Source organism: Streptomyces sp. NPDC003247 (genome assembly GCF_042888135.1).
GTDB lineage: Bacteria > Actinomycetota > Actinomycetes > Streptomycetales > Streptomycetaceae > Streptomyces.
The window spans coordinates 168188-335683 of record NZ_JBIAPF010000006.1 but is presented as its reverse complement, the minus strand read 5'-3'; the positions used below and the strand labels follow the sequence as shown (position 1 = coordinate 335683).

Genomic DNA, 167496 nt, shown 5'->3' with positions numbered 1-167496 from the left:
CGGCCACCCGGGCCACCCGGGCCACCCGGCCACCCGGGCCACCCGGGCCACCCGGCCACCCGGGCCACCCGGGCCACCCGGCCACCCGGGCCACCCGGGCCACCCGGCCACCCGGGCCACCCGGCCACCCGGGCCACCCGGCCACCCGGGCGCCCGGGGCGCCCCGGCTCCTCGCGCGCCACCGTCGTCGCCCGCACTTGCCCCGCACCTCCCACCGCCGCTCCCTCATGTTCCGTTCAGGGAAACGAAGTTGACACTGGCGGAACGATGGCGGTACACAGGGAAGGAGCTGATCCGCACTCCGCCGGGTCCGTGGGAAGGACGCGTCATGCCCGATGCACCACCCCCGCCCGCCGCGGTCCGGCGGATCCTGGCCGGAGAGGTCGCCGTCACCATGGCGACCGGGGTGCGGGAGCGCGCCGTCGACGCCGCCGGACGCGTCGCCGTGGTGGACGGCGGGCGCACCCTGACCTTCGCCGCCCTGCACGCACGGTCCAACCGGCTGGCGCAGGCCCTGCTGGCCGCGGGGCTGGCGCCGGGCGACCCGGTGGCGGTCCTGCTGGGCAACCGGCTGGAGTATCCGGAGGTGGCCGCGGCCCTGGCCAAGGCCGGGCTGCCGATGGTGCCGTTGGGCCTGCGCCAGACCGCGCCCGAGATCGCCTGGATCGTCGGGCACAGCGGCGCGCGGGCCCTCGTCGTCCAGGACGAACGGGCGGAGGAAGCCGTCGCCGCCGTCGGCGCGAGCGCCGACCGCATCGCGGTCGTGCTCACCGTCGGGGGCCCCGGACCGGGGCTCGGCTACGAGCGGGCGGTCGACACCGCGCCCGACCGCGACCCCGGCGTGCCCGTCACCGGTGACGACGTCTTCTGCGTCCAGTACACCTCCGGTACCACCGGCCGCCCCAAGGGCGCCCTGCTCACCCATGGCGGCCGGGCGCTGACCGCCCTGCTGTCCGCGCACGAATGGGGCCTCGGCGCGGGCCGGACGAGCATCGCCGTCGCCCCCATGAGCCACGGCGCGGGCTTCATGTTCGGCTTCGCCCCCGTCCTGACCGGCGGCACCGTCGTCATGCTGCCGCGCTGGGAGCCGGCCCGGCTGCTGGAGCTCGCCCAGGAGCACCGCGCCCAGTCCGTGTTCCTGGTCCCCACCCACGCCCAGACCATCCGCGCCCTCGGGGAGGACGCGCCCTCCCGCTACCGGCTGCCCGTGCTGGACACCCTCTACTTCAACGCGGCCGCCCTGCCGGTCCCGTTGAAGGAGTGGGTGCTGGACGCGTTCCCGCGCTGCGGCGTCCACGAGCTGTACGGCTCCACCGAGGGCGGCGTCGTCACCGACCTGCGCCCGCGCGACGCCCGGCGCAAGGCCGGCTCGGTGGGTCCCGCCTGGTACCTGACGGACGTGCGCGTCGTCGACGACGACGGACGGCCCGTGCCGCCCGGCGAACCCGGCGAACTGTTCAGCCGCTCCCCGTTCCTGATGGCGGGCTACCTGGACGACCCCGCCGCCTCCGCCGCCTGCCGGGCCCCCGACGGCGCCCTCTCCGTGGGCGACGTGGCCACCATGGACGACGAGGGGTACGTGACGATCGTCGACCGCAAGAAGGACGTGATCGTCTCCGGAGGGCTCAACGTCTACCCCCGCGAGGTCGAGGAGGCCGTCCTCGCCCATCCCGCCGCGGCGGAGTGCGCGGTGGCGGGCACCCCGGACCCCGTCTGGGGCGAACGGGTCACCGCCTTCGTGGTCTGGACCCCGCACGGCACCCCGCCGGACCTGGAGGAGCTCGTCGGCTTCCTGCGCCCCCGGCTGGCCCCCTACAAACTGCCGCGCCGCCTGGAGACCGTGGGCACCCTGCCCCGCAACGCCGCGGGCAAGGTCCTCCGGCGCGAGCTGCGCGACGCGGCCGGACCCGAACCGGCCCGGTAGACCCCCGTACGGCAGACCCCCGTACGGCAACCTCCGTACGGCAAGACGACCGAAAGGCGGCGGTGCGGTGCGCCCCCATGTGGAACTGATCCACGAGGACGACTACGTCTGGCACCCGGCAGAGCTCCCCGGCGGCAACGGAGACGTCCGTGAGCGCCGGCTGAGCACGGACGAGGAGGACGGCTCCAGCGCGCTCTCCCTGGAGTTCGACACGGACTGGACGCGCGGTGGCGGAGTCCCCTCCGCCGACACGGAGTTCTTCGTGCTCTCCGGACAACTCACCTACGGCACGACGGCCTTGGGCCCGGGCGGCTATGTGCAGGTCCCCGCCGGAGTGCCCATGGACGCCGTCACCGTCGCCGCCGGCAGCCGGATCCTGCACTGGCGCGAGTACGGCTCCTCCGGCTTCCTCCCGGGCGCGGAGCGCGCCCCCGACGCGGAGGGCGAGGTGACCGTGCGGGACTCCGAGGCGCTGGAGTGGACGGCCGCGCCCACCGTGGGCCCCCTCACCCCGCTCTTCATCAAGCTCCTGCACCGGGACGACAAGACCGGTTTCTACACCCGGCTGATCCTCGCCCCCAAGGGGTGGACCGACCACCGGCTGGCCCACCATCCCTGCTACGAGGAGTTCTACACACTCAGCGGGCGCATGACCTACAACTTCGGGGACATCGACCCGGGCACGTACTGCTTCCGGCCGCCGTTCGTGAAACACGGGCACTTCGTCGCCGAGGAGGACACCACCTGGATCATCCGCTCCGACGGCGAGCTCATCAACTGGTACACCACCGACGAGTGGATCAACTGGGGAGGCGAGGCGGAGAACTACGAACCCCGTCAGGCCCCCCAGCCGTCCACCATGCCGCTGCGCTCCCGCTCGCGCGGGGCGTGGAGCCGTGACGGCATGTGAGCGGCCCGGCGGCGGACGGCCGCGCGACCCGCACCCGGGCCCGCCACCCCGCGCGGCGGGCCCGGCCCAGTCCGGTGTGGGCGTCCGGCCCGCCGGCCCGTCCGGCGGGCCGGCGGGTTCAGCGGAACAGGCGCTGCCCCTGCGGAGTACCGGTCACCTCGCCGTCGCGGTGGACGACCTGTCCGCGCAGGACCGTGGCCCGCGGCCACCCCCGCACCGTGCGCCCGGTGAACGGGCAGTGGTCCTGGCCCGACAGCAGCAGCTCCGGGGTCACCGTGCGCTCCAGGTCCAGGTCCACCACGACCAGGTCGGCGTCGTGCCCGACCATCAACGAGCCCTTGCGGCCCGCCAGTCCGTATGCGGCGGCCGGGTTCGCCGACACCAGCTCGGCGATCCGCCGCAGCGGCAGCCCGCGCCGGTGGTACCCCTCCGACAGCAGCAGCGGATAGAGCAGGGCCGTACCGCCGAACCCCGGCAGCGCCGGCCACAGGGCGTCGCCCTTGCTCTCCTCCATGCAGCAGGCGTGGTCCGAGGCGACCCAGTCGACCGTGCCGTCCAGGACGCCCGCCCACAGGGCCTCGTTGTCGGCGGCCGTGCGGATCGGCGGGTTCACCTTGGCGCCGAGCCCCGCGCCGGCCGCGTCCAGGCTGTCGTGGTCCAGGCACAGGTGGTGCAGGGTCACCTCGGCGCGCAGGTCCGCACCGGGCGCCGCGGCGCGCGCGGCGCGGGCCGCGTCCAGGGCCTGCGCGCTCGACAGGTGCAGCAGGTTGACCGGACAGCCGGTGGCGTGCGCCAGTGTGGCCGCCTCGCCGATGGCGACCCGCTCGGTCAGCGGCGGCCGCGCCTCGCTGTAGGCGCGCAGCGTCTGCGGGTCGCCCGCCGCCCGCACCCGGTCGATGAACAGCCGCATCAGTTCCGCCTGTTCGCAGTGCAGGGAGAGCGACACCCGCCCGTCGGGACGGGTCGCGTCCGCCGCCGCGACGGCCTCCATCAACTGGTAGAGATGGCCGAGGTCGTACTCCTCGCCCTCCCCGGTCATCCGGAAGCCGCGCGCGTCACGGGAGTCCGCCGCGAGGTTGAACCCCTTGTAGAACATGTAGAACTTGAACGAGCTCACCCCGGCGTCCGCCACCAGCGCGGGTATCTCCCCGATCTGCGCGGAGTCCATGGGGGCCAGGTGGAAGCCGTAGTCGGTGTGGGCGCGGCCCTCGACCGCCTTCAGCACCTCCGGCAGGATCCGGGCGTACGGTCCCGTCCGGTCGAGGTAGTGCTGCCCGGTGCGGAAGTACGACAGGACGCTGGTGACGCCCCCGACCAGGCAGGAACGCGTCTCCTCGGCGGCGTCCACACCGAGCGGCCGGTAGATGCCGAGGTGCAGGTGGGCGTCGACGGCCCCCGGGAGCACCGCCCGGCCCGAGGCGTCGAGCACCTCGTCCGCGTCCGAGGCGGGCAGGTCGTCGCCGAGGGCGGCCACCACCCCGTCCCGGACGGCCAGGTCGGCGCGGATCTCACCGGTCCAGGGCTGGACCAGCGTGCCGTTCTTCACGAGCAGGTCGTAGCGTGCCATGTCCAGCTACCGCCTTCCGGTCCCGCGTCCCCCATGAGGAAACGTCGTTTCTCTTTCACGTCGGCGTGCCGCATGCTAGCTTTTGGCAACGCTGTTCCACAAGGAGAAACAAGCTGGACTGAAGGGGGTGTGCACCGCTTGCCGTCCCACGTCCCCGCCGACCGCACCGAAGCCGCCGCCGACCCCGCCGGCACCGCCGACCCCTCCGGTGCCGCCGCCGATCCCGCGGGCCCGGCCGGTGCCGGCCCCCTCGCCGGCCTCACCGTGCTCGACTGCGCCACCCTCTTCGCGGGCCCCCTCGCCGCCACCGTCCTCGGCGACTACGGCGCCGACGTCATCAAGATCGAACACCCCCGGCGCCCCGACCCCGCCCGCACCCACGGCCCGTCCCGCGACGGCGCCGGCCTGTGGTGGAAGATGCTCGGCCGCAACAAGCACACCGTCACCCTCGACCTCTCCCGGCCCGCCGGCGCCCGGCTGCTGCTGCGCCTCGCCGCCCGCGCGGACGTGCTCATCGAGAACTTCCGCCCCGGCACCCTGGAACGCTGGGGCCTCGCCCCCGACCGGCTGCACGAGGCCAACCCGGGCCTGGTGATCGCCCGGATCACCGGCTTCGGCCAGTTCGGGCCGTACGCCCACCGGCCCGGATTCGGCACCCTCGCCGAGTCGATGAGCGGATTCGCCGCCGCCACCGGACAGCCCGACGGGCCGCCCACCCTGCCGCCCTTCGGCCTCGCCGACGGCGTCGCCGCCCTCGTCGCCGCCTCCGCCGTGCAGACCGCGCTGCTGCACCGCCTCACCCACGGCGGCCGCGGACAGGTCGTCGACCTCGCCATCGTCGAACCGCTGCTCACCCTGCTCGGCCCGCAGGCCACCGCCTACGACCAGCTCGGCACCGTCCCCGAACGCCTCGGCAACCGCTCCGCCAACAACGCCCCGCGCAACACCTACCGCACCCGCGACGGTCGCTGGGCGGCCGTCTCCACCTCCGCGCAGTCCGTCGCCGAGCGCGTGCTGCGCCTGGTCGGCCACCCCGAGGTGACCGAGGAGCCCTGGTTCGCCGGCGGCTCCGGGCGCGCCGCCCACGCCGACCTCCTCGACGACCACGTCGGACGGTGGATCGCCGCCCGCGACCTGGACGAGGTGCTCACCGCGTTCACCGACGCCGACGCCGCGATCTGCCCCGTCTACGACATCCGGGACGTCTTCGCCGACCCCCAGTACCAGGCGCTGGACTCCATCACCACCGTGCAGGACCCCGACCTGGGACCGCTGCGCATGCAGAACGTCCTCTACCGGCTCTCCGCCACCCCCGGCGCCATCCGCTGGACCGGCCGCCCGCACGGCGCCGACACCGCGGCCGTCTACGGCGAGCGTCTCGGCCTCACCCCGGAGGAACTCGAGGCCTTCGCCAGGGACGGGATCGTCTGACGCCCCCCGCGGGGCGCCGGACGGCCGGACGGGTCCTCCCACCCGGCACGGCGGCGCCCACGCCCTGCCGACGGCACCCCGCCGACGTCCGAGGAAGGAACCCCATGACCGGCGTCCCCGGCGTCCGCCCCGCGGCGCCCCCTCCCTGGCAGGCGCTCGCCGCCTCCCGCGTCCTCGACCTCGCCCAGCCGATGCGGCGGGGCATGCCCCAGTCGCCCAACCACCCGCCGTACCGCATGCTGCTGGAGCGCCGCCACGGCGACCTGGTGCGCGCGGACGGCGGCTCGGCCGCGAACGAGATCGTCATCACCGGCGGGCACGTCGGCACCCACGTCGACGCCCTCGCCCACGTCTCCCAGCACGGCCGGCTGCACGGCGGACTGCCGGCCGCCGACGTGCAGAGCCACGAGGGCTTCGCCCGCCTCGGCATCGAGGAGTTCGCCCCGTACGTCGGCCGCTGCGTCCTGCTGGACGTCGCCCGCCTGCACGGCGTGCCCGTCCTGCCCGCCGGGTACGAGGTCACCGCCGACGACCTGGCCGCCGCCGAACGCGCCGCCGGCGTCACCGTCGCGCCCGGCGAAGCCGTCCTCGTCGGCACCGGCTGGTCCCGCCACTGGGCCGACCCGGCCGTTTTCGGCGGGCAGAACGGCGGAGCCCCCGGCCCCGGCACCGGCGCCGCGGACTGGCTCGCCGCCCGCGACCCCGCCCTCGTCGGCGGCGAGACCATCGCCTTCGAGCACATCCCGCCCGGCCGCGGCCACGCCACCCTGCCCGTGCACCGCACCCTGCTGGTGGAGGCGGGCATCCACATCGTCGAGACCATGTGCCTCGACGCCCTCGCCGCGACCGGCACCGCCGAATTCCTCCTGGTCCTCGCCCCGCTGCCGTTCGTCGGCGCGACCGGCGCCCCCGCCCGCCCGCTCGCCCTGCTCCCCCAGGAACGCGCCGCGTGAACCGGACCACGCCCCCCGGCGCCCCCGCCCCGATCGCCGCCCGCCTCGCCGCCTTCGCCGCCGACTGCCGCGACGGCGTCCCCGGGCCCGTCACCGCCGACGCCACCGGACGCGTCCTCGACTTCCTCGGCAACTGCCTCGCCGCCCTCGGCCCCCACACCGGGGAGAACCCCGAGACCGCCCCCCACCAGGCCGCGTCGCGCACCGCACGCCGGGCCGGCGGACGCCCCGAGGCCACCGTCATCGGCAGCGGCGACCGGCTGCCCGCCGACCGGGCCGCCCTCGTCAACGGCACCCTCGCGCACGCCCTCGACTTCGACGACACCCACCTGCCGTCGGTGCTGCACCCCACCGCCGCCGTCCTGCCCGCCGCCCTCGCCGTCGCCGAGGCCCGCGCGGCGGACGGCCCCTCCCTGATCGCCGCGCTCGCTGCAGGCGGCGAGATCTGCGTCCGGCTCGGCATGGCCTCCTACGACCCCGCCCTGCGCAACTCCGTCTTCTTCGAACGCGGCCTGCACGCCACCTCGATCTGCGGCACCGTGGGAGCCGCCGTCGCCGCCGCCGTCCTGCTGGAGCTGCCCGCGCCGCGCATCGCCGACGCCATCGGCATCGCCTGCTCCATGGGCGCCGGAGTCATCGAGGCCAACCGCACCGGCGGCAGCGTCAAACGCGTCCACTGCGGCTGGGCCGCCCACTGCGGCATCACCGCCGCCCAGCTCGCCGCCGAGGGCGTCACCGGACCGCCCACCGTGATCGAGGGACGCTTCGGCTTCCTGACCGCCCTCCTCGGCGACCGGTGGCACCCCGGCCCCCTCACCGCCGGCCTCGACGCGATGCACGACGCCGCGCACTGGGAGTATCCGCGCACCGTCTACAAGCCGTACCCCTCCAACCACTTCACCCACCCCGGCATCGACTGCGCGCTGGCCCTGCGCGCCCGGGGACTGGACCCGCGCACCGTCTCCACCGCCGAACTGGGCGTCGCGGCCGCCCCCCGGCGCACCATCGGCGAACCCCGCGAGGAGAAGCACCGCCCGCGCTCCCCCTACCACGCCAAGTTCTCCGGCCCCTACACCGTGGCCGCCGCGCTGCTGGCCGACGAGAACGCCGGACTCGGCCTGCACCTGGCCGACTTCACGCCCGCCGCGTTCGGCGACCCGCGCCGCCGCGCCCTCGCCGAACGCGTCGAGGTCGTCCCCGACGCGCTCTGCGACGAGGAGTTCCCGCACGCCTTCAGCGCCGTCCTGCGGATCGCCACGCTCGACGGCCGGCGCTGGGAACACCGGGTCTCCGGCTCCCGCGGCGGCCCCGCCGCCCCCCTCACCCTCGACGAGCTGGAGACCAAGTACCGGCTGGGCGCCACCCCGTTCCTCGGACCGGACCGCACCACCCTGCTGGCCGCCACCGTCCGCGCCCTGCCGGCCGAGGGCCGCGGCGCCGCCCGCCGCCTCCTGGCCGCCCTGCGCCCACCCGCCTGACGCCGTACGCTCACGGCCCGGCGTTCCGGGCGGATGGTGCTCCGGCGCGCGCAGAGTGCCGTGCGTCCTCGCACGGGGTGCCGACCGGGCCCGTGACCACGGCCCTCGCCGACGCGCCCGGGGACGAGGGAGGCGCGGGCTGTGCCCGCGCGGCTCGCCGTGGGCCGGCTCGCGCTGCCGCAAGCCGCGCGCGGGCACCACCCTGGGCCGGGTGGTGCCCGCACGCGGCCCGCGGTACGGCGGCTCGCACACCCAGGCGGCGCCCGCACGGAGGCAGGGCCCCCGGCACGCCAGGGGGCCCGGCGTGGGCCGACACCGCCGGGTGCCCCGTGCTCAGCCGTCCCCCGCCAGAACCCGCCGGGCGGCGCGCACCACCGCCTCGTCGACCATGCGGCCGTCCGCGTCGACGATGACCGGGCGTCCGGCCCGGGCCGCCGCGTCGAAGCGGTCCACCAGGTCGCGGGCGGCGGCCAGTTCGGCGGCGGTCGGGGTGAACACCTCGTGCACCACCGGGATCTGCGCGGGGTGGATGCAGGCGCGCGAGCGGTAGCCGAGGCGGCGCAGGGCCGTGCTGGAGCGGCGCAGCGCCCCGAGGTCGCGGTAGTCGGTGCTCACCGGGCCGACCGGAGGGCCGATCCGGGCGGCCGCGCAGGCCAGGACCAGGCCGACACGCACCGGCAGCAGCTCGCGCTCGTCGCCGGGCACCGGATCCATGCCGAGGTCGGCCCGCAGATCGGCCTCGCCCGCCTGGAGGTGCGCCACGCGCGGGGCCTCGGCGAGAGCGGGGGCCGACAGCACCGCGCCGGCCGACTCCAGCAGCGGCGACAGGGCGACGCGCCCCGGCACGAGGCCCAGTGCGGCCTCCCGCTCGCCCAGCACCGCGTCCACCGCCGCCACGTCGTCGGGATGCCCGCACTTGGCCAGGCACAGCCCGCGCAGCGCCGGGGAGACCACCGCCGCCGCGTCCACGAGACCGGCCGCGCCGGGATTGACCCGGACCCACACCTCGACCGGCTGCGCCGGGTCGACCCTCGCGAGCCAGTCGGCGGCGGCCCGCCGGGCGGCGTCCTTCGCGCCCGGCGCGACGGCGTCCTCCAGGTCGACGATGACCGCGTCCGCGCCGCGCTCCAGGGCGCGGGCGAGCATCGCCGGACGGTCGGCCGGCACGTAGAGGTAGGAGCGGGCCACCGCGTCACCCGATCCTGGTCTCGCCGGAGGTGAGCCGCCGGGCGATCACGGTGCGCAGGATGTCGTTCGTGCCCTCGCCGATGCTCATCAACGCCGCGTCCCGGTACAGCCGTTCCACCACGAACTCCTTGGAGTAGCCGTACCCGCCGTGCAGCCGCATGGCGTCCAGCGCGGCGGTGACGGCCGTCTCCGAGGCGAACAGCTTCGCCATGCCCGACTCGGCGTCCGCCCGCGCCCCGCCGTCCGCCCGCGACGCCGCCCAGTACACCAGCAGCCGGGCCGCCTGAAGCCGGGTCGCGAGGTCGGCCAGCCGCAGCTGCACGGCCTGGAAGTCATGGACCGGCCGGCCGAACGCCTGCCGCCGCCCGGTGTACGACAGCGCCTCGTCCAGCGCGGCCTGGGCGATCCCCACCGAGCGGGCCGCCACGTTGATGCGGCCCGTCTCCAGCGCCGACAGCGCCTGCTGCATGCCCCGCCCCTCGACCCCGCCGAGCAGACAGTCCGCGGGCACCCGCACGTCCTCCAGCAGCAGTTCGCAGGTCTCCGTGCCCCGGTAGCCCAGCTTGGGCAGGTCCCGGGTGACGGTGAAGCCCTCGCTCGCGGTGTCCACCAGCAGCAGACTCATGCCCCGGTGGGCGGGCCGTGCCGCCGGGTCCGTCTTGACCAGCACCGGCAGCATCCCCGCGGACCGGGCGTTGGTGATCCAGGTCTTGGCGCCGCGTACGACGTAGCCGTCGCCGTCCCGGCGCGCGGTGGTGCGGATGCCCTGGAGGTCGGTGCCCGCGTCCGGTTCGGTCAGCGCGATGCCGCTGCGGCACGCGCCGCTCGCCATCCCCGGCAGCCAGCGCAGCCGCTGCTCCTCGCTCCCGTGCCGGGCGATCAGCAGACAGGCCAGGGAGTGCGAGCCGAGGATGCCGGCGATGCCCATCCAGCCCCGGGAGATCTCCTCGAAGGTGAGCGCGAAGGACACCATGTCCACGTCCAGCCCGCCGTACCGCTCGGGCACCGTGAGCCCGAACAGGCCCAGGGACCGCATCCCGTCGATGATCTCGGCCGGGTGCCGGCCGGACTCCTCCCACTCCCGGGCCACCGGGGTGATCTCCTTGGCGACGAAGTCGCGCAGCGTGCGGCGGAACAGCTCCTGTTCCGGTGTCAGGGCGAAGTCCACGGTTCACGGCTCCCGTTCGTCGGGCGGGCCGTCGCCCGGCCCGGGGGTGAAGGCGGGCTGGCGCCGGCCGTCCGGCAGCGGCAGCCAGACCAGCCGTACGGGCTGGTCGCAGCGGAAGGAGTCAGGGGCGCCCAGCAACGGGACCAGCAGCACCGGGCCCTGCGCCAGCCGGACCCGGCCCAGGGTGTACGGCACGGGCCGTCCGGGCGGCGCCCGGTGCACGGTGGTGAACGAGTCCAGCACCGCCGGGCCGCGCACCGGCACCTGGCGCAGGCCGTCGGTGCCGCCGCAGCGCACGCACAGCACGCGCGGCGGATGCTGGTGCCCGCCGCACGCGGGGCAGTGCTGGACGGTGAGCACCCCGTCCCGGGTGGCGTCCCAGTAGGCCGCGGTCACGGCGTCCGCGGGGGCGGGCGGCGGCCCGGGCAGGACGCTTCCGTCCACGCGGACCGTCTCCTCGTCGCTCACCGGGCCTCCTCCCGGGCCAGGACCACCGTGGCGTGGCTGGAGAGGATGCCGCCCGTGCCGTGCGCGACGGCCGTCCGCGCGCCGGGCACCTGCCGCGCACCGCACTCGCCGCGCAGCTGGCGCACCGCCTCGATCAGCAGGAACAGCCCGAACATGCCGGGATGGCCGTAGGACAGTCCGCCGCCGGACGTGTTGAGCGGCAGGGCCCCGCCGGGGCGGATGCGCCCCCCGGCGACGAACGCGCCGGCCTCGCCCTCCCCGCACAGCCCCAGCGCCTCCAGCGACAGCAGCGTGGTGATGGTGAAGGAGTCGTAGATCTGCACGACGTCCATGTCGGCGGGGCCCAGTCCGGCGCGGGCCCAGGCCCGGTCGGCGGCCCCCCGCGCGCCGCTGTCCAGCAGGTCGTCGGGACCGGCCGTGCCGGTGTGGCCGGTGGCCTCGCCGTAGCCGAGGACGTGCACGGCGGGCCGGCGCAGGTCCCGCGCCCGCTCGGCCGTGGTGAGGACCAGCGCTCCGCCCCCGTCGGTGACCAGGCAGCAGTCGGCGGTGGTCAACGGGCTCGACAGCACGGGCGCCGACAGCACCTGCGCGACCGTCAGCGGGCCGGCGGCGAACCGGTACGCGTCCGGGTTGAGCAGCGCCCACGCGCGGGCCGCCACCGCCACCTCGGCCAGCGCCTCCCGGCCGTAGCCGTGGCGGTGGAGGTAGCGGCGGGCGGCCATCGCGTAGTGCGACGCCGGGTACAGCGGGCCGGCCGGGGCCTCGAACTGTGCCTCCGGCACGGCCGGGTCGGCCGGTCCGGTCAGCGAACGGCGCCGCGCCGAGCGCTGGTCGGAGCCGTAGGCGATGACGACCGTCCGGCACTGCCCGGCGGCCAGCGCCTGCGCGGCGCGGGCCACGAACATCTCGAAGGCGCTGCCGCCGGCGGACGTCGAGTCGGTCCAGGCCGGCCGGATGCCGAGGTAGTCGGCGGCCTGCGTGGCGGGGAACCGGCCGATGCCGGCGGTGGCGAGACCGTCCACGTCCGCCAGGGCGAGCCCGGCGTCGGCCAGGGCCCGGGTGACGCCCTGGGCGAGCAGCGCGAGCGCGGGCCGCCCGGTGACACCGAGGTCCGAGGTGGCCGCGCCCACGATCGCGGCGGTCACGGCGCCTCCCCGGGGCGCGGTCCGGCCGGCGGCGGGGCCAGGGTGAGCGTGGCGCCCGCCGGGGACACCGCCGTCCGCGGCCGGTCCCCGGTCACCTCGACGCGCTGCTCGACCGTCACCAGGTCCCCGTCGACCGCGGTGACCCGGCCGGTGCACAGCACGCTCTCCCCGGCGAACACCGGCCGTACGAACCGGAAGCGGAGGGTGCGCAGTGTGCACTGCGGCCCGAGCCAGCCCTGGAGCTGTTCGGCGAGCAGCGCGCCGAGGACCTGGCCGTCGACGACCGGGCCGGGCAGCCCGTGCGCGGCCGCGAAGGCGGGGTCGTAGTGCAGACGGTGCCAGTCCCAGGTGGCGCCCGCGTACGCCACCAGCCGGGTCAGCGGGAAGTCGCGGCGCAGCGGCGGCACCACGGCGCCGGGCAGCAACTGGGGGCCGGTCACCGGGCCTCCCCGGAGGGGGGCGCGGGCTCGGGAGTGACCGCGGCGGCCGCAGCGGGGGGCGTGGGTGTGGCGGGCGGACCGGAGGTGGGGGGCAGTGGTGTGGCGGGTGGGCCGGAGGTGGTGGGTGGTGGTGTGGCGGGTGGGCCGGAGGTGGTGGGTGGTGGTGTGGCGGGTGGGCCGGAGGTGGTGGGTGGTGGTGTGGCGGGTGGGCCGGAGGCGGCGGGGGCGGGCGCGGGTGTGGCGGGTGCGGGTGTCGCCGGTGGGGCGGCGGTGAGGGCGATGTACAGCATGGTCTCCTCGTTCTCGGCCAGCAGCTTCCCGCCGGAGGTGTAGGCGCAGTGCGAGCGCACGACCAGCATCGGCAGCCCGCCGCCGGTGGTGCGCTCGGTCACCGAGGTGAGCGTCCAGGTGGCGGTGATCCGGTCGTCGGGGCGCACCGGCCGGTGGAAGGTGTACGCGTTGCCGCCGCGTACGGCGCGGGTGCCGGGGACGTCCACGCCCCAGGTGTGGCCGGCGTAGCCGTCCGCGTCGGGCGGCAGACCCGCGTACTGGTTGGTCTCGCACACCAGGGTGGGCGGGGCGACGACGTCGGGGTGGCCGTGGGCGCGGGCGTACGCGGGATCCAGGTGCAGCGGGTCGCCGTTGCCGGTGGCGAGCGCGAAGTAGCGGATCGCGGCGCGTCCCAGCTCCTCCGGCGCGGTGTAGACGGCGGTCCGTCCGGTGAGCCGCCGGCGCAGCGCGTCCGTCAGCAGGATCGGCTCGGTCACCGGGTGCCTCCCGGGAGGGCGACGGGCTCGGCGGAGGCGGCGGGCCCGGCGGGGGCGACGGGCTCGGCGGGCTCGGCGGGGGGCGTCCCGCGCAGGACGGCGGTCGGGAACACCTCGGTGAGGAACTCCCGGCGCAGCAGACCGGCGCAGCCCACCGTCGTCACCACCGGCCGAGGACCGGGACCCAGCGTCCGGGCATGGGCGGCGGCGACGGCCGCCCGCTCGCCCAGGGCGGCCGGACACAGGTACTCCTCCACGGACACCAGGTCCCCGGGGCTCCCGCCGGCCGCGGCCACCACCTCCAGCACGGCGGCGAGCACGGCCTCCGTCTGGGCGACCGGGTCACCGGGGTACAGGGCCCGCTGGGTCTCCATGTCCAGTGCGGCGAACCCCGACATGTGCAGGGTCCGCCCGGCGAGCACCCCGGGGCTGTAGGTCAGCGTGTCGTAGCGGCGCCAGCCCGGGTTGACGGCGGCCGGCGGATGCCGGGAGGCCGTGACGTCGAGGGCCACCAGCACCCCCGGGGCGTGCAGCCGGGACATCAGGATGCCTCCCGCGCCCGGGAACACCCCGGCGCCGCCCAGGAGTTCGCGGCGCGGGCCCGCGCACCGCGGATAGGCGCGGCGGGTCGCGGGGGTGGTGTAGTCGAACGTCGTCACGGCCTGGTCCAGGCTCAGGCCGGCCCGCTTCAGCAGCCGGCCGGCCCGGCTCAGGCAGTAGGCGTACTGCGCGACGAAGTCGTCCGGGTGGACCAGGTCGCCGCGGTCGTCGAGGGGCAGCACGGTCGGCAGCCGGACGGTCCCGGCGCCGGAGGCGTCCGTGCCCGGTCCGGCGTGCACGGCGAGCAGCGCGCCGGGGTCGGGCAGCGCTTCGACCACCACCGTGCGCAGGTCCTCGCCGGCCCCGGGGAACACGGCGGTCCGGGCCGCCTCGACCTCCGGGTAGGCGTCCAGCGCCGCGACCGTGACGTACTCGGTGAGGCGGACGCCGCCGGGGTCCGGCAGCCGGGCGTGCAGGGCCCGGAAGGCGGCCCGGGCCTGCCCGGCCGGATCCGGCCCCCGGCCTACGACGGCCTGGCCGCCCCGGCGCGGGGCCCGGGGCTGTGCTGCGGTCAACGGGTCCTCCGGAGATCAGGTCGGGAGTGGTGGGAGCGGTGGTAGGGGTGGGAGGGACGGGGGAGCGGGGCGGGGCCCGTCACGGGTCGGCGGGCGGGCCGGGCAGGGCGTCCTCGACGAGGCGCAGGACCGCCGTCAGGTCGTCCTCGCGGTCCAGGCGCAGCACCCGTTCGGCGAGCTCCCTCGTCACGGCCGTCTCGCCGCCCGCGTTGGCGTGGAACTTGGCGACGACGCGGTCGGTGCCGGGCGGGCGGACGGGACCGCCGTCGACCCGGACGTCGAGCGAGGTGCCGTCGGCCAGGTGCGCCCTGAGGTCGCCGGGCGCCTCGGCGTCCGGTCCGGCGTAGGGGCGCACCACGTGCGAGACCCGCGCGGCGAGGGACCGGGCGTCCGCCCGCACGAGGGCGGCCGGACCGTAGGTGCCGGGTGTCAGGCGTCCGTCGAGCAGCATGAGCGCGGTGCTGAACGGCAGGGAGAACTTCGCCTCGTACGGGGTGCGCGGGGCGACGCGGTGGGCGCGGGGCTCGCACACCACGGGCACGGTGCCCGGCGGCACCGCCGCGACGACGGACACGAGGGCGCCGGGACCGGGACCGCCGTGCTCCGCCAGTCGTCCGCGCAGCACGGCGGCCGCGTCGAGGGTGCGGTGCAAAAGGTGGCAGCAGGGGTGGAGTTTGCTCTCCACGGCGGTGACGTGCCACATCTCGCCCAGGTCGCCGGCGATGTCGGCGGCCGTGGCGCGGCGGTCGGCGAGGGCCGCGTAGACGCCGTGGCGGCCCTCCAGGACGGAGGCGGGCCCCTGGGCCCCGGCGGCGGCGAGCCGCGCGGCGAGCAGTCCGGCGTGCGCGCCGAGGCCGGGGTGCAGGGCCTTGGTGTCGCTGCCGGCGTCGAGGAACTCCAGCAGTCCGCCCGCGCCGCTGCCGGCGAGGCCGAGGGCGTGGGCCGTGACCTCGGCGGGCTGCCCGGTGAGGACCGAGGCGGTGACGGCGGCGGCGAAGACCGTCGCGATCTGGGTCGCGTGCAGGCCGCGGGCGTGGAACCCGTAGGGGGCGCCGAGCCCGACGCGCAGCGCGGTCTCGTACCCGGCGGCCGCGGCGACCAGCAGCGCGGGGCCGTCGGCCGCCGTCTGCCGGCCCACCGCGAACAGGGCCGGCAGCACGGCCGCGGTCGCGTGCACGAGCGCGCCGGGGTGGGTGTCGTCGAAGTCCAGGGCGTGGACGAGGTTGCCCAGTGCCAGCGCGGCGGCGGGTGCGCCGACCGGGGCGGACAGTCCGGGGACCGTCGCCTCCGGCGGGCCGCCGAGCGCCGCCGCGACGGCCAGCGCGGGCCCGGCGTGGCCGGTGCGGGCCGCCGCGAGCACACAGCCGAGGCCGTCGAGGAGCTGCCGGCACACGGCCCGCCGGACCACGCTGGGCACGGTGGCCGGGGTGAGCCCGGTGGCCCATGCGGCGATCAGCTGCGCGGCGGACGCCTCGGAGCCCGGGCCCGGGCCCGGGGCGAGGGGCACACCATGGCTGTGGCTGTGGCTGTGGCTGTGGCCGTGGCTGTGGCCGTGGTTGTGGTTGTGGTTGTGGTCGTGAGGGTGGTTGCCGTCGTGGTGGGGCGGGGGCGGTTCCGGCCGCGCCGGTGGCGTCGTCGTGCCGGCGGCTGGCGGTGCGGTGTGCGGGGCCGGGGAGGGGCCGGCCGGGGCGGGTTCAGACACCGAACGCTCCCGTCGCCCGCAACGCGGCGATCCTGGCGTCGTCGTAGCCGAGGAGGTCGCGCAGGACGGCGTCGGTGTGCTCGCCGCGCCGGGGTGCGCGGGGCGCGGGCCCGGCGGGGCGGGGGCCGACCCGGACCGGGCTCGCCGGGGCGCGCACGGTGCCGAACCGGGGGTGCGCGCTCTCGGTGACGAGGCCGCGGGCCGCGGTGTGCGGGTCGGCGAGGGCCTCGGCCACGGTGTGCACCGGCGCGCAGGGCACGCCGGCCGGGGTGAGGGCGGCGAGCCACTCGGCCACCGTCCGGGCCGCGAACAGCTCCTCCAGCTCCGGCACGAGCTTCTCACGGTGTTCCCGGCGGCCCGCGAAGTCGGCGTAGGGATGGCCGGTCCCGGTCCATTCGGGGTGGCCGAGGAGCGGGGCGAGCCGGCGCCAGAACTTCTCCTTGGCGCAGCCCACCACCAGCCATCCGTCCCGGGCGCGGAAGGCCTGGAACGGCACCAGGGAGGGGTGGGCGGAGTGCCGGGTGCGGACCGGCTCGTAGTCCGCGGTGAGGTGCCAGGTGGCCGGATAGGTCAGCATGGAGACGGCCGTGTCGTACAGCGAGACGTCGCAGTCGCAGCCGACGCCGTCGCGGCGGGCCGCGTGCAGCCCGGCGAGCAGGGCGACGGCGGCTACGTACCCGCCCGAGTAGTCGACCAGCGACAGACCGGACTTGGCGGGCGGGCCGCCCGGTTCCCCGGTCAGGTCCATCCAGCCGGCCAGTCCCTGGAGGACGTAGTCGTAGCCGGGCTGCCGGGAACGCGGTCCGGTCATGCCGAAGCCCGTGAGGGAGCAGCACACCACCGCCGGGTTGAGGTGCCGCAGGTCGGCGTGGGTGATGCCGATGCGGGCCGGGACGTCTCCGCGCAGGTTGGAGTAGACGGCGTCGCTGTGCCGCACCAGGTCCTCGAAGACGGACCGGCCGGACGGGGTGGCCAGGTCCAGGCCGACGCTGCGTTTGCCGCGGTTGAAGGTCTCGAAGAACAGGGAGTCCTCGCCGTCCTGGTACGGGGGTACGTAGCGGCCCACGTCCCCGCCCGAGCGGGGCTCCTCGATCTTGATGATCTCGGCGCCGAGTTCGGCCAGGTGCCAGGTGCCGAACGGGCCCGCGCCGTACTGCTCCACGGCGATCACCCGTACGTCGTCCAGCGGACGGCGGACGGGCGGTGAGGCGGCGGTGGGGGCGGTGGGGGCGGTGGTCATGGGCGCAGCTCCCGGATGAGGTCGAGGACATGGGCCTGCGACTCGCGGATCTCACGGGGGGTCAGTCCGTGCACGGGCGGGGTGATCTTGAGGCTGTCGGCGAGGCCCGCGTAGCCGGTGAGACGGTCGGCGACCTGGTCGGGGGTGCCGCAGACGGTGAGGGCTCGGGTCATGGCCGGGTCGACGGCGCCGGCCAGGTCGCCCGCGCGGACGCCGGGTCTGCGGAACTCCTCGGCCACCCGGCTCCGCGGCGCGGCGAGTCGGTGGGCGGCGAACAGCGGGGCGTAGGTGCGGACCGAGGCGTAGAACCCGACCCCGCCGGACGCCCGGCGCAGGGCCTCCGCCGGGTCGGGGTGGACCGACACACAGGCGGAGGCGACGACTTCGAGGTCGTCCGGTGTGCGTCCGGCCGTGGCCAGACCGGCGCGCAGGGCGGGCAGCACGGTCTCGCGCAGATGGGCGGGGGAGCCGAGTTCGTGTCCGATCCAGCCGTCGCCGATCTCGCCGGCGAGCCGGGTCATCAGGGGCCCGGCGGCGGCGAGGTGGACGGGGACGCGGGTGCGCCGGGGGAGCGGTCGCCGGTAGCCGCGCACGCGGAGCGCGGTGAGCGGGCCGCCGGCCTCGATGGGGTCGCCGTCGGCGCAGCGGGCGACGAAGGCCCGGACGCAGTCCACGGTCTCGCGCAGCCGCTGTACCGGGTGGTCGAAGCGCACGCCGTGCCACTCCTCGTTCAGCCGGCGCACACCGGTGCCGAGGCCCAGCACCGCCCGTCCGTCGGAGAGTTCGTCGAGGTCCAGGGCCTCCAGGGCGCAGGTCATGGGGGAGCGGACGAAGGCGAGGGCGACGGCGGTGCCGATCCGCGCGGTGGTGGTGGCGCAGGCCAGCGCGGCGGCGGTGACGGTGGCGCTGCGGTGCAGTTCGGCCGCCCACAGGGTGTCGGCACCCGCCTCCTCGGCGAGCCGTCCGGCGGCGGTGAGTTCGGCCAGGTCCGCGCCCCAGGGCGCGTAGCCGAGCCGGGGCAGGGCCGGGGTGGTCATCGAGGGGTCCGGGCGGCGGGGGTGGGGCGCTCGCCGTCCGGCGCGGGGTCGGGGCGCTTGCCGTCCGCCGGCGCGGGGTCGAGGTGCTCGCCGTCCGGCGCGGGTCGGTCGGCGGCGGGTCGGTCGGCGGCGGGTCGGTCGGTTGCCGGCCCGAGCGGGCCCGCCGGGGGACCCGCCGGGAGGTCCGCCGAGCGGTCCGCCGAGGGGCCCGCCGAGGGGCCCGCCGGCCACGGGGTGGCGGCCTCGGGGCGGATGCCCTCCAGGGGTGCCGCGCCCCGCTTGTGGACGTAGAAGGTGCGCAGGAACGTGCAGACCTCGGTGCCGTGCTGGTTGAGGGTGCGGGTGCGTACGGTGACGATGCCGGCGCCGGGCCGGGAGCGGGACTCGCGGCGTGAGACCACCAGGGACTCCGACCACAGGGTGTCCCCGGCGTGGACCGGCGCGGTCATCCGGACGTCGTCCCAGCCGAGGTTGGCGAACGCGTTCTGGGAGAGGTCGGTGACGCTCTGGCCGACGGCGATGGCGAGGGTCAGGGTGGACACCACCAGAGGGCGGCCGAACTCACCGGTCGCCGCGTACTGGCTGTTGAAGTGCATCTGGCTGGTGTTCATGGTCAGCAGCGTGAACCAGGTGTTGTCGGCCTCGCCGACCGTGCGTCCCAGCGGGTGCCGGTAGACGTCGCCGGGGGAGAAGTCCTCGTAGAAGCGCCCGGTCCAGCCCGGACGGACGACGGGCTGCGGGTCGTCGGGGGAAGTCATGGCGTCCTCTTTCGGATGCGGGCTCCCGGGGCACGCCGAAGGTCCGCCTCGGGCGGGCTGCGGTGCGGTGGAGTGGACGTGGCCGTGTGGCCGTGCTGCGGCGATGCCGTGGCCGTGCGGTCGGCGGTGCGTTGGCCGTGCGGTGGCGGTGCGGTCCGGCAGAGCGGGACGGTGCCCGGCTCGACCCTAGGGGCGCGGCCCGCCACCGTCAAGCGCCCTGTTTCCCTGTGCGGTCCGGTGTTTCCCTCAAGGGGCGCGCGTCGACGCCCGTCGGAAACAGGGGTTTTACCCGGCGTGTCCCGCTCCCGTCTTGACACCGCGTCACGCTGATGGCTCCATGTGACGCATCTCTTCGAAACGGTGTTTCCTCAATGGAAACGCCGTGGATGCCTCGCGGCGTCCGTGCCCGACGGCCCGTGCGACCGCACGCGCCGCTCCGTGAAGGGGGCAGCTTCCCGGTATGAGAGCCAAGACCATCGCGGCGGCCCCGTCGCGCACCGCGGCCGCGCTCGCCGCACTCGTCGTCGCCGCGGCCGGATCGCTGGTGCTCGGCGGTGCCCGGCCGGCGCACGCGGGCAGCGCCGCCGTGACCTACGACTGCGTGTTCGCCTCGTCCCACTCGGTGTTCACCACCACGGCGACCCTCACCGCCGACGCCACCACCACACCCGGCACGCCGGTCGACCTCACGCTGAGCTTCGCCGACGGCCCCGCCAACGGGCCCGTGGCGCTGACAGCCGGCACGGTGGCCGTCTCCGCGCGACTCGGCGTCACCGGCCAGGACCCCGTCACCGTGAGCGCCCCCGCCTCCAACGCGGCCGTCGCCCCCTACGCGGAGATCCCGATCCCGGACCTCACCGGCACGCTCACCGTCGCCCAGCCCGGCACCGTCCAGCTCACCCCGGGCGACCTCACCCTGAACATCACCAACTACGGCCTCAGCATCGCCTGTACCGTCGACGGCACCGCACCGGTCCTGTCGACCGTCACCGTCACCGACGGCAGCACGGGGAGCGCCGCCGCGGCGGTCGAGAAGATCTCCGGCCGCCCCGCCACCGACACCACCGGAGCCCGCCCCGGCGACACCGTGACCCTCGGCGGCACGGGCTGGACCGCGGGCGAACCCGTCGACGGCGTACGGCTGTGCGCCCTGGACGGCACCAGCGCCTGCGCCGACGACGTCCTCACCCCCGACCTCACGGTCGACGGCGACGGACGCCTCACCGGCACCGTCCTCATCGGCGCGGGCGCCCCGCCCGGTCCGCACACCCTGGTCATCACCCAGGGCTCGCTCGGCGCCACCGTCGTCCTCGGCGTGCTGGGCACCCGTTCCCTCCAGCTCAGCCCGTCCGGCGGCGGACCCGGCACGACCACCACCGTCACCGGCGCCTCCTTCGACCCGGGCGACGAGGTCACCGTCACCGGAGTGGACGCCGACGGCCAGGCCACCGGCGCCCCCCTCGTCGCCCCCGTTGACGCCCGCGGCGCCTTCACCGCGACGCTCACCCCCGCCGCCGGCACCGTGAAGGTGGTGGCCACCGAGGCCGACGGCGGCGCCGGCGACCTCGCGGAGGCGGCCTGGAGCGCCACGGCCGACGGCGGCAGCGCCGAGCAGACCCTGAAGGTCGTCGTCTCCGGCGGCGCCCTGACCATGGCCCAGGCGGCGGGCGAGGTGACCCTGTCGCCCGTCACCGTCGACGGCACCGAGCACACCGCCACCGGCTCCCTCAACGCCGTCGAGGTCAAGGACTTCCGCGGCAGTACCCGGGGCTGGTCCCTGGTCGGCACCGTCACCGACTTCACCAACTCCGCCGGCGCCGCCGTCCCGGCCGGGAACCTGTCGTGGACGCCCACCTGCGCGGTCCACGCCGGCGCCGCGGCGGCCTCCACCGTCACCCCCGGCAGCCCGGGACCCCTCAGCGCCACGACCGCGGTCCCCCTGTGCACCCAGGCCGCCAGCGACGACCCCACCTCGGTCACCGGCGGCGACTTCGACGCCGGCGCCTCCCTCGACCTGCGGGTGCCCGCCATCACCCAGGCCGGCGAGTACGCGGCCGTGCTGCGTCTCACGCTGTCCTGAACACCCGATCACGCCGATGCGCCCACCACCCCGAAACCGCCTCCGCACCCGCCACGGCACCGCCACCACGTTCGCCGCGCTCGCCGTGCTCACCGTCCTGGCCGCCTGGCTGCCGGTGCCCAGGGCGGCGGCGGAGGACGGCTCCGGCGGGTCCTCCCAGGCCTGGTCGGTGCAGCCCACCGACCGGAGCACCGGCGCCGCCGCGAAGCGCCTGACCTTCCAACTGGACGCCCGTCCCGGCTCGGTGATCCACGACTCGGTGCGCGTCAGCAACCTGTCGACCGAGCCCCGCTCCTTCCAGGTGTACGCGGCCGACGCCTACACCACCCCGCGCGACGGCGGCCTCGGCTACCGGCAGGCGGGCGAGGCGCAGCACGACGTCGGCGCCTGGGTGAAGATGAGCACCAACGCCCTGATCCTGCCCGAACGCCGGGCGGCCGACATCCCGTTCACGGTGACCGTCCCGGAGGACGCCACCCCCGGCACCCACACCGGCGGTGTCGTCGCGCTCGACAACACCCTGCACGACGGGGGCACCACCGACTCCGGCGTGGAGGTGAGCATCCAGCGGGCCATCGCCGTACGGCTCGAACTCACCGTCGCCGGACCGCTCACCCCGGGCCTGGCCGTCCGCGGGGTCGGTCTCGTCCACACACCCGACGGCGCCCCCTTCGCCGCCGGCCGGGCCACCGTCCGCTACACCGTCACCAACACCGGCAACACACCCGTCCAGGGCGAGGCCGTCATCACCGTCACCGGACTGTTCGGACGCGAGATCGTCACCCGGACCCGCTCGCTGCCGCCGGTCCTGCCCGGCCAGCACACCGAACTCGCCCTCGCCCTCGGCCGCGCCCCGCCGCTGGACCTGCTGACCGCGACGGTGACGGTCTCGGCCGCCGGCGTCCCCGCCACCACCGCCCGCACCCACCGGCTCGCCCTGTCCTGGCCCACCCTCGGGGTCGTGGCCGTGGTGGCGGCCCTCCTCGTCGCCGCGCTCTCCCAGGCCCGGCGCCGCCGCCGCACCCTCGCGCAGGAGCACCCATGACCCACCGCCGTGCCCGCGGCCCGGCCGCGGCCCGCCGCACCCTCGCCGTGAGCCTCGGCGTGCTCGGTGCCACGGCCCTGACCGCCGCACCGGCCCACGCCGCGGGTACGGCGAGCCCGCCCGCCCCCGCCGTCACCGCCGACGCGACCCACCTGGTCCCCGGACGGCCCGTCACCGTCACCGGCACCGGCTGGGCCGCGGGGGCCACCGTGCAGACCGAGGTGTGCGGGCTGCGGGCCGTGCACGGCAGCGCCGACTGCGACACCCTGCGCGGCGCGGTCGCCCTCGTGGCCGCCGACGGCACCTTCCGGCTCACCCTGGTCGTGGGCGCCCCGCCGGTCGACTGCCCGTGCGTGGTCCGCGCCACCACCGGCGGCGGGCCGGGGGCGCGGTCGGCCGCCACGGACGTCGAGGTGGCCGGCGTCCCCGAGACGACCGTCCCGGACCCGGACACCGCCACGCCCGACGTGCAGATCGTCGACACCGTCCTGACCGGCCGCCCCGGCCTCGCCGAACTCTTCGGCGGACGGCCCCGCCGCACCCTGGTCGTCACCGTCCGCAACACCGGGACGGCCACCCTCGGCCGCAGCCCGCTCGTCATCCGGTGGGGCACGGGCGGCACCGCGGACACCGACGTCGTCACCCCGCTCACCTCACCCCTGGAGCCCGGCGCACGCGCCACCTACCGCGTTTCCATCGCGCTGCCCATGGCGGCCTTCGGCCGCTACGCGGTGGGCGGGACGTACGCCGCGCAACCCTTCCTCGTCGCCACCGACCTCTACCCCTGGGGGCTCCTCGCCGCCGCCGGCGGCTCGGTGCTCCTCACCGTCTTCGCGACCGGCCTGGCGATCCGCCGCCGGCTCACCCGTCCGCCCGAGCCGGTCCCGCCGCCCCGGGCCGCCGTCCTGCCCGCCCCGGCGACTGTCGAGGTCACCGGCGACGGACTGCGCGCCGTGCTCGCCTCCCTCACCGTCGCCCCGGCCCACCCGGACGCGGGCGGCACACCAGCCGAACGGCTCGGCCTGGAGGGCCTGTTGCGCACGCTCTCCGGACGCCCCTCCCTCGTGGACACGGCACGACTCGACACCCTGGAGCGCCTGTTGGACCCGCGCCCCACCGATCCCGCCGATCCCGCCGTTCCCGTCGTTCCCATGGACGACGCGAGCGGCGCCGTCCCCGAGGCGGGTGAGGGCCGGTGACCCGGAACCCGCTCCTGCCCGCGCGCACCCGGGCACTCCCGTTCGCGCCCCTGCGCACGGCCGCGACCGGAGCCGCCACCGGGCTGGTGCCCGGCGCCCTCGTGCTCGGCGCCCAGCAACTGGGCGGGGTCGTCGGGATGCCCGGCGCCGCCGTCCGTTACGTCCTGCTCACCGCGCTCCTGCTGACCCTGGCCGCCCTGCCCGCCGTCCGCCGCCTCGCGGCGCCCCGCCACGGCCTGGGCAGTAGTGCCGCCAGGTGCGCCGTCGCCGGCTGCCTGGCGGTCGCGGCCGCCGGTGCGCTGCCGAGCGTCGCCGTCTTCTGCGCGACGGTGCCGACGGCGGCCCTCCTCGGCGCCGCCGCGCTCGGCGCGCGCCGGTCCGCCGTCCGGTATCCGGCGGTCCTGGCGGGACTGGCCGGGAGCGCCGCCCTCCTAGAGGCGCTGCCCGACCGGCCGGAGACCGCCCTGCTCCTCTCCGGGGCGACCGGCGCCCTGCTCCTGGCCCCGGACGCACTGACACGACGGACGTCGACCTCCCGGACCGCCGAGAACGGCAGTCCGGGCGGGATGGACGCGCCCGGCGGGACGGCGGCGGGATCGCCGCCGGACGATGGGCGGGCAACGGAGTCGGACGGCGGGCGGTCACCCGCATCGGACGGCGGGCCGTCACCGGCGTCGGAGACCACGTGGCCACCCGCGCCGGACGCCGGGCAGTCGCCCGGGCCGGACGGCGGGCGGTCACCGGCGCCGGACGCCGGGCCGTCACCGGCGTTGGAGACCACATGGTCGCCCGCGCCGGACGCCGGGCAGTCGCCCGCTCTGTACGCCGGGCCGTCACCGGCGTCGGAGACCACGAGGTCACCCGCGCCGGACGCCGGGCGCCCACCCGCGCCGGACGACAGACCACCCCTCACGCCACCACCCCTCACGCCACCACCCCTCACGCCACCACCCCTCACGCCACCACCCCTCACGCCACCACCCCTCACGCCACCACCCCTCACCCCACCGCCCCGACAGGCCCCGCCCCGGCCGCCGTGCCCCGGCGACGATCCGGGACCGGGCGGCGGAGCCCTCGGCCGGGGAAGCGAGCGCATCCCGCGGGCCGCGCTCGGGGCGGCCGCGGCCGTCGGTGTCCTCGCCGCCCTGGACCTGTACACGTTCCGCTTCACCCTGCTCGGCGCGGACCCGGCCGGTCACGTCGCCCCGGCCGCCGCGGCGGCGGCCGTCGCCGTCCTCGCCGCGCACCCGGTGCTGCGGCCGGCGGGCGCCGCCGCCCGCCGCGCCGCCGCCCTCACCCTCGCGGGCGCCGCCGCCGCCCTCCTCGCGCAGGCGGCCGCTCCCGAGGCGGCGCACCTGACCCTCGCCCTCGGCGCGCTGCTCACCTGCGTGGCCCTCACCGGACGGCTCCTCGACGCACAGACCCGCGACCGCCGCCCCGGAACGGGCACCCGCTGGACGATCGTCGGCGCGCTCGCGGGGATCGGCCTCCTCGCCGGTGCGGGGCGCCTGGTGGACGCGGGTGACGCGCTCGCCCTCTGCGCCCTGCCGCCCCTCGCCGGAACCCTCGCACTTGCCCGCACCGCCCGCACCGGGTCCGCGTCCACCGGGGCGGGGGAGCCCTTCCTGCGGCTCCACGACGTGACGGTCCGGCACCAGGGCCGGACGGTGATCCGGCGACTGCGGCTGACGGCGGCCGCGGGGGAGGTGCTGGTCCTGCGCGACGAGCGGTCCGGCCGGCGGGCGGCCGCCCTGCTGAAGGTGCTGGCCGGCCATACCCGCCCCGCCGCCGGCCGCTGCCGGCTGCACGGCCAGGACCTGCGGGCGGCCGGCGTCCGGACGCGCTGGCTGCTCGGCCTGTCGGCCGCGCTGGACCCCTCGGACGCCATCGGGGCTGGGCTGCTGCCCCAGCTGGCCTCGGACCGGACGGTCCGCGAGGCACTGCGGGCCGCCGCCGCGTCGTACGGCCCGGGCCGCGCCGCGGAACTGGAACACGGCGTCACGGCCGCGTTCCCCGCCCTGCGGGACCGGCTCGACGACCCTCCCCGCGACCTCGAACCGGCCGAACGCTGCGTACTGGGACTGGCCCAGGCCCTGCTCGCCCGTCCCCGCCTGCTGCTGCTCGACCTCACGTCCGCCCCGTCCGCCGCCCTCGCCGACGACCCTCACGTGGCCGTGCTGGTACGGCGGGTCGCGGCCCAGGGCACGGCGGTGCTGGTCGCCACCGCGGGCAGCGGAGCCGCACTCCTCGACCCCCGGGTGCTCGACCTCACCGAGCGCCGGCCCGCCCGCACCCGCGCCCGTACGAAGGGGGCCCGCCGCGTCCGCGCCCTCGGGGTCCCGGCCCCGGACGGCGCGGCGGACCTCCAGGAAGGGAGACCGGCATGACCACCCTCGCGCGCACCACGACGACGCCCCCGCCGCGCCCGCGGTTGCGGTTGCGGCGCGCCGCCCTGGCCCTGGCCGTCTGCGGACCGCTGCTCCTGCCGCTGTCCGCCCCCGCCGCGGCCGCCGACGGCGGGGCCACCGTCACGGTCTCCCGGACCACCGGACTCACCGAGGGCCAGCGGATCACCGTCACCGGCCAGGGGTTCACCCCCGGCCTCACCTCCGTCGCGGTGGGCCTGTGCGCGGAGCACTACCGCAGCAACGCCGACTGCGACCTGACCGGTGGCGCCGCGCTCGTCAACATCGACGCGCGCGGACGGCTGCCCGAGGTCACGCTCACCGTGCACGGCACGGTCGCCGGCACCGACTGCCGCACGAAGCAGTGCGTCGTCGGGGTCTCGCCGCTGCCCACCGGCACACCGGCGTCCCTGCGGCCCCCGAACACCGTCGACATCCGCATCGGACTGGCGGGCGGCACCGTGACCGGGGATCCGTCCGGCACCGGGCGGGCCACGACCGCGAGCGCCGCGCCCTCCGCCGCCGGATCCGGCGGGGAGGGGCTCTCGACGCCGCTGTGGTCGCTCGCGCTGGCCGCCGTCGTGCTCTGCGCGGCCGGCGCCGTCGTCGTCTCCCGTCCTCCACGGCACCCGGACCCCGCCCCGCTCTCCCACACCGGAGGTACTCCCTGATGCGTAGCGTGCTCCTCAGAACGACGGCGGTGGCCGGCGCCGGGACGACGGTGCTCGCCGGCGCCCTGCTCGCCGCCGGCCCCGCCGGGGCCGCCGGTGTCCTGACCGTCAGCAAGACCACCGGACTGGTGGTCGGCGACACCGTGACCGTCTCGGCGAAGGGACTGAGCGAGAACCAGTCCTTCGCGCCGCTCGGCCTGTGCAAGCCGGACCCGGCCGGCCCGACCGACTGCGACACCTCCGCCGACTCGGCGTACATCGGCAAGACCGACGCGGACGGCGTCTGGCACAGCTCCTCGACCGACGCCACCAGCGTCAAGGTGACCGTCAAGGCCCAGGCGGGCGGCGCGAGTTGCACGAGCGCCGCCGGAGCCTGCGTGATCGCCGTCTTCATCACGGCGACCAAGGAGATGGTGCAGGTCCCGCTCACCGTCTCGGCGAGCGGCGGCTCCTCCTCGGGCGGTTCCTCGGGCGGGTCGTCCTCGGGGGGATCCTCCTCGGGCGGCGGCTCCTCGTCGAGCACGGCGACCGGGTCCGCGGGCTCCTCCACGGCGGGTTCGGGCGGCTCGGGCGGATCGTCCACGGACGACGCGCTGGCCAGCACCGGTTTCGTGGACGGCGTCCCGGTCGGCCTGCTCGCCGCCGGCACCCTGGTGCTGTGCGGCAGCTCGGCGCTGCTGCTGACGCCGCGCCGCCGGGGCCGCCACGAGTGACGCCGGCCGGGTGCGAGGGCGGGCCGCGCCACCAGCGGCGGTCCGCCCCCCCCGCACCGCCGCGGGGCGCCTGCGGCGCTACGGCGGGTACCTGCGGCATCCGGCGGGTGCCTACGGCGCTACGGCGTCCGACGGGGTGCCGCCCCCGAGGACAGCCGCCCCAACGCCTCCTCCAGCGCGATCACGTCGGCGTACTTGGAGTCCAGGTCGAACAGGTTGGCCTCGTGCGGGCCCGGGTCCCGGTCGGCGACGGACTCCCGTACCACCTGGGGCCGGAAGCCGTACTGCAACGCGTCCAGGGCGCTCGCCCGCACACAGCCGCTGGTGGAGAAACCGCCGACGACGACGGTGTCCACGCCGTGCCCGGCCAGCCACCGGTCGAGGCCGGTGGCGAAGAAGGCGCTCGGGTAGTGCTTGCGCACCAGCAGATCGCCGTCCGCGGGCCGGCACACCTCGGTGAAGTCCGCGTACGGACTGCCCGCGCGGAAGGCGTCCAGACCGGGGACCTTGCGGTGGAAGTGCGGTGCGTCGGCGGCCGGGTCGCCCGCGTAGTGGACGGCGGTGAAGACCACCGGCGCCCCGGCCGCGCGGGCGGCGCGGGCGAGCGCGGCCATCGCGGCCAGCGCCGGCTCCGCCGTGCGCAGGTACAGGTGCGAGGCGGGGTCGGCGTACGCGCGCACCGCGTCGACGAGGAGGACCGCGGGGCGTTCGCCCCAGCCGACGCGGCGGCCGAAGCCGGCCCGCGCGTAGTCGTCGTCGAGCCGGCCGGCCACCTCAGATCACCCCGTCGGCGGCGAGCGCGGCGCGCCGCTCGGCGTCCAGGCCCAGCACACCGCCCCAGATCTCCTCGTTGTGGGCGCCGAGTTCGGGCCCCGCCCAGCGCACGGCGCCCGGAGTGGCGGACAGCCGCGGCACGACGTTCTGCATCGGGATCTCCCCGAAGTCGGGGTGCGCCACCCGGACGATGGCCTCACGCGCGGCGAAGTGCGGGTCCTGGAGCATGTCCGCGGCGGTGTAGGTGCGGCCCGCGGGGACGCCCGCCGCGTGCAGCGCGGCCAGCAGCGCGCCGGACTCCTGTCGCGCGGTCCACTTCGCGATCACCTCGTCCAGCTCGGCCTGGTGGGTGCCGCGCGCGCTGTGCGTGGCGTAGCGGGGATCGGCCGCCAGCGCCGGTTCGCCCATCACCTCGGTGAGCCGGGCGAAGACGGTGTCCTGGTTCGCGGCGATCAGCACGTCCGCGCCGTCGGCGGTCGGATACACGTTGCTGGGGGCGACGTTGGGCAGGACGGCCCCGGTGCGTTCACGCCGGTAGCCGCCGATCTCCCACTCCGGGATCAGCGACTCCATGTAGGCGAGGACCGCCTCGTACAGCGCGGAGTCGACGATCTGGCCGCGCCCGGTGCGCTGCCGCGCGTGCAGCGCCATCACGGTGCCGTAGGCGGCCATGGTGCCGGCCAGGGCGTCCCCGAGGGAGACGCCGGTGCGCGAGGGGGCGCGGTCGGGTTCGCCGGTGATGTGGCGGATGCCGCCCATCGCCTCGCCGATGGAGCCGAAGCCGGCCCGCGGCGCGTAGGGGCCGGTCTGCCCGTAGCCGGTGACGCGGACCAGGACGAGCCGCGGGTTGAGGGCGGACAGGGTGGCGTAGTCCAGCCCCCAGCGCTCCAGGGTGCCGGGGCGGAAGTTCTCCACCAGCACGTCGGCGGTGGCGGCCAGTTCGCGCGCCAGGCGCTGGCCCTCGGGATGGCGGAGGTTGCAGGTGACGGACTTCTTGTTGCGGGCGACCACCGGCCACCACAGGGAGGTGCCGTAGGGGCGTTCACGGCCCCACTGGCGCATCGGGTCCCCGCGGCCGGGGTCCTCCAGCTTGATGACCTCGGCGCCGTGGTCGCCGAGCAGCTGTCCGCAGAAGGGGCCGGCGAGCAGGGTGCCGGTCTCCAGCACACGGATGTCGCAGAGGGGTCCAGTCATGAGCCGAGTCTAGATTTAGGAAACGCTGTTCCGCCAGGGGAACCGTCGGGGCAGAATGGCGCGCATGGAGAGCGAATCCGCCGGGGCGGCGCCGTCCGCCGTCGGCATCGTCGAAGTCGCCCCGCGCGACGGCCTGCAGAACGAGACCGAGATCCTGGAGCCCGCCGAGCGCGCCGAACTGGTGGCCCGCGCCGTGGCGGCGGGCGCGCGGCGCGTGGAGGCGGTGGCCTTCGTCCATCCCGGCCGCGTCCCGCAGATGGCCGGCGCCGAGGAGGTGATGGCGCTGGTGCCCCGCGTCGAGGGCGTGCGGTACTCCGGCCTGGTGCTCAACCGGCGGGGCCTGGAACGCGCGGTGGACGGCGGCGTCGACGAGGTCAACTGCGTGGTCGTCGCCACTGACACCTTCTGCCGCCGCAACCAGGGGCTGGGCACCGAGGAGGCGCTCACCGTCTGGGAGGACGTCGCGGCCCGCGCGCACGCCGCCGGCGTCGCCCCGTCCGTCACCGTCGCCGCCGCCTTCGGCTGCCCCTTCGAGGGCGAGGTCCCTGAGCCGCGGGTGGTCGGCCTGGCGCGGCGGGCCGCGCGCACGGGGGCGGCGGAGATCGTGCTGGCCGACACCATCGGCGTCGCCGCCCCGGACGCCGTGACCCGTCTGCTGCACGCGGTCGCCGAGGCCGCCCCCGGCGTCCCGCTGCGCTGCCACTTCCACAACACCCGCAACACGGGCTACGCCAACGCGGTCGCCGCGCTGCACGCGGGGGCGACCTGGCTGGACGCCTCGCTCGGCGGCATCGGGGGCTGCCCGTTCGCCCCCGCCGCCACCGGCAACATCGCCACCGAGGACCTCGTCTACCTGATGGAACGGATGGGCGTGCGCACCGGCATCGAGCTGGAGGCCGCCCTCGGCGTCGCCGGCCGGCTGGGGGAGCGCCTGGGGAAGCCGGTCCCGGCCCTCCTCGGCCGCGCGGGCACCTTCCCGCCGTCCCTCCGGTCCCCGTCGTCCCCGCGGGCCGCACCCTCCCCCCAGCCCCCGCAGTCGCCGCTGTCCTCACCGCCCTCAATGTGTCCATCGTCCTCGCCGTCTCCGCCGTCCGGATCGGGTGGTCCGTCCGCCGCGGACGCGGCGCCGGCGGCGCGCTCCGGCGGCTCCGGCCGCTCCGGACGCGTGGGCTGAGGGGGCGTCATGGGAGCTCACGCACACGGCTGGTGGATCCTGCTGCACCTGGTGCTGTTCGTCTTCTGGCTCGGCGGCGACCTCGGTGTCTACGTCTCCAGCCGCTTCGTCCTCGCCCCCGACCTGTCCTTCGAGGCGCGGGCGACGGCCCTGCGCATCATGGGCGTGCTCGACCTCGGCCCCAAGATCTGCCTGGTGCTGTTCCTGCCCAGCGGGGTGACGCTGATGGCCCTGGAACCGCACGGCGCCCCGCTGCTCGGCGGCTGGACGGCGGCGGCCGCCTGGGCCGGCGCGGGATGCTGGCTCTGGCTGACGGTCCGTGACCACCGCAGTCCCGGCCGGCACCCCCTCGTCCGCCGCGCCGACTGGGCCGTACGCGTCGCGCTCACCACCGCCCTGCTCGCGGTCGGCGGGTACACGCTGCTGGCGGACGAACCCTTCGGGGTCACGACCCGCCCGCACTGGCTCGGCGCCAAGGTGATGCTCTACGCGACGGCCATCGCCTGTGGACTGGGCATCAGGCTGACCCTGCGTCCCTTCGGCGCGGCGTTCGCCGCCCTGGCCCGCGACGGCTCCACACCGCAGACCGAGAGGGCGCTGCGCCGCGCGGTCGACGGCTGCGTCCCGTACGTCGCCGGGATCTGGCTGAGCGTGCTGGCGGCGGCCGCGCTGGGCGTGCTCAAACCCGGTGCGGCGCTGTGATCCCGTGGGGTGCTGTGATCCCGTGGGGTGCTGTGATCCCGTGGGGTGCTGTGATCCTGTGGGGTGCTGTGATCCTGTGGGGTGCTGTGATCCCGTGCGGTGCTGTGATCCCGTGCGGGGCGCCCTCGCGAAGGGCGCCCCGGGGGTCACATGAAACGGTCATGCGGCGGGCGCCCCGGACCCGGTGTGCTCACGTGGTGCCGGGCCGGTGCCCGAACTCCGCCGACAGCCGCTCCACCGCCGACAGCAGCAGCGGGACGCACTCGGCCATGCGCGGCTTGAAGCGGCTCAGCGGTCCGGCCACGCTGAGCGCGGCCACCACATGGCCGTCGTGGCCCAGCACCGGCGCGGCGACCGAGGCCGAACCGGCCTCGCGCTCGCCGACGGACGTGGCGTATCCGCGCCTGCGGATCGTCGCGAGCTCCTTGCGCAGCTTGACGGCGTCGGTGATGGTGCGCTCGGTGAGCGGCTCCAGTTCGTGCCGGCCGAGATACTCGTCGATCTCGGGCTCCGGCATGAACGCGAGCACCGCCTTGGAGGAACTGCCGGCGTGCAGCGGGAACGGGATGCCGAGGGCCACCTCGATGCGCAGCTCCTGCTCCGGCACGACTTGGTCGACGTAGAGCCGCGTGTCGCCGCGCCGGATGGACAGGGTGGCCGTCTCGCCGCACTGGGCGGCCAGCCGCCGCAGTTCGGGCGCGGCCATGATGCGCAGGTCGGTGCGGGCCAGGTAGGCGCGGCCCAGCGAGATCGCGGCCGGGCCGAGGGCGTAGCGCCGGGTCACGGGGTCGGCGATGATCAGGTCCCGGTTGCGCAGGGCGGTCAGGATGCGGTGCACCACCGCCTTGGTGATGTCGAGTTCCTGGGCGATCTCCGTGACACCGAGGTCCGGACGGCCGCTGCGGCCGAAAAGCAGGAGTACGTCCATGGCCCGCTCGACGGCGGCGATCGACCTGCTGCTGTTCTCCTCGCTCACGCGGTTCCTTCTGCGGTGCGGGGCCGTGGGGGCCGGTCGGGGCGGCTCCGCCGACCGAGGCCCAGCATAGGGGCAGGATTTCCCCAAGGGAAACGCGATCGTCCCGTCGTCACCGTTCGGCATTGACACCGGGAGAAGCCCGTCGTTACGCTCATCGTGACATCGTTCCGCTAGAGGAAACATGCGGGACGGGGGTCGCGGGCGACCGACCCGCCGGGGGAGCACTCCGGCCGCACCCGTCCCGTCCACCACCGCCGGGAGGCCTGATGCGAGCCGCCGTCGACGAGTCAACGTTCCGGCAGACGCTGTCGCGTTGGCCCAGTGGCGTCGCCATCGTCACCACCGACGGCGCGTTGGGCCGGCACGGCATGACCGCCAGTTCCTTCTGCAGTCTCAGCCTCGACCCGCCCCTCGTCCTGGTCTGCACGGACCGGCGCATCCGCTCCCACCGCCTGATCCAGGAGCACGGGGTCTTCGCGGTGAGCGTGCTGGGCCGCGACCACATCGGCCTCGGCCGGCGGTTCGCCGGGCTGGAGCCGGGTGTCGAGGACCGCTTCGCGGGCGGTGACTGGCGGCCGCGGGTCACCGGCAGTCCCGTGCTCGCGGACGCCGCGGCCTGGATCGACTGCCGCGTCCGGCACGCCTATCCGGGCGGCGACCACACCATCTTCGTCGGCGAGGTCGTCGACGCCTGCGTGCCCCGCCTGGTTCCGCCCCTGCTGTTCCACTCCCGCTCCTGGGGCCAGGTCGCCGACCCGCTGCCCGACCGCGTCACCGTCGCCGACACCGGCACCGCCCGACGGCTCGCCCTCGTCGGAGCGTCCCGCCGCGCCTCGGCCCGGCTGCTGGAGGACCTCGGGGAGGCCGGCGTGCGGGTGCGGCTGTCCGTCCCCGGGCCGGTCGCGACCCGGACGCCCCCGGCCCGGACGCCCCCGGCCCAGACATCTCCAAGACGGACGTCCCCGGGGCGGCTGCCGCCGTGTTCGGTCCTGGTCGCCGGTCCGGCCGAGGCCGCGGCGGCGGTCGCGGTGGCGGCGGGGCCGGTGACGGTGGAGTTCACGGTCGCCGACCGTCCTACGGGCCCTGGCGTCACGAGCACCGACCGTCCCACGGCCCCCGGCGTCACGGTCGCCGAGCGTGCCACGGGCCCCGGCTCCACGACCGCCGACCGTCCCACGGCCCCCCGCGTCACGAGCGCCGCCCCGGCGGCCGACGGTGTCGCCCTCGCCGACCTGCCCGACCTGGTGTCCGCGGTCGCCGGCGTAAGCACGGTCGTCGGCCGTGTTCCCCGCGCCCTCGACCCGGCGCGCACGGCGGCGGTGCTCGACCTGGTCGCCGCGCTGCGCGACGCGGGGTGCGACGAGATCGCGCTGGAGGAGGCGGCGCCCGACGCCGGGGACGCGGCACCGGCGCCGAGCTCGCCCCTGCACCTGCGGACGCTGCTCCAGGACGCCGTCCAGGTCGCCGGTCCCGTCCCGTTGCGGCTGTGCCTGCGCGACGACCACGGCCTCGGCCTGGTCAACGCGCTCACCGCGATGAAGAGCGGCATCCGCCACTTCGACACGGCCCTCGGCGGCTGTGACGGCACCCTGGACACCGAACGCCTCCTGCTGCTGTGCTCCCGCATGGGCGTGGACACGGCCGTCGAGTCCGCGGCGCTCGCCCGCTGCCGCGACGAACTGGCCCGCCTCGTGCGCGGCGGACGCCCTCGCCGGCCGGCGTGAGCCCCGCGCCCGTCCGCGCTCGTCCGCGCTCGTCCGCCAGGCCCCGTTTCCCCGCCCCGCCCCCGCTCCCTCCCCGACCGAAGCCGAACCCCGCGTCCCCTCCTCGCGGGAGGCCGCCGGGCCGGCCGGTCGTCCGCACCCGCCAACCCCCTCCCGCCGTCCGCACCAAGGAGTCGACGCATGACCGCACAGCGCCTGACCGGCGAGCGTCTCATCGATGGCATGACCCCGGCCGAGCTGGACCGTGCCCGACGTGTCGAGTCCGTCCTGCCGGCCCTGCGCGAGGCCGCCGCCCGGGCCGACGCCGCCGGGGAGTTCCCCCGCGGCCACGTGGCCCTGCTGCGCGAGAACGGACTGCTCGGCCTGGTCGTCCCCGAGGAGTACGGCGGACTCGGCGGCACCCTGCGCGACCTGGCGGCCGCCACCTACGCCATGGGCACCGCCTGCCCCTCCACCGCGCTCGCCTACTTCTTCCACAACACGAGTGCCTCCCGCGGGCTCCTCCCCCTGGAGGCCGTCCGCGCGGGCCTGTTCGACGACGCCGAGGTCCCCGAGGTCACGGCGTTCGCCGAGCGCGTGCTGAAGGTGATGGCGGGCGGCTCCTGGCTGGGCAACTTCGCCAGCGAGTCCGTCAAGAGCTCCGAGGCCAACATCGCCATCGCCACCACCGCCCGGCGCACCGCGCACGGCTGGCGGCTCTACGGGGAGAAGTCCTTCGGCTGCGCGACCGGGGTCGCCGACCTCTACCTCGTGACCGCCCGCCTGGACGGCGTCGACGGCGCTGACGGACTCGCCCTGTTCCTCGTGGAGCGCGAGGCGCCCGGCGTCTCCTCCCGCGCACCGTGGAACGGCATCGGCATGCGGGGCAGCGCCAACCACGGCATCCGGCTGGACGGGGTGACCGTGCCGGACGACGACGCGCTGACCCTGCCGGGCGCCTTCACCCGCATGCTCCGGATGAGCCGCGGCAGCTTCGTCGGCAACCAGCTCGCCATCGCCGCCGTGTACACCGGCGCCGCCCAGGCCGTCTACGACCACACCCTGGACCGGCTCACCACCCAGTCCTTCGCCGACACCGGGCGGCCCATCGCCACCAGCCCCATGCACCAGGTCCTCATCGGCGACATGACCCAGCGCCTGGAGACCGCCTACCTGTGGCTGCGCCGCCAGCTGGAGCTGGAGACCTCCGAACCCCCGCTGCGGCCCAAACCCGACGTCTTCCGGCAGTGGCGGCTGGGCAAGGGGTCCGTCACCGAGGCCTGCTTCGACGTGGCGCTCGGTGCGCTCAAGGCCTGCGGCACCTCCGGTGCCACCCTCGACGGGATCATCGGGCGCACCCTGCGCGACCTGGCCATGGGACTGGTGATGACCTTCCCCGCAGAACGCGGACGTCTCGAAGCGGCCAAGATGGTCTCCGACGACCGGGCCAACGCCCTCTTCGCCACCGTGGAGCGCGGCCGATGAGCGACTCCTCGCCGGCCCCGGGCCCTTCCGTCCCGGGCCCTTCCGTCCCGGGCCCTTCCGTCCCGGGCCCTTCCGTCCCGGGCCCTTCCATTCTGGGCCCTTCCGTCCCGGGCTCTCCCACCCCTGGCCCTTCCACCCCTGGCCCTTCCACCCCTGGCCCTTCCACCCCTGGCCCTTCCACCCCTGGCCCTTCCACCCCTGGCCCTCCCACCCCTGGCCCGTTCATCCCGTTCACGCCCGCCCCGCTGGCCGACCTGGTCGACGGCCTCGGCGCACCCTGCCCGTCCATCCCGGGCCCGCCCCGCGAGATCCCCGTCACCGGCGAGGAACTGGACGCCCTGCGCGGCAGCACCGACGCCCGTCTGGAGGCCGCCCTCGACGCCGCCGACCGCGTCCACCGCGGCGGCGACTGGGCGGGCCGCCCCGACGCCGAACGCGCCGACCTGCTCGACGCGGCGGCCGCCGCCGTCGACCGGCGCGCGCACGACATCACCCGCGCCGAGGCCTTCGGCAGCGGCGTGCCCGTCGCGCAGACCGGCCTCCTGGGCGTGATCCTCGGCGGCGCGTTCCGGCTCGCCGCGGCACGGCTGCGGGCGTCCGTGCTGCACGCCGACGCCGTCCGGCCCGACGGCCGCCGCGTCACCGTCCGGCGCGAGGCACTGGGGCCCGCCCTGTGCGTGGTGCCCTACAACGCCCCCGCCCCGATGGCCGCCCACAAGGCGGCCTCCGCCCTGGCCGCGGGCTGTCCCGTGCTGGTCAAGGCACCCGAACTCAACCCGTACGGCACCCAGCTGCTCGTCGAGACCGCCGCGGCGGCGCTCGCCGAGGCGGGCGCGCCCCCGGCCGTGCTGCAACTCCTGCACGGCGACGGCGCGACCGGCGCCCGCCTGGTCGCCGACGACCGGGTGCGGGCGGTCTCCTTCACCGGCGGCACCCCGGCCGGCCGCGAGGTCGCCGCCGCCTGCGGCCACGCCCTCAAACCGGCCCAGCTCGAACTCGGCGGCAACAACGCCCTGGTGGTCATGGCGGACGCGGACACCGACACCGCCGCGCGGATCGCGGTGGACCTGCTCACCACCCTCAACGGCCAGTGGTGCCGCGCCCTCGGACGGCTCGTCGTGCCGGCCGGACGCACGGGCGAACTCCTCGAAGCCATCGGCGCGTCGCTGTCCGCGCTGCGCACGGGGGACCCCCTGGACCCCGCGACCGGCTACGGACCGCTCGCCCACTCCCGCCACCGCGGCGCCGCTCTGGCCGCGACGCGGACACTGACCGGACTCGGGGCGAAGGAGCACTCCCGCACCCCGCTGCCCGAGCGCGGCAACTGGCTGGCCCCGACCCTGATCACCGGCGCGCCCGAGGAGCGGGCCCGCGCCGAGATCTTCGGCCCGGTCGCCACCGTGCACCCCTACGAGCACCTCGACGAGGCCGTGCACCTGGCCAACGCCACCGGATACGGCCTGGAGGCCTACGTGACGGGCACGGACGAGGACGCAGCGCTGGCCGTCGCCGCCCGTGTCCGGGCCGGCGAGGTCAAGGTCAACGGCTCCTCCGTGCTCAGCCTCCACCAGGACACCCCGCGCCCCGCGTGGGGAGCGTCCGGCCTGGTGGACGAGGGCACCGACGAGACCCTGCTGCACTTCACCGGCACCCGCGTCACCGGCGTGGAGAACGGATTCGCCCTGCACCTCCCGGCCCCGGCCGAGGGGGACACCCCGTGACCGCCGACACCGGCCCCGCGCCCGAGCCCGGGGCGTCCGTCCTGGTGGCCGGCGCCGGACCCGTCGGACTCACCGCCGCGCTGGTGCTGGCCCGCGCGGGCGTCGCCGTCACCGTCCTGGAGGCGGGGACCTCCCTCGCCGCGGAGTCACGCGCGTCGACCTTCCACCCGCCGACCCTGGAGATGCTCGCCGAACTCGGCGTCGTGGACGGCCTGCTCGCCCGCGGCCTGGTCGCCCGCACCTTCCAGTACCGCGACCGGCACTCCGGCCCGGTCGCCGAACTCGACCTGGCACTGCTGCGGGCCGACACCCCGTACCCGTACCGCGTGCAGTGCGAGCAGAGCAAGCTGACCCCTCTGCTGCTGCGGGCGCTGACCGGGCTGCCGCACACCCGCGTCGCGTTCGGGGCGCGGGTGCGCGGGGTGCGCCAGGACGGCCACGGGGTCACCGCCGAACTGGCGGACGGCCGCACCGTGCGGGGCGGCCACCTGCTGGCCGCCGACGGCGCCCACTCCGCCGTACGCCAGGCTCTGGGCGTGGCCTTCGCGGGGATGACGTACCCCGAACGCTTCCTCGTCGCCTCCCTCGACGAGGACCTGACGGCCCACCTCCCCGACCTCGCGCCCATCGCCTACGTCCTCGACCCCGACGAGTGGCTCGTCCTGCTGCGCACCCCCGACCACTGGAGGGTGCTGCTGCCCACCGCCGAGGGCGTCCCGGACGACGTCGAACTCGCCCGTCTGCCGGACCGGCTGGCCCGCCTGCGCACCGACGCCGGCGCCGGCGCGAGCGCCCCGTGGCGGGTCGCGCACGCGAGCCTGTACCGGGTGCACCAGCGGGTGGCGGCCGCCTTCCGGTACGGCCGGGTGCTGTTGTGCGGCGACGCCGCCCACGTCAACAACCCGCTCGGCGGCATGGGCATGAACAGCGGCATCCACGACGCCGTCCTGCTCGGTACCGCCCTGGCCGCCGTCGTCCACGGCGAACCGGGGGCCGAGGCCGCCCTGGACCGGGCCGCCGCCGACCGGCGCGCCTGCGCCCTCACCTACGTCGGGGCGCAGGCCCACCGCAACTGGGAGCGGCTGCGCGCCCGCGACCCGCGCCTGCGCGCCGAGGTCGTCGCCGACCTGCGCGCGACGGCCGCCGATCCCGCACGGGCGCGCCGCGCCCTGCTGCGCAGCTCGATGATCGCCTCGCTGCGGCCCGTCTCCCGACCGGCCGACCGGCCGACCCGAGGAGAGACCGTGGCCGACCCGGACCTGGACCCGGTACAGCATGACGACCGAGAGCTGATACGGCGTCACAACCCGGCCCGTTCGACCGACCTCGTCGGCACGGTGCCGGTCGCCGGTCCGGACGAGGTCGGGCGTGCGGTGACGGCGGCGGGCGCGGCCGCCCGGGCGTGGGCCGCCGAGCCCGTGGAACGGCGCGCGTCCGCCCTGCGCCACGCCGCGCGGGTCCTGGAGGAGCGGGCGCCGGCCGCCGCCGTCCTGCTGGCCCGGGAGTCGGGCAAGCCGCTCGCCGACTGCGAGGGCGAGATCGCGTTCTCCGCGGTGGTGCTGCGCTGGTACGCCGACGCGGCCGCGCCGCTGCTCGCCGACCGGCACACCGACGACGCGCGGGGGCGGCTCACCGTGCGCAGGCGTCCGTACGGCCCGGTGGCCGCGCTCACCCCGTGGAACGCGCCGGTGATCCTCACCGTCCTCAAACTCGCCCCCGCCCTGGTCGCCGGGAACGCGCTGCTGGTCAAGCCCTCCCCGCTCGCCCCGCTCGCCGTCGACGCCCTGCTGCGGGCCGTGGCGTCCTGCTTCCCGCCCGGCCTGCTGCACACCCTGCACGGCCACGAGGAGACGGCCGCCGCGCTGGTCGGACACCGGGGCGTGTACAAGGTCGCCTTCACCGGCGGGGAGCGGGCCGCCCGCGCCGTCGGCGCCCTCGCCGCGGCCGCACTGACCCCGACGACCATGGAACTGGGCGGCAACGACCCGGCGGTCCTGCTGGACGACGCCGATCTCGGCGACGAGGCCATGGACCGGCTGGTGACGGCCGCGCTGGCCACCGCCGGTCAGGTCTGCATGGCGGTGAAACGCCTCTACGTGCCGCGCTCGGCCCACGACCGCTGCGTGGCCGCGCTCACCGCGGCCGCCGACCGCGTCGTCCGCCTCGGCGATCCGCTGCGGCCCGGGGTGACCGTCGGCCCGGTGATCACGGCCGGGTCCGCCGAACGGCTCGCCGCGCTCACGGCGGACGCGGTGCGCCGCGGCGCCCGCGCGGTGCCGCTGGGCGAGGTGTGCCCGGACACCGACCTGGCGGCCGGTCACTTCGTCCGGCCGCTGCTGCTGACCGGAGTCGCCGAGGACGCGCCCGTCGTCCGCGAGGAGCAGTTCGGGCCGCTGCTGCCGGTACTGGCCTACGACGGTGAGGACGAGGTGGTGGCCCGGGCGAACGCCGGCGAGCTGGGCCTGGGCGCGTCGGTGTGGAGCGCCGACGAGGACCGCGCCTTCGCGCTCGCCCGCCGGCTGGACGCCGGATTCTGCTTCGTCAACACCCACAACCGCACCGGCATGTCCCTGCGGGCGCCCTTCGGCGGCGTCAAGCGCAGCGGGCACGGCCGCGAGTACGGCCCTGAGGGGCTGGAGGAGTACGTGCAGCCGTGCGTCGTGCACGCCCCGGCGGCCTTCCGCGCCGGGGGCGGCGGCATGGCGCCGGGCGCCTACCCGGTACCGGGCTGACCCCGCCCGGCACCGGAGGGACGGCGGTCCACGGCGCGCCGGTACCGGAAGGGCACCGTTCACCGGAAGCGGCGGCCCATGGCGCGCCGGTCACCGGAAGGGCCGGTCACCGGAAGGGCCGGTTCACGGCGCGCCGGTGAGCGGCGGGGAGCCGTTCAGGGCGCGCCGGTCACCGTCACGCCGGTGTCGGAGGCGTCGCCGGTGCGCCACACGTAGTCGGCCGCGGCGTCGTCCCCGAGCTGCGCCAGCAGGAAACGGCCCGCCCAGCGGGCGGCGACCTCGATGCTCGCGGCCTGGGTGAGCGTCTGGGCGGACGTCTCGGTCTCGGCGGGGGAGGGGTTCTGGACGTCGGTGATGCCGTAATGGTTGGCGCCGGCGACCCGCACGATCTGCTTCGGCGTGTTCAGCAGGTGCGCGTAGGTCTTCTCCGCGTCGGCGGGGGCGGCGATGCCGTCCGCCGCACCCTGCACCAGCTGTACCGGGATCCGGTTGTCCACGTCGGCGAAGATCAGGCCCAGCAGGCCGTTGTTGGTGCCGTAGAAGGACGCCGCCTTGACCTGGCCGGGCAGGCCGAAGCTCAGCGCGGGGCAGAAGACCAGGCTGCACGCGTCCTCGGCGGCCGACAGTCCGGCGGCACCGCCGAAGGAGTGCCCGAGCAGCGCCAGTGTGCCGCTGTCGATGCGTTTGTACAGCGGGGACGTGGCGTCGTACTTCTCGTCCTTCATCCAGGCGACCGTGTCGGTGACCTGGTCCACGGCGGCGTAGCGCTCGTACTCGAAGAGCATCAGCCGGTAGTGGTCGGGCACCACGACCACGAAGCCCTGGGCCGCGATCGCCGACGCGTAGTCGGCGTAGTGGGAGCGGCCGACCTTCGCGCCCTGGAGGAGCAGCGCGACGGGCAGGCCGGTGGCGGTGCCGGTCGGGTAGTACACGTCGGCGTCGTCGCCGTCGACGACGGTCCGGTAGGACGCGACGGCGGACGCGGCCGACGCGGGCGCGGCCGACGCGGGCACGGCGAACAGCGCGGCCAGCAGGGCCAGCAGGGGGATCAGCAGGTGCCCTCGGTGGTTTCTCACGGGCTCTCCGAACGAAGAGGGGGAGGGATGGGCGTTCCTTGGTGGGAAACAGAGTTCCACTCAGAGGGACGCTCTGCCAGGGGTCGGAGCCGGATGCCGCGAAACATTTGGGTTACCGCACGTCACAATCGGCGCACCGGGGTCACCGCCGAGTGCGCCGCGGGTGCAGGCTCTTGACAGCGGCGGGGGGACTTCGCTGTCATCTGCTTCACGTCAGTGCGGAACACTGTTTCCATAAAGGAAACGGCCGTCCTGGATCGGAGGCCCTCGTGCGCCTGCTCCCCCGCCTGAGAACGCTCGCCCCGGCCGCCGTCGCGGCGGCCCTGCTGGCCGTGGCCGCCCCGTCGCCCGCCCACGCGGCCGGATCCGTCACCGCGGTGTCGACCACCGTCGACGTCTCCTGCGCCGCGTTCACCTACCACCCGGACGCCGACTGGTACTTCCCGTCCGGCACGCCCAAGGGGCTGGTCTGGCTCCAGCACGGGTTCGCCCGCTCCGGGGCCCACCTCGGCGATCTCGCCGAGCACTACGCCGCCGCCGGCTACCTGGTGTTCGTCCCCACCCTGCCCAGCGCCGACCTCTTCGGATGCACGCTCCAGAACCTCGGCAACAACAAGCCGTTCCTGAACAACGTGGCCGGCTGGTTCGCCGACTCCACCGGTTCCACCGGGCAGTTGGCGAGCAGCTACGCGCGCGCCGCCGCACTCGCCGGCCGCGGCGGATCCGCGCTGCCCTCGTCCCTGCTGTTCTCCGGCCACTCCGCGGGCGGCGAGGCCGTCGCCTACGTGGCCCAGCGGCTCCACAGCGCCGCGCCCGCCGCCTTCGCCCGGCTCAAGGGGCTCGTGCTGCTCGACCCGGTCGCCTCGGCGATCGGCGACAACACCACGGCCTCGCTGACCGCCCTCGCGGCCACCCCGCTGCCGGTGCGCACGATCTCCTCACCGCCGTACCTCTGCAACAGCAGCGCCAGTGGCACCACCGCGCTGCGCGACGCCTACGCGGACTCGCCCTTCGTCGGCGTCGAGCTGACCACCGGCTCCCACGTGGACGCCGAGGGTGCCACCACCGACGCCGCCGGTTCGCTGGCCTGCGGTACCTCGCAGCCCCAGAACGTCACGGCGTTGCAGACGCTGGCCGTCGGCTGGGCCGCGGACGCCTTCGCCGGCACGACGACCGCGGCCTACTACCCGGGCGGCGCGTACTACCGGTCCCTGCTGGCGGCGGGCACCGTCACCACCCTGTCCGGCTCCGGGGGCTGACGAAGGCGGGGTGCCGCGATCCGTTCGCGCCACCCCGCCCGCTCCCGGCGACCGGATCAGCCGTCGCCCTCGTCGAGATGGTCGACCACGGCCCGGTCCGCCAGCCGGGGCCGCAGCCAGGAGGCGAGCGCGAGGTGGAGCGGGTGCCGCTGGTAGGCGCCGAGCGCGGCCGCGTCGTCGTGCCGCGTGATCATGCACAGGTGGTACGACACGGGCGATCCCACGACGTCCAGACCGAGGTCGACGGACCGGATCTCCGGTACCTGGGGGGCGAGTTCGGCCAGCCGCCGCCGGGCCTCCGGGGCGTCGGACGGATCGGTGAACCGCATCAGGACGACATGGGTGAGCACGGCTGATCCTCCGGTGTCGGATCGTGACGTCCCCTCTGTCGCGGGGGTGGCCGCGAGTGTATGTTGAGGAAACGCTGTTCCGCTAGGGGAACCAGGGGAACCACAGGAGGATCCATGGCCCTCGTCGCCGGCTCCGTACGGATGGCCGCGGCCCAGTTCGCCGTGGGGGAGGACCGCGCCGCCAACCTCGCCGCCGTGCTGCGCGCCGTCGACACCGCCGCCGACCGGGGCGCCGACCTCGTCGTCCTCCCCGAGTTCTGCAACCACCTCTCCTGGTACCGCGACCGCGCCCACGCGCTGGACGCCGCCTGCCGGCCCGGCGACCCGTTCCTGACCTCGGTCGCGGACGCGGCGGCCGGCCACCGTATGCACGTGAAGGCGCACGTCACCCTGGCGACCCCGGCCACCGGGCCGAACGGCCGCCCCGACGGCATGCGCATCACCGCGGCGAGCCTGCTGTTCGGGCCGGACGGCGCCCTGCTCGGCCGCGCCGACAAACAGACCCTGATGGGCAGCGAGAACGACCACCTCGACCCCGCGGACGAGACCGGCCCCGTCCTCGACACCCCCCTCGGCCGGCTCGGCCTCTACTCCTGCATGGAGGGCGTCATCAACGAGGTCTGCCGGGGCCTGGCGCTGCGCGGAGCCCAGGTCCTGCTCAACAGCCTCAACTCCTTCGCCCTCGACGAGGCCTCGCTGCACATCCCGGTCCGGGCCGCCGAGAACAAGGTGTGGGTGGTTGCCGCCAACAAGGTCGGCCCGCTGATCCCCGACGCCCACCTCGCCGCCGTCGCCTCCGGACTCGGCGTCCCGCCCGAGGCACTGCACGGGGCGGGCGGCAGCCAGATCGTCCGCCCCGACGGCAGCGTGGCCGCCGAGGCCCCCCGCACCGGCGAGGCGGTGGTGGTCGCCGACATCGAACCGGCCGCCGCCGACGACAAACGCCGTCCCGACGGCACCGACGTCTTCGCCGCCCGACGGCCCTGGCTCTACACGCCGATCGCGAGCGCGCCCCGCCCCGCGCCACCGTTCCCCGGCACCCGCGCCGGCACCGTGACCGCGGCGGTGCTGCGCCCGAGCGGCGACGGACCGGGCGCGCTCGGCGACGCCGTCGCCCTCACCTCCCGCGCGGCCGCGGCCGGCGCGCTGCTCCTGGTCCTGCCCGAGCTCTTCCTCTGCCCCGGCGGAACCGCGCCCGTCGGCAGCGCCCCCGACCCCGCCCTCGCGGCCACCGCCCTGCGACGGCTGGCCGACGCGCTCGCCGGCACCGACGCCCTGCTCGCCTGCACCCTGCCCGACGCCGGAGTCCACACCGGTCTCCTGCTCGGCGCCGACGGCCCGGTCCTGCGCGTGCCGCAACTCCACCCCAGCGCACGGCACTCCGGCTGGGCCGCCGACCGGCCCGCCCCGCCCGCCACCCACGACGCCCGCTGGGGCCGCGTCGCCCTGGTGGTCGGTGACGACGCCGTCCACCCGGAGACGTTCCGGCTCGCCGCGCTCGCGGGCGCCGACACCGTCGCCGTCTGCTACAGCGGCGCCGAACCCTGGGAACGCACCCTCGGCCTGCCCGAACGCGCCGCGGAGAACCGGATGAACGTGGTGGCCGCCGGCCACGGCGAGGGCGCCGTCCACGCCCTGCCCGCGGACTTCGGCCTCTGGCAGAGCCGCGAGGGCGGTTTCACCGGCCGGATCAGCCACCCCGCGACCACCCTCGCCGACGGCCCCCTCACCCTGGCCGCCGTCTTCCCCGCACAGGCCACCCGCCGCCTGGTCTCCCGCCGCACCGACCTCGTGGACGGCCGTCCCTGGCGCCTGTCCGGCGCCCTGACCGCCCCCGAACCCACGGCCCCACCCCCGAACCCACGGCCCCACCCCCGAACCCACGACCCACACCCCCGAACCCACGACCCACACCCCCTGATCACGCCCGCACCCCGCACGCCCTGATCGAACCCCCTCCCGCCCACAGTCGCCCCCGAGGAGCGTGATGGCCGAGACCCTCAAGGCCGTGCAGGACATGACGGACGCGGCCCCCGTCACCGACGTCACCGAGACCTTCCACCAGTGGCAGGAACTGCTGGCGGAACTGAAGAAGAAGATCGACGCCCGCTTCCGGCTGACCCGCGACCCCTCCACGCTCGCCCTGGACGACTACGGCAACCCGCCCGACAGCCCCGGCGGCTCCCTGGCCGCCTACAGCGGGCCCGAGGTCGACTGGATGGTCCACTCCTGGCTGGGCAACCCCACCCGGGGGTTCGCCAACCTCCACCTGACCGTGTGGCTCGGACCGCAGGTCCGCGTCCCCCACCTCGCCGTCGCCCTCCTGTGCTGGCCCGGCGGCTGGTTCTACCTCGACTCCGTCCCCCGCGCCCACCTGCTCGCCGACGGCCCGTACTACGACCGCTACTACGCCCCGCTGGACGCGGAGTGGCTGGAGGTCCGCGAGCGCCACCCGCGGCTGGAGTGGTTCACCAGCCGGGCCGGGTTCATCCGCGCCAGTCTCTCCCCGACCGCCCACTGCTACAGCCTGCCGCGCGACGAGGAGCACATCGGTCTCGTCCGCCGCCTCACCCACGCCCACGTGGACCGCTGGCTGGGCTGGGTCGACGCCGCCGAGACCGTCCCCGAGGACGAGCGGCCCGCCCTCGCCGCCGCCGACCTGGCCACCCGCCGCAACATCGCCGAACGCGACCCGGCCAACGTGATGGGCGTGCGCTACTTCGGGCAGGAGACCACCGACCGGCTGGTGCGGGGCCTGTGGGGCGGCGACCGCGCACTGCCGAGGCCGAGATGACCGGCACCGCACACCCGGACCACCCGGACCACCCGGACCACCCGGACCACCCGGCCCACCGCCCGGCCCACCCGGCTCACCCGACCCATCCGGACGGGGACCCGGCCGTCCCCGTGCGCGCCCTGTGGTGGGCGTGCCGCGTGCCCGGCCTGAAGGAACCTTTCGACACCGCCCACCTGCGCGTCTTCCACCCGGCCCGGCCCACCGGCTCCGACGCCGAACGACTGACCGGGGAGATTCCCGCCGATCCGGCCGACGCCCCCTACCCGGTGGTCGTGCTGCTGCCCGGCATCAACGTCGGCCAGGACGCCTACCGGTGGCTCGCCGTCGCACTGGCCCGGGCCGGCCTGGTCGCGGTCACCGCCGACCTGGTGGGGGAGCTCTTCGCGGGCAGCCACGGACTCACCCCCGCCGTCGACCTGGAGGCCGCCTCGCCCGCCGGCTGGGGCACCCGGCCGACCAGCCCGCTCATCGGCGCCCTGCTGGGCGCCCTGCGCGACCTCGGCCGGCGGCCTCCGCTCGACGGCCTGCTCGACCTCGACCGGGTGGCCCTCGGCGGCCACTCGGCGGGCGGCACCGTCGCCCTCCAGTCCGCCGCCCTCACCCCGGGCGTCCGCGCGGTGTTCGCCTACGCCGCCCACACCCTGGTCGCCGGCCTGCTGGGCTGGCCCGAGGGAACCGTCCTGCCCGTCGGCCCGGGCCCGTCCGTCCTGCTGCTGTCCGGCGAGCACGACGGTGTGATCGCGGCCAGCAGCGACCGCTACACCTCCGCCCGCGGCCCCTGGGACCCGGTGCTGCGCACCTTCGAGGAGGCCGTGCCGGGCGCGGACGGCGCCAGCGCCTGGGCCCGGCTCGCCGGCGCCGGCCACTTCACCGCCTGCGACCCCTACGACCCCACCGCCTCCCGCGGCTTCCTGGAGACCGCCGCCGGTGACCCGACCGCCCCCCGAGCCCTCCTCGGGCGCCTGGTCACCGACTTCTGCCGGTCCCGGCTGCGCGCCGACGCGTCCGCCGGCCGGCGCCTGGACGACCTGCTCGGCGCCCCGCACCCCGGACTCCTGGACGTGCGCCGCCGCTGAGACCCACCCCCGAACGACCCGAGGAGCGCCTCCCCGCCATGCTCAAGAACTTCTGGTACGCGGTCGAGTTCGCCGACCGCGTCGGGCGCGAGCCCGTCAAGGTGGTCTGTCTGGGGCAGAGCCTGGTGCTGTACCGCACCCAGGACGGCACCCCCGTCGCCCTGTCCGACCTGTGCGCCCACCGGGGCGCCGCCCTGTCGATGGGCACCCTCTCCGGCGACTGCGTCGTCTGCCCCTACCACGGCTGGCGCTTCGACCCCGAGGGCGCCTGCACCACCATCCCCGCCAACCTCCCCGGCCGCGGCATCCCCAGGAAGGCCCGCGTCGACTCCTACCCGGTACGGGAACGCTACGGCTTCGTCTGGGTCTTCCTCGGCGACCTGCCCGAGCAGGAGCGCCCGCCGATCCCCGTCTGGCCCGAGTTCGACGAACTGATCGCCGACGGCGGCCGGTTCCGCACGGTCACCGGCGAGTACCTGTGGCACTCCAACTACGAGCGCATCCTGGAGAACGGCTGCGACATCGCCCACACCCCCTTCGTGCACGCGGGCGCCTTCGGCAACCCCGACCGCCCCGAGGTCGAGGAGTACGTCCTCGACCAGCCCGACGAGTGGTCGGCGTTCGCCACCGTCGCCCTGCACCCGCCGGCCGCCCGGGGCCTGTGGGCCCGGCTCTACGCCGACCGCGTCTCCCAGGGCAAGGAACGGCCCCCCGTGGTCACCACGGCGGGCTGGATGCTCCCCAACATGATCAAGCTGCATGTGCGCCTGCCCTTCGGCAACATGATCGTCTACGACACGAACATCCCCCTCGACGAGACCACCACCCTGGTCAAGTGGGTCGCCCTGCGCGACTTCTTCACCGGCTCCTGGGCCGACGCCAACGCCCGCAAGCGCGTCCACCGCATCTTCGGCCAGGACGCCCCCGTGGTCGACGGCACCCGCCCCGAACTCCTCCCGGCCGACCTGGGCGCCGAACTCCACCTGCGCTCCGACCTGATCTCCGTGGCCTACCGGCGCAAACGGCAGGAACTCGCCGCCAAGGGCTGGACGGTGGGCCCCGCCGACCGCATCACCGGCGACGTGCCCGAACGCACCTCGACCGTGATCCCCTCCCCGGGCCGCCGCGCCCTGCCCGAGTTCGCGCGCGCCTGGGAACAGAAGGCACACGGCTTCCATCCGACCGTCGAGGGCGCCGAACACGGCGCCGGGCAACCGGAGAGCGAGTGACCGACATGACCGACACCCCCGCCCCGCCCAGCCCTCCCGCGGCCCTGTCCGACGCCGTGCTGGACCGCCTGCTCGCCGCCACCGGCGTGCACGAGGTCCCCACCCCCTGGGCCGAGTTGACCGGCGCCGCCTTCCCCGGCCCGGTCGGCTCCGTACGCTGCTTCCACGGTGCCGGACCCGTCGCCTCCGTCGTCCGGATCTCCCTGGTCGTACCCCCCGTCGGCCTGGACAGCCACATGGTGTTCGCCTTCGGCGCCGCCGACGGCCCGCTGCCGCACTTCACCCTGGACGCCGTCCGCACCGGCGACGCCTACGCCTTCCACCTCGACCTGGTGCAGCGCGCCGACCTCGCCCCGCACCCCGCCTACACCGACCGGGTCTACGGGCCGCTCACCGGGCACCACGCCCACGCCGAGGCGCTGCCCGGCCTCAGCCCCGCGCACATCGGCCCGCGCCAGCGCTCCCTGATGTCGCCGTGGATGCTCGTCCACCGGGCCGACGAGGCCGCGCTCACCGCGATCGGCCCCGTGGCCACGGCCTACCTCGACCACTGGCTGGCCCTCGCCGCCGACTTCCCCGCCGAGGCGGCCGAGGAGGTCAAGGCCACCGACCTCGCCGACCGCGACCGCCGGGTGCGCGCCCTGCTGTTCAGCCGCGAGATCGACCCCGTGTGGGCCCAGGTGGACCGGCTCCTCGGCGCGCGGACCACCGACGCGCTGCGCGCCCTGCTCATCACCGGCAGCCCCGTCCCCCCGGAGGACGCCCCATGAGCGACACCCCCGCCCCCGCCGGGGGCCCCAGCGACTGGCAGCGGCGCATCACCGGCGAGTGGCACGGCCGCCCCTCCCTGTTCGACGCCGCCGGCACCTGGCAGGGCTTCGAGGACATCCGCCGCTCCTCCGAGTACGCCGACGGCGCCACCGTCTACCGCATGGACGGCGGCCTGGAGGGCGGCGGCCCGCTGGCCGGCCGGTTCCGGCTGGCCGCCCCGTTCGCCTTCGGCGTCACCGACGGCGACGACAGCCGCCTCTACCGCGGCCCCGACTTCCACGGCAGCGGCCAGCCCTACGGCTCCTTCGTGGACGCCCGCTACTACGGCCCCGGCTGGCAGGTCGGACTCAACACCTGGAACCACGTCCTGTCCGACGGCGACACCCAGGTCTACTCCTCGATGCTCTACCAGGGCTGGACCGTGGTCGGCTGCTTCAACGGCGTCTACTGGCGCACCACCGACCACGACACCGACCCCGCCACCCGTCAGGAGATCGCCGCCCATCTGGCCGCGGAGACCCGCTGCGGGCCCGTCCCGTGGATCCTGCCCACCAAGGAGGCGGGCATCTTCACGGGGGAGTGCGAGCTGTGGGGTGCCGACCAGAAGCCGCTCGGCACGGTCCGCGTCGAGGACCGCCTCACCCCGCTGGACCTGCTGCGCACCGAGCACCGCGTCCGGTGGAGCGGCGGCGGCCTGGACCGGGACACCACCGTGGTGCGCCGACGCGACGGCACCCGCGAGTTCTGGGAGGGTCCCGGCGCCTGGGGCAGCGCGCAGGCGTTCGGCCGCGCGAACTACCCGGTGTGGCACTTCGCCGGCGACGACGTCCGGGTGGTGGGGCGCGAGTTCGCGCTCGACGCGACGCCCGGAATGGGCGCGGGCGGCCGGCTCGCCGTCACCTACGAACTGTTCACCGGACAGACCCTGTCCACCGTCCTCCACGGCGTCCTCGACTGGACCACGACATGACCGCCCCGTCCCCCGCCGCCCCGACCACGCCCGCCGCGGGTCCCGCCGGCCCTATCACGCCCGCCCCGGTCCCCGCCGGCCCTGCTACGCCCGCCCCAGGCCCCGCCGCCCCGGCCACGCCCGCCCCGGCCCCCGCTGGCCCTGTCACGCCCGCCGCGGGTCCCGCCGGCCCTGTCACGCCCGCCGCGGGCCCTGCCGGGCCTGCTACACCCGCCGCGGGTCCCGCCGGCCCGGCCACGCCAGCCCCAGGCCCCGCCGGGCCTGGTACGCCCGCTTCGGCCCCCGCCGGCCCCGTCACACCCGCCAGGCTCTCCACGCCCGCCCCAGGCCCCGCCAGCCCTGTCACACCCGCCCCGGGTCCCCCCGGCCCCGTCGTGGTCGTCACCGGAGGTACCCGTGGCATCGGGTACGGCCTGGTCCGCGCCTTCCTCGACCGGGGCTGCCGGGTCGCCCTGTGCGGCCGTGTCCCGGACACGGTCGAGGCGGCGGTCGCCGCGCTCGGCGCGCCGCCCGGCCGGGTGCTCGGCCTCCCGGCCGACGTCACCGACCGCGACCGGCTCGCCGCGCTCTGGGACGCGGCGCACGACGCCTTCGGCACCGTCGACGTGTGGATCAACAACGCCGGCGCGGCGACCGCCCGCCGCCCCCTGTGGGAGCTGTCCGCCGCCGAGACCCGCGCGGTCACCGAAGCCAACCTGCTGGGCGTCGCGCACGGCTCGGCCGTCGCCACGGCCGGCTTCCTCGCCCTGGGACGCGGCAGCGTCTGGAACATGGAGGGCTTCGGCTCCGACGGCCGCCTGCTGCCCGGTCTCGGCGCCTACGGCGCCACCAAACGGGCCGTCGCCTACCTGACGCAGGCGCTCGCGACCGACCTCCGCCACCGGGCGGGTCGGCGACCGCACGACGTCCGCGCCATGGCGCTGTCACCGGGCATGGTGGTCACCGACGTCCTCACCCACGGCTACACCCCCGAGGAGTACGCGCGGGTCCGCAAGGTCCTCGACATCCTCGCGGACCGGGTCGAGACCGTGACGCCCTGGCTCGCCGACCAGGTCCTGTCGGGCCGCACCCGCAACGGCGGCCGCGTCGCCTGGCTCACCCGCCGCAAGGCCGCCGCCCGCTTCGCCACGGCCGCCTTCCGGCACCGCCACGTCATGCCCGACCTGCCCGCCGCCGACCGTCCCCGCGCCGGCACCGACGACCCGGCCCGCCCCCGCCACGCCGAGGAGGCGGACCGATGAGCCACCCCGCCGACTACCCGCTCTCCCTCGCCGTCGAGGACTTCGTACCCGTCGTCCTGACCACGGCCGCCGCGGTCCGCCTGATCACCCCGGCCGCGGCCACCGGACGGCGCGGCCGTCTGACGGCCGCCGGCGGCGCGCTGCTCATCGCGGCGGGCGGCCTGTCCAAGGCGGTGTGGAAGCTGGTCGTGGCCCTCGACGGCCCCGACCTCCAACCCCTCAACACGGCCCTGTTCCCCCTGCTGTCGGCGGGTTTCCTGCTGCTGGCCCTCGCCCTGCTGCGGCTGCCGCCGCCCGCCCCGCAGAGCCCCGCACCCGCCCCCGCCCCCGGGGAGATCCGCCGGCTGGAGCGGACGTTCGCCGTGCTCTGGCCGGCCACCGCCACCGTCTGCCTGGCCCTGCGCTCCACGGCCCCCGCCCTGGTGCTGACCGTCGCCGCCGTCACCGTCTGCGCCGTACGGCTGATCCTCCTCGCCCGCGGGGCCGGCGACACCTGGGCCGCCGGGGCGGCCGGCGTCTGGCTCCTGGGCATGTACGTCCTCGGACCGCTCGCGGCCCGGCCCGACCAGAGCGTCGCCCTCCAGTGGGTGGAGCAGTCCTGCAACACCCTCACCCAGGCCGCCGTGGTGGTCGCGGCCCGGCGGCTCGCCGCCGCCCTGCCGGGCCCGGCCGCCGCCCCCACTCCTCCTCACCCGCCCGGCCCGCCCGGGCCGGCCACGCCCACCGACGACGACCGGACGGTGACCCCATGACCCACGCCCTGGGCTGGCGCCGCAAGTTCGGCGTGATCGCGCCGAGCACCAACACCATCGTGGAACCCGACTTCTACGGCATGACCGTCCCGGGCGTGACCGCCCACTTCTCCCGCATCCACATCCGCGACCAGAACATGGCGGGCGACGCGGGGATGACGCGGCTGCTGGAGCAGATCCGCGACGAGATCGGCGCCGCCTGCGAACGCGTCCTCACCTGCGAACCCGACTACATGGTGATGGGCATGTCCGCCGAGACCTTCTGGGGCGGCATCGAGGGCAACCGCGCGTTTGTGCGGCAGATCCACGACCTCACCGGCCTCCAGGTCGCCACCGGAGCCGAGGCCTGCGAGCGCGCCCTGCGCCTCTTCGGGGCCCGGCGGATCGGCATCGTGACGCCGTACCAGCCCGTCGGCGACGCCAACGTACGGCGCTTCTTCACCGAAATCGGCTTCGAGGTGGCCGGCATCACCGGACTGCGCTGCCCCACCGCCGTGTCCATCGCACACGTCACCGAGGCCGAACTGGACCGGGCGCTCACCGGCCTCGCGGCCCTGCCCGACGTCGACGCCCTGGTGCAGTGCGGCACCAACCTGTCGATGGTCGGCCTCGCCGACCGCGCCGAACGCCGGCTCGGCCTGCCCGTCATCGCCATCAACGCGGCCACCTGGTGGATGGCACTGCGGGACAACGGCATCGACGACAAGGTCGAGGGGGCGGGCACCCTGCTGCGCGACCACTGACCCACCCCGGCCGCCGGGCGCACCACAGGTGGCGGCGACCCCACGCGGTGATCCGGGGTCACCGTGACGGCGGTCGGGGTGGGCTGGCAGGGTGGGGGCGTGCGTGAGTCCAAGGATCAGACGGCCCAGGTCACCGTCGCGGAACTCGTCCGGCAACGCTGGGGGACCGTCCTCGACGAGACGGACGTCCTGGCCCGCTTCCGGGAACCGGGCTGGTCCTACCAGGAGCAGGTGCTCCGCCCGTGCCCCGCCTGCGAGGCACCGCTGCACTCGCTGCGCCGCCCGTACGAGTCGGCGGGCCGTCAGTATCGCTACGTCGCCGTGGTCTGCCCGGCCTGCCCGCACGCGTACACCCTCGCCGACCTGGGCGTGAAGACCTACGACAAGCTGACGGCCCTGCCCGGGGCCCGCGCCGCCGCGACCGCCCCGGCGACGCCCCCGCCACCGAGGCCGCCACCGCCACCCCGGCCGTCCCCGGTGCGACGGCGACCGCGGCCCGACCCGTCCCGCCCGGCACACCTCCCACCGGTCGGCCCGCGGCGCCCGTCTGGCCGCCGGATCTACCCCTGCCCGCGGAGACCGAGAGACGTGCCCTGCTGTGGTGCAAGGTGACCGACCCCGGATGGCGGCCGTCCGAGCAAGCCCTGGCCGCAGTCCGGCCCCGGCCGGCGGGCCGAATGGCAGGCCCGCCTCGCCGCCGGATACACCGTCACCTCACGCATCCGCGATCACCTGCCCGACCACGTCCTCGGCGAGGCCGTCCAGGGACGGCTGGCCGACCTGGACCAGGCCGAGAGGTGGTGGACCAAGACCTTCGCCCACCACCAGGGACACCACCACCTCGACCCCCTCCACGACGCCCTCGACTTCCTCCACGACGCCGGATACCTCCACCGCACCCCCGCCCCCGACGGCAACGACCGGCTGACCATCACCGAGGCCGGCAAACTCACCAGCCGCTTCATGGTCGAGGCCGACACCGCCACCACCCTCACCGACGCCCTGCACCTCCTCCCCGTCCCCGGCGACCCCGACGACGCCGAGAACCTGCTCATCACCCTCCTCAGCACCCGCCTGCCCGTCCTCGAACAGGCCCCGTTCACCGAACGTGCCAAAGCAGCCCTCCACCAGGTCCTGCGCACCGGCGGACACACCGACGCGGCCGACGTCCCGCCCACCCCGGAGGACGACCAGGACAAGCCCGCGGCCGGTGATCCCGCCCGTGCCGTCCTGCTCCTGGTGGCCAACAGCCCCGAAGCCTTCCGCACCCGCGGCAGTTACGTCCTGGGCATTCCCGTCGACTCCATGGCCCAGATCCTCGACGAAGCCCGCCGCTACCTCGCCTGGCTCGCCGCCCAGGGCCACCTCGGCACCGTGCACCCCTGGGTGGCCGTCGTCGCGGCGGACCTCGCCCAGCGCATCCGCCGGCGCACCCTGGGCCCCCGCCGGGGATCCGGCCGCCTGCTGTGGATGTACGAACGCATGGCCACCCCCGCCCACGCCCAGCACCTCGTCCCCACCATGTGGCGCGCCGCCCGGCAACGGGGCATCGACGCCCCCGACTGGCCCGGCAGCACACCCCCCGGCACGTGCCGTCTCCCTGCCGACGACTACCGCGCGCTGCTCGCCACCCGCACCACCGGCGTCGAACTCGACCACCGCCCCGACGGCGTCCGCATCCGCGCACCCCGCGGGACCACGGTCCACCTGTGGACCGGCACCGCGGTGGTACGCCTCACCGGCGACGGCACCGCCGCCGACCTTCCGTACCCCCTTTCCGGCTCCGGCCCGGACACCTCGGGACACCACCGCGGGGGAGCGGTGTTCACCCGGGGCGACCACCTCGGTATCGGCTGGCTGTCCGCCTACAACGCCGTCGGCGCGGGCGGGCGGGTGATGTGACGTGCCTACGCCTCACGGTCCTGTTCGCCGCCGTCGCCGCTCTGCGGCTGACGCGGTGAGCGGCTCGCCTGACGCGTGGGCACCACCGGGCCGGCCGCCCAGGACCCGTCGTCCGTCCCGTCCTCGGTGAGCACGTCCTCGCCGTAGAGATGCTGGAGCCAGTTGGACTGGTAGATGGTGTCGAGGTAGCGCTCGCCGAGGTCCGGGGCGATGGCCACCGCCGTGAGGTCGTTCGCGTCGTGGTCGGCCAGCCAGCGCATCGCGCCGCTGACGACCGTACCGGTGGAGCCGCCGAACAGGAATCCGTTCCTGGCCAGACGATGGCAGGCACGGATGGTGTCCGTCTCCTCGACGTGCACCACCTCGTCCACGTAGGACTCGTCGAGCAGCGGCGGACGCATGCTCATCCCCAGGCCGGGGATCATACGGCGGCCCGGCGCACCACCGAAGATCACCGAGCCTGTGGCGTCCACCGCGACGATCCGCACCGGACGGTGCCACTCGCGGAAGTAGCGCGCGCAGCCCATCAGGGTTCCGGTGGTGCCGACGCCGACGAACAGGACGTCCAGGCGAGGGAAGGACTGCGCGATCTCCGGCCCCGTCCTGTGGTAGTGGGCCTTCCAGTTGCTCGGGTTGGTGTACTGGCTCAGCCACACGTACCGGTCGTCGGAATCGGACAGCGCCTGGACGTAGTCGATCCGCGCGCCCAGGAAGCCGCCGTTGGCGTCCAGGTCGGTGATGGTGTGCACCCGGCTGCCCAGGGCCTCCATCAGGAGTCTGGTCGACAGGTTGCACCGGGAGTCCGTCACGCACAGGAACTGGTAGCCCTTGCTCGCGGCGATCATGCTCAGGGCCACGCCGAGGTTGCCGGACGAGGACTCGACCAGGATCGACTCCGGTTTGATGAGGCCCTCCCGCTCGGCGGTCTCGACCATCTCGGTCGCGGCCTTGAGCTTGATCGAGCCGGCGAAGTTGAAGCCCTCGCACTTCAGGAACAGGGAGCGCCCGAAGATGGACTGAAGGTCGACGTAGAGTTGTGGTTCGTTGAAGGCATGGGGAGTCGATATGACGGGCACGACGGCCTCCTCCTCATCTGCAGCAGGACCTGCGGAACGTCCCTCCGGTCGTGGGGGGTGTCATGCCTCCGGTTCCTCGTCGTGTACGGTGCCGGCCCGGCCGGGTGGCGGACGCCGGAGCCGGAGCGCTGCGGGACGCTCATCCGTACCGCCGCAGTTCGTGGAAGAAGTCGTCGACGACGTGCAGCTCTCCGGAGCGCACCACCTCGTCGTAGACGTACTTGCCGACCGCGAGGTCGAGCACCCCGAGGCCGAAGGGCGAGAACACCACCGGCCGGCCCGCCGGCACCGTCACCCGCCCGGCCATCACGTCGTCCAAGGTGCCCTGGAGGAAGTCCCGGTCGCCCGTGAGCTGCTCGGCCAGATGGGGCGAGGTGTCGGCCTTCAGGCAGTGCTCGACGTCGTCGACGATGTTGGTCGAGGCGAGGATGACCTCCGGCGCGAGGTCGCGCAGTGACACGTGCAGCACCAGGGGGGCGTGGGAGAACCACGTGGGGTCGCTGACGTGCGGCTCACCGGCGACGGTGGCGAAGACCACCAGGTCGCTGCCGCGGATCAGCTCCTCGGCGCCGTCGTGCACCGTGATCCGGGCCGTGGTGCCCGACCGTTCGAGGTAGTGGCGGAACCCGGCCGCGCTGTCGGCGGCCAGGTCGTGCACGCCGATCTCGTCGAACGACCAGCCGTTGCCGGCCAGGAAGGTGTGGATGTAGCGGGCGATCAGGCCGGTGCCGAAGAACCCGACGCGCGTGGGCCGGGTCCGGCCCCGGCTGAGCCGGTCGGCGGCCAGCGCCGCCGACGCGGCCGTCCGGGTGGCGCTGATGACGGAACTCTCCAGGCAGGCGAACGGGTAGCCGGTGTCCCGGTCGTTGAGGATCAGCACGGCGGACGCCCTGGGGATCCCGGCCCGTACGTTCTCCGGGAAGCTGGAGATCCACTTCAGTCCGTCCACCCGCACGTGTCCGCCGATCGAGGCCGGCAGTGCGATGATCCGGGAGGACGGACGGTCGGGGAACCGCAGGAAGTACGACGGCGGGTTCACCGAGTCGCCGGCGCCGTGCAGCCGGTAGGTGGCCTCGACCAAGTCGACGATCGCCTTCTCGCGCCCCGCCAGCACCTGCTGGACCTGGGCGCCGGAGATCACCGCGAAGGGGGGCACGGGGTGCGGCTCGGTCGTCACGGACGCGGTCACGTCGGTGGGAACGGTGGTCGTCGGACGGCTGGTCATCGGGCTGTCTCCTGGAAGGTCGGCGAGGACGCGGACGGTCGTACCGGGTCGGCCATCGCGACGAGTACGTCGCGCGGCCCCGCGTAGGGCTCCCGGCTGTGCGCGGTGCGGATGTTGTCGACGAGCATCAGGTCGCCGGCCTGCCAGGGCTCGCGTGCGGTGTTGGCCTCGTACACCTTGTTGAGGAGCTGCACGACGTCCTCGCCGATCGGGTCGCCGCCTCCGAAACGGGTGTTGAAGGGCAGCCCGTCGGCGCCGTATTCCTCGACGAGGTACTCGCGGACCTCGGGCGCCAGCGTCCACTCGTTGAGGAAGGCGATCTGGTTGAACCAGCAGCGCCGGCCGGTGACCGGATGGCGCGTCACGGCGCTGCGGCGCTGCCTCGTGCGCAACGTCCCGTCGGGCCGCCAGTCGTACTCGATCGCGTTGGCGCGGCAGTACCGCTCGACGGCGCCCCGGTCGTCGGTGCCGAACGCCTCGCCGACGGACGACCCGATCTCGTCGTTGTAGCTGCGGGTGAGCAGCCAGCCCTCCCGCTCGAAGCGGTCGGTCAGCTCGGTGGGCAACTGCTCCAGCACGGTCGCCGCGTCGGCCACTCCGGTCGCCCCGCCCTCGTCGGGCGCGGTGAGGCAGGCGAACAGCATCAGGCCGGGGACCTCGAGCGTGTAGCTCAGCTCGTGGTGCATGCACATGGGCTGGTTCGGCGGCCACTGCGCCGAGGAGTACACGCCGTCCGCGTACGCCTGCCGGGGCGCGAAGGCCTCCCGCTCGGTCATCAGCCCGGTGCTCAGCCGCTCGAAGACGGCGCGCGCCCCGGGCACGTCGCGCAGCCCGAGGCCGCGGACCAGGACGCAGCCGTGCTCGGCGACGACGGCACGCAGCGCCTCCCGGTGCCCGGCCGCCCACCCCGGCGCGTCGCCGGGGGTGGCGGCCCGCAGGACCGGGGGCCGGCCGGGTCTGAACTCGACGTCGTCCAGTGGCGACGCCGGTGATGTGGGGGACATCCCGTATTCCTTTCGATGTGCGTGGGGTGCGGCCGTGCACCGCTCAGGGAGCAGGGAGCAGTTCGGTGGCGCGCAGGACGACCTGCGCCGCCTCGGCCGGACGGGTACGCAGGAAGTAGTGGCCGCCCTCGTCGAGTTCGTGCAGGTCGACGCGGGTGGCGAGGAGTTCCCAGTCGCGGTGGCGACGTGGGTGACCGGCGGTCACCGGGTCGTCGGCGGCGACGACCACGGTGAGCGGCGCGGACAGCTTCACCACCGGGGGAGTGTCGAGGAGACCGGCGAGATGGCCGTGCGCCGACACGAAGTCGTGCCGGTAGGCGGCACCGACGTGTGCGGCGCGCTGCGCGTCCAGCTCGTGGAGCTGGGTGCAGCCGCCGTCCCGGCTCAGCCTCGCGGCGATCTCGGCGTCGCTCCGCGCGCTCAGCTCGGTGACCGCGTCGCGTGGACCCGCGGTGTCGCCGGGCAGCAGAGCGGCGACGAACACCCGTCGGACGTCCCGCCCGCGCTCCTGAAGCTGCCTGGCCGTCTCCACGGCGAAGGCCGCGCCCGAGGAGTGACCCCACAGCAGGACGTCGGACAGGCCGCGGTCGGCGATCTCGGCGACGACCTGGGCGACGACGTCCTCGAACGGCGCGAAGGGCTCGCTCTCGGCGGCCACGTCGTGACCGGGCAGCTCGACGGCGAAGACGGCGATCCCACTGCCCCGCAGCGCCCTGGCCATCGGCTGGAAGTTCACCGCGTTGCCGCCCGCGTAGGGGAAGCACACCAGGACACCGGTCGGTGTGCCCTCCGGCTCGTACAGGCACTGGAGCAGCCCGGGACGCCGGTCGGACCTGCCGTCGACCAGGGCGGCCAGATCGGCGAGGACCGGATGACGGGTCACGTCCTTGAGCGACACCGCGCGGTCCAGGGTGATCGCCAGCTTCACGGCCGACAGCGAGGTGCCGCCCCGGTCGAAGAAGTGGTCCCGTCGATCGATCCGGTCCTGCGGGATGCCGAGCACGTCCGCCCAGGCGGCCGCCAGCCGCCGCTCGGTCGGCGTACCCGGCGCCCGGTGGCCGTCGTCGACGTCCTCGACGGCGTCGAGGTCCGCCGCGAGCGCCGCCAGTGCCCTCTTGTCGGTCTTGCCGTTGGCGGTCAGCGGCAGCCGCTCCCGCCAGTGGAAGGCCGACGGCACCATGTACGGCGGCAGCGATGCGCGCAGCCGGTCCCGCAGGTCCTCCGCGGGGCAGGGCCGCGGGCCGGTGCAGAAGGCCACGAGGCGTTTGCCCCCGTCGGGTCCCTCGACGACCACCACCGCGCCGTCGCGGACACCGGGCACCCGCAGCAGGGTGTTCTCGATCTCCCCGATCTCGATCCTGAAGCCACGGATCTTGACCTGGGTGTCGCGGCGTCCGAGGAACTCCAGCTTGCCCTCGGGCAGCCAGCGGCCGTGGTCGCCGCTGCGGTACAGCCGGGCTCCCGCGCGGTGCGGATCGGGCAGGAAGGCCTGTGCGGTGCGCTCCGGGTCGTTGACGTATCCGCGGCCGACGCACACACCGGAGAAGACGATCTCGCCGGGCGCGCCGAGCGGCACCGGCGACAGCCCCTCGTCGACGACGTAGACGTGCACATTGCCGACAGGGGGGCCGAGCGGGACCCGTTCGCGGTCCGGCACCCGGTCCATGACCTCGTGGTTGGTGTCGTCGGAGGTCTCGGTCAGGCCGTACGCGTTGACCAGCTTGATGCCGGGCTCGGCCGTGAACCAGCGCTGCGTCAGCTCCTTCTTCAACGCCTCACCGGTCACGGACACGCACCGCAGGGCGGGCAGCTCACGCGGGTGCTGCTCCAGGTACGCCAGGACGACTTCGAGGTACGACGGGACGACCTGGAGCACGGCGACCCGGCCGCGGGCGATCCGGTCGACGAACCTCTCGACGTCCAGGATCACCTCCTGCTCTACCAGCAGGGTCCGGCCGCCGACCAGGAGCGCGGACAGCAGCTGCCACAGCGAGATGTCGAAGCACTGGGGCGCGGTCTGGGCGACCACGCGGCCCTCGCCGATCTCCAGGTCGTCGATCTTGGCGTAGAGGTGGTTGAGCAGGCCGGCGTGCTCGCACATCGCGCCCTTGGGCTCTCCCGTGGAGCCGGAGGTGAAGTAGATGTAGGCGAGCTGGTCCGCGGTGACGGCGACGCCCGGGTCGTCGTCGGCGTGGCCCTCGTCGTACGCCGTGCCGATGACGAGCTTGTGGACGCCGGGGAGCGCGTCCAGGGCCCGGTCGAGCGAGTCGGTGCCGGAGGGTTCGGTGAGCACCAGCCGGCACTCGGCGCGCGTGAGCATGGCCGCGATGCGGTCGGCCGGGAAACGCGGCTCGACGGGCAGGTACACGCCTCCGGCCTTGAACACCGCGAGGACGGAGGCCATCCAGTCCAGGTTCCTCTCGGTCACCACCGCGACGACGCCTTCGCGCCGCAGCCCGCGGGCCAGCAGGGCCCGTGCCAGCCGGTTGGCACGGGCGTTGAGTTCCCGGTAGGTCCACTGCCGGTCGCCGTGCATGGCGGCGACGGCGTCCGGGTGGTCCTTCACCCGCTGCTCGAACACCTCGTGCGCCCGGGCGTCCGGCAGGGTGCGACGCGGTCCGGCCAGTCCTTCGAGCTGGAACCGGAGCTCCTCGGCGGACAGCAGGCTCTGCCGCGCGTGCTCGGCTTCCGGGTCCGCGGCGATGAGCGCGAGCGCGGTGAGGTGGTAACCGGCGATCCTGGCCGCGCAGTCCGCGTCGAGCACGTCGGTCCGGTACCGCACCCGCAGCGCGGTCCGGCCGCCGTGCTCCGGGAATCCCACCCGGAGCACGGTGTCCGCGTCGAGGCCGCCGCCGACGCCGGCCGGGCGGGGACCGGAGGCCGCGTGCGGATCGAGGACGGTCTCGAACGACGGTTGGGTCAGCCCCAGCTCGCGAACGAGGCCGTCGACCGGGAAGTCCTGACGGGACCGCACCTCCGCCGCGGCACGATGGGTCTCCACCAGCAGCGCCCGCCACGACCGCGGTGCCGTCGTCAGCCGGCAGGGCAACGGCGGGCCGCCCTCCGTGGGCACGTAGCCGGTCGTGACTTCCCGCTCGCCGGACAGCGCGGCGACGACCACGGTGTGCGCGGCCAGCAGCACGGAGTCCACCGGTATCGCGAGGGCCTTCGCCAACCGGCGTACGGCCTCCATGACGTCGCCCGGGACCGTGCTCTCGTGCTCGGCGACGCCCGTCACCGGACGGAGCGTCCACCGCGGGATCGTGGTGGGTCCTCCGGCGGTGAGCACACCGCGCCAGAACTCCCGATCCGCCACTGCTCGCGTTGCCATCGTTCCGTCCCTCTCCACTCGCCAAGGCCACCGTGTCTGTCGCTGTCGCCGCCGGTCAGGGCAGCTGCACTGCCGTCGTCGCCGCCGGCGGACGGGGGGTGTCCCGCATCTCCGCGGCGGGGTTCCCGCCCCACCGCGCGTGCCGGGGGACTTCCTCCCCCTTCATCAGGAAGGAGTCGGGCGCGAGCACCGATCCGTCGCCCATCGTCACGCCGTAGTGGACGTGGGTGCCGATACCGAGGGTGACTCCGTCGCCGATCGTGCTGCGGTCGGACTTGAACGTGCCGTCCTCCTGCGAGTGGCACTGGACCTTGCTCCCCACGTTGAGGGTGCAGCCGTTGCCGATGGTGGTGAGCTGCCGCTCCGTGATGTAGCAGCCGTCGTCGAAGACCCTGCTGCCGAGCCGCACCCCCAGGAGGCGCCAGAGCGCGGTCTTGAACGGGGTGCCGTTGAAAATCTGGAGGTGCTCGTCAGGCACCTTCCACAGCCGCTCGTGCCACCAGAAGTACGGTTCGTAGATGGAGCACAGGCGCGGTCGCAGCCCGCGGAAGGCCACGACGGCACGCTCCACCAGGGCGTAGTAGAGGGGGGTGAACACCAGGCTGAACACCAGGAACGCCGCGATCGACACATGTTCGAAGGAGTCGTACAGTTCGACGTCCGCGAAGCCGACCGCCGTGAGCACGAAGAAGTACAGCCACCGTACGAACAGGAAGAGGACCATCGACCGGATGTTGTAGCGGTTCTTCGCGGCCAGGCTGCGACGCAACGCGTCCCCGGTCCGCAGGTGGTCGAACCGGGAGTCGCGCTCCACCGACCGGGGAATCTCGAAGCACGGTGAGCCGAGCAGACCCACCCCCTCGCGTACCTCGCCGTCGAGCGGAATCATCACCTTCGTCGCGAGCAGGCAGTTGTCGCCCGTCCTGCCCCCGGCCGGATAGGCGATGTTGTTCCCGAGGAAGTTGTGAGGCCCGATCGACACCCGGGACACCCGGAACGACGTACTTGAGAAGTCGGCGTTGACGATGGACAGGCCGTCGGCGACCATCGTGCCGCTTCCCACGGAGCACAGATAAGGGGTCTCGTGCTGCACCTCCGTGCCGAAGTTCGACCCGGTCTGCTCCACCTGGGACAGGTCGTACCCCAGGCCGCGCAGATAGTGGACGATGTAGGAGCTGTCACCGAACAGCCATTTGAAGAACTTCACATTGGTGATGCGTGTGATCGCCCGGTGCGTCGAGTAGTGGAATCCGTACAGCGGATACACCCTGTCCGGTTCGATGACCAGATTCATCAGACGGGGAACGGCGAACAGAGCGGCGGCGCCCACGACGACGCATCCGAAGAAGAGAACCGAGGAGACGACCAACGCGTCGATGTACAGCTCCGGCGACACGAGCCCCGCAGCTCCCGGGCCCAGCCGGTCGCTCAGCGCGGGCACCTGTGTCAGCAGCATGTACGGTCCCCCGACGGCCAACGGCACGGCGAGGAGGAACAGCTGGACCACGGTGGCGAGGGCGAAGCCGGCCCGGCGCAGGGCGCCGCACGGGGCGGGCGGGACCCGCACGTAGTCGACGTCCGTGCGCTGCGCCGGAGAGCCGTGCCACCGCTGGCCGTCCGGGACCGCCTGGCCCCGGTGGAGCGAGGACGTGTGGCCGAGCTGCGCCCCGTCGCCCAGGGAGGTGTCGATGTCGAGCACGGTCTTCTCGCCGATGAACGCGTCCCGGCCGACAGTGACCCGGCCCGTCTGGATGCGGCCGGCGTGCGCCCGGTAGCAGAGGAAGAACGACTCCTTGCGGATCACCGTCCCGGCGCCGATGGTGAGCAGGTCGGTGCAGACCGGGACCGAGCGGGAGAGGATCGTGACATCCTTGCCGATCCGTGCGCCGAGGGCCCGGAGGTACAGCACGTACAGGGGATTGCCGACGAAGAAGACCATCGGGTTGGCGTGGAGCAGCACCTTGACGGTCCAGAAGCGCAGATAGGTCAGGCCCCAGACCGGGAATTCCCGCGCGGTCCACCGGCCGACGAGGATCCACTTGGCCGCGATCGGGAAAGCGCACATGCCGACGAGGGCGGCGCCGCCGAACGCGACCGATCTCAGGTAGAGGTCGGGCAGATCCGATCCCGCGGACACCCATTCATAGCCGCGGGCGGTGATCAGTGCGGCGGTGAACGAATAGGCCAGAAAAAGCAGGAACTGCATCGCTCCGCAGAGGGTGTACTGAAGCGCGCCGGCCGGAGAACCCGCCTCCGGCGGTGTCGGGTCAGGTGAACCCGCGGTGACGTGCGGCGCGGCGGTACCGGTGGTGGACGTGACGTCCGTATCGGCGAGCGCCGTCGCCAGGCTGCGGACCGTCGGATGGCGGTAGACGTCCTTCATCGACACGGACGGCAGATCGGCGCGCTTCCTGACCCGTGCGCAGAACTGGGCCATCACCAGTGAATTGCCGCCGAGGTCCGTGAAGAAATCACTGTCGAACGGCACCTGGTCGACGGATATGACGCCGGCGAGGATCTCGGCGAATTCCCTCTCCACGACTCTCGACGGGCTGCTGTCCGCCGGCGGGGTCCGTTCCGCCGGCGAGACGCTGGTGCTGCACGTGGCGACTGCGGATTCATTCGGCATGGTCGTCGTGAGAGACTCGGCAGATTTGTCCACCAATGCGAACTCCTTGAGGGAATGTTGATCGGCGTCGACCGGTGTGCCCGGCGTCCGGTGGCCTCGCCCCGAGTGCGGTCCGCTGCGCGGCCACGGCCGTCCGGGCGCTGCGAGGTCACCTGTGCGTGGCCTCCCGAAACCGGCTTCAGCATCCGTCGTCCACCGGCGGCGTGCCACTCGACTCGATCGCCGTGGCGCGACAGGAGGGCCCCTGGAGGCCGGTGGGCTCGCCTTCCGGGCGCCTCGGCGAAGGATCCGCGGTTCAGGGGCCGGTTACTGCGCTCGGGGGGTCGTTAGCCCGGCCGGGAGCGGCGTGCGCCGCGGCGTCGGCGGATGTCCTCGGACCGGGTGTTTAGCGAACGACCGTGTGCTAAATTTTGGCGAACGATCGTACGTCAAGGGGGCGGCTGTGCGGATCAGATGGCTGGGCTGGGCCGGAGTGGAACTCGAAGCGCAGGGCGAGAGCCTGGTCATCGACCTGCTCGGCCGGCCCGAAGGCGTCCTGGAGGGAACCGGCCTGTCGGCCCCCATGCCGACGGTCACGCCCCCGCACACACAGGGCGATGTGCTCGCGGGGCTCTGCACGCACCTGCACCGGGACCACACGGACGCGGCCGCGCTCGCCCGGGCACTGCGCCCCGGAGGCACGGTGCTGCACCCCCGGCCCTTCGGCGGCGACGACCACGAGAATCTCTGGACGCTCCAGGCCGACGGCGAACTCACCCGCTGGGATCTGCCCCGCCGGGCGATGGGACTGTGGGAGACCACCACCGTGGGACCGTTCACCGTCGCGGCGGTCCCGGCGGTCGACGCGCTCGGCGACCCGCAGGTGTCCTGGGCGGTCGAGGCCGGCGGAAAGCGCGTCATCCACCTGGGCGACAGCATGTTCCACGGCTACTGGTGGCGCGCCGCCCACCGGTTCGGCCCCTTCGACGCCGTGCTGACGCCCATCAACGGACCGACCGTGTGTTTCCCGCACTGCCAGCCGGCGAGCCCGTACCCGGCCTCGCTCGACGCCGAGCACGCGGCCGTGGCCGCGCGACTGCTGGGAGCGGGAATCGCGGTGCCGATCCACTACGACGGATTCCACATCACCGGCTTCTACGACACCCGGCCCGACGAACTGTCCCGTTTCCTCGACGCGGCCGCGCCCGAGGCGTACGAAGCCCTCGCCCTCCGGCCGGGCGAAGCCGTGAGTCTCTGACCCACCCGGCCGAGCCCCCGGCGGGCGTCACGAGGCCGGCCTGAGGTAGTTGAGAGCGAGGTGGGTGAGCTCCTCGACGAACCGCTCCCTCGGGATCGGCGGCCGGTCGAGGAGATACCGCACGGTGAGGTGCTCGACCGTGCGCACCAGCATCCACACCGCCGTGTCGAGGGAGGTGTCCGGCCGCAGTCCCCGGCGCCGTGTCGTCAGATAGGCGAGGACCAGCTCCCCGACGCGCTGCTCGAAGGCCCGCAGCGTGCGACCGTCGTCGAGCCGGGGGCCCTCCTCGACCGCCGCACGCAGGAACGGCGGCTCCACGTCGAGTCCGTCGAGCAGCGCCGTGAGGGTGCTCCGGACGACCACGGGCGCGGACTGCTCGAACTGGCCCGACATACGGGCGGTGACACGGGAGACGAGTGCGTCGCTGTAGCGCTCCAGAACCGCCGAGACGATGGCGTCCTTGTGCGGGAAGTACTGGTACAGCGAGCCGGGGCTGACCCCGGCCGCCGCCGCGATCCGGCTGGTCGACGCCCCCTCGTAGCCGTGTTCGGCCAGGACCCGCCCACCGGCGTCGAGGATCCGCTCCACCATCGCCCGGGACCGTTCCTGGCGCGGCGTCCTGCGCGGCGGGACGCGAGCGGCCGTGGTGCGCCGCGCGCCGGGACGGGGCGATGACATGGGCGTCAGAACGCGAATTGAACGCGAGTACGAGAAGCCGTCAGCATCGACACATGGTCGCACACGAGCCCGCGCAGCGTGAGAGCCCCGTCGGGCCGGATGACCTGACGGCGCCCCCGCCCACGCCCCCGTACCCGCGACGCTTCCGCGAGACCGAGAGCCTCAACCGCCGTCTCGGCAGGCCGCTGCGCATGCTCCTGTTGCGCCGGGGCGGCGTGGACCCGGCCCTGCTGGCGTCCATCGGCGAGCGGCTCATGGCACGCGACGAGATCGGGGCGGCGCTGGCGAGCGCCATGAGGACCTCCGACGCGGCGGATCCGGAGAGGGTGTCGATGAGACAGTTCCGGCGCGCCCTCGCCGACGGGATCGACGCGGTGCCGTCGGCGCCCCGGGCGCTGCGCGACTTCTTCGCCGCGGTCGACGCCGTACCGGCCTGGGTCGACTTCGACCTGGTCGACGAGGGCGGCCGGGTGGCCCGCAGGTTCGGCCGCAACTCCGCCGACGTCATGTTGCAGCTGGCACTGATCGGCTCCTACCGGTTCGACGGACCGCCCAATCTGCTGGTCGAGACCGGCGGCCTGACCGGTGGATCCGCACTGCGCCGGATCGCCGAGACCCAGCAGTGGGCGACCGCGGTCACCGGCCACGACGCGATGCGCCGCGACGGCCAGGGCTTCCGCCTCACGGTGCACGTCCGCCTCATGCACGCCCTGGTCAACCACGCGGCCGAGCGGAACGGGCGCTGGGACACCGACCGTTGGGGGCTGCCGGTCAACCGGTCCGACCTGGCCGCCACGCTCGGCCTGTTCAACGCGGTCCAGCTGCTCGGAGTCCGGCTCCTCGGGGTCCGTGTCACACGCGCCGAGTCGCGGACCCTGATGCACCTGTGGAAGTACGTGGGCCACCTGATGGGCGTGGACGAGGACTGGCTCTTCGACCGCGAGCTTGCGCAACACCGTTTCAACTACCACCTGTTGCTCACCCAGAGCTACGGCGGTGCGGCCGGCCCGCCGCTGGCCAACGCCCTCGTGGCGGCCCAGGGCTCCCTGCACTTCACCCGCTTCGCCCGGGTGCGCCGCGCCTATGCCCGGGCGCGGCTGCTGAGCATGCTGCGCTACTTCCTCGGCCGCCGGGGCATGCGGGACCTGGGCCTGCCCGCTTCCCTGCCCTGGGCCGTGCCGCCCCTGCTGGCCGCCAACCTCCTGCGGTACCACGTCCTCGGCCGCACCGCGGCGGGCCGCGCCTACCTGCTGCGCAGCGGCGACCGGTTCGTCCGGCGGCATCTGCGGCGACACTTCGGCGAGCAGGCCCCGGACGTCGGTGCCCTGCCCACCACTTAACGGCGGGCCAGCTCGGACCGCCGGTACGAGTACCCGAAGTAGATCACGAGGCCCAGCGCGAACCACACGGCGAAGCGCACCCAGGTCTGCCACCGCAGGAACGTGATCAGCCAGATCGAGAAGACGATCCCCACCGCCGGCACGAACGGCATCCACGGCGTACGGAACGTCCGCGGCAGCTCCGGCTGCCGGTACCGCAGCACGATCACCGCCGCGCACACCACCACGAACGCCAGCAGGATGCCGATGTTGGTCAGCTCGGCCGCCTCGCCGATCGGCAGGAACCCGGCGATGGAGGCCGAGGCGAACCCGACGATCCAGGTGACGCGGGTCGGGACGTGCCGTGTGGGATGCGTCTTGGCGAACCACTCGGGCAGCAGCCCGTCGCGGGCCATCGCGAACCACACGCGGGTCACGCCCAGCATGAAGGTGAACATGACCGTCAGGATGCCGATGATGGCACCCACCGCGATCACATCCGCGAGCCCGCTCAGCCCCACCGACTTGAACGCCGTCGAGAACCCGCTCTCCGGGTCGATGTCCTTGTAGTCCTGCATGCCCGTGAGCACCAGGCAGGCGGCCACGTACAGCACCATCGAGATCGCCAGCGAGTAGAGGATCGCCTTCGGCATGTGCCGCTGCGCGTCCTTCGACTCCTCGGCCGCCGTGGACATCGCGTCGTAGCCGAAGACCGCGAAGAACACGGTCGCCGCACCGGTGAACGCGCCGCTGATGCCGAACGGGAAGAACGGCGTGTAGTTGTCGGTGTCGATGTAGAAGACGCCGACCCCGATGACCAGCAGCACGACCAGCACCTTCAGCACGACCACCGCGGTCTCGAAGCGGGCCGCGTTCTTGATCCCGAGGTTCAGCAGGTACGCGATGAGCAGGCACAGCAGCGCGGCGAACAGGTCGATGCGGTGCCCGCCGCCGGTGCCGGGCGCCCCCAGCATCCAGGCGGGCAGGTCGGCGCCCGTCTCGCCGACGAGGAAGCTGAAGTAGCCGGAGATGCCGATCGCCACCACCGCCACGATCGCCGTGTACTCCAGCAGCAGGTCCCAGCCGATGAACCAGCCCACGATCTCGCCGAGCACCGCGTAGCCGTACGTGTACGCCGACCCCGCCTTCGGGATGAGCCCCGCGAACTCCGCGTACGACAGCGCCGCCGCGGCGCTGGCCACACCGGCGATGAGGAAGGAGATGAGCACGGCCGGCCCGGCGGTGCCGTTCGCCACGGTGCCCGCGAGGGTGAAGATGCCCGCGCCGATGATGCCGCCCACGCCGATCGCGGTGAGCTGCCACAGCCCGAGCGACCGTTCCAGCCGGGTGCCCTCGACGAGTTCCGTCTCCTCGATGTGCTCAATGGGTTTGCGGCGGAGAATTCCCTCACCCGTACGGAGCCTGGCCATGTGCCTCACCTCTTTGTGATCAGCAAAAGGCTGACGGCGGATCATGATGGCTCAGCGGCGGACGCAGGGGAAGACGCCACGCACGGACCCCGCGAAGCTCCGGCGATCGCCCAGGGCCGAGCACCGGCAGCGACGGGCTCGGCTCGCGGGGAGCCGGGCCCGTCAACGGGTCGGGACGCGCACTGTAGCGGTCCCCGACGCATCGATCTGCGCGCGTGAGCGGAGCACGTCGATCAGGGACTGCTCGGGCGGGCGGCCCGCGGCGAGCAGGGCGAAGAACGCCTTGACGTCCTCGAAGTACGGCGACGGCGAACCGAGCTTCGTGCCCTCTCCGCCGGCGGTCAGCGTCACCGGACCGATCGGCTTGTCGGTGATCTCCTTGCCCCACATCGCACGGTTGGCGTTGCGCTGGAGCGCGGACGCCAGGTTGTGGTCGGCCTCGGTGAAGCCCGGCACGCCCTGCTCGATGGCCAGGGCGTCGCCGTGGTTGGCGTTGCCCGCGCGGGAGATCTGGCCGGCCGGGGAGTTGGCGGCCGACTGGTGGATGTGGTGACCGCCGATCTGCTTGTACGGGGCGACCTGCGGGCCTGCCGTCGAGCCGCCGGACGTGGCTCCGCCCGCGCCGGTGCCGCTGGTGGCCGCTCCCGCGGTGCCGGCGGCGGCACCCGGGTCGGTCGCCGACGAGCTGTTCGGTTCCGGCGGGGGCTTGGGGGACTGGTTCGGCTCGGTGGACTGCCCGCCGGACCCGCCGGACGCCCCGCCCCCGCCGCCCCCGCCCGCGATCGCGGTGGCCACGGGAACCGCGGTGGCCATGAGCGCGGGGGCGATGGCCTCGGCGTTCGCGACGAGCTTGGGCAGGCTGAACCCGAAGTCGAAGGCCGGCCGGGTCAGCGCCGCGGCCCCGTCGGCGCCGACCGACACATCGGCCGCGATGCCCGGCGCCGCGCCCCCGCCACCGCCTCCCAAGGAGATGCCCCGCATGCCCAGGACGGTCGCCACCGCCTCGACCGGCAGCGCGCCCAGCTTGCGGGAGCGCTCCTGGTCGCTGAGCACCCTTCCGGTCACCGTCCTGCCCGTGGCGACCTCGTTGGCCGTGTTCACGGTCCCGGCGACACCTAAGACGGTGCCGGTGACCGCCACCCCGGTGATGAGCGCGGACTCGCTCACGCTCACGCCGAGCGTCGAGGCGGCGGCCGCGATCACCGGAGCCGCCGCCGTGCCGGCGCTCGCCACGACGACCGCCACCACGGCGACCGTCCCGACGGCGACCGCCGCACCGATGGCGACGTCCTTCCAGCTGATGTCCCAGGCGCCGTTGTCGTCCAGCCGGTTCACCGGATCACACGCGGCGTAGGCGTACCGGCTGGTCGGGCCGAGCTGGCCCGCCGGGTCGCACGACAGCCAGCGGCCCAGCCAGGGGACGTAGGAGCGGGCACCGATGTGGTAGAAGCCCGTCTCGTCGTCGCGCTGCTTGCCGAGGAAGCCGCGGCGGGCCGGTGCGTCCGTCTGCCCGCGCGTGGCCCGCCAGACGGTGCCGCCGTACGGCGCGTAGCCCTCCGCCGACAGCAACCTGCCCTCGTCGTCGAACTCCAGCACCACCGACCGCAGATGGTCGGTGAGCTGGTGGCGCACCAGACGACGCGGCGAGCCGTCGTCCACGTCGTTGCGGGTCTCGACGCGGGCGAACACGCCGACGCCGTCCCCCACGTCGAGGCCGGTGCGGACCAGGCCCGCGTGGGGGCCGGCGTGCCGGCGAACGAACTCGACGCCGGTCAGGGACAGTTCGTCGTGCACCGGCGTGCCGCCGGAACGCCGTGTCGCCTTGCGGATGCGGTCACCGGTGGCGTCATGGACGTAGTACGTCCGGTCGACGGCGGCCGTGGGTGACTCGCCGCCCTCGTCGGCCACCTGCCGCCACGTCGACCTGAGCCGGTCCCGGTGGTCCCAGTCCATCCGGGTCAGGTGCGGCATCGCCACCGTGTTCCCGTGCGCGTCGTAGGCGTACGTCTCCCGCGGGCCGTCGCCGTCGGCGCCGGACGTGGCGAGGAGCCGGTTCCCGGACCCAGGCGCGTAGTGGAACTCCCGCGTCCACCCCGGGTGCTGCGGGTCGTTGCCGCGGTGGGCGATCCGCAGCAGATTGCCCGCGGGATCGTACGCGTACCGCTCCACGTACCGTGCGAGCGCGATCCCGTCCTCGGTGTGCGCGACGGGCCGTCCGGGCCGCTGCGGGACGCCCGCGTCGACGAGCCCGAGCTGCTCGCGGCCCGTCGCCTCGACCAGCCGGTACAGCGCGTCGTAGCGGTAGGCGGACTCGCCCGTCACGCGCTGGTTGCGGAAGAAGACCGGCGGCACGGCGTCGTCCCGCACCAGGACCAGATTGCCCGCGGCGTCGTAGGTGTAGTGCTGGTCCTGCACGGTCCTGGAGCCCAGGCGGGAGCGGGAGCGGACCAGCCGGAAGGTCAGCGGGTCGTAGTCGAAGTCGGTGACCAGGCCGTTCCCGCGCTCGATCCGGGTGCGCTGACCGCGGGCGTTGCAGTGGACGGCGACGACGACGTCCGTCCACACCGGCTGCCCGTCGGGGCCCAGCTCGCCCTCGACCTGCACCTGGAGCGCACACAGCCGGGCGGAGCGGCCGTAGTGGTAGCGGGTGACGCTCCCCGGCCCGCCGAGCGCGGGCGAGGCCAGCACGACCGGGCGGTGCAGGGCGTCCAGACGGGTGGAGGCGTCGAGGCGCGCGGGCTCCAGGACGTCGTCCCCCGGCGGCCGCACGGGGTCCTCGGCCCAGTCGAGGACGCGGTCGTAGGCCACGGCCACGCGCCGCGTGGACGCACGCGGACTCCCCTTGAAGTCATAGCCGTCGCACACCGACAGCCCCGCCTGGTCGTAGCGCAGGTGGACACGCCCGCGCAGGTTGCGCCGCTCGGCGTCCGCCAGGCTCTCCCCGTGCACGACACGCTCCACGGTCACCTCGGCCCCGGGCCGGTCGGGGTCGGCGCCCGTGACGAGAACGGCGACGGGACGGCGGCCGGCGTCGTAGCGGGTCCGGGTGAGGTGACCGCGGGAGTCCCAGGTGCGCAACTGCTGGTCGAGGACGTCGGCGAGCTGCCGGCGGGAGCCCGAGTCGAGCGCCCAGTGCCGGACGACCCGGCCGAGGAGGTCGTGGTCGGCGCGGCTGACGGCCCGCCCGCGCGGATCCTCGTCGGGCATCGCGTCGTGCACGGCGAGCACCTCGCCGGTGATCGCCCGCACCACCCGGCTCTCCACCGCCCGGCACCCGTCCGTCCGCCGGACGAGCACGGTCCGGCCCAGCGCGTCGGACCACTCCACGTCGGGGGTGTCCGCGTGGGCCGCGCTGGCCCGGGCGGCCCGCTGCTCGGCCTCGCCGAGCCCGCCGTCGACGCGCTGCGCGTACCACGGCCGCCACTGCGCGGGGAGGAGCGCGGGGAGCCCGCGGGTGGCCACGGCGATGTCGGGATCGTGACGCGGATCGGCCAGCACGGTGTCCGCCCGGTCCCAGGTGCTCGACCACCAGGCGCCGAACACCCGCTTGGTGTAGGTCCCGTCGGGGAAGACGGTCGCGACCAGCCGCTGAGCGGCGTCGTAGCAGCGGACCGTCGACACCCCCTCGCGCCGGCCGGGTTCGTAGCGAGGGGTGCTCGTGAAGAACGGCTCGTGGAACAGGACGACGTTCGCCTTGTTGTTGTAGACCTTCCAGCCGCTGGAGATCCAGCCGCCCGGCTCGTCGCTCTGGCTCTTGGCCTGGATCTCCCGCCCGGACCCGTCGACGTAGACGAACTTCTGCTGGAGGGGCGAGGTCTCGCCCGGCGCGAGGTCGCTCAGGTGCCGCTCGCGCACGATGGTCCGCACCGACAGCGGCCGGACCACCGGCCCGGACGCCGTCCGGCGGACGGCCTCCAGGTCGTAGCACAGACGCCGGGACGCGCCGCGCAGCAGCCGCTCGGCGTCGTCGGCGAGGCCGGCGTCGTCGGCGTCCTTTCCGGCCGGTGCGTCGACGAACGCGTCGTCGAACCCCTCCAGCGAGTCCCCGAGCCGCTCGTCCCGCTTGCCCATGGCCGCGGTCGCCACGACGAGCCCGAGGGTGTCGAGCGCCACGGCGGAGCGGTTGCCGTTCGCGTCCGTCACCAGGACCGGCTTCATCAGCCGGTAGTCCACGCCGCCGCCGGCCGCTTCCTCGCGCCGTCCGTCCGGCCCGCGTTCGCCGACCGTGCTGCGGTTGCCGAGGCTGTCCACCGTGTCGACCGGCAGCAGGTCGTAGCGGTCGTGGCGCACCTCGCGGTCGGCACCGGTGACACCGTCCTGGAAGGGATCGCGGTAACGGCGCGGCCGGAAGAAGTGGGCCCGCGCGTAGGCGAACTCCGCCTCCGCCTCCTCGCCGGGGAAGGCGCCCGCCGGGCCGAGGAAGGTCCGCCCCGAGGGCACCCACCACTCGCCGGGGACGTCACCGGGCACATAGCCGCCCTCGCGCAGGACCGCGTCGAGCTCCCCGGCAGCGAGCAGCGGCCGCCCGTCCCGGACCAGGGCGCGGGCCAGGACACCGGACGTGAACGCCAGGGTGAGGCCGAGCCCCGGAAGCGCCCGCCGCCCCGCCCGGCCGAACGGCAGCAGGGCCAGCGGGTCGGCGCCGCCGAGGTCGTCGGGACGGTACAGGGTGCGGGTGCGCCGCAGCAGCCGGTGCGGCCGGGCGGCCGGCGCACCGGAGCCGGTCCAGTCCTCGAAGGACAGCCGGCCGCCCTCGGGCACGACGACGTCCGTCACCTCGATCGTGCTCTGCTGGGCGGGCAGCGGCAGCCGGTAGTGGTCGGGATCGTCCAGCAGCGGCTCGGTGTGCTCGTACACCGTGGCCGTCACCAGGGTCCGGGCCTGCTCCTCCCGGTCGACCGGTGCCGTCAGCCGCGGGTCCACGGGCAACCGCCCGTAGGCGACGGCCACCTCCTCCAGCACCCGGCCGAAGTCGTCGACCCGCAGGGTGATCGCGTGCGTGACCCGTGGATCGTCCCGGTCGCGTTCGTACCGGACCGTCAGCTGTTCCCGGGGGTGCGCGAGGAACACCGCGTGCCGGTTGCGGCCCGCCGGCTGGAGCAGCCGCACGGTGAAGTTGTGCTCCAGCACGCTGTACGGCACGGACTGCCGTTCCGACCCGTCGAGCCCGTACACCTCCTGCCGCAGCAGCCTGCCCTTCAGGGCGCGGCAGGCCTCGCGCTCCTCCTGCGGGGTGAGGCCCTCGGGGAGCCGGCTGTCCGGCAGTCCGTCGCGGGCGCACCCCTCGTCGTACTCGTCCGCCAGCAGACGGCTCACCCGGCCGCCGCCGAGCCGGACACCGGTGTGGAACCAGCTGCGGGTGTGGACGGGCGCGACCAGCACGGCCGGGTCGGAGTTCTCCCAGCCCCCCTCCCCTGGAGCGTCGACGTCCTCCGTGTCCCACTGGTCGACGACCGCGAAGCCGCGCAGCTCCCGCTCCACGGGGTCGAAATACTGGTCGTGGTAGGCGTAGCGCGTGGTCAGCCGGTGCCGGGCCACCAGGTCCACCGACTCGACCCGCTCCACCACCTGCACCGGGAACGGCGCCCGCATGCGCCACGGACGGCCCGCCGCCTCGTCCTGGAGGTAGAAGGACGTCGAGGAGCGGTAGTGGACACGGGTCTCGGCACCGAGGTTGTTGGTCGTCCGGGTCAGCAGATGCGGCTTGGCGCCCATCAGGTCGACGTAGCGCACCGCCCGGCCCGCGTCCCCCGGCAGGGGAGAGGTCCACACGAGGCAGGCCGTGCCGTTCCCGAACAGGTCGACGACGTCGCAGTCGTCCACGTCGGTGGTCCTCGGCAGCCCGTGCAGCCGGACCTCGCGGCTCAGACCGTTGCCGGACTGGTTGAAGTACAGGCGCGGCCCGTCGGGGTGGAGGTACACGATGTCGCTGGTGCCGGTCCCGTCGACGTCGGCCAGGCGCACGCGGCCGGGGGAGAAGCGGTCGTCGGTGTCGAAGCGGGGGCAGTTCTCCAGCAGCTGCCGGGGGCCGAACCGCCCGTATCCGAGGTTCGGCCAGTAGCAGACCTGGGCGCAGTCGATCCGGACGAGGTCCCGCAGCCCGTCCCCGGTCATGTCCGCCAGCAGCAGCGCGCCGTCCCCGTCGCCGCCGAAGCGCACGCGCGTGCCCCGCCACTGCGCCGGATCGACCGGCACCCGGTGCTCACGGCCGAAGCCCGACGCGCCGGCCCCCTCGTGCCAGCCCAGCTCGTCGGGCGCCAGGCGCAGGGCGTCGACGAGACCGTCACCGGTGACGTCGAGCAGCCGCAGATCCGCCCGGGGATCGCCGACGAGCGGGTCGGCGAAGGGGCGGAAGGGCCGCCAGCCGCCCTGCTCGTCCTGCTCGTACAGCCCCGCCCGCGGCCCCGTCAGGTCCACGACGTCCAGGCGCCCGTCCCCGCTGAGGTCGAGCAACTGCGCACCCGAGGCCAGGGTCCGGTTGGGCAGCCGCGGCACCGGCGCCGGCTCGCCGAGGCGCACCCCCGGCCGTCCGGCCGGGCGGGCGCTGAGGTTGCGCAGGTAGTACCAGGCGCCCGGGTGCTCGCTCAGGACACCGGGAATGCCCTCGCCGTGCAGGTCCAGCCAGCGCAGCCGGCCCGGGCCGTGCGGCAGCCGGGCCAGCTCCCGCGGCTCCACGGCCTCCACCTCGTGCCGGACGGCCACCTGGCTGTAGGCCATCTCCACCGGCGGGAACGCCTTGCGCCGGTACCCGCCTTCGGGCCTGCGCCGGAAACGGGCGTGGGTGACCGCGGTCAGCTCCGCGTAGACCGGGCGGACGGCCTCGCCGGGTGCCGGGGCCGGCGCGTAGGTCAGCTCGGTCGCGGCCACGAGGCAGTCGTCGCCGACACCGGGTTCGAGGGGGAAGGAGTGGAACATCAGCAGCCGGCGGCACAGCCGCTCGGTGCGCAGCTCGAACCCGCCGCGCCGCGAGGAGAACGGATCGGGGCGCGGCGACCAGCGCCGGTCCGCTTCCGGGCCCGGCCGCTCCGGGTCGTGGCCGCCGTAGTCGAGGACGAGCGAGAAGTGCCAGCGCATCGCGCGCAGCTCGGCCGCCGTCACCGAGGAGGGGCGCTCCCCGGCGTCGTCCAGGAGCGGTACGGCGTTGCCGTACCGGATACACCGCAGATAGCGCTGCGCCCGGTCCCGCACGCCGTCACCGCGGTCGTACTCGTAGGCGATCACGTTCCCGCGGTCGTCCCGGGTCAGGCTGATCAGCCAGGAGAAGACGTGCTCCGGCGCCCGCGGGTCGCTGATCCGGGAGTCGGCGTCGACACCGTAGACCGTCAGGACGTTCTCCGCGGACCAGGAACGCCAGTGCACATCGCCGGGGTCGTGGACGCTCGTCCAGCGCTCGATCCGCGCGAAGCCCGCCTCCACCCGGGGACGGTAGCCGCGCACCAGGTGGCCGCCCTCCCGCCGGTCCGGACCGGCGGGGACGAGGTCCTCGGCGCTGGACAGGACGAAGACGTCGGACTCGTGGGCGTCGTCGTAGCGCGGCAGGCCCCGGTCGGTGCGCCGGGTGACGGCCGGCAGCCGCAACGACCAGCCGAACCCGAACGGCCCGTTGCCCTGCCCGCTGTCGTAGCCGAGCGACAGCTGGGGGCCGAAGCCGTCGCGGCCGGCCGTGAGCAGGACCGGGACGGCGAACGAGGCCGTGCCCGTCACCGCGTCCGTGCCGAACGTCTCGCCGATCCCGCGGACCGCCCCGCCGGCGGAGGGCAGTTCCGCCCCGGGCAGCGGGTCCGGCCGGGGCCCGGCCGAGCCCTGCCCGGTGTCGTCCCGCGCCGCGCCGTCGAAGGCCCCGATCGCCTCCCGGTCCAGGTCGGTCATCGCCGCTCCCGCCCGCGGTCGTCGGCCTCGTAGCCGCACAGCAGCCACAGCCGTGAGACCTCACCGAACCCCGGCGGCACCGTCACCGTGCCCAGGTCGGCCTCCCGTGCGCCGTGCACCAGCGTCGGGCCGCCCTCCGCGCCGAGGTCGGGCAGCACGCCGTGGAACAGGCCGGGCCAGTCGCGCGACGCCACGCACTCGACGTCCTCGAACTCCTCGGCCCGACGGCGCCCGGGCGGCCTGAACCGCACCGGGCGGTGCAGCGACGGGCGGGCGTGCCCGGCCTCGAGGAAGAACTCGACCCGGCGGATGCGCAGCGCACGGTCACCCGGCAGGAACGGGAACATCGCGCGTGACAGCCGCAGCGGCAGCGGCCGCTCCTCGTCCTCGCCGCCGCGGCGGAACGCGGACCACGCCTGCGGCAGGTCCTGCTCCACGTCGAACACGCGGAGCCCGTCGCCGGGCAGCCGCTCGTGCGCCTCCCGCCGCGCCGCCCGCGCCAGCGCCGTGCCGCCCTCCCGCGCGGTGTAGTTCAGGTGCAGCACGACGTCGGTCACGCTCGACAGGTCGAACTGGTTGTCCTCCTGGGGCAGTTCCAGCAGCCACCGGCTCACCGCGCCCTGGTACTCGAAGTGCAGGTAGCGCTCGTCCCGGAAGCGGACCTCGAACATGCCGCTGTCGCTCTGGCCGGTGGAGGTGGCCACCGCCTCCCGGGCCGCGTACCTGCGGACGGCGCGCGGATCCTCGGGCAGCAGGGCGTAGCCTCCCTGCCCGCACCCGCACCCGCACCCGCACCCCTCGCCCGGCGCACCTCCGCGACTCCCTCCGCGCGCCCGGCCGGCCGCGTGGTCACCGGGCCGTGCCGGGCAGCACGGCGCCGGCTCCTCCGTCAGCAGCGGACTGACCCGCGTCGTACTCGCCAGCAGGGCCAGCCGCGCGTGGACGCCCGTGTACGGACCGGCCACACAGGGCACCGTCAGCGCGACGCTCTTGATCCGGCGCAGGTAGTGGCCCGGGTGGTCCCGGTCGAACAGCCACTCCGGAAGCTCGAACTCGCAGCGGCCGGTGGCCTGGAGCCGCAGGAACTCCACCGGCGCGTGCAGCCGCAGCGAGACGTGCTTGGTCAGCTCGTACTCGCGGTCGTCGAGGTCGAGGTAGGCCTGCTCCATCCGGCGCAGGGCGAGGCCGAGCCGTTCACCGGCGAGCAGCCCCTCGTGCAGCCGGTCCCAGCGCGCGTCGGCGAGGAAGTCCGGGGCGGGCACGGCGCGTTCGAGGGCGAAGGCGCGCCGCGCCTGCACCGCCGCGCGGGCGGCCAGCTCGTAGGCCTGCCGGTGGAGGGCGGCCGTCTCCTGCTGGAGCCACAGGAACAGGGCGTGTCCCGTGAGCTTGTCCCGGACGATCTCCTCGGTGATGCGGGCCTGCTCCCAGCGCAGTTGCTGTTCGTCCAGCTCGTGCTGCGCCGCGTCCCGGCGGCGCTCGGCCGCCAGGAGCTGCCGCTCGATCTGCTCGATCTCGATGTCGTGGATCTCGACCTGGTGACGCCACTCGGCCGCCCGCCGGTCCCAGCCGGCCTCGGTCAGCCGCTCCGAGGCGGTGATCCCCGCGATCGTGCCGAAGATCCCGGCGATGCGCGAGGCCGCGGAGAACACCCCGGCCAGCTTCGTGCCCAGCGGCAGCTGGTTGGCGTTGAGCGGGCCCATGCCCGCCACGCCGAGCCAGATGTCGGGGATGAAGCCGAGCGCCTGTGCCGTCGCCTCCAGCGGGATCGCCGTGCCGTGGCTGCCCACGGACTGCTCGGTCAGCGACAGGTAGTCGTTCTCTCCCTGGATCAGCCCCCTCTCCACGAGGTCGGCGTAGAAGCGGCGGTGGGTCAGGGCGATCTGCTTCGTCTTGCGCAACGCCTGCACCTGCCAGTCCGCGTCACGCCACTGCACCCGACGGGTCTGCACCGACAGGGCCTGCACCTGGCGCTCCTGGTCCGCGCGCACGGCCGCGAGGAACTCGGCGTCCCCGCGCTCGAACGCGCCCTGCAACGCCACGCCGAGGGCGTGCACCTCCGCGGCGAGTTCACGGGCGCGGCTCACCAGGAAGCCGAAGCGGTACGGACTGTCCGGCGCGCACACGTCGTCGCAGCCGATCCGTTCGACCGGCTCGGCCCTCCCCGCGAACGGGCCGTCCGGCGGCCGCGGGGCCGGCAGGCGCCGCGCGTCCAGGCACGCGCGGATCAGGCACAGCCGGTCCTCGACGCTGTCGTAGAGCCCGATCAGCCGCGGGTTGGGCGGTGCCGGGTGTGGGACCAGCGAGGCGACCGTGGGCGTCTCGCCGGGCGGCGCCGTACCGGTGTCGAGGACCCGACGCGGCCGCGGGCCCAGGATCGCCTGGAGCCCGTCGAGGACCACCCGCGCCTGGTCGAGCTCCTCGGGTCCCCCTCCGGAGCGCAGCAGGGCGTCCGCCCACTCCAGCAGCGTCTCGGCGTGGTGCAGGACGATGCTGCGCCGCCGGACGTCCTCCTCCGAGGCGCGCGTGCTGTCCGTGCAGCATCCGCGGTGCCGCGACCGCTCGTCCCCGCCGGCGCGGCGCAGCCAGGAGGCGTCGCCGCGCGCGACGTCCGCGGCGAGCCGGTACCAGCCGAGCGCGGCACCGGGCCGGCAGTGCGCGCGCAGCGCCGCCGCCACGGCCGTCGCCGGCGCGTGCGGCGAGGCCGGCACCAGCGGTGCCCCGGGACTGTGGAACACGAAGTAGGGATAGGCGGGCAACCGGCCCGGATGCACGGGTCCGGCCGGCGGCTGCGGCCCGGGCGGTGCGGCCACGGCCTGCGGCAGTACGACGACGTCGTCCACGGCGATGTCGTAGCGGAACCCGGGCGGCTGCGCCGCGTGCCCCGGCGGTGCGATGCCGCCGGTGACGACGAGGTGGACCGAGTCGTCGGTCCGCCCGGCGAGGCCGAGCGACGCACCGTCCGTGCAGCGCAGTGCCTCGTCGCTGTGGCGGACGGGGCCGAACTCCCCGTGGCGCACGCGGCACCAGGCCAGCCGCACGGCACGCCGCTGGGGCCACGCCAGCAGGCCGGGCAGCTGGTCGGGCTCGTGCCAGGGCCAGCCCGGGTCCTGCTCGACGGGGTCGTGGAGCCGGGCGTCGACCAGCCAGAAGTAGTACTCGTCGACGAGCGGGCCGTGTGCGCAGCCGCAGGTGGCGCAGCACGACGACGCGGCGACGGCGGGCAGCGGGCCGGTCGTCGCGGGCCCGGCCGTGACGGTGGGGTCCCCGGCGGCGGCGACCCGCAGGAAGCGGGTGCCGAGCCGCACCGGTGCCTCGGTCCACCAGGGCAGTTCCACCGCCGCGGAGGAGCGCGGGCCGTCGTCCCCGCCGCCCTCGTCGCCAGCGTCGTCCTGGCCGCCCGCGTCGCCCGCGTCGTCCTGGCCGCCCTCGCCGCCCTCGCCGTCCTCGTCGTGCCCGGCCGTCCCGAGGACGACCGGGGCGTCGCCCGGTGGCTCGTGGCCGTCGGCACCGAATCCGCCGTCGGCGGGCGGGTCGTGGTCGTTTCCGGTGTTGCTGGTCATGGCGGGCGGGTCGTGGTCGCTTCCGTCATTTCCCCCGTCGGCGGGTGACTGATGGTCGTTTCCGCTGTTCCCGCCGCCGTCCGGCGGTTCCCGGTCGTCGCCCCCGCCGCCGCCCTCGGACGGTCCGTGGGTCCGGTCGCCGGACGGCGGCGCCACCGCGGCGTCGCCGTCCGGCGGGACCACCGTGGCCAGCCACGAGGGACGTGCGTGCCGCCGGTCCGTGCCGAGCAGGTCGAATCCGTGGCGGGCGGGGTCGATGCCGTGGAGCGTGGCCGGGTCGCGGACCTGGAGCAGCGCCACCCCGGGGTGCTCCGGCGCCGGGGGCTGCGCCCACACGTCGAGTCCGCCCGGTTCGGGCCGGGTCAGCGTGCCCCGGCGCAACCCCGCCTCGAAGAAGGCGAACGCCTCACTGCGCCGGGCGAGCGCGAGTTCGTCGAGGTCCACCCAGTTCTCGCGGTAGAACCGCCGCCGGGCGCAGGTCTCCCACAGCCGGTAGCGGGCGAACCGCGCGTCCCACAGAGCCAGGAACCCGGACGTGGGCTCCCAGCCGGGCTCCTGGCCCAGCCGAGCCCGGCCGACCAGGGCCTGTACGGCGCTGATGGCGTCGTCGACGCGGCTGACCCGTTCGCACGGTCCGGCCTCGACGTCCTGGAGGAGCAGGTCGCTGAGGTGCCGGGCCTCGCGGACCGGGACGCCACCGACGCCGGTGACCCGGTCGAAGCGGGTGAGGTGGGCCAGCAGCGCGGCGCGGCCGCGTTCGCGCAGCCCGTCGGACAGGGCGCGCAGATCGGCATGCCGGCGCGGCGGCCCGGCCGACAGGAGGCCGTCGGCGACGAAGGCGGTGAGGTTGGCGTTCCCCCCGGCCGGATCGTCGCCGGCCCACAGATCCGGCCGTGCGGCCCGGATGTCCGCGACCAGGAAGCGGCGCGACACCCGGCGCAGCAGCAGGTCCGCGTGCCGGACGCGGATGGGCCAGCGCTCGTCCAGGAGGTCGTCGCCGACCAGAGCGGGGCCGCCGGCGAAGAGCGTGACGAGCGGGGTGCGCAGCAGGTCCACGCCGACGTACCGCAGCAGATCCGCGGGCAGGTCGGGGTGGCCTTCCGCGGACTCGTGGAACAGCAGCCACAGGGGCCGCTCCGGGGAGCCCGCCGTCTCGGCACGCGTGACCGTGTAGTCGAACAGGCGCTCCCAGACGTCGGTCAGCGCCTGCTGCCGGACCGTCGACGGCGCGACCCGCTGGTCGACGGCCGGATCAGGTGGCAGATAGGGGTCGGCGACCGGCAGCAGGTCGGGGTCGAAGCCGGCCAGGTGGACGGTGTGGGCGCCGCCCTCCGCGCGGTAGGCCGCGCCGGAGAACCGGTCCGGGTGTGCGAGCAGATAGCCGGTCTCCCCCTGCCCGTCGTCCGCCACCGGGGCCGCGGACAGGGCGAGCCGGTGGGCCAGCAGCAGCGCCTTGAACGCCCGCTGGTAGGTGCGCCGCACGTCGCGCAGCGAGCCGGTGTACCGCTCCCGCAGGGCGCGCCGCTCCGTGTCGGTGAGGTCCTCCAGGTTCCGGTCCAGGGGACCCGGGTCCTGGGTGCGCCGGTAGAGCCGGTGCTGCGGCAGGGCGATCGGGCGGCCGCCGGAGTCCGGGCCGCTGTAGGCGAGTTCGAACCCGGTCGTGGCCGGGCGCACGTCGTCGGCCTCGGCGAACTCCGGTGTCGGCTGCACGAACTCGATGTCCACGTCGTAGGCACCACGCCGCAGTTCCAGCTCGGCCGCGCACTCGGGCGCGCCCGTCTCGCCCGGCCAGTGCCGGGCCAGGACCACCCACATCCGCTGTCCCCGGCGCAGGACCACCCGCCAGCGCCGGGCTCGCGCCGCCCCGGCGTCCGGGACCTCGCCGTCCTGCCCGGGAGCACCGGCGAAGAAGGTGTACGCGCCGCCCGTCTCGACGAGCAGGCTGCCGGTCCAGCGGACGGCGAAGCCCTCCGCGGCGCCGAGGGGTTCGCCGGTGGGGTCGCTCAGCGCGAACCCGTTGCGGACCCCGGCGAACCGGGCCTGCCGCACGGTCAGCGTGGCGTCGAGCCCCGGCACCAGGCCGGGCACGGCGACGGCGACCTCGTCGCGGCCCGGACCGAACAGGCGCAGGGCGGAGGTGGGCTGCCGCCAGACGAGCGGACCCCGGCCCGCGGTGGTGACCCGGCGGTACTCACCCAGCAGCCCCGTGCCGGTGACCGAGAGCAGGGCCGCCGGCGCGGCACCGTGCACACCGTCCCAGGTCACGGCGGGCGCCGTCCCCGCGTCGTTCTCCCAGGGGGCGAGGCCCGCGTTCTCGTCGCCGCGCAGCGCCGGCAGCAGGGTCCTGGCGAGCGCGGCCGTCCCCTCGCGGCGCTGCCCGGTCACCGCCTCGACGTGCTCCGCGAGGTGGTCCGCGACGACGCCGGCCCGCGCCACCGCCCGGCGTACCGAGCGGGCGAAGGAGGCGAACCGCTCGCGTTCGTCGTCCTCGCGCACCAGGAGGCGCAGGGCCGCCTCGGCGTCGTCGAAGAGGAACGCGAACGGCGCCAGGTCGGCCCGGGGCCCCGCGAGCAGCTCCCGCACCGCGTGCTGCTCGTCGGGGCGCAGCTGACGGATCCGGGCCAGTTTCGCGGCGACCTCCTCGTCGCGCATCGGCAGTGTCGCGGTGAGCCGGTCGACGGCGTGGCGGAAGGGGCCGTCGGGCGGGGTGTTCCACATCGCGGGCGGTGAACCGGCCAGCGGTGTGCTCCAGCGCCGGTCCTCGACCGGTACGACGATGCCGTCGTCCTCCAGCAGCGAGGGGAACAGACGCGCCCCGAGCCGGTACAGCGGGCCGGAGCCGGGCGCGCCGGTGTAGCCGAAATCGGTGCGCAGGGCGGCGTCGACCTGCGACCACGACCAGGCGGCGGCCTCGTCGCCCCCGCCGGACGGCTCCACGGCGAGCAGCCGCTCCCGCAGCCGCCACAGCGAGTGGGCCGTGTCGTCGTCGGGCAGCGCGAGCGGGTCGTCGCGGGTCTCGTTGGGCGAGGGCAGAGGGAACGGGTCGTCGCCCTGCGCGTGCTCCTCGACGGTGAAGAGGAACAGCAGCTCGCCCACGCCGAGGTCGCCGGCGTACAGCTTGGCCAGCACCTCGGCGAAGCGCAGCGTGTGGGTCGGCCGGGAGTGCCAGCGGGCCAGGGGATCGGCGGGGTCGAATCCGGCGAGGGCCGACAGCCGGTCGAGGTTCTCGGCGAGGATCTCGAGGAACCTCGCCGGACGCGGCCGGCAGCCGAACCGGCGCACGGCGTGCCCGCCCGTGTGCTCCAGCAGCGCGCCGACGGCCCAGTCCCGGTGCGGGTCGTCCGGTCCGGCCCACAGCGCGAGGAGCGGGCTGCGCGCCGTTCCCGGCGGTGACTGGGGCGGGGGTCTGTCCTGCCGCGCCGTCGGGGGCCCGAGGGGCAGGCCGAAGCGGTGGCGCAGGAGCTGGAGCGCGGCCAGCTGCCGGACGAAGTCGGGGTTCGGGGAGCCGTCCGGGCCGAAGAGCGGCGACACGGCCGCCACGTCGGCCAGTTGGGCGAAGGTGAGGGCGGGCGTGCCGGCCCGGCGCAGGATCCGCCACAGCCGGATGACGACCGCGAGGCGGCGCAGGTCGTCCACGGGGTGGGCCAGGTCGAGCACGTGGTCGTCGAGCCGGCACGGCTCGCAGTCGGGGAACGCGGGCCGCTCCGGCTCCGGGTGGACCTGCTCCTCCCGGTTCTCCCGGCCCGCCTGGCTCTCCTGGCTCTCCTGGCTCTCCGGGCCTCGGCGGCCGAACGGGACGATCCCGCTGCGCCACAGGGCGAGGAAGGCACACCAGTCCAGGCCGGTCGCGTCGAGGAAGCGCGGCAGCCGGACGACGAGGTCGGTCCAGGAGCGGTCGTTCTCGACCTGGTGGGCGAAACCGTAGTACTCCCACACGGGGGTGCCCGTCCGTGGGCCGGTGGCCGGACCCGGGGAGAAGAGCAGGGCGTACTCCTGCGGGCTCATCCCGAGGAACTCCAGGGCGATGGGCAGGCGCAGCGGGTAGCGCCGGACGGTGCGGCGGAACCCGGGGGGTTCGGCGCCCGGGGCGATGACGAACTCGGTGATGTCGCGGCGGAAGGCCCGCATGACCTCGTACCGGCTGGTGCCCAGCGCGTCGAGGTGGCTGCGCGCCACGTCCAGCGGCTGGTGGTAGGGCAGGAGGGGGTGGCTGACGTCGGTGGCGAGGGGGGCGTAGGAGGCACCGGCCGGCAGGGGGACCGCGGGGGTGGAGTGCTCGGGCCGGGCCGCGAGGTCCTCGTCGGTGGCGCCGGGAGAGGTGTCGTGGACGGTGCCCCTGCCTGCCGCGGGGTTGCCGGCGAGGGCTTCCAGGGACTCGTCGACCAGGTCGATGACGGGGACCGCGGCGGTGAGGTTGGCGGCGGTGGCGTGCAGCCGGTCGACGGGACCGCGGCGGGCCACGACGAGGTCGCCGAGGGTGGCCGGGGTCTCGTCGCCGTGCGGTGTTCCGTCCGGGGTGCGGCAGTCGGCGGTGAGGGGGAGGGCGAGCAGGGCTTTGAGGTAGGCGACGGGGCCGAGGGCGGACAGGTGGTCGGGGGGCCGGCAGTCGACCAGGCGGCCGTCGGGGTTGACCGGCACCGGTGTCCGGCCGTCGCCGCCCGCGCCGGGTTCGGGGGCCGGGCCTCCGGCCGCGGTGCCGAGGGCGTCGGCGAAGTCGGCCGCGACGGTGCCGATCAGGGCGTCCCGCAGGGCCTGCCGGGTGCGGGCGGCCACCTGTGCGGCGCTGGTGAAGCCGCGGGCGTAGAGGGCCTCGACGACGGAGAAGCGCAGCGGCGCCGGGACGGCGGCGGCCAGCCGCATGAGGTCGTCGACCGTCGTGACCGCGGCCGTGAGCCACTGCCGTCCGCGCGGGTCCGCGGTGAACAGGGCGTTCCCGACGTCGGTCAGCGCTCCTCGGACGTGTCCTGGGTCGTTGGTGCCGCCGAACACGAAGTCGGCTCCGGCGCGGGTGCGGTAGGCGGCGGTGAAGAGGTTGATCGGGTCGCCGTCGGGCACGCGCAGCAGCGGAGGCGTGTCGGGGGCGTTCCCGGGGACGGGCGGCACCGCCGGGGCGAGGACGAAGAACTTGCGCACTTCCTGGATGAAGGCCTGGAGCCGTTCGTCCGGGGTGCCGGGGCGGGTGAAGTCGGGCAGGTCGGCCGGCCAGGTCGGGGCGTCGCGGAAGAACGCCTCCCACTGCGCGGCCGTGATGCGGGAGAGGGCGGGCGCGTCCGCGGGCCGGAGCCAGGCGCGGATCTTCACGCGGAGCGGGGTGTCGCCGGGCTGTACGACGTAGCCGCGCGTCAGCGCGGTGAGCACGAGATCGAGGTGACCGCTCGGGTGCGTCGTGACGACGGTGTCCCAGAACGCGGTGTCGATGTCGGCCTGGGGGACCGCGAGCCAGCCGGTGACCAGAGCCAGGACGTCGCCGGCCGCGGCGAGACGGGCCGGTTTGCCGGAGGTGTCCCCGAGGGCCCGCAGCCGGCGCACGGCCCGGGCGATGCCGATGGCGGGGGCGTCCGTGACCGGGGGCTGTCCGGCGGGGACGGGCGGCGGGGTGGCCGGCGGCCGCTCGTCGATCACCCCGGCGTCCTTGGCGGACCTGAGCATGACGCGCAGCCGCTCCGCGTCGGCCAGGACGGCGGACCGGTAGCGCTGGTCGGCGTCGTGGGTGACGGGCAGGCCTGCCCCGAGCGCGTAGAAGTAGCGCGCGGGAACGGTGAACCGGGCGGTCGCGGGAAGGCCCGTCAGCAGCGCCCGTGCCGTCGTGTACCGCTCGCCGGTGCCGGTCTGTCCCGGCAGTACGGGGAAGGTGAGGGCCGCTTCGGTGGCCGCCGTCGTCCGGGCCTCCGCGTCGACCGCCGTGACGAGCGCGTAGACATACGTGGTCAGGCGTTCGGCGTCCGCGTCGCCCTGGGCGTAGTACGCCGTGAGCCTGGCCTCGAACCGGCCGCGTTCGGCGTCGTCGGCCGTACCGACGGGGTCGGTGTACAGCTTGCCCAGTTCGGCCGTGTCGGGCACGGGCATCGGCCGGAACTTCTGGTTCCAGACGATCTCACGGGCCACGTGCCGGGCCTGCGCCACGCTGAGCCCGGTCAGGGACGGCGGCGTCCCGGGGTCGTGCCCCAGCACCCGGGCGACGGCGTTCAGCAGTCCGTCGTAGGCCGGCGGGCTGCCGTCGGCGGGGAGTTCGACGTACGCGTCGGCCGGGTCGATCTGGGCGTCCGCCGGGGGCAGGGCGAGGTACAGCGAGGTCGGGCCGATGCCGGGGAACACGCCACGGTCGGCCGGGATCGAGCCGGTGGCCTCCGGGACGTTCATGAAGATCCGGCGGACGAGGATGACTCCGCCGTCGCGTGACACCTCGATCCGCAGGTCCCGGGTGCCGTGTTCGGGCCGACCGGTGGGCGGATGCGGCGGAGCGACCTCGAAGAGCGCGGTGGCCGCGGCCAGCGGCTTGAACACGCCCGTCGGGGGCGGGCCGGTGAGCCGGAAGTGCTGGACGATGCCCGTGTCCGGGTGGGGCAGCTCGGGATGGGCCGGGTGCGGTGGGGCCACGTAACGGGCGGGGCTGCCGATCTGGGTCTCGCCCGCCGCCGTGGACAGATCGACCAGGCGGATCGTCAGCCCCTCCAGCATGGAGGAGAAGACCGGACCCGAGACCGGATCCCCGAGGGGGTGCAACCGAACCACGACCAGTGCCATATGCACCTCCGGCGTCCCGGCGAAACCGGGGAGATGTCGGCTCTCCACGCACGTCCGACTCTATCGGTGCACAGTAGTTGACAGCGTGTTTGTCTAAAAATTTGTCATTTATCTCGATAATGAATAAGGATGGCTGGATTTTGCGTGCGCGATGAAATGGTTTGCCTATGACGGCAGGTCGTGCTGGTCATGCTGGTTGCGCTGGTTGCGCTGGTTGCGCTGGTTGCGCTGGTTGCGCTGGTTGTGATGGTCGCGCTGGGTCCGTGGCCGGCCGTGATTAATAGGAATGACACATCATCAGTGTGGTGCTTACGATGTGAGGGATGAAGAACTTCTCCTCGTACGGAATGGGGGAATCGTCCGCGCAAGGTGAGTGCTGATGGCACATCACTTCGCCTTCGCCGACGACATTCTCGCCCGCTTCTCGATGTGGCAGCGCGTGCGCGAGTACGCCGTGCCACAGTCCATGATCGAGTCCGCGACCGCACGGCGTGCGGTCGGTGACTGGGCGGGGGCCTGCGCCGCCGCCCGGATCGACGTCGACTTCGACCTGCGCGCCGTGCGCGACCGCCACGGCACCGATCTCCTGACCCACCTCCGTGCGGACCTGCGCCGGCTGGCGCCGGATCTGCTCCGCTGGCACATGCCCCGGATCGCCCCCGACGGGCGGCTCCGGCCCGGCCTCACCGTCTCCCTTGCCCGATACCGGCTTTCCGCCGCCACACCGTTGCACCTGGTGGTACGCACACCGCCGGCCTGGGCGGACGCCGGACAGCGGATGTCCCTGGACCTGTGGGAGGAGTCCGGGAACGGTGCCCCCCGACACCATCCGCACCCGCATCCCGACCGGCGTTTCCGGCTCGACCTGCACCGGCATCTCTGGGACTCCGGGCGGAGCGGCGAACTGGCGCGGCGGTGCCACGCGGGCCAACCACCGCCCTCGGCGCCGCCCGGCCGGTCCCACGCACCCGGCCGGCCGGTCCTGCCGGATCGGCTCGACCGGCTCACCGTCCACGACCACTCCTGGGCATGGACGAACTGGGCCGCCGAGGCGGAGCTGCTGCTGCGGTCCGAGGAGCGCCCGCGTGGGGCCTTCACCGTGCGGCTCGGCGCGCGGAGCCGCGCCGTGCTCGAACTCGTCGCCCCCGACGACAGCCACGCCCCGACGTTCCGGCCGCTCCGCGAGGAGCTGCCACCGCAGGAGGTCGCCGCGCTCCCGCTCCTGCCGGAGGCGGCGGCCAGGGTCCTCCCGGATCTGGAACTGCTGCGGGCCGGTCTGCTCACGACCGATCGGCTGCATCCGCTCGTAGCCGCGGCGTTGGCGGCGTCCGGTTCGGGGACGGAGCCTGGTTCGGGGTCGACGTCCGGTTCAGGGACGGCGCTCGGTTCAGGGACGGCGCCCAGTTCAGGGAAGGTGCCTGGTTCAGGGGCGACGTCCGGCTCGTCGGCGGCGTCCCGCCGGGCGACGGCGTCCGCCTGGGCACCGGCGGCCGGCTCCGGTCCCGGCTCCGGTCCCGGGACCGGTCCCGGGACCGGCGATCCGCACCGGGTGGAGTGCCGGGGCGAGGTCCACCGGATCGCGCTGCGGGACGGTGTGCTGACGGCGATCGACCACGACCCGGCGCAACTGCGCCGCGAGGAGCTGCTGGTGGCGCTCGGCGGGCCGGCGCTGCCCTGCCTGCGGGCGATCGACGTGGTGCACCGCACCCCGGAGGCACTGCCCGCGGTCCGGGAACGGCTCCGCCACGGTGATGTCGCCGGGGCGCTGGCCGTGGTCGAGGGGCTGCTCGGTCCGGGTGCGGTCCTGCGCGACGGGCCGCTCCGACGCGAACTGGAGTCGGCCGCCGCCCGCCGCGTCGACCACGGGCTCTTCCGCTCGGGACTGGCCCGCGTACACCCCGGTGCCGGTGATCCGGGCGGCGGGAACGCCACGGGCGGGGGACACGCGGAGGCGGGCCACCGTCCCCGCCTCGACCGCCGTACGCCTCCTGCCGTGCGCCGCAAGCGGAGCAGCCGGGCCCGTCCCCGCACCGGCCTGCCCCGCTGACCGGGCGACCGGCTGCCTCACCCACGACCCCCAGGACGCATCGCGCGCGTTCCGTGTTCCGTGCCGCACGCCCCCTCCCACGAACATCCCGGACGGGCTGACCCGTTCCTCGTCCCACCCAAGGTGATGCCATGACTTCCAGCACGCTCCCGCCCGCCCCGGTCCCGGCCGTCGGCACCTGCGCACCCCTCCTCGCCGACGCATCGGGGACCGGCGCACGACTCGCCGTCGCGGAGGACCTCCTGACCCTCCTGCGGACGACCACCACCGAGCCGCGCCCGGATGAGCAGCTCGAGGCGCTCGCCCTGGCCGTCGCGGCCGACCTGCCCGTGCTGCTCTGGGGCGAGCCGGGCATCGGCAAGACCGCGGCCCTGACGCAGCTCGCCGCCTCCCTCGACCTGCCGCTGACCACCGTGATCGCCAGCGTCCACGAACCGACCGACTTCTCCGGACTGCCCGTCGTGGGCGACGACCCGGCGGTGCGGGGGGTGCCGATGGCACCGCCGCAGTGGGCCGTGGACCTCGTCCGGGCCGGGCGGGGGCTGCTCTTCCTGGACGAACTCTCCACCGCCACGCCGGCCGTCCAGGCCGCCCTCCTCCGCGTCGTCCTGGAGCGGAGGGTCGGTGCGCTGCGACTGCCGCCGGGGGTGCGGATCGTGGCCGCCGCCAATCCGCGCGCGTCGGCGGCGGACGGGTGGGAGCTGAGCCCGCCGCTGGCCAACCGGTTCGTGCACCTGCACTGGGTGCACGACCGGGAGGTGGTGGTGCGCGGGCTGGGCGGGGTCTGGCCCCGGACGGAGCTGCCCCGGCTGGTGCCGGAGCGGCTGCCGGAGGCGGTGGCCTTCGCCCGGCGCGCGGTCTGCGGCTTCCTGGAGGCCCGGCCGACGCTGATCCACCGGCTGCCGAGCACCGAGACGCGACGCGGCGGAGCCTGGCCCTCGCCCCGGAGCTGGGAGGCCGCGCTGGCCCTGCTGGCCTTCGGCACGGCGGCTTCCACCTCCCGGGAGGTGCTGGCACTGCTGGTGCGGGGCGCGGTGGGGGACGGTCCGGGACTGGAGTTCCTGGCCCATCTGGACCGGATGGAACTGCCGGACCCGGAGTCGCTGCTGGCCGATCCGGCCTCCGCCGAACTGCCGCCGCGGGGCGACCTGCGTCAGGCCGCGCTGGAGGCCGTGGTGGCCGCCGTCGGGGCGCGGCCGGAGCGGGAGCGGTGGGAGGCGGGCTGGGCGGTGCTGGTCCGGGCGCTGGAGACCGGTGCCCCGGACCTGCTGGTCGCCCCCGCCACGGTGCTGGCCTCGCTGCGGCGCGACGACTGGGAGGTACCGGAGGCGGTGGAGCGGTTGGCCGGAGTGGTCGGAATCGCCCGGCGGGCCGACCGGTCGGTGGGGCGGGCCATGGCGGCGGCCGGCGCCGGGCGCGCGTCGGAGGCGTGCCGATGACGGGGGCCGCGAAGCGCCCGGGACCGCACCCGCTGCCGCGCCCGATGTCCCGGCCGGCACCCCCGCGCCCGGTGCGGGCCACCCTGCCGAGGCCGCCGGCCGGCCCCGGCGGGCCGTACGACCGCCCCGGACTCCCGCTGGACACGGAGGAGCCGTACGACCGCCCCGGACTCCCGCTGGACACGGAGGAGCCGTACGACCGGCCCGGACTCCCGCTGGACACGGAGAAGTTGCTGGCAGCCCGGCTGCACGCGGTGAAGGTCCGTCCCTACCTCGCCGACGCGCTCTTCGCGCTGCACGTGGTGGAGGACCGGTCGGTGCCGACGATGGCGGTGGACGCTCACTGGCGCTGCTACGTCTCCCCGGGCTTCGTGGCGCGCACCCCGGTGGAGGAGCTGGCCGGCGTCTGGGTGCACGAGGTCACCCACCTGCTCCGCGACCACCACGGCCGGGGCGAACGGTATGCACGACAGCACGGGGAGCACGGGCCGGGCGAGCGGCTGCGGCGCAACATCGCCGCCGACTTCGAGATCAACGACGACATCTACGGTGACGGTCTGCCGCTGCCCGCCGGGGCCGTGCTGCCGTCGTTGCTGCGGCTGCCCGACGGACTGCTGATGGAGGAGTACCTGCGGAGGGCGTCGATGTCCGGGCTCGCCGCGGAGCTGGCCTGGCTGGACTGCGGCAGTGGTGCCGACGGGCAGGACCGGCCGTGGGAGCTGGGGCCCGACGGGGCGCACGGGCTGAGCAGGCAGCAGCGGGACGCGGTCCGCTTCCGGGTCGCCGAGGGGATCAAGGGGCGGCCGGGCGACGCTCCGCAGGGGTGGCGCCGGTGGGCGGACGAGGCGTTCCATCCGCCGCAGCCGTGGCGGCAGTTGCTGGGGGCGGCGGTCCGTTCGGCGGCGGGTGCGCCGGGGGTGGGCGAGAACCACAGCTTCCGCCGTCCGTCCCGTCGCTCGGCAGCGGTGCCCGGGGTGCTGCTGCCGAGCCTGCGCCGTACGCCGCCCCGGGTCCGCGTCGTGATCGACACCTCCGGGTCGGTGAGCGACGCCGAGCTGGGCGGCGCGCTGCTGGAGGTGGCGGCGATCTCACGGGCGGTGGGCGGACGGCGCGACCTGGTGTCGGTGATCTCCTGCGACGCGGCGGCCGGGGTCGCCGTGCCGCTCTGCCGCGCCGAGAACATCGAACTCGTCGGCGGCGGGGGAACGGACCTGCGCTCCGGTTTCGCCCGGGCGCTGCGCACCCGGCCCCGCCCGGACGTGATCGTCGCCCTGACGGACGGGCAGACCCCGTGGCCCGCCGAGCAGCCGCCCTGCCGCACCGTCGTCGGTCTCTTCCCCCGTCCCGCCCGGGCCGTGGACGAGGAGGACGCCGACTACGTCCCGGACGTCCCGCCGCCCTGGGCGCGTGTCGTGACCATCGGCTGAGGAAGCGCGGTGGCGCGTCATCGCCACCCGTTCACCGGGGGAGGGGCGGCGACCGACGGCCGGGGCTCCGGTCGCCGCCCTGCCCCCGTGCGCGGCCGAGGAACGCACCCGCCCCCGCCGGCCCCCGGACCGGCGGCCACCTGGGGGGAGGGGTCCGCAAGGGGCTGACGATCCGAACCGGCGATCAGGCGGCCTTCGACGGGCGACCGCTCAGGGACGCCAGCCGTACTGCGGGGGGATGCGCACGTCGCCGCCGAGCTCGCGCGCCGCGCGCCGGGCCCAGGTGGGCTCGCGCAGCAGCTGGCGGCCGATCAGCACCGCGTCGGCGTCGCCGGCGGCGAGGATCTTCTCCGCCTGCTCGGGATCGGTGATCTCGCCGACCGCAGCCACCGGCATGTCCGTCTCGCGCCGGACCCGGCCGGCGAAGGGCACCTGATAGTCCGGGCCGACCGGGAAGGTGACCCGGGCCGCGTTGCCGCCGGTGGAGACGTCCATGAGATCCACACCGTGCTCGGTGAGGACACGGGCGAGGGCGACGGTCTCGTCGGGGGTCCAGCCGTCCTTCTCCAGCCAGTCGGTGGCCGAGATGCGGAAGAACAGCGGCAGGTCGTCCGGCCAGACCTCGCGGACGGCGTCGACGACCTCGACGGCGAACCGGATGCGGTTGTCGAAACTGCCGCCGTAGGCGTCGGTGCGGCGGTTGCTGTGCGGGGAGAGGAAGTTGCCGATCAGGTAGCCGTGGGCGCCGTGGACCTCGATGACCTGGAAGCCGGCGGCGAGGGCGAGGCGGGCCGAGGCACGCCACCGGTCGACGATCTCGCGGATCTCCTCGACGGTCAGTTCGTGCGGGACCTTCAGGCCCGGGTACGGTTCGGTGCTCGGACCCACCGGCTGCCAGCCGTGCTCGTCCGCGCCGACCGGACGGTCCCCGTCCCAGGGCCGGCTGGTGGACGCCTTGCGGCCCGCGTGGGCGAGCTGGATGCCGGGGACCGTGCCCTGGCTCTTGAGGAACTCGGTGATCCGGCGCAGCCCTCCGGCCTGCGTCTCGTTCCACAGCCCCAGGTCGTACGGGGATATCCGGCCCTCGGGCGAGATGCCGGTGGCCTCCAGGATGATCAGCCCGGTGCCGCCCGCCGCGCGCGCTCCGTAGTGCTGGAAGTGCCAGTCCGTGGCCACGCCTTCCGCAAGCCCGGTGGGCGCGGCGGAATACATGCACATCGGGGGCATCCACACCCGGTTGGGGATCGTCACGGAACGCAGCGTGTAGGGCTCGAACAGGGAACTCAAGTGGATCTCCGGACAGTTGGGGGGATCGAACGGCGCCAGGGACCAGTCAGCTGGTCCCTGGGCGGTCGCCGGTCTTGCATGCGGCGATAATATCGCAACGCATATACCTTCGTTCACAATATACAGCGTAAGCAAGTAGTTGTGGGTGCTGCTTTGCGGGGGCGCGCTGGGCCTCCGCCACGGTGAGGGGGGCCTCACGCTCGATCCGCTTCAGGTGGGCGCGGAAGCCGGAGTGGGTCGGTGAATACACCGCGGCCAGCCCTGGTCCGACCGGGTCCTGCCCGCACCCGTGATGCTCGGCATCTCTCCTCCTGGTTGTCCGTGCGGTCAAAACGGCGATGTCACGCTAGGAGCAGAAGATGTGCATATGTGCTGTCATCCGGCCAAACATGTCGAACAGGTGACGCGCGCCGCTCGCGGGGAGTGGAGGCCCCGCGCACGCCCCCTTCGGTACCAGGAGTCCCTGGCGCGCCAGGCAACCACCGACACCACCCACCGGGCGTGTGGCGTCGAACGTGCGGGCCGTTCGGCCGAGTGCTGCAATGGCTGGAAGGGCTGCCCGGGTGTCCGGGCGTCCGGGCGAGGAACAGCCGGTGCCCGCGCCGCGCGACAAGGGGGCGCGACTCGACGTCGCCACCCAGGCGGATCCGCGTCCACCTGGGAAGACGCACACGCGTCACGGCGCCGTGCACCCTCGCAGCGACCACATGGGAGATGAGCGAGCATGCCAGGACTCCTTCGCGGTGTCGCCCGCACCGCAGCGATCGCGGGCACGGCCACCGCGGTCTCGAACCGCGTCTCGCGGCGCCAGGCGGGCCGGTGGGCGCAGCAGGACTACGAACAGCAGCTCATGGCGCAGCAGCCGGCAGCCGACACCGCTCCCGGCCCGTCGCAACCCGCGGCCGACACCGCTCCCGCCGCGTCACGGACCGCCGCCGACGACATGACCGGCAAGATCGACCAGCTGAAGCAACTCGCCGATCTCAAGGCACAAGGCGTCCTCACCGACGAGGAGTTCGAGGCCCAGAAGCGCCGGGTGCTCGGCTGAGGCGGAGCCGGCCTCTCCGCGGCTGCCATCAGCAGCATGCCGCTGACCGTGCCGGTCCATGACCGTGACCGTGCGCCATGGCGGGAGACCGCCGTGCGCCATGGCGGGAGACCGCAACCGACGGTCACCCGCCATGGACCGGCCGAGCCGAACCCGCGTCGGACTCAGCGCCGGTCGAGAGCCGTGTCGAGGGTGATGGCCGCGTCGATGAGGGCGAGATGGGTGAACGCCTGCGGGAAGTTACCCAGTTGACGGCCCGTGGGGTCGATCTCCTCGGAGTACAGGCCCAGATGGTTGGCGTACCCCATCATCTTCTCGAACACCAGCCTGGCCCTGTCGAGGCGCCCCGCCCGCGCCAGGGCGTCGACGTACATGAACGTGCACAGCGAGAACGTTCCCTCCGAGCCGCGCAGGCCGTCGGGAGACGCCTCGGGGTTGTACCGGTAGACCAGGCTGTCGCTGACCAGCTCCTGCTCCATGGCGTCCAGGGTCGTCGTCCACATCGGATCCTGCGGGGTGATGAACCCGACCGTCGCCATGCGCAGCAACGAGGAGTCCAGCACGTCACTGCCGTAGTGCTGGACGAAGGCCTGACGTCCCTCGCTCCATCCCTTGGCCATGATCTGGTCGTAGATCTCGTCCCGCGCGCGGTGCCAGCGCTCGGTCGAGGCGGGCCGGCCGTTGGCCTCGGCGAGCCGCAGGGCACGGTCGAACGCCGCCCACGACATCACCCGGCCGTAGGTGAAGTGCTTGCGGCCGCCACGCGTCTCCCACAGGCCCTCCCCGGCCTGGTCCCAGTGGTCCGCCAGCCAGTCGAGGTTGGTCAGCAGCGACCCCCATCCCCGGTGCCCCACCTGGATCCCGTGCTGGTGGGCGAAGTAGATGCTGTCCAGCGCCTCCCCGTAGATGTCCAACTGGAGCTGGTCGGCGGCGCCGTTGCCGATCCGGACCGGCGCGGAACCCGCATAGCCCTCCCAGTGGCCGAGAAGCTGCTCGTCCAGGTCGGAGGAGCCGTCGACCCTGTACATGATGTTGAGCGGACCGCTGTCGCCGTCGCTGCCCGCCCGCTCCCTGACCCGGTTGCTCAGCCACTGGATGAACGCCCGGGCCTCCTCGGTGAACCCCAGCCCCAGCAGGGCGTACACGGAGAAGGACGCGTCGCGGATCCAGGTGAAGCGGTAGTCCCAGTTGCGCTCGCCGCCCAGTTGCTCGGGAAGCGCCGCCGTCGGGGCGGCCACCAGGGCGCCGCTGGGCGCGTACGTCATGAGCTTCAGGGTGATCGCCGAGCGCTCCACCGTCTCGCGCCAACGCCCCGAGTACTGCGACTGCCCCAGCCAGGAGCGCCAGAACGCGCGGTTGTGGTCGAAGAGCCGCTGGTACTCGGCGAGCCGGATCTGCCGGGGCGGCCCGTCGGCGTCCGATTCGAGGACCATCCCGCGTTGCCGGCCCGCCTCGAGGGTCAGCGTGAAGTGCAGGTCGTCCTGCTGGTCCATGAGGACGTCCAGCAGCCGGTCGTCGTCCGGCTCGCGGATGGGGTGCACGGTGAGCCGTGTGCCGTCGTCGGCCTCGAACACCGCCCCGTGCTCGGCGAGGTGCAGCCGATGGGACAGCCGTCCGTAGTCGAAGCGCGGGGCTATCTCGATCTCGAACGTCATGGTCCCGCGCACACAGCGGACCATCCGGACCAGTTGGTGCCTGCCCGTGACCGTCGTGCCCGTCACGGGCATGAAGTCGAGCACCTCCCCGGCGCCCTCCTCGGTCATGAACCGGGTGACCAGGATCGCCGTGTCCGGCAGGTACAGCTGTCTGGTGGCGTAGGTCGCGCTCCTCGGCCGGACCGTGCAGTGGCCGCCGTTGTCCTTGTCCAGCAGCGCGCCGAACACGCTGGGGGAGTCGAAGCGCGGCAGACACAGCCAGTCGACGGTCCCGTCGGTGGTGACCAGCGCCGCGGTCTGCAGATCGCCGAGGAGACCGTGGTTCTCGATGAGCGGGTAGTCCTCCATGAAGGCTCCCCTTCCTGCTGCCGTTCACCCGAAGGCACCCATTCAGCCTAAGGAGACGATCCGTGTTCGGCGCGTCGAGGCGGTCGGTGCCCCATGTGCCGCCGGGCGCGCCGGAGAACGGGCTCGGGCCGGTGCGGGCGGGGGGAACGGACGGCGGGCGGACTCGGCGGCTTTGACGGATATTGGTGCCCGGACGACGTTCCGGTCGGCTCACCGGCCGTGGCACAGGAGGCCTGATGTCCGTTTCACCGTCGTGGAGCGCCCTCGCGGGTGTCGTCGTGCTCGGCGCGACGCTGACAGCGTGTGCGCAGGGGGAGGCACTGGGCACGATCGACACCCGCAACGCGAAGAAAGAACTGGTCGAGACCATTTCGAACCCGCCGGTGGACGGGTGCCACCGTTTCCGTGCGGGGGTGACCCATGTCGCCAACTACACGGTGAACGACCTCATCCTCTACCCGACGGCGGACTGCACCGAGCCACCGGGCGGGCAGAGCACCTACGTGGGCACCCAGCTGTCGGACACCGTGGCCCCTTCCCAGGGCACGTGGCGCAGTTTCACCGTCGTCCACTGACGCGACGGCCGCACCCGTCCGACGGGCGACGGGCGACGGGCGGCTGCTCGTTCCCGGCCGCGTCACGCCCCCGTGTCGGCCGACTCCAGCGACGCCAGCAGGTCCTGGACCGCGATGCGGCCGCCGGCCACCATCTGCGCACCGCTGCGCCGCAGCGCACGGGCCAGCGGAGCGGCCCACGCGTTCTCGTAGACGACGACCGCGGCGGAGTTGCCGGGTTCCAGCGCCGCGCCGGCCTCGTCCAGGTCACCCTGGTCCAGCAGTCCGGAGGAGGCGCCCGCGAACACGGTCAGGCCGAGTTCGTCCCCGAGTTCCTGCAACTCCAGCGCGGTGACCGAGCCGTCGGTGTCCTTGCGGATGAAGACGAGGTCGATGAGGCGGATGATGCCGCGCTCGACCAGGTCGACGAGGAGGGGAAGGCCCTCGCCCGTCATGCGGCTCCCGGGGAACTCGACGATCAGGTAGTCGACGGGTCCCATTTCCTCGAGTTCCTCAGTCATGACCACTCCTCGGCAGCGGGCGCCGGCCGTGCCCCCCGAGGCCCGGTGCGAAGGGCCTGAGGGCGACGGCGCGCGCCGTGCGAACGGAGGCGGACAGCCCCACAGCCATTGCAGCACCGCGGGGAGGGGGCCGCACGTTCGTGGGTGCCGGCGACGAACGGGGGCCGGGCACGTCAACCGGTCAGCTCGTACAGGCTCTTGCCCACCAGCCACAGGCCGATCACCAGACTGCCGACCACGATCGCCTGCTCCTGGTGCCGCTCCATCCACGTGCGCATGCCGAGCAGCCGCCGCCCGGCCCGGGCGGGGGCGAGGACCACGTAGAGCTCGGCGGCGAGCAGACTCGCCGTGGCGAGCACGCAGAAGGAGAAGAGCGCCAGCCACGTCGAGAGGTGGGAGGTGTCGGCTTCCACGACGGTCAGGGCGCCCGCGGCCACCAGGCCCCACGGCTGGAGCAGCACGGCCAGCCCCGCCGCCGCACCGACCGAGCCGCGATCCATGTGCCCACCCAGGGACGAGGACGCCCCGCGGTGCGACGAGGCGACCGGCCCGGACGGATCCGGCCCGGACGGGGTCGCACCGGACGGGTTCGGGCCGGGCGAGTGGGGGCCGGACGGGTTCGGGCCGGACGGGTCCGGGCCGGACGGGTCCGGGCCGGGCGAGTGCGGTTGCGGTGCCGCGGGGGTGACCCCGCCCGGCGTCCGCTCGCGGGCGGACCGTCGGCGGCGGTACGCGGCGTAGAGCACCAGCGACAGGCCGATCACCAGCTTCGCCACGAGGGCCGCGGTGGACGGGGGCGACCGGGGAGGTGGGGGCTGGCCCCCGGTCAGCGACAGGACCAGGGCGATCACCGCGACGAAGCACGCCAGCCATCCCAGGATGAAGGCGAGCCCCTTCCACACACCCCGTGCCGACGCCACCACCAGGACGAAGGCCATGACGGGCAGCGGGTCGAGAGTGATGGCCAGGGCGATGAGCAGCAGGTCGAAGACCATGTCGGTATCCCGTCGTGCACGGACGCGTCGAGCCTATGCACGGGGGTGATCCACCGCATGTCCGGTCCGCCCATCGTGCGTGCGTTCGCCCACCGTGCGTCGGACCCGCCCACAGCACGCTCGGTCCGCCCACCCGCCCGTTGGCTCCGCCCATCGCCATCGCCCATCGCCCATCGCCCATCGCCCATCGCGCGTCCGCTCCGGTTCCGCCCGTCGGCGGCGTCGGTGGGCGGAACCGCCGGGTGCCACGGACTCCGCCTTCGCCCACCCTGGAGCTGGAGAGGAGCACGTGATGGAGACGTCCGTACAGGGCCCGCCGGTGGCCGGGACGCGGTCGGGGTGCCCGGGCACCCCGACCGTCGGCGGCTGATGCCGTCCGGGAACGCCGGGAACGCCGGGAACGCCGGGAACGCTGGCGACGGCCGAGGAGGACCGCCCGGCCCGCCCGGCGGGGCGAAGCACGCGCCCGGCACGCGCCGCCGGCCCCTCTCCGTGACGCGCCCGTCCTGGTGGCGTGGCCGGATGCGTGAGCCGGCCGCCCGGGCCACGGCCTTCCACGCCCGTCTCGAGACCCGGCTCCCGGTGATCACACGGCTCGTGGACCGCATGGTGTCGGTGAACATCCTCGATTCCGCCACCCGCCTGGCGGCCCAGTGCTTCCTGACCGCGGTGCCGTTGCTCTTCGTCGTCGGCGCGTACGCTCCGACGGCGGTGCAGGAACAGCTCGTCGCCTCGGTGAGTGCCGTCTTCGGCCTGACCGGGGACGCGAAAGCCCAATTGCAGCAGGCGTTCCAGCCCCCGAACGACGATCTCCAGCAGGCCACCGGCGTGGTCGGCGGACTGATGGTGCTGCTCTCGGCCACCGCCGTGAGCCGCGCGATGCAACGGCTGTGCAAGCGGGCCTGGGCGATCCCCCGGGCCGGGACACGCATCGCTCCCTGGCGGTGGCTGGCCTGGATCGTCCTCTGGCTCGGGGTCCTGCTCCTCCAGGGGCCGCTGCGCGACGGGTTCGGCCTGGGACTGTGGCTGGGCCTACCGATCGTCCTCGTGACCCAGACGGTTCTGTGGTGGTGGACGCAGCACCTCCTGCTGGGCGGACTCGTCCGCTGGGCACCCCTTCTGCCGGGTGCCGTCATCACGGCGGTCGCGGTCGCCGGCCTGTCCGTCACCGCGCACTTCTACATGCCCCGGGCCCTCGGCCGGGCGCTGGCCGACTACGGGTCCGCGGGTTCGGTCTTCGTCCTGCTCTCCTGGCTGATCGTGGTGTGCGTGGCCATCGCCATCGGCGTCACCGCGGGTGCCGTGCTCTCCGGGGAACCCTTCCTGGCGGGCCGCCTCGGCACCCCGGCCTCTCAGAACCGCACCGGATAGCTCAGGAGAAGCCCGAGGCTGCGCAGCGACAACGCGAAGAGGACGGCCGTGAAGACGTAGCCGGTGCCACGGCCGGGCGCAGACAGGTCGGCGCCGTACTTGCGGATCTCGGTGACGGCCAGGGCGAGGTACTCGTTCCACCCACGACCGGGGACGAGTACCCGGAGGGCGCCCGCGGCGGTCCTGGAGGTGCTGCTCCAGGTAGTTCAACACCTGGACGGCGGTCGTCGGGTCGTTGATGGCGGGCGAAAGCGCTTTGATGGCGATGTCGACCAGGACCCTGACGGCGAAGGCGGGGTCCTGGTCGATCGTCCGCTCCTGCCCCGGGGCGATGAGCGCCCGCACGGCCCGGGCCGGCGGGACCGAGCCGCCGCCGAACGCTTCGGCCAGTACGGCGCCCTCGGTCACGAAGTCGCCGATCGGGTGGCGCAGCACGAGCAGGCAGCCGTGAGCGTGCGCCAGGGAGCGCGTCCTTCGACGTGGATCGCCCGGATGGCTCCGGCCCGGCCCGCCCGAACGCGCCCCCCGACCACCCCTACTTGAACACGTTCAAAAAAGAGGGCTACGCTGATGCCGAGCAGAGCCGAGGGGGTTCGATGAAGGTAGTGCTGCCCGGGGGAACCGGACAGGTGGGCGGGATTCTCGACCGTGCGCTGACGGCGGCCGGTCACGAGGTCACGGTCGTGACCCGGCGTCCCGTGCGGGCGCACCACGTCGGCTGGGACGGGGCCACGCTCGGCCGCTGGGCCGCGGCCGTCGACGGCTGCGACGTCGTGATCAACCTGGCCGGGCGCAGCGTCTCCTGCCGCTACACCGCCGAGAACCTGCGGGCCATGATGGACTCCCGGGTCGATTCGGCGAGGGTGGTCGGCGAGGCGATCGCCGCCGCCGCGCGGCCACCCCGCGTGTGGTTGCAGATGAGTACGGCGACGGTCTACGCCCACCGCTTCGACGCGGCGCACGACGAGGCGACCGGAGTGATCGGCGGCTCGGAGCCCGGAGCGCCGGACTACTGGGCGTACAGCGTGCGGATCGCCGAGAACTGGGAGCGGGCGCAGGCCGAGGCGCCGACCCCCGCGACCCGCAAGGTGGCGCTGCGCTCGGCGATGGTCATGAGCCCGGACCGCGGCGGTGTGTTCGACGTGCTGTCGAGGCTGGCGCGGCTCGGGCTGGGCGGTCCGGTGGCCGGCGGCGCGCAGTACGTCTCGTGGATCCAGGACGAGGACTTCGTACGGGCGGTGGAGTTCCTGATCGCCCGGGACGACATCGAGGGGCCGGTGAACCTCGCCTCGCCCGGCCCCCTTCCGCAGCGCGACTTCATGCGGGCGCTGCGCACGGCCTGGGGCGTCCCGGTGGGGCTGCCGGCGACGCGCTGGATGGCCGAGCTGGGGGCGTTCGCGCTGCGCTCGGACACGGAGCTGCTGCTCAAGAGCCGTCGGGTGGTGCCGGGTCGGCTGGACGCGGCCGGGTTCGCCTTCGCGTACCCCGAGTGGGGGAGGGCCGCCACGGCCCTGGTGCAGCGGGCCAGGCCGGTTCGCGGGGCATCGGGCCGGGACCGTGCGTCGAGCGGCCACGCCGGGTAGACGACGGCGCGAAGCGGACCGGAGGCGCGGCTGACGGGACGGCTCGGCCGTACGGCCGGGAGCGCGGTGATCCGTTGCCGCGGGCGGCCTCGGAAACCACGTGCCCCAGCTGCTGCGCCTCCCTACGCTTCCCGCCATGGACAGCACCTGGGCCGAGGGCCTCGTCAACGTCGTGGACGTCGAAGCGACCTGCTGGTCCGGTTCCCCGCCGCCCGGCCAGGTCAGCGAGATCATCGAGATCGGGCTGACGGTCGTCGACCTGGGCGCCGGCGAGCGCCTCGCCCGGCACCGGATCCTGGTGAGGCCCGTCCGGTCCACGGTCAGTGAGTTCTGCACCGAGCTGACCGGCCTCACCCCGCACGAGGTCGACCAGGGGGTCGCCTTCGCCGAGGCGTGCCGACTGCTGGCGGCCGAGCACCGCGCGGGCGCCCGGCCGTGGGTGAGTTGGGGCGACTACGACCGCCGCCAGTTCACACGGCAGTGTCAGGGCACACGGACGCCCTACCCCTTCGGCCGCCACCACACCAACGCCAAGGCCGTCTTCACCGAGGCCTACGGTCTGCGCAAACGCCCCGGCATGGCACAGGCCCTGGACATCGCGGGGAGGCGGCTCGAAGGCCGTCACCACCGGGGCGAGGACGACGCATGGAACATCGCGGCCCTCGTGCTCCACCTCTCTGCACGGGGCGCCTGGCCGACCGCGGTGGAACATCCCGCCTGACGCACCCGCCCCGGCGTCGGCGGGCGACGACGGCGCGCCTGAGGCGCAGGCTCGCCGCGAGACGGAACGGGCAACGGCGTGGGGGCGGCGGCCCTCACGGTCAGCCCCCGTGCACGGTGAGCCGGTAGCCCTCGGGGCCGCTGAAGGAGAACGTCGGCCCGAACGGGCTGTCCTGCAACGGGGTGACGTCGGGCGTGCCCGCCGCCACGAGCTGCTCGCGCAGTGCGGCGGCGTCCGTGGTGCGCAGCCACAGCGCCACGCCCAGACCGGGCCGCGCGGCACCGTCCAGATCGGTGTCCGGCAGCGGCTCGCGGACGGCGAAGGGGATCGGGCTGGTGGCGAAGACGACCGCGTGGGGCGGTGAGACGGGGGCCCGTCGCAGCCCGAGGCGCTCTTCGAAGAAGGCGGCCGCGGCGGGCACGTCCTTCATCTGCAAGGCGATGAAGTCGGGACCTTCGACGGTGGCGGGCATGGTTCCTCCAGGGTGGGCGCATCCCGACTAGATGTCAGGGCTTTGACATCGGTGACGGTAGACCCCGGTCCTCCCACATGTCAAAATGTTGACATGGAAGACCGTGCGCGCGTGCCCGCGCCCCACCCCGCCGAGGACGTCACCGAACACGTGGGATACCGCCTCAAACGTGCCTCGGCCGCCCTGCGCGGCGCCATGGACAAGGCCCTGCGCGAGTACGACCTCACCGTCCCGCAGTACTCCTGCCTCGAACTCCTCGACGAACAGCCCGGCCTGTCCAACGCCGACCTGGCCCGCGGCACCTTCGTCACCCGGCAGTCGGCCAATGTCGTCCTGCGCGGCCTCAAGGACGCCGGTCTGATCAGCCGGCCGGCCACCACCGAGCACGGCCGCGCCCTGCCCGTCCACCTCACCCCCGCCGGACGGCAGCGCCTGCACGCCGCCCGCGGCGCCGTCTACGCCATCGAGGAGCGCATGATCGGATCCATCCCCGCGCGGCGGCTGACGGCCCTCCTGGCCGACCTCGACGCCATGGCCGAGGCGCTCGACGAGTGACCGGCGCCCCCGGGCGCCGTCGAGCCGCGAAGCCCCCGCCGGCGCGGGTGAGTTACCGATTTCATAGGTGCCTGCCCGACTGATTATGATCTTGGTCATGTCTGTGCAGAACTCTGACAAAACCCTGTCCCGCAAGCAGAGGCTCCAGGAGAAGCAGCGCCGTCAGCTGGCGGTGGTCGACACGGTGGACAAGGCCGAGGCCAAGGTCCGCAAGGCGGAGGTCGAACTGGCCGTGGCCGTCACCGAGGCGGTGCAGGTGTTCGGCGACGAGCAGTCCGCGTCCGAGGGGCTCGACATGCCGCTCGAAGCGGTCCGGCGCTTTCTCGTCATGGCACAGGGCGAAGCGGCCGCCGCCGACAGCGCCGCTGCCGACACCGCCGCCGACGGCGTCGCCGGGGCCGACGGCACACCCTGAACTCGACGCCACGGCGTCTCGGTTCTGTGGCTTTTCCGCTGCCGGGGGTAGATGACGATCACATCTGGACGTCGATCGCCGAAGGAGACGCCGCATGAACAAGGGCAAGCAGATCACTGGCGCGGCCCGCGAGGAACTGGCGCGGGAGATGAAGAAGCAGTACGCCGACGGTCTGTCCATACGGGCCATCGCCGAGGCCCACGGACGGTCGTACGGTTTCGTCCACCGTGTGCTCACCGAGGCGGACGTCCCTCTGCGCAGCCGAGGCGGGGACCGTCCGCACCGACGGCTCGAAGAGGCCCGTCGTCCACGACGGTGACGACGGCTCCTCCCGCGCGGAGAGCGGCCGGCCTCCGCCGGTCGCTCGGGTGCCGACGGCCCGGGCGGAAGCAGCACAGCGCCCGGTCCCCGCGGCGGAGTGAGCGCGAGGCCCCCGCCCCCCGCCCGGTCCCCGGGGCGGGGGTCGTCCGGAGGCGACCGAGGCGCGGACAGATCACGTTCCTCCCCTCACACGAACGGCTGAGCCGGCCCGGTCGGCACCGGTTCACCCGTCCGGCGTCGGCCGCTCGCGTGCGGTGCCGGGGCGCGGTGGGGTGAGCGCGGGTGCCGTCGGCATCCGTGACCTGCCGCAGCCGGGCGTTCGGCCCGGAGGAGGACGACACATGCGCATATCCGGACCGACAGCGGGCCGTCGGGGACGGGCAGCCGCGGTCATCGCGGTCGTACTGAGCTGCTCGGCGGTGCTGACGGGACCGCACCTCGCCGCGGCGGACGGCGTTCCGGCACCCACGGCACCGGCCCCCGCGTTGAACTGGCGGCCCTGCCCTCAGGACGGGCGCTTCGACTGCGCGACCGCGAAGGTGCCGCTGGACTACGCCGACCCGCGCGGGCGCGCCATCGACCTGTCCGTCGTCAGACGCAAGGCCACCCGGCCCGGGCGGCGCATCGGCACCCTGTTCTTCAACCCCGGCGGCCCCGGCGGGCCGGGAACGGTCCAGATGCCGCAGAACTACGCACGCTTCCCGCAGGAGGTGCGGGAGCGGTTCGACATCGTCAGCTGGGATCCGCGCGGTGTCGGCAACAGCACGGCCGTGAACTGCTTCGCGACCCCCCAGGAGGCCCAGGCCTGGGTCGCCGGGAAGCCCGCCGGGTTCCCGGTCGGCGCGCGGCAGCGGGACACCTGGATCGCCGCGTACCGGGAACTGGGCCGCCGCTGCGAGCAGCGCGACCCCGCGCTCCTGCGCCACGTGTCGACCGCCGAGTCCGCCCTCGACCTCGACCGGCTCCGCCGGGCGGTGGGCGAACCGAGGCTCACCTACCTGGGGATCTCCTACGGAACGATCCTCGGCGCCACCTACGCCGGACTCTTCCCCGACACGATCCGTGCCCTGGTCCTCGACAGCAACATCGCCCCGTCGGCGTGGACGGGCCGGGCCGGCGACGCCACCCGTCTTCCGACCTTCCTGCGCATGGGCTCGGACCGCACCGCGGCGGCGACCCTGGACCGGTTCCTCACCCTGTGCGGGTCCACCACCACGGCGGGCTGTGCCTTCTCGGCCGGCGGTCCGGACGCGACCCGGGACAAGTTCGACCGGCTGATGCGGCGCCTGCGCGAGCGTCCGGTCGGCACCTGGACCTACGCCAGGACCGTGGCGGACACGGTCACCGGTCTCTACATCGTCCACCCCGGATGGACGGAACTCGCCGCCCGGCTCCAGGCGTTGTGGGAAGGCCGCGTGCCGGGGCTCTCCGCACCCCTGACCACGCCCCCGGTCACCGTCCCGTACACCGGCGACGAGCAGGCAGGCGCCGTGTTCTGCGGCGACAGCCCCAATCCACGCGACCCCGGTCTCTTCCACACCCTGGAGGAGACCGGCACCAAGGGCGACGCCGGACGCTTCTGGACCTGGGCGGCGGAGCCGTGCGCCACCTGGCCCACCACGGCCGCCCACCCGTACACCGGTCCGTGGGACAAGCCGACGGCCCACCCCGTCCTCGTGGTCGGCACCGTCTACGACCCCTCGACGCCCTACTCGAACGCGCGGGCCATGGCCGAGGAACTGGCCGACGCCCGCCTGCTCACCAACACCGGATACGGACACACCGCACTGCTCAACCCCAGCAGTTGCATCAACGCCCACGTGAGCCGCTACCTCGTCGACGGCGCCCTCCCGCCGCCCGGAACCACGTGCGCACAGGACAAGGCCCCCTTCTCCGCCCCCAAGCCCCGCGGCGGCATCGACGCCGGCGGCGGCGGTACGGCCGGCACCGTCCCGAACCGGTCACGGCTCAGCGGCCCCAGCACCCGCTGACACAAGGGGAGCCGGAGCCGGAGCCGGGGACCGCGCCACCCGGTGCCCGAACCGCCGGGGCGCCGGCCCTCAGGACGTGGCCGCCGCCGGCAGGTCCGGCTGCTGCGGCCGCCGACGCGGTGTCGTCCGCACGGAGAGCACCATGGTGAGCCCACCGCCGGGCGTGTCCTCGGCGTGCAGGGTGCCGCCGAGGGCCTCGGTGAAGCCGCGCGCCACCGCGAGGCCGAGGCCGACGCCGACACCGCGGGGCGCGTCCCCGTAGCGCTGGAAGGGCTCGAAGATGCGGTCCTTGGCGTCGTCCGGCACACCGGGCCCCCGGTCGACGACCCGCACCTCGACCCGGTCGGCGAGGGCGCTCGCCGACACCAGGACCGTCTCGCCCGGCGGGCTGTACTTGACGGCGTTCTCGACGACGTTGGCGACCGCCCGCTCCAGCAGCCCCCGGTCGACGTGGACCATGGGCAGCGTCTCGGGGATGTCCAGCTCCACGCTGTCCTCGGGCACCCCGCCGAGCGCCATGGGCACGACCTCGTCGAGGTCGGTCTCGCGGAAGACCGGGGTGACCGTGCCGGTGTGCAGACGGGACATGTCCAGCAGGTTGCCGACCAGGTGGTCGAGCCGGTCGGCGCCCTCGTCGATGGCCTGGAGCAGATCCGCCCGGTCCCGCTCCGACCACTCGACGTCGTCGGAGAGCAGTGAGGACACCGCGGCCTTGATCCCGGCGAGCGGGGTGCGCAGGTCGTGGCTGACGGCGGCGAGCAGCGCGGTCCGCATGCGGTTCCCCTCGGCCAGTTCCCGGGCCCGGTCGGCTTCACGGCGCAGGCGCTGGCGGTCCAGGACCACGGCGGCCTGCGCGGCGAAGGCGGCCAGCACCCGGCGGTCGGAGGCGGGCAGCACCCGCCCGCGCAGGGACAGGGCCATGTGGTCACCGACCGGCACGTCGACGTCCGCGTCCTCCGGGACCTCCGCGGGACGGTCGCCCACGCTGCCGGCGCAGGTCCAGGGAGCCGTCTCACCGGTCCGCTCCAGCAGCGCCGCCGACTCCATGCCGAAGGTCTCGCGGACCCGCTCCAGCAGCGCCTCCAGCGTGGTCTCCCCCCGCAGGACGTTCCCCGCGAGGAAGGAGAGGATCTCCGACTCGGCCCGCAGCCGCGCCGCCTGGTCGGTGCGCCGGGCCGCGAGGTCCACCACCGAGGCCACCGACACGGCGACCCCGACGAAGACCGCGATGGCGACGACGTTCGTCGGGTCGGCGATCGTCAGGGTGCTGACGGGCGGGCTGAAGTACCAGTTGAGCAGCAGCGAACCCACCACCGCGGAGGCCAGCGCCGGGAACAGCCCGCCCAGCAGGGCCGCCGCCACCGTCAGCGCCAGGAACAGCAGCATGTCGTTGGCGAGGCCGACGTCCGGCACGGCGCCGGTGAGGAGCCAGGTCAGCAGGACGGGACCGAGCACACCGACGAGCCAGCCCCCCACCACCCGGGACCGCCCCAGGCGCGCCCCGCGCGCCACCGGCAGCCCACGGCCCTTGCCCACCGCGTCGTGCGTCACGAGGTGGACGTCGAGATCGGGACCGGACTCACGGGCGACCGTGGCCCCGACCCCCGGTCCGAGGACGTACTGCCAGCCCTTGCGGCGGGAGGCGCCCAGCACGATCTGGGTGGCGTTGGCACCCCGGGCGAAGTCGAGCAGGGCGGCCGGGACGTCGTCGCCGACGACATGGTGGAAGGTGCCGCCGAGGTCCTCCACCAGGGCGCGCTGGACGGACAGTTCCTTCGGCGAGGCGGCGGTGAGGCCGTCGCTGCGGGAGATGTAGACGGCCATGACCTCGCCGCCGGCGCCCTTCTCCGCCAGGCGGACGGCGCGCCGTATCAGCGTCCGGCCCTCGGGGCCGCCGGTCAGGCCGACCACGATCCGCTCCCGCGAGCCCCAGATGGCCGAGACGTGGTGCTCGTCGCGGTACTCGTTCAGGTACTCGTCGACCCGGTCGGCCACCCACAGCAGCGCCAGCTCCCGCAGGGCGGTCAGGTTCCCGGGCCGGAAGTAGTGGGACAGGGCCGCGTCGACCTTGTCCGGCCGGTAGATGTTCCCGTGGGCCATACGGCGGCGCAGGGCCTCCGGGGACATGTCGACCAGCTCGATCTGGTCCGCGCGCCGCACGACCTCGTCGGGGACGGTCTCGCGCTGCCGCACCCCCGTGATCGACTCCACCACGTCGCCCAGCGACTCCAGGTGCTGGATGTTCACGGTGGAGACGACGTCGATGCCGGCGGCGAGCAGTTCCTCCACGTCCTGCCAGCGCTTGGCGTTGCGGGAGCCGGGGACGTTGGTGTGGGCGAGCTCGTCGACCAGGGCGACGGCGGGGGAGCGCCGCAGGACGGCGTCCACGTCCATCTCGGTGAAGGTGCCGCCCCGGTACTCGATCTCCCGGCGCGGGACCTGTTCCAGGCCGTGCAGCATCACCTCGGTGCGCGGCCGCTGGTGGTGCTCGACGAACGCGGCCACGCAGTCGGTGCCCCGTTCGACCCGGCGGTGCGCCTCCGACAGCATCGCGTACGTCTTGCCGACGCCGGGTGCCGCACCGAGGAAGATCCTGAGCCTGCCGCGTGCCATGTCATCCCTCGAAGCGGTAGCCCATACCGGGCTCGGTGATCAGATGGCGGGGGTGGGAGGGGTCCGTCTCCAGTTTGCGGCGCAACTGGGCCATGTAGACCCGCAGATAGTTGGTCTTCTTGCTCTGCGGGAAGCCCCAGACCTCCTGGAGGAGCTGCTGCTGCGTGATCAGCCGGCCCGGATGGGTCACCAGGATCTCCAGCAGATGCCACTCGGTCGGGGTCAGCCGCACGTCCCGGCCGTCCCGGACGACCTTCTTGGCCAGCAGGTCGACGCTGAAGCCCGCCGTCTCGACCAGCGCCGTCTCGGCGGTGACCGGTGTGTCCTCGGCCCGGCGGACGGCGGCGCGCAGCCGGGCCAGCAGCTCGTCCATGCTGAAGGGCTTGGTGACGTAGTCGTCGGCGCCGGCGTCGAGCGCGGCCACCTTCTCGTTGGACGCCTGCCGGGCCGACAGGACCAGGATCGGCACCCGGCTCCAGCCCCGCAGGCCCCGGATGACCTCGACGCCGTCCATGTCCGGCAGGCCGAGGTCGAGCACGACCACGTCGGGCTGACGCGCGGCGGCGAGCCGCAGGGCCGTGGCCCCGTCGGGGGCGGCGTCCACGCCGTAGTGACGCGCCTGCAGGTTGATGACGAGGGCCCGAACGAGCTGCGGGTCGTCCTCCACCACGAGCACCCGGGTCATAGGTGTGTGTCACTCCTGTCGTACGTCGGGCCGTACGGGGCCGGATGCGGGGCGACCGGCTCCATGACGGCGGGAGCCGGCGGAGCCGGGATGACTCCCGAGCCGCCGGCTCCCGTGGGGCGCGAAGCCGTCACCGCTTCGCCGCTACGAGGTTCTTGAGCGCGATGTTGAGTTCCAGGACGTTCACCCGGGGCTCGCCCAAGAAGCCCAGCGTACGGCCCTCGGTGTGGTCCTCGACCAGCCGCTCCACCCGGGCGGCGGACAGGCCGTTGCGCGCGGCGACGCGGTGGACCTGGAGGCGGGCGTAGGCCGGGGAGATGTCCGGGTCCAGGCCGGAACCGGAGGACGTCACCGCGTCGGCGGGGACGTCGGACGGCTCGACCGTCCAGCCGGGGACGGAGTTGTCCTCGACGACGGCGGCCCGGGCGGCCTCGACCTGCCGGATCAGTTCCTCGTTGTCGGCGGACAGGTTGGTGGCGCCGGACAGCAGCAGCTCGTACCGCGTGTTGACGCTGTTGGCGCCGAGCCCGTTCGCCGGGCGGCCCTGGAACCACCGCAGGTCCGCTTCGGGTGTCTGCCGCCCCTTCGCCGGCGGCAGGTCGTACGACTGCCCGATCAGGGAGGAGCCGACGACCCGACCGTCCGCGACGACCTCGGAGCCGTTCGCCTTCTCGTGGAACAGCCCCTGGGCGATGCCGGTGACGGCCAGGGGGTAGAGCACACCGGTCACCAGGGTCAGCAGGAGCAGGGCGCGCAGGCCCGCCCCGAGCAGCCGGGCGGTGTTCGTGACCGAGTTGTTCATGGTGATCAGCCGATCCCGGGTATGAGGGAGACGAACAGGTCGATGAGCTTGATGCCGACGAAGGGCGCGATCAGCCCGCCCAGGCCGTAGACGGTCAGATTGCGCCGCAGCATCCGGTCGGCGCTGACCGGCCGGTACCGCACGCCCTTCAGCGACAGCGGCACCAGCGCGACGATGATCAGCGCGTTGAAGACGACGGCCGACAGGATCGCGGAGTCGGGCGAGGACAGCCCCATGATGTTGAGCCTGTCCAGGCCGGGGTGGACGGCCGCGAACAGCGCCGGGATGATCGCGAAGTACTTCGCGACGTCGTTGGCTATGGAGAACGTCGTCAGCGCACCGCGCGTGATCAGCAGCTGCTTGCCGATCTCCACGATCTCGATCAGTTTGGTCGGGTCGGAGTCGAGGTCGACCATGTTGCCGGCCTCCTTGGCGGCCGACGTCCCCGTGTTCATCGCCACGCCGACGTCCGCCTGGGCCAGCGCGGGCGCGTCGTTCGTGCCGTCACCGGTCATCGCGACCAGCTTGCCGCCCGCCTGCTCGCGTTTGATCAGCGCCATCTTGTCCTCGGGGGTGGCCTCCGCGAGGAAGTCGTCGACGCCGGCCTCCTCGGCGATCGCCCTGGCCGTCAGCGGGTTGTCGCCCGTGATCATGACGGTCTTGATGCCCATGCGGCGCAGCTCCTCGAACCGCTCGCGCATGCCGTCCTTGACGACGTCCTTCAGATGGACGACACCCAGGACGCGGGCTCCCCGCTCGTCGTCCACCGCGACCAGCAGCGGAGTACCGCCCGCCGCGGCGATCCGGTCGGCAGTCCGTCCCGCGTCCCCGGCGGCCTCGCCGCCCCGCTCCGCCACCCAGGCGATGACGGAGGCCGCGGCGCCCTTGCGGACCTTGCGCCCGTCGACGTCCACACCCGACATCCGGGTCTGGGCGGTGAACTCGATCCACTCGGCGTGCGCGAGCTCTCCCCGGTGGCGCTCGCGCAGCCCGTACCGCTCCTTCGCCAGGACGACGACCGAGCGGCCCTCGGGCGTCTCGTCGGCCAGCGAGGAGAGCTGGGCCGCGTCCGCCAGCTCCGCCTCCGTCGTGCCCCGCACCGGTACGAACTCGGCCGCCCGGCGGTTGCCGAGGGTGATCGTGCCGGTCTTGTCGAGGAGCAGGGTCGACACGTCGCCCGCCGCTTCGACGGCCCTGCCGGACATGGCCAGGACGTTGCGCTGCACCAGACGGTCCATGCCCGCGATGCCGATCGCCGACAGCAGCGCGCCGATGGTGGTCGGGATCAGGCACACCAGCAGGGCGACCAGCACCACCAACGACAGGTGCGTGCCGGCGTACCGCGCGAAGGGCGGCAGCGTGGCGCACGCGAGCAGGAAGACGATGGTCAGCGACGCCAGCAGGATGTTCAGCGCGATCTCGTTCGGCGTCTTCCGCCGGGCCGCCCCCTCGACGAGGCTGATCATCCGGTCGATGAACGTCTCGCCGGGCTTCGTCGTGATCGTGACGACGATGCGGTCGGACAGCACCTTCGTGCCGCCGGTGACCGCCGAGCGGTCGCCTCCCGACTCACGGATGACCGGCGCCGACTCGCCGGTGATCGCCGACTCGTCGACGGACGCGACGCCCTCGACGACGTCACCGTCACCGGGGATGACGTCCCCGGCCTCGCAGACCACCCGGTCGCCGATCCTCAGCTCGGTGCCGGGGACCCGCTCCTGCGCGCCGTCGCCGCGCAGCCGGCGGGCGACCGTGTCCGTCCTGGCCCTGCGCAGGGTGTCGGCCTGCGCCTTGCCGCGGCCCTCGGCGACCGCCTCCGCCAGGTTGGCGAAGACGACGGTCAGCCACAGCCAGGCACTGATGGTCCAGCCGAACCAGTCACCCGGGTCGGTGAAGGAGAACACGGTCGTCAGGACCGAGCCGACCCACACCACGAACATCACGGGCGACGTGACCATCACCCGGGGGTCGAGTTTGCGCACCGCCTCCGGCAGGGACCTGATCAGCTGCGCGGGGTCGAAGAGGCCCGCTCCGACGCGGCCCTCGGCGGGGGTGTGCCCGGCGGGGGCGTCGCCGTGCGGCGCCCGGGCGGGAGTGACGGTGGACATGGAGCCCTCTGCATTCTCGGTACGGGTGGCCATCACGCCAGCCCCTCGGCGAGCGGGCCCAGGGCCAGCGCCGGGAAGTAGGTCAGACCGGTGACGATCAGGACCGCGCCCACCAACAGGCCGGTGAACAGCGGCTTCTCGGTGCGCAGCGTGCCCGCGGTGACCGGGACCGGCCGCTGCTCGGCGAGCGAGCCGGCCAGTGCCAGGACGAACACCATCGGCAGGAAGCGGCCGAACAGCATCGCCAGCCCGGTGGCGGTGTTGTACCAGTCGGTGTTCGCGTTCAGACCGGCGAAGGCCGAGCCGTTGTTGTTGGACGCCGAGGTGAACGCGTACAGCACTTCCGAGAAGCCGTGCGCGCCGGGATTGAGCATCGAGTGGGGCGGGGTCGGCAGCGCCATGGACGCCGCCGTGAAGACCAGGACCAGGGCCGGCGTGACCAGCAGGTAGCAGGCCGCCGGCTTCATCTCCCGCGCGCCGATCCTCTTGCCCAGGTACTCGGGCGTCCGCCCGACCATCAGGCCGGCGATGAACACCGCGATGACCGCCATGATCAGCATGCCGTAGAGGCCGGACCCGGTGCCGCCGGGCGCGATCTCGCCGAGCATCATGCCGAGCATCGTGAGGCCGCCGCCCAGGCCGGTGAAGGACGAGTGGAAGGAGTTCACCGCGCCGGTCGAGGTGAGCGTGGTCGACACCGCGAAGATCGACGAGGAGCCGATCCCGAAGCGGACCTCCTTGCCCTCCATGGCCCCGCCCGCCAGCTGGAGCGCCGGGCCGTGGTGGGCGAACTCGGTCCACATCATCAGGGCGACGAAGCCGGCCCAGAGGGTGGCCATCGTGGCGAGGATCGCGTACCCCTGCCGCACGGAACCGACCATCACACCGAAGGTGCGGGTCAGCGAGAACGGGATCACCAGGATCAGGAAGATCTCGAAGAGGTTCGTGAAGGGCGTCGGGTTCTCGAACGGGTGAGCGCTGTTGGCGTTGAAGTAGCCGCCGCCGTTGGTGCCCAGCTCCTTGATGGCCTCCTGCGAGGCGACCGCGCCACCGTTCCACTGCTGCGAACCGCCCAGGAACTGGCCGACCTCGTGGATGCCGGAGAAGTTCTGCAGGGTGCCGCAGGCCACCAGTACGAGGGCGGCGATCGCCGCGCCCGGCACCAGGATCCGCAGGGTGCCGCGCACCAGGTCGGACCAGAAATTGCCGAGTTCACCGGTGCGCGAGCGGGCGAAGCCGCGTACCAGTGCCACGGCGACGGCCATGCCGACGGCCGCGGAGACGAAGTTCTGCACGGCCAGACCGGCGGTCTGCACGACGTGACCCATGGTCTGCTCGCCGTAGTAGGACTGCCAGTTGGTGTTGGTCACGAAGGACACGGCCGTGTTGAACGACTGCGCCGGTCCGACCGAGGAGAAGCCGAGCGAGCCGGGCAGCACGCCCTGGAGCCGTTGCAGCAGGTAGAGGAAGACGACACCGACGGCCGAGAAGGCGAGGACACCGCGCAGGTACGCGGGCCAGCGCATCTCGGCATCGGGGTCGGCACCGATGCCCTGGTAGATCCACTTCTCGACGCGCAGGTGTTTTTTCGAGGAGTAGACCCGGGCCATGTGATGGCCGAGGGGAATGTGGACGAGCGCCAGCGCGCCCGTCAGGGCGAGCAACTGGAGCACGCCGGCCGGTACGGGACCCATGTCGGCTCTCAGAACCTCTCCGGGAAGATCAGAGCGAGGGCGAGATAGCCCAGCAGGGCGACGGCCACGACCAGGCCGACGGTGTTCTCGGCGGTCACAGCTTCGTCACCCCCTTGGCGGCCAGAGCCACCAGCGCGAATCCCGCGATGATGGTGACGACGAAAGCCAGATCGGCCATCGCGAACTCCTGGAACGAGGTGCGTCGGAATCGGACGCTTAGAGGAAAACGCCTCCGCGGCCTGACCAGGTCGTCCCTTGACGGTTCTCTTACGGCGGGGTCCGTGTCCTTGACGGGTCCCTTACGGCACCCGATCCGGGCCGGCGGGGGCCCTGCGACGACGGGGTGACCGGCCTCACGGCGGGCCGGCGCGATCCGGTCACCGTCCGCCCGGATCGGCGGAGTCGCCCCGGGCCTCGTCGAGCCGACCCGCCTGGTCGTATCCGGAGACGAGGGTCAGCAGGGACTCGAGGGCCGGCCCGCTGTCGGGGCCGAAGGCGCGTTCCTGGATCTCTCGTAGTACGAGTTGAACAACCGTTCCTTGCGTCGCTCCAGTGTGTCGTCGCCCCCTTGGCAGGGCACGCCTGCTCACCTCGACGGCCTTGGACGCACGGCGGGAGTGGAAGTAGAGATGGCCGATGTCGTGCCAGTTGCCCAACGCCAGGGCATCGTCCGCGCCGAGGGTTTCGGTCGCGAAGAAGATGTTCTGCACGTACAGGTCGATCGCCTCGTCCATCTCCCGCGTGGTGCGGTCCGCGGTGAGGCGGTGCGGTGCGGGACCGGAGCACGCGACGCCTCCTACGGTGCGCCAGGCAGGAACGGCGAAGACCCGGAACAGATGCGGCGCGGTGCCGCTCCACGCGGTGGGGAACAGCGCTCCGCAGTCCAGTTCGAACCGGTACAGCCCGCCGGTCGACGCGGCCGAGACCACCTCGGTCGGTGACAGGAACACCATGTCCCGTACATCGCCGTGGGAGTCCGGCAGGGCCCGGTCCGCGCGGAGAACGACCTCCTCCACACCCTCGTCGGTGACGGCCAGGTGACGGCCGCCGGCCAACGCGATCCGGGTGCCGGTCGCGTCGACCGCGAGGACGTCGACGCGTCCCAGCCCCAGCTCGCGCAGCCGCACCTGGCGCAACCCCACGTACGCCAGCGGAGGTGACCGCAGTACCGCGACGAAACCGTGGGCGGTCGGCGCGGTCAGCGCGTCGGACAGGCCCGGGTCGACCCGCAGGACCCGCTTCCCGCCGGGGCGGTACAGAGCGGCGGAGAACACGCCGATGGGGCGGCGTACGCCGACACGGTGCCGGAGTACGCCGACACGGAGCGGGACGCGCCGCGGGCCGCGGCCCTCGAACCGCTGACCGGTCCGCTCCCGCTACTTCGGGTCGCGGTGGAACAGCGACGTGGACCAGAAGAAGCCGAGCAGGGTGAGGCCCAGGCACCAGGCGATCGCGAGCCAGCCGTTGTGGCCGATCTCGGTGCCGAGCAGTAGTCCGCGCAGGGTCTCGATGGCGGGCGTGAACGGCTGGTACTCGGCGATCGGCCGGAACCAGCCCGGCATCGCGTCGACCGGGACGAAGGTGCTGGAGATGAGCGGCAGGAGGATCAGCGGCTGTGCGCTGTTGGCGGCGGCCTCGGCGTTCGGGCTGGCCAGACCCATGCCGACCGCGATCCAGGTGAGCGCCAGGGAGAACAGGGCGAGCAGTCCGAACGCCGCGATCCACTCCAGGGCGGTGGCGTCGGTGGAGCGGAAGCCGATGGCCACGGCGACGGCGCCGACGAGGAGCACGCTGGCGACGCACTGGAGCACGCTGCCGGCGACGTGCCCGACGAGCACGGAGCCGCGGTGGATGGCCATGGTGCGGAAGCGGGCGATGATGCCCTCGCTCATGTCGGTGGAGACGGACACCGCGCTGCCGACGGTCGTGCCGCCGATGGTCATCATCAGGATGCCGGGCACGATGTAGGCGATGTAGTCGGAGCGGTCGGCGCCGCCGATGCCCGCGCTCATCACGTCGCCGAAGATGTAGACGAAGAGCAGCAGGAGCATGACCGGGGTGAGCAGCAGGTTCAGGGTGAGGGAGGGGTAGCGCCGGGCGTGCAGGAGGTTGCGGCGCAGCATGGTGGAGGAGTCGCGGACGGCCAGGGACAGGGTGCTCATCGGGCGGACTCCTCGGACTGGGCGGGGACCTTGGACTGGGCGGGGACCTTGGTGCTGCCGGTGAGGGCGAAGAACACGTCGTCGAGGTCGGGGGTGTGCACGGTCAGCTCGTCGGCCTCGACGCCGGCCGCGTCCAGCCGGTCGAGGAGGGAGCGCAGCGCGCGCTGGCTGCCGTCGCCGGCGATCTGAAGCGCCAGCGCCTCGTCGTCCCGGGTGACCTCGCCCAGCGCGGAGACGGCGCTCCGGTAGGTGTCCGGGTCGGTGAAGCGGAGCCGGACGTGTCCGCCGGGGACGATCCGCTTGAGTTCCTCGGCGGTGCCCTCGGCGGCGATCTGGCCGTCGTGGAGGACGGCGATGCGGTCGGCGAGTTCGTCGGCCTCCTCCAGGTACTGGGTGGTGAGGAAGACGGTCACCCCGTCGGAGACCAGCTCGCGGATGATCTGCCACATGGTGTGGCGGCTGCGCGGGTCGAGGCCGGTGGTGGGCTCGTCGAGGAAGATGATCCGCGGGCTGCCGACCAGGGTCATGGCGATGTCGAGGCGGCGCTTCATGCCGCCGGAGTAGCCGGCGGCGGGCTTCTTCGCGGCTTCCACCAGGTCGAAGCGCTCCAGCAGCTCGGCCGCGACCCGGCGCCTCTCGTGCTTGGGCAGGTGGTGCAGGTCCGCCATGAGGAGCATGTTCTCCTCGCCGGTGATCAGCCCGTCGACGGCGGAGAACTGCCCGGTGACGCCGATCGCGGCCCGCACCCCGTCCGGTGACGCGGCGACGTCGTGGCCCGCGACCTGGGCCTGCCCGCCGTCGGCGGTGACGAGAGTGGAGAGGATCTTGACGGCGGTGGTCTTGCCGGCGCCGTTCGGGCCGAGCAGCGCGAACACGGACCCGGCCGGGATGCGCAGATCGATGCCGTCGAGGACGGTCTTGTCGCCGTACGACTTGCGCAGACCGATGGCGGAGATGGCGGCCGGAGGCGGGTGACCGCTACCCCGTCTGGGCGTGGGCATGACAGAGAAAGGCATGGGGTCCTCCTGGTGAGAAGGCTGGAGCGGCTGGGGGAGTGAGGGGGCGAGGCCGGTCGTTCGGGGCTCAGGCTTTGGCGCGGCGGACGTGGATGTTGCCGTACCGGGTGAGGGCGCGGACCTCGACGGTGTCCTCGGTCTTCTCCGGGGTCTCGGACGCGGTGAGCGTGTTGCGCACCTGCCCGGAGCCCGAGCGGACGTCGAGCCAGGCGGCCGTGCCCTCGCGGACGCCGACGTCGATGGCGCCATAGGAGGTCTCCAACCGGACGGTGCCGCGGGCCACTTCGTCCACGCGCAGGGTGCCGTGGGCGGTGATGGCGGTGACCGAGTCCTCGGCGCGCCGGATCTCGATGTCGCCGTTGGCGCCGCGCACCCGCAGCTCGCCGGTCGCGGCGCCGACGGTCGTGGTGCCGTGCGAGTTCTTCAGCACGGCGGGGCCGTCGACGAAGCCGACGCGCAGGCTGCCGGAGCTGGTGGTGATCTCGGCCCTGCCCTCGACCCGGTCCACGGTGATCGAGCCGTGCGACGCGGTCAGCTTCAGCGGGCCGGTCGTGTCGAGGCGGACGTCGCCGGACGAGGTCTTCACGCGGACCTCGCCGAGCCGGCCCTCGCCGAGCACCTGGGCCCAGGCGCCGGTCATGTCGATGTGCGAGCCCGTGGGCAGTTCGATCGTCACGTCGACGGTGCCGGTGCGGCCGAACAGGGGGGACTTGGGCGTCCTGACGGTCAGTGCGCCGCTCGCGTACGTGACCTCGGTCTGTTCGGCCGCCCGTACGTCCTGGTCCCGCTGCGGGTCGCGGGGCCGCACGTCGACGACGGTGTCGTGGCGGTCGCCCGCGGTGAACTGGATGGAACCGGCCTCCACGTGTGCCGTGGCCGAGATCGGTTCGGGAGTGTCGAAAGAAGGCATGGCTGTCCCGTCCTCTTGGGTCTTCCGGACGTCCCCGCAGGGGGACGTGGTGTGGGTGAGGCGATGCGGGTGAGGGTGCGGCTAGCGCACCCAGCCCGTGAAGCTCTGTCCGCGGGTCTGGGTCTTCTCCGTCGTGCGCGGCCCGGGGTCACCGCCGACCGCCGCCGACACGGCGCGCACGAGCCACGCGTTGACCGACAGGCCCTCGCGGGTCGCGGCCTCCTCGGCGAGGGCCTTGAGGGAGGCCGGCAGGCGCAGGTTGACGCGGGCGGTGCCGCCCTCGTCGCCGTCGGCCGGAGCCGGGGTCCTGAACGGTTCGGCCGGTGCGACCGGCGCGGTCGGCTCCATGGGGCCGCCGCCGTCCGCGGGCGGCGGTGTCACCACGAAGTCGGGGTCGAGTCCGCGCAGCCGTACGTCGACCGAGCCGGGCGCGAGTTCGCGGGTGATCTCGTTCATCGCGGCGGAGAGCACCTCGAGCATGGTCAGCCGGGTCGCCGACTCCAGGGGAGCGGTGAGCCTCTCCGCCAGCTCGCGGGCGTCGTCGCCACCGGCTTCGGCGGCCACCGCGAGCTCGCGACGAAGGGCGTCGACATACGGAGTGAGGTCCATGACGCCATCATGGCGCCACAATGGCGTCATGCGCAAGCCGTCAGGGCGCATCTCTGGGGCGGGTGTCTGGGGTACCCATTCTGTCCTGCGGAAATGTGATGTCGTGTGCCTGGATGACGGTGGCGCCGTGTGCGCCCATGGGTCTCTGGCGGGGTCGGGTGGCGCCTGATGATGCCAAGGTGTGCCACTCGGTGCCACGTGGTGCCAGTAGGTGCCATGTGGTGCCGGGGTGCAGGGGCTGCCACCCCTCGGCAATGCCGGAGGTGCGGGCGCCCGGAGCGCGGTCGCCGGGTGCTGGGGGCTTGCCGGGACGGACATCACGCTCCCCCGCACAGGTGAACCTGCGGGCAACCCCGTCTGGGCAGTACCGGGCGACCAGTATGTGTAGTGGCGTGATCAAACACCTGATGCGTGCCGGGGCCGTCGCCGCCCTGGCCTTCCTCACCACGGCTCTGCCGGCCTCCGCTTCCGGCGCGGCCGGCCCGGTGCGGGCCGCGATCGACTGCCCGTCCGGCTACGTGTGCATCTACCCGGACATCAATTTCGGCGGACAGCCCTGGGTGTGGCGGGCCGTGGACGGCAGTGTCAAAGACCTTCCGCTCGCGATCCGGGATCGGGGCAGCTCGATCCGCAACAACTCCGCCCGCACCGCCCGCGTCTACGAAGGGCGCAACCACAGCGGCCGTTGGGTGTGCGTCACCCGCAGCGGCGGCTCCATCCACGATCTGCGCAGCTACAACCTCAACGACCAGACCCGCTCCCTGAAGATCAACCGCAACAACTGCGGCTGACCACCCGCACCACACGTGATACCGGCACCACACGTGCCACCCGCACCACCCGCATCACGCGTGCCGGGGCGGCCGGTCGGCCGGTCCCGGCACGTCCCGGGGGATGCCCCTGGCGGCGACGAGGTTCGCGGCTTCGGCGGACCGGTCGCCGTACTCCCCGAGAGGGACCGTCGGCTCAGCCGGCCGCGTGGGCGGTGAGGAGTGCCATGGTCTCGTCCCACAGGTTCCTCTGCGCGCGGGCGTCCCGGCCGGGTTCGGGGCACTCCAGCGGGCGGGCGTCGCGGACGGAGAAGTAGCCGCCGCTGGTGCGGGCGAGGGCGGGGTCGGTGGCGAGCCGCACGATGATGCCGGCGCCCTTGCGGGGGTCGCCGATCCCGAGAGCGTTCAGCACGCGCCGCAGGACCGCGGAGCCGGGCAGGTCCCGGCCGAGACCGGTGGCGTTGAAACCGGGGTCGCAGCAGTTCACCGTGACCTTCTCCGGGTTCAGGCGCCTGGCCAGTTCCTGGGACCACATGATGGTCATCAGCTTGGTCCGCCCGTACAGGGCCATCGACTCCCGGCGGCTGTAGGGATCGGTGCGGCGCAGGTCCTCGGCCGGTGCGATCGTCCCGGCCTGCCGCGACGCCTCCGACGCGACGTTGACGATCCGCGCCGGCGCCGAGGCGAGGAGCGTGTCCGTCAGCGCCTGCGTCAGGACGAACGGGCCCAGGTGGTTCACGGCGGTCATCTCCGCGAACCCCTCGGCGGTGATCCGCTGTGAGAAGGCGTGCAGACCGGCGTTGTTGACCAGTACGTCCACCCGCGGAAGGCGCGCGGCGATCTCGTCACCCACCCGGCGCGCCCGGGAGAGCAGTCCGAGGTCGGCGTGGAAGACGTCGACGGGAGCGTCGGTCACCCCGGCCAGGCCGTCGACGAGGGCTTCGGCTCTGCCGCGGGAGCGGGCCACCGCGGCGATGCGGTAGCCCCGGCGGGCCAGCTCGAAGGCGGCGACGCGGCCCAGTCCGGAGGTGGCTCCGGTGATCACGGCAACAGGGCGGTCCATCACACACTCCATTCATGAGGTACCTCACGATCATGGTGTGGGAGGATACCCGAACCATGAGCGAGCACGACATGACGGCCGTCGGCGGCGCCCCGGAGCAGGTGGGACTGTCCTTCCTCACCCTTGCCCACGGCGTGCGCGAGCAGGTCGACCAGCGCATGGTGTCGGCCGCGGGGCTGTCCCTGTCCCGCACCAAGGTCCTTCAGGTCCTGGCCGGCCGCGGCGCACTGCACCAGGCCGAACTCGCCGACGCCCTCGGCCAGGCGCCGCGCTCCGTCACCCAGATCGTGGAAGGCCTGGAACGCCTCGGCCTGGTCGCCCGGACCGGCGACCCCCAGGACCGCCGCCGCAAGACCGTCTCCCTGACGGAGGCCGGCCGGACGACACTGGCAGCGGCGGAGCGAGCGGGAACGAGCGTCCTCCGCCAACTCTTCGGATCGCTCGAACCGCAGCAGTTGACCAGCCTGGAAACGCTGCTCGCCCGCCTCGACACGGTCCTCGCGCGCTGACGCCGCCTCCAACGGGAAGGTGCCCCGGGCCTGTTCCCGGTGGTGCCGTGATGCCATCCTGGGCCGGGCAGGGGACGCCCGCCCGCTCGATCACCCGAACGGCACCCGATGAAGACACCCCACCACGAGTCGGTCCTCTCCCGTGCCGCTCGCATCCTGGAGGCGTTCAGCCAGGACGAGCCGGCGCTGACCGTCTCCGAGATCGCGCGCCGTACCGGGCTGCACGTGGCCACGGCCTCCCGGCTGGTGGCCGAACTGGTCGCCCACGGCTTCCTGAGCCGGGACGACGACCGCCGGGTGCGCATCGGGGTCCGGCTCTGGGAACTCGTCATGAGGGCCTCGCCGACGCTGTCGCTGCGCGATGCGGCGATGCCGTTCATGGAGGGCGTGCACGACGTGGTGGGCCACCACGTGCAACTGGGGGTCCTGCAAGGTGACGACGTGCTGTTCCTCGAACGCCTCTCGGCCCCGAACGCGGTGGTCAACTACTCCCGCATCGCCGGGCGACTGCCCCTGTACGCGTCGTCCAGCGGCCTGGTGCTCCTGGCCCACGGCCCCGCCGACGTCAGGGAACGTGTGCTGGCCGGCCCGCTGACCGCCTACACCGCGTCCACTCCGGCCACACCCGCACGACTGCGCACCCTCCTGGCCGAGGCGCGCCGGCGGGGTTACGCCTTCTGCCCCGGGCACGTCCACGAGGAGGCCCTCGGTGTGGCTGCCCCGGTGCGCGGCGCGGACGGCACCGTGGTGGCGGCCCTGTCGGTCATCGTCCCCAACGACGCGGGCGCCCAGGCGGTCGTCCCCGTCGTACGGATGGCCGCCCGAGGCGTGTCCCGCGCGCTGGGGGCGCCCGCCGCACGCGAGGCGCCCGGTGTGTGACGGCAGCGCGACGGCAGCGTGACGTCCGTACGAAGTCCGCCTCTCGCTGAGTGAGAACGCCGTCGCGGTGCGACCGCGGCCACGCGCATCCTTCCTGCATTCCCCAGACAGGAGGCGACGACGTGGTCGTACACAACCTGCTGCCCTCACCTCTCCGGCCCACCCCCGCCCTGACCTTGCGGGTCCGCTCCAAGGACGTCGTCGCCGACGGCGTCGTGTCCCTCGTCCTCGACCACCCGGACGGCGCGCGGCTGCCGGACTGGACACCCGGGGCGCACATCGACCTGGTCCTGCCGGACGCGACGACCCGGCAGTACTCGCTGTGCGGCGACCGGTGGGACCCGTACTCCTACCGCGTCGCGATCCTGCGCGAGCCCGCCGGGCGCGGAGGATCGGCCTACGTCCACGACCGGCTGATGCCGGGAGATCCGGTGGGCTTCGGCGGCGCGCACAACCACTTCCCGCTGGTGCCGTCCGACCGCTACCTGTTCGTCGCGGGCGGCATCGGCATCACCCCGCTGCTGCCGATGATCCACCAGGCCGCGTCGACGGGCACCGACTGGCAGCTCCTGTACGGCGGCCGCACCCGCGCCTCGATGGCGTTCCGCGACGACCTCACGGACTCCTACGGCGACCGCGTGCACCTCAGTCCCCAGGACGAGTGCGGCCTGCTGGACCTGGCGGCATGGCTGAGCGAGCCGCCGCCCGGCACCACGGTGTACTGCTGCGGACCGGCCCCCCTCCTGGCCGCCGTACAGGAGGCGTGCGCCGGGCGGCCGCCACACCGTCTGCGCACCGAGCGCTTCACCGCCGCGGACCGCTCCGCGCCCGTGCGCCGGACGCCCTTCGAGGTGGAGTTGCGCCGTACCGGCCGCACGGTGACCGTCACCCCCGACACCTCCGTGCTGCACGCCGTGCGCCGGGCCGGAGCCGAGGTGCTGTCCTCCTGCGAGCAGGGAACCTGCGGCACCTGCCTCGTCCCGGTGATCGAGGGAACGCCCGACCACCGCGACGCGGTCCTGGCCGACCACGAACGCGCGGCCGGCGACTGCATGATGCCCTGCGTGTCCCGCTCGCGCTCGGACCGCCTGGTCCTGGACCTCTGAGCGCCCTGACGCCGACGGTCCCGGGCCTCGCGCCGCCGGGACGTCCGAGCCCCCCCGCCCGTTCCTCCCCGCCGCTCTCGTGGAGCCGCCATGACCGAGACAGCAGCCGTCCCCGCGTCGGCGCCGATCAGCGACGCCGACCCGTTCGCCGCACAGCACCTGGCTGAACCCGAGCCGTTGCAGCGGCACTTGCGCGCAGCAGGCCCCGTCGTCCGCCTCTCCCGCTACGACGTCCACGCCCTCGCACGTCACCGGGAGGTGCACGCCGCCCTGGCCGACTGGCAGACCTTCCGGTCCGGCGCCGGCGTGGGCCTGGCCGACTTCCGTCACGAGAAGCCGTGGCGACCGCCCAGCCTGCTGCTGGAGAGCGACCCGCCCCACCACGACGCGCCGCGCCGCGTGCTGCGCGAGATCCTCTCACCGCCCGCCCTGCGCCGGCTGCGCGAGACGTGGCAGACGGTCGCCGAGGAACTCGTCGACGCCGTACTGGCCGAGCGGGGGCAGGAGTTCGACGCCTTCGACGCCCTGGCGAAGGCATTCCCCCTACGGGTCTTCCCGGACGCCGTCGGCCTCGGCCCGGACGGGCGCGAGCACCTGCTGCCCTACGGCAACATGGCCTTCAACGCCTTCGGACCGCGCAACGACCTCGTCCGGGCCGACGCCCACCGGGTGGCCGAGCTGTCGGCCTGGGTGAACGCCCGGTGCGCCCGCGAGGCGCTGAGCGAGGACGGATTCGGCGCCCGCATCTGGGCCGCCGCCGACCGCGGCGACCTCACCCACGAACAGGCACCCCTGGTGGTGCGCTCCCTGCTCACCGCCGGCGTCGACACCACCGTCCACGGTCTGGCCGCCGCCCTGTACGCGTTCGCCACGCACCCCGACGAGTGGCGGCGGCTGCGCGAGCGCCCGGCCCTGGCCCGCGTGGCGTTCGACGAGGCGGTGCGCTGGCAGTCACCGGTGCAGACCTTCTTCCGCACCGCCACCACGGACGTCGACATCGCCGGGACCCGTATACCCGAGGGCGGCAAGATCCTCATGTTCCTCGGCGCGGCCAACCGCGACCCGGAACGCTGGACCGACCCCGACCGCTTCGACCTCACCCGTGACCCCTCGGGCCACGTCGGCTTCGGCATGGGCATCCACCAGTGCGTCGGACAGCACGTCGCCCGTCTGGAGGCCGAGACCCTGCTGACCGCCCTCGCCCGCCGCGTCCGGTGCCTGGAGCTCGCCGGCGACCCGGGGCGGCACCTCAACAACACCCTCCGTTCCTGGGCCTCCCTGCCCGTGCGCGTCCGCCTGGCGGACTGACCCCTGCCGCCCGGTCCCGTCGCCCTCCGGATGACCGGAACTGCCGATCCGGCGGGTGTTTTCGGCCTACCTCCCCGCGCATTTAAGTCAGGCGGTTGATTGAGAACGACGGGCTGGGCTTAGGTGGGGGGCGACCGCTCGGAGGAGACGGCATGCGCCGGCCCCCGGCACAGCCTCGGCACCACCCGGCCCGTACCGCACCGCAAGGGGCGACCACCCCGCGGCGAGAGGAGCTGACGACACGGTGAACCACACCGCCGACAGGACGGAACGCAGGCCCGGACGCGGAGCCGGGACACGAGAGGCGATCATGGCGGCGGCCGAGCGCCTGTACGCCGAGCACGGCCTGTCCACCGTCTCCAACCGGCAGATCGGCGAGGCGGCCGGGCAGGGCAACACCACCGTCGTCAGTTACCACTTCGGCAGCAAGACGGCGCTGGTGCACACCATCATGACCAGGCACGGAACGGCGGTCGACGCCCTCCGCCGACGGCACGTGGAAGCCGTCGGCGAGAGCGATGACATCAGGGACTGGGTGCGGTGCCTGGTGCGTCCCGTGACCGAGCACCTGGACGCGCTCGGCGTGCCGTCCTGGCAGGCGCGGTTCACCGTGCAGGTACTGACCGACCCCCTGATGCGGGCTCTGGTCACCGACGAGTCCCTCACCCGGGAGAGCCTGTGGCACACGCTGCGAGAGCTGGGAAGGTGCCTGGGGCCGACCGTCCCCGCCGAAGTCCGCCGTGAGCGTGGCGAGATGGCCCGTCACCTGATCCTCCACACCTGCGCCGAGCACGAGCGGGCCGCGGCCGCGGGAACGGCCGAACCCGGTGCCTCGTGGCAGCGCACCGCCCACGCCCTGGAGGACGCGCTGGTGGGACTGCTGACCGCGCCCGTCACCCACCGCTGAGACCCCCCTCGATACGGCCGCCGGTACGGCGGTCGGTGCGACCGTCGGTACGGCCGTCGGTCGCCACAGCCCGGCTGGCCGGTCGGCCCCGGCGCATCGCCCATCGGGCCCCGGGGCCGGTTCCCGGCCGTCCCACACCCCGATGTCCCCCCACCACCGGAAGACGAGGACAACCGTGAAGATCACCGTCGAGGAAGAGAAGTGCTGCGGCGCCGGCCAGTGTGTGCTGATCGCCCCGGAGGTCTTCGACCAGCGCGATGACGACGGCATCGTCGTCCTGCTCGACGCCACCCCCGCGGAAGACCGGCACGAGCAGGCCCGCGAGGCCGCCGCCGTCTGCCCCGCCGCGTGCATCGTCCTGGAGGACAACGCATGAACGCGGTGCAGAGCGTCCTGGTCGTCGGGGCCTCGGTCGCGGGCCTGGCGACCGCCGAAGCACTGCGCCGCAAGGGCTACACGGGAACCCTGACCCTGCTCGGCGCGGAGCCTGAACCTCCCTACGACCGGCCCCCGTTGTCGAAGCAGGTGCTGAGCGGGGCCTGGGAGCCGCGGCGTGCCCTGCTGCGCTCCATCGAGGCATTGGCGGCCCTGGACGCCGAGTGGGTGCTCGGCGATCCCGCGACCGGCTTCGACGCCCGCCGACGCGAGGCCACCACCGCGGCCGGGCGCACCCTCACCGCGGACGCGGTCGTCATCGCGACCGGCATCACCGCCCGGACCCTGCCGGCTCAGCGCGGGATACGCGGCACTCACGTGGTCCGCACCCTCGAGGACGCCACCGCGCTGCGCGCCGATCTGCTCTCCGCCCGCCGCGTCGTGGTGATCGGCGACGGCGTTCTGGGCGCGGAGACGGCGGCCACCGCACGGCGGACGGGCCTGGACGTGACCCTGGCGGGCCCGCAGCCGGCCCCGATGGCCGAGCAGCTCGGTCCGCTGGTCGCCGGGCACCTCGCCGACCTGCACCGACGCAACGGCGTGGCGGTGCGCGGCGGGGTGCTGGTGGACGCCCTGCACACCCGCGGGGACCGGGTGACCGGCGTACGGCTCAGCGACGGCACGGACCTGGACGCGGACGTCGTGGTCACCGCGGTCGGCTGCGCCCCGGCCACCGGCTGGCTGAGGAACAGCGGCCTGCACCTGGACGACGGTGTCGTCTGCGACGCCTTCTGCCGGGCCGCCGAGGGGGTGTGGGCGGTGGGGGACGTGGCGCGCTGGCACCACGAAGGACTGGGCCGTCTCCTGCGTCTGGAGAACAGGACCAACGCCGCCGAGCAGGCCCTCGCCGTCGCCGCGGACATCCTCGGCACCGGCCGGCCCTACACGCCCGTGCCCTACTTCTGGACCGACCAGTTCGACGCCAAGCTCCAGATCCACGGCATCGCCTCCGCCGGCGCTCGGGCCGAGATTGTCGAAGGCGATCCGCACGACGGGCGCTTCCTGGTCCGCTACACCGGCCTCCGAGGACCGGAAGGCGTTCTGGGGTGGAACATGCCCAGGCAGACGCGCCTCCAGCGCGCGCTTCTCGTCGACCACTACACGCGCCCCCAGCAGCCCGTCACCCCGTGAAGCCGGATGCACGGGACCCCAGCCGCCCGGCGCGTACCGTCCACGACCCACCACCGGGCACGACCCGCTGCCACCACGAGCAGCCGCACCCTGCCGGCAGCCCGGCCCCCACTGTGCCGTCCGGTCCGCCGGGCACGGTGAACACAGTCCGCCGCTTCCCCACACCGGGAGTTGACCGATGACTTCTCCGAGCGACACCGACGAGACGCGAAGCGAGATCGACGAGAGGCGAAGCGACACCGACGGGACGCGAAGCGAGATCGACGAGACCGTTCCGCAGTTCCCCCCGCCACGCTCCGCCGCGTGCCCCTTCGATCCCTCGCCGGAGCTGCGGGCCCTCGCCGACCGCGGACCGGTCACGCGGGTGCGTTCCTGGGGCGGGTCGACACCGTGGGCCGTGACCGGTCACGCCGAGCAGAAGGAACTGCTGACCGACCCGCGCCTCAGCGTCGACTTCGCCGCACCCAACTTCCCGAGCCCCATCGACCCCCGGCACAGCCACGGTGGCGCCACCGACCTCAGCTTCGTCGGCATGGACGACCCCGAGCACGCCCGGCTGCGCCGTATGATCAGCGGCACGTTCACCATCAAGCGGGTCGAGGCGATGCGCCCCACGGTGCAACGGATGACCGACGAGATCATCGACCGCATGCTGGCCGGCCCCAGGCCCGCCGACCTCGTCCAGGCGCTCGCCCTGCCCCTGCCGTCGCTGGTGATCTCCCAGCTGCTCGGAGTCCCCTACGACGACCACGAGTTCTTCCAGGCGAACAGCAAGGTACTGGTCTCCGCCACCGCCAGCGGAGCCGACCGCGGCTCGGCGCACACGGCGCTCATCGACTACCTGGACGCCCTGGTCTCCCAGAAGATCGCCCATCCGGGCGACGACCTGATCTCCAAGCTGGGCGCGCAGGTGCGGGCCGGGGAACTGACGGCTCGCGAAGCCGCCACCATGGGCGTTCTGCTGCTGCTCGGCGGCCACGAGACCACCGCCAACATGATCAGCCTGGGCACGCTGGCCCTCCTGCTCCACCCTGAGCAGCTGGAGATGATCCGCGACGCCCAGGACCCGCAGATCGTCGTGAACGCGGTGGAGGAGCTCCTGCGGTACCTGTCGATCGTGCACCTGGGCCGCCGGCGCACCGCACTGGAGGACATCGAAGTCGCCGGGCACACCATCCCGGCCGGTGACGGCGTCATCCTGCTGGGCGAGCTGGCGAACCGCGACCCGAAGGTGTTCACCGCCCCGGACCGGCTCGACATCACCCGCAACGCGCGCCGGCACCAGGCGTTCGGCGGCGGCACCCACCACTGCCTGGGCCAGCCACTGGCACGCCTGGAACTACAGGTGGTCTACCCGACCCTGTTCCGCCGCATCCCCACACTCCGGGCGGCGGTACCGCTGCATGAAGTGAAGTTCAAGTACGACGCGGTGATCTACGGCCTGCACGAGCTGCCGGTCACCTGGTGACGGCCCACTGCCCCCGGTCGTCCGCACTCCGGCGCCGGGGGCAGGGGACGGCGCCGGGAAGGACTCCGCGGGGGCAGACGGGGGATCAGCGGCGGCCGGGGAGCGGCCAGCCGGTGTAGGCCTCGGCGAGGTAGGCGCGGCCGGCGTCCGACTCGACGACCGTGCGCAGTTCGCCGATCTGGCGCATCCGGTCGAAGTCGCTCGCCTCCGGCTGGAGGTGCAGCATGTTCGTCATCCACCAGGAGAAGTGCTGAGCCTTCCAGATGCGCTGCCGGGCGGTCTCGGGGAAGGCGTCGAGCAGGGTCTCGTCCCGGTCGAGCAGCAGGGCGCGCAGCGCATCGGTGAGCAGGACGACGTCGGCGACGGCGAGGTTCATGCCCTTGGCGCCGGTGGGCGGCACGGTGTGCGCCGCGTCGCCGACGAGCACGACCCGGCCCTTGCGCATCTCGTGGGCGACGAAGCTGCGGAAGCGCAGCACGTCCCGCTGGAAGATGCGGCCCTCGTTGAGGGTGGTGCCGGGGACACGCGACTGCAGGATCTCCCACAGCTGCTCCTCGGTGTACGCCTCGGTGTCGGTCTCCGGGTCGCACTGGAAGTACATGCGCTGCACGCCGGGGCTGCGCTGGCTGATGAGCGCGAACCCGTCCGGCGAGTTGCTGTAGATCAGCTCCTCGGCGCTGGGCGGCGCCTCGCACAGGATGCCGAACCAGGCGAACGGGTACTCCCGGAAGTAGCCGCCGTACGTACCGGTGACGGCCTCGCGGGCGACGCTGCGCGAGCCGTCCGCGCCGACCACGACGTCGGCCTCGATCTCGACCGGGTTGCCCTCGGCGTCCTTGGCGACGATCCGGGGGCGGTCCGTCTCGGCGTCCTCCACGCGCTGGGCGGTCACGCCGAAGCGGATGTCCTGGCCGGCGGCGAGGCGCGCGGCGACGAGGTCCTTCAGCACCTCGTGCTGCGGATACAGCCACACCGCCCGGCCGACGGTGTCGGTGAAGTCGATGCGGTGGCCCTCGCCGCCGAAGCGCAGCTCGATGCCCTCGTGCTTCTGCCCGACCGTGAGGACCCGGTCCGACGCCCCCGTCTCGTTCAGGATCTCGACGGTGCCCTGTTCGAGGATGCCGGCCCGGATGGTGGTCTCGATCTGCTCGCGGGTGCGGGAGTCGAGGACGACCGACTCGATGCCGTGTCGGTCGAGCAGGTGGGACAGCAGCAGGCCTGCGGGGCCTGCGCCGATGATGGCGACGCGGGTGCGTTCGGGCATGTCGTCTCCTTCGACGGCTGGCGCGGGGAACGCTGGGAGTCTGACGCGAGTCGGGCCTCGTGGACGACGGTCATTGCCATTGAACGGGAATCGGGTTTTGGCCGACGTGCCGCCCGACCGGCGAAGAAGGCGATCGGCGGACGTCTAGGGGCGGTTTGCGCCGATTGCGGCCGATATGCCCGAGGCGGCGGCGCGCAGTTCCTCGGCCGCGGGGCCGGTCGGTGTGTCGCGGGGGAGTACGACCGACAACGCGGCGATCACCTGCCCGCGTCCCTCGCGTACCGGTACGGCGACGCCCGTGGACACGGACTCGACCGACCCCGGCGCCACGACGACGCCGTCGCGGCGGATGCCGGCGAGGAGGCGGTGCAGCCGCGCCGGGTCCGTCAGGGTCTCCGGCGACACCGCTTCCAGTGGCCCGGCGAGGATGCGTTCCCGCAGCTCCTGCGGGCCGTGGGCGAGCAGGACCAGCCCCGACGACGAGGCGTGCAGGGGCAGCCGGCCCGCGATCCGGGTGATGTTCGCGCCCGCGTGCGGATGGGACAGGCGCTCGATGAAGAGGGTTTCGTCGTTCTCCAGCACCGCGAGCTGGGTGTGCTCCCGGACACGGGCCTGCACGCGCTCCATGAACGGCAGCGCCGCCTGCCGCAGGCGGAGCGCCCGGGAGCCGCGGAGCGCCAGCTCCCACAGCCGCATGCCCAGGTGCACCCGCTGCTCCTCGTCCCGTTCCAGCAGCCCGCACTCCACGAGCTCGGCCACCATCCGGTGGGCGGTGGACGACGGCAGCCTCGCGCGCCGGCCGATCTCCGCCGCCGTCTGCACCGTGCGGTCCGTGTCGAACGTCTCGAGGACGCGGACGATCCGCTCCGTGACCGACTCCCCGGACCGTGAGTTCGCCATGGTGCGTCCTTGCTCCTGTTCTGCGCCGAGGCACGGGTGACGCCGGCGGCAGGCGCCACGCCGTGACCGTGCCGCGGAAATCCGCCGACCGTACCTGCGCGCCCGCCCCGTTCTCCCAGTATGCGCGGCTCACGAGGACGGACCTGCCGCGCGGCCACGGCTCGGCGGTCGGGTCACCGGGGGCGGGGTTCGGCGGTCGGGTCACCGGGGGCGGGGTTCGAGGCGGCTGTCCGGTCCAGCCGGACCGAGGAGGTACTCCTGTTCGAGTCCGTCCAGGCGCAGGACCCGCGCGAGCGAGGTGAGGACCTGCGGTGAGGGGTTCCTGCCGCGGCCGCGCTCGAGCCGCAGGTAGTAGTCGGCACTGATGCCCGCGAGCAGGGCGACTTCTTCACGGCGAAGCCCGGGAACGCGGCGATTCCCACCCGCCGGAAGCCCGACCCGCTCCGGAGTGACCAGCCGATCCTCGACAGCCACCCGGGCCTCGACACCATCGTGACGATGCCGGGGCTCACGATCCCCGAGGACCTGCGCGATCCCGCGCACTTCGGTGCCGCGCAGGACGCCTACTCCGAGGCGTTGCGGGCACAACGGGACGGCACCGGCGTCGAGGTCGCCGAACTCCCCCCGGCTGTCGCCACCACACCGGAGTTCGCACAGCGCATACCCCACGCGCTCGGACCGGCGGAGTTCACCAGGCGACCCGCTGCACCGTCCGGTCGTCCATGGCGGTGGCGGTGCACGGCGTCAGAGGCCGAACTCCTGCGGAGACAGGCCGAGGACCGAGCACACCTCGCGCAGGACCTGCTCCTCGGCCGGTGCGACGTATCCGTCCGCACCCGCGACGACGAAGCCGGTCTGCACGACCGCCCTGGCCTCCGTCGGCTTCTTCGCCGCCTTGGCGATCTCCTGCAGTGCCTCGGTCCTGCCCTGCTGGAAGTTGAACGCCAACTGGTCGACGTGGCGGTTGAAGCGCTGCCGCAGCTGATCGGGCGGGAAGTTCTGCAGGACGTCGTTGTGCAGCAGCAGCGACTCCACATGCTGCCGCTCGGCCGGGTCGACATGCCCGTCGGCGGCGGCGACCAGGGCGCACACGGCCATGCTGGCGTCGCGGTAGGCGCCGCTCTTCAACTCCGTCTTGAGGGAGCTGAGCTGCGACTTGAGCACGCTCACCAGCTGGGCCTTCGACCCCCCGGCGGACCCTGCCCCGGGCCGCCCGTGCCCCCCGGCGCCCCGAGCCCCCTGCGCCTGCTGCTGCAGACCCTTGGCCTGGTCCTTGATCCGATCCCACATCGCCATCCGTGCCACCTCGGCTTCGCCCCGTGTCGTTCAGGTCGTCCGCGGGTGATCCGCGGTCCTCCTGCCAACTCCCGCGGGCTCGTCGAAGTTCCGTCGCCGTCGTCGCGCAGTGCGCGGAACCGGCGCCGAGGGAGGGCGGCGCGCGCTCGCGCCCCGCGCGCCGGAGCGCCCAGCGGGACGTGGGGTCCTCGCGCCCGCCGCCGACGGGGCAGGTCAGGCGAGGTCCGTGTCGGTGTCACCCGGCTGGTGCCGCTGCCGAGGCGGACCGGTGCGCTCGGGCCGCCGGCGCACCGCGTGCCACCGGCGCACCGCGGGTCACGGGCGGGGGGTGTCGTCCGGCTGGCGGTCGGCGAACTCCCACCAGGCGAGCGGCAGCCAGTCCCCGTCGACGAAGCCGTCGACGGAGCCGCCGGTGCCCCGTATGGCCACCTCGGTCCCCACCGGATACCTGGTGCCCGACAGCCCGGACACCGGTACGAGCAACACGCCGAGACGTCGCTTCAAGGTTCTTGATCCTTCCAAAGGGTACAGAGCAGGACTTTGCGGTCCCTGGATGCAAATCATCTCATCGTGCACCAGTCTGGACAGTGAGGTAATGCACAGAAACCCGGTCGAGCTGCCCGAATCGAGGCCCATCTCCTCGACTGACGTCCAAGCTCCCCGCAATCGGCGTTTCCGTGTGTGATCGAGCAAGCACGCTTAGTGGAGGTGCTCGAGGATGAGGGCTGTCGTGTACAAGGGACCGTTCGAGGTGGCGGTCGAACAAGTGGAGGATCCCCGGATCCAGCACCCGAACGACGTGATCGTGCGCGTCACGTCGACCGCCATCTGCGGTTCCGACCTGCACATGTACGAGGGCCGCACCGCTGCCGAGCCGGGCATCGTCTTCGGCCACGAGAATCTGGGGGTCATCGAGCAGACCGGTGACGGGGTGACGACGCTCAGCCGTGGGGACCGGGTCGTCATGCCCTTCAACGTGGCCTGCGGTTTCTGCAAGAACTGCACGGCGGGTTTCACCGGCTTCTGCCTGACCGTGAATCCGGGCTTCGCCGGCGGCGCCTATGGCTACGTGGCGATGGGGCCCTATGTGGGAGGCCAGGCGGAGTACGTGCGTGTGCCCTACGCCGACTTCAACTGTCTGAAGCTCTCCGAGGGCACCGAGAAGGAGACCGACTACGTCCTGCTCGCCGACATCTTCCCCACCGGCTACCACGGCAACGAGCTGGCCGACGTGCGCCCCGGCGAGAGCGTCGCCGTCTACGGCGGCGGTCCGGTCGGGCTGATGGCCGCCTACTCGGCGATGCTGCGCGGCGCGAGCAAGGTGTTCGTGGTCGACCGGGTGACCGAGCGGTTGCAGAAGGCCGAGGAGATCGGCGCCATACCGGTCGACTTCACCCAGGGCAACCCGGTGGAGCAGATCCGGGAGCAGACCGCGGGGCAGGGCACGGACAAGGGCATCGACGCCGTCGGCTACCAGGCCCAGGCGCGCGGTGAGGACCGTGAGGAGCCGGCGACCGTGCTGAACTCGCTGGTGGAGACGGTCAGGCCGACGGGTGCCCTGGGCGTGCCCGGTCTGTACGTTCCGCGCGACCCGGGCGGACCGGACGAGCAGGCCAAGCGGGGCATGCTGATGGTCGCCATAGGGCGCCTGTTCGAGAAGGGGCTGCGCATGGGGACCGGTCAGTGCAACGTCAAGCGGTACAACCGTCAGCTGCGTGATCTGATCGCCGAGGGCCGCGCTCAGCCCAGCTTCGTGGTGTCCCACGAGCTGCCCCTCGACCAGGCCCCGACGGCGTACGAGAAGTTCGACAAGCGGATCGAGGGCTACACCAAGGTCATTCTCCATCCGCACGCGTGATGCGGCAGCGAAACCCCCGGGTTCGTCGCCCGGGGGTTTCGTGTGGGACGAGCGGGTGAGCCGCCCTGCCCGCGTATGGCTGGATCCGACGTATGGCTGGATCCGACGTTGTGACCATGGGGGGCGGCGTGCACCCTGTGCGGTGTGGGAGCGCTCCCAGGCCATCTGTATCCCCCACCGCACCCCCATGGCCGCACCCTCCACGCCCGCAGCTCCCACACCCCCACACCGAAGAGGGAGACTGCGTTGCACGGTATGAATTGTCATGATCGCGACACGCTTCGGATCCGGTTCCGTCCGGCCCTTCTGCTGTGCGTGCTCGCCGCACTGCTGATCAGCCTCGTCCCCGGGGGCGGCACCGCCGTGGCCCACGGCTCGGTCGTCGACCCGGCGTCCCGCAACTACGGCTGCTGGCTGCGCTGGGGCAGCGACTTCCAGAACCCGGCCATGGCACAGGAGGACCCCATGTGCTGGCAGGCGTGGCAGGACGACCCCAACGCCATGTGGAACTGGAACGGCCTGTACCGCAACGGCTCCGCGGGCGACTTCCAGGCGGTCGTCCCCGACGGCCAGCTGTGCAGCGGCGGCCAGACCGAGGGCGGCCGCTACAACTCCCTGGACGCCGTGGGTCCGTGGAAGACCACCGACCTGTCGAGCGACTTCACCGTCCAGCTGTACGACCAGGCCAGCCATGGCGCGGACTACTTCCTGGTCTACGTCACCCGGCAGGGCTTCGACCCCACCACCCAGCCGTTGCAGTGGAGCGACCTGCAACTGGTCGCCCGTACCGGCAGCTACGCGCCCAGCCAGAACTACCTGATCGACGTGAGCACGTCGGGCCTGAGCGGCCGGCACGTCGTCTACACGATCTGGCAGGCGTCGCACATGGACCAGACGTACTTCCTGTGCAGCGACGTGAACTTCACCTGACCCCCACCTCCGCTGCCACCGGACGTGTCGCCGAGAGGACGCGCGCGCCCGGTGGCAGCGACTGCCGGCAGCACGGCGACCACCTCCACCGTGCCGTCGCCCGCGTGCACGATCCCGCCGGCGGCACCGCCGGCACCTCTCAGTCGTCCCTCGGACCCTCCGCGGCACGCACCACCCGCACGACACCCGCCACGAGGGCGGCGATCAGCGACACGCCGACCACACCCGCCGCCGTCAGCCCTGTGCGCCACATCCACAGGTGCGCGCCCCGGTCGAGGTCGGCCACGGGGATCGCGTCGCCCGACGAGTAGCGCACCCCTTCCGCCACGGCGGCGTCGTCACGGCTGTCGAGGGCGACGCGTACGTCGGCGTCGTCCGGGCAGCGCAGCCGGTAGTGGCGGCGTCCGTCGCCACCGTCGTTCCGTACGGACAGCACGTCGCAGTGCGCCGTCCGGCCGACGAACCGCAGGCCGGTGCCCGGTGCCGTCGCCATGAAGCAGAGCAACGCGGCGAACAGCACCGAGAAGAGGGCGTACCCGAGGGCCTTCGAACCTCGCAGGAGAGTCAGGGTGAGCGACAACCAGAGCAGGCCCGCCACGGTGGCGAGTCCCCAGCAGCACAGCCACAGCAGGCACAGCAGGACGCGGGCGGTCCGGCTCAGGTCGTACAGCCAGGGAGCGGCCACGGAGATTCCCGCGACCGCCGCCACGAACACCGCGGTCACCACCGTCAGCCACAGGGTCCTCGACGCCCACTCCACGCGGTTGCGGGTGGCCGGATCCCGCGTCAGACGGCTCCGGACGCGCCACCGCGTGTCGTGCCACCGCACGCGCGCATCCGAGAGCCGGGACCGTGCTTGCGCCATGTGCTGTCCTTCCCTGTCTCGTTCGGGCCCCACCGCGAAGATCGGCGGTCCGGTCCGTCCTGGCCGGCCGCCGCGCCCTCCGCGCGGCGGGCCTCCGCCGTGCAGGCGGTGAGCCGCAGGACCGTGGGCAGGGGCAGCGGCCCGTACGTACCGACGGCCTCGTCCAGGGCGAGCCCCGGGACGTAGACGGTGGCGAGCCACGGCAGGGTGCCGGCGGTGTCGTGGTCGACGACCGGGACGACGTGGTGGCCCTGCACCTTCCGCGCGGCCAGGACCTCCTGCCGGAAGCGGCGGCGGAACTCCGCGTCCCGCGTGTGCTCGCGGCGGATCACCTTCAGCGCGACGGCCTGTCTCCCCCGGGTGTGCGAGAGGCAGACGGCACCCCTGCCGCCCTCGCCGATCCGGGCGAGCAGGCGGTAACCGGCCACCTCCCGGGGGTCTTCGGGGCCCAGCGGCTCCAAGTGGCCGCCGTACGGGTCCCCGTTGTCCGTCGTGTCGATGGGGTCGTCCCTCCTCGCGCGGGCCGGCTGTGGCCGGCCCGACTCCGCCCGGTCACCCTGGCCGAGACCGGGGACGGGAGACATCCGTGAACTCACCCAATCGGTTACGTAAGATCGTCACAGTGGCCGTCCCCAACGGCCCTCGTGCCGAGGGGAGACGGGCGTGCACGCGACGCCGCTGGTGGGCCGTGGAGCCGAGCTGGAACGCTGGAACCAGGTGCTCGACCGCGGACTCGACGGAGCCGGCGGGCCGGCCGTCGTCGACATCGCCGGAGCGGCGGGCATCGGCAAGAGCCGGCTGCTGGCGGAGTTCTGCCGACGCGCGGAGCGCCGGGGGATGCGAGTGCTGCGCGGCCGGGCCGCCGAGTACGAACAGCACCTTCCCTACCGGCCGTTCAGCGACGCTCTCGCCGATCACGGACCGGAGCTGGCGGACCCGGCCGCCGGGCAGGGTCGCCGTGGCGACCGGTTCGGGCTGCACCGGTCGGTCGCCCGACTGCTCGGGCGGGTCGCCGCATCCGGTCTCGTCGTGGCGCTGGACGACCTGCACTGGGCCGACCCGGCGTCGCTGGAACTCCTCGACCACCTGGTACGCCATCCCCCGCACGCACCGGTCGTGATCGTCGTGGCCCGGCGCGACCGCCAGACCTCCGCCTCCCTCGCCGCCGCCCTGACCCGGGGCATCGACCTGGGCACGGTGGTCCGCCTCGACCTCGGCCCGCTCGACGGGGCGGCCTGCGTCGACGTCCTGGCACCGGCCCTGGCCCCCGGCCTGCCGCCCGGCCGGGCCCACGAGCTGTACGCGGCCAGCGACGGCAATCCGCTGTACTTCCTCGCCCTCCTGCAGGCCGGGCAGACCGAGGGCGCCGGGGACACCGGCCGGCCCCTCACCTCCGACGGACCCCCACCAGCCCGCTCCGCCGGTCTCGGCTCCGTCCTCCTGGACGAACTGACCCCGCTGCCCCCTGCCCGGCGCCGGACCGCCGAGGCGGTGGCCGTGCTCGGCGACCGCGGCACCCCCGCTCTGCTGGCCCGGGTGACCGGCCGCGACGAGCCCGGTGTCGACGCGGACCTGGTGGCCCTGGCCGCCCGGGACCTGGTCCGCGCGGGACCCGGCGGACGGTGGACCCTGCGCCATCCGGTCCTGCGGACGCTCGTCCACGAGAGCACCGATCCCCCCACCCGCGCCCGGATGCACCGCCTCGCCGCGGAGGCCCTGGCCGAGACCGGCGCCCCCGTCACCGAGCGCGCCCACCACGTCGAGCGGTCGCTCACCGGGTGGGACCCGCAGGCCCTCGCCGTCCTGTCCGAGGCTGCCGAACGCTCCGCCTCCACCGCACCCGCGAGCAGCGCCCACTGGCTGGGCGTCGCCCTCGCGCATCTGCCGGACCAGCCGCGCCACCTCGCCCTGCGCCGCGACCTGATGCTGCGACGGGCCCAGGCCCTGGGCGTGTCGGGCGGCCTGGGGGAGAGCCGGGACCTCCTGCACGAGGTCATCGCCATGTCGCCGCCGGGCGAGCCGGACACGGCGGCGGTGCGGGCCTCGGCCGTGACGCTGTGCGCGGTGATGGAGCGTCACCGCGGCCGCTACCCCGAGTCGGTCGCGCTGCTGCGCCGTGAACTCTCCCGCACCCCCGGCCCGTCGCCCGCCGACGCCGTCGCGTTCGGCCTGGAACTCGGCTCGTCCGCGCCGCTCGCCACCGCGTACCCGCAGGTGCGTGCCGACATGGCCCGCACCCTGGACCTGGCCCGGAACCTGGGCGACGAGGTCGCCGAGGCGGCCGTGCTCGCCATCGCCGCCCTGGGCGAGACGTACGAGGGCGAGATGCCGGCCGCCCGGGAGACCACCGACCGTGCCGCCGCGCTGGTCGACGCCCTGACCGACCACGACCTCGCGGGTCTGTGCGAGCCGCTGGCCCGCCTCAGCTGGGCGGAGGCGTTCCTCGAACGCTACGCCGACGCCGAACGGCACGCCGACCGCGGCCTGGCCGTCGCCCGGCGCGGCGGCCGCCTCTACGTCGTCCCGCACCTGCTGCTCTGCAAGGCGCACCTCCACCTGACGACCCTGCGGATCGAATCGGCCGTGGAACTCGCCGACGAGGCCGAGACCATCGCCCGTGGCATCGGAAGCGGCGAACTGCTGGCCTTCGTCCTCGCCAACAAGGCACACGCCCTGCTCTACGCCCTGCCGCCCGGCGACCGGACCGCCCTGGCGGTGGCCGAGGAGGCCGTCGCCGCGGCCGGTACCGGCATGAACTGGTGGGCGTCGATCGCCTGGTGCGTGCTCGGCCAGGCCGCGCTGCTCGGCGGGGACGCGCGGCGCGCCCGTACCGCCGTCCTGCGCGCGGGCGGCGACGACCTCCGCCGCCTCCACCCGTCCATGCGGCCGCTCATCCTGGAGGTCCTGGTCACCTCCGCCCTCGTCACCGGCGACGCCGACTCCGCCCGGACCTGGGCGGAGCGGGCCCGTACGGAGGCGGAACAGCTGGGGCTTCCCTCGCAGCGGGCCTCGGCGCTGCGCAGCGCCGCCCAGCGCCTGCTCGCCGACGGCGACACGGCAGCGGCCGCCACGCTGTTCGAGGAGGCCGCGGAGGCGGCGGGGGGCGCCGGAGCGGCCCTGTGGGAGGCGGTCAGCCTGCTGTTCGGCGCGACCCCGGCCGCCTCCGCGGGGCACCCGCAGCGCGCCCTGGCCCTGTGCGACCGTGCCCGGCACCTCGCCGCGGCCGGCGGAGCCCACCAGCTGACCGGGCTGGCGGACATGATCCGCCCCATGGTGTCAGGACCCACCGCGAGCACCGACACGCCCGATCCGGTCCCCGGTGCGGTTCCCGATCCGGTCCCGAATGCGGTTCCCGATCCGGTCCCCGCCTCGCTCACCCCGCGCGAACGGGAGATCGCCGCACTGGTCGCCGCCGGCCTGACCACCCCCGCCATAGCGGCCAGGCTCTTCCTCAGCCCCCGCACGGTCGAGTCCCACCTGAGTCGCATCTACCGCAAGACCGGCGTCACCACGCGGGCCGCGCTCGCCGCGCTCCAGACCCGTTCCACGCTACGCAACGGCACACCCCGCACCTTGGGGCCCGGGACACACTCCGTGCCGTGATCGCGGTGCGCCGCCCGCAGGAGGCGGACCGGAACCGGGCGCGGCACTCAGGACCGACGCCTCCCTCACCGGGTCCGGCAGGCCCGTCGAGGGCCGGGCCGAGGGAGCGGCGGACGTGTGCGCGTGCCGGCGGCGGTGGTTCAGGGTTTCCAGGGGCCGATGCGGTCCAGGCGGCGCAGTTGCTGGCGTGCGGTGGGCAGGTCGAGGCCCTGGCCGCGTGCGGTGAGGTGGTCGGCGACGGCGGTGCGGTGCTCGACGGGTTTGTGGTCGTCGTACTTGAACTTGGCCCGTACCTCGATGACGTCCAGGCGCAGGCCGCGGATGCCGGCGAGCATCCGCCCGTACGGGGGCTGGTCGACCTCGATGGGGGAGTGGTCGCCGTCGGGCTGGAAGTGCGCCATCTGGCGGCGCAGGAGGTCGGCCTTGGCCTCGGGGTCGTCGATGACGTGGGCGCGGCAGGTGAACTGGACGGCCGCGTAGTAGCTGGTGGGGACACCGTCGGTGGGCGGGATGTCGGGTTGGACGCGCCAGGGGCCGGGGACGAAGGCGTAGTCGCCGATGACGGTGAAGGTGACGTTCGGGTCGTGCTCGATCGCCGTCCAGACCGGGTTGGGCCGGGCGAGGTGGATCAGCAGGTGGCCGGCGTCGGTGATGAAGTGGGTGGGGACGACGGTGGGCGGCCGGCCGGGCAGGCCGTTGACGCCGAGCTGTCCGAAGTCGTGGCCGTCGGCGATCCAGGTCTGCCATTCGGCGTCGTCCAGGGCGGCGTCCCAGGGCTGGATGAACATGCGGTTCTCACTTTCACAACGGAATGACTCGACCGTCCGGAGCCGGGCGAGGAATACCCCAGCCACCCTCACCGCAGCGGCGTGGTGGAGACCGTCAGCGTCACGTACGGCCGGATGACCCCGATCGTCGACGGCACCGAGCATCCCGTCGAAGCCGGACAGACCGCTGCCTTCGACGCGACACCCCCCACACCTACCGCGGCTCGGGCACCGGGACCTGCCACCTCATCATGACCGTTCACATCCCGCCCGGTCCCGGCCCCGGCTCCACGACCTGACCGGCGCCCGGGGCGGTCTCACGGCGCGCCGCCGTTCCACGGAGCGGCCGTCCGCTCACCGCGGACGCCACATGACAATGGCAAGGGGGTCGTTGATCCCTTGCCGTGCTCAACGTATAGCGCATCGGGGGGCTTGCGGCAAGGCCCGGGGCGTGCCGCAGAATTCCCGGCCGAGGCCAGTGCCGGCGGACAGGGGAGTTGCCAAGTGCGTGTGTTGTTGTCGACGTACGGGTCGCGTGGGGACGTCGAACCGATCGTGGGACTCGCGGTGCGGTTGCGGGCGCTCGGCGCGGAGGTCCGGGTGTGTGCGCCGCCGGACGAGGCCTTCGCCCGACTGCTGGACCGCGTCGGTGTGGAGGTGGTGCCGGTCGGCCTGCCGATGGGGACGATGGCCCCGCCGTCGTCGGAATCGGCGGCCTCCCGGCGGGTGAGCGAGCTGGCCGCCCAGTTCGACACCGTCGCCGCGGCGGCCGAGGGGTACGACGTCCTGCTGGCGACCGGGCGCGCGCACTTCGCCTCACGGTCGGTGGCCGAGAAGCTCGGCATCCCTTATGTGTACGCCACCTTCTGCCCGTTCCTGCTGCGGTCGCCGCACCAGGCGCCCCCCGCGCTGCTGCCGGGCCAGTCGTTCCCGCCGGACGTGACGGACAACCGGGTGCTGTGGGACCTGAACGCCCGGACCTTCAACGCGCTGCACGGCGAGGCGCTCAACGCCCACCGGGCCTCGGTCGGTCTGCCCGCGGTGGACGACGTGTACGACTTCATCTTCACCGACCGGCCGTGGCTGGCGTCGGACCCGACCCTGGGCCCCTGGCAGGAGACCCCGGAGTTCGACGTCGTGCACACCGGGGCGTGGATCCTGCCGGACGAGCGCCCGTTGCCGGACGAACTGCTGGCGTTCCTGGACGCGGGCGCAGCCCCGGTCTTCGTCGGCTACGGCAGCATGCGCGGTGTCTCGGCGGACATCGCCCGGGTCTCCATCGAGGCGGTCCGCGCGCAGGGCCGCCGCGTGCTCGTCTCCCGCGGCTGGGCCGGACTGGCGCCGATCGACGACCGGGACGACTGCTTCGTCGTCGGCGAGGTCAACCAGCAGGCACTGTTCGGCCGGGTGGCCGCCGTCGTGCACCACGGCGGCGCGGGCACCACGACGACGGCCGCCCTGGCCGGCGCTCCCCAGGTGGTGGTGCCCCAGGGAGCGGACCAGCCGTACTGGTCCGGCCGGGTGGCCGGCCTGGGCATCGGCGCGGCCCACGACAGCTCGGTTCCGACCGCGGAGTCCCTGTCGGCCGCGCTCGGAACGGCGCTGGATCCCGGGACCCGCGCACGAGCGAGGGCCGTGGCCGGCACGATCCGCACCGACGGGGCGACGGCGGCCGCGAAGCTGCTGCTCGACGCCGTCGGCCGAGAGAGGCTGCCGGTGTCCGCGTGACGGCACCACGGCTGAAAGCGACCGTGTCCCGCTCGGCGGGCCGTCAAGCCGCGGTCCGGCCGCCGCCCCGTCCCGCCGCCGTGGTCACGGCGGAGACGACGGAGGTCGCGGCGAGGCTCCCCAGCATGACCAGTCCGGCACCGACCGCGAAAAGCCCGCCGGCGTCGTCCGACCAGTCGTAGAAGGCGGCCGCGGTGAGGCCGGCGCTGGTGCCGAACACGGCCCCCGCGACATGACGCCGGGACGCCGCCCAGCACACCGGCGCCAGCAGGGTCAGCACCAGTCCGATCACCTGCCACGCCTCGTACGGGCCGGTCGTCGAACCGTCGGGGTGCACATCACGATGCTGGTCCCAGCCCAGCCAGGCCGCCCATGCCACCGACGCCACCGCGGCCGGCACGAGGATCGACAGAAGGCGGAAAACGGGTCTCTGCTGTCCTTGGTCCATGACCCCACCTTCGCGGCCGGCGCCGGCACCGCACAGGGCGCAGGTACTCAGCCGTGGGGGAGTACATGAGACAGGGATCGGGGTGGGTGGGCGGGACGACAGGGGCAGGGCCGGTGTCCCGGGTCGGCCGGTGTCGGCGGGAGGTCGGCGCGCCGCGGCCGCGCGGGCCGTCGGCGTCGTCGACGCGACGGGAGTGCCGTCCGGACGGATCAGACGGACGTCGTCGCGACGGCCAGGCCGAAGCCGATCAGGACGACGCCCGTCGTCCGTCCGAGGGCACGGCAGGTGCGCGGGGTGTCGAGGACGCGACGGGCCCGGGCCAACACCAGTACGCAGCCGCCCAGCCAGGCGACGGTGAGCGCGGCGTGGAGGAGCACGAGGATCGCCATGGCCCACGCGGCCGGCAGCTCGGGCGGGGCCAGGGCCGGAAGCAGCCCGGTGTAGAAGACGGCGATCTTCGGGTTGAGGAGGTTGGTGACCAGACCGGTGCGCCACGGGTTCCCGGCCGGGGCCCGCGCCTGCGCGTCCACGTCACGCAGCGGGAGCCGGAGAGGGCCCTCCCCACCCTGTCCGCCCGCGACTACGACCTGGTCCTCGCCGAGGAGTATCCGGGCGACCCCAACCCGCGGACCGCCGGGCTCGAACAGGAGGACCTGCTTGACGACCCGCTGTGCCTGGCCCTGCCGCGTCCGTCCGACGGCCCCGACACCGCCGGCCCCACGGCCGTGCTGCGCTCGCTCGCGGAGCACCCCTGGGTGATGGAGCCCGACGGCACGGCCGCCCGGCGCTGGGCCAGGACGCTGTGCCGCAACGCAGGTTTCGAACCCGACGTGCGGTTCGAGAGCACCGACGTCCTGCTCCACCTCCGCCTCGTCGAGCGGGGTCATGCCGCGGCCGTCCTGCCGGACCTCGTCCGGGGCGGGCGGCCCCCGAGCGTCCCCGTGCGGCAGTTGCCCCGCGGACAGCGCAGCCGCCGTGTCTTCACCGTCGTGCGCCGGGGCGGCAGCCGGCACCCCGCCGTCCTCGCCTGCCGGGACGCCCTCCGCCACGCCGTCGTCCTCGGCACCGAACGGGTCTAGCCCCCGTGTTCCGTCGGCGCGGTCGGACCGATCGGCCCGGCTTCGGCCCGGCTTCGGCCCGGCTTCGGCCCGGCTTCGGCCCGGCTTCGGCCCGGCTTCGGCCCGGCTTCGGCCCGGCTACGGTGGGGATCCGGCCGGGGTCCAGGAAGTGGACGGGGCTTGGTGCGGCGCTGCGGCTGCTGTAGAAATGGTCCCCATGATTCAGAAGCCCTTGGTGCGACGCCTGGTCATCGACCTGTGCCGACGCCCGGCTTCCTGTTGTCGCTGACGTCGCGTCCCTGACGTCTCCCCGCCGGCCGGTGGTGTCACCCGAACCGGTGCGGTTCGGCCACCGCGCCTCTCCGCGTGGCCGATGCCTCCGCCCTGGCCCACTGCCGTCCGTCGCGGATCGTCCGACGCTTCGGCCCCTTCGGCTGACGCGGCCGTCCCGATCGGCACTTTGACCGGTCCCGGCCTTTCCCGACCTTCCTTGATCTGACTCGGTCCACCTCGATCGATCCTGGTGGACCGTCGTCGGTCTCGGTCGTCCGTGCTCGTCCGTCCGTGCTCGTCCGTCCGTGCTGCGCCGACCGCGCTTCGGCGCCCCTGGAGGCCGCCCCATGTCCTTGGCAACACGTCCGCAGGACGCCGACGCCGTGTCCGGCGAAAAGCCGGTGCGGCGGCGCCGGTTGGCGGTCCGGGTCCCGGCCCGGGTGCGCAACGTCGCCCTGCCGTTCGGCTCGCTCCTGCTGTTCCTGGTGCTGTGGCAGGCACTGGCCGCGAGCGGGGCGTGGAGCGAGACGCTGGTTCCGCCGCCCGCCAAGGTGTGGGACGCGTTCGTCACGGTGTCCACGACGAACGACGGGGTGCGCGGCTACAACGGCACCTACCTCGTCGAACACCTCGGCATCAGCCTGCGGCGCATCGCGCTCGGGGCCGGGGCAGGCATCGCCGCCGGGGTGGTCCTCGGACTGCTGATGGGCACCGTCGGCCGGCTGCGGTCGCTGTTCGAGCCGTGGATCACCTTCCTGCGCACGCTGCCGCCGCTGGCGTACTTCTCCCTGCTCGTCATCTGGCTGGGCATCAACGAGGAGCCGAAGATCACGCTGCTGGCCGTGGCCGCGTTCCCGCCGGTGGCCGTGTCCACCACCACCGCCGTGGCCGCCGTGCCGAAGAGCCTGGTGGAGGCGGCCCGCGCGCTCGGCGCGTCCCGGTGGGACGTCGTCCGCGACGTCGTCGTCCCGTCCGCCCTGCCGGAGACCCTCACCGGCGTCCGGCTGGCCGTCGGCGTGGCCTACTCGTCGCTGGTCGCGGCCGAACTCGTCAACGGCCTGCCCGGGATCGGCGGCATGGTCAAGGACGCCGCGAACTACAACAACACGCCGGTCGTGCTCGTCGGCATCATCGCCATCGGCGTCTCCGGTCTGGTCATCGACGGCCTGCTGCTGCGGCTGGAACGCGCCGTCGTGCCCTGGCGCGGTCGCGCGTGACCGCGCCGCTCACCGTCCCGCACCCGCACAGAAACGGCCCCGCCATGTCCCGTACCCCGCACCGCCCGTCCCGCCGGCTGCTGCTCGCCGGGGCCCTCGCCGCCGCCTCCGCGGCCGTCACCGGCTGCTCCTCGGACAGCGAGGCGTCGTCGTCCGGCGGGTCCAAGACGCTGCGCATCGGCTACTTCGCCTTCCCCACCGGCGACCTGATCGTGAAGAACAGGAAGCTCCTGGAGAAGGCCCTGCCGGACCACGACATCAGATGGATCAAGTTCGACTCCGGCGCCGGCGTCAACCAGGCCTTCATCGGCAAGTCCCTCGACATAGCCGCCCTGGGGTCGAGCCCGTTCGCCCGCGGGGTGTCCGGGGCCTCGCCGATCCCGTACAAGGTGGCGTGGATCCTCGACGTGGCGGGCGAGAACGAGGCGCTCGTGGCGCGCAAGGCCGCCGGTGTGCCGGACGTGGCCGGCCTCAAGGGGCGGACCGTCGCCACGCCGTTCGCCTCCACCTCGCACTACAGCCTGCTGGCGGCGCTGGAGAAGGCCGGGCTGAAGGCCTCCGACGTCAAGCTCGTCGACCTCCAGCCGCAGGCGATCCTCGCCGCCTGGCAGCGGGGGGACATCGACGCCGCGTACGTGTGGCTGCCCACCCTGGACGAACTGCGCACGACCGGGACCCAGCTCACCAGCAGCAAGGAGATCGGCGCCGCCGGCCAGCCGACCCTGGACCTGGCCGTCGTCTCGGACGAACTGATCGCCCGGAACCCGCAGGCGATCGCCGCCTGGCGGAAGGTGCAGGCCGAGGCGCTCCGGGTGCTGGCATCGGACCGCGCCGGCTCGGTGAAGGCCGTCGCGGCGGAGCTCGGCATCAGCGCGGCCGACGCCGAGGCACAGCTCGCGCAGGGGGTGTTCCTCACCCCGGAGCAGGTGACGTCCGCCGACTGGCTGGGCACCGACGCCGGTCCGGGCGAACTGCTGACCTACGTCACCGACACCGGACGCTTCCTGGCCGACCAGAAGCAGATCGACGCCGCACCGTCCGAGGACGCCGTCCGCAAGGCCTTCTACCTCGAGGGGCTGTCCGATGTCCGCCGGTGAGACCACGACGTCCGGCCGGAGCGCCCCCACCGGACGGGCCGGCTCCGTCCGGCTCGACCAGGTCGTCCACCGGTACGTGCGGGGAGGGGAGGCCGTCACCGCCGTGGGACCGGTCGATCTGACCGTTCCCGCCGGGGAGTTCCTGGTGCTGGTCGGCGCCTCCGGCTGTGGCAAGAGCACGCTGTTGCGGCTGATCGCCGGGTTCGAGCGGCCCACCCACGGTTCGGTGCGGGTGTCCGGAGCCGAGCCGCGGCCCGGTGGGGCGGCCGGTGTGGTGTTCCAGACACCGCGGCTGTTCCCGTGGCGGACCGTGCGCGGCAACATCGACCTGGCGCTGCGGTACGCGGGCGTCGAGCGCGGCCGTCGGCCCGAGCGGCGTGCGGAACTGCTGGCACGGGTCGGGCTGGAAGGCACCGAGGAGCGGCGCGTCTGGGAGATCTCCGGCGGCCAGCAGCAACGCGTCGCCATCGCGCGGGCCCTGGCCGCGGAGAATCCGCTGTTCCTGCTGGACGAGCCGTTCGCGGCGCTGGACGCGCTGACCCGGGAGCGGCTCCAGGAGGACGTCCGCCGGGTGACCGCGCAGACCGGGCGGACGACGGTGTTCGTGACCCACTCGGCCGACGAGGCGGTGTTCCTCGGCTCGCGCATCGTCGTGCTGACCAAGGGGCCGGGCACCGTGGCCCTGGACCTGCCGATCCCGCTGCCGCGCGGTGACGTCGACGCCGAGGAACTGCGCGCGTCACCGGAGTTCACCGGGCTGCGGGCGCGGGTCGCCCACGCCGTGAAGGCCGCCGCGGCGGCCTGACCACCCGTACGCCGGGCCTTGCGGACCTCCGGCCCAGGCAAGGAAAGACCAAGGAAAGACCGAGGAAGGGACACACGTCACGTGAGCATCCTCAGCGTCCGGCCCGCGGCGGCGCGGCTGCCGGTCACCGAACTCGGCCCCCACTTCGGCGCCGAACTCCACGGCGTCGACCTCGGGCGCCTCGACGACGACCAGGTCCTCGCGCTCCGCGAGGCACTCGTACGGTACAAGGTGCTCTTCGTCCGCGGACAGGACGGCCTCGACGACGCCGCGCAGATCGAGTTCGGCCGGCGCCTGGGCGAGGTCACGGCCGGGCACCCGGTGCACGACTCCGGGGACGTGGCGCCCGAGGTGTACTCCCTCGACAGCACGGACAACGGCTTCGCCGACGTGTGGCACACGGACGTGACGTTCGTGCGGCGGCCGCCCGCGATCTCCGTGCTGCGGGCCGTGGTGCTGCCGCCCAACGGAGGCGACACCAACTGGGCCGACAGCCAGCTCGCCTACGAGTCGCTGTCGCCGGGCCTGCGGGCGTACGTCGACACGCTCACCGCCGTCCACGACGGCACCCGCGAGTTCGGCTACTACCTCGCCCAGCGCCGGCGGGGAAAGGGCAACGTGTGGGAGGGGGAGGTGTTCACCGACCTGACGCCGGTCGAGCACCCGGTGGTGCGGGTGCACCCGGAGAGCGACCGCAAGGGCCTGTTCGTGAACCCGGGCTTCACCTCGCACATCGTCGGCGTCTCCGAGCACGAGAGCCGGGGCGTCCTCGACATCCTCTACGCCCATCTCACCAAGCCCGAGCACATCGTGCGCCACCGCTGGCAGCCGGGTGACGTCGCCCTGTGGGACAACCGCAGCACGGCCCACTACGCCAACCGCGACTACGGCGACCGGCACCGCGTCATGCACCGCATCACCCTGCGCGGCGACCAGCCGGTGGGCCCCGCCGCCCCCCGCCCCTGACGGCGGGCGCGGGACTGCCCCGGCGACCGCCGGACGCCCCTGGGACAACGCCTGGCCACACGAAAGGCCTCCGGCCGTCCCGCTTGCGGCGGAACGGCCGGAGGCCTCGAGTCGGTGGCGAGGAGAGCGAAGAGGCTGGAATCAAAGGAGTGATGAGAAGGAAGCCCCTTCATGGCCTCGCCACGGCTACGTTAACAGTCAGGCGGGGATCAGGTCGCGCAGATTTTCGGGTGTGACGATCCGCGACCCCGGGTGCAGTCCGTCGGGCCGCTCCAGGCCGATGTAGGTGACGGGCCCCGCCGGGACCGTCTTCCCGTCCCACACGGTGACGGTCGTCCCGCCGCCGGTCATCAGGCCGGTCAGATGGCGGACCGTGAGCTGCTCGCGCTCGACGATGCCGCGCAGCAGCGTCGCGACCGTCACCCGGTTGCCCTCGACCCGGTTGGACGCCGGGGTCCCCTTCAGGTACAGGTGCAGCCACTTGGCGCGCCACCGGCCGTCGGAGCCGCGCAGGAACGCCAGCGGCAACGCGACCCGGCCCGGACCGCGCAGCTCCGACTTCATGCGCACCGTGCGCGGCTCGAACGGGCGTCCCTGCTGCTCGGTCCCGCGCAGCATGAACCCGAAGAACGACTCCTCGACCTCCTCGAAGCCCTCCCCGGCGAAGATGTTGACCTGCGGGACGACGAAGGCGCCCCGCACGGCGCCCAGCCGCAGGTCGATGAACTCCGAGGCCCCGTCGGGCGCGTCCGTGATGTCGCCGGAATGCTTCCCCCCGGCGTCGCGGAGGTTGGTGTACGACAGCCAGGAGACGGTCGCGTAGTCGGCGTCCAGCAGCAGCGCCGACAGGTCGTAGTCGGTGGTGTGCTCGGCCTGCTTCCAGTACACGAAGAAGCGCAGCAGTTCCCCGTCGACCGGGGACGACGAGCCGCGCGGCAGCACCCCGAGCCCGGAGGCGGTCGCCTTGCCGCTGAGCGGCAGGGCCACGTCCAGGACGTCCGGGTCGATCAGCAGGTGGTCCACGGCGGGCAGCCGGCGGCGCAGCTCCGCGTCCAGGGCGACGATCAGCCGCTCGCGCTCGGGCGCGGGCACCGGCGGGCGGCTGTCGTCGGTGACCCATGCCCGGCCGAGCCGGTTGACGAACACCCGGCGCGCGCCGGTCTCCTGCGCACGGTTGTGCAGGTGCTGGCGCACCGACAGCACGACCCGGCCGGAGACGTCGGGGACGACCTGCCCGGCGGCGGCCACGACGGCGTCCCGCTCCTCCTGCGTCCGGGCGGCGCGCAGCAGCCGGTCCAGGGAGCGGAACAGCTTGCCGGGGGCGGCCTTCAGCAGCTCGGCCGCGCCGGTGACGTCGCTCGTGCGGAGCAGATCCTCCACCCGGCTGTCCAAGGAGCGCGCCGCCTTCTCGCCGCGGGCGACGGCGAACACGTCGGCGGCGTGCGGCCACTGCGGGTACTCGTGCGGGTGCAGCCGCTCGCCGAGGCGCTTGAACATCTCGCGGTGCGCGTGTACGTCGGCGAGCTTGGCCGGCGCCGCGGCGACGACCGCGTCGAGGCCCGCGAGCAGCGCCCGGCGCACGGGGCGGGGCAGCGCCCGCAGCCGCGTCGGCTCCCGCAGGGTCACATCACCGCCCACGAGCGCGCAGGCCAGCCGGAGCGCATCGGTGACCGTGTCCAGCAGCAGGCCCGCACCGGCCATCAGCCGGGCCCGGTTGACCACGGCCCGGTTCTCCCGCACGGGGATCTCCTCGGGCTGCGGTCCGTCCGCGCAGTGACCCGCGAGGTCCTGGAGGTCCCGCAGGCCGTCCTCGCCCAGAGGCGTGCCGCTGCCCGCCAACGCCAGGTACAGCCGGGTGAGTTCGTCGTCCGAGGTGCCGCCCAGGTGCAGGACCGTCAGACGGTCGCCCGCCGCGGCGAGCAGCTCGTCGTGGTGGGCGAGCATCTCGGCGTACGTGTGCCGGTAGGTGCCGTACGACGGGAGGGTGAGCAGGTTCACCACACCGGCGCTCAGCTGCTCCAGGGTGTTCGCGCGCGTCCCGTCGTCGGCGAGCGCCCCGGCGATGCACCGCATCCAGAAGTCGAAGGTGTCCGGCACTCCGGCCGGGAAGTCGATGAAGTACACGTTGTGCCGGACGTGGTCGCCGACCATCTCACGGACGGTGCCCAGCGTCCGTACGGCGGTGTCGACGACCGTGCCCTCGGACAGCCCCGAGAGGTGTTCGAGCAGCTCGGCCGAGAGTTTGAAGCCCACGGACATCAACGCGGCGTCGAACTGCCGCGCCGCGGTACCGCCTTCCCCGGCGGGTCCCGTCGGGAGAGGCAGGCGGTGGGTGTGCCGGATGACCAGAGCGTCGAGTCGGTGGACCATTGCGGCATGCTCCCAAGGCCGGGCAGGCGGCCGCACCCGGTTTTCACCAGGCACGGACACGGCGAGGAGCGGGGCGTGGGCGGCGAGGGCGGAGGCGGTGTCGCCGCCCAGGACGGAGACGGCCAGGGGGAAGTCGCCGGCCGGGTGGGGGCAGACCGGTCTCCCGGTGGGCACGTTCGGCCAGGGCGTCGGTGAGGACGGTGAGGTTGCGCGCGACGCTTTCGAGGAAGCGGGCACGGCGCCGAGGGTGGAGGGCCCGGTAGGTGTCGAAGGCGTCCTCGGCCGCCCGGCAGGCACGCCGCACGTCGGCCGCGCCGCCGCAGCGGTGGACCGGGTCGAGGGGCAGACCGGTGCGGGCGTCGAGGGCTCGGACCTCGCTGCCGGCACCGGTGCCCCGTTCACCGGCGATGAACATCGCCCCCGTCAGGCCGGCCGCGGACAGGTGAGCCGTGTGCCGGGGGATGGCGGTGCTCATGTGCGGAGCCTTCTTCCCGGGGCGGCCGGCCGGGGCGGCCGGAGCGGATGCCGGGTCAGGCCGCGGTGGCGGGCAGCCCGGCGATCAGCGCCGAGAGCTCGTCGAGTTCCTGCGGGGTCAGGTCGGTGAGCGGGGGCCGGACCGGGCCCGCGCTGTGACCGGTGGCGGTCATGCCGGCCTTGACGATGCTGACCGCGTAGCCGGCCTGGCGGTTGCGGATCTCGGTGTAGGGGAGCACGAAGTCCGACAGCATCCGGGTGACGTCCGCCTGCCGGCGCTCGCGGACGGCGGTGTAGAAGGTGAGGGCGAACTCGGGCAGGAAGTTGAAGATGGCCGAGGAGTAGGTCGTCACGCCGAGCTGGAGGTAGGGCAGGGCGAACGTCTCGGCCGTGGGCAGCCCGCCGACGTAGGTCAGGCGCTCGCCGAGGCGGGCGTGGATACGCGTCATGGTGTCGATGTCGCCGACGCCGTCCTTGTAGCCGATCAGGTTGGGGCAGGTGTCGGCGAGGCGGGCGACGGTGTCGGCGGAGTAGATCGCGTTGGCGCGGCTGTAGATGACGACGCCGAGGGAGGTGGAGCGGCAGACCGCTTCGACGTGCCGTGCCAGGCCCTCCTGGCCGGCCTCGGTGAGGTAGGGCGGGAAGAGCAGGATGCCGTCGGCGCCGGCGCGTTCGGCGGCGGCGGCGAACTCGATCGCGGTGGCGGTGCCGTAGCCGACCGGGGCCAGGATCGGGGTGCCCTCGGGGGCGCTGTCCGCGGCGGCGGCGACGACGCGTTCGACCTCGGTGGGGGTGAGGGAGAAGAACTCGCCCGTCCCGCCGGCCGCGAAGAGGCCGCCGACGTCGTACTTGGCCAGACGGACGATGTTCTCGCGGTAGGCGTCCTCGTCGAAGGAGAGGTCGTCGCGGAAGTGGGTCACGGGGAAGGACAGCAGGCCGGAGCCGATACGGCGGCCGAGCTCGGCCGGGGTGAAGGACGTCATGGGAGTGCTCCTGAAGGTCGGGGTGGTGCAGGTGCAGGTGCGGGTGCGGGTGCGGCCCGTGTGGCGGTGCTGTGGCCGTCGGCCGGAGGGCGGTCGGGAGGGGGGGAGTCGGCGTGGGCGGGCGCGGTCGGTAGGGGGATGGTGTCGGCGCGGGCGGCGCGGCTGTCCGTTGTCGACGCTGCCCGCGCCGGATCCGGGGCGCCGGCCGCGGCGGGTACCGCGCGGCCGGCGGAGAGGGAGTTGAGTCAGGGGCGGGTGCCGGTCTGGTGCTCGGCGACGGTCCAGGCGCGGGCCTGGTCGCTGAGGGTGAAGCCGAGGCCGGGCCGGGAGGAGACGTGCATACGGCCGTCGCGGATCTCCAGGCGCTCGTTGAACAGGGGCTCCAGCCAGTCGAAGTGCTCCACCCACGGCTCGATCGGGTAGGCGGCGGCCAGGTGGAGGTGGATCTCCATGGCGAAGTGGGGCGCGAGCTGCAGCTGGTGGTGCTCGGCGAGGGTGGCGAGCTTGAGGAACTGGGTGATGCCGCCGATGCGCGGGGCGTCGGGCTGGATGACGTCCGCGCCGCCGTGGCGGATCAGCTCGACGTGCTCGGCGACGCTGGCCAGCATCTCGCCCGTGGCGACCGGGGTGTCGAGCGAGGCGGCGAGCGCGGCGTGGCCCTGGGCGTCGTAGGCGTCGAGGGGTTCCTCGATCCAGACCAGGCCGAACTCCTCCAGGGCGCGGCCCATGCGCTGGGCGGTGGGCCGGTCCCACTGCTGGTTGGCGTCGACCATGAGGGGGACGTCGTCGCCGATGTGCTCGCGCACCGCGCCGAGGCGGGCCAGGTCGTACCTGCCGTCGGGGTGTCCGACCTTGAGCTTGATGCCGCCGATGCCGCTGGCCAGGGAGGCGGTGGCGTTGTCGAGGACCTGCTCGGTCGGGGTGTGCAGGAAGCCGCCGGAGGTGTTGTAGCAGCGCACCGAGTCGCGGTGCGCGCCCAGCAGCTTGGCCAGCGGCAGGCCGGCGCGCTTGGCCTTGAGGTCCCACAGGGCCACGTCGAAGGCGGCGACGGCCTGGGTGGCCAGGCCGCTGCGGCCCACCGAGGCACCCGCCCACACCAGCTTGGTCCAGATCTTCCCGATGTCGCTCGGGTCCTCGCCGATCAGGTTCTCGGCGATCTCCTTGGCGTGGGCGAACTGGCCGGGACCGCCGGCCCGCTTGGAGTAGCTGAAGCCGACGCCCTCGTGCCCCTGCTCGGTCGCGAGTTCCACGAAGAGGAAGGCCACCTCGGTCATCGGCTTCTGCCGGCCGGTGAAGACCTTCGCGTCACTGATCGGGGTGGCCAGCGGGAGCGTCACTGAGGACAGGCGCAGCCAGGCGATCCGGTCGAGCGTGGCCTCGCCGTCGGCGTGTGCGGCCTGCGGCGTCGTGTTCATCGTGGTCACCACTTCGAGTCCCTGGGGTTGAGGCGATCGGTGCGGGGCCCGACCGCGGCCGGGCTCGGCACCGCCTCTCCCGAGGGAGCGTGGGCGGGCTGGGTGCGGCGGCTGTCGAGGCCGGACAGACGGCGCCTCACGCGGGTGCGGGGGAGAGCGGTCCGGAAGGAGACACCCCGACGATCTCGATGAGACCGAGCCATGAGGTGTGCTCCCCGTGCGGTACGTCCTCATCCACGCGGGTGCGGCCGAGACGCGGGAGGGGGTCGCCGTCTGTCGAGATCAGACGCTACGGTCGCCAATGATTCACGTCCAACATAGATTTTGGATGTAGCGATACCTGGAGAGCATCAATGTTCACCCTTGCCCAGCTGACGAGCTTCGTGGCCGTCGCCGAAGAACTGCACTTCACCCGTGCCGCGGAGCGGCTGAACATGACGCAGCCGCCGCTGAGCCGGCAGATCCAGCTGCTGGAGAACGAGCTGCGCGTGCACCTGCTGGACCGCACCAACCGCACGGTGCGGCTCACCCCCGCCGGCCGGGCCTTCCTGGTCGAGGCCCGCCGCATCCTGCGCCAGTCCGAGCACGCCACCCTCGCCGTGCGCCGGGTCTCCACCGGAGAGGCGGGCGCGATCGCCGTCGGGTTCACGGCCGCCAGCGCCTACTCCGCCCTCGGCGATCTTCTCCAGACCGCACGGGCGGCGCTGCCGGGGGTGGAGATCCTGCTCCAGGAACTCGTCACCCGGGACCAGCTCAAAGCGCTCGGCGAGGGGTCGCTCGACCTCGGGCTGATCCGGCCCTCGGCCACCGGGGCGGACCTGACCTCGCGCACGGCCGTACGGGAGGGGCTGCTGGCGGCCCTGCCCGCGCAGCATCCGCTGGCCGCGGGGTCGGGGCCGCTGCGGGTCGGGGACCTCGCGGGCGAGGACTTCCTGATGTACTCGCCCATCGAGGCCCGCTACTTCCATGAGCTGCTGGTCAGCATCTTCCGGGCCGCGGACGTCCGGCCCGTCTTCACCCAGTACCTCACCCAGGTGCACAGCATCCTGGCCCTGGTCAACGGCGGCTGGGGGATCGCTCTCGTCCCCGAGGCCGCGGCGCAGATGCGCTACGGCGGGATCGTCTTCCGGCCCGTGGACCTGCCGGACCCGCAGCCGGTCGAACTGAACTTCGTATGGCGCAAAAACAACGACAATCCGGCTCTGGATGCGCTGCTGTCCCACCTGTGACATCCGCTCGGCACGTTCATGTCACATGACTGTCATGCAAGGAAGGTATCGCAAGCAACAAAATTCGACATGGACGTGCATCAGAACCATCTCTACGGTCAACTCAGCCACCGGTTCGGTGGCTCGGACCGCACGCGGCACCGCTGCCGTATCCCCCGGGTCTAGGAGAGTGACCATGACGGTTCTCGGCCGGCAGGACGAGCCGGCGACCGCCGGCCCCGAGCCGCCCCCGGCGCGGCCCGGCTCGGGCAACGGTTTCGGCCAGGTGCTTCGACGCCGCGGCGGACCGCACCGGGCGAGCGACCCTCCGGTGCCGGTGTTGTCGGCGCGCCACCGAGCGCGGCGTGCCCGGACCGCTCCGGCCACGCCGGTCTCCCGCCCGGCGGCCGACGGCCGGCCCTCGACCCGCTAGCCGTCACCGCAGACCGCGCAGACCGCGCAGACCGCGCAGACCGCGCAGACCGCGCAGACCGCGCAGACCGCGCAGACCGCGCAGACCGCGCAGACCCTGCGATCTGTTCCGGTCGCGCAGACCTGTGCCCCGTGCCGACTGCGCGGACCGCGCAGACCTGTGATCCGTGCCGGTCGCGCAGACACGCGACCGTGCCCTCTGCGACCGTGCCCTCCGTGCCGACCGTGCGGTGGCGCGGAGGGCGGCCGAGGAGCCGGCTCCGATCCCGAGCCGGCAGGGCCGCGCGGGAGAACGACCGGCGTCCCACGCCACTTGGGGCGCCCGAGCCGCCGTCCGCCCCGCCCGTACCCCTCCGGCGCCGGCCGCCCTGCGGTCCGCCCCCCCGCCGCGCCGCCTGTCACGGCGCGACGCCACCGCCGTTCCGCGTGCGGTCGGCCACGCCCTGCCCCGCCCCACCCCGCATCCCAGCCGTGCCGCGTTCCGTGCCGTCCCGGCACCGGCTGCTCAACCACAGTTCAAAGGGGAGCTGACATGCCACTTCTCGTAGTCGGAATCAGCGTTCTGGTCCTGCTACTCCTCATGACCCGGCTGAAGCTGAACGGCTTCGCGGCGCTCCTGCTGGTGGCGGTCGGTGTCGCCGTGGTGCAGGGGATACCGGTGACGGACATCCCGGACGTCCTCTCGGACGGCATCGGGGGCCAGATCGGTGACACCATGCTCACCATCGGGCTCGGCGCCATGGTCGGCCGCGTCATGGGGGACTCCGGCGCCGCCCAGCGCATAGCCGGCAAACTCCTCGACGCCTTCGGCCCGCGCTGGGTCCAGGTCGCCATGGTCGTCACCTCCATGCTCATCGGCGTGACCATGTTCTACGAGGTCGCCTTCATCATCATCGTGCCCATCGCCTTCACCCTGGTCCGGGTCACCGGGGCGAACCTGCTGTGGGTCGGGCTCCCGATGTCGATCGCCCTGTCGACCATGCACAGCTTCCTTCCCCCGCACCCCGGCCCCACCGCCGTCGCCGCGACCTTCCACGCCTCCGTCGGACTGACGCTGTTCTACGGCCTGTTCATCGCGGTCCCGGCCGGCGCGCTCATCGCGCTGCTCTGGCCGCGACTGCCGTTCATCAAGGCCATGTCCCCGGCCATCCCCAAGGGCCTGGTCAGCGAGCGCGAGTTCACCGACGAGGAGATGCCCGGCCTCGGCTGGTCCCTGTTCGTCGCCCTCTTCCCCGTCGTCCTGATCGCCGGCGCCGCGGTGACCGACATGGCCGCCTCCGGCGAGAGCCCGCTGCTGCACACGGTCGCGTTCATCGGCTCGGCGCCGATCGCGCTCCTGCTGACGCTGCTCCTGGCGATCTGGGCGTTCGGACCGAGGATCGGCCGCAGCCTGTCGGACGTCAGCTCCTCCTGCGGCTCGGCGGCCCAGGCGATGGCGATGATCCTGCTGGTGATCGGTGCCGGCGGCGCCTTCAAGAACGTCCTCGTCGAGGGAGGCATCTCCGACTACATCAAGGACATCACCGAGAGCTGGACCATCTCGCCCATCATCCTCGCCTGGCTCATCGCGGTCATCCTGCGGGTGGCCCTCGGCTCGGCGACGGTCGCCGTCGTCACGGCCTCCGGCGTGGTGCTGCCCCTGCTCGCCGGCAGCGGGGTGAGCCCCGAGATGATGGTGCTCGCCGTCTCCTGCGGCTCCATCGCCTTCTCCCACGTCAACGACCCCGGCTTCTGGCTGTTCAAGGAGTACTTCAACCTCTCCGTCATCCAGGCGATCAAGGTGCGCACGACGTACACGACGGTGCTGTCGGTCCTCGGCCTGGGCGGTGTCCTGGCGGCCGAGTACACCATCGGCGTCCTCGGTCTGTGACCCCCGGGCCCTCCCGGGCCCCCTCCGTCCCGTCCCGGTCCCACCCGCGTACACCCCCGCACCCCGTATCCAGACCCCGTAGCCCCGTACCCCCGTACACAAGGAACTCGAAACCAGCATGAGCACGAGCCAGCCGACCGTCACCGCCTTCTCCGTCTATCCCGTGGCGGGCCGCGACTGCATGGAACTGAACCTCTCCGGTGCCCACGGCCCCTACTTCACCCGCAACATCGTCGTCCTGACGGACTCCGAGGGGCGCACGGGTCTGGGTGAGGTGCCCGGCGGAGAGAAGATCACGCAGACCCTGCGCGACGCCGAGTCCCTCGTGGTCGGTGCGAAAGTCGGCGACTACAAGCGGGTCCTGCGGGAGATCGGGGACCGTTTCGCCGACCGCGACTCCGGCGGACGCGGCGCGCAGACCTTCGACCTGCGCACCACCGTCCACGCCGTCACCGCCGTCGAGTCCGCGCTGCTGGACCTCCTCGGCCAGCACCTGGACGTGCCGGTCGCCGCACTCCTCGGGGACGGGCAGCAGCGCGACTCGGTCCGCGTGCTGGGCTACCTCTTCTACGTCGGCGACCCGGGCCGCACGGACCTGGAGTACGTCCGCGAACACGACGCGGACGTCGACTGGTACCGGATCCGGCACGAGGAGGCGCTGACCCCCGAGGCGATCGTCCGCCAGGCCGAGGCCACCTACGACCTGTACGGCTTCCGCGACTTCAAGCTGAAGGGCGGCGTCCTGGACGGCGCCGAGGAGGTCAAGGCCGTCCTGGCGCTGAAGGAACGCTTCCCCGAGGCCCGGATCACCCTCGACCCCAACGGCGCCTGGTCGCTGCGCGAGGCCATCGAGCTCTGCGAGCCGCTGGTCGGCACGCTCGCCTACGCCGAGGACCCCTGCGGGGCCGAGGGCGGTTACTCCGGGCGGGAGGTGCTCGCCGAGTTCCGCCGCGCGACCGGTCTGCCCACCGCGACCAACATGATCGCGACCGACTGGCGGCAGCTGACCCACGCGCTGGCTCTGCAGTCGGTCTCCATCCCGCTGGCCGACCCGCACTTCTGGACCATGCAGGGCTCCGTGCGCGTGGCTCAGCTGTGCAACGCGATGGGTCTGACCTGGGGCTGCCACTCCAACAACCACTTCGACATCTCCCTGGCCATGGTCACGCACTGCGGGGCCGCGGCGCCCGGCGCGTACAACGCCCTGGACACGCACTGGATCTGGCAGGAGGGCCTGGAGCGGCTCACCGTCGCCCCGCCCCGCATCGTCGACGGCGAGATCGCCGTGCCCGACGCCCCGGGGCTCGGCGTCCAGCTCGACATGGACCGCCTCCTCGCCGCGCACGAGCTGTACCGCGCCAAGGCCCTGGGGGCGCGGGACGACGCCACCGGCATGCGGTACCTGGTCCCCGGCTGGGAGTTCGACGCCAAGCGGCCCTGCCTGGTGCGCTAGCGGCCTGTCGTGCGAGGGGCCGCAGGGGGCCGACGGTGCCGTGTCGGCGGGGGGCGGCTGTCCGGGACATGTCCCGGACAGCCCGGACAGGCCCGGAACAGCCGGTCCGCCCCTACCGTCGCTCAGCATGGACACCACACGCAGAGCGTTGTTGAGAGGAATCGCGGCCGTCCCCTTCGCCGTCACGGCCGGCGGACTGTCCGTCCCGTCCGTGGCGCGGGCGGCGGAGCCGGAGTACCGGCTGAGGAGGTACGACCGTGACGGCACGCCGACCGGCACCACATGGGCCGCAGCCATTCAGGGGCTGAAAACCGAAGAGCGGCTCGCCGTGGCCGGCCTCGTCGGGGACGTGCTCGGCAGGGCCGAGCGGCGCGCGTCGCGCCCCGGTGACTGGCGGGACGGCGCGGGGTCCGCGCCGAAGCCCGACGGACTGGACTTCGCCTTCGGGTGGGACACGAGAGCCGCGTACCGGCAGGACGCCGTCGGCGACCGGTGGTACCCGCAGGGCATCACCACGAGCTACGACGCCCACGGCGGCTCGGTACCGGGAAGCGGCGGGAGGAAGGTCGCCCTCGTCTCCTGGTACGACAGACGGTCCGGCGGCAACCAGGGCGCCAGGGTGTCCGTCGTCGACATCACCCGCACCGGCGCGTCGAGCCTCCCGCGCTACGACCACGTCCTGCTCGTCATACCGGCCAAGGAGTCGGGAGAGCCCTACGACTTCCGGGTCACCGAACTGCACGCGGGCGGTGTCGCCTGGGCGGGAAGGTGGCTGTACGTGGCGGACAAGGACCACGGCCTGTACGTCTTCGACACCGCCAGTGTGCTCAAGGTGTCGCGGGGGTCGACGGCGGCGGCCCGCAGGCGTGCCCGGGCCTGGTGCGGCTACCACGGCGGTGACGGCACGTACTACGCGCACGGCTACCGGTACGTCATGCCCCTGCACCACGTGTACCGGCCGGCCGGTGGGTCGGCGGCGCTGCGCTACTCGCAGGTGTCGCTGGACCGTACCCAGGGAGCCGCGCGGTCGCTCGTGGTCAGCGAGTACTTCGAGACGAGCGCCGACGGCGTGGCCGTGCGCTGGGACCTCGACAGTGCCGGACACCTCACCGCCGAGCGGTCCACCTCCGTCTGGCCGCTGCGCATCCCCAGGGTGCAGGGCGCGGTCTGCGTCGGCGACCGCACCTACTACTCGGCCAACGCCTCCCTCCCGCCCGACGGCGCCGACGCCGGTGCGGAGCAGGGGGAACTGTGGTTGCAGTACCCGCGAGGCGAGAAGATGACCGCCCCGCGCGGCAAGCTGAGCCTGGGTCCGGAAGACCTCAGCTACCAGCCGCGGACCAGGGGCGGTTCCCTCTGGGGCCTCGCCGAGCACCCGGGCAGGAGGCGCGTGTACCGCATCCGCCTCTGAACGCGTGTACCGCATCCGCCTCTGGACCGGTGGGCCCGCGGGGCCTCAGGTGTCGCGGGGCTTCGCCGGTACGCACCGCCAGGCGAGGCCCGCGGCGGCCAGGTAGGCCAGTGCGCCGACGGCCATGCTGGTGCGCAGCCCGGCGCTGTAGTCGGTGGCCGTGGCGAGCAGGCTGCCACCGAGGGCCACGCCGGTGGCGCTGCCGATCTGGCGGGTGGTGTTGAACAGGGCGGAGGCGGCTCCCGAGGAGGCGGGGGGTGCGGCGCCCATCACGGTGGTGGTCGAGCCGGTGAGGGCGAAGGAGGTACCGAATCCCGCGGCCATCATGGGGACCACCAGCAGCGGGTAGGCGGGTTCGGCTCCTGCCGCGGCCCAGCCCGCCAGCCCCAGGGAAGCCAGGAGCATGCCGGAGACCACCAGCGGACGGTCGCCGGTGCGGCGGGTCAGCCGCCCGGACAGGACGGACGCGAACATGGTCATCGCCACCGCGGGGAACAGTGCCAGCCCGGTGCCGAGGGCGCTGAAGCCGCGCTGGTGCTGGAATTCCAGGCTGGCGGTGAAGACCATCCCGTAGAAGCCGAAGTTGAACAGCAGGCCGATGACGGCTCCGCCGCCCATCGCGCGCGAGCGCAGCAGGCTCAGCGGAAGGACCGGGGACCGCGCCGTCCGCTCGCGCACCGCGAACGCCGCGGCGGACAGCGCGGCCAGGCCCGCCCCGGCGAGAACGGCCGGATCGGACCAGCCGCGCCGTCCGGCCTCGTTGAGTGCCGAGGTCAGCAGTGCCACCGCCGCCACGACCGCGCACTGCGCCGGCCAGTCCAGGGACCGGCCGGCGCGGCGGGGCGAGCGCGCCACGTACCGCAGTGTCAGCACCAGGCAGGCCGCACCGGCGGGCAGGTTGACGAGGAACACCCAGCGCCAGCCCACCGTGGAGACGAGCAGGCCGCCCAGCAGCGGCCCGGCGGAGGCCGCGATGCCGGCCATCGACCCCCACATCCCGAAGGCCCGGGAGCGTGCGGCCGGCGCCGGGTAGGACTGCTGGAGCAGGGCCAGGGAACCCGGCACGATCAGCGCCGCGCCGAGCCCCTCCACCAGCCGGGCCGCCACCAGGAAGGCGGCGCTCGGCGCGAGCGCGCACGCGGCCGAGGACACGGTGAACACCGCCACGCCCGAGCAGAAGACACGACGGTTGCCGAGCCGGTCGCCCAGAGCGCCACCGGTCAGCAGGAACCCGGCGAAGACCAGGGTGTACCCGTCCGTGATCCACTGGATGCCGGTGAGCGAGGCGGACAGCTCCCTGCCGATCACCGGCACGGCGACGTTGATGACCGTCACGTCCAGGATCACCATGAAGTACCCGGCGCACACCGCCAGCAGCGGTGCCGCGGACCGTCGCCCGGACTCCGGGGCGGGCCCGGGGGAGGACACGGACTCACCGCCACCGGCCGACTCCGCGAACGCCACGGCCCCCACTCCATCCCGTCCACGGAGGAACTGCTTCGGAATGTCACGATAAGTTCCCTGTGCTCCGCATTGCGGGAACCTTGCTGCGCGCATCGTCTCCGGCCGGCAGGGAAACGGACGCGGTGGGCGTGGGGGACGGCCCGGTCCCCACGGATGAGGGCGCCGGCCGGGGCCCGGCGGGCGCGGCCCGTGAGGTGCCGCCCGCGGATCGGCGCCGCCCGTGGAACGGCCCGTCAGACGCGGGTGACCGCCTTGCGCAGGCCGTAGGCGGCGGCGCCGGCCACGAGCACCGCGGCTCCCCACAGCACCGAGGCCGGTGGCAGCGCGAAGGCCAGGACCAGGCAGCCCACCGCGCCGACGATCGGCACGATCCGCGCGGGGCGACCCTCGGCCGGAGTCAGCGTCCAGGCGGAGGCGTTGGCGATCGCGTAGTAGGCCAGCACGCCGAAGGAGGAGAAGCCGATCGCGCCGCGCACGTCCGCGGTGGCGGCCAGGACGACGACCATCGCGCCGACCGCCGACTCGGCGCGGTGCGGCACCCCGAACCGAGGGTGGACCGCGGCCAGCGCGTGCGGCAGGTGCCGGTCGCGGGCCATGGCCAGGGTGGTGCGCGACACCCCGAGGATCAGCGCCAGCAGCGACCCGATCGCCGCGACGGCCGCCCCGGCGCGCACCACCGGCACCAGTCCCGGGACCCCGGCGGCGCGCACCGCCTCGGCGAGCGGGTCCACGGTGCGGGCGAGCCCGTCCGCGCCGAGCACCGCGAGCACGGCGACGGCGACGGCCGCGTAGACGGCCAGCGTGATGCCGAGCGCGAGAGGGACGGCGCGGGGGACGGTCCGCCTGGGGTCACGGACCTCCTCGCCGAGGGTGGCGATGCGGGCGTACCCGGCGAACGCGAAGAACAGCAGCCCGGCCGCCTGGAGCACGCCGCCGAACGCCGCGTGCGCCCCCGCGTCCAGCCGCGCGACCCGCGCCTGGCCGCCGGTCAGGCAGGCGGTGACCACGGCGGCGAGCACCGCCAGAACGACCGCGACGATCCCGCGCGTCAACCACGCGGACTTCTGCACGCCGACGTAGTTCACCCCGGTCAGCGCCACCACGGTGGCGACCGCCACGGCGTGGGCCTGGTCCGGCCACACGTACGTGCCCACGGTCAGGGCCATCGCCGCGCAGGAGGCGGTCTTGCCGACCACGAAGCCCCAGCCGGCCAGGTAGCCCCAGAAGTCGCCCAGTCGCTCGCGGCCGTAGACGTAGGTGCCTCCCGACCGCGGATAACGCGCCGCCAGGCGGGCGGAGGAGGTGGCGTTGCAGTACGCCACCACGGCGGCCAGCGCCAGGCCGATCAGCAGCCCCGGGCCGGCCGCGCGGGCGGCCGGGGCGAGCGCGGCGAAGACACCCGCGCCGATCATCGAACCGAGCCCGATCACCACGGCGTCGAACACGCCCAGGTGCCGCTTCAGCTCTCCCGCTCCGGCAGACGCCGCCGACCCGCCCATCGCACGCTCCTCGAACACAGCCCACGGACATCACAGGCTCCGATACCGGCGCACGATAGAGGAACGGGGTGTCGAGCAGGGGAACCGCCCGCTTCCGGCTCCGATCCGCATCCCCGCGGATGATCTCGCGTGGTCGATCGAGGCCGGCGCCGCCGCACCGGCACCGGTTCCCGGCGGACCTCACCGGACCCGTCGCCGTCCGCGGAGCCGGCCCCGCGGACGTCCTCGCCCGGCCGACGACGGTCGCGCGGCCCCCGGGCGTCGGGTCCGGTACCTCGGTGACGGCGACGGCGACGGCGACGGCGACGGCGACGGCGACGGCGGTACGGCGTCGGGCCGCGGCCGTCGCCGTACCGCTACCCGCCGAGAGCGCCGGTGCCCCCACGGCCGTAGCGTCGACCGGCCCCGCCCGGGAAACGGACCTCGATCTCCAGCCCGCCGTCGGGGTTGGCGGTCGCGGTGATCTCGCCGTGGTGGGCGAGCACCACGGCCCGGACGATGGACAGGCCGAGCCCGGCGCCCCCGTCGGAGGCCGACCGGCTGCCGTCGCCGCGGACGAAGGGTTCCAGCAGCCGGTCCACCCGCTCCGCGCGAACGACCCGGCCTGTGTTGACCACCCGCAGGAACCCGCCGTCCGCCGTGCGGCCCGTGGACACGGTGACGCGGCCTGCCGGATGGTTGTGCCGGATGGCGTTGCCGATCAGATTGGCCGTCATCCGTTCCAGCAGCACCGGATCGCCGCGCATCGGCGCGGGCCGCAGATCCCGGTGCGCCACGAGGCGCTTCGCGCTCAGCCCGGCGGCGGCGCCCGCCAGTGCACCGGCGGTGACCGTGGCGAGGTCCACCGTGCGGGACTCGCCCGTTCCCGCCTGGCTGTGCGCCAGCGCGAGCAGGCCGTCCAGGGTGCGGCGGCTGTGGTCGGCCGCCTCCCGGACGTCCTCGGCCATGGTCAGCAGTTCCGCCCGGCTGGGCTCGCCGTCGAGCGTCACGTCTATGGCGGTCCGCATGGTGGCGAGCGGGGTGCGCAGCTCGTGCGCGGCGTTCGCGGTGAACAGCCGCTGGCTCTCCAACGCCCGGTCGCGTTCGGCGATCCCGCGCTGGATCCGGTCCAGCATCCCGTTGACGGTCCTGGCCAGCGCCGCGAGCTCGTCCCGCGCCGGGTTCACCGGCACCCGGTCGGACAGGTTCTCCGCGGACAGCCGCCGGGCGGCGGCCGAGATCGTGCGGATCGGTCGCAGCACCCGGCCGGCCACCAGCCAGCCGAGCAGAGCGGCCAGCAGGGTGACGGCCGCCAGCGCGATCCAGGCCTGCCCCACCAGTGTGGCCAGGGTGTCGTCGCGCACCCTGCGGGCCAGTTCCGAGGAATCCGGCGGCGGCAGCGGCTCGGTGGTGCCCGCTCCGGCGTACCGCACGACGATTCTGTGCTGGGTCAGGTTCCGGCGCGTCAGCAGGTAGGTGAGCGCGCTCAGCAGCACCCCCGAAGCCAGCACCAGCGCGGTGTAGAGCAGGGTGAGCTTGCCGCGTGCGGTCAGACGGACGGATCTCACCGCATCACGCCCGGAGCCGGTAGCCGGCGCCGGTCACGGTCTCGATCACGGGCGGGTCGCCGAGCTTGCGACGCAGCGTGCCGACAGTGATCCGGACCGCGTTGGTGAACGGATCCGCATGCTCGTCCCACACCTTCTCCAGCAGGGTCTCCGCGCTGACCACGGCACCGGCGGCGGACAGCAACTGCGTGAGCACGCCGAACTCCTTGGGCGCCAGGGAGAGCAGCCGGCCCGCGCGTTCCGCGGTACGCCGCGCCGGATCCAGGGTCACGTCACCGGCACGCAGCACCGGCGGCCGGGCCGGGGCGCTGCGCCGGGCCAGCGCGTGCACCCGGGCCACCAGTTCGGAGAACGCGAACGGCTTGCCGAGGTAGTCGTCGGCGCCCAGGGTGAGCCCGTCCACCCTGTCCTCGACCGTGCCGAAGGCGGTCAGCATCAGGATGCGCGAGGATCCCCGGTCCGCCAGCCGACGGCACACCGTGTCGCCGTGCACCACCGGCAGGTGCCGGTCCAGCACCACGACGTCGTACCGGTTCAGCTCGCACTTCTCCAGCGCCTCCCGGCCGTCCGGGGCCAGGTCGACGGCGAAGCCGTGCTTGCGCAGACCGGTCGCGATGTACCGCGCCAGTGGCTGTTCGTCCTCCACCAAGAGCACCCGCATGGGCCGATTATGGCCATCGGGACCTATGGATCTCGTATGGGTGCGCGAACGGCCGCCCATACGTGCGGCCCGGTAGACCTGCCGGTGATCACATCCCCTTGGCGAAAGGCAGTCACCCATGGCGACCCGTCCCTCCCGGCGTACAGCACTCGCACTGCTCGGCGCGGCCCCGGCCGGCGGACTCGTGGCAGGCATCGCCGTCCCGGCCGCGGCCGACGACCGGTCCGGCCCGCTGCCCGCGGGCCTCCTGCCCGGCGGCGAACTGGACCAGTACGTGGCGGACAAGGCGGCGGCGGACGAGTTCTCCGGTTCGCTGCTGCTGACCCATCGGGGCCGAACCGTGCTGGCACGCTCGTACGGCACGGCCGACAAGCAGCGCGCCGTCCCGAACGGGCCGGACACGCTCTTCCCGCTGGCCTCGGTGACCAAGCTGTTCACCGCGGTCGCCGTCGCGCAGTTGGCGCAGCAGCGGAAGGTCGCCTACGGCGCCCCGCTCGGCACCTACCTCGACGGCTTCCCCTCCTCCGTCGCGGACACCGTGACCGTGCACCATCTGCTCACCCATACCTCGGGTTTCGGCGACTTCCACGCGTTGCCCGGTTACGAGACCGCCGCGGCCGGCTGGACCACCCCGGAGCAGACCATGAACGGCACCACGGACCTGATCCGGCGGTCCGAGCCGAGTTTCGCCCCGGGCGCCGGATGGCTCTACAGCAACGCCGGCTACCACCTGCTCGGCGCGATCGTGCAAGAGGTGACCGGCATGTCGTACTACGACTACGTGCGGCACCACGTGTTCGCCGCGGCCGGGATGACCGAGACACGCTTCCTCACCATGCCGCAGTGGCAGGCGGGCCGGAACATCGCGCATCCCTACCACCGTGACGCGCAGGGCCGGTGGACCGACGCGATCACGCAGTTCCGGTACATCGTCGGCGATCCGGCCGGTGACGCGTTCACCACCTGCGCCGATCTCGATCGCTTCGGGCGTTTTCTCTGGCAGCACAAACTCCTCGACCCGGGCCAGACGGCTCTGATGCTGAGCGGGAAGGTGCCGCTGGTCCAGGCCGGCACGGCCCCGGCCGACGGCACCGGCGTCCCCGCGCAGGCCCTCTTCCAGGCTTACGGCCCCACCGGAGCGCTCGTCGCCGGCCAGTGGACGTTCGGCCACGGTGGCGGCAACCCCGCCGGCATCTCGACCTCGATCGACGTGTACCCGGAGGCCGACTGGGGCGTCGTCGTGCTCTCCAACTACGACGGCGTCGTCGTCCCGTCGATAGCGAGCCTCGCGCGGAAGCTGATCACCGCCGGACCATGACCCCGGCACCGCACGCCCGTCCCGAGCCGCTCGTTGGCTGACGTCCCGGCGGCACGGCGCGGTGCCGAGGGGCGCCCGCCGGGGTGCGCTGCGCGGCCGGCCACGGACCGGCCGGGGTCGGCCGCGCGAGCGCACCGGCCGGGGTCGGCCGCGCGAGCGCACCGGCCGGGGTCGGCCGCGCGAGCGCACCGGCCCCGCTCAGCCCGCGAACGGTACCTGCACCGACGACGCCCTCTCCCCGGCCGGGTGCGCCCACAGTCCTTGCCCGGCGAGCCGCGGCAGCACTCCCTCCCCGAACCAGTACGCCTCCTCCAGGTGCGGGTACCCGGACAGCACGAACTCCTCGATGCCCAGCGCCGCGTACTCCTTGATCCGCTCGGCCACCTCCTCGTGGCTGCCCACCAGGGCGGTGCCCGCGCCTCCGCGCACCAGGCCGATCCCGGCCCACAGGTTGGGGTGGATCTCCAGCCCGTCCCGGCTCCCGCCGTGCAGCGTGAGCATCCGCCGCTGCCCCTCGGACTCGCTGCGCGCCAGCCCGGCCTGCACGCTCCGCACGGTCTCCGGGTCGAACCCGTCGAGCAGCCGGTGCGCCTCCGCCCACGCCTGCTCGGAGGTGTCCCGGGTGATGACGTGCAGCCGGATGCCGAACCGCAGCGTGCGTCCCTCCCGCGCGGCGAGCCCCCGGACCCAGGCGATCTTCTCGGCGACCTGGGCCGGCGGCTCGCCCCAGGTGAGGTAGACGTCGGAGTACCGGGCGGCGACCTCGCCGGCGAGCGGTGAGGAGCCCCCGAAGTACACCTCGGGAACGGGATCGGGGACCCGGACGAGCTTCGCGTCCTCGACCCGGAGGTGCTCGCCCTTCAGGTCGACGGTCCCGCCCTCCCACAGCTCGCGGACGATCCGCAGGAACTCGCCGGTACGGCGGTAGCGGTCGTCCTTGTCGAGGAAGTCGCCGTAGGCCCGCTGCTCGTGGCTCTCGCCGCCGGTGACGACGTTCAGCAGCAGGCGTCCGCCGGAGTGCCGCTGGAAGGTGGCGGCCATCTGCGCGGCGAGCGTCGGGGAGACGAAGCCGGGACGGAAGGCCACCAGGAACTTCAGCCGCTCGGTGTGCCGGCTGACCATGGCCGTGGTCAGCCACGCGTCCTCGCACCAGGCGCCGGTGGGGGTGAGCGCGCCCACGAAGCCCAGGTCCTCCGCGGCGCGGGCGATCTGGCTGAGGTAGGCGACCGTGGGCGGCCGGTCACGCCCCGAGGCGGTGGCGGGGGTGCCGTGGCCGCCGCCGACGACATGGCGGCTGTCTCCGTTCGTGGGCAGGAACCAGTGGAAGGTCAGGGACACGAGGGGTCTCCGTTCGGGGGTGTCGCTAGAGGAGGCCGTGGCGGGGCGGTCTGGTCCCGTCCAGGGCGTACCGGCCGATGTGCTGGATCTTCCAGCGGCTCGGGTCGTGCAACGTGTGGGTGCGGGCGTCGCGCCAGTGGCGGTGCAGGTTCGCGGAGTTGAGCGCGGACCGGGTGCCGGAGACCTCGAACAGCGCGCCGGCCACCTCCACCGCCGCGCGGCCGGCCTCCACCTTGGCCGCGGCGACCGCGACGGACGCCTCGGCGGCGGAGTCGTCGGTGAGGTCGGCCCCCGCCGCGTCCACCGCCCGCGCCGCCTCCCGCAGGAGCGCCTCGGACGCCCTCACCCGCAGGGCGAGTTCACCGAACTGCTGGATCAGCAGCGGATCCTCGGCGGCCGTCTCGACCCCGCTCTCGAACCAGGGGCGGCTCTTGGTGCGGACGAACTCCGCGGCCTCGGCCAGCGCTCCCGCGGCGATGCCGGCGTCGATGGCCGCGTGCAGCAGCTGGGCGACCGCGCCGTGCAGCTGGGGCCCCCGGAAGGTGAGGTGGTGGGGCAGGACCCGGTCGGCGGGCACGGACACGCCGTCCAGACGGACGGTGCCGCTGGCGGTCGTCCGCTGGCCGAGGCCGTCCCAGTCGTCGATCACCGTCAGGCCGGGGGAGTCCCGCGGCACGTACGCCACGTGCAGTTCGTCGTCCTCGGCGCGGGCCAGCACCGGGATCCAGTCGGCGAACAGGGCGCCGGTGCAGTAGTGCTTGACGCCGGTGAGGAGGTACGAGCCGTCCGGCGCCGGCTCCAGGCGGGTGCGGATGTCCTGGACGTGCCGGGTGCCGGCCTCCGACTGGGCGTTGCCGAAGCGGCGGCCGGCCAGCAGCTCGGCGAAGAAGAACTTCCGCTGCTCCGGCGTGCCCTGGCGGCGGATCACGTTGACGTAGGCGAAGTGGCTCTGCGGGATCTGGGCGAGGCTGCCGTCGGCGGAGCCCAGCAGCCGGAAGATCTCCGCGAGGGTCTCGGCACGGACGTCCGCGCCGCCGTGTCCGGCGGGCACGGTCACGGCGAGCAGCCCGGAGGCGGAGAGCCGGTCGAGTTCCTCGCGGGGCAGCCTGCGTTCGCTGTCGCGGGCCGAGGCCCCCTCGCGGAACGCGTCGGCCAGGGCCGCCGCGACGGCGACGGCCTCGGCGTCGTCGGCGATGACGTGCGCGGTCATGGCCGTCAGCTCGCCGCGGCCAGGATCGGGGCGCCGCCCAGCACGGCCGAGAACCGGTCGACGACCTGGGTGAGCGCCTCACCGGCGGACGGGGCGACCGTGATCGAGCCGTCCTCGTGGGCGGTGATGTCCTTGTCGAGGGTGAACCAGCCCTGCACGATGTGGGCCGCGCCCATGGAGTTCAGGACGGGCCGCAGCGCGTAGTCGATGGCCAGGACGTGGGCGACGGAACCACCGGTGGCGAGCGGCAGCACGGTCTTCCCGGTGAGCGCGTACTGCGGGAGCAGGTCGAGCAGCGCCTTGAGGACACCGGAGTACGACGCCTTGTAGACGGGGGTGCCGACGACGACACCGTCGGCGCGGGCGAACAGGTCGGTGGCCTCGACGATCGCGGGGTGGCGGAAGTCCGCGCCGAGCAGGGCCTCGGCCGGGACGGTGCGCACGTCCAGAGGGATCACCTGGTGGCCGTGGGCGATGAGCCGCTGGTCGAGGTGGCGCAGCAGGCGGCCGGTGCGGGAGGAGGCGGAGGGGCTGCCGGAGACGGACAGGACGGTGGCCATGGGTCCTCTTTCGGGGAGTCCGGGGCGCCCGCGCGGAACGGGCGCCCCGGGGGGAGCGGTCAGGAGTACCAGGTGGGTTCGGGGAGTTCGCCGTCGAGGACCCAGCGGCCGACCTCGCGGCGCTTGTAGGCGACGGGGTCGTGCAGGGTG

General features: G+C 74.0%; 129 protein-coding genes and 5 pseudogenes (1 of these 134 running past the window's edge). 67 read left to right on the top strand and 67 right to left on the bottom strand.

Annotation, left to right across the window (positions count from 1 at the left end; translation table 11 throughout):
- Positions 1-328 precede the first annotated feature (328 nt).
- Complete coding sequence (locus ACFYWQ_RS22405) at positions 329-1924, top strand: class I adenylate-forming enzyme family protein (RefSeq protein WP_389518625.1); 1596 nt, start codon at positions 329-331, stop codon at positions 1922-1924.
- A gap of 67 nt (positions 1925-1991) precedes the next feature.
- Entirely contained in the window at positions 1992-2834 is an 843-nt protein-coding gene (locus ACFYWQ_RS22400; protein WP_389518624.1) for a DUF4437 domain-containing protein, read from the top strand.
- Positions 2835-2952: 118 nt separating this feature from the next.
- On the opposite strand, the gene ACFYWQ_RS22395 is transcribed toward ACFYWQ_RS22400, so the two are convergent.
- Complete coding sequence (locus tag ACFYWQ_RS22395) at positions 2953-4401, bottom strand: dihydroorotase family protein (protein WP_389518623.1); 1449 nt, start codon at positions 4399-4401, stop codon at positions 2953-2955.
- Positions 4402-4539: 138 nt separating this feature from the next.
- Here ACFYWQ_RS22395 and ACFYWQ_RS22390 point away from each other — a divergent pair, with 138 nt between their 5' ends.
- From ACFYWQ_RS22390 to ACFYWQ_RS22380, 3 genes are all read left to right on the top strand, one after another.
- Positions 4540-5832 carry a CaiB/BaiF CoA transferase family protein gene (locus tag ACFYWQ_RS22390; RefSeq protein ID WP_389518622.1) on the top strand — a complete coding sequence of 431 codons (1293 nt, stop codon included), beginning with the start codon at positions 4540-4542 and terminating at the stop codon, positions 5830-5832.
- Between the two features lie 104 nt (positions 5833-5936).
- Complete coding sequence (locus ACFYWQ_RS22385) at positions 5937-6785, top strand: cyclase family protein (protein ID WP_389518621.1); 849 nt, start codon at positions 5937-5939, stop codon at positions 6783-6785.
- On the top strand, positions 6782-8263 hold the full coding sequence (locus ACFYWQ_RS22380) for an MmgE/PrpD family protein (RefSeq protein WP_389518620.1): 1482 nt from the start codon (positions 6782-6784) through the stop codon (positions 8261-8263). The genes ACFYWQ_RS22385 and ACFYWQ_RS22380 overlap by 4 nt, the downstream gene beginning before the upstream one ends.
- Positions 8264-8596: 333 nt before the next feature.
- Here the strand turns inward: ACFYWQ_RS22380 and ACFYWQ_RS22375 are convergent, their stop codons facing one another.
- The 11 genes and pseudogenes from ACFYWQ_RS22375 to ACFYWQ_RS22325 form a co-directional block, all read right to left on the bottom strand.
- Positions 8597-9451: an HpcH/HpaI aldolase/citrate lyase family protein gene (locus ACFYWQ_RS22375; RefSeq protein ID WP_389518619.1), complete on the bottom strand. Its 855-nt coding sequence runs from the start codon at positions 9449-9451 to the stop codon at positions 8597-8599.
- 4 nt (positions 9452-9455) lie between these two features.
- Positions 9456-10619, bottom strand: a complete 1164-nt coding sequence (locus tag ACFYWQ_RS22370; protein WP_389518618.1) for an acyl-CoA dehydrogenase family protein — start codon at positions 10617-10619, stop codon at positions 9456-9458.
- 3 nt (positions 10620-10622) lie between these two features.
- Positions 10623-11087, bottom strand: coding sequence for a Zn-ribbon domain-containing OB-fold protein (locus tag ACFYWQ_RS22365; protein ID WP_389518617.1), 465 nt, complete (start codon positions 11085-11087; stop codon positions 10623-10625).
- A complete protein-coding gene (locus tag ACFYWQ_RS22360; protein WP_389518616.1) occupies positions 11084-12232 on the bottom strand; it encodes an acetyl-CoA acetyltransferase in 1149 nt (382 codons plus the stop codon). The genes ACFYWQ_RS22365 and ACFYWQ_RS22360 overlap by 4 nt, the downstream gene beginning before the upstream one ends.
- Positions 12229-12672, bottom strand: coding sequence for a MaoC/PaaZ C-terminal domain-containing protein (locus tag ACFYWQ_RS22355; RefSeq protein ID WP_389518615.1), 444 nt, complete (start codon positions 12670-12672; stop codon positions 12229-12231). Before ACFYWQ_RS22355 ends, ACFYWQ_RS22360 begins: the two co-directional genes overlap by 4 nt.
- A complete protein-coding gene (locus ACFYWQ_RS22350; protein ID WP_389518614.1) occupies positions 12669-13439 on the bottom strand; it encodes a MaoC family dehydratase N-terminal domain-containing protein in 771 nt (256 codons plus the stop codon). The genes ACFYWQ_RS22355 and ACFYWQ_RS22350 overlap by 4 nt, the downstream gene beginning before the upstream one ends.
- Positions 13436-14554 carry a RidA family protein gene (locus ACFYWQ_RS22345; RefSeq protein ID WP_389518613.1) on the bottom strand — a complete coding sequence of 373 codons (1119 nt, stop codon included), beginning with the start codon at positions 14552-14554 and terminating at the stop codon, positions 13436-13438. The genes ACFYWQ_RS22350 and ACFYWQ_RS22345 overlap by 4 nt, the downstream gene beginning before the upstream one ends.
- A 79-nt stretch (positions 14555-14633) precedes the next feature.
- Positions 14634-16256, bottom strand: coding sequence for an MmgE/PrpD family protein (locus ACFYWQ_RS22340; RefSeq protein WP_389518612.1), 1623 nt, complete (start codon positions 16254-16256; stop codon positions 14634-14636).
- A complete protein-coding gene (locus tag ACFYWQ_RS22335) occupies positions 16249-17496 on the bottom strand; it encodes a CaiB/BaiF CoA transferase family protein (RefSeq protein WP_389518611.1) in 1248 nt (415 codons plus the stop codon). The genes ACFYWQ_RS22340 and ACFYWQ_RS22335 overlap by 8 nt, the downstream gene beginning before the upstream one ends.
- A complete protein-coding gene (locus ACFYWQ_RS22330) occupies positions 17493-18533 on the bottom strand; it encodes an LLM class flavin-dependent oxidoreductase (RefSeq protein WP_389518610.1) in 1041 nt (346 codons plus the stop codon). The genes ACFYWQ_RS22335 and ACFYWQ_RS22330 overlap by 4 nt, the downstream gene beginning before the upstream one ends.
- Positions 18534-18802: 269 nt before the next feature.
- A pseudogene (locus ACFYWQ_RS22325) lies at positions 18803-19291 on the bottom strand (MaoC family dehydratase); the annotation flags it as partial.
- 460 nt (positions 19292-19751) lie between these two features.
- On the opposite strand from ACFYWQ_RS22325, the gene ACFYWQ_RS22320 reads away from it, so the two are divergent.
- From ACFYWQ_RS22320 to ACFYWQ_RS22295, 6 genes are read left to right on the top strand one after another with little or no spacing between them, the layout of a single operon-like run.
- A complete protein-coding gene (locus tag ACFYWQ_RS22320) occupies positions 19752-21371 on the top strand; it encodes a hypothetical protein (protein WP_389518609.1) in 1620 nt (539 codons plus the stop codon).
- A gap of 16 nt (positions 21372-21387) precedes the next feature.
- On the top strand, positions 21388-22416 hold the full coding sequence (locus ACFYWQ_RS22315) for a WxL protein peptidoglycan domain-containing protein (RefSeq protein WP_389518608.1): 1029 nt from the start codon (positions 21388-21390) through the stop codon (positions 22414-22416).
- Positions 22413-23615, top strand: a complete 1203-nt coding sequence (locus tag ACFYWQ_RS22310; RefSeq protein ID WP_389518607.1) for a hypothetical protein — start codon at positions 22413-22415, stop codon at positions 23613-23615. The genes ACFYWQ_RS22315 and ACFYWQ_RS22310 overlap by 4 nt, the downstream gene beginning before the upstream one ends.
- Complete coding sequence (locus ACFYWQ_RS22305) at positions 23612-26002, top strand: hypothetical protein (protein WP_389518606.1); 2391 nt, start codon at positions 23612-23614, stop codon at positions 26000-26002. Before ACFYWQ_RS22310 ends, ACFYWQ_RS22305 begins: the two co-directional genes overlap by 4 nt.
- On the top strand, positions 25999-26691 hold the full coding sequence (locus ACFYWQ_RS22300) for a neocarzinostatin apoprotein domain-containing protein (RefSeq protein ID WP_389518605.1): 693 nt from the start codon (positions 25999-26001) through the stop codon (positions 26689-26691). Before ACFYWQ_RS22305 ends, ACFYWQ_RS22300 begins: the two co-directional genes overlap by 4 nt.
- Positions 26691-27404 (top strand): neocarzinostatin apoprotein domain-containing protein, encoded by a 714-nt coding sequence (locus ACFYWQ_RS22295; RefSeq protein ID WP_389518604.1) that lies wholly within the window; start codon positions 26691-26693, stop codon positions 27402-27404. The genes ACFYWQ_RS22300 and ACFYWQ_RS22295 overlap by 1 nt, the downstream gene beginning before the upstream one ends.
- Before the next feature lie 119 nt (positions 27405-27523).
- On the opposite strand, the gene ACFYWQ_RS22290 is transcribed toward ACFYWQ_RS22295, so the two are convergent.
- Together ACFYWQ_RS22290 and ACFYWQ_RS22285 are read right to left on the bottom strand one after the other, a co-directional pair.
- The gene (locus tag ACFYWQ_RS22290) at positions 27524-28177 is read right to left on the bottom strand and encodes an isochorismatase family protein (RefSeq protein ID WP_389518603.1); all 654 of its coding nucleotides are present in this window, start codon (positions 28175-28177) and stop codon (positions 27524-27526) included.
- Between the two features lies 1 nt (position 28178).
- Positions 28179-29372: a CaiB/BaiF CoA transferase family protein gene (locus ACFYWQ_RS22285; RefSeq protein ID WP_389518602.1), complete on the bottom strand. Its 1194-nt coding sequence runs from the start codon at positions 29370-29372 to the stop codon at positions 28179-28181.
- Between the two features lie 64 nt (positions 29373-29436).
- On the opposite strand from ACFYWQ_RS22285, the gene ACFYWQ_RS22280 reads away from it, so the two are divergent.
- On the top strand, positions 29437-30546 hold the full coding sequence (locus ACFYWQ_RS22280) for a hydroxymethylglutaryl-CoA lyase (RefSeq protein WP_389518601.1): 1110 nt from the start codon (positions 29437-29439) through the stop codon (positions 30544-30546).
- Positions 30547-30555: 9 nt separating this feature from the next.
- Positions 30556-31248: a hypothetical protein gene (locus ACFYWQ_RS22275; RefSeq protein WP_389518600.1), complete on the top strand. Its 693-nt coding sequence runs from the start codon at positions 30556-30558 to the stop codon at positions 31246-31248.
- A 190-nt stretch (positions 31249-31438) separates the two neighbouring features.
- Here the strand turns inward: ACFYWQ_RS22275 and ACFYWQ_RS22270 are convergent, their stop codons facing one another.
- Positions 31439-32224, bottom strand: a complete 786-nt coding sequence (locus ACFYWQ_RS22270) for an IclR family transcriptional regulator (protein WP_389518599.1) — start codon at positions 32222-32224, stop codon at positions 31439-31441.
- A gap of 266 nt (positions 32225-32490) precedes the next feature.
- Here ACFYWQ_RS22270 and ACFYWQ_RS22265 point away from each other — a divergent pair, with 266 nt between their 5' ends.
- From ACFYWQ_RS22265 to ACFYWQ_RS22250, 4 genes are all read left to right on the top strand, one after another.
- Positions 32491-33948, top strand: a complete 1458-nt coding sequence (locus ACFYWQ_RS22265) for a flavin reductase (RefSeq protein ID WP_389518598.1) — start codon at positions 32491-32493, stop codon at positions 33946-33948.
- Positions 33949-34128: 180 nt separating this feature from the next.
- A complete protein-coding gene (locus ACFYWQ_RS22260; RefSeq protein WP_389518597.1) occupies positions 34129-35412 on the top strand; it encodes an acyl-CoA dehydrogenase family protein in 1284 nt (427 codons plus the stop codon).
- Positions 35409-37133 carry an aldehyde dehydrogenase family protein gene (locus tag ACFYWQ_RS22255; RefSeq protein WP_389518596.1) on the top strand — a complete coding sequence of 575 codons (1725 nt, stop codon included), beginning with the start codon at positions 35409-35411 and terminating at the stop codon, positions 37131-37133. Before ACFYWQ_RS22260 ends, ACFYWQ_RS22255 begins: the two co-directional genes overlap by 4 nt.
- On the top strand, positions 37130-39865 hold the full coding sequence (locus ACFYWQ_RS22250; protein WP_389518595.1) for an aldehyde dehydrogenase family protein: 2736 nt from the start codon (positions 37130-37132) through the stop codon (positions 39863-39865). Before ACFYWQ_RS22255 ends, ACFYWQ_RS22250 begins: the two co-directional genes overlap by 4 nt.
- A gap of 155 nt (positions 39866-40020) precedes the next feature.
- Here the strand turns inward: ACFYWQ_RS22250 and ACFYWQ_RS22245 are convergent, their stop codons facing one another.
- Positions 40021-40941: an alpha/beta hydrolase family protein gene (locus ACFYWQ_RS22245; RefSeq protein WP_389518594.1), complete on the bottom strand. Its 921-nt coding sequence runs from the start codon at positions 40939-40941 to the stop codon at positions 40021-40023.
- A 269-nt stretch (positions 40942-41210) separates the two neighbouring features.
- Here ACFYWQ_RS22245 and ACFYWQ_RS22240 point away from each other — a divergent pair, with 269 nt between their 5' ends.
- Positions 41211-42200 carry a hypothetical protein gene (locus ACFYWQ_RS22240; protein ID WP_389518593.1) on the top strand — a complete coding sequence of 330 codons (990 nt, stop codon included), beginning with the start codon at positions 41211-41213 and terminating at the stop codon, positions 42198-42200.
- A gap of 56 nt (positions 42201-42256) precedes the next feature.
- Here ACFYWQ_RS22240 and ACFYWQ_RS22235 read toward each other — a convergent pair whose 3' ends face one another.
- Complete coding sequence (locus tag ACFYWQ_RS22235) at positions 42257-42550, bottom strand: Dabb family protein (protein ID WP_385065644.1); 294 nt, start codon at positions 42548-42550, stop codon at positions 42257-42259.
- A 114-nt stretch (positions 42551-42664) separates the two neighbouring features.
- Between ACFYWQ_RS22235 and ACFYWQ_RS22230 the strand changes: the two genes are divergently transcribed.
- The 10 genes from ACFYWQ_RS22230 to ACFYWQ_RS22185 all read left to right on the top strand — a co-directional run bounded on the left by ACFYWQ_RS22230 (position 42665) and on the right by ACFYWQ_RS22185 (position 52741).
- Positions 42665-44497 (top strand): nitrilase-related carbon-nitrogen hydrolase, encoded by a 1833-nt coding sequence (locus ACFYWQ_RS22230; protein WP_389518592.1) that lies wholly within the window; start codon positions 42665-42667, stop codon positions 44495-44497.
- 40 nt (positions 44498-44537) lie between these two features.
- Positions 44538-45344 carry a hypothetical protein gene (locus ACFYWQ_RS22225; protein WP_389518591.1) on the top strand — a complete coding sequence of 269 codons (807 nt, stop codon included), beginning with the start codon at positions 44538-44540 and terminating at the stop codon, positions 45342-45344.
- A complete protein-coding gene (locus ACFYWQ_RS22220; RefSeq protein ID WP_389518590.1) occupies positions 45341-46423 on the top strand; it encodes a hypothetical protein in 1083 nt (360 codons plus the stop codon). The genes ACFYWQ_RS22225 and ACFYWQ_RS22220 overlap by 4 nt, the downstream gene beginning before the upstream one ends.
- A gap of 38 nt (positions 46424-46461) precedes the next feature.
- Complete coding sequence (locus tag ACFYWQ_RS22215) at positions 46462-47652, top strand: Rieske 2Fe-2S domain-containing protein (protein ID WP_389518589.1); 1191 nt, start codon at positions 46462-46464, stop codon at positions 47650-47652.
- Positions 47653-47657: 5 nt separating this feature from the next.
- Entirely contained in the window at positions 47658-48422 is a 765-nt protein-coding gene (locus ACFYWQ_RS22210) for a hypothetical protein (RefSeq protein ID WP_389518588.1), read from the top strand.
- Positions 48419-49393: a hypothetical protein gene (locus tag ACFYWQ_RS22205; protein ID WP_389518587.1), complete on the top strand. Its 975-nt coding sequence runs from the start codon at positions 48419-48421 to the stop codon at positions 49391-49393. Before ACFYWQ_RS22210 ends, ACFYWQ_RS22205 begins: the two co-directional genes overlap by 4 nt.
- 374 nt (positions 49394-49767) lie before the next feature.
- Positions 49768-50634 (top strand): SDR family NAD(P)-dependent oxidoreductase, encoded by an 867-nt coding sequence (locus ACFYWQ_RS22200; RefSeq protein ID WP_389518586.1) that lies wholly within the window; start codon positions 49768-49770, stop codon positions 50632-50634.
- On the top strand, positions 50631-51386 hold the full coding sequence (locus ACFYWQ_RS22195) for a hypothetical protein (protein ID WP_389518585.1): 756 nt from the start codon (positions 50631-50633) through the stop codon (positions 51384-51386). The genes ACFYWQ_RS22200 and ACFYWQ_RS22195 overlap by 4 nt, the downstream gene beginning before the upstream one ends.
- Positions 51383-52129 (top strand): arylmalonate decarboxylase, encoded by a 747-nt coding sequence (locus ACFYWQ_RS22190; protein ID WP_389518584.1) that lies wholly within the window; start codon positions 51383-51385, stop codon positions 52127-52129. Before ACFYWQ_RS22195 ends, ACFYWQ_RS22190 begins: the two co-directional genes overlap by 4 nt.
- Positions 52130-52228: 99 nt before the next feature.
- Positions 52229-52741 (top strand): hypothetical protein, encoded by a 513-nt coding sequence (locus ACFYWQ_RS22185; RefSeq protein WP_389518583.1) that lies wholly within the window; start codon positions 52229-52231, stop codon positions 52739-52741.
- A 102-nt stretch (positions 52742-52843) separates the two neighbouring features.
- Here ACFYWQ_RS22185 and ACFYWQ_RS22180 read toward each other — a convergent pair whose 3' ends face one another.
- Entirely contained in the window at positions 52844-53005 is a 162-nt protein-coding gene (locus tag ACFYWQ_RS22180; RefSeq protein WP_389518582.1) for a hypothetical protein, read from the bottom strand.
- 87 nt (positions 53006-53092) lie between these two features.
- Here ACFYWQ_RS22180 and ACFYWQ_RS22175 point away from each other — a divergent pair, with 87 nt between their 5' ends.
- Positions 53093-54031: a hypothetical protein gene (locus ACFYWQ_RS22175; protein WP_389518581.1), complete on the top strand. Its 939-nt coding sequence runs from the start codon at positions 53093-53095 to the stop codon at positions 54029-54031.
- Between the two features lie 5 nt (positions 54032-54036).
- Here ACFYWQ_RS22175 and sbnA read toward each other — a convergent pair whose 3' ends face one another.
- The 5 genes from sbnA to ACFYWQ_RS22150 all read right to left on the bottom strand — a co-directional run bounded on the left by sbnA (position 54037) and on the right by ACFYWQ_RS22150 (position 63296).
- Positions 54037-55107 (bottom strand): 2,3-diaminopropionate biosynthesis protein SbnA, encoded by a 1071-nt coding sequence (gene sbnA / locus ACFYWQ_RS22170; RefSeq protein ID WP_389518580.1) that lies wholly within the window; start codon positions 55105-55107, stop codon positions 54037-54039.
- A 139-nt stretch (positions 55108-55246) separates the two neighbouring features.
- Positions 55247-56332 (bottom strand): 2,3-diaminopropionate biosynthesis protein SbnB, encoded by a 1086-nt coding sequence (sbnB, locus tag ACFYWQ_RS22165; protein WP_389518579.1) that lies wholly within the window; start codon positions 56330-56332, stop codon positions 55247-55249.
- A complete protein-coding gene (locus ACFYWQ_RS22160) occupies positions 56329-57336 on the bottom strand; it encodes a TauD/TfdA family dioxygenase (protein ID WP_389518578.1) in 1008 nt (335 codons plus the stop codon). Before ACFYWQ_RS22160 ends, sbnB begins: the two co-directional genes overlap by 4 nt.
- 43 nt (positions 57337-57379) lie before the next feature.
- Entirely contained in the window at positions 57380-60667 is a 3288-nt protein-coding gene (locus ACFYWQ_RS22155) for an amino acid adenylation domain-containing protein (RefSeq protein ID WP_389518577.1), read from the bottom strand.
- 55 nt (positions 60668-60722) lie between these two features.
- On the bottom strand, positions 60723-63296 hold the full coding sequence (locus ACFYWQ_RS22150; protein WP_389518576.1) for a Pls/PosA family non-ribosomal peptide synthetase: 2574 nt from the start codon (positions 63294-63296) through the stop codon (positions 60723-60725).
- Positions 63297-63738: 442 nt separating this feature from the next.
- Between ACFYWQ_RS22150 and ACFYWQ_RS22145 the strand changes: the two genes are divergently transcribed.
- Entirely contained in the window at positions 63739-64533 is a 795-nt protein-coding gene (locus tag ACFYWQ_RS22145; RefSeq protein ID WP_389518575.1) for an MBL fold metallo-hydrolase, read from the top strand.
- Between the two features lie 27 nt (positions 64534-64560).
- Here the strand turns inward: ACFYWQ_RS22145 and ACFYWQ_RS22140 are convergent, their stop codons facing one another.
- Positions 64561-65211, bottom strand: a complete 651-nt coding sequence (locus ACFYWQ_RS22140; RefSeq protein WP_389518574.1) for a TetR/AcrR family transcriptional regulator — start codon at positions 65209-65211, stop codon at positions 64561-64563.
- 53 nt (positions 65212-65264) lie between these two features.
- Between ACFYWQ_RS22140 and ACFYWQ_RS22135 the strand changes: the two genes are divergently transcribed.
- On the top strand, positions 65265-66551 hold the full coding sequence (locus ACFYWQ_RS22135; RefSeq protein ID WP_389518573.1) for an oxygenase MpaB family protein: 1287 nt from the start codon (positions 65265-65267) through the stop codon (positions 66549-66551).
- Here ACFYWQ_RS22135 and ACFYWQ_RS22130 read toward each other — a convergent pair.
- From ACFYWQ_RS22130 to ACFYWQ_RS22120, 3 genes are all read right to left on the bottom strand, one after another.
- On the bottom strand, positions 66548-67960 hold the full coding sequence (locus tag ACFYWQ_RS22130; RefSeq protein WP_389518572.1) for an amino acid permease: 1413 nt from the start codon (positions 67958-67960) through the stop codon (positions 66548-66550). The two genes, ACFYWQ_RS22135 and ACFYWQ_RS22130, sit on opposite strands and share 4 nt — an antisense overlap.
- A 162-nt stretch (positions 67961-68122) precedes the next feature.
- Positions 68123-75829 (bottom strand): SpvB/TcaC N-terminal domain-containing protein, encoded by a 7707-nt coding sequence (locus tag ACFYWQ_RS22125; RefSeq protein ID WP_389518571.1) that lies wholly within the window; start codon positions 75827-75829, stop codon positions 68123-68125.
- Positions 75826-86133 (bottom strand): neuraminidase-like domain-containing protein, encoded by a 10308-nt coding sequence (locus ACFYWQ_RS22120; RefSeq protein ID WP_389518570.1) that lies wholly within the window; start codon positions 86131-86133, stop codon positions 75826-75828. The genes ACFYWQ_RS22125 and ACFYWQ_RS22120 overlap by 4 nt, the downstream gene beginning before the upstream one ends.
- A gap of 379 nt (positions 86134-86512) precedes the next feature.
- Between ACFYWQ_RS22120 and ACFYWQ_RS22115 the strand changes: the two genes are divergently transcribed.
- The 3 genes from ACFYWQ_RS22115 to ACFYWQ_RS22105 all read left to right on the top strand — a co-directional run bounded on the left by ACFYWQ_RS22115 (position 86513) and on the right by ACFYWQ_RS22105 (position 91046).
- The gene (locus tag ACFYWQ_RS22115) at positions 86513-88180 is read left to right on the top strand and encodes a hypothetical protein (RefSeq protein WP_389518569.1); all 1668 of its coding nucleotides are present in this window, start codon (positions 86513-86515) and stop codon (positions 88178-88180) included.
- 131 nt (positions 88181-88311) lie between these two features.
- The gene (locus ACFYWQ_RS22110; RefSeq protein WP_389518568.1) at positions 88312-89619 is read left to right on the top strand and encodes an AAA family ATPase; all 1308 of its coding nucleotides are present in this window, start codon (positions 88312-88314) and stop codon (positions 89617-89619) included.
- The gene (locus ACFYWQ_RS22105; RefSeq protein ID WP_389518567.1) at positions 89616-91046 is read left to right on the top strand and encodes a VWA-like domain-containing protein; all 1431 of its coding nucleotides are present in this window, start codon (positions 89616-89618) and stop codon (positions 91044-91046) included. The genes ACFYWQ_RS22110 and ACFYWQ_RS22105 overlap by 4 nt, the downstream gene beginning before the upstream one ends.
- A gap of 210 nt (positions 91047-91256) precedes the next feature.
- Here ACFYWQ_RS22105 and ACFYWQ_RS22100 read toward each other — a convergent pair whose 3' ends face one another.
- Positions 91257-92333 (bottom strand): NADH:flavin oxidoreductase/NADH oxidase, encoded by a 1077-nt coding sequence (locus ACFYWQ_RS22100; protein ID WP_389518566.1) that lies wholly within the window; start codon positions 92331-92333, stop codon positions 91257-91259.
- Positions 92334-93057: 724 nt separating this feature from the next.
- On the opposite strand from ACFYWQ_RS22100, the gene ACFYWQ_RS22095 reads away from it, so the two are divergent.
- Positions 93058-93381, top strand: a complete 324-nt coding sequence (locus ACFYWQ_RS22095; protein WP_389518565.1) for an SHOCT domain-containing protein — start codon at positions 93058-93060, stop codon at positions 93379-93381.
- Positions 93382-93545: 164 nt separating this feature from the next.
- Here ACFYWQ_RS22095 and ACFYWQ_RS22090 read toward each other — a convergent pair whose 3' ends face one another.
- Positions 93546-95384 carry a glycoside hydrolase family 15 protein gene (locus ACFYWQ_RS22090; RefSeq protein ID WP_389518564.1) on the bottom strand — a complete coding sequence of 613 codons (1839 nt, stop codon included), beginning with the start codon at positions 95382-95384 and terminating at the stop codon, positions 93546-93548.
- A 236-nt stretch (positions 95385-95620) separates the two neighbouring features.
- Here ACFYWQ_RS22090 and ACFYWQ_RS22085 point away from each other — a divergent pair, with 236 nt between their 5' ends.
- On the top strand, positions 95621-95959 hold the full coding sequence (locus ACFYWQ_RS22085; RefSeq protein WP_389518563.1) for a hypothetical protein: 339 nt from the start codon (positions 95621-95623) through the stop codon (positions 95957-95959).
- A gap of 62 nt (positions 95960-96021) precedes the next feature.
- Here ACFYWQ_RS22085 and ACFYWQ_RS22080 read toward each other — a convergent pair whose 3' ends face one another.
- The gene (locus ACFYWQ_RS22080) at positions 96022-96459 is read right to left on the bottom strand and encodes a DUF6325 family protein (protein WP_389518562.1); all 438 of its coding nucleotides are present in this window, start codon (positions 96457-96459) and stop codon (positions 96022-96024) included.
- A gap of 173 nt (positions 96460-96632) precedes the next feature.
- Positions 96633-97454, bottom strand: a complete 822-nt coding sequence (locus tag ACFYWQ_RS22075; RefSeq protein ID WP_389518561.1) for a GAP family protein — start codon at positions 97452-97454, stop codon at positions 96633-96635.
- A 522-nt stretch (positions 97455-97976) separates the two neighbouring features.
- Here ACFYWQ_RS22075 and ACFYWQ_RS22070 point away from each other — a divergent pair.
- A complete protein-coding gene (locus ACFYWQ_RS22070) occupies positions 97977-98825 on the top strand; it encodes a YhjD/YihY/BrkB family envelope integrity protein (protein ID WP_389518560.1) in 849 nt (282 codons plus the stop codon).
- A gap of 171 nt (positions 98826-98996) precedes the next feature.
- Here the strand turns inward: ACFYWQ_RS22070 and ACFYWQ_RS22065 are convergent.
- A pseudogene (locus ACFYWQ_RS22065) lies at positions 98997-99287 on the bottom strand (DUF2254 family protein); the annotation flags it as partial.
- A gap of 134 nt (positions 99288-99421) precedes the next feature.
- Here ACFYWQ_RS22065 and ACFYWQ_RS22060 point away from each other — a divergent pair.
- Together ACFYWQ_RS22060 and ACFYWQ_RS22055 are read left to right on the top strand one after the other, a co-directional pair.
- Positions 99422-100408 carry an epimerase gene (locus ACFYWQ_RS22060; protein ID WP_389518559.1) on the top strand — a complete coding sequence of 329 codons (987 nt, stop codon included), beginning with the start codon at positions 99422-99424 and terminating at the stop codon, positions 100406-100408.
- Positions 100409-100544: 136 nt separating this feature from the next.
- Entirely contained in the window at positions 100545-101129 is a 585-nt protein-coding gene (locus ACFYWQ_RS22055) for an exonuclease domain-containing protein (RefSeq protein WP_389518558.1), read from the top strand.
- A 100-nt stretch (positions 101130-101229) separates the two neighbouring features.
- Here the strand turns inward: ACFYWQ_RS22055 and ACFYWQ_RS22050 are convergent, their stop codons facing one another.
- A complete protein-coding gene (locus ACFYWQ_RS22050; protein ID WP_389518557.1) occupies positions 101230-101601 on the bottom strand; it encodes a VOC family protein in 372 nt (123 codons plus the stop codon).
- A gap of 93 nt (positions 101602-101694) precedes the next feature.
- Between ACFYWQ_RS22050 and ACFYWQ_RS22045 the strand changes: the two genes are divergently transcribed.
- The 4 genes from ACFYWQ_RS22045 (at position 101695) to ACFYWQ_RS22030 (ending at position 104883) form a co-directional block, all read left to right on the top strand.
- Entirely contained in the window at positions 101695-102156 is a 462-nt protein-coding gene (locus tag ACFYWQ_RS22045; protein WP_389518556.1) for a MarR family winged helix-turn-helix transcriptional regulator, read from the top strand.
- 97 nt (positions 102157-102253) lie between these two features.
- Positions 102254-102571, top strand: a complete 318-nt coding sequence (locus ACFYWQ_RS22040) for a hypothetical protein (protein WP_389518555.1) — start codon at positions 102254-102256, stop codon at positions 102569-102571.
- Between the two features lie 94 nt (positions 102572-102665).
- On the top strand, positions 102666-102890 hold the full coding sequence (locus ACFYWQ_RS22035) for a helix-turn-helix domain-containing protein (RefSeq protein ID WP_389518554.1): 225 nt from the start codon (positions 102666-102668) through the stop codon (positions 102888-102890).
- 343 nt (positions 102891-103233) lie between these two features.
- Positions 103234-104883 (top strand): alpha/beta hydrolase, encoded by a 1650-nt coding sequence (locus ACFYWQ_RS22030; RefSeq protein WP_389518553.1) that lies wholly within the window; start codon positions 103234-103236, stop codon positions 104881-104883.
- Between the two features lie 69 nt (positions 104884-104952).
- On the opposite strand, the gene ACFYWQ_RS22025 is transcribed toward ACFYWQ_RS22030, so the two are convergent.
- The 11 genes from ACFYWQ_RS22025 to ACFYWQ_RS21975 all read right to left on the bottom strand — a co-directional run bounded on the left by ACFYWQ_RS22025 (position 104953) and on the right by ACFYWQ_RS21975 (position 117482).
- Entirely contained in the window at positions 104953-107496 is a 2544-nt protein-coding gene (locus ACFYWQ_RS22025) for an ATP-binding protein (RefSeq protein WP_389518552.1), read from the bottom strand.
- 1 nt (position 107497) lies between these two features.
- Positions 107498-108181, bottom strand: a complete 684-nt coding sequence (locus ACFYWQ_RS22020; RefSeq protein WP_389518551.1) for a response regulator — start codon at positions 108179-108181, stop codon at positions 107498-107500.
- Between the two features lie 130 nt (positions 108182-108311).
- A complete protein-coding gene (locus ACFYWQ_RS22015; protein WP_389518550.1) occupies positions 108312-108983 on the bottom strand; it encodes a potassium-transporting ATPase subunit C in 672 nt (223 codons plus the stop codon).
- A gap of 5 nt (positions 108984-108988) precedes the next feature.
- Complete coding sequence (kdpB, locus tag ACFYWQ_RS22010) at positions 108989-111091, bottom strand: potassium-transporting ATPase subunit KdpB (protein WP_389518825.1); 2103 nt, start codon at positions 111089-111091, stop codon at positions 108989-108991.
- A 32-nt stretch (positions 111092-111123) separates the two neighbouring features.
- Positions 111124-112785, bottom strand: a complete 1662-nt coding sequence (gene kdpA, locus ACFYWQ_RS22005; protein ID WP_389518549.1) for a potassium-transporting ATPase subunit KdpA — start codon at positions 112783-112785, stop codon at positions 111124-111126.
- 8 nt (positions 112786-112793) lie between these two features.
- Positions 112794-112883, bottom strand: a complete 90-nt coding sequence (gene kdpF / locus ACFYWQ_RS22000) for a K(+)-transporting ATPase subunit F (RefSeq protein WP_389518548.1) — start codon at positions 112881-112883, stop codon at positions 112794-112796.
- 279 nt (positions 112884-113162) lie between these two features.
- Positions 113163-114059 carry a hypothetical protein gene (locus tag ACFYWQ_RS21995; protein ID WP_389518547.1) on the bottom strand — a complete coding sequence of 299 codons (897 nt, stop codon included), beginning with the start codon at positions 114057-114059 and terminating at the stop codon, positions 113163-113165.
- A gap of 102 nt (positions 114060-114161) precedes the next feature.
- A complete protein-coding gene (locus ACFYWQ_RS21990; RefSeq protein WP_389518546.1) occupies positions 114162-114947 on the bottom strand; it encodes an ABC transporter permease in 786 nt (261 codons plus the stop codon).
- On the bottom strand, positions 114944-115963 hold the full coding sequence (locus tag ACFYWQ_RS21985) for an ATP-binding cassette domain-containing protein (protein WP_389518545.1): 1020 nt from the start codon (positions 115961-115963) through the stop codon (positions 114944-114946). The genes ACFYWQ_RS21990 and ACFYWQ_RS21985 overlap by 4 nt, the downstream gene beginning before the upstream one ends.
- A gap of 67 nt (positions 115964-116030) precedes the next feature.
- On the bottom strand, positions 116031-116873 hold the full coding sequence (locus ACFYWQ_RS21980; protein ID WP_389518544.1) for a DUF4097 domain-containing protein: 843 nt from the start codon (positions 116871-116873) through the stop codon (positions 116031-116033).
- An 81-nt stretch (positions 116874-116954) separates the two neighbouring features.
- Positions 116955-117482, bottom strand: coding sequence for a hypothetical protein (locus ACFYWQ_RS21975; protein WP_389518543.1), 528 nt, complete (start codon positions 117480-117482; stop codon positions 116955-116957).
- A 392-nt stretch (positions 117483-117874) separates the two neighbouring features.
- On the opposite strand from ACFYWQ_RS21975, the gene ACFYWQ_RS21970 reads away from it, so the two are divergent.
- Entirely contained in the window at positions 117875-118273 is a 399-nt protein-coding gene (locus ACFYWQ_RS21970; RefSeq protein WP_389518542.1) for a peptidase inhibitor family I36 protein, read from the top strand.
- 175 nt (positions 118274-118448) lie between these two features.
- On the opposite strand, the gene ACFYWQ_RS21965 is transcribed toward ACFYWQ_RS21970, so the two are convergent.
- Positions 118449-119315, bottom strand: a complete 867-nt coding sequence (locus ACFYWQ_RS21965) for an SDR family NAD(P)-dependent oxidoreductase (RefSeq protein WP_389518541.1) — start codon at positions 119313-119315, stop codon at positions 118449-118451.
- A 56-nt stretch (positions 119316-119371) separates the two neighbouring features.
- On the opposite strand from ACFYWQ_RS21965, the gene ACFYWQ_RS21960 reads away from it, so the two are divergent.
- The 8 genes from ACFYWQ_RS21960 (at position 119372) to ACFYWQ_RS21925 (ending at position 127058) form a co-directional block, all read left to right on the top strand.
- A complete protein-coding gene (locus ACFYWQ_RS21960) occupies positions 119372-119824 on the top strand; it encodes a MarR family winged helix-turn-helix transcriptional regulator (protein ID WP_389518540.1) in 453 nt (150 codons plus the stop codon).
- Positions 119825-119932: 108 nt separating this feature from the next.
- Positions 119933-120703, top strand: a complete 771-nt coding sequence (locus tag ACFYWQ_RS21955; RefSeq protein ID WP_389518539.1) for an IclR family transcriptional regulator — start codon at positions 119933-119935, stop codon at positions 120701-120703.
- A gap of 122 nt (positions 120704-120825) precedes the next feature.
- Positions 120826-121809 (top strand): PDR/VanB family oxidoreductase, encoded by a 984-nt coding sequence (locus tag ACFYWQ_RS21950; protein ID WP_389518538.1) that lies wholly within the window; start codon positions 120826-120828, stop codon positions 121807-121809.
- 90 nt (positions 121810-121899) lie between these two features.
- Complete coding sequence (locus ACFYWQ_RS21945) at positions 121900-123117, top strand: cytochrome P450 (protein WP_389518537.1); 1218 nt, start codon at positions 121900-121902, stop codon at positions 123115-123117.
- A gap of 310 nt (positions 123118-123427) precedes the next feature.
- Positions 123428-124024 carry a TetR/AcrR family transcriptional regulator gene (locus ACFYWQ_RS21940; protein WP_389518824.1) on the top strand — a complete coding sequence of 199 codons (597 nt, stop codon included), beginning with the start codon at positions 123428-123430 and terminating at the stop codon, positions 124022-124024.
- Positions 124025-124199: 175 nt separating this feature from the next.
- Positions 124200-124400: a ferredoxin gene (locus ACFYWQ_RS21935; protein ID WP_389518536.1), complete on the top strand. Its 201-nt coding sequence runs from the start codon at positions 124200-124202 to the stop codon at positions 124398-124400.
- Positions 124397-125590 carry an NAD(P)/FAD-dependent oxidoreductase gene (locus ACFYWQ_RS21930; RefSeq protein ID WP_389518535.1) on the top strand — a complete coding sequence of 398 codons (1194 nt, stop codon included), beginning with the start codon at positions 124397-124399 and terminating at the stop codon, positions 125588-125590. The genes ACFYWQ_RS21935 and ACFYWQ_RS21930 overlap by 4 nt, the downstream gene beginning before the upstream one ends.
- A 178-nt stretch (positions 125591-125768) precedes the next feature.
- Complete coding sequence (locus ACFYWQ_RS21925; protein WP_389518534.1) at positions 125769-127058, top strand: cytochrome P450; 1290 nt, start codon at positions 125769-125771, stop codon at positions 127056-127058.
- 85 nt (positions 127059-127143) lie between these two features.
- Here ACFYWQ_RS21925 and ACFYWQ_RS21920 read toward each other — a convergent pair whose 3' ends face one another.
- From ACFYWQ_RS21920 to ACFYWQ_RS21900, 5 genes and pseudogenes are all read right to left on the bottom strand, one after another.
- Positions 127144-128322, bottom strand: coding sequence for a 4-hydroxybenzoate 3-monooxygenase (locus tag ACFYWQ_RS21920; protein WP_389518533.1), 1179 nt, complete (start codon positions 128320-128322; stop codon positions 127144-127146).
- 144 nt (positions 128323-128466) lie between these two features.
- Positions 128467-129222: an IclR family transcriptional regulator gene (locus ACFYWQ_RS21915; protein WP_389518532.1), complete on the bottom strand. Its 756-nt coding sequence runs from the start codon at positions 129220-129222 to the stop codon at positions 128467-128469.
- Positions 129223-129426: 204 nt separating this feature from the next.
- Positions 129427-129696 (bottom strand): annotated as a pseudogene (locus ACFYWQ_RS21910) (helix-turn-helix domain-containing protein); the annotation flags it as partial.
- 270 nt (positions 129697-129966) lie between these two features.
- Entirely contained in the window at positions 129967-130518 is a 552-nt protein-coding gene (locus ACFYWQ_RS21905) for a tellurite resistance TerB family protein (RefSeq protein ID WP_389518531.1), read from the bottom strand.
- A 315-nt stretch (positions 130519-130833) separates the two neighbouring features.
- Positions 130834-131022 (bottom strand): hypothetical protein, encoded by a 189-nt coding sequence (locus ACFYWQ_RS21900; RefSeq protein ID WP_389518530.1) that lies wholly within the window; start codon positions 131020-131022, stop codon positions 130834-130836.
- A 214-nt stretch (positions 131023-131236) separates the two neighbouring features.
- Between ACFYWQ_RS21900 and ACFYWQ_RS21895 the strand changes: the two genes are divergently transcribed.
- Positions 131237-132376 carry a glutathione-independent formaldehyde dehydrogenase gene (locus ACFYWQ_RS21895; protein WP_389518529.1) on the top strand — a complete coding sequence of 380 codons (1140 nt, stop codon included), beginning with the start codon at positions 131237-131239 and terminating at the stop codon, positions 132374-132376.
- Positions 132377-132631: 255 nt separating this feature from the next.
- A complete protein-coding gene (locus ACFYWQ_RS21890) occupies positions 132632-133306 on the top strand; it encodes a lytic polysaccharide monooxygenase (protein ID WP_389518823.1) in 675 nt (224 codons plus the stop codon).
- A 139-nt stretch (positions 133307-133445) separates the two neighbouring features.
- Here ACFYWQ_RS21890 and ACFYWQ_RS21885 read toward each other — a convergent pair whose 3' ends face one another.
- Both ACFYWQ_RS21885 and ACFYWQ_RS21880 read right to left on the bottom strand, forming a co-directional pair.
- A complete protein-coding gene (locus ACFYWQ_RS21885; protein WP_389518528.1) occupies positions 133446-134135 on the bottom strand; it encodes a hypothetical protein in 690 nt (229 codons plus the stop codon).
- Complete coding sequence (locus ACFYWQ_RS21880; protein ID WP_389518527.1) at positions 134093-134755, bottom strand: hypothetical protein; 663 nt, start codon at positions 134753-134755, stop codon at positions 134093-134095. The genes ACFYWQ_RS21885 and ACFYWQ_RS21880 overlap by 43 nt, the downstream gene beginning before the upstream one ends.
- A 79-nt stretch (positions 134756-134834) precedes the next feature.
- On the opposite strand from ACFYWQ_RS21880, the gene ACFYWQ_RS21875 reads away from it, so the two are divergent.
- On the top strand, positions 134835-137774 hold the full coding sequence (locus tag ACFYWQ_RS21875) for an AAA family ATPase (protein WP_389518526.1): 2940 nt from the start codon (positions 134835-134837) through the stop codon (positions 137772-137774).
- A gap of 140 nt (positions 137775-137914) precedes the next feature.
- Here ACFYWQ_RS21875 and ACFYWQ_RS21870 read toward each other — a convergent pair whose 3' ends face one another.
- On the bottom strand, positions 137915-138562 hold the full coding sequence (locus ACFYWQ_RS21870) for an FMN-binding negative transcriptional regulator (RefSeq protein WP_389518525.1): 648 nt from the start codon (positions 138560-138562) through the stop codon (positions 137915-137917).
- A 39-nt stretch (positions 138563-138601) separates the two neighbouring features.
- Between ACFYWQ_RS21870 and ACFYWQ_RS21865 the strand changes: the two are divergent.
- Both ACFYWQ_RS21865 and ACFYWQ_RS21860 read left to right on the top strand, forming a co-directional pair.
- Positions 138602-138840, top strand: a pseudogene (locus ACFYWQ_RS21865) (cupin domain-containing protein); the annotation flags it as partial.
- Between the two features lie 205 nt (positions 138841-139045).
- Positions 139046-140269: a glycosyltransferase gene (locus ACFYWQ_RS21860; protein WP_389518524.1), complete on the top strand. Its 1224-nt coding sequence runs from the start codon at positions 139046-139048 to the stop codon at positions 140267-140269.
- A gap of 43 nt (positions 140270-140312) precedes the next feature.
- Here the strand turns inward: ACFYWQ_RS21860 and ACFYWQ_RS21855 are convergent, their stop codons facing one another.
- Both ACFYWQ_RS21855 and ACFYWQ_RS21850 read right to left on the bottom strand, forming a co-directional pair.
- Positions 140313-140717, bottom strand: a complete 405-nt coding sequence (locus tag ACFYWQ_RS21855) for a hypothetical protein (RefSeq protein WP_389518523.1) — start codon at positions 140715-140717, stop codon at positions 140313-140315.
- 209 nt (positions 140718-140926) lie between these two features.
- Positions 140927-141229, bottom strand: a pseudogene (locus tag ACFYWQ_RS21850) (LysE family translocator); the annotation flags it as partial.
- Positions 141230-141235: 6 nt separating this feature from the next.
- Here ACFYWQ_RS21850 and ACFYWQ_RS21845 point away from each other — a divergent pair.
- From ACFYWQ_RS21845 to ACFYWQ_RS21825, 5 genes are all read left to right on the top strand, one after another.
- Positions 141236-141796 carry a LysR substrate-binding domain-containing protein gene (locus ACFYWQ_RS21845; RefSeq protein WP_389518822.1) on the top strand — a complete coding sequence of 187 codons (561 nt, stop codon included), beginning with the start codon at positions 141236-141238 and terminating at the stop codon, positions 141794-141796.
- 599 nt (positions 141797-142395) lie between these two features.
- A complete protein-coding gene (locus tag ACFYWQ_RS21840; RefSeq protein WP_389518522.1) occupies positions 142396-143265 on the top strand; it encodes an ABC transporter permease in 870 nt (289 codons plus the stop codon).
- 44 nt (positions 143266-143309) lie between these two features.
- Entirely contained in the window at positions 143310-144362 is a 1053-nt protein-coding gene (locus ACFYWQ_RS21835) for an ABC transporter substrate-binding protein (protein ID WP_389518521.1), read from the top strand.
- On the top strand, positions 144349-145167 hold the full coding sequence (locus tag ACFYWQ_RS21830) for an ABC transporter ATP-binding protein (protein WP_389518520.1): 819 nt from the start codon (positions 144349-144351) through the stop codon (positions 145165-145167). The genes ACFYWQ_RS21835 and ACFYWQ_RS21830 overlap by 14 nt, the downstream gene beginning before the upstream one ends.
- A gap of 81 nt (positions 145168-145248) precedes the next feature.
- The gene (locus tag ACFYWQ_RS21825; protein WP_389518519.1) at positions 145249-146133 is read left to right on the top strand and encodes a TauD/TfdA dioxygenase family protein; all 885 of its coding nucleotides are present in this window, start codon (positions 145249-145251) and stop codon (positions 146131-146133) included.
- 198 nt (positions 146134-146331) lie between these two features.
- On the opposite strand, the gene ACFYWQ_RS21820 is transcribed toward ACFYWQ_RS21825, so the two are convergent.
- The 4 genes from ACFYWQ_RS21820 to ACFYWQ_RS21805 form a co-directional block, all read right to left on the bottom strand.
- A complete protein-coding gene (locus ACFYWQ_RS21820) occupies positions 146332-148503 on the bottom strand; it encodes a TerD family protein (RefSeq protein WP_389518518.1) in 2172 nt (723 codons plus the stop codon).
- 43 nt (positions 148504-148546) lie between these two features.
- Positions 148547-148978 carry an aldehyde dehydrogenase family protein gene (locus tag ACFYWQ_RS21815; RefSeq protein ID WP_389518517.1) on the bottom strand — a complete coding sequence of 144 codons (432 nt, stop codon included), beginning with the start codon at positions 148976-148978 and terminating at the stop codon, positions 148547-148549.
- 55 nt (positions 148979-149033) lie between these two features.
- Positions 149034-149960, bottom strand: coding sequence for a 5-dehydro-4-deoxyglucarate dehydratase (kdgD, locus tag ACFYWQ_RS21810; RefSeq protein ID WP_389518516.1), 927 nt, complete (start codon positions 149958-149960; stop codon positions 149034-149036).
- A 245-nt stretch (positions 149961-150205) separates the two neighbouring features.
- Positions 150206-151387, bottom strand: a complete 1182-nt coding sequence (locus ACFYWQ_RS21805; protein ID WP_389518515.1) for a mandelate racemase/muconate lactonizing enzyme family protein — start codon at positions 151385-151387, stop codon at positions 150206-150208.
- Positions 151388-151728: 341 nt separating this feature from the next.
- Between ACFYWQ_RS21805 and ACFYWQ_RS21800 the strand changes: the two genes are divergently transcribed.
- The 4 genes from ACFYWQ_RS21800 (at position 151729) to ACFYWQ_RS21785 (ending at position 157749) form a co-directional block, all read left to right on the top strand.
- Positions 151729-152604, top strand: a complete 876-nt coding sequence (locus ACFYWQ_RS21800; protein WP_389518514.1) for a LysR substrate-binding domain-containing protein — start codon at positions 151729-151731, stop codon at positions 152602-152604.
- Positions 152605-153547: 943 nt separating this feature from the next.
- A complete protein-coding gene (locus tag ACFYWQ_RS21795) occupies positions 153548-154885 on the top strand; it encodes a gluconate:H+ symporter (protein WP_389518513.1) in 1338 nt (445 codons plus the stop codon).
- Positions 154886-155003: 118 nt separating this feature from the next.
- A complete protein-coding gene (locus tag ACFYWQ_RS21790) occupies positions 155004-156338 on the top strand; it encodes an enolase C-terminal domain-like protein (protein ID WP_389518512.1) in 1335 nt (444 codons plus the stop codon).
- 127 nt (positions 156339-156465) lie between these two features.
- Positions 156466-157749, top strand: a complete 1284-nt coding sequence (locus tag ACFYWQ_RS21785) for a hypothetical protein (RefSeq protein WP_389518511.1) — start codon at positions 156466-156468, stop codon at positions 157747-157749.
- 45 nt (positions 157750-157794) lie between these two features.
- On the opposite strand, the gene ACFYWQ_RS21780 is transcribed toward ACFYWQ_RS21785, so the two are convergent.
- The 4 genes from ACFYWQ_RS21780 to ACFYWQ_RS21765 all read right to left on the bottom strand — a co-directional run bounded on the left by ACFYWQ_RS21780 (position 157795) and on the right by ACFYWQ_RS21765 (position 162920).
- The gene (locus tag ACFYWQ_RS21780) at positions 157795-159213 is read right to left on the bottom strand and encodes an MFS transporter (RefSeq protein WP_389518510.1); all 1419 of its coding nucleotides are present in this window, start codon (positions 159211-159213) and stop codon (positions 157795-157797) included.
- Positions 159214-159446: 233 nt separating this feature from the next.
- Positions 159447-160712: an APC family permease gene (locus tag ACFYWQ_RS21775; RefSeq protein ID WP_389518509.1), complete on the bottom strand. Its 1266-nt coding sequence runs from the start codon at positions 160710-160712 to the stop codon at positions 159447-159449.
- 356 nt (positions 160713-161068) lie between these two features.
- Positions 161069-162259, bottom strand: coding sequence for a sensor histidine kinase (locus ACFYWQ_RS21770; RefSeq protein ID WP_389518508.1), 1191 nt, complete (start codon positions 162257-162259; stop codon positions 161069-161071).
- A gap of 4 nt (positions 162260-162263) precedes the next feature.
- Complete coding sequence (locus ACFYWQ_RS21765) at positions 162264-162920, bottom strand: response regulator transcription factor (protein WP_389518507.1); 657 nt, start codon at positions 162918-162920, stop codon at positions 162264-162266.
- Positions 162921-163038: 118 nt separating this feature from the next.
- Here ACFYWQ_RS21765 and ACFYWQ_RS21760 point away from each other — a divergent pair, with 118 nt between their 5' ends.
- Entirely contained in the window at positions 163039-164238 is a 1200-nt protein-coding gene (locus ACFYWQ_RS21760) for a serine hydrolase domain-containing protein (RefSeq protein WP_389518506.1), read from the top strand.
- 198 nt (positions 164239-164436) lie between these two features.
- Here the strand turns inward: ACFYWQ_RS21760 and ACFYWQ_RS21755 are convergent, their stop codons facing one another.
- The 4 genes in view from ACFYWQ_RS21755 to ACFYWQ_RS21740 are tightly spaced (at most 59 nt apart) and all read right to left on the bottom strand, a layout consistent with a single transcriptional unit that may run on beyond the window.
- Positions 164437-165576, bottom strand: coding sequence for an LLM class flavin-dependent oxidoreductase (locus ACFYWQ_RS21755; protein ID WP_389518505.1), 1140 nt, complete (start codon positions 165574-165576; stop codon positions 164437-164439).
- Between the two features lie 25 nt (positions 165577-165601).
- A complete protein-coding gene (locus ACFYWQ_RS21750; RefSeq protein ID WP_389518504.1) occupies positions 165602-166786 on the bottom strand; it encodes an SfnB family sulfur acquisition oxidoreductase in 1185 nt (394 codons plus the stop codon).
- Between the two features lie 5 nt (positions 166787-166791).
- Positions 166792-167346 carry an NADPH-dependent FMN reductase gene (gene ssuE, locus ACFYWQ_RS21745; protein WP_389518503.1) on the bottom strand — a complete coding sequence of 185 codons (555 nt, stop codon included), beginning with the start codon at positions 167344-167346 and terminating at the stop codon, positions 166792-166794.
- Positions 167347-167405: 59 nt separating this feature from the next.
- Positions 167406-167496: the final stretch of an acyl-CoA dehydrogenase family protein gene (locus ACFYWQ_RS21740; RefSeq protein WP_389518502.1), read on the bottom strand. Its footprint extends 1127 nt past the window's final position; 91 of the gene's 1218 nt are visible here — the last part of the coding sequence; the start codon falls outside the window, past its right edge — the gene reads right to left on this strand; its stop codon occupies positions 167406-167408.

Excerpts from the sequence above, each read along its gene's own strand:
- ACFYWQ_RS22405 (WP_389518625.1), top strand. The coding sequence starts at position 329 with ATGCCCGATGCACCACCCCCGCCCGCCGCGGTCCGGCGGATCCTGGCC.
- ACFYWQ_RS22395 (WP_389518623.1), bottom strand. The coding sequence starts at position 4,401 with ATGGCACGCTACGACCTGCTCGTGAAGAACGGCACGCTGGTCCAGCCC.
- ACFYWQ_RS22385 (WP_389518621.1), top strand. The coding sequence starts at position 5,937 with ATGACCGGCGTCCCCGGCGTCCGCCCCGCGGCGCCCCCTCCCTGGCAG.
- ACFYWQ_RS22335 (WP_389518611.1), bottom strand. The coding sequence starts at position 17,496 with ATGACCACCGCCCCCACCGCCCCCACCGCCGCCTCACCGCCCGTCCGC.
- ACFYWQ_RS22330 (WP_389518610.1), bottom strand. The coding sequence starts at position 18,533 with ATGACCACCCCGGCCCTGCCCCGGCTCGGCTACGCGCCCTGGGGCGCG.
- ACFYWQ_RS22320 (WP_389518609.1), top strand. The coding sequence starts at position 19,752 with ATGAGAGCCAAGACCATCGCGGCGGCCCCGTCGCGCACCGCGGCCGCG.
- ACFYWQ_RS22315 (WP_389518608.1), top strand. The coding sequence starts at position 21,388 with ATGCGCCCACCACCCCGAAACCGCCTCCGCACCCGCCACGGCACCGCC.
- ACFYWQ_RS22310 (WP_389518607.1), top strand. The coding sequence starts at position 22,413 with ATGACCCACCGCCGTGCCCGCGGCCCGGCCGCGGCCCGCCGCACCCTC.
- ACFYWQ_RS22300 (WP_389518605.1), top strand. The coding sequence starts at position 25,999 with ATGACCACCCTCGCGCGCACCACGACGACGCCCCCGCCGCGCCCGCGG.
- ACFYWQ_RS22295 (WP_389518604.1), top strand. The coding sequence starts at position 26,691 with ATGCGTAGCGTGCTCCTCAGAACGACGGCGGTGGCCGGCGCCGGGACG.
- ACFYWQ_RS22285 (WP_389518602.1), bottom strand. The coding sequence starts at position 29,372 with ATGACTGGACCCCTCTGCGACATCCGTGTGCTGGAGACCGGCACCCTG.
- ACFYWQ_RS22280 (WP_389518601.1), top strand. The coding sequence starts at position 29,437 with ATGGAGAGCGAATCCGCCGGGGCGGCGCCGTCCGCCGTCGGCATCGTC.
- ACFYWQ_RS22275 (WP_389518600.1), top strand. The coding sequence starts at position 30,556 with ATGGGAGCTCACGCACACGGCTGGTGGATCCTGCTGCACCTGGTGCTG.
- ACFYWQ_RS22265 (WP_389518598.1), top strand. The coding sequence starts at position 32,491 with ATGCGAGCCGCCGTCGACGAGTCAACGTTCCGGCAGACGCTGTCGCGT.
- ACFYWQ_RS22260 (WP_389518597.1), top strand. The coding sequence starts at position 34,129 with ATGACCGCACAGCGCCTGACCGGCGAGCGTCTCATCGATGGCATGACC.
- ACFYWQ_RS22255 (WP_389518596.1), top strand. The coding sequence starts at position 35,409 with ATGAGCGACTCCTCGCCGGCCCCGGGCCCTTCCGTCCCGGGCCCTTCC.
- ACFYWQ_RS22230 (WP_389518592.1), top strand. The coding sequence starts at position 42,665 with ATGGCCCTCGTCGCCGGCTCCGTACGGATGGCCGCGGCCCAGTTCGCC.
- ACFYWQ_RS22225 (WP_389518591.1), top strand. The coding sequence starts at position 44,538 with ATGGCCGAGACCCTCAAGGCCGTGCAGGACATGACGGACGCGGCCCCC.
- ACFYWQ_RS22220 (WP_389518590.1), top strand. The coding sequence starts at position 45,341 with ATGACCGGCACCGCACACCCGGACCACCCGGACCACCCGGACCACCCG.
- ACFYWQ_RS22215 (WP_389518589.1), top strand. The coding sequence starts at position 46,462 with ATGCTCAAGAACTTCTGGTACGCGGTCGAGTTCGCCGACCGCGTCGGG.
- ACFYWQ_RS22210 (WP_389518588.1), top strand. The coding sequence starts at position 47,658 with ATGACCGACACCCCCGCCCCGCCCAGCCCTCCCGCGGCCCTGTCCGAC.
- ACFYWQ_RS22205 (WP_389518587.1), top strand. The coding sequence starts at position 48,419 with ATGAGCGACACCCCCGCCCCCGCCGGGGGCCCCAGCGACTGGCAGCGG.
- ACFYWQ_RS22195 (WP_389518585.1), top strand. The coding sequence starts at position 50,631 with ATGAGCCACCCCGCCGACTACCCGCTCTCCCTCGCCGTCGAGGACTTC.
- ACFYWQ_RS22190 (WP_389518584.1), top strand. The coding sequence starts at position 51,383 with ATGACCCACGCCCTGGGCTGGCGCCGCAAGTTCGGCGTGATCGCGCCG.
- ACFYWQ_RS22175 (WP_389518581.1), top strand. The coding sequence starts at position 53,093 with ATGGTCGAGGCCGACACCGCCACCACCCTCACCGACGCCCTGCACCTC.
- sbnB (WP_389518579.1), bottom strand. The coding sequence starts at position 56,332 with ATGACCAGCCGTCCGACGACCACCGTTCCCACCGACGTGACCGCGTCC.
- ACFYWQ_RS22160 (WP_389518578.1), bottom strand. The coding sequence starts at position 57,336 with ATGTCCCCCACATCACCGGCGTCGCCACTGGACGACGTCGAGTTCAGA.
- ACFYWQ_RS22155 (WP_389518577.1), bottom strand. The coding sequence starts at position 60,667 with ATGGCAACGCGAGCAGTGGCGGATCGGGAGTTCTGGCGCGGTGTGCTC.
- ACFYWQ_RS22150 (WP_389518576.1), bottom strand. The coding sequence starts at position 63,296 with ATGCCGAATGAATCCGCAGTCGCCACGTGCAGCACCAGCGTCTCGCCG.
- ACFYWQ_RS22140 (WP_389518574.1), bottom strand. The coding sequence starts at position 65,211 with ATGTCATCGCCCCGTCCCGGCGCGCGGCGCACCACGGCCGCTCGCGTC.
- ACFYWQ_RS22135 (WP_389518573.1), top strand. The coding sequence starts at position 65,265 with ATGGTCGCACACGAGCCCGCGCAGCGTGAGAGCCCCGTCGGGCCGGAT.
- ACFYWQ_RS22130 (WP_389518572.1), bottom strand. The coding sequence starts at position 67,960 with ATGGCCAGGCTCCGTACGGGTGAGGGAATTCTCCGCCGCAAACCCATT.
- ACFYWQ_RS22125 (WP_389518571.1), bottom strand. The coding sequence starts at position 75,829 with ATGACCGACCTGGACCGGGAGGCGATCGGGGCCTTCGACGGCGCGGCG.
- ACFYWQ_RS22120 (WP_389518570.1), bottom strand. The coding sequence starts at position 86,133 with ATGGCACTGGTCGTGGTTCGGTTGCACCCCCTCGGGGATCCGGTCTCG.
- ACFYWQ_RS22115 (WP_389518569.1), top strand. The coding sequence starts at position 86,513 with ATGGCACATCACTTCGCCTTCGCCGACGACATTCTCGCCCGCTTCTCG.
- ACFYWQ_RS22110 (WP_389518568.1), top strand. The coding sequence starts at position 88,312 with ATGACTTCCAGCACGCTCCCGCCCGCCCCGGTCCCGGCCGTCGGCACC.
- ACFYWQ_RS22105 (WP_389518567.1), top strand. The coding sequence starts at position 89,616 with ATGACGGGGGCCGCGAAGCGCCCGGGACCGCACCCGCTGCCGCGCCCG.
- ACFYWQ_RS22095 (WP_389518565.1), top strand. The coding sequence starts at position 93,058 with ATGCCAGGACTCCTTCGCGGTGTCGCCCGCACCGCAGCGATCGCGGGC.
- ACFYWQ_RS22090 (WP_389518564.1), bottom strand. The coding sequence starts at position 95,384 with ATGGAGGACTACCCGCTCATCGAGAACCACGGTCTCCTCGGCGATCTG.
- ACFYWQ_RS22085 (WP_389518563.1), top strand. The coding sequence starts at position 95,621 with ATGTCCGTTTCACCGTCGTGGAGCGCCCTCGCGGGTGTCGTCGTGCTC.
- ACFYWQ_RS22080 (WP_389518562.1), bottom strand. The coding sequence starts at position 96,459 with ATGACTGAGGAACTCGAGGAAATGGGACCCGTCGACTACCTGATCGTC.
- ACFYWQ_RS22075 (WP_389518561.1), bottom strand. The coding sequence starts at position 97,454 with ATGGTCTTCGACCTGCTGCTCATCGCCCTGGCCATCACTCTCGACCCG.
- ACFYWQ_RS22070 (WP_389518560.1), top strand. The coding sequence starts at position 97,977 with ATGCGTGAGCCGGCCGCCCGGGCCACGGCCTTCCACGCCCGTCTCGAG.
- ACFYWQ_RS22060 (WP_389518559.1), top strand. The coding sequence starts at position 99,422 with ATGAAGGTAGTGCTGCCCGGGGGAACCGGACAGGTGGGCGGGATTCTC.
- ACFYWQ_RS22055 (WP_389518558.1), top strand. The coding sequence starts at position 100,545 with ATGGACAGCACCTGGGCCGAGGGCCTCGTCAACGTCGTGGACGTCGAA.
- ACFYWQ_RS22050 (WP_389518557.1), bottom strand. The coding sequence starts at position 101,601 with ATGCCCGCCACCGTCGAAGGTCCCGACTTCATCGCCTTGCAGATGAAG.
- ACFYWQ_RS22045 (WP_389518556.1), top strand. The coding sequence starts at position 101,695 with ATGGAAGACCGTGCGCGCGTGCCCGCGCCCCACCCCGCCGAGGACGTC.
- ACFYWQ_RS22040 (WP_389518555.1), top strand. The coding sequence starts at position 102,254 with ATGTCTGTGCAGAACTCTGACAAAACCCTGTCCCGCAAGCAGAGGCTC.
- ACFYWQ_RS22035 (WP_389518554.1), top strand. The coding sequence starts at position 102,666 with ATGAACAAGGGCAAGCAGATCACTGGCGCGGCCCGCGAGGAACTGGCG.
- ACFYWQ_RS22030 (WP_389518553.1), top strand. The coding sequence starts at position 103,234 with ATGCGCATATCCGGACCGACAGCGGGCCGTCGGGGACGGGCAGCCGCG.
- ACFYWQ_RS22025 (WP_389518552.1), bottom strand. The coding sequence starts at position 107,496 with ATGGCACGCGGCAGGCTCAGGATCTTCCTCGGTGCGGCACCCGGCGTC.
- ACFYWQ_RS22020 (WP_389518551.1), bottom strand. The coding sequence starts at position 108,181 with ATGACCCGGGTGCTCGTGGTGGAGGACGACCCGCAGCTCGTTCGGGCC.
- ACFYWQ_RS22015 (WP_389518550.1), bottom strand. The coding sequence starts at position 108,983 with ATGAACAACTCGGTCACGAACACCGCCCGGCTGCTCGGGGCGGGCCTG.
- kdpB (WP_389518825.1), bottom strand. The coding sequence starts at position 111,091 with ATGTCCACCGTCACTCCCGCCCGGGCGCCGCACGGCGACGCCCCCGCC.
- kdpA (WP_389518549.1), bottom strand. The coding sequence starts at position 112,785 with ATGGGTCCCGTACCGGCCGGCGTGCTCCAGTTGCTCGCCCTGACGGGC.
- ACFYWQ_RS21990 (WP_389518546.1), bottom strand. The coding sequence starts at position 114,947 with ATGAGCACCCTGTCCCTGGCCGTCCGCGACTCCTCCACCATGCTGCGC.
- ACFYWQ_RS21985 (WP_389518545.1), bottom strand. The coding sequence starts at position 115,963 with ATGCCTTTCTCTGTCATGCCCACGCCCAGACGGGGTAGCGGTCACCCG.
- ACFYWQ_RS21980 (WP_389518544.1), bottom strand. The coding sequence starts at position 116,873 with ATGCCTTCTTTCGACACTCCCGAACCGATCTCGGCCACGGCACACGTG.
- ACFYWQ_RS21975 (WP_389518543.1), bottom strand. The coding sequence starts at position 117,482 with ATGGACCTCACTCCGTATGTCGACGCCCTTCGTCGCGAGCTCGCGGTG.
- ACFYWQ_RS21965 (WP_389518541.1), bottom strand. The coding sequence starts at position 119,315 with ATGGACCGCCCTGTTGCCGTGATCACCGGAGCCACCTCCGGACTGGGC.
- ACFYWQ_RS21960 (WP_389518540.1), top strand. The coding sequence starts at position 119,372 with ATGAGCGAGCACGACATGACGGCCGTCGGCGGCGCCCCGGAGCAGGTG.
- ACFYWQ_RS21955 (WP_389518539.1), top strand. The coding sequence starts at position 119,933 with ATGAAGACACCCCACCACGAGTCGGTCCTCTCCCGTGCCGCTCGCATC.
- ACFYWQ_RS21945 (WP_389518537.1), top strand. The coding sequence starts at position 121,900 with ATGACCGAGACAGCAGCCGTCCCCGCGTCGGCGCCGATCAGCGACGCC.
- ACFYWQ_RS21940 (WP_389518824.1), top strand. The coding sequence starts at position 123,428 with ATGGCGGCGGCCGAGCGCCTGTACGCCGAGCACGGCCTGTCCACCGTC.
- ACFYWQ_RS21930 (WP_389518535.1), top strand. The coding sequence starts at position 124,397 with ATGAACGCGGTGCAGAGCGTCCTGGTCGTCGGGGCCTCGGTCGCGGGC.
- ACFYWQ_RS21925 (WP_389518534.1), top strand. The coding sequence starts at position 125,769 with ATGACTTCTCCGAGCGACACCGACGAGACGCGAAGCGAGATCGACGAG.
- ACFYWQ_RS21920 (WP_389518533.1), bottom strand. The coding sequence starts at position 128,322 with ATGCCCGAACGCACCCGCGTCGCCATCATCGGCGCAGGCCCCGCAGGC.
- ACFYWQ_RS21915 (WP_389518532.1), bottom strand. The coding sequence starts at position 129,222 with ATGGCGAACTCACGGTCCGGGGAGTCGGTCACGGAGCGGATCGTCCGC.
- ACFYWQ_RS21905 (WP_389518531.1), bottom strand. The coding sequence starts at position 130,518 with ATGGCGATGTGGGATCGGATCAAGGACCAGGCCAAGGGTCTGCAGCAG.
- ACFYWQ_RS21895 (WP_389518529.1), top strand. The coding sequence starts at position 131,237 with ATGAGGGCTGTCGTGTACAAGGGACCGTTCGAGGTGGCGGTCGAACAA.
- ACFYWQ_RS21890 (WP_389518823.1), top strand. The coding sequence starts at position 132,632 with ATGAATTGTCATGATCGCGACACGCTTCGGATCCGGTTCCGTCCGGCC.
- ACFYWQ_RS21880 (WP_389518527.1), bottom strand. The coding sequence starts at position 134,755 with ATGTCTCCCGTCCCCGGTCTCGGCCAGGGTGACCGGGCGGAGTCGGGC.
- ACFYWQ_RS21870 (WP_389518525.1), bottom strand. The coding sequence starts at position 138,562 with ATGTTCATCCAGCCCTGGGACGCCGCCCTGGACGACGCCGAATGGCAG.
- ACFYWQ_RS21855 (WP_389518523.1), bottom strand. The coding sequence starts at position 140,717 with ATGGACCAAGGACAGCAGAGACCCGTTTTCCGCCTTCTGTCGATCCTC.
- ACFYWQ_RS21840 (WP_389518522.1), top strand. The coding sequence starts at position 142,396 with ATGTCCTTGGCAACACGTCCGCAGGACGCCGACGCCGTGTCCGGCGAA.
- ACFYWQ_RS21835 (WP_389518521.1), top strand. The coding sequence starts at position 143,310 with ATGTCCCGTACCCCGCACCGCCCGTCCCGCCGGCTGCTGCTCGCCGGG.
- ACFYWQ_RS21830 (WP_389518520.1), top strand. The coding sequence starts at position 144,349 with ATGTCCGCCGGTGAGACCACGACGTCCGGCCGGAGCGCCCCCACCGGA.
- ACFYWQ_RS21820 (WP_389518518.1), bottom strand. The coding sequence starts at position 148,503 with ATGGTCCACCGACTCGACGCTCTGGTCATCCGGCACACCCACCGCCTG.
- ACFYWQ_RS21815 (WP_389518517.1), bottom strand. The coding sequence starts at position 148,978 with ATGAGCACCGCCATCCCCCGGCACACGGCTCACCTGTCCGCGGCCGGC.
- kdgD (WP_389518516.1), bottom strand. The coding sequence starts at position 149,960 with ATGACGTCCTTCACCCCGGCCGAGCTCGGCCGCCGTATCGGCTCCGGC.
- ACFYWQ_RS21800 (WP_389518514.1), top strand. The coding sequence starts at position 151,729 with ATGTTCACCCTTGCCCAGCTGACGAGCTTCGTGGCCGTCGCCGAAGAA.
- ACFYWQ_RS21795 (WP_389518513.1), top strand. The coding sequence starts at position 153,548 with ATGCCACTTCTCGTAGTCGGAATCAGCGTTCTGGTCCTGCTACTCCTC.
- ACFYWQ_RS21790 (WP_389518512.1), top strand. The coding sequence starts at position 155,004 with ATGAGCACGAGCCAGCCGACCGTCACCGCCTTCTCCGTCTATCCCGTG.
- ACFYWQ_RS21785 (WP_389518511.1), top strand. The coding sequence starts at position 156,466 with ATGGACACCACACGCAGAGCGTTGTTGAGAGGAATCGCGGCCGTCCCC.
- ACFYWQ_RS21775 (WP_389518509.1), bottom strand. The coding sequence starts at position 160,712 with ATGGGCGGGTCGGCGGCGTCTGCCGGAGCGGGAGAGCTGAAGCGGCAC.
- ACFYWQ_RS21765 (WP_389518507.1), bottom strand. The coding sequence starts at position 162,920 with ATGCGGGTGCTCTTGGTGGAGGACGAACAGCCACTGGCGCGGTACATC.
- ACFYWQ_RS21760 (WP_389518506.1), top strand. The coding sequence starts at position 163,039 with ATGGCGACCCGTCCCTCCCGGCGTACAGCACTCGCACTGCTCGGCGCG.
- ACFYWQ_RS21750 (WP_389518504.1), bottom strand. The coding sequence starts at position 166,786 with ATGACCGCGCACGTCATCGCCGACGACGCCGAGGCCGTCGCCGTCGCG.
- ssuE (WP_389518503.1), bottom strand. The coding sequence starts at position 167,346 with ATGGCCACCGTCCTGTCCGTCTCCGGCAGCCCCTCCGCCTCCTCCCGC.